This is a genomic window from Chryseobacterium sp. HNCC26DJ239 (assembly GCF_057180445.1).
Genome location: NZ_JBXUGJ010000004.1, coordinates 1 through 230686 on the forward strand (window position 1 = coordinate 1; position 230686 = coordinate 230686).

The window sequence follows — 230686 nt, forward strand, 5'->3', positions numbered from 1 at the left end:
AGATTTTAAGTTGAGGCCGCCTACTCCGCTGTCGTCTGCTTTTACTTTTGAGGATGAAACCAGGAAGTAATAACTTGTATTCTCGGTTTTTGTTTGGACTTTTATCGTGGAGCCTAAAAGTTTTTTGGTAGAAACCGTATATATTTCTCCAACTTCTGCTGGAATTTCAATAAACGACCTTGGCGCTAGAATATAATCGGTATTGTTCACTCTAATTTTTTGGTCTTTGTCTGAAGAAGCAAAAATATAAATTTTCCCTTTTGAGCTATCGAACACACTTTTTGGTGTATAATATAAACTCAAACGGTAATGCACAGGATCAAACTTAGCTAAAGAACCGTCTACTTTTTCAAATGGTTTAAAGCAAAAAGAATTTGCACCCACTTCTTTTGCTTTTTTATAAACTGCCGAAAAAATTTCTGGGTCATCTTTTGTGAAACCGCGAACTTCTACTTCACCAAGATATTCCGAGTTGTGATTTTTCTCAGAAAGGAAATAAAAAAATTTATCTTTATTGTCGTGCACTTTTTCTACCTTATTCAAAAGAACATTCTGTGCAAAAAACAGCTGCGCACAAATAAGGAAAAGCAAGGTTTGAAATTTATTCATCCTAAAATATTAGTTCTGAAGAATTGCGACTGCCTCTTGAAGGCTATTTTCCCAATGCTTTGGTTCAATTTTATAAAATTTTTCGATTTTTTCTAAATTCATCGTGCTGCGTTTTGGCCTTTTTGCAGGCGTTGGATATTGCTCGGTTGTTAAAGCATTGAGTTTAACTTTAGATCCAGAAAATTCGGCAATTTTTTGCGCAAATTCAAACCAAGTTGTTTCAGGATAGTTTGAAAAGTGAAAAATACCGTAGGTTTTTTGTTCAGAAGTGATGATTTTCATAATTGCTTCTGCCAAATCGTTGGAATTGGTTGGTTGCCCAAACTGGTCTGCAACAATTCCAAGTTCGTCTTTTTGAGCAAATAAATTTAGCATTGTTTTCACAAAGTTTTTATTAAACTCAGAATACAACCAAGAGGTACGAAGAATGATTGTTTTCGGGTTATTATCCAAAGCACTTTCCTCTCCTTCTCTTTTTGACGCTCCGTAGACACCGATTGGATTGGTGAAATCGTCTTCAGAATAATCTAAATTGGTTTCGCCATCAAAAACATAGTCTGTTGAAACGTGAATGAGCGTGGTTTTATATTCTTTACAAACTTCTGCCAAATTTGCGACACCTTCTGCGTTCACAGCAAAAGCCTTTTCTTCTTCTTTTTCTGCTAAATCTACTGCAGTATATGCAGAAGCGTTGATACAGAATTCAGGTTTATTATCGTAGAAAAAATCTTCAATTTGATCTTTATCTGTAATATCTAATGTTTTTGAATCGGTGAAAATAAACTCATATTGATTTTCAAAATCTTGAGAAATTTTTCTGATACAGTTTCCCAACTGACCGTTTCCTCCAATAACCGCTATTTTTTTCATATTATGAGTTTTTTGCATTTTGTACTCTTAAAAATTTAACTCTCGACTGAAAATCTTTTTGATCCAAGTCTACATAAAATTTACCAAAGGTTTCGATAATATCTTGAGGGTGCGTTTCTGAACGTCTTGTTTTCACGTTAAAATAAATAACTGTAACCCAAAGAACCGCATGAATTGTCTTTTCGTCAAGACTTTTCATTAAAATCTCCACTTTGGCAGTACGCTCACCAACATCGATGGTTTTACTGCTAATAACAACCTGCGTGTTGTAACGCACTTCCCTAAGATAAGCGATCTCGTTCTGAACGGCAATCCACGTGCATCCTGTTTTTTTTGTATATTCTTCGTAGGTAAAACCGTAAAAAGTCTCCACGTGATCTTCTCTTGCATTGAACATGTAATCTAAATATTTTACATTATTAAGATGTCCTAGAGGATCACAATCATTAAACCTAACTTTTACCGTAGTCGATACTTCTCTTTCCATGGCACAAAAATAAAAAAACCACCTTTAATATAACATAAAGGTGGCTATTATTATTGGGTTATTAAATAAATTACTTAATTCCTAATTCTTTTTTTACAGCATCAGTGATGTCTGGACCATTTTTGTAAACAAGAGACGTAGAGTTACCATCTAAGATATACTCATAACCAGCAGCTTTAGAAACTTTTTCGATTGCTGCATTCAGCTTAGTTTCAATTGGATTGAAAGCTGCATCTTGCTTAGCTTGAAGATCTTTTTGAGCTTTTTGCTGCATAGCAGTAATCTCGTCCTGAAGTTTTTTCATTTCTTCACCTCTAGCTTTGTTTTCTGCTTCAGTTTTACCTTGAGCTTCTTTCATATAAAGGTCATACTTAGTTTGAGCTGCTTCCATTTTCTTTTTAATCTCAGCTTCTTTAGTATCTGTAAATGTTTTAAGATCTGCATCTGCTTTCTTTTTCTCAGGCATTGCGTTAAGAACTCCGAAAACGTCTAAAGTAGCTACTTTTTGCGCTTTAGCCATTCCGAAAGAGGCCATCATCAATATCGCTGCAAATAATACACTTAATTTTTTCATAATAGGTAAGTAAATAATTTTTGTTTTTTCTTTGATTGCAAAAATAGTAAAAAGTTAATAACTGCAATCTTAATTTATTTTTTGCTCTTTTTGTCTTTATCTTGATCTTTTAAAAGAATGTCTAAAACCTTATCGGTATAGTCGAATCTTTTCTGAAGGAAGATCACATTATTTTCTGTTTTATCTAAAACCATCCCCAAACCATTCTTTTCAGACATTCTCTGGATTGCTGCCCAAATCTGGTCTTGGAAAGGTTGCATTAAGTTTGCTCTTAGTTTGCTAATTTCACCAGCCGAGCCAAATCTTAAGCTTGTAGTAGTTTTTATATTTTTCTCTAAATCTAAAACTTCCTTTTCACGAAGTCTGAGTTGATCTCCAATTAATAAAACTTTTTCGTTTTCAAAAGCTGATCTCTTTTTTTCGTAGTCAGACTGTAAGGTTTGCAATTCTTTTTCCCAAGTATCGATCTGTGAATTGAGCCTAGCTTCAGCCTCTTTATATTGTGGAAGCATTCCCAAAATATATTCTGTATCTACCACTCCCACTTTTTGTGCATTCACAAAAGAAAGTGCAGAAAAAACGAAAACAAAAATAAAAGCTTTTAAAATTTTCATAATTATAAAGATTGGTTCATTAAGAAGTGAGTCTTCCAACCAGCCGGTTCTGTTCCCAAAATAGTTTTATCGAAACCATAAGCGAAGTCAAAACCAATCAAACCAAAGGCTCCCATATAAACTCTTACCCCTACACCCATCGATCTTTTAAGTTGGAAAGGATTGTAGGTAGACCAAGTATTCCATACGTTACCACCTTCAGCAAAAGTAAGTGCATATATCTTTGCGGTTTGGCTCATTGAGATTGGATATCTTAATTCTAACGTAAATCTGTTATAAATAGTACCTCCTCCTCTTGGTGTAATATCATCAATGGTACCTCCGTAAGTAGAAGCATTTTCATAACCTCTTAAAGGGATAAGCTCTCTACCGTCGTATCTACCACCAAAAAGCCCGGTTCCCCCTACGTAGAACCTTTCGAAAGGTGGAGCTCCAAGAGCTTTATCATATCCATCCATGAATCCCATTTCGGCAGAAGATCTCAATACAAGTTTACCTAAAACTTCGTTATACAAATCTGCTTTAAACTTGATTTTGTAGAACTCCATCCATTTATACTTGTCGATATTCGACATTGTAGAATAGTCTTTATTCTTAAACAATGAGTATGGTGGCGTAAATTTACCAGATAATTCAACATTTGAACCCATCGTTGGGAAGATTGGATCTACCCCTGCAGAGTTTCTGCTTAAACCGATGTTTAAACTGAAGTTGTTTGCACTACCATAATATTCTGTAGACGATCCAAATTCAAATGGATAATTGCTAAAGTCATATTTCTGATACTGTAAACCAGTATAAAGGGAGAAATAATCATCTGGCCATTTTAGAAGTCTATTCAACCCAGTAGACGCTGAGAAAATATTAAGCTTTTGATCTGGGCCAACAACTTGATTATAGTTTACCCTAGAATTATTCACACTTACAGAAAGAGCTGTAGGTCTTGTACCGAACAACCATGGTTCTGTAAATGAGATACCATAATTCTGGAAGTACTGCCCTGCTTGCGCTTGAATAGAAAGTGTTTGCCCGTCTCCTTGAGGTACAGGTTTAAAGTCTTTAAACTTCAGGAAGTTTCTTAATGAAAAATTATTAAAAGTAAGTCCTAAAGTTCCGATAAAGCTGTTACCACCGTAACCTGCTTGAAGCTGAACCTGAGAAGAACCCTTTTCTACTAATTTCCAGTTAACATCTACTGTATTATCCTGAGGATTTGGGTTTATATCCTGTCCGATTTGCTGAGGATCAAAGAATGACATCCCTGCAAGATCGAAATAAGTTCTTTTTATCTCTGTTTTCTTGAAAAGCTCTCCCGGTTTTGTTCTCAGTGAACGAAGAATAACATGGTCGTGCGTTGTTGTATTTCCTTCCCAAGTAACACGGTTCCAAGTAGCTTGTTCGCCTTCAGTAATTCTGATTTCAAGATTTACCGCGTTTCCTGTAACCGATTTTTCTACCGGAGTAACATTTGAGAAAAGGTACCCATTATTCATATAGATAGATTTGATGTCAGAATCATCTTCTTTACCACCATCTTCACCTACTTTTTTGTTGAATCCTACTGCATCGTAAATATCTCCTTTTTTGTAACCAAGCATTCTTTGAAGATACTCGGTAGGATATATTGTATTTCCGGTAAATGTAATATCACCAATGTAATATTGCTTACCTTCGTTCAACTTTACATTGATCTCGTAGTTATTTTTTTTATTTCTCCACACAGAATCAGAAACAATCGCAGCATCTCTGTATCCTAAAGAATTGTAATAGCTTACAAGACTTTGTTTATCTTCTTTATATTTTTCTTCAATAAACTTAGAAGACTTCATAATACCTCCAATCCCGAATCTCTTCTGTTTGGTTTCTTTAAATGCTTTCTTTCTAAGTTTTGCATCAGTTACGTTATTATTGCCTTCAAACTCGATATGGCTAATTTTGACTCTCTTACCTTTGTCAACATTAATCGTCCAATCGACCATGTTTGGATCATTAGCATTCACTTTATCCTGAATACTAATACTTGCATCCGCAAATCCTTTTTTAACATAATCTTTAGGAATATTGGTTTTCAGACCTGAAATAAGGTTTTGGGTAATCTTGGTTCCTGGTTTCAGATTATTATCTTTTGCCAGTTTTTCATTTTTAGATTTACCAATTCCTTTCCCTGTAAATTTTACTTCTCCAAGCTCTTTAAGATCCTGAAGATAGAATTTTAAAACTACAGTTTCACCTTCAATACTTTCAATATATACTTCTACCTCAGAAAAAGACTGTGTATCCCAAAGTTTTTTGATCGCACTGCTGATCTTTTGTCCTGGAATATCCACAATTTCTCCTTTTGATAAACCTGTAAATCTAAAGATTTGAGCAGGTGTATATTTTTTTACCCCATCCACAACAATATCTTTGAGAGTATATGCTCCCTGTTGATTTTCTGCCAGAACTCCGGTGCTTACCGCGGTGCTGTCCTGTGGTGTTACTTGTCCATAAAAATGTGCAGAAGCCGCAAACATAATGATGGGTAATAATCTAAACTTCATTTTATCGTAGTCTTTCTTTTCTAAAAAATTTACTGGATTTGTATTTGTTCCCCTGTAAGGCCGTACCTTCTTTCTTTGTTTTGATAATCTACAATACATTGAAAGAAAATGTCTTTGGTAAAATCTGGCCAAAGAATATTCAAGAATTGTAGTTCTGCATATGCTATTTGCCAAAGAAGAAAATTGCTAATTCGCACTTCTCCACTAGTTCTAATAAGCAGATCTACAGGTGGGAAATCTTTTGTATATAAATAGTTTTCAAATAACTCTTCGTTAATCTCTTCTGTTTTTACTTTTCCTTCTTTCACATCAGCACTGATTTTTTTTACGGCAGAAAGAATTTCTTCCTGAGAACCATAGCTAATTGCGAGGATTAGATTGCCTTTGGTATTATCTTTGGTAAGATCTACCACATGCATGAGCTGGTCTTTTACCAAGGGAGAAAGTTTATCTACGTTACCGATAACATGCAGACGCAGTCCTTTAGTAAAAATTTCTTCAGCTTCAAGCAAAAGCGTTTCTGTAAGAAGGTTCATTAAAGTACTAACTTCTTCTTCAGGACGATTCCAGTTTTCAGATGAAAATGTATAAAGTGTAAGGTAAGGAATATGTATTTCGTTACATGCATTAATTGCATTTCTTACCGCATTAATGGCGTTTTTATGGCCAAAAGTTCTTTGTTCTCCTCTAGATTTTGCCCATCTACCGTTACCATCCATAATGATAGCGACGTGCTTAGGCAATTTTTCTGGGTCTATTTTTTCTTTAATCAACGACATAATTGAATTAATCACAATAACATGGTGGCCTACCAAAAGAGTAAGTAAGACCAAGGCTGAATGTATTCAACCAATCTCTATTTTCAGAATCTCCTAAACTTCTTTTGTTGATGAATTCTTTTTCTCTTTCTTTAGCAACAACATAATAGTTTCCAGTTTGCAACAATGAGCCTCCTGTAGCTGGGTTTAAGATATCTCCATTGAAGCTTGAGTTTACATCTGTCTTCAAAATTTTGCTATGATCTAGCTGATCTGTAATAGCAAGCCTGAAAGTAGCTTCTGCAAAAACTGCCCATCCGTGGTTAAATTTATACTTCAAACCAACACCAAATGGTACAATTGGCGCAATTTTATTTCCTAAAGAGTAGTCTACAGTAGTTACAAAGTCTAGCTCATCAATTGGTGCTTGTGCAACTCCGTTGGCATCTCTTCTATAATCGTGTTTTACCGTAGCTTTAGGAGCATCAAACATAATTCCTCCGAAACCGGCAAAGATGTATGGGCTTACCATGCTCATTTGCTCGTTGTTTACTGGGAAGAAGTTGTATTCGAACAATAAACTTGCTTCATAGATATTGTTTTTCCCGTAGGCATTACGGTTCCTTCTATATTCTTCTTTAGCGGCTTTATCACTAAACTGAACTTGGTTGTACCCAAGGTCTAATCTAACAGTTTGGTACGGATTGAAATTAAATCTATATAATAACCCACCATAAAAAGGAAATCCCCACTCGGAAGCTCTGTCTAAATCCAAAGGTTTCTGCAGAATATAATTTGTTTTGCCGATATCGCCAACAAGATTACTCATCCCAAGTCGAATTCCCACTTCGTTTCTTTGAGCTTTCACTGATACCATTACACTCATCATGGCAAGGAAGCTAAACAATAATTTTTTATTCATAAAAGAATACGGATTTATGGTTATTTTAAAATTTAATTTTTGCAAATATAAAACATTTTTATATTAATGATAATCTTAATGATTAGTTAAAAATAAACAAAAAAACATAATTAATTAGTATCTAAACGGCAAAATGTTAAAAATATTCTTTTTCTGCTATTCTAAAGCCGATTTCCAAATTTTAGACAGCTTTATATTTCTTTTGCATACTGCATAAAAAAAATTTAAAAACCTTTTATTTTAAAACTTCCTCAATTTTACAATTCTTATCAAAAACTAACCCCTCTTGAAGAAGGGCTAGTTATTTTTATTTTTTACCAAAATACTCATTAAACAAGTTTTTGAGACGGATTAGGAATGGTTCTTTATAGTTCCTATCTTCATCAAAGTATCCATATCCATAGCCGTAACCATAGCCGTAACCGTAGCCGTAACCTTGTTTTGTATTGTAATCGTTATAAACAAAACCGAGTTGTTTAACTTCTCCATCGTGATATTTTTCGGTAATCATCTTCATCATATATTTTTCTGTGTACTCATGCCTTACAACATAAATATTGGCATCCGAATGCTTCATAAGATCAAATGAGTCTGCTACCAAACCAACCGGAGGTGAATCTATCACAATAAAATCATACATTGTACGAAGTTGCTCGATGAACTGAATATTCTTTTCACTCATTAAAAGTTCCGAAGGATTTGGCGGAATTGGCCCTGATGTAACTACATCCAGATTTGGAATCTTGGTTTTGTTGATTACCTTATCGATAGACACCTCTCCTGTAAGATAGTTTGAAATACCAAATTTGTTATCGATTTTAAAATCGTTAAAAATTTTTGGTTTTCTAAGATCCATCCCCAACAAAATGGTTTTTTTATCACTTAATCCCAAAACAGAAGATAAGTTAATCGAGACATAAGTTTTACCTTCTCCTCCAACCGAAGAAGTTACCAATATTACTTTGCTTTTATTAGCATCCCCCCCTAGAAAACGTAAATTAGCACGAATTCCTCTAAATGATTCTGCAACCGAAGATTTGGATTGCTCTAAAACCGTCAACATACTGTCTCCATTTCCGTTATTTCCAACAACCCCAATTAATGGAATTCTTGTAACGCTTAGCAATTCTTTAATGCTTCTTACTTTGGTGTCTAACAGTACTCCAATCACCAAGATAAGTAAAGGTATAGCAAGTAATCCTCCAATAATCATCGTTTTTGTGCCTTTCACATTGGGACCGATCGGACCTTGACCTAAGTTTTTAGCAGGGTCTATCACAGAGATGTCAGATTTATTTGTTGCTAACCTTAGTTGGCTTTCGTTTTGTCTAGATAAGATACTGTTGTACGTAGCTTCAATCATATTATAGCCGCGCTCTGCATCCAGATATTTTCTTTGCTTTTCAGGATAGGTATCTAAATCCATATTCATCATAGCAATTTCTCGATCTATCTTTGCAACTTCGCTGTTATAAACATTGTAGTAGTTGCTAAGCGCTCCGTTAGAATTTACCCTTGCCTCACTAATCAGCCTATTGATTTCTCTCATAGGCTCAGAGTTTGGAGTATAAATGGTAGCCATTTCTCTTCTCTTTGCGTACAAAGCTTTCATTTCTGACACAGAAGCCTGAAACAGCCCGTCTTGGAAGCCTGCAGCAGATGTACTGATCATTTTCTCAAAATTTTGTCCGTCTACATTTCTACGGATCGTATTTAAAGAACTTAGTTTACTTACAATATCTGCTTTCTTAGCTTCTAATTCTTTTATTTTTTGGATAGCCTTTTCATCTCTATCTTTAATATCGTAAAGCTTTTCGGTAGTTTTGAGATAATTCATTACCTGCGCGCTAGAATCCAATTTTTTACGGATTTTTGCTAAATTTTCATCAAGGTAATCTTTAGTATTAAGGTCTACCGTGTTTTTATCAATCGTTCTTTTCTTCTGAAGCTCTTCAACAGATTTGTTTAGAAAACTTACCGTACTGTTTAGATTATAACCAGATTTTGTGATAATCATGATGGTATTGATTTCTTTATCAAACTCAATCCCCATGGTGTTTACAATACCATTTACGGCATCATTTACTGGAGAAAGCTCAACAATAATATTCTCCAGCTTAATGGCAAGTGTCTTTGGGTTTGGAACCAACCTAAATCTAAGATTGGGTGTGGTGTACCATTGATTTACTTTAATCGTTTTATTTTCTGGTCTAGAATACGGATCGATATTGCTATAGCCTTCGTATTGATAACTATAAAGAATGGTAGATTCTCCCTCTTCAGGCAGTTGTACTTCATAATTATCATTTCCTTTAGGTATAATCGTAATCGGATAATTTACCTGCTGAAGATGCTTTTTGTCTACTTCTACAAATACAGGAGAATCTTCCCTATCAAGATATGTCGCTTTTATTACACCTTTAGTTTTATAATTTACAAACAAACCTAATTCTTTTACTAAAAATTCGTTGTGTGTACGAGAGAGCAACATTTTTTTAAGAAAAATCCCGTCCTGATTTCCTCCTTGCCCCCAAATAAAGTTAATAGACTGGCTTGGAGTGAAATAACTTGCTGTATTATTAGAAACACTTAATGATAAACTTGAAGCATAAACATTCTGTGCGTAATACTTACCATAAATATGCGCAATACCATACCCTATTAAAAACGCAAAAACAAAAAGATACCAATTCCTGATTACTCTTTTAATGAAATGCTCGATATCGAAAAAGGCAAAAGAACTTCCTTTTTCTTTATGCTGTATTTTATCTGCTTTTTTTTCTTTTTCTGGAATCATATTAAAGATTTTTAATAAGTAGATATAGTGATAAAGCTGTCGTAAATGCCGTAACTCCGGTCATGATAGTCTGAACAGGATCTTTTCCGAAACCATTAAGACTTTTCCTTCTGGTGCTTAAATAGATCTCGTCTCCGTTTTGAACATAATAATAAGGAGAGTTCATCACATCTTCTCTTGTAAGGTCAATTTTAGCCACTTTAATTCCTTCAGGGTATTTTCTGTGAATCACAATATTGGTTCTATCAATGGTGCGGTTTAAACCTCCATTCATAGAAATTGCTTCAGATAAGTTTAATGTATTTTTCATCGCAACTTTTTCGCCCGTCATTCCAGTAGTTTCTACATCACCTAAAATATAATAAGTAATTCCTGCTGTTGTTAAACGAACCTCAGATTTCCCCTCCTGAAAGTTTTCGTTTACTTTCTCCTGAATGTCTTTAGAGATCTCCGCAATAGTTCTACCTTCAGCTTTAATAAATCCTATCCCGAAAATATTGATATCTCCAGTAGGCTCTACTTTAAGCCCTGTAAAATAAATCATTGCGCTTCCTCCATTTCCACCACCACCGGCAACGTTAATACTTGTTCCGGTATTGATGTTTCCATTGGTTCCGTAGAGTGACGAATAAAACTGAGCTGCATCTCCTTTTGGTGTGGTCACAATATCTAGCTTTAAGATATCGTTCTTCGTAACCCTGTACACTGGAATATTATATGGAACAAGCCCTTCTTCGTTAATCACCAAGCTTTCGCTAGGCTGCATATACTTCACGTCTTTTGGTGTAATACACGAAATGATAAAGAATGGGAGAATTAAAAATAGATAATTAATATTTTTCATTAATGAGTTTGATTGAATTACAAAATAGAATTTTACACTTTAGCCTCGCTTTTCTGTGTTTTTAAAAGGCATATCATATCTGGCAAATACGCTCCTATAAAACCAAGAAATAATACTACTACCAACAACAGATTTACTTCAATATGTCGTAAATAATAGGCAACAGCCACAATCATAAGATAATAACACATGATGTAAAAACTTGATCTTCTGTGTGTAAGGTTCATCCTAAGAAGTTTGTGGTGTATATGATTTTTATCTGCTGAAAGTACAGATTTTCCGGTAATAAGCCTTACAATAATTACATTAAGCGTATCTACAATTGGAAGAATAAGAATCGCAACAGCAATAGCCGGTGCCGCCTGTAAATAATAACGAGGCATCCCAGGAATTTTCTTATCGATAAAAATATCAATGAAGCAAACCGCCGTAAAAGCCAGAAGAAAACCGAGTAACATAGACCCTGTATCTCCCATAAATATTTTCGTATTCCGGTAATTAGACATATTGTAATACAAAAATGCCAATACAGAACCAATAATACAGACCGACAAAATTACCAATGGATAATTATAGCTTCCCAATCTAAAATAACTAATCCCAAATAATGCACTACATAAGAGCGAGTAACCTCCGGCTAAACCATCGATTCCATCAATTAAATTGAATGCATTAATAAGTATAATAAATGTAACAACTGTAAAAATAACGCTGAAATAATAATTCAGCTCATAAATCCCAAAGATTCCAAAAAAGCTGCGTATACGAACGTCGGAACCCATCACAATAAGTACCGAAACCAAAATCTGAGCAATCAGTTTTTTGTAAGCTCTCATCACCATGATGTCATCCATCACACCAATATAAAGCAAAATAATAAGCGAAGCGAAAAGAAATTTATACAAATCGAAAATTTCGTAGGCAAAAACCGACGCACAAATTCCGATAGAATAGAAAATAGCAATTCCTCCCAAATTAGGAATTTTTCTGAGATGAGAACTCCTTTGTCCAGGCTCATCCATAAGATTTTTTCTTCGAGAAATTCTAATAATTGTAGGAACAGAGTAAAATGTTATAACGAAACTAAAAAGCATCGCCAAACCCACTTTTAGATAAAAAAATGGCAATCCTGTATGCTGCAAGAACAATTCAAAATTCTTCATTCTAGTTTTTGTTGTACTGCCCAATTAGCAGCAACTTTTACAGAAACCTTCTCAAGCTACCATAAAAACCACCAAAATAAAGCAGATAATAAATTTTTTTCTTCGTCGGCAAAGATAAAAGATAATTCTTATCAAACCTCCTGTAAAATAAGATATCTTTAATTTTAACATTTCTTTCCCGTCTGAAACGATCCAATTCAGTGCTCATCTTTACAAAAACGTCATCATCTTTTACATAGGCGAGATAAGCTAAAAAAGTATAAACACCTTCCAAAATCTGAAAATTCTTAAGTTCAGATTTCCTCCCTGCATATCGAGATTTTTCAAAAGAAAACTCCACATCTTGCACCGCTTTTAGAATATCCAATCCCCGTTCTGTGTGGGTTTTGGTAATAGAATCGGTTCTTTCCAAATATTGATAATAATATTCTTGAGTTTGAGCAATCGTTTTGCAGCAAAGTAAAAGCTGCGGAACTAATTGAATATCTTCAAAATGCACTCTTCTTTTGAATCTTTTACCCTCAAAAAGCTCTTTTTTAAAAAGCTTATTGCACGCAAAATAACTCAGATCTGAAAATACGGAAAAATTACTTTCCAAATCAATTTTTTCAGGCATATTTGGTATTTGCGTCAATTTTTGTGTGATTTTTCCGTTCTGATCAACTTTCTGAATGTTACAAATCACCATTTCAGCATCGTGCTTTATAGCGAGATGATACATTTCTTCAAACATCCTTTCAAAAACATAATCATCACTATCAACAAAGCCAATAAAATCTCCGGAAGCGTGGTCGAGTCCAAAATTTCGGGCATCACTCAAACCTCCATTTTCTTTGGTAAAAGATTTTATTTTGTTCGGATATTTAGTCGAAAAATCGTCAATAATTTTCTGCGAACCGTCTTTACTTCCATCATTTACAATAATAATTTCGATTTCGTCTAAAGTTTGTTTCACCAAAGACAAAAGACATTTCTCCAGATACAATTCTACGTTGTAAACGGGAACAATTACCGAAACTTTATTTGCGTTTAGACTGGTCATTACCAATATTTCGCAGCTTCGCTGCTCTTAATTTCAAAGTTTATTTTTTTCTTTACCAACATTTCGCGGCTTCGCCGCTTCACAAAAAACTAATCTTTCGTAAATCTGGGACTTAGCCATCCTTTCTTCGCATCATCAAAATCTTTTCTGGAGCAAGGAATACAGTTTTCGATGTTTTCATCATCTCCAAAATACCAAAGATTGCTGAATGTATCGCGTTTGAAAGCATATTGTCTTTCATTAATTAAGACATAAAAGAGTTCGTATTGTCTTTCTTTCGGATGCGAACGCTGAATATTGATTCCTTCTATTAAATACCAAAGCATTTGTGCTAAAAGCTGATGATTCAGTTTATTATCTGAATAAATATTATAGTTGAAAATCCCTACAGATTTCAAATTTTCGCTCAACCCGATTTCTTTCATGTACGCGCAGATTTCTCTACGATTCAACCCATTTACTTGCGGATTCATCGAAAAAGCGTCGCTAAAACTTTCAATAGCATCGCAATTTACCGTTACCAAATCTGCTTTTCTAAAAAAAGGCTCGGTTTTTTCGGTAGAATTCATCATTTCGGCGAGACGAACGATATCGAATTCTACTTCTTTTATCAACTTTACCGAATCGTTTTCATTTAAATGTTTTTGATATCCTAAATGATGATAATTTTTTATAGAGAAATTTTTTGCCCCAAAAATCTTACCTAGAAAAGTATATTCATTAATTTCTTCGCCTTGTTTTAGCGAAATGATATTGCTGATTTGCGTATAATTGATATGATTTTGATGAAAATTCAGCCCAGAAAAAAGCGAAAACGCAAAATCATTAGAACCTCCCACAATAACCGGAATTGCTCTTTTGTAATGACAAGCCGATAAAACTTCCTGCAAAACATAATGTGAATCTTGAACAGATTTCCCAGAAACCAAATCTCCCAAATCCACAATCGGAATCTCGAAATCGAGCTGAGAAAGTTGGTAAAACTCTTTACGAATTGCCGTAAAATCTTGCACTTCAGCGTCGCCATTTGCCCCACGATAATCGGACACAAACAGAAGAACAATGCTGTCTTCTTTTATTTCTTTGGTAATTCTGTTTCCGATTTGCCAGTTTTCTGTCTTGAAATTTCTTGGCGAGATGATAAAATCTTCAAAATTCATGCTTCCGATTCCGTTTAATAGTTTCAAAAATATTAAAATAAATTTGATTAAGTCTTTCAAAATTTAAATTTTACTACATTCAGATATATGCTTTTTCTTTACATTTAGATAAAATTTCAAAAACACAACTCATGAAAAAAAGATTCCGCATTCTTCTAATTGTTTTTGCATTTATTCAAAGTCAACTTCATGCACAAACAGTTACAACAGACAATCCCAACAAAGTCTCTTTTGAGATTGACGGATTGATTATTTTTAAAGGAATAATTGATGGAAAAGAAGCAAATATAGTTTGGGACAATGGTTTTTCTAATACAACGGTTGACCAAAATTTCTACAAAAGAAATAATTTAAAAGAACTAAAAGAAACAGCGCAAGTTATTGATGCAAACGGAAAAAATTTCGATGTAAAGAAAACTGTTATTAAATCTTTTCAATTTGGTGACACATCATTCTCTAACTTCCCTATTGATATAGCCGACCTTTCTGTATTCCCAATGAAGATAGATGCAATTCTGGGAGCCGATATCATCAATCAATATGTTTGGAATTTCAATTTTGATAATAATGAATTTCATTTCTCAAAAAATCAGATAACACAAAAAACTATTTACGAAATTCCGTTCTCAATAGGAAAAAAATATGTTAATAATCATACAATGGACGCCTATATTAACAACAAACCTTTAGAAATACAAATTGATTTCGGCGACAGCTCTCAATATCTTACTGTAAAAACAGATTCTTTTGAAAAGCTTTTCAACAAAAAAAGAAAACTCACAATTGAAGGATGGGGAGATATTGGTGCTGCTGGAAGAGGTAATAATAATACATATCTATTTTCAGACAATAGCTATTCATTCAATTTGGGAAGCGCCAAATTACCCCGAAAACAAACTCCTTACGCAGAGAACAGAGACAATATAATTTATTCAGCGACTTTAGGTTTTCAATTTTTTAGAAAATTAGGAAATCTTATTATTGACCCATTTACCAAAAAATATATGATTTATCCTTTCTCGAAATCTCTTGAACCATATAATTTTTCAAGTTTCGGATTTTATTTATATGCAAACGAAGGCAAGATAATCGTTGCAAAAGTAATAAAGGAAAGCGATAATATTAGAAAAAATAAGATTGCAGTAGGTGATATTTTAAAGTCAATCGACGGTCACGAAGTATCCTATTTTAAAAGCTTTCAGTCAATTCGTGATTACTTAGATTCAAAAAAACAAATAAAAATTATTACAGATACAAACGAAGAAATTACTTTAAACAGAGAGTATTATTTTAAATAAAGGCACACAAACATTAATACCCATTGTGGTAAAAATAAAATTTAACACCAGGAGCGCAACGATTTTTTAAAAGTGCTCCGCATATTTTTTCGGTCGCAAGGGCGCTCTGCTCAGCAAATGAAAGCTGAAAAAATTATGTAACATAAAAAACTAAAAATACACAAACACATCTAATACAGAAACCCTTGTGAACTCTTGCTGAGCGAAGCCTCCTCTCAACTTTGCGTTAAAAAAACCATCAACAAAATTTGCTGATGGTTTACAGTAATAAATATTAAGAATTAAGTATATAAAAAATTAATGCTTTAAAATTTCAAAAACAAAGGTGGTTGATGTCTCGAATTTTCCTCCCTGTGTCGCTCCGAACAAAAATCTTGGTGTTTTTCCGTCTTTGTCTAAAAGTAACATTGGGCGTTCTAATCTTCCGAAGCGTTTCAAATGTTTAGGCGGCTCTGCTTCTTTGATGTATTGTTTCAAATCTAAATAAGCCACTTCAGGTTTCGTCCAATTTACGTCATCTTTTGTGGTGAGATGCAAACCATATTCATGGTTATAAAAACCCATATCTCTTGCAATCATGTGAAATTTTCCTTTCTGTTTCCACACAAAAGCATCTTCTAGTTGTGCATTATTGGGCATCGAAGAAAAATCAATAACAGGATTTTCAGAAATCTTCACGTAAGGACCTTCTGGACGGTCGGCTTTTGCCAAACCATATTTTCGGTTTCCTCGTACTGCGCCTTTTTGCGTTTCGTATTCGTGAGTGTTCCAAGATTTGTAGAACAACCAGTATTTTCCGTCATTACCTTTTACAAAAGCAGGATTGGTGGTGCAATGATCGTCCCAAGAACCTTCTTTTCCTGGCAAAAGCAAGGGTTCGTCTGGTCTTTTCCATGGTCCTTCAAGACTTTTTGAAGTCGCCAAACCGATTCTTTTGGTATTTGTTTTTCCGTTTGAAGTTCCCATGAAAAACAAATAATATGTATCATCAACCTTTTTAATTAAAGGATTATGACAAGTTGTGGCATCCCAAAAACCTTCACCTCTCGGATTTAAAACCACCTCTTGATGCACAAATTGCGCAAAAGGCGAATCGGCAACCGCTCTGCAGATTTCAGAACCATTGAGCCAACCTCCCATTCCTTTTTCTTTCTTCCATCGTGAGTAGAAAAGATGTACTTTCCCGTCTTCTCCCCAAATTGGCGAACTGCACCAAATGTAATATCCATCGAGCTCCAAAGAGCGACCAATAGGTTTTAGTTTGAAATAAGGCTTCTCGTTTTCCTCAAACAATTGCGTAAACGACGAACCAAACAAAACAGCAGCCATCCCCAAACCAGAGATTTGTAAAAATTCTTTTCGTGAAAAGTTTTGGGACTGCGTCATATCATCAAATTCACTTCAGCCAAGTTAACAGGATTGATTGTGGAGAGCATCCTGCACTTTCGGGGTTTAAAATCTTTTCTTTCATATTTTAGTTTAAATTTGTTTGGTAGTACAAACCGTAACAACAAATAAAAAAATTCACACAAATTACTCATGAAAAAAGGGTATTTCCGATACATTAACTATAGTTTATCTGTCTTATTCATCATAATAACAGGGCTAGTTGTTTATTGGTATTACAATCCTTCTGTTGATAATAGAGATTTTGATTTAGAATTTAGAGTCTCTAATGAAAATAAAAACTTTTATAAAGAAAGAAACAAAAAAATTGACCCTAAAAACTTCACCTACAATGATGAAAAATACATCAATGATGTGGATAAATATGAATTGACCATTCATTCTTTAGATATCATCAACGGAAATGAGAGAATTATCATTGTAAAGGACAGTTTAGACAAAAAGCACGATTTCAAAGTGGCTAATATTACTTACAAAGATAAGAACGGGAAATATTCTTCTCCTACAATTGAACATAGAAATGATTCTGTCTTTATTATTCAAAATATACTAAATGAAAACAATTTACTTTTTAAAGGGAAGAAAAATTAGATAATATTGAAAACAAAAAAGCACAGACCAAAAATCTGTGCTTTGCTTTTTTATTTCTTCGCTGCCGATTTTTTTGCGGCTGGCTTTTTTGCTGTTGTTGTTTTCTTTGCAGGTGCTTTTTTAGCGGCTGGTTTTTTCTTTTCTGCAAAGGCTTTTGGGTCTTGTGCAGTAATCCATTTTTTAACCTCATCGAGAGAGACGTCTTTCAAATCGTCTGCTTCGTATTTGGTATCGTCTTTTTTCTTCGGAATTTTATAAATATTCTTTCCGTGTTTTACGATAGGGCCCCATCTTGCATTTTCTATGGAGATTTTCTCTGCTTCCCAGTGTTGAATGTATCTGTTGGCTTCTTTTTCAAGTTTAGCATCAATCAATTCGTTGATGTCGCTTTGCGAAAGATTTTCAAAATCATAACGCTTAGGAACATTCACAAAAATATCTTTATACTTAATAAAAGGGCCGAATCTTCCCGCTCCTTTCGTTACAGGTTCGCCTTTGTAAGTTGCGATTGGCGCATCTGCTTTTTTCTTTTCAGCGATAATTTCTTCTGCACGACTTTGGTCTACAGAAAGCGGGTCTTCACCTTTTGGAATGCTAATGTAGGTTTCTCCCCACTTCACATAAGGACCGAATCTTCCAACACCGATAGAAACAGATTGCCCATCAACTTCATTTAAATCGAAAGGAAGTTTGAACAATTCTAAAGCTTCCTCTAAAGTAATGGTTGCAATGTTTTGTCCAGCCATCAAAGAAGCAAACGTTGGTTTTTCTTCATCTTCGGTTTCCCCAATCTGAATCATTGCACCAAATCTACCGATTCTTGCATGTACATTTTTACCTGTTTTAGGGTCTACACCTAAAAGCCTGTCGCCTGTTGCTCTGTCTGCATTTTCTTCTACGTGTTCAATTCTTGGGTGGAATTTTGAGTAGAAATCCGTCATCATTTCTTTCCATTTCTGACCTCCGTTTGCAATTTCGTCGAAGCTCTCTTCAACTCTTGCCGTGAAACCGTAATCTAGAATTTCTTTGAAGTTATCTGTCAAGAAATTACTTACCACTTCACCGGTGTCTGTAGGAACGAATTTATTTTTATCCCCTCCGAATTTCTCATCAAGGACTTCTTTTTTAATTTTATCTTTTGCTAAAGAAATTTTTACCACTTCTCTGGTTTGTGGTTCAATTTCTCTTTTATCAACATATTCACGGTTCTGAATAGTTTGAATTGTCGGCGCATAAGTTGAAGGACGACCAATTCCCAGTTCTTCCAGTTTTCTTACCAACCCAGCTTCCGTATATCTTGCGCTTGGTCTTGTGAATTTTTCTGTTGCTGTAATTTTTTTATAGTCTAAAACTTCTCCAACTGTTACTTTTGGAAGTAGTTTTTCGTTGTTTTCTTCATCATCTTCCTCAGTTTTTACGATTCCGTATGCTTTTAAGAAACCATCAAAAATGATCACTTCACCTTGCGCTTCAAAATGTTGCGGAAGTTTTGCATTGCCAATTTCGATAATAGTTTTCTCGATTTTAGCATTTGCCATTTGGGAAGCCAATGTTCTTCTGTAAATTAATTGATACAATCTGTTCAACTGTGCATCACCAATGCTTTTTACTGCAAAATCTGTCGGGCGAATCGCTTCGTGAGCTTCCTGTGCAGAAGCCGATTTTGTTGTATAATTTCTTGGCGCAGAATAATCTGCTCCGTATTCTGAGATGATTTGTTTTTTAGCCCCTTCAATCGCTTCCTGAGAAAGGTTTACCGAGTCGGTTCTCATATACGTAATGTACCCTTCTTCATACAATCTCTGTGCAAGACGCATGGTGTTGGTTACGTTATATCCTAATCTTGAAGAAGCTTCCTGCTGCAATGTAGAAGTGGTAAATGGCGCAGATGCAGAACGTGTTCCTGGTTTTGTTTCAACATTTAAAACTTTAAACTCGGTAGTTCTTGCTTGTTCTAAGAATTTTTCTGCGTCTTCTTCTTTATCAAAGTCTTTTTTAAGCTTTGCTGAAATTTCCTGAGATGTTTTATTTAAGAAAACTCCATCTACTTTAAAGCTTGCTTTTGGGGTAAACTCACGAATTTCTTTTTCTCTTTCTACAATTAATCTTACCGCAACCGATTGTACTCTACCTGCAGATAAACCTGGTTTTACTTTTTTCCAAAGAACAGGAGACATTTCGAAACCTACGATTCTGTCTAAAACTCTTCTCGCCTGTTGTGCGTTTACTAGGTTTTGGTCTATATCTCTAGGATTTTCGATAGATTTTAAAATCGCATTTTTGGTAATCTCATGAAAAACGATTCTTTTTCTGTTGTCTGGTTTCAATTTCAGTTCTTCCGCCAAGTGCCATGCAATAGCCTCTCCTTCGCGGTCTTCATCGGAAGCCAACCAAACCATTTCGGCTTTTTTTACAGCAGCTTTAAGCTCTGTAACCAACTTCTTCTTATCTGCCGAAACTTCGTAATCTGGGCTAAAGGTAGCAAGGTCTATCCCCATTCCTTTTTTAGGCAAATCTCGGATGTGCCCAAAACTGGACTTCACCTCGAAATCTTTACCTAAATATTTCTGAATAGTTTTTGCCTTTGCCGGAGACTCGACGATAACTAAATTTTTCGACATTCCTGAAATTTTTTGCAAAAGTAAGCCTTTTTTTAATATAGGGTGGCTCACATCATTTTATTTAACAATTCTACCGGCGAAATAAACGCTCGGTAAAGAAATCCTTCCCAAGTAAAACCTCTTCCCGACATCTCTACTCTATATAGCAAAGAAAATAATATAAAGAGAAATGCGATACTATTTTTACTTTTATTTACTGAAAACTCCAAAACCTCATCTTTACTGCGTTTTGGAAGCAACAGACTGAACAAAATAATTATAAAAATCATGTGAATATATAACCATCTTCCCCAATCGATTGCAAGATAAAATAAGGGTAATGAAAACAAAAAAGTCAACACTAAAGCAATAGACAAAAACTTTTGACATTTTTGATACTTTAAATAAACCGCTACATGTGCAACACTTATTAAAAAGCTGATGACATACAAACGATATTCCGAAAAATGGTCTACAAAATACTTTCTTTCATCAAAATTCCAGAAAAAAATACCTTTAGTGAGAACCACGCCTCTTTCTTTTAAAATTTGAAGTGAATGACCTTCATTAATTTCCTTTCCTAAAAAGAAAATCAAACAAGCCGGAATTACCGTTGCTAAAATATATTTCAGATATCTTTTAATTTCAAACTTTCCGTTTTTAATGTACAGCGCGATGAGAAAATAAGGAACAAAAAACACGGTAATTTCATGGAAAAACATGGCAACAAACAATGCCAAAACCACAATGTATTCTTTGAATTGATTTAAATTGTCTTCATCTAAAAGTTTCACAAAAACTGAAAAAATAAAAAAGATAATCATCTCTTTTTTACCTACATAATCTACACAATTGAAGATTCCTATAAAACCAATTGCCGAAAAAAGCAACGACAAATAAAGTAGATCCGGGCTTTTTCTTTGAATGATTTTATAATAAGTATAGAAAAACCCTGAAATAATAATGACTTGAAAAAAATAGACAATATAATGTAGCCTAAAACCCGTAATATCCTGAATCAGAAAAAAGAAACTTCCAGAAAGACCTCTTCTTTTAAAACCTCCGTCTTGGTAATTAATGAGCCAGTCTCCCAAAATATATCCATCCGAATTTCGGTTGTGAATAAAGGTAAAAAAAAGCGCAAAAATTGCCGTTGCCAAAATCAAAAGATTAAGGACAAGTCTTACGGTGAACAAGTTTTGGATTTTTTTCAAATGAGTGGTTTTTCAATAAAAAAGAACTGAAACTGCTGAAGAATCTGCCTTTTCTTATTTCTTGTTGTCAAAAATAGGAATTATAGCGAATTCTAAAAACAATTTCAGTTCTGATTTTAAATTTAAACTGAATGATGTTTAAAATTTAAACTTTTACAGTTACTTTTTCAAAATTTTCACCACCAATTCTGCATCATTTATTCTTACTAAATAAAATCCTTTGGTAAGGTCTGAAATATTAGTTCGGTTGTTTTCAAACTTTCCTTTTCTTACCAACTGACCCGATGCGTTATAAATTTGATAGTAATAATCTTTGTTTACATCTGCTTTGATGTATAGATAATCTTGCACAGGATTTGGGAATAAAGAAATCTGATTTTTGGTTTCCTTTTCCACAAGTTCTTTCTGCGTAAATACATTGGTCGCTTGGAATGAACCAGCCTGCGTTACTGGAATTGCCGGAATTGGCCCTGCTTCGTTTCCTGCTGCATTGGTTTTCACTTTTACGCAACGACAATTCATCCCAAAATAAGGGTCGTTATTATCGTGAAAAGCAATCATCCTATTGGCAGATGATGCGGCATCAAATATGATATTTACGGACCTTCCGATATAATTGGAATTCATAGCGCCCGTCCAAACTCCTGGATATTGGTAATTATTCATATTAAACGTTCCGGTTGGCGTTTGATTGGCGGTTACGCTTCTAAAACCGCGAGAGCCAGAATTAGGGAAATTTCCAACATTATACGCAGAATTATTGTACATATATCCTATCGTAGTGGTTGTACTGTTTCGTACTCTCGTTCCAAGATAATCATTAATTACGCTGTAGCTTGTCGCCACTTTTTTATCCACTTTATACCATGGTGAAATTCCAAAATCGCGGTTGCTTATAATTGCTGTGCTTGTAACATCTGGTATTCTCCATCCTTCCGGACAAGGATCGTAAACCGATTTTTCGCCACCTCTTCCCCATCTGTCTGCAGCTAAATTGGGTTCATCTAAAATCCAGTCGGTTCCATTGGTATAATTCGGAACTGAAGAATTATAAGGTGCAAACGTACTTGGAATCATATAAACTAAAGGATTTTTAACCGAATACGAAATCACTTTTGCTAATTTTTCCGGAACTGTATCTTGAGCAACCAAATTCGCATTAGATGCGTTAGAATATGTGTTATATGGAACAATGTAATTCCCTGAAAGATTATTATAGTTTGCGTAACTCAATGCGGTATATGTAATAGCACCTGTAGCACTTACATTTCCTAAATAAATACTATATGAAGCTCTGTTGTCTGTATGCTGAAACGGCGGAATCGGATCTTTTCTTCCCCACTGATATTGCATTCCTGTAGAAGCTCTAATCTGAGCCAATTCTGTTGCATCCGGTGTTAAAGGATTTGCCACCATTGGAAAAGCAGCTGTTGCCCCAAGATTTCTGTCCATAAATTCTGTCTTCAGAACATCTCCTTTCTGAACATAATTAACGTAATTAGGCGCAGCAGAGTTAGGCGTTTCTGTTGTGTAGGTGTACGAACCAATTGCAGTATCAGTCACCCAAATATGCCACGACCAATATACAGGATTGGTAATACTTCCGTTGTGGAGGGTAATTACCGCATTCCCACTCTGGTTTGGATTTACATTTACCTGAATTTTTGTAGCAGATAAATCTGCATACCCAGAAGGTGAAGGATTGGAAAGTGAAACAGAACCAATTAACGCTGTGTTTGTTGTCCACAAAACATTTGCTTTTAAACTGTTGTAATTAGAAGAGTTTAAAATTGCTTTATTATTCAACAACTGACTTTGAACTGAAAATGCTTTAGACACAGGAATTTCAATTAAAGAAGAAGTTGTACTTTTTACGATTTGATACGAGTTTGGATTTTTTAAACCTACTGTATAATCCAAAGGCTCATCATAATATTCTGTAGGATAATCATAATTCAGCACTACATATCCAGGATCCTGAATACATCTACATGCATTAGCATCAGAAGTTTTTGCAGTGGAAGTAGGCATATACCAATATCTACCTTTTATGGTAGGATCTGCAGGATTTGGCAGATCATTTTGATACTTATCCGGAACCATATATAACGCTCTTGCAGAAACGGCCGGTGTGGCATCAGAAAGCCTAGTCATAGTGGCTGTCCACAACCCCACTTGATGCTGATCTGTATATTGCCCTTGCTGAGAATTGATCGCCAACTGACCTGTTCCCGGGAAATTCCCCATATTGAATCCACCTACAGAAGTCATATCAAAACCTACATTTGGATACACTTTAAAACCTGTCATAAATGAAGGGACTCCTGTATCAGAAGGCTTTATAATATGATATCCTGAACCTTCAAAAGCAGCTCTTCCTAAATTTGTACGTACTCCGAAAGGTGAAAAATCAATCCTCACATCGTCTACATAAGAAGATGAGGCTAAATTAGCAACCAACATAGATGGAAGTCTCCATCCGTTCGGACAAGGATCAAAAGGAGATTTTTTTCTATAAGGTGATGCAGCAGAATCCACATTATAAATAGCTTCAATTTTTCCTTCGGAATTATCCGACCACAAATTAAGCTCACCAAGCTCACTATCCGGAATATCAGTAGAATCACCAAACCAGTTGTACATCAAATTAGCATTATTATTGTAAAAAGCAGGACCTGAAAGATCATCTTTATAAACATAAATAGGGCTTAATGGATTATTTATAGAAAGTGTGATATTGTTTTCTATAGAAGCGTTAGTAACAGGTGTGAAAATTCGTAGATTATCGAAATTGGTTGCATTGGTAAAGTTTTTTGCACCACGATGCCTAATTCTACCCACACTTCCAGAAACTTCATAAAAATCGTTTCCCCTTAAAACTAAAGGCGGGATTGGATCTTTTCTTCCCCACTGATAAAGTAAACCACCACTTCGATTCCATTCTCCGGCTGTATTTGAAGATGAAATTGCTCCGAGATTTCTATCCATCCACTTCCATTCTGTGGTTGGTATTACCTCTGTTCCACCGTCTGCAACTTCTCTTTTTACATTCTCAAAACTTCGATAAGTAGAGCCATTGGTAGGATCATCTGTTACCCAGATATGCCACGACCAAGCCACTTTACCATCCACCTTGAAAACCACCACAGCGTTTCCTTTCTTTGCTTTATTTATGGGAACGATAATTTTGGCATCTTCCATAGAGCCCGTTAGACGAAGTCTGTAGCCTCCACTTGTCTTGATAAGACCATGATTGTCTTCCCAGAGAAGCTCGGCGGTAGCTCTACCGTCGTAGTTGAATTCGTCTCTCTTTAAATACTTGTAGAAAGTCCAGACTGCGTAAGCCTTTTTTACGGGGATATAAATCCCGTCGTTGGAAGATGATGGATCGAAAATATAGCTATTAGGCGCATACAGCCACGGATAGGTATACATTCTAGACGCATTTGCGTTCTGATCTAGCGGAATCTTTGCCGCATTTACAATGTGATTTGATTCGTTCTGGTTAACAAAATCTTTTTGCTGAGCGTAAGCTCGGGAGCTGCAAAACAATAAACCAAACGAAGCTATCACAGGAAAAATAGTTTTCTGTTTCATAGCAATATTGTGGGATATTATTTTCCATTCATTTGGTGTTCGTTCTTAATTAGCTATACAAAAAAATGCCAAAACACTCACTATACTTAGACATTTTTAAATATAAACCAATTAACATTGAAGAATATTCAACGCAGACAAAAATATACATTTAAACGGATAATTTGTAAAAAACTGAAATAAATTTGTAAAATAAATTTAAATTTTTCTAGAAATCCCTATTATGGGAGAAGATAATTCTTGTAACGTTCTATCGTGAAGTTCCCATTAACAATGTTTTTGAAGCTAGAGAAAACCACAAAATTAAAAGCAAAAAGTGCAATGATAAATGCGTAAATAAGTCTTTTCATACTGTCGTTTACCACATACATAGTATTTATAATAATGATATATGAAAAACCAATAAATGAGCCTGCAAGACGAGAAGAAAAAATTGGGTTGTTTCTGAATATAAAATACGCACAAATCCCGATAACGGCATAGTTTCTATGATATTCGTAATAAGGAAATTTTTCTTTCATTTGGTTGTCAAAAACAAACAAAAAGAAGGTGAGAATTGCCATCATTCCTTCCGGAACACCAAAACCTCCATTTAGACGAGTTACCGTTTCATCTACATATCCGTTAAAACCTTCCACCAAGACATTATCTCCTGCAAAACCATCTAAAAACCCACCAAAACTACGGTAGATCTCAAACGGAGACAAAAATACTGATGCGATAATAGAACCCAACATCACAGCTTTATTCAAAGGAATTCTAGCTACCCAATACATGGGAAGAAAAACGTACACCACATTATGAATGCCCGCTCCTATAAAGATAAATAAAACATATAAAAAAAGTTGTTTCGATTTGATAAACCGAATCGCATAATATCCAATAAATGAACCCAAACACTGTCTAATCTGGCCACTTTCCCCAATAAAAAAACCAGGAATAAACATGAACAACATAAAGGTAAAAGGATAAAAAGTATTATCATCAATATACTCTATTTTGAAATACATGGTAATAGCAGCTATCACCAAAGTAAGCATATAAAAAGGCGCATTGAATATATTGAGCATAACTTTGTTAATCAAAACAAAAAGCCATTCTAGCTCAAAAGGCATAGGAGGATCGAGATAAATCGCTTTACAAAAAATACTTACATAATCAATCTGATCAGAGTAAATATAAATACCAACATAGCTTCCATAATCCGGCCCCACATATTTTCTTAAACCCGCGACAATAATTAAAAAAATAGCCAAATACCACTGATATTTTTTATCTATTCTGCGACCAAAAACTTCCTGTGCACTGAAAATTAACAGCACAAAAAAGATAATAAGGTAATACGGGTGAAATAAACTCATCTAAGCTTTCTGAAAATTATTAATGTTTTGACTAGAAATAACCAAAGCGCCCAACAAAAGAGGCAAAAAAAGACGCGTTTCCCAAAACAATCCTACAAATGTAATCATGGCAATATAGGGAAACGAGAACAATATAAAGTTTTGAAAAATTTGTTTTTCAGCAATTCCGCAGAGTGTATAAACAAAATACAGGGAAATGACACCAAAAACTAAACCCGCCAAATTAAACGGACTCGTAAAATTTTTCATCAAATAAAACCCTTCTGCAAGCGAAGCTTCCTGAGAAATTGCCAATCTTAAACCTACGTAAGGCAAAATAAAAGCAAAAACTACAAGTGCAATTTCTTTATAAAAACGAAACTCTTTCAAAGAAAAGTTTTTATAATCGAAAAGCAAAGAGGCAAAAAAGGCAATGTTCAAACAGGAAGTTTCTCTTACGAATGTGGAAATAAAAATGGTAAGACAAAGAAAAAACAAATCTTTATTTTGTCGAAATTTCGCAAACCTCAAACTAAAAAAAACACCCCATAAGAAAAAGAAAATCGCAATAGAATCGCAATTTGTAGGAACATATTGCACAATAACCATCAAAAAAATCCCTGCCAAATGCAAAAGCTTTCGCACTCTTCCGTCTGAAGCAAACAAATTCGGGCTGAATTTTAATATTTTATCTAAAACAAAAGAGCTTCCCAAAAAGAAAACGAGATTAATCAAAAAAATACTGTGATAAAAAATCGTTCCCTGTTTTAAAATAAATGGTTTTGCAGAAATTAAACTGCTATTAACAAAATTTTCAAGAAAATCTGGGACAATTACACTCAAAAAATTAGGAATCACACGATATGCATACACCGAAGAAAACATAAAATCTGGAGCTTTCTCCATCGTTTTAAGCTTTACATAAGACGATTCAAAACCGTAATACACCATGAAAAACAACAAAATCGGTAGAATTGCTGTAAAAAGAACTGCACTAAGTTTTTCATCACGATTTTGCGACATATAATTGAGGGGAATGTTGTGTTTTTTGCTTTCGTTATAAAGACCAAGCTTTGCAAAAGTAGAATAATTTAATGATTATCCGCAAAAGTTAAATCATAAACTTTTGACCTTAAGTCTAAAAAATTAAATTTGCAAACCTGAATCAATATAATGCATCGCTTTTTTATTTCTTTATACTACCTCATCAAAAGAAACAGAATTATTACTGTTTTTACGGCATTACTCATGTCTTTGGTGTGCTTTTTCTTTATTTCAAAAATTAAGTTTGAAGAAGATATTACGCAGATCATTCCCAAAAGCGAAAAGAGCGACATCACTGCAAAAGTCTTAAAACAGCTCAATTTTTCTGATAAAATCATCGTTATCATCGAAAACAAGTCGAAAAATACAGATTTTCAGTTATCAGAAACCGCTGATGCTTTTTTTAACAAAATTCAGCCATTAGAAAAATATATTGGTTCGGTTCAAGGAAAAGTAAATGACGAGGAAATTTCAAAAACTTTCGATTTTGTAAACGAAAACCTTCCTTTATTTTTAGATGAAAACGATTACAAGACAATATCACAAAAAATTAATAAAGACAGCATTGCAAAACAGGTAGAGAGCAATTACATTTCTTTGGTTTCACCCACGAGTTTAGTAACAAAACAATTCATAAAAAAAGATCCTCTTGGAATTACTTTTTTAGGATTAAAAAAACTAAACTCTCTAAATATCAGCAAAGATTTTAAACTAGAAGACAATTACATCGTATCGAAAGATGGCAAAAATCTTTTGCTTTTTATTGAACCTAAAAACAAAAGTAACGACACCAAAAACAACGAAGTTTTTATTGATCGTTTAAACGAAATAAAAACAGAGCTGAACAAAAAATTCGCAGGAAAAACAGAAATCAGCTATTTTGGATCGCCCGTCATAGCCGTTGCCAATGCGAAACAAATAAAAAAAGATATTCAGAACACGGTTATTATTTCGATGACTTTGCTTTTGATTATCCTTATTTACTATTTCAGAAATTTCTTCACGCCACTTATCGTTTTTCTTCCTACGGTTTTTGCCGTTTTGCTGTCATTAATGATGCTTTATTTTCTTAAAGACAGAATTTCTGCAATTTCTCTAAGTGTAGGTGCTATTTTAATAGGGATTACCATAGATTTCGCCCTTCATATTCTTACGCATTACAAACACAATAACAATATCGAAGAGCTTTACAAAGAAATTACCCAACCTCTTATTTTAAGTAGTACAACTACTGCAATTTCTTTTCTATGTCTTGTTTTGGTAAAATCGGAAGCCTTAAAAGATCTTGGTATTTTTGCTGCAATGAGCGTTATTTTTTCTGCAGTTTTTGCTTTAATTATTATTCCACAACTGTACAATCCAAAAGAAAAAGAAACCAAAAGCTCCAATTTTATCGATAAAATAAGCTCTTATCCTTACGAAAAAAATAAACCTCTCATTTTAGGCTGCTCCGCAATTATCATTGCTTGTCTTTTTGGATTTAATAAAGTGGGGTTTAATAACGATATCGGAGATTTAAATTTCGTTCCTGATGATTTAAAAACAAGCGAAGCGAAGCTTGAAAAACTTTCAGATATTGCTTCAAAATCTATTTACACGATTTCTTACGGAAATTCTGAAGACGAAGCTTTATCACAAAATGCAAAACTTTCAGAATTTTTAGAAAAAGAAAAGCAAGCTAGTAAAATTTTAAGCTACAACTCCATCGGAAACATTGTTTTATCGAAGCAAGACCAACAAAAAAAGATTGAAGATTGGAAAAACTTTTGGGACGAATCTAAAAAATCTAAAACCCTTTCTGAATTGGTGAAAAATGGAAACCAATTCGGGTTTAACGCTTCCGCATTCGATCAACTCAATACAAATCTGAATAAAACGTATTCTACCTTAAACTTAAAAGATTATTCAACGGTAAATGCAATACAAATTTCAGAATTCATAAGTGAAGACAATGGTTTTTACACGGTTTCGAATCTTGTAAAAGTAGACGAAAACAAGCGAGATGCCTTCATGAAAGACTTCGAAAAATCGAAAAACAGTATCGCCATCGACCGCCAACAAATGAATGAGAACTTTTTAGGGTTACTAAAAAATGATTTCAATACACTTATCAATTATTCTCTTCTTGCAATTCTTATCACAATTGTTCTTTTCTTTAGAAATTTCGAGCTCACTTTACTCACCATGTTCCCCATAGTTTTAACCGGAATTGTTACAGCAGGATTATTATGGCTTTTTGGTTTAGAACTTAATATTTTCAGTACCGTTGTTTGTACTTTGGTTGTAGGTGTGGGCGACGATTTTAGTATTTTTCTTACACAAGCAATGCAGAAAGAACATACGACAGGAAAAAACCAGCTTCCAACATACAGAACTTCAATTATGTTGGCGGTTTTCACTACAATTCTTTCGATTGGATCCCTTATTTTTGCGAAACATCCTGCTTTACACTCTTTAGCTTTGGTTGCGTTAATCGGAATGTTTTCTGTTATTGTAATTACCTCCACGTTGTATCCATTCTGGTTTAGACTATTAATTATCAACCGACAGAAAAAAGGGCTTTCGCCCATTACACTCAGATTGTTTTTACATTCAGTATTTTCTTTTCTTTATTATGGTTTAGGAGGTTTGTTTTTCTCTGTTTTTGCAAGTTTCTTTGTAAGAAAATCAAAAGGCAAAACTTTAGAATTCATCAAATTTTTCGTTGCGAAATTTATGGTTTCAGTTTTGTACACGAATCCGTTTGTAAGAAAACACCTTATTAAAAACCCTACTGAAAACTTCGAGAAACCCGTTATCATTATTGCCAATCATACATCATTTTTAGATACTTTGGCAATTGGAATGGTTACTCACAAAATTGTTTTTTTGGTAAATGACTGGGTTTACAACTCTCCTATTTTTGGTAAATTGGTAAGAGCTCTAGGCTTTTATCCCGTTTCGCAAGGCATTGAAGGAAGCCTCGATAAACTTAAAGAAAAAGTAAAGCAAGGATATTCTTTGGTTGTGTTCCCAGAAGCGGAACGTTCTTACACCAACGAGGTTAAAAGATTTCACAAAGGCGCTTTTTATTTAGCAGAAGAGCTTCAATTAGATATTCTTCCGGTTTATATTCATGGAAACTCTGAGGTGTTACCGAAAGGAGACTTCATTATTTACGATGGTAAAATTACGGTAAAAGTTGGCGAAAGAATTAAAACTGAAGACCACAGTTTTGGTATCAATTATTCTGAAAAAACGAAAAAAATCAACGCATATTTCCGTGAAAAATTTGCAGAACTGAGGCAAGAAATTGAAGATGAAAATTATTTCAGAAAAAAATTATTCTTAAGCTTTCTTTATAAAGACGAAGATGTTGTGAAAACTGTAAAAACCGATTTCGAACACAACAGAAGTGTTTATTTACAGCTTAATTCTCTTCTGAAAAAAGATGAAAATATTCTTCACATTTCCGATGATTTTGGTCAAAAAGATGTACTCATTACTTTACAAGAAGCGGGAAGAAGGGTTTTCAGCATGATTAAAAATCAGGAAAAAAGAGAAATTGCGGAGCAAAATTACCTGGTTCAAAAAAGAAAAATCTCTTACATTACCGAATATTCACAGATTAATAAGAAAATTGGCGTGATTTTGGTTTCCGATGCTTCCTTTAAAATCAATGAGAGAAAAATTGATTCCGAAAAAATAATTTTATTGAATCTCCCAGATTTTAGCGAAGATATTGAAGGTTTTGTATTGACAGGAGATTTAGGAAATATCAAAATTTTTGTGAAAGAAAAAGAAATTAACTAAAAAGTTTCGTTTTGTAATTTGTTCAAGAAAATTTTTTAAATTGTAAGCTGAAACATAACCATAAAAGACAAACCACTTTTTGTAATAAGATTTAGTTCATGCAGAAGAATATTTTAGTGATTTACTACACTCAAACCGGTCAGCTAGAAGATATTGTAAAAAATATCGCCCAACCGTTTGAAGATAAAAAAGAAGAATATAAAGTTACTTATTACAATATTCAGCTTAAAAAAGACTTCCCGTTTCCGTGGTCTAGTGATGTCTTTTTTGATACTTTTCCAGAGTCTTATCTACAAATCCCTAGTGAAATTCTTCCGCCTCCTGCAGAAATTTTAAACCAAAAATTTGATTTAATCCTTTTCGGATATCAGGTTTGGTATTTAACACCCTCTATCCCCATTATTTCTTTCCTAAAAAGTGGGTACGCAGAAAATCTGCTTAAAGATACACCTGTCGTTACTATTTCCGGTACAAGAAATATGTGGATGTTGTCTCAGGAAAAACTAAAAGTTTATCTAAAAAATTTCGGAGCAAAACTTATCGGAAATATCGCTTTGGTAGACCGCCACGACAATTACACCAGTGTTTTAACCATTTTGCGATGGTTAACAACGGGGCAAAAAGAAAAATCTGGACTACTTCCTGCAGCCGGAGTTTCGGATGAAGAAATAAACGGAGCCGGAAAATACGGAACTATTATAGAAAAACATTTCAGAACAGGAGATTACAGCCAATTACAACCGGATTTAGTAAAAAATGGCGCAGTAGAAATTCGCCCATTCTTGGTAAGAGTAGAAAAAGTGGGGAACAAAATCTTCACAGTTTGGTCTAACCTCATCATCAAGAAAAAGGAAAAACGCCCATTGCTGATAAAATTCTTTAAGGTATATTTGATGGCGGCAATCTGGATCATCTCACCCATCGTTCTGGTTCCACACCTACTTCTAACACCGATTTTGTGGTGGAAGAGAGAAAAACAAAGAAAATATTTACAAGGAATAAATTACAAATAATAATGAAAGAAGTATACATTACTAAGGCATCTACTTATTTGCCGAATGAGCCGGTTTCTAATGACGAAATGGAAAGCTATCTTGGCTTGGTAAACAACACTCCTTCTAAAGCCAGAGCGCTTATCCTCAGAAATAACAAAATTACGACGAGATATTATGCTTTAGACAAAAACTCGCAACCTACTCACACCAATGCTCAAATTACAGCAAGAGCCGTGGAAGGTTTGTTTGATGAAAAATTTTCTAAAAACGATATCGAACTTCTATCGTGCGGAACCACTTCTGCAGACCAAATTCAGCCTTCTCATGCTTCAATGGTGCATGGCGAATTGGGCTTAAACAAATCTATAGAAATCAACACCTCGATGGGACTTTGCAATTCTGGGATGAATGCCTTTAACTACGCATTTCTTTCGGTAAAAGCTGGAGTAAAAAACAACGCAGTTTGTGTAGGTTCTGAAAGATTTTCTTCTTGGATGACGGCAGATAAATTCAACCACGAAGCTGAAAATTTAAAACTACTGGAAGAAAGACCAATTATTGCCTTCAAAAGAGAGTTTTTAAGATGGATGCTTTCAGACGGAGCCGGAGCTTTCTTATTGCAAGATAAACCCAATGAAGATCAACTTTCTTTAAGAGTAGAATTCATCGATTTTTATTCTTACGCACACGAAATTGAAGCGTGCATGTATTCTGGATGCGAAAAGCAAGAAGACGGAAGTTTAAAATCTTGGGCAGATTATCCTTCAGACGAATGGTTGAAGCAATCTATTTTTGCCTTAAAGCAAGACACTAAAATTTTAGATGAATACATTCTGAAAAAAGGAGCACAAAGTTTAAGAGCCTCTTTCGATAAGCATAATTTAGACCCGAATGATATGGACCACGTTTTGGCACATATTTCTTCTGGCTATTTTAAAGAAGGTTTGAAAGACGAATTTGCAGCCGTAGGATTAGATTTCCCTTGGGAAAAATGGTTCTATAACCTTTCTGAAGTAGGTAACATTGGCGCAGGTTCAATCTTCATCGCAGTAGAACAATTAATGAACAATACAGACAAACTGAAAAAAGGCGAAAAAGTTTTATTGTGCGTTCCTGAAAGTGGAAGATTTGCTTATTCATGCGCTTTATTAACGGTTGTATAATGACAAACACACTTCCTACAACAGACCAGAATTTTGTTGAAAGTTTAATTCCGCAAAAGTTTCCTTTTGTAATGGTAAATGCAATTTCTGAATATTCGCCGGAGCATCTGGTTTCAGGATTTGAAATTAAAGACGACAATATTTTTGTGCACAACGGTACTTTTCAGGCTTCTGGATTAATTGAGCATCAAGCGCAAAGCGTTGCTTTACACACAGGATATCAATATCACCTTTTAGGAAAAGAAGCGCCAACTGGTTACATTGGTGCCATCAAAACTTTTGAAGCGTTGCAATTACCTAAAACAGGAGATTCATTAAGTTCCGAAGTAAAAATCATCAACGAAATGATGGGTGTTACTTTGGTTGAAATCATTACTAAAATCAACGGTGAAATCATTGCCAAATCGGAAATGAAAACCGTCGTAAAATAGAAAATAAAACCTAACGGATTTTTACCAATCCGTTAGGTTTAAAATTAATAAAATGGAGCTAAAACAGGGAGTACCAATCAACATTCAGAGTTTTTTGCCACATCGCGAACCGATGTTGATGGCAGATTATATCCTTGAACTGACTCCAGAACAGGTAACAACCTCGTTCGAGATTAAACCTGATAACGTTTTCGTTCACAATGGCGTTTTTACAGAAGTTGGGTTAATTGAGCACTCTGCACAAACCTGCTCTTCCATTTTAGGACAAAGTTTTTACAAAGGTCCGCACGAAGAAACCAAACTCATCGGTTTTATCACCAATATTAAAAAAATTGAAGTTTTTAAACTTCCCGAAGCAGGAAAAACTATCATTTCTAAAGCTTCTCTCCTTTCCAAATACGACAAAATCTGCAATATTTTCTGCGAAACTTTTTGCGAAGACGAACTGTTGATTCGTACAGAAATATCTCTTTTCATTCAGGAAATTGAGTAAATTTTAATCTGATGAAATAAATTCAGATAATTAAAATTCCCCTAAACACTATTAAAGAATTACTATCATCATTTTTCTTCCAAAAGAAATCTTCAAAAAATTCATTGTATTTTAATTTTAAAAAAGATTTTCCAAAAACTTTTTGAGGTACTAAAATTTTAAATGAGAACACCTTTCCTCATTTTTATTTTCGTTATTTTAGCACATTGATTAAGCCAAAATCGTTCGCAAAAAATGAAAAAACAAGACCTTCCACAAGACGAAAGCAATCTGAAATCGGCAAACATGACAGAAGTTTTGTACGTAACCGATGAAAACGATAACTACACCACCGCCAACAGTATTGGTTGGGAGGCGAAAAAAGCAGCTTTAGACGAGTCGATGGAGCTTATTAACGAGCGTATCGCCGAAGCCAAACAAAATGTGGCAAACAATTTGGTGAGCCCAATCATCTATTTTATGGAGCTTAATAAAATGGATTTCCAAGTCTTGGCTTCTTATGTCGGGATGTGGCAATGGAGCGTAAAAAGACACGCTAAACCAAAAACTTTTAAAAAACTAAGCGATTCTACCCTGAAAAAGTATGCCGATGCCTTCGGAATTTCAGTAGACGAACTAAAAAATTTCGACGGAAAATAAATATGCAAATCAACTTCGAACACCATCAGACAGCACATTGCGAAAACGGCGTTGCGTCTAATCTATTACTCAATAAAGGTTTAAAACTAAGCGAGCCGATGATTTTCGGTATCGGTTCAGGTTTATTTTTTGTGTATTTACCATTCCTAAAAGTGAATTTTGCTCCCGGATTTAGCTACAGACCAATGCCTGGAGCAATTTTTAGCAAAGCTGCAAAAAGATTAGGAATTAAAATTAAAAGATTAAAATTTTCTAATCCCAAAGAAGCGCAAATAGCTTTAGAGAAAAATTTAGAACAAAACATTCCGACAGGTTTACAAGTGGGCGTTTTCAACCTTACGTATTTTCCTGAAGAATATAAATTTCACTTCAACGCACACAATTTGGTGGTTTACGGTAAAGAAGACGGAAAATTTCTCATCAGCGACCCTGTCATGGATTTTGCCACTTCTCTTTCCGAAGAAGAACTGGAAAAAGTACGTTATGCAAAAGGAGCTTTAGCTCCGAAAGGACACATGTATTTCCCAACTTTCATCCCAGAAAATATTCATTTGGAAGAGGCCATTAAAAAAGGAATTAAAGACACCTGCAAAAATATGTTGGCTCCCGTTCCATTAATTGGGGTAAAAGCAATGAGATGGGTAGCGAAAAGCATCCCGAAATGGGCAGAAAAAAAGGGTACAAAAGTGACCAATCATTACCTTGGACAATTGATTAGAATGCAGGAAGAAATCGGAACTGGAGGTGGTGGTTTTAGGTTTATTTATGGAGCTTTTCTACAAGAAGCTGCAGATATTCTTAAAAATGAACAATTGAGAGAACTTTCAAAAGAAATTACTGCAATTGGCGATTTGTGGAGAGATTTTGCAGTAGATATTGCGAGAGTTTACAAAAATAGAAACTCTAAAAGCGACATTTACAACCAACTTTCAAAATCAATGCTTCACATTGCAGATTTGGAAGAAGCTTTTTATAAAAAACTGAGAAAAGCGATTTAAATGGCAGAAAACTTCATCGAAATAAAAAGCCTCTACAAAAAATATAAAAACGCAGAAGATTTTTCTGTGAATGATATTTCTTTGAACATCGCTAAAAACGAAATTTACGGTATTCTCGGTCCAAACGGAGCGGGAAAAACTACGCTAATTTCTATGCTTTCGGGTTTAATAAAACCTAATTCGGGAAGTTTTACCATAGATGGTTTATCTCCTCAAAAAAACAGCACAAAATTTAAGCAAAGTATTGGTGTTGTTCCACAAGAATATGCGTTGTACCCAACTTTAACAGCAAAAGAAAACCTACTCTATTTCGGAAGTTTGTATGGTTTATCTCCCAAAATTTTAAAGAAAACCATTGATGAATCTTTAGAAATTATGGGGCTTTCAAAATTTGCAGATAAAAAAGTAGAGCAATTTTCTGGAGGGATGAAGCGCCGCTGTAACCTTTTAGCGGGAACTCTTCACAATCCTAAAGTTTTATTTTTGGATGAACCTACAGTTGGTGTTGATGTTCAGTCTAAAAAAGTAATCATCGATTATCTGAAAGAGCTTAACAGTAAAGGAACTTGCATTATTTACACGTCTCATCACCTTTCGGAAGCTGAAGAATTTTGCACCAAAATCGCAATTATCGACGGAGGAAAAATACATGCCGTAGGAACACCGAAAGAACTCATTGAAAAAGTTTCGCACGCCGAAAATCTAGAAGACGTTTTCATATCATTAACAGGAAAAGAACTAAGAGATGTTGTATAAACTGTGGAGAAGTTTTTTTAAAGAAATCCTTTTGCTGAAGCGTGATATCGGAGGTATTGTCATTATTTTTTTAATGCCTTTGCTTTTGATTATTACCATTACTTTAATTCAGGATTCTACGTTTAAAAATTTGGAAGGCTCAAAAATTCCCATCATTTTTATTGATAACGACCATTCTGAAATTTCAAAAAGAATTCAGTCTGAGCTCAATTCTGGGAAGAGTTTCGAACTTTTAACCAATTATAATGAAGCTTCAGCGAAAGAAGCTGTCTTTTCAGGCGAATATCAAATGGCGATTGTTATTCCTGAAAATTTAACAAAAGACATCAATAGCAATGTAGATTCTAAAGTTCAGACCGTTGTAAGTTCCTTTGGTCTGGAAACCGATTCTGCCAATATTCAAAAAGAAATACCGAAAGCAAAAGACATTCATTTGTACTTTGACCCTGCAACAAATGCGAGTTTCAAAAGCTCTGTGATGAATGCTATCAACAAAATGATTTTCGAAATTGAAAATAAAAAAATCTACAAAGCTTTCCAAGACCAATTGGGAACTACGGAAGATTTAGACAACAAAAGTTTAATCAATTTCAAAGAAATCGTTCCGCAATCAGCTTTGGAAGCGAAACCTAACTCTGTACAACACAACGTTCCAGCTTGGGCGTTGTTTGCCATATTTTTCATTGTTGTCCCTTTATCTATTAATTTAGTTAAAGAAAAAAGTCAGGGAACGAGTGTGAGAGTTCGTGTAAGTCCGACACCTTATTATGTACATATTTTAGGGAAAACTTTTACGTATTTAATTATTTGCGTCATTCAATTTTTATTGATGGTTGCTGTTGGAGTTTACCTATTCCCGATTATGGATTTACCACAGTTCGATGTCACAGGAAAGCTTCTTCCGATGCTGGTTGTAACTGTTTTCGCAGGTTTAGCAGCCATTGGATTCGGTGTTTTATTGGGAACTGTGGCAAAAACTCAGGAACAGTCTGCGCCTTTTGGTGCTACTTCAGTAGTAGTTTTGGCCGCCATTGGAGGAATTTGGGTGCCGGTATTTTTGATGCCTGAATTTATGCAAACTGTGGCGAAATTTTCTCCTATGAACTGGGGATTAAACGCTTATTACGACATTATTTTAAGAAATAGCGGCATTGTAAATATTGCGAAAGAACTTTCGTTTTTGCTACTATTTTACATCGCAATGATTGGTATTTCATTAATTTATGAAAGGAAACAAAATGCAGTCTAAAAATTTAACTTGTACTGAAGAAGTACGTGTAAGATTCAACGAAACAGACCCACTCGGAATTGTGTGGCACGGTCATTACATCGTATATTTTGAAGACGGAAGAGAAGCTTTCGGAAGACAACACGGCTTAACTTATCTCGACATTCAGAAAGCAGGCTTTGTTACGCCCATTGTAAAAAGCACTTGCGAACATTTTTTGCCGTTAAAATATGGAGAGACCTTCAAAATTGTTACCACTTTTGTGAATTCAAATGCGGCAAAGTTGATTTATAAATATGAAATTTTCAACGAAGAAAATAAATTGGTTTGTTCGGGAGAAACCATTCAAGTTTTTTTGGATTCTGAAAACAATTTATGTTTATACAACCCTGAATTTTTTCAGGCTTGGAAAGATAAAATGGGGTTATAATGAACAAGGAAATTTACATTACGGATTACAACTGCGTCACACCTTTAGGTTTTGATGTTGCATCGAATTGGAATGCTCTTTTGGAAGGAAAATCCGGCGTTGCTTTACATCAAATTATAGAAAACAACGAGCCTTTTTACGCTTCAAAAATTGATTCTGAAAAATTAAATGAAGAATTTAAGCGATTCTTCGACACCGCTCAGAAATCGAATAATCAGCGGTTAGCCAATGACAATATTGAATTCACCAGGCTTGAAAAAATGTTTTTGCTGAGTTTAAAACCTTTGGTTGAAAAACATTCTGTTTCTGACGAAACGGCTCTTATTTTATCGACAACAAAAGGAAATATCAGTCAATTAAAAAATCAAAAAACATTACCTGAAAGTGTTTTTCTCTCAAAACTAGCACAAAAAATTGCTGATTTTTTTGGTTTTAAAACCAAGCCTATTGTAGTTTCTAACGCTTGTGTTTCTGGAGTAATGGCGATTGCTGTTGCTAAAAACATGATTAATTCTGGAAAATATAAAGATGCTTTTGTGATTGCCGGAGACGAAATTTCTGAATTTGTCATTTCAGGATTCAATTCTTTCCAGGCAATTGGAACCGAAATCTGCAAACCTTACGACAAAAACCGAGACGGAATCAATATCGGGGAAGCAACTGCTGCAGTTTATTTAACTTCAGAATTAAATAAAAACGAAAATTTTAGTTTTAAAATATTAGGAGATTCCGCCATTAATGATGCAAACCATATTTCTGGTCCTTCAAGAACGGGAGACGGCTTATTTTCTAGCGTTAAAAATGCAATCGAAGAATCGAAAATTTCGGCAAATGAAATCGATTTTATTTCGGCACACGGAACAGCAACCATTTACAACGACGAAATGGAATCTATCGCTTTTAACAGAATGAATTTGCACCACGTTCCTTTAAACAGCTTAAAAGCGTATTACGGACATTGTTTAGGTGCTTCCGGTTTGCTGGAAACGATTATTTTTATGGAATCTGCTTTGAAAAACACGCTAATTCCTTCTAAAAATTTCGAAGAAAACGGTACATCACAAACTTTGAATATCATTAAAGAAAACCAACCTGCGCAAATCAAATATATTTTGAAGACGGCTTCAGGTTTTGGTGGGTGTAATGCAGCAATTGTTTTAGAAAAATGTTAAAATGAAAAGGATGAAAAAAACAGACATTTGCACCATAGAAAACTCAAAAATCATTCTCAACAACGAAGTTATTTTTGAATCTCAATCTGAACATTTTTCAGAGTTTGCAAAAGAAGCCTATAAAAGTTTAGAACTTAGTTATCCTAAATTTCATAAAATGGATAATTTAAGCAAACTCGCCTTTTTAGCTTCAGAAATGATACTTAAAAGCGACAACCATAGCAAAACAGCTTTGGTTTTTGCCAACAAATCATCAAGTTTAGACACAGATTTTAAATATCAGGAAAGTATCAATTCTCAGGAAAATTATTTCCCAAGTCCAGCGGTTTTCGTTTATACTTTACCCAACATTTGTGTGGGAGAAATCAGCATCAAACATCAAATGCAGACAGAAAATGCCTTTTTTGTTTTGGATGAATTGGATGAAGATTTTCTAAACAACTACTCGGAACAGATTTTGCACTCAGGAAAAGCTGAAAAAGTACTTTGCGGATGGGTAGAATTATATCAAGATAATTACAACGCTTTTGTATATTTGCTAACTACGTAAAAATATAATAATATAAAAATGTACCAGTTTACCAATTTTTAAATAATGCTAATTGTTACATTGTTGAACTTATATATTGGTACATTATAAATGAAACTTATTTATGGAAAACTTAAAAGAAGAATTAAAACACAAAATTATCGAAGTTCTTAACCTTGAAGACGTTGCTGTAGAAGAAATTAAAGACACAGACCCTTTATTTGGAGGTGGTCTTGGTTTAGATTCTATCGACGCATTAGAGCTTATCGTTCTTTTAGATAAAGAATACGGTATCAAACTTTCTGATCCTAAAAAAGGGAAAGAAATCTTCTCGTCTATCGACACGATGGCGAAATTTATTGAAGAAAACAGAACGAAATAATATAATTTACCAATCTATCGATGTAGCAGTCTAGCAATTATTGTTAAACTGTTATATTGTTAGATTGTTACATTTCTATAGGATGGGTCAAAAAATTGCGATAACAGGAATGGGTATCATTTCCGCCATTGGAAACAATGTGGAAGAAAATTTAATCTCGCTAAAAACCGGACAACACGGGATTTCAGATATTAGTTTATTTGAAACTCGCCACGCTGGAACCATAAAAACTGGCGAAATAAAATTATCAAATAAAGAACTGATTGAAAAGCTTCAAATTTCTGAAGAAACAAAAGCAACCAGAACCTCTTTATTGGGAATGATCGCCGCAAAAGAAGCTGTAGAAAATGCTGGAATTACCGACATTAATGAGTACAAAACAGGTCTTATCTCCTCAACCAGTGTTGGCGGAATGGATATTACCGAAAACTACTTCTACACCTACGAAAACCATCCTGAAAAGCAAAAATACATCGACTCTCACGACGCAGGAGATTCTTCCTTGTTGATTGCAGATTATTTGGGGTTAAACGGTTTGGTTTCTACCATTAGTACCGCTTGTTCTTCAGCTGCAAATGCCATTATGATGGGTGCAAAGCTGATTAAAAGTGGTATTTTAGACCGTGTAATTGTTGGCGGAACAGATTCTCTTTCAAAATTTACTTTGAACGGTTTCAACACCTTGATGATTTTAACGGATTCTTACAATACTCCTTTCGACAACGATAGAAAAGGGCTGAATTTGGGTGAAGCGGCGGCTTTCATCGTTTTGGAATCTGATGAAGTTGTGAAAAAACAAAACAAAAAAGTTTTGGGCTACCTTTCTGGTTACGGAAATGCCAACGACGCGCATCATCAAACTGCGTCGTCTGAAAACGGACAAGGCGCTTATTTAGCCATGGAAAAAGCCTTGAAAATTTCGGGTTTACAAAAAGAAAACATCGATTACATCAACGTACACGGAACTGCAACGCCTAATAATGATTTGTCTGAAGGACGAGCCATGATTAGAATTTTTGGAGAAAACGAAGTTCCGGAATTCAGTTCTACCAAAGCTTTTACTGGACATACTTTAGCGGCAGCGGCGGCAATTGAAGCGGTTTATTCTTTATTGGCAATTCAATATAATATTATTTTCCCGAATCTGAATTTTAAAACTAAAATGCAAGAATTTGATTTGACTCCGGTAACCGAGCTTAAAGAGAAAAACATCAATCATGTACTTTCCAACTCGTTTGGTTTTGGCGGAAATTGTTCAACATTAATTTTTTCAAAATCATGAGTGCAGTGTACATCAACAGTGCAGCCTGCATTTCAGTTCAGGACACTTTAAATGAAAACTTTTTAGAAAATTTAATCCCACAAAATTCGGCACAAGTTTTAAAAGCAATTGAACCGAATTACAAAGAATTTATTCCACCTGCAGCAAGCAGAAGAATGTCTAAAACGGTAAAAATGAGTACCGTTGCTTCAAAATTTGCATTACAAGAAGCCGGAATCGAAAATCCCGACGCCATTATTGTAGGAACAGGAATGGGTTGCTCACAAGATTCTGAAAGATTTCTAAAAAATGTAATTGAAAACAACGAAGAATTTTTAACACCCACTTATTTTATTCAGTCTACGCACAATACCGTTGCTGGGCAAATTGCTCTAGGTTTGCAGTGTCACGCCTACAATTTCACTTACGTAAACACGTCTTCATCACTAGAATTTTCGTTTCTCGACGCAAAATTACAGATTAACGATGGTGAAGCAGCAAATATCTTGGTAGGTTCTACAGACGAGCAAACCGATAGAACGATGGAGTTGTACAAAATCAACAAAACCATTAAAAAAGAGGAAGATTTGCCTTTCAACCATCTTCAATCTACATCAAACGGTGTTATTTGGGGCGAAGCTGCAAGTTTTTTTGTCGTTGGAAAAGAAAAATCTGCAAGTTCTTACGCAAAATTAAAGGATATTAAAATTACAAATACTGTAGATTTAGAAACTACAAAAAGCTTCATCGAAGAGTTTTTAACTAAAAATGATGTAAAAGCTGACGATATTGATGCGGTCATTTTAGGCTTTAGTGGCGATGCAAAATCGGATGTGTATTATCAAAAAGCAGCGGATTTATTTTCAAATTCATCTTTATTATACTACAAACATTTGAGCGGTGAATTTAATACCGCAAGTGGATTTTCAACTTTTATGGCTTGTCATATTTTGAAAAATCAGCAAATCCCTGAAGTGATGAAAATTAACGATGTAAAAAAGGAAGAAATTAAAAACGTCCTGCTTTACAATCATTTGGGAGGTCATGACCATAATTTGGTTTTGTTGGAAAGAGTTTAATTTAAAACCATGCTGGTTTAAAACATGAAACATTACCCATTCATTCTCTTCTACTTATTCTGCAACGCTGTTATTTTTGCGCTTCAAGGAAGTTTTTGGGTGTATTTGTTGTGTTTTTTCATGTTTTCTATGGTCGTAATTTGGGGTTCTTTTGATATTAAATTAGGATATTTTGTCGACAGTTTCACACATAAAAGAACGAAAACAAGAGAAATTGCGCTTACTTTTGATGATGGGCCAACTGAGTTTACCCCAAAATTTTTAGATATTTTAAAAGAGAAAAATATCAAAGCAACATTTTTCTGTATTGGAAAACAAATTGAGAAACATCCTGAAATTTTTCAAAGAATTATAAACGAAGGACATACAATTGGAAATCATACTTTTTCACATTCCAACAACACAGGCTTTTTATCAACCTTAGAAATGGTTGAGGAAATTACAAAATGTGATGAAACGATTTTAAAATTCGGAAATATTACAACTAATTTATACCGACCTCCGTTTGGAGTTACCAATCCGAATATCGCGAAAGCCATCAAAAAAACTCAGAAACAGAGCATTGGTTGGAATGTTCGTTCTCTTGACACGGTAATTAATGATGAGAAGAAAATTTATCGAAAAGTTACTAAAAACCTAAAAAAAGGAAGCATAATTCTTCTCCACGACACCTCAGATAAAACTTACAACGTTTTGGTAGATTTATTGCTATTTTTGGAGCGTGAAAAATATTCAACTTTTGTTATTGAGAATAAGTTAAACACCAAAGATTTATTTCAAGATTAAAAGCTAAAATCATTCTGAATATCAGTTCACAAAAATAAAATCACAAACATTTTGTGGTTGATAAAAATTTAGAATAATGATTAAAAATATCGTTTTAAGTACCTTTTTATTAATTTCGAGCATATTTTTCGCTCAAAATACAGCGATGTCTCAAGCGGAAGCGAAAGCTTTTGTTGCCAAGATTTCGGCAGTAAACAAAAACATGAAAACTCTTCAAAGTGATTTTGTTCAAACTAAAAAAATGGATTTTTTGGATAAAAACATCGTTACACAAGGTAAAATGTCTTTAAAATCGCCCAATACACTAAGTTGGAAATACACAAAACCATATCAATACAGCATCGTTTTTAAGGACAATAAAATTTACATTAACGACCAAGGCAAAAAATCTTCTGCCGATGTAAAGAGTAAAACTTTTGAAAAAATCAATAAACTGATTGTCGGAAGTTCCAACGGACAGATGTTCAATGACCCAGAATTTTCTGTTGCTTATTTTAAAAATGCAAACTACAATGTCGCAAAATTCACCCCAAAATCTGCACAATTACTAAAATATATTAAACAAATTGAGCTTTCTTTTCCAAAAAACGAAGCCACAGTTTCGCAAGTTAATATGACGGAAGCTTCTGGAGATACTACCAATATTGTTTTTAAAAACACAAAAATAAATGCGCCGATTTCTGCATCAGAGTTTTCTTTATAGTTTGATTGTTTTAGGTTTTATTTCGTGCAAAACCTATCAATTAAGCAATGTTCAACCTGTTTCGAACATAGAAAAAAGCGTTGAAAACACCTATTTTACTTCTGGCGACGATTACGTTTACCGTTGCGAAATGGATATTTATAAACATGAAGTAAGTGGCGTTTTAATCATCAAAAAAATTAACGAAAGTACGCACAGAGTTGCGATGACAACCAATTTTGGAAATAAAATGATTGATTTTGAAATCTCAAAAAACGATTTTAAACTCAACTATATTGTTCCAGATTTAGATAAAAAAATGGTGATTAATTTTCTAAAAAATGATTTCCAAGAACTTTTAAGAAAAAATTATACTGTTGATGAATCTTTTGCGTCAGAAAACAAACAAATTTTCACTTCAAAAGACGATAAAAAAAAGTATTATCTTACCTTTAATAAAGATAAAAAGCAGCTTTCCAACATAGTTTTAACTCAAAATAATAAAGAGAAAATTGATTTTAAATTTGATGCTAAAAATCCTACTTTTGCAGAGACAATTGAAATTGAGCATAAAGACCTTAAAATCAACATCAAACTATTTGCAATCACAATGATAGATTAATATGCAAACAATACTTACCGATTTTTACACATTAAATTCTTTTGAAAAAGACGAAAACGGAGTTTTTTCCGCTAAAATTTCTTTGAACAAAGATCACGATATTTTCAAAGGTCATTTCCCAGGAAATCCTGTAACACCAGGCGTTTGCATGATGCAAATCGTGAAAGAACTTACGGAAGAAATTACAGGAAAAACATTATTCCTAAAATCTGCTTCGAATGTAAAATTTATGGCAATCATCAATCCTTTTGAAACGCCAGATTTAGATTTACAACTGAACATTACCGAAACCGAAGAAGAAATTAAAGTAAAAAACTCCACTTCTTTTGGCGAGACAATTGCATTGAAACTCTCGGCAACGTACAAAAAATAACTTTATGAAACTTTTTCTGTCGATTTTCACAGCATTATTTTTATTCTTCCAATCGGGTGATCTGGAAACTTTGCGAAACGCTTACTCTAAAGCAAATTCTTCAACGGAAGGCGCAAAAAACTTTATCGAAATTGCTGATAAAAAATCATCAAGCGACCCAGTAATTGCAGCCTACAAAGCTGCTGCAGCGATTTTGGAAGCAAAAGTAACGACCGAAAAAAATAAAAGAAAAACTTTCGTAAAAAGCGGAGCAACTAGTCTGGAAGCTTTAATAAAAAACAATCCCAACAATACAGAATTGAGGTTGATTAGAATGAGTGTTCAAGAAAACATTCCTAAAATCGTGGGTTACAACAAAAACCTAAAAGAAGATAAAACATTCATTATCAATAATTACGCAAAGCAAACTGCTGCTTTGAAGACCTATATTCGAAAATTTGCAATGCAGTCTAAAACCATGACTGCTGCAGAAAAAAATTCGCTTAAATAATGACCATTTCTGAAGTTCGCACTATTATTTCAGAACGAAAAATCTGTGTTTTAGTACCCACTTACAACAATCATAAAACGCTGAAACGTGTTATTGACGGAGTTTTAGACTACACACAAAATATTATTGTGGTAAACGACGGTTCTACCGATACGACTTTAGAAATTTTACAAAACTATCCTCAACTTAGCGTAGTCTCTCTTGCTGAAAATAAAGGAAAAGGAAATGCCCTAAAAATTGGTTTCAGAAAAGCCAAAAAATTAGGTTTTCATCATGCAATTACGATAGATTCAGACGGACAACATTATCCGAACGACATTCCCGTATTTGTGGAAGCTTTAGAACAGGAAAACCAAGATATTTTATTGATAGGGAACCGAAATATGTCGCAAGACGGAATCCCCAAAAAAAGCAGCTTTGGAAATCGTTTTTCCAACTTTTGGTTTTGGTTTGAAACCGGGATTAAACTGGAAGACACTCAATCTGGTTATCGTTTATATCCTTTGCATAAAATTCCGAAGAAATATTTTACTCCAAAATTTGAATTCGAGATTGAAATTATCGTAAGAACCGCTTGGCGACACGTTCCGGTAAAAAATGTGCCTGTAAAAGTACTTTACGACCCATCTGAAAGAGTTTCTCATTTCAGACCTTTTAAAGATTTTACAAGAATCAGTATTCTGAATACGATTTTGGTGACAATTACTTTGCTGTATATTATTCCACGTAATTTTGTGAATAATTTCAAAAAAAAAAGCTTTAAAAAATTCCTGAAAGAAGATGTTTTAGAAAGCGACGGAACCAACAGAAACAAGGCTTTTTCTATTGCTTTAGGCGTATTTATAGGTTTTTCGCCACTTTGGGGATTTCATACTTTGCTCGTTATTTCTCTTGCCGTTTTATTCAAACTCAATAAAGTTTTGGCTTTTATTGCTTCCAACGTGAGTTTACCGCCATTTATTCCGTTTATCATTGTGGCGTCGTTATTTCTCGGCTCACCTTTTGTGAATGGAGACAGTGACATTTTTAATCAAGACTGGAATTTCGATTTGGTGAAAAATAATATCCTTCAATACGCTATTGGAAGTTTTATTTTGGCGAGTTCCATGTCTGTAATTTCGTTTGTATCCACGATACTTTTTCTGAATAAAGTAAATCCGGAAAAATAATTTTTAGGAGCTGAAACCTGCTTTCGCTACTCGCTTTTTCAGTTGTTTCGGCGGCGGCTTCGCCGCCGCCGAAACAACTGAAAAGAGCTCAAACATTCAGCTCAATCAGAGCTAGATACAATTTCGTTTCAAAACAAAATTTGTTCAATAATAAATCTTTAAATATTATTGAAAGACAAAACAAAGGTATCGCTCCTACGGAGCTCCTCACAAAAAACCAAACATTTTCCTACAAAGCTCTTGCTTCTCTGAAGCAAAAAAACATTCATAAAACAAACCGGACAATTTCAATAACAAATATTCGATAAAATTTACATTTCAAAATTGGTGAACTTCATGAAAATCTACAAAAACATTACTTCAATTTTCGTTCACTTTTCTTCAAATATTTCTCAACATTTTCGCGATCAGGAACGGTTGTAATTTCTTTTGTTAAAGCTTTTTCAAATTCCATTTTGGCTTTAGAATAGTTTTTTTGTTCAAAATAATACTTTCCAGCTAGATAATAGACCCACCAAAATTCGGAGTTTAATAATTGATAATCAGCTAAATATTCATCACTCAACACAACATGATTGTCTATTGATTTTTGAATTTCGGCATTCAAAACTTTATATTTTTCGTAGTTTTTAAACGCTTCAGAATCCACAAAAGAATCTTTCGCGATATTGAATTCTGTTTTTGCAAAAACTCTATTTTTCAATCTATTTTCGGAGAAAATTTCGTTCAAATCATAACAAACAAATTCACCCAATTGATACGGATTTGCAGAAACCCAAACCAATCTCTTCTCAGGCGAAAAAATCACAGCATGATGCGCCAAAAGTTGATTTAAAGCTTTTTCATTTCCAAAACCAATTTCTTTACCTTTTAAACCAGATTTATCTCGTAAAATGGAAGCCATTTTATATGGATTCAACTTTTTCTTTTCCTTTAAAAGTTCCTGAAGCTTTTCGTAACGATATTCAGAATGACTTTCTTCTATGTGTTTTTGGTTTCTTTTATCCTTTTTATAAGCATCAGACTGAAAGTGATTTGTACATAAAATCTCACTCGAATTTTCAACTTTATATACCCCAAACTGAGTTGGTGAAACCTCAATAATTACAGCATTTTTATCGTTTGCACTACCTACCAAAATAGATTCAGAGACAAAAACTTTTCTTTTTTTTGCAATTTCAATGGCTTCATCAATTGTTTTTGCGTATTGCAAAATTTCTCTTGTCACAAAAGAAATTGGCGTTTTTGCCGCCATTGGAATTTTAGATTTTCCGGCATTAATTGTAACCGTAATTCCTTCTTTGTTCATCCCGGAAACTACGCCAATCATTCCTGGCCAACTTACTGATAGATAAGGAATCCCAATTTCCGGTTCTACCAACTCTATTAATTTATTTTTAGCAAAATCATCTCCAACGTAAAAATCAAAGTTTCTACCGATTAAAAGGCTTCCATCTTCAGAATTTTCATTCCAAACAGCCAAAGAAGTACAACCCACCATCATCAAATCTTGCATCGCATGACCAATATCGTGAGCGCCATGTAAATACATCGTTCGTCTGAATTTGGGTGCAATAAAATCATATTTATCAGACGAATACTGAGATAAACCATACAATTCCGCTTGAAAATCGTCTCTTACATTGCGATACATTTTCCGGTTGTACCAGGTTAAAAAACCTCGCAAAAGCTTTTGTTTGAACTTAGACGGAACAAAACCCTCGACTTTAGAAAAGAAAATTTCTTCCTGCTTTTGCATCAAATTCTGCGTTAAAGCTCCATTATTATAGCCCAACTGCAAAGGATTTCCTTTGATATACAACTCCCAAAGTTGTTGTTTATTTTTCGTTAAAAAATTCTGTTGAAATGCAAATGTAGAATCGTTAATTTTCTCCACTTTTGGAACTTCCAAAGCATATTGACCGATTTCCGGAAGGTGTTTTACCGACTTGCGAATTCCGCAAGAATTAACGAAAAAAATTGCCACAGCAAGAAATAAAAACTTCTGCGTTTTAAAAAAAATCGTAGAAATGTTCTTATTTTTCAACTTCATTTTTCTTTAGCATTTGAGATAATCTTTCATCGATAATTTCAGTTCCTAAAATTTCCGAACAGGTAATAAAAGCTCCGATGGTAACGCCCAAAATTCCGTGCATATTTACGGTTTGTCCAGTCAAAAAAAGGTTGGAAATCTTCGTTTTTGCAGAAAAAATAGTCTTTAAAGTATTATGAGAATCTTTCACATATCCGTAGATTCCGCCTTCGTAGCAACCGATATAATCGCGATAAGACAACGGACTGGAAGTGTAAACAGCTTCAATACATTCTAAAATTTTGGGATGCTTTTCAGCAATTTTTTGAATTAAAATCTTTGCTTTTCCCTTCTTAAATTGCTCATATTCTTCTCCTCTATTCTCAGTTTCAGCAACAGTATTTTTAGTACTTTCCCAATGACGAACTTCATCAAAATTCATGTAAGCCAAAACTGTTAAACTTTCAGCAAAATCGGGATTGATTTTGGATTGTGTCGCAGAAAGCATGTACCATTCGGGCCAATTTTCTTCTGAAGGCGAACTCGCGTTCCATACTTTTTCTGGCGAAGAATAATTGTAAAAATTATGATTAAAATATGGTAAAATATTCTTCTTCAATATAATATATACCGAAAAACACGAAACGGTAGGTTCCAAATCATAAATCCTATTGATATACGATTTTTTAAGTTTTTCTAAACCTATTAATTCAATTGTCTTTCGAATATCTACATTAGAAATAAAATTCTTGGCATAAAACTCTTTACCAGATTGCGTTTTTACACCTTCTAAAACATTTTCTGAATTGTAAAGAAACTCACAAACATCGGCGTGTTTGAAAACCTCTGCATTATATTTTCGCAATTGGCGAATTAAAAGTTTGGTAATCTGGCTTCCGCCATTGATGCACTTATAAGCACTTTCAATGTAAGAATTAACGGTTAAAGCATGTACGTAAAGCGGTGTTTTGTTTCCGATACCTGCATAAAGAAAATTGGAACCCGCTAAAACGGCTCTCAACTTTTCATTTTCCGTTACAGAATCGATGAAATCTTTAGCATTGGTGTACAAAATTTCGTCGCTGTATTTTTCTTTTTTAAACAAACTATAACGAGGAAATTGCGCGCAAACCTCCTGAATTTCTTTACAATACTTTTCAATATTGGCTTTTTCTTCAGGGAAAATTTCAGAAAGACTTTCTACAAAACCTTCATAACCTTGCGAATGCGGATAAAATTGAGAATCGTTATCAAAACTAATTCTGTCATAGCCAAAATCGTCAAGTTTTTTAAGTGGTAGTTCGTCTGCAATCTCGAGATAAGAAAAATATTGATGTAGATTTTGACCTTCGGATAAACCTCCTAAATAGTGAACTCCGGTATCGAAAATGAGTTTATCTCGGGAAAAAGTCTGCAAATTGCCTCCATATTGATTGTTTTTTTCAAGAACACAGACTTTTAAGCCTTCTTTCGCCAAAATTAATGCCGAAACAAGACCTCCTAATCCGCTGCCTATAACCAATATGTCGTATTGTTTTTCCAAAGTAGAAATTTAGAAATTTACGGTAACTTCTGCAATGATTTTTTGAAATTTATCCTAGAATTGGGAGAAAACAATAATTTATAATCTCTAAGAACGCAAAGAATAAGAAAAACATTGAAAATATATAATGCTCGCAATGGCGTTTCACTCAGCAAAGACTTCCGCATTCATTAGCTGAAAAAGAAACATCATGAACAGAAGTTTCCGCGCTATAAAATGATGAATCTTAAAAAATTTGCGTTAAAAGACTTCTATTTGCTCTTAATTTACTCTACATCATCCCAAAAATCGAAGTAATTGAACCATTGCAAAGGATATTTTGCAACCATCGATTCCAGATTTTGAGTATAGGAATGTAGTAAACCTTCTGCGTCGCGCTTTTTCACGTTTTCTGCTCTTCGTGCGTACAAATGATAATGAAGATTTTTTTCTTTCATCACATAGACATACACAACGGGAACATTTAAACGAGAAGCAATAAGAAATGGTCCTGCTGGAAATTTTGCAGACTTGCCTAATAAATCGGCTTCCAAGAATTTTGAACCTTCAAAATAGCGGTCGCCGGTAAAACAAATAAGTTCGTTATTCGATAAAGCTTCGTTGATTTCAAAAATGTGCGACATGTCGTCTTTCACATAAATAAATTTCATGTTACTTTTCTTTACCGAAATACTTTCAAGGTACTCTTTAATCACCGTAACTTCCTGGTCTGTCGTAACTAAGCTAATTTGACAATCGAAATCGATATCGGCAAAAAAGTGTTCTGCAACTTCAAAATTACCGATGTGTGCACTGATAAGAACGCCACCTTTTTTCTCTGCTAAAAGTTGACGAAGAATGTCGATTCCATCAAATTCGTAGGTATATTTTTCTCGCAAACCGGCAGAAATTGCAGTTTTGTCGATAAGAACTTGCCCGAAAGTAAAATAGCTTTTGTAAACCGAAACTTTAGCTTTCCAGCCTTTAAAATTCAGTCTTTTTTTGAGGTAATAAGAAATGTAAAGATTGCTTTTCTTTTCGAAAAGAAAATAATAGCTGGCTACGAAATACAACACAAAATATGAACTTCGGACTCCGATGTTTTTGATGCACCAAACGAAAATCTTATAGCCTAAAATGTTGCCTTTCGATTTCCCTTTCCATTTATTCATAGTTTTTAATTTACCAATGTAGCAGTGTATCAATGTAACAATTATTATTAAATTGCTAGACTGTTACATTGCTAGATTGTTATATTTTTTGAGCGATTTTATTTTCAATAGCTGAATAAAAATCGTTGAATGTAACCATTTGTTTAAAGTCTGCCTCGCCTAATTTCACACCGAAATTAGATTCGATAACCACTACAAGGTCTATATAATCTAAGCTGTCTAAACCTAAAGTAGTTTTAAGATTCGCCTCATTGCTGATTTCGTCTTCGTCTACTTCAAATTCATTTACCAAAAAACCGTTGACAATGTCAATAATTTCTTCTCTGCTCATATTTGTCTAATCAAATTTTTTAACTATTAATGCTGAATTGGTTCCTCCGAAACCAAAAGAATTCGACAAAAATACGTCAATTTTTTGATTTTTTGTTTCTGCAATTAAATTTATCCTTTTTGCCTCATCATCAGGATTTTCTAGGTTGATATTTGGTGCGACGAAATTATTCTGCATCATCAAAATTGAATAAATCACCTCACTTGCACCCGCCATCCAACATTCATGTCCCGTCATAGACTTGGTAGAACTCACTGGAACTTCGCCTCCAAAAATTTCAAAAATAGCTTTTGCTTCATTGCTATCGCCAATTGGAGTAGACGTTGCGTGAGCGTTGATGTAATCTATATCTGCAGCTTGAAGTGTAGATTGTTGCAAAGCTCTGTTCATCGCTAAAGCCGGTCCATCCACATTTGGAGTTGAAATATGACCACCGTTGGATGAAAAACCATAGCCAACAATTTCAGCAAGAATATTGGCGCCTCTTTTTTGAGCAGATTCAAGGCTTTCTACAATTAAAGTTGCCGCACCTCCACTCGGGATTAACCCATCTCTTCCACTATCGAAAGGTCTTGATGCTTTCTGTGGCTCGTCTTCTCTTGTCGAAAAAACGCCTAAACCATCAAAACTCGCCATAGAATAATGATTGGTTTCTTGTGCACCTCCACAAACAATCATTTCCTGAAACCCATTTTTAATCATCATATACGCCAATCCTAAAGAGTGAGAACCGCTTGCACAAGCAGCACTAATCGTTAAATTAATTCCTCGAAGTTTAAAAATAGTTGAAAGATTCATGGTAACGGTAGAATTCATCGATTTAAAAATCGCTCCGCTTCCCATTAAAGTATTATCTTTTTTCTCGCGCGCAATATCGATGGCTTCTACCACCGCTTGAGAAACGCTGTCGTTTCCGTATAAAATACCAACTTCATGAGCATCAAGAAAATCTTGGTCAATTTTTGCTTGCTTTAAAGCATCAACTGTGGCAAGATAAGCATATTCGCTTTCTTCGCCCATGCTTACGCGCTGTCTTCTACTGAGAAGACCTTTTAAATCAGGTTTTGGAACAGAGCCCGTTAAACCAGACCTGTACCCAAACTCTTTTCTATTTTTATCTAAAATTATCCCGGATTTCCCTTGGTAAAGAGATTCTTTTACTTCTTCCAAAGAAGTTCCAATGCAGGAATAAATTCCCATTCCGGTTATGACAACTCTATTTTCCATCTTTTCAAATTTAACAATGTATCAGTCTAGCAATGTAACAATTAAAAACATTGATAAACTGGTAAATTGCTACATTGTTACATTATTTTATGAATAAATTCCTCCGTTAATATTAATAATTTCACCTGTAATGTAAGACGCTTTTTTAGAGGCTAAAAATGCAACTAAATCTGCCACTTCTTCTGCTTCACCGAAACGATTTGCAGGAATCATCGCTTTTAATTCATCTTCGTTGAATTCTTGCGTCATATCGGTTTTAATAAAACCTGGAGCCACCGCATTTACGGTAATATTTCTTTTTGCCACTTCTTGCGCTAAAGCTTTTGTAGCACCTACCAAAGCTCCTTTTGCAGCGGAATAATTGGTTTGCCCTGCAGTTCCTTTCACTCCAGAAACGGAAACCATATTGATGATTCTTCCGTATTTATTTCTCAATAATTTTTGAATGAAAAAATTGGTTACGTTATAAAAACCGTTCAAACTGGTATTGATTACGGAGTTCCAATCTTCGCTTGGCATCCACATAAATAAGCCGTCTCTGGTGATTCCGGCGTTGTTTACAATTACTTCAACAATAGCTTTAGGATTATTTTCCTGCCATTCTGTTAAAATATTTTTTGTTTCTTCGGCATTTCCCACGTCGAATTTTAGGATTTCTCCTGTTGCTCCCAATTCTTCAACTTTAGCTAAAGTTTCCTTTGCTGCAGCTTCATTAGAAGTATAATTAATCAAAATATGATAATTTTTTTCTTCTGCTAATTTTAGGCAAATTGCTCTACCTATTCCTCTTGAACCACCGGTTACAATTGCACATTTCATGTGTGAACTTTTAATTTTTTCTTTATTTTTTTTAAATTATTGATCCATTTTAATGACGTTTATCAATAATCCAATTATTAATTCCAAGGAAATCTTCGGCTTGGTATGTTAAGCTATTTCTTTAAATAATCTTTCACTTTCTGCAAGTAAGGATACATCACCATATCTTCCGAAAAAGCAGGAATTATTTTTCTGATTTCATCATATAGCTCTTTTGTAGCAGATGAAACTTTATCTTGATATCCCAAATATTCAATCGCCTGAACAATCGTAATGGCTTCAATAGAAAGAACTTCAAAAGCATTTTCGATTACTTTCCTGCAGATTACCGCAGAGTTGGTTCCCATGCTTACAATATCCTGATTATCATTATTATTCGGAATACTGTGTACATACATCGGGTTTGAAAGTGTCTGGCTTTCCGCAGTAGTTGAAGTTGCTGTGAACTGAACTCCTTGCATTCCAAAATTGAAACCTAATTTCCCAAGATTTACAAACGGTGGGAAAATTTCATTAATTTTTGCATTCAAAAGATAGTTCAATTGCCTTTCTGCCAACATCGTTAATTTGGTAACCACTATTTTCAGCTTATCCATTTCCAAAGAAATATAATCTCCGTGGAAATTTCCACCGTGATACACATGTTGGTCTTCTACATTAATAATCGGGTTGTCGTTTGCAGAATTGATTTCGTCTTCCAAAATCTGCTCTGTAAACTCCAAAGTATCCAAAACCGGCCCTAAAATTTGTGGCACACAACGAATAGAATAATACTCCTGAACTTTATCTTTAAAGACCGTTTCCTGCTCTTCAAAACGAGTATACAAATGCTCCGCCCTTTTTCTAACCAACTGGCTGTCTGATAAATGATTTCTCATTTTCTCAGCTATTTTTTGTTGCCCAACGTGTCTTTTTGTATTATTTAAAGCCTCAGAAAGGTGGTCGTCATATGCAAGAACCAACTCATTGATTGCGCAGGAAAGCTGTAAAGAAATTTCAGTTAATTTTCTAGCTTTATGTGCATTAACGATACCAATTCCAGACATTACGGAAGTTCCGTTCATCAAGCCAAGACCTTCGCGAATTTCTACTTTAATCGGTTCCAGATTTTCAATCTCGAAAACTTCTTTCGTAGATTTTCTTTCCCCTTTGTAGAAAACTTCTCCTTCACCGATTAATACCAAAGCTAAATGAGCCAACTGTACCAAATCGCCACTCGCCCCCACTCCACCGTGTTCAAAAATAAGCGGCGTAACATCTCTGTTTATTAATTCTTTAAGTAAAAAAATTACCGAACTATGAACCCCAGAATTCCCACGAGAAAGCGTGTTTAATCTCGCCAACATCGCTGCTTTTACCTCATCTGCAGGAAGCGGATTTCCAATACCAGAAGAGTGGCTTCTAATTAAATTATACTGAAGCTGGTTTTTGTCTTCATCACTAATTTTAAACTGAGCCATCGGTCCGAAACCGGTATTAACTCCATAGATGATTTTATCTTTAGAAAACTCTTTCAAAAACTGAAAACTCGCGTCTACTCTTGCGATGAGTGATTCGTCAAGGTCAATCTTTTTTTGGTTAAATATAATTTCCTGAAAATCTTTCAGTTGTAAAAAGTTATTTATTTTCATCAATCAAAAACTAATTATGTCTAATTTTGTAATACATTAAAAATTTGTATTGCTTACTTTGGGCAAAGATAAAAGTAATTATCAAAATAAAAAATCGAAGATGAATAAAGAATTTGTAGACGTTCTCGTAATTGGAGCAGGTCCTTCCGGATGTGTATCTTCTTCATACTTAAAGAAAAACGGCATCAACGTAAAAGTTGTAGAGAAAACTTTATTTCCCAGACTGGTGGTTGGAGAAAGCTTAATTCCACGAGTAATGGATCATTTTGATGAAGCTGGGCTCTTTCCCGCTCTGGATAAAATGGGTTTTGAAAAAAAACTTGGCGCCAGATTTTTAAGAGGTGATGAAGTTTGCGTTTTCGATTTCAGTGATAAATTTGGTGAAGGTTGGGATTGGACTTGGCAAGTTCCAAGAGCTGATTTCGACCATACTTTAGCCCAGGAAGTCATCAACAAAGGCATCGACCTTGAATTTGAAACAGAAGTTATAGGCATCGAATTTAACGTAACAGATTCTGTAACTACGGTAAAAAATAAAAATGGTGAAACCAAAGAAATACACGCCAAATTCGTAATCGATTCTAGCGGATACGGAAGAGTTTTACCGAGACTTTTAGATTTAGAAAAACCATCGAAACTTTCGCCTCATTCTGCTATTTTCTCTCATGTAGAAGACATTAATCGTGAAGAAGGAACAGAAGGAACTTTAATTTCTTTTGATATTATTGAAACTGAAGTCTGGCTTTGGGTAATTCCTTTCTCTAATGGTAAAACGAGTTTAGGAATTGTTGGCCCAACCGATTACATCGAAAAACTTTCTGAAAACGGAGACACAACAGAAGCTTTAAGAAAAGCAATCTCTCTTTCTGATTACTACGTAAAACGTTTTGGTGATGTAGAATTTTTATTTGAACCGAAACTTTTAAAGGATTATTCTTGCTCGGTAAAAGCACTTTTCGGAGATGGATTTGCACTTACAGGAAACGCTTCTGAGTTTCTAGACCCCGTTTTCTCTTCAGGAATGGCTTTTGCAACAGAATCCGGAATGTTGGCTGCAAAACTTGCTTTAAGACAATTAAATGGTGAAACTATCGACTGGCAAAAAGAATATTCTGATTATATTTTATATGGCGTTGATGTTTTTTCGACCTACGTAAAAGAATGGTACACAGGAAACCTTCAGGAACTTTTCTTCCACCAACCGGAAAACATTGAAATTAAACGTAAAATCTGCGCCGTTCTTGCAGGATACGTTTGGAACAAAGAAAATACTTTCGTGAAAAAACACAATACAGCGGTAAAAAACCTTGCTGAATTGATACGAAACGAAAAAATGCAATCATAAAAAAACCGGTCTAAATTGACCGGTTTTCTATTTATTTTATCACTTTTCTAATTTCTTTTCCTATAGACTTCCCTGTTGCTTCATAAGCTCCTGCTATTCTTCCGTATTCCATCACAAAATATTTATTTTGCGGTTTACCTAAAATCATATCTCCTTTTAGCTTCATTACAATACGTTCAGGATTTTGTGTTTCTACGAAGGTGAGTTCTGAAGTAAGCTTCCCTTCTTGCCCCATGATTCCACCATGCCAACCTGCGTAAATCCATTTTGTATCAATAATCAATGTAAATTTCGCATTGCTAATATTGTTAGAAAATTTTACTTTACGAGATTTTTCATTAATCCCTTTCAAAAAATAAGAAATGTATTCAGTTTCTTTAAATCTTTGCCATTCTTCCATCCACTTTTTCCAAGCTTCTTCCCCTTTTTTAGCAATTGTTTCTTTTTCTCTTTTTTCTAAATATTGGTCTTCACTATAGTTTTCAACTTGAAAAAGCACATTATTAAATTTAAGCTGAACATTTACCTCAGTCTGGTCACTTAAAAACCCGAAATTACCTTGTTGAACTAGCAACTTGTTTTGTGAAAAAGCAAAAGCTGTAATCGCCAAAAATAAACTAAAAATAATTTTTTCATACTGTATATTTAAGTTCGCAAATATAATATTTCATCTTAAATTAGAACTTTAAATTCATTTTAATATTTCAAATTAAAATGAATAAACATCACCTCAAATCTACAAACGTAATAGGTTTTCTAGAATTGGGATGGAAAACGATTTTAGACAAAATATCAAAATCTATCAGTTCGATTTTAGGGCTTACTCTCAACTTTGCTCTGAAATGGTCGCGAACTTCAGCAACAAAACCATCACTTTCTTGTTCTGTACTTAGTTTAATAATAATTTCGTCTAAACCAATCTCACTCGATTGAATTACAATTTGATAACAAGAAATCCCTTCAAAATCGTTGAGAATATCCGTCATCGCAGGAGGATACAAAGTTGTACCTTTATATTTAATCATTTGCTGCTTTCTTCCAACAACAGGGCCCAATCTCATAGTATTTCTACCGCATTTACAAGGTTCGTAATGAGCTTTAACTAAATCTCCCGTTTTAAACCTCAACAAAGGAACTGCTTCAACACCCAAAGTTGTAATAACCAATTCGCCACTCTCGTTTTCGGCAACTGGATTTCCTTCATCGTCAAGAATTTCCGTAATTAAAAGTTCAGGATGATGATGCCCTCCAACATGAAACTCGCATTCTGTGAAAGCGGTACTCATTTCCGTGGAAGCATAGGTAGAAAACAACTCAATATTCCATTTTTCTTTAATTTTTTGGGCTAAAATATTATCAGAAAAGTCTTGATTTTTTATGCTTTCACCAATGCAAACCGCTGCTTTTATGCTAGAATTTTTATAATCTAAATTATTTTTCTCCGCAAAATCTATCATTTTTAACAAGAACGACGGAACAGTAATTAAATACTTCGGTTGGTAGCGAAACACCGAATCCCATTGCAGTTCCGGAATTCCAGGCCCCATTCTTACAACGCTTGCTCCTAATTTCCTCAATCCTAAAAAATAAGCAAGACCCGCCATAAATCTTTTATCGATGGTGGTAATCATTTGCACTACATCGCCTTTTTTAATTCCGGCACAACGTAAAGAAATTGCTTCATTGTAAGCAATTCTTTCTAAATCTTCATCCGAAAGTCCAAAAGTAACGGGGTCGCCTAAAGTTCCGGAAGTCGTGCTGTAATCCACAATTTTATCTTTAGAAACACAGAAAAAATCGTCATTGAATTGCTGTAAATCATTTTTGGTGGTCACAGGAATTTTCTGCAAATCCTCCAATGTTTGAATTTCAGAAATATTAATTTGATGTTCTGCAAATAATTTTTGGTAAAACGGCGAATGTTCTTGAAGGTAACACAACAATTCTTTCAGTTTTTCTTCCTGAAAGGTTTTTATTTCCGGCAAGTTTGCTCTTTCGATTGAGGGTTGAAATTCCAAAATGTAGATTTTAAGACAAATTTATTTAATTTAAATTTAAAAAGATTCAACAAATTAGAACGTTCATAATATCCGCTTGTAATTAAATTCAAAAATCAACAATTCGCAAATAAAACGGCAGTTTATTTATTTTTCTGAAATTGAATATTTTAATCGATGATATCAAAATAAAACATATATTATAAACCGACAAAAATCACTAAATTTGCAAACTTAATTAATCAACGATATTGAGATATTACAATGAGCCAGTTTAAAGAATACAAAAACCTCAACCTTATTGACGTAGCCGAGAATGTAGCGGAATTTTGGAAACAAAATAAAACTTTCAATAAAAGTGTTGAGATTCGTGAGGGGCAACCTGAGTTTGTTTTTTATGAAGGTCCGCCTTCAGCAAACGGTATGCCTGGAATTCACCACGTAATGGCCAGAGCGTTGAAGGATATTTTCTGTCGTTATCAAACCCAAAACGGGAAACAGGTTTTCCGTAAAGCGGGTTGGGATACACACGGACTTCCGGTAGAGCTTGGCGTGGAAAAAGAATTAGGAATTACGAAAGAAGATATTGGCAAAAAAATATCTATCGAAGATTACAACAAAGCTTGTCGTGAAGCCGTAATGCGTTATACAGACGTTTGGAATACCCTTACCGAGAAAATCGGATATTGGGTAGACCTAGACGACCCTTACATCACGTACAAATCTAAATACATGGAAACGGTTTGGTGGTTGCTAAAACAGCTGTACAGCAAAGAATTGTTGTATAAAGGCTACACTATTCAGCCATATTCGCCGAAAGCGGGAACTGGTCTTTCTTCTCACGAGTTGAACCAACCCGGAACTTATCGTGATGTTTCCGACACCACAGTTGTAGCTCAGTTTAAAGCTAAAAAAGAAACTACTGAATTATTTAACGATGTTGATGGTGATGTTCACATCTTGGCTTGGACGACAACTCCTTGGACCTTGCCTTCAAACACGGCTTTAACAGTAGGGAATAATATCGATTATGTTTTAGTAAAAACATTTAACCAATATACTTTTGAGCCTATCAATATTGTTTTGGCTAAAGCTTTAGTAGCAAAACAATTTGGTAAAAAATATGCAGAAGGAACGGCTGAAGATTTTGCTAATTATACTTCTGAAACAAAAGTAATTCCTTACCAAGTTTTAAAGGAATTTAAAGGTTCTGAATTGGTAGGAACGTACTATGAGCAATTAGTTCCTTGGTTTTTACCTGCAGAAAATCCTGAGCAAGCGTTCAGAGTAATCCCTGGAGATTTTGTAACTACAGAAGACGGAACAGGTATCGTACACACAGCTCCAACTTTTGGTGCAGATGATGCGAGAGTTGCCAAAGACGCAGGCGTTCCGCCAATGTTGGTGAAGGACGAAAACGACAACTTGGTTCCTTTGGTAGATTTACAAGGTAAATTCATTAAAGGAGAAAATGTTCCTGAATTATTCTCAGGAAAATACATCAAAAACGAATACTACGACGAAGGAACTGCACCAGACAAATCTTGGGATGTTGAATTGGCAATTTTGTTGAAAACTGAAAACAAAGCCTTCAAAGTTGAAAAATATGTTCACAGCTACCCACATTGTTGGAGAACAGACAAACCCGTTTTATACTATCCGTTAGATTCTTGGTTTGTAAAAATGTCACAAGTTAAAAATCGCTTGGTAGAACTCAACGAAACCATCAACTGGAAGCCAAAATCTACAGGAGAAGGACGTTTTGCCAACTGGCTTGAAAACGTAAACGATTGGAACCTTTCCCGTTCAAGATATTGGGGAATTCCTTTGCCAATTTGGAGAACAGATGATTTGAAGGAAGAAAAAATAATCGGTTCTGTAGAAGAATTATATAACGAGATCGAAAAATCTATTGAAGCTGGATTCATGAAAGAAAATCCGTTCAAAGGTTTTGTAATTGGTGATATGTCTGAACAAAACTATTCTTTGGTAGATTTACATAAAAATGTAGTAGACAAAGTTGTTTTGGTTTCAGATTCTGGAAAAGCAATGAAACGTGAAAGCGACTTAATCGACGTTTGGTTCGATTCAGGTTCGATGCCTTATGCACAATTGCACTACCCTTTTGAGAACAAAGAATTAATTGATTCTAATAAAGCTTTCCCTGCGGATTTCATCGCAGAAGGAGTAGACCAAACTCGTGGTTGGTTTTACACACTTCACGCAATCGGAACGGCAGTTTTTGATTCAGTTGCTTATAAAAATGTAATGAGTAACGGTCTTGTTTTAGACAAAAACGGACAGAAAATGTCTAAACGTCTTGGAAATGCTGTAGACCCGTTCGAAACTTTAGCAGTGTATGGACCAGATGCAACACGTTGGTACATGATTTCTAATGCAAATCCTTGGGAAAACCTGAAGTTTGACATCGAAGGAATTGATGAAGTAAGAAGAAAATTCTTCGGAACTCTTTACAATACATATTCATTCTTTGCGTTGTATGCGAACGTAGACGGATTTAATTATTCAGAAAAAGAAATTCAAAACAGACCAGAAATCGACAGATGGATTTTATCTGAATTGAATCTTTTAATAAAAGAAGTAAAAGCGTTCTACGAAGATTACGAGCCAACAAGAGTCGCAAGAGCCATCAATACTTTTGTGAATGACAACTTGTCTAACTGGTACGTAAGATTGTGTAGAAGACGTTTCTGGAAGGGAGATTACTCAGAAGATAAAATCTCTGCTTACCAAACTTTATACACTTGTCTAGAAACTGTAGCCAAATTATCGGCGCCAATTGCTCCGTTCTTTATGGACCAATTGTACCAAGATTTGAACAAAGTTACAGGAAAAGAAAACTGCGAATCTGTACACTTAACCGACTTCCCGGTTGCTGATGAAAGTTTAATTGATACCGATTTGGTTGAAAAAACACATTTAGCACAGAACATTACAAGTATGGTTTTCTCTTTAAGAAAGAAAGAAAACGTAAAAGTTCGTCAACCATTGCAGAAAGTGCTGATTCCTGTCTTAGACGCTAAAACTGAAGAGCAGATTTTGGCAGTGGCAGAATTAATTAAACAAGAAGTAAATGTTAAAGAATTGCAATTAATTAATGCTGAAGAAGCTTCACATTTAATTGTAAAACAGATAAAACCTAACTTCAAAACTTTAGGTTCTAGGCTTGGAAAAGACATGAAAGCTGTTGGTAACGAAATCAATAATCTTTCAGGAGAGCAAATTGCTTCTTTAGAAAAAGAAGGAAAAATGGATATACTTGGATATGAAATTACGTTGAACGACGTAGAAATTTCAACAAAAGATATTCCGGGCTGGACGGTGACTTCAGATGGAAAAACTACTGTGGCATTAGATTTGACGTTGACAGAAGAATTAAAATCGGAGGGAATTGCAAGAGAACTGATTAATAGAGTTCAAAACATCAGAAAAGATAAAGACTTTGAACTTACAGACAGAATCAGAATCTCTATAGAAGAAAACTCACCATTTATAAACGATATTCTTAAAAATGAAGCGTATATTTCTGCCGAAGTATTGTCGGATAAAATAGAAATTGTATCTTCACTTTCAAATTTTAACGATATCGAAATAGATGAGGTTAATTTTAAAATAAATGTTGAAAAAATTTAACTTATAGTTATTGTTTTTCAAATTCCAATTCATAATTTTATTAAATAAAGAAAAAGACCATGTCAGACGAAAGAGTACGTTACAGCGATGCTGATTTACAGGAATTTAAGGCAATCATTAAAGATAAAATAGAGAAAGCTGAGAATGATTTGAAACTAATCAGAGAGAGTTTCATCAACGACCAAAACAATGGAACGGATGATACATCACCTACCTTTAAAGCATTTGAAGAAGGTGCAGAAACTTTGAGTAAGGAGCAAAATTCGATTTTAGCAGGAAGACAGGAAAAATTTGTACGCGACCTTAAAAACGCTTTGATAAGAATTGAAAACAAAACTTACGGCGTTTGCAGAGTAACCGGAAAACTAATTCCTAAACCAAGACTATTGGCTGTTCCTCACGCTACACTAAGCATCGAAGCTAAAAATATGCAGAGATAATACATATTTTTATTTAATTATAATAAATTTGGGTTTATATTGTATCTCGCGGTACTTTATAAACCTAATTTTTAATATATACTTCCCATGGAATTAGTAATTTTGGCACTCATTATTGTGGCTGTTCTTGCATTTTTCAACAAAGACAAAATTAAAGACAAATTTTTTCCAGATGACCAGAAAAATTACACAATAGATGATAAATTTAATTCAGACAAAAGGGAAAGAGAAAAAGAAATCGACAGACTTCTGAGCAAAATGGGCAAAAACGGAATAGAAGACCTTTCTGCGAAAGACCGCAAAAGATTGGACGAACTTTCGAAAAAATAAACCTTAAACTACACTCAGACAGATAAAAAAACAAATTGTAAAATGGAAGCATTAATTGTACACCCCAAAAACCAAATGGAGCTGAATGCGATAAAAAGCGTTATGAAAGATATGGGAATCCGTTATGAAAAATTTCATACAAGAGGCGCAAAAACTCAAAACTTCGAGCCTCGCACTCCTAAAAAAGAAAAACCAGCAAGAAACTTTAAAGACAATCCAAAGAAAGATAAGTAATGAAGAAGATAGCATTAGTAACCTTTCTGATTCTTTTGATTGACCAAGCGTCAAAAATCTATGTAAAAACCAATTTCGAGCTTAACGAAAGTATCCCCGTAATCAACGGTTTTTTTAATAAAACATTTGTTGAAAACCCAGGAATGGCTTATGGATTTCAATTTGGCGGAATTATCGGAAAATACTTTCTCGTTTTAGTAAGAGTTTTCTTGATTGGAGGAATGGTTTACCTGTTCAAAAAATGGCTTCAAAGAGGAGAATCTAACTACCTTTTGATTCCGATGGCTATGATTTTTGCAGGAGCAATTGGAAACCTAATTGACGGTATGTTTTACGGATTAATTTTCGACTCAGGAACTGTTTTCGACGAAAATACAGGAAGATGGATTGGTTATGGAGGTGTTTCGAAATTTGTCCCTTTTGGAGAAGGCTATTCTCACTTCATGAAAGGCTGCGTTGTTGATATGCTGCATTTCCCGATTGTAGATTGGTACGTTCCGGAAAGCTGGCCAATAATTGGAGGAAAACACATTGAATTCTTCAAATATATTTTCAATATTGCCGATTCTGCCATTACAGTAGGAGCTGCATTGTTATTAATTTTTAGAAAAAAAGCATTCCCGAACGGATTAGAATTTTAAAATATTTCATACTTTTATGAAACCTTTAAGGTCGAAAATTGTATGAAAAAATTAATAAAAAACACTATTAAAATTTTCCTGCTACTTTTTGTGGCAGGAATTATTTTTATCGTTTGGTCAAACTTTACCATTAAAGACCAAGCCGAAGCGTACGTTTCCTCTGATATTTCAAAACTTCCTACGGAGAAAGTCGGGCTTTTATTAGGAACCAGCAAAACGCTTTCTAATGGAGCGCCAAACGCTTATTTCTTTAACCGAATTGATGCTGCAGCAGAATTGTATCATTCAGGGAAAATTCAAAATGTTATTGTAAGTGGCGACAACTCTAGAAAAGCCTACAACGAGCCTGAAGAAATGAAAAACGAGCTCATCAAAGCTGGAATTCCAGCCGACAAAATTTTTGAAGATTTTGCAGGTTTCAGAACTTTAGATTCTGTATTGAGGGCGAAAGAAATTTTCGGACAAAACTCTTACATCATTATTTCGCAGAAATTTCACAACGAAAGAGCGGTGTATTTAGCACGAAAAAACGGCATAAAAGCTTTCGGCTACAATGCAAAAGACGTGAATAAATACGCAGGTTTTAAAACCAATGCAAGAGAAAAACTCGCCCGAGCCAAAGTTTTCTGGGACTTTATGTTTGGCGTAGAACCGAAATTTGGTGGGGAGAAAATTTTGATTCCGTAAATTTAGCCTATTGCTGATTTAAGAGTCAGAAAAACCAATACGAAATATTTAAATTTAGGCTAAAGCCATTCCTTGTAAAACTTTTAAAGCGGACTAAAGTCCGCTCCTATTGATAGAAATTCACAATCATCTGTGTAATCTGTGGGATTATACCTAAATTTGCAATTCGAAAAATTTTATTTAAATAAATTTAAAACAATGTCAAGAATTCTTACCGGCATTCAAGCCACCGGAACACCGCATTTGGGAAACCTTTTAGGTGCAATTATTCCTGCAATTGAGCTTTCAAAGCAAGCAGGAAACGAATCGTTTTTATTCATCGCAAACCTTCATTCTCTTACGCAGATAAAAGACGCAAAAGAACTGAAACAGAATACCTACGAGATTGCTGCGGCTTGGCTTGCTTGTGGACTTGATACCGAAAAAACCTTCTTTTACAGACAAAGCGACATCCCTGAAACGTGTGAACTTTCTTGGCATTTGTCTTGCTTTTTTCCTTATCAAAGACTGACTTTGGCGCATTCTTTTAAAGATAAAGCAGACCGTTTGCAAGATGTAAACGCAGGTTTATTCACCTACCCTATTTTGATGGCTGCAGATATTTTGTTGTATGATGCAGAAATTGTTCCTGTCGGAAAAGACCAGCTTCAACATTTGGAAATTGCGCGCGACGTGGCTTCAAGGTTCAACAATCAAATGGGAGAAGTTTTTGTTTTGCCACAATCTGAGCTTCAGGAAGACACCAAATATGTTCCCGGAACCGATGGCAACAAAATGTCTAAATCTAGAGGAAACATCATCAATATTTTCTTACCAGAAAAGCAATTGAAAAAGCAAGTAATGAGCATTGAAAGTGATTCTAAATCTCTAGAAGAACCAAAAGACCCTTCTACAGATAAAACTTTTGCGATTTACGAACTTATTGCTACACCAGAACAAACAGAAGAATTAAGAGCAAAATATTTAGCTGGAAACTTCGGTTACGGTCACGCAAAAATGGAACTTCTAAATCTTATTTTAGAACGTTTTGCAAAAGAAAGAGAGGTTTTTGCCTATTACATGAACAACTTAGACGAATTGGAAGCAAAACTTCAAGAAGGCGCAACAAAAACCAGAGTTGTCGCTCTTGAAACCATGAAAAGAGTAAGAGAAAGTTTAGGAATTTAATGCTAAATTTTCTTTGCGATATAGTTTCGGCGGCGCCAAAGGCGCCGCCGAAACTTATAAAAAACCGGCTCTTCTACGAAGAGCCGGTTTTTTTTTATCATTCCTATTTATTTAACAGAAATATTCAGCGTATAATTTGCTTTTACATTTCTTCTGGCATCATTTCTCATTAAATATACCCTAATTTTATATGTCCCTGTTTGAGATAAAGTCCCCGCAAAAGAATTCCCTTCATTGCTTCCTGTAAAGATAGACTCGTCATTAGAACCTGGAGGAAGAACATTAAAGAAATTACTCTGTTTATTCGTTTTAAAATCAACTTTCAGTGTTTGATTTTCTTTTGCAGAAACCGTATAATCAATCGTCTGATATCCCGTAACGGAACCTGTAATAGCTGCTGAAGATTTGCCTGCCGCAAACTTTACTGCTTTTGTCGTTATTTGCCCAAATACGGTTATAAAACCGAAAGTCAATACGAGCAAAAATAATCTTGATAAGAAATTTAACTTTTTCATTTGGTGATATTTAGTGATTATAAAATTAAATAAAAAACAAATTCAAAAATCAAAACTCTTATTTAATTTTTACAAATATTCTTTTATTTGTAGCAAACTCTCAATTGCCTTCAAGCTATCATCATGTCTCTTTTCGCGCAAAACATTAAAGAAAATCACATCCATACCAAAGTTTTGAGCGCCAATAACATCTGCAATCCAATCGTCTCCAATTAAAATACTTTCTTTCTTTGATGCATTCGCTAAATGCAAAGAATGCTCGAAAATTGCAGGATTAGGTTTTCTTACACCAACAGAATCGGCACTGGTAATCGTTTGAAAGTAATGGTCTATTCCTGAAAGAATACACTTTCTCTCGGTGACTTCCTGAAATCCGTTTGAAATAATATGAAGAGTGTAATTTTTAGACTTTAAATATTCTAAAATAATTTCAGCACCTTCTACCAAATGATTAAAGTTGAGAATTTTATCTAAAAAATGCTCTTCGAAATACATCGACAACTCAAGATTATCTATCCCAAAATGGTTGAATGTATCATAAAAACGGTGCTTTCTCAGATAACTTTTATCAATTTCACCATCCCGAATTTGTTCCCAAAGCTTTTCGTTTATTTCATGATAAACTGAATGGAATTCTTCAAAATCTATGTTGTATTTTAAGGCAATTTCTTCTTTGGTAAAAAGTGCTTTTATCGTAAGATAAGCGTTTCTGCGATGATCCCAAAGTGTATTATCGAGATCAAAAAAAATGTGCTGAATTTTCATACAGCACAAATTTAGTAATTTTAATTTTTCGTAACGTGATAGTGAGAATCCTTCACTTTCATAACTTCTATATTTTTTGAGAATTTAAGCAAAAAATCAATAGTTTGCTTTTTTGGTTTCAAACTTTTCGCTTTTAAAGAATCGTTATTTTTCATAGGCTATGGTTATGTTTTCTTTAAAAACGAAAATTATTCCATTTTATTATCTTGTGAGAATAATATTCTTCTCTTCCATGATTTTTCTTAAATTTATTAAAGCATAGCGAACCCTTCCCAACGTCGTGTTAATGCTCATATCGGTATGTTCAGCGATTTCTTTAAAGCTTAATCCATCAAAAAACCTGAGTTTTATCACCTCTTGTTGGTTTTCAGGTAAAAAATGAAGCATTTTTAATAAATCTTCCTGAATTTGAAGGCTCACTAACTGATCTTCAATATTTTCTGAAGGCTCTCTAATTAAATCAAAAATTGAAAAATCTTCACTTTCGAAAGTAGTTTCAGATACTTTTACATTTTTTGCTTTAGCACGAAAATGGTCAATAATTAAATTTTGTGCAATTCTTTTTGCCCAAAGTATGAATTTACCTTCTTCATTATAACGCCCTTCTTTTAGCATTACAATAATTTTGATAAATGTATCTTGAAAGATATCATTGGCAAGATCTTCGTCATTAATCTTATAAACAATAAACGTAAAAAGCTCATTTTGATGGCGATAAATAAGGGTGGATAATGCCTCTTCATTTCCGCTCTGATAGAGCGCGATTAAATTGCTATCTGTTGGTTTCATAACTTTACTTCTTCTAAATTATTATTATCGCATACTTTCCTTTTTCCCGGTTTATACCTGGTTTATAAAGGGGAGTGTAAGCAATTTTCAGAGTAAAGTCTTTTCTATAGCATCGAATTATGCTGTAAATATAAATAAATTTTTAATAAATGTTAAACTTTTATCAATTAACATTCAAAAAAATTAATTTTTTCTATTTAAACATATCATAAATTGCCACTGTTGGAATATTTAATGTGAAATTGATATTTAACCCTTTCAACTCTTTCCCGTTTAGCCTTGAATCTGCAATAGGAAAAGCATAACCTCCTGTTAAATCCACAATTCCGAATAGACTAAGTCCTACTTTTGGAGCTACATATTTATTGGTTCCTTCTGCTCCTACGATAAAATAATACGAGTGGTAAAAGTCTACATCTTTTTGAAAATTAAGCAAAACATCGGCTTGTAATTTTGGCATAATCGCAAATTCTGAATGTGCAGAACCCATTAAAGCAGATGCTCCCAAACGATAAATTACATCGTCGTTCTTTAGAAACATCAATTTGCCACCAACCTCTCCAAAGCTTTGATTTTGATAAACATATCCTACATGTATCATTTTATGCACTGTATATTGCGCCTTCGCCAAAAAACCTGTGATAAAAAGAGAAAATATAATGAGTGCAAATCGCATATTCATGGTAAAAAATTTAAGTGTAAAAATAAAAAAAACTGCTTTAGCATTTTCATGTTAAAGCAGTTTCTATACCGAAAAGAAGATTTACAAACCGAAAGCCGATTTAATTTCTTCTACTTTGTCTAATTTTTCCCAAGTGAAGAATTCCAAACCTTCAAGAGTCAACTCATTTTTCTGCCCTTTGTTGAAAGTTTTATTAGCTACATAGCTTTCTCTTCCCATGTGACCGTAAGAAGCCGTTTCTTGGTAAATAGGGTTTCTCAACTTCAAATTCTGCTCGATTGCGTAAGGTCTTAAATCGAATACAGTTGATACTTTTTTAGCAATATCTCCATCATTTAAACCTACTTTAGAAGTTCCGTAAGTATTGATGTATAAACCACAAGGTTCTGCAACACCAATTGCGTAAGAAACCTGTACCAAAACTTCGTCTGCAACACCTGCAGCAACTAAATTTTTAGCAATGTGTCTTGTAGCATAAGCTGCACTTCTATCTACTTTTGAAGGATCTTTTCCAGAGAAAGCACCACCACCGTGAGCTCCTTTACCACCGTAAGTATCTACGATAATTTTTCTTCCTGTAAGACCTGTATCTCCGTGAGGACCACCGATTACAAACTTCCCAGTTGGGTTGATGTGATACTTAATTTGATCATTAAATAATGCTTTGATCTCTTCAGTTTGCAAAGCAACCACTCTTGGAATCAAAATATTTTTAATGTCTTCTCTAATTTTATTGAGCATTTCTTCTTCAGTTCCGAAATCATCGTGCTGAGTAGAAACTACGATAGAATCAATTCTTACAGGTTTGTGATCGTCTGAATATTCGATGGTAACTTGAGATTTTGCATCTGGACGAAGGTAAGTAATTGCAGAATTTTCTCTTCTCAAAGCAGAAAGCTCTTTTAGAATTGTATGTGCTAAATCTAAAGCTAAAGGCATGTAATTAGCCGTTTCGTTGGTTGCATAGCCAAACATCATCCCTTGATCTCCTGCTCCTTGAGCATTTGCTTTCGCTTCAAAAGATTCGTCGTTTACAGCTCTGTCTACACCTTGGTTAATGTCTGGCGATTGCTCGTGAATGGCAGAAATTACCCCACAAGAATCTCCATTAAACATATACTCTCCTTTTGTATAACCAATTCCGTTGATTACCTCTCTGGCAATAGTTTGTACATCAAGATAAGCATCAGATTTCACCTCTCCTGCCAAAACTACCTGTCCTGTAGTAACCAAAGTTTCACAAGCTACTTTAGACGACTGGTCGTAAGCTAAAAAGTTATCGATCAACGCATCGGAAATCTGATCGGCGATTTTATCCGGATGCCCTTCTGAAACTGATTCAGACGTAAATAAATAAGACATATTATTTTTTTGTTTTTTTTAATTAAAACTGATGAGGAAAAATAGTAAATAATTGCCGGAAATAGCTCAAAAAAAGAATACTGTTTTAGCATATTTTTATAGAGGTTGCAATCAGGTCAAATTTTTCCTCGTTATCAAACGTCTGCAAAGGTAAGTACTATTTTTCTAATACTCAAAACTTTTCACATTATATTAAAAATGAGAAAGATCAGACTTTCGCCTGACCTTTCTTCTATTGCGGTTTTATACTCACAAAATCTTTTGGATTTTGATTGTAGCTTAATTTATTTTCTAAAGATTTCTTTATTGAACCACCCAACTCGTCAATAATTTTTTGCTTGAACGTTGGCTTATAATAAATAATGCTGATCTCCCTGTACGGAAACGGCTTTTTAAATCTAAATACTTTTGATTTTTGCTCTTCAGAAAGTTGGTTTAACGCAAGTTCCGGCAAAATACTAATACCACCAACTTTATCTACCATCTGCACCAAGGTTTGAATATTAGACGCCAGGAAATCTAAATTTTTCGGTTTTAAAGTATTTTCTTTTAGATGACAAATATTTTCAAATTGATTTCTTAAACAATTTCCTTCTTCCAAAAGCCATACTTTTTCCACATTAAGCTCTTCTGGAACGATGAAAGAATTCTTTTTCTTAGATTCGTTATCAGAGCTATAAATCATCAACTCTTCATTAAAAAGGAAGTCTTGATAAAATTCGTTGGCATTATCATAAGGTGTAGAAATAATCCCGGCATCCAACTCACCACTTTTCAATGCTTTGATGATATTATCCGTCGTCATCTCTTTTACATTCATCTGAATTTTAGGATTTTCCTGAAGAAAACTAAAAATTTCGGTTGGAAGAATAAACGATGAAACCGTTGGGATAATTCCTAAATTAATTGTCCCACCCAAAATATTATTCAAAAGATTGGCTTTATTTTTGAGCTCGTTTACCGAATCGATGATTACTTTAGCTTGGTCAATAATTTGTGAACCCACATCAGTCGTACGAATAGGATGCGTAGTTCTGTCGAAAACCTTCACATCCAGCTCATCTTCAAACTTCTGAATCATGGCACTTAAAGTTGGCTGTGTAATAAAGCAAGCTTGCGCAGCTTTACCAAAATGTTTATACTTATCTACGGCGATAAGATATTCCAATTGCTGAATGTTCATCTGATTAATATTATCTATTACAAAGATATAACGTTTTTGCATTAGGCAATTAAAAATTCATCTAAATTTGAACTTATATATTGAATTAACCCCGACAAATCATAACGATATGGATACCAAAAAATTAACCACAAGCAGCGGAGCCCCTTATTATGAACATCAAGACTCACAAACGGTAGGAGCAAGAGGCCCGGTTCTTCTTCAAGATTTTATTCTACAGGAAAATTTAGCTCATTTTGTGAGAGAAAGAATACCAGAAAGAATTGTTCACGCGAAAGGTAGCGGTGCTTATGGAAAATTTACTGTAACCCACGACATTTCAAAATATACGAAAGCGAAATTATTTGCTAACGTTGGAAATTCTTGCCGAATGTTTGCAAGATTTTCCACAGTTGGAGGCGAAAAAGGAAGTGCAGATACCGCAAGAGATCCAAGAGGCTTTGCTCTTAAATTTTATACTGAAGACGGAAATTGGGACTTAGTTGGAAACAACACACCTGTATTTTTCATTAAAGACGCTAAAAAATTTCCAGACTTTATTCATACACAAAAAAGAGTTCCTAAAACCAATTTAAAAAGTGCTACGATGATGTGGGATTTTTGGAGTTTGAATCCAGAATCTTTGCATCAAGTAATGATTTTAATGTCAGACAGAGGTACACCTTATGGATATAGACATATGCATGGTTTCGGCTCTCACACTTTTTCTATGATTAATGATAAAAACGAGAGAACTTGGGTAAAGTTTCATTTTTTAACAAAACAGGGCATTAAAAACTTCACAAACGAAGAGGCTATAAAAATGGCAGGTGAAAATCCTGATTTTGCACAAGAAGACCTTTGCAATGCTATTGAAAACGGTGATTTCCCAAAATGGACGATGTTCATCCAAACTATGACAGAAGCACAAGCAAAAGAATTTCGTTGGAATCCTTTTGATGTAACAAAAGTATGGTCGCACGACGATTTTCCTTTGCAAGAAGTGGGCGAAATGGAACTGAACGAGGTTCCTGTAAATTATTTTGCACATGTAGAACAGGCTACTTTCTCTCCAAGCAATCTTATCAACGGAATTAGTTTCTCGCCAGACAAAATGCTTCAAGGAAGATTATTCTCCTATCCAGATGCGCATCGCTACAGAGTGGGTGTAAACTCGCATTTGTTGGAAGTAAATCGTTGCCCTTTTGCGGTAAATAATTACCAAAGAGACGGTTTCATGGCAGATTCAAGCCAATATCAAGATAAGCCCAACTACCACCCAAATAGTTTTGATGATATTAAACCAGATTCTTCGTATAAAAATTTCGAATATGAATTGGATAGCAATCATGTAGCCAACTACAATCGAAACGAAAATGACGACGACCATTACACGCAACCTGGCTTATTATACACCAAAGCAATGAAAGCGGAAGACCGAGAAAGACTTATTCACAACATTACGGAAAGCATGAAAGGAATCTCTGGTCCTAAAAGAGAAGAAATCATCAACAGACAGCTTTGTCACTTTTTCAGAGCCAATATAGAACTGGGAATTAAGGTAGCTTCAGCGCTTCAAATCAGCATCGATGCAAACATGATGAACCATTCAAAATAAGTATCCACACACATAAATTAAAAAAAGAGGAAAAAAAATACACTTTTTCCTCTTTTTTTAGTGAAAAATTTTTAATTTGCGTATTATTATTAGATTAAGCGAAAAATAATGTTCGAAAACATCCTTTTAACGAAAGAAAACAAAATTTCTGTAATTACAATTAACAGACCTTCAAACCTTAACGCATTAAATTCTAAGACAATTCAGGAGCTAAGCGAGGCATTCGGGAATCTGGAAAAAGACCCAGAAGTACGTGTAATTATCTTAACAGGAAGCGGTGAAAAGTCTTTCGTTGCAGGAGCAGACATTAAAGAATTTTCAGATTTCGGACAAAAAGAAGCGGAAGAATTGGCGAGAAATGGTCATAACTCCCTTTTTAATAAGATTGAAAACCTATCGAAACCTGTAATTGCTGCCGTAAATGGTTTTGCATTGGGTGGAGGTTTGGAATTGGCAATGGCATGTCATATAAGATATGCTTCAGAAAACGCCAAACTAGGTCTTCCGGAAGTAACTTTAGGCTTAATTCCGGGATATGGAGGTACGCAACGTCTTCCAAAATTAGTAGGAAAAGGTATTGCAAACGAGATGATCTTTTCTGCTAAAATGATTACCGCTCAAAGAGCAAAAGAAATTGGGCTGGTAAACGATGTATTTACCATCGAAGAATTATTAAATAAAACAAAAGAGAACGCAGCAACGATTGCACAAAACTCGCCAATGGCGATTGCAAAAGCGATAAGCGCTGTAAATCTTTCAGACACAGATAAAGGATTTGATACCGAAATTAAATATTTCGGAGAAGTTTTTGAACTTGAGGACAAAAAGGAAGGTGTTACAGCTTTCCTTGAGAAAAGAAAACCCAATTTTTAAAACTTAAAAAGAATTACCAAAATTATTTCAAAAAAACTGATGCAGAAGTATAGTAAGTTCGACAAAGCTTATTTGAAAATGGCTCAAGAGTGGGCAAAACTTTCTTACTGTAAAAGAAAACAGGTAGGAGCACTAATTGTGAAAGACAGAATGATTATTTCAGACGGTTACAACGGTACCCCTTCCGGTTTCGAAAACTGCTGTGAAGATGACAACGGACAAACCCATTGGTACGTATTGCATGCCGAAGCCAACGCAATTTTAAAACTTGCAGGCTCTACACAATCTGCCAAAGGCTCTACGCTTTATCTCACCCTTTCTCCCTGCAAAGAATGCAGTAAACTGATTTTACAAGCAGGAATTGAAAAGCTGGTCTACATCAATGCATATTCAGACGATGAAGGGATCACATTTCTAAAAAATCATAATATTGAAATAATACAGGTAAATGAAGATGATTTAAATTAGAAAACAAATAAAAAAAAAACACACAAATGACTTGGGACGAAAAAATTAAGGATTTTGAAATGTTTCTTCGTTTTGAAAGAAATTTTTCAGAAAACACTTTGGATGCATACATCAGAGACATCAGAAAATTGAAAGATTATTCTGAACAAAATCTCGAAAATATTGGCCCAGACAGCATCTCGTACGAAAACCTTCAAGAGTATATTTTTGCACTTAGCAAACAGAAATTTAGTGAAAGATCACAAGCAAGATGGATCTCTTCTATTAAAGCATTTTTTAGATATTTAATGGAAGATGAAATTCGTGAAGACAACCCTTCCGCTTTGCTTGAAGGCCCAAAATTAGGACTATACTTACCTGATACATTAAGCCTTACCGACATCAACAAAATTATCGGAGCCATTGAAGTTTCTTCAAAAACAGGAAAAAGAAACCAATGTATTATAGAAGTACTTTATGGATGTGGGCTTCGCGTTTCAGAATTGATTGATATTAAAATTTCAAATATTAACTTTAACGAAAATTACATCCAAGTAACTGGAAAAGGAAACAAAACCAGATTTGTACCCCTTGCAAGTTACACTGCTGAATTGATACAGGAATACATCAAAGAAATACGATCAGAATGCAAAGTAACCAAAAAGCATGAAGATACTCTTTTCCTAAACAGCAGAGGCACAAATATGTCGAGGGTAATTGTATTTTTAATCATTAAGGAGCTTACAGACAAAGCGGGTGTAAGCAAAAAAATATCACCACACACATTTAGACACTCTTTTGCTACGCATTTGCTTCAGAACGGCGCAGATTTAAGATTTATACAAGAAATGTTGGGGCATTCGAGTATTACAACAACAGAGGTTTATACTCATTTAAAAAATGAAGAATTGAGGGATGTTATCTTAAACTATCATCCTAGAAATGTAAATATTGCATAATGAAAAACTTAAGTTTCTGCCCTAGTTGCGGAAAACAAACTTTAAATTGGGATCAAGAAAAAAAATGGAGCTGCACGCAATGCAGCTTCGTTCTTTACAACAATGTAGCAGGAGCGGTTGCCGTGGTTATTAGAAGCGGAAACGAGCTTTTCCTTACCAGAAGAAACCAAGAACCTAAAAAGGGAAAACTTGATATGGCGGGAGGATTTATCGACCCCAAAGAATCTGCTGAAAACACTTGTAAAAGAGAACTTTTTGAAGAGCTAAAACTTACTATAGACACATCTCGTCTACAATACCTTGCAAGTTTGCCCAACGTCTACCAATACAAAGAAATAGATTACAATACAATCGACCTTTTCTTTGAATATAATGTGGAAGAAAAATTTGCAGTAGACCTAGAACTTTCAGAAATTTCTGATGCAGTTTGGATTCCTTTAAAAGAAATCAATTTAGACGACATCGCGTTTGATTCTCAGAAGAAATTCTTGGCAAATTACCTTAAAAATAATTAAAATTTATAGATTTCCAGAACTTAGCACCGCTTCAAAGTACTTTTTAAGAATCGTCCTTTGAGCCGGTGTTAAATCTGCTTCTTTATGATATACGATATAACCCGGAAGTGGCATTGTTTTGCTTTCGATGGTTTGCATAGATTTTTCTAGCATACTTTTCTTAAGGTCTGCATTGTAAGATTTCCAGACAGAAAAATTAAGATGCTCTCTCCCATCGTTTACGTGAGATTTTATCGACCATGAAATCGGTGCAATTTGCGCATATTTAGGGTAAACTGTCTCGTCTGAATGACAGTCGTAACAAGCATTTTTCAGCAAAGTTTGAATTTCTGAAGGCGTCTTCTTTATCGTAACAAAATTCAGTTTTTGGTCTACAGGTCTATTTACTTTATCTACAGGAATAAACTGAATAATGGCAAACCCAACCAAAACCCAAAAGATAATTTTTTTTACTTTTTTCATTAAAGGTCTAATTTATTGTTATCTTTTGGCAATTCTCCTACATCAAATTTTCCTGATTTTTTCTGTGTTTCGGTGTTCTTCACAGGATTTTTCATTTCAAGATTTATAGGTCTTGTATCTTTTAAATCCCAAGTTTCTACCGTATCCCAAAGTGGTCTTGCTAAAGCAATTTTATAATATACAAAACCTTCTTCAGCAAAAGTTTCTGTGGCAAAATCTGCAGCATCCCAAAACTTATTACCATTACTATCGACCAGAATTCTAACAATATATTCTCCCGGTTTTACAATATCAAATTTGGTTTCCGTACTGTTGGTATATTTTTGATACACCACTTTTTCTGAAGAATCCAAAAGCTGCAACCAAAAATATGAACTCGGCGCATTGGTTAATTTGAACGTTAAACTCCCGTAGTTTTCAATTTTATCAGCTTCAAAATCGAATCTTTTTGAATCTGCAATTTTATCATAATATGAAAGCACTGTAGATTTCGGAACAGTAAGCTGATACTTTTTTCCTTCCACAAAATCAGACTGAATAAGGATTTCGTAAGGATTTGTTTCAGAAATTTTTGCTGTGAAATTCTGACTGATGCTATCCGACTTTAGTATCCATTTATCAGGTTGAATTCTATCTACAATGTAGTCCGCTACAATTTTAAAATCGGTTTTTGGCGGAAGCAAATTCCCTCCAATCCCGTTGTCTACAGACATTTTATTCTTTGTATTGTATTTGTAAAATAACGATGCATTAAAGAGAGAATCTTTAATAATACCAGCATCGTAGGTAAATTTGAGGTTTTCGTTTGTTGTTTGCCCAATATTATTTTTTACTGCATCAAACCAGATTTTCACAGAGTCAGATTTTGGTTTATGAGTAATTTTATAATCGGTCATTTTTTCGTTTAACGGATTTACTTTTACCGATTCCGGATTGCCTTCAAAAGTCATCAAAATTCCGCCCGGCATTTCTTTCATCTCAAGATATTTTACTTTCTTTTTAGATGGAAAAACTTTCAGATTTAATCCAGAAATAGATTTTTCAACATTTACTTCTTCTTTCTGAAAACCAATTTTTTCTTTTCCAGGATCGTAAACTGAGTTGCTATTTTCATCTTCAAAAGCAATAATTTTATATTTTCCTTTTGATAGATAATTGAGTTCAAAATAACCATCATCATCTACTTTACTTATGTAGTAAGGCTTTTCACGATAATTCATGGTGTCTTTTACCTGATAAAGACCTACAACCATTTTATTCTCAGAAGATTGTGGTTTTTTAATCGCCATTCCGTCTTTTACCTCTCCGGAGATGTACAAATCGTCTAACTTTTCGCCAGTAGAAAATGCAAAATTGTAGTATCTTAAAATATTAGACTCGTTGTTGTCTGCAATAGAATTTCCAAAGTTGAAATTATATGTTGTATTTGCCTGCAAAGTATCTGCCCATTGAATCAGTAAAGATGTATTGGCAATTGTAGAAGGTAAAATTCTTTTGATACTTTTTATTGGCGGGGAAATAATAAGATTTTTGTTGATATCTTTCAACGTGATGTACTCATCAAAATCTATTCTCAGTTCTTTAATATTTCTCGGAACATTTACTCTTGAACTATCGATATTAGAACCGATAACTTTCGGAGCTAGCGTATCTTTGGTGCCTCCAATTGGCGAACCAACTCTTGCACAAGAGTTTAGGAGTAATAATACGGTTAAAAATAAAAAAATTCTTTTCATGAAGATATTTGGACAAAAATAATCATTATTCTCCAAAAACTTCACTACCAGATTTCAGAGAATCTTGGTTTTCATGAAGAATGTGTTCCAGTTTTTCTTTCTGAGCCGGAAAATCTTCAAAAAGCCCGGCTAAAGCTAATGCAGAATAAACTCTTCCTGAATATTTATTACCAATAGCAACAATCGTAACTTTAGATTTAAGAAGATGTGCAAAAACTGAGTTTGAGCCATGCCACCAACCGTTGTGATACGTTAGTTTTTCACCGTTATCAAAAATTTTCATTCTGAAACCAAGTCCATAATTATTTTGTCCGGCTTTTTCATTGCTGTAAGGTTCAAAAACTTTAGCCATCAATTCAGGTTTCAAAAAGTTTTTAGAAAATAATGCTTTAGAAAAATTATATAAATCTCTCGGCGTCGTATACACATTTTTGTCGCCATAAATTACATCCAACCGATCTAAAGGATACAATCTGTTTCCTCCAAAATAAAAAGATTGCGAAGCTGTAGGAATATCTTTTTGCTGAAAAATGTAGGTATGATTCATTTTAAGAGGCGCAAAAACCATTTCTTTCATTGCTTGCGGAAAAGCTGTTTTGGTGACTTTCTCTACGATAAGAGCCAAAAGCGCATAGTTGGTATTGCAATACATGAAACCGGTATCTGTATCTCTCGCCAATTCTGGTTTGTACTTAATGAGCATATTAAGAACATCCTGATTGGTAATAAATGCTTTTGAAAGTTCTGCAGGCACAGGTTTTATTTTATCAATAAAATACTCGTATTTTGGAAGCCCACTTCGTTGGTCTAATAAAGTTTGAACGGTAACATTCGGATAAGGAAAGCCCGGAAATAAAGAGGTTAAATGGTCTTCTAATTTTACTTTTCCAGCTTCTACCAGTTTTAAAACAGCCATCGCCGTCATTGTTTTAGAAACTGAAGCCACATGAAGTGGCGTATCTTTATTGATAGGATTTTTATTTCCCTCTCTAGCAAAACCTCGGTAACCTTCAAAAAGAATTTCGTCTCCTTTTGCCACCAAAACACTTCCACTTAGGTTACCTTTTTCCCAAACTTTATCGTAGTAATTTTTTACTGATGCCACAATAGACGCCTTCCCAGAAAGATAAGAGTCTTCTTCTGTAAAAACATCATCAAGGTTTACGTTTCCGTAATTCGGTAAATTGGAAGTATACTCCTGATCCTCACTTTGCTTTTCAGATTTATCTTTACAAGAATTAATAAATAAAAAAACAGTTGCGGCCAGTACAAATCTAAACTTCTTCATATCCAAAATAAAATTGAATGGCAATTTAATAAAACTGAAAAGAATGACTGAAATAGGAATGTAAATTATGAATTATTTAACATAATAAGTCACAATAAACAGATTCATAAAGTCTGGGTTGGCAAATGGCGCGAGCGAAGCGAGCGTCGAAAAGCTTAGTATTAGAGATTCTTTTTGAAATAGCAATCTTACAAAAACAAAACCCTCGCTTTCGCAAGGGTTTCCTATTTTAATAAACAGTTATAAATTTTAAAAGAACCATCAAGCAAACCCCGCCAAAATCTTATCCACAATCACTTGCGCCAGTTTTTCTTTACTTTGATGCGTCCAACCGGCAATATGAGGGGTTACAATGGCTTTTTCTGAGTGTAAAAGATAGCGCAGCGTTTCATTTTCAGATTCAATATTTTCAAAAGAAGATTTTTCGTACTCTAAAACATCAAGACAAGCACCTTTTACTTTCCCAGACTGAATTGCCTGAACTAAACTTTTCGTTTCAACATTTTTTCCTCTCGCAGTGTTGACAAAATAGAAATCATTTTTCATCTCCGAGATAAACTTTTCATCAATCATATAATGTGTAGACTCCGTTAAAGGAATATGCAAACTCAAAACCTCAGCTTTTTCTTTTAATTCTTCCAAAGAAACTTGCGCAGCAAATTCATCTGAAAGATTTGGCAAAATATCATAGAAAATAACATCGCAACCAAACCCAGAAAGTCTTTTCGCAGTGGCTTTTCCCATATTTCCATAACCAATTAAACCAACTGTTTTTCCAAGTAATTCGTCGCCACGATTTTCTTCACGAAGCCAAATTCCGTTTTTTACTTCTTGCGAGGCAATGAAAAGTCGGTTCATTAAAACCAGCAACATTCCTACCACGTGTTCCGCAACAGAATCTCTATTTCCTTCCGGAGAATTAATAAGCTGAATTCCCAAGCTTTCGGCAACAGGAATATCAATATTTTCCATTCCGGCTCCTACTCTTGCAATGAATTTTAGATTTTTAGCACTCTCTAAAAAGTTTTTATCCAAAGGAATTCTACTGCGAATAATAATGCCATCATAATTTTCAATTTTTGCACAAACCTCATCGTAAGTTGAAGAAAAGTCTTCTTCAAGAATAAAGTTTTTAGCTAAAAGTTGCTCGGTAATTAATGGATGGTTTTTGTCTAATAATAAAATTTTCATTCTCTTACATTAAAAACAAACGGAAGAAAAATTCTTCCGTTACTATTTATATTTCAATTTCTCCTGAGAAAAGTTTTTTCAATTCTACAGATTCGGTTGGTTTCATTCTGCCGGAAAGAATTAGCGACAATTCTTTTCTTCTTAAAGCTGCTGCAAATCTCTCTTTTTCAAGTTCTGTTTCTGGCTCCATTTGAGGAATCGGAATTGGACGGTTGAATTCGTCTACCGCAACAAAAGTATAAATCCCTTTGTTAGTCTGCGTTTTCTTTTGGTTAATCGGGTCGTCTAACCAAACATCCACATAAATTTCCATTGAAGTTCCGAATGCACGAGAAACTTTAGATTCCATCACAACAATTCCTCCTTCCGGAATTGGATAATCGAAAGAAACATGGTTCACAGATGCCGTTACAACTCTTCTTTCGCAATGTCTTGTTGCAGAAATCGAAGCACATCTATCCATTCTCGCCAACAATTCTCCTCCAAAAAGGTTTCTAAGTTGGTTGGTATCATTGGGAAGTACAATATTTGTCATCACCGTAAGAGATTCTGACGCCTTTTTTATTTTTGCCATTTTATTTACTTTTTTTTGTGGAAGGTTTCCAGTTTTTTGAATGAGCCTTTTTTATAGAATCTTTTCTGATAGAATCAATTTTCAAAGAATCTGCTTTATAAAAAACTCTTTTTATAGAATCTGAAATTTTCAACTGTGCCGAATCTACTTTTATAGGCTCTGGTTTTTCTATTCTTCTCGTCTTGGTTTGTACCGAAATACTGTCGAAAGATTTTTTCCCGAAAAGCAAATCTTGCTGAGTTATGGCTAAATATGCAATCGCCGCAACAGGAACTCCAACCAAGAAAATCCACAAAATAGATTTGCCAAATTTGTAATCTTTTTCTTTAGAAGTACTTTCAATAATACTTTCACCATTGCTGATGTCTGAAAATCGAATCTCTTCTAACCCGTAAAAATCAGGGTGGTCCGAACTTAATCTTTTACCGAAAAAAGACAACCCTTCATCGCCTTGGTTTATTCTTCCTAAATTCTGAATTTCCAAAGTATGGTCTGCCTGCAATTTTTTCTTCCAAAAATCGGTCTGAATCTGAAGTTCATTTTTAGCAACTTCAAAACTCGCTTCTTTTTTAGAAGCGATAAAACTGATTAAATCGTCGGATTCTGCAAGATAATCTACTTTGAAAGCAATCTGGCTTGAAGGAGGCAAAATACTCCCATTTTCTGGGTCTAGCTTTGCCTTCGAATTTTCAAGAGAAAACACTCCAAATCCTGGAACGGTTACTGTTCCGAATTTCTTCAGATATTCTAAAATGTATGCTGAAATATTCATTTGTCGACAAATTTATGACTTTTTCATGACTTTTCAGAGGTAAAAATCTACATGAAAAAAGACTGCCGAAGCAGTCTTCACAATTAATCTAAAATTACTTAGTTAAATATAAAAACATTGGTGTGTTCTTACTGTATTTTCCAGCTAATTCCGAACATAAAATGGGTTCCCGCTTGTGAAAAATAAATCGGCCCATTGTATACATATCCGTTGTTTACGTATTTCTGGTTAAAAATATTATTTACCAAAAGTTTTAACGCCACTTCATGTTTTTGAATTTTAAAATCATATTGCACATTAAAATCTGTAAGCAAATAATCTTTCAACTGAAGATCTTGTGTTTGGGTATTATCCAAATACTGTTTTCCAACATATTGGTTGGTTACACCCAATTGGAAATTTTTAACGGGGTTGTATTTTAATGTTAAATTGGCTATTAAATTAGGCGAGAAAGAAATTTCTGTATCTCCTAAATTTTGCACTCCGCTCTGGTTTTCCACTTTAAAATCTAAGTTTCTGTTTTCACTCGCATTGATGTTTGCAGAGATTTCAAACTTCTGAGAAAGTTTTGCCAAAGCACCAATTTCTACACCTCTCCTAAAACTTTTCCCAGAATTGGTTCTGATAAACTCTCCAATATTACTAATCTGACCATTCAAAACCAATTGGTTCAAATAATACATATAATAAAGATTGGCTGTGAACGCCACTTTCCCGAATTGTTTTTCGAAGCCGGCTTCAAAATCATGCAGTTTTTCTGCTTTTACATCGTTGTCTGCAATTAAATCGTCACGATTGGGTTCGCGTTGCGCATGTGCGTACGAGAAGAAAACTTTTCCGCTTCCAATTTTATAATTTACACCAGCTTTTGGGTTGAAGAATAGCCAATTTTTCTTCAAATTAGCTCCTTCATAATCTCCTTCCTGAATGATTTTCGTATCGTAATCAATATTTCTAAGCTGCAAATCTCCAAAAAACTCGAAATTATTTACTTTAATTAAAGCTTTTGCAAAACCAGCGACTTCATTCTTCACCGAACGATTTCGGTAATACTCTGCTTCCACAATTTGAGGATTGAAAACATCGCTCACATTTCCGTAATGTCTTCCATAATATTGGTTTCCTACGACTCCAAAATTAAGGTCAAGATTTTCAAAATTCCCGTACAAAGTAGAAACAACGCCGTAGAAATCGTTATTCAACCATTTTTTTCTGATAAAATCTGAATATTCTTCTCCATTAAAATCCGGCAAATTATATCTTGAGTAAGGATCGCCCTGTTTATAGTTTTCATAAAAACCTCTTCCTTTGGTATAATGCAAAGTGGTTTCGAGGTTCCATTTTTCATTTAAACCTTGCTCCCAAAGCAATTGGTAATGATTTTGGCGGTAATTATCGGTTTCATTATCATAATATCCTACAATATTTTCCCAATTGGCATCATAAATTGCTCCAGAATAATTGAATTTCGGATTGGTTTCCCAAGTCGCTTTATCTACCCCATTCCACGCTTGGTAGGTTTTTTCTTTTCCTCCGAAAGTCATGAAACGAAGTTTTGTTTTTCCTTCTTCAAAAAGTGCGGTAAAATTGTAAGAATTCAAATCAGAAAAAGTTCTGTCGATATATCCATCAGAATGAATGGTAGAATATCTTCCCATAACCGATAATCTGTTTTTCCAAAATTTTCCAGACCCGATTTCGGCAGCATATTTATAGGTATTGAAAGAACCGTAACTGTCGTCTGTTTTAAAGTAGAACGTATCGGAAGGCTCTCTTGAAATTACATTAATACTTGCTCCAAAAGCTGAAACTCCATTGTTGGAAGTTCCTACACCACGCTGAATCACCACTTGTGACGCTGAACTTGTAAGATCCGGAACATTCACAAAAAATGTACCCTGACTTTCAGAATCGTTGAACGGAACGCCATTCATCATCACATTAATGCCTCTTCCTGCAACTCCACGAATTCTAAAACCGGTGTAGCCTACTCCGTTTCCAGCATCAGAAGTTGAAATAATTGATGTTTGATTTTTGAGCAACATCGGAAGGTCTTGCCCTAAATTTTTGCTGTCTAAATCTTTTTGTACGTTGATGATTTCTTTAGCAACCGGAAGTCTTTTGGTAAAGTTTACAGCTTCAATCTCTTTTACAGAAACAGTATCTCTGCTTTGAGCATTTAAAAAATTGGCGGCTACAGTAAGCCCTAAAAAAATAAAACCTTTCATTCTTATAAATTTTAAAATTTAATGGAATAAAAGGGGCGACTATATATAAGTGATGATTGATAAATGATTACACAATGTTTTTAAATCAATTATCGTTTATCATTCATCAATTATAATGAATGTTTCCCTAAACAGCATTACCTGTTCCAGGTTCATTGGGTATAATCTCAGCTCCGATTGGGGCACCCCTTAAATTTCTGGCGCAAAAGTATAAAATATTCTTTAATCTATATAAATGATTTTTCTTAAATCTACTTTTTTACATAGTGCGTTCAGTTTTTATTTAATTTAAAGTGATCCTCAAAGCAAAAATTGTAAAAAATACAAACAGCAAATAGGTTAAAATTTGGAGCTTAAAGCCTCTTTTTGATCTGTCATTTTTCAGAAAGCATTCCAAAATTCTTGAAATTCGACAGTCTAAATTCCTTCTAACAAATACCTCGAAAAACCTCATTATCATTTGAAATACGAGTTTTTCATGCCTAAAAATATCTCTTTTAAGGTTTTATGCACTCTTCAAAACTACGTTTTTAAAGAACAAACATTTATACCTTTGACCCCTCGAAATAAGCCTTTCATCTAAACGTGAAAATTTAAAATCTAATGAAATACTTTTTTACCACTTTATTTGCTCTTCTAAGCTTTAGCTTACAAGCACAATGCGAATATTCAGAAAATTTTGACACGTATAGCAATACTAATCTTCCATCCGACTGGACTATTATTAATACAACAGGTAATACTTTTGTTACTGCTAATGTGCAAACGATTTCTAGTGCCCCTTCGCCAGATAAGTACTTTAATATGAACAACAGCCAAGCTCTTTCTGGTCTTTTTATGGCTGTTCTTCCCGTTACTCCCAATCTTTCTGATGGAAACCATAGAATTAGTTTCTACTTGAGCAGACCTTCCGGATCAGCAACTTTAGAAGTAGGAACCATCAGTACACCTTCAGCAAGTGGCACTTACAGCATGATTTCAAACATTAATCCTACAAGTACTTGGACTAAATACACGGTGAATATCCCAGCAGGAACTAATCAGTACATTGCATTTAGACATACTTTTGGAGCAACATTAAACTCTCTTAGAATTGATAACATCTGTATTGAACAAATCCCAACTTGTTTGGAAGTTTCAGGACTTACATCTACAGGAGCTACTACAAATTCTTTGTCTTTTAGCTGGACAGGAAGCGCTTCTTCAGAAACTAAGTGGGAATATCTTGCATTACCTCCAGGAAGTGCAACACCAACTTCTGCAACCGCCGGGACAGAAGTAAGTACAAACTCTGCAACAACACCAAATACTCTTGCATCGGATACAGATTACAACATCTATGTAAGAGCAAAATGCTCTGGAACTAACTTTGGAGCTTGGATTGGACCTTTGGTTGCAACAACTACATGCGGAATTTACACGGCTGGATTTACTTCTGGTTTTGAAGACAACGTAAATGCAACACAGGTAAAACCTTGTTGGACGGCATACGACACTGGAACAGGTGACCTTTTTACCTATGGCAGCACTTTCTCAGTAGTTCCTTTTGGAAATATTATGCTTCGTTTCTTTTTCCAAGCCAATACCGCAGCAAATAGCTTAGTTTTAGTTTCGCCAGAGTTTTCTGACATTTCGAACAATAAGCAAATCCGTTTTAAAATGAACAAGCGCGCTGGATTCGAAGCTAATATGCATTTTGAAATAGGTACTGTTGCTTCTCCTACAGATATGAACACTTTTACTCCGTTCAATACAACCGCTTTAACACAAACAACAGTTGTGGCAGGACAATGGACAGAATTTACAGTTCCATTAACGAGTTATAACAATACTCTTGGACATCATTATATTGCTTTCAAACCAGTATATGACAGCGGTACAGCAATTCAGTATATCTTTATGGATGATTTTGTATATGAAGACCTTGCAAATCTTTCAACGGTAGAAACCAACAAAAAATCTGAGTTTAGGATATATCCTAACCCAGTAAAATCTGAACTTAATATCGTTTCTGAAACACCTATTCTTAAAGTAAACATTTACAATATGGAAGGTAAAAAAATACTAACCGTAGAACAGAAAGACATTAAGAAAGTAAACTTAACAACAATTGAGACCGGCAACTATATTTTACAAGCCGTGGATAATAAAGGAACAACTAAAAACTCGAAGTTTATAAAACAATAAATTTCACAAAGAAAGGCTGTATCGCACCCGCGAATACAGCCTTTTTTTTATGATAACCTACTAACTAATATTTGGCAGAACGATAAGCCTTGTTGTGGACATCCACATAGAAATAATTGGCATCGTCATCAGTTACTTCAAACATATGACCAAGCTTCCAACTGTAATTTCGTTTGATATCTTTATACTGTAAAGGGATTACGACTTGGTTTTTAATATCAACAATTCCAAAATAATTATCTTTCGCAACGATAATCATAGGATTCAAGGGATCGTCACTTTCCATCACAAATAAATAATCATACGTTGGATAAATAGTGTACTGGTTTTTATCTGAAGGATTTACAAATCTTGCCTCATCTATCACTCCATATTTACCATTCAATTTATAAGCTCTGTATTTTGCTTTAATATAAGGAGATTTACATACTCCCAAATCTGCAGGTTTGTAGGTATACACAATTTTACCAGACATATTTATACGGTAAGAAATACCTCCTTTATCTACGGTAGCATAATGTTTGGCGCCAAATTTTTTAACTTTTTCATTAGGAGAATATATAAGATTACAATCTTCGCCAAAAAAAAGCGCAATATGATAATCGGGTTGAATTACAAACTTACCAGATTGATTTACATAGCCAAACTTCCCTCCTTGTTTTTGAGGAATTAGAACGGGAACTTCTTTATCTAAAACCACAACATCATTAGGAAAAACATCATCAGCAACAGATTTCTGAACCACATTTTTACTTACCGAAGGCTTACGAACAGATTGTTTTTTTTGAGACTTTACCAGTGTAAAAGGTACAACATTAAAGCAAACTATAGCCAGAAAGGCTATTCTAAAATTAATTCTTGATTTCATCGCGGTGTTTTTGATTCATCAAATTTACTAAAATAGAATTTATAAAACACATATTTATAAAGAATCTAAATAATGATAAACTGAAAAAATAGTAAAATTTCGTAATTTTGGAGACATTTTTAAAGGATTGATAGTTTAGTAAAGATTTTATCTAAAGAAGATTTCTTATATGTTGTAGAAAAATGAATGCCAAAATATTTTATATTTTTTTCAATTTCTACTCTAAAAAAAACAGAAAACACTGGCTATCAAGAAATTTATAATTTAATCGTCAAAAATATTTACAGTTAAAATAGCTGTATAATATCTAATATAAAGTTGAAAAGACGTCTATTATTATGAATATTTATCAGGATTACATCCAGGAAATTGAAGAAAGAAAAGCACAAGGGCTTCACCCAAAACCAATTGACAGTGCAGAATTGCTAAGCGCAATCATCGAACAAATTAAAGATACAGCCAACCCATACCGAGCTGATTCTCTTAAATTTTTCATTTATAACACTTTACCAGGAACAACAAGCGCTGCAGGTGCAAAGGCTAAATTCTTAAAAGAAATTATCCTTGGAGAATCTGTGGTTGAAGAAATTACACCCGCTTTCGCATTCGAGCTTTTGTCTCATATGAAAGGAGGTCCTTCAATAGAAGTTTTACTAGATTTAGCTTTAGGAAACAACGCCGAAATCGCTCAAGAAGCAGCAAAAGTTCTTAAAACTCAAGTTTATTTATATGATGCGGATACTGCACGTTTGAAAAACGCTTACGAAGCAGGTAATGCAATCGCAAAAGAAATCCTTGAAAGCTACGCACAAGCAGAATTTTTCACAAAATTACCAGAAGTTCCTACAGAAATTAAAGTCGTAACTTTCATCGCTGGTGAAGGTGATATCTCAACCGATTTATTATCTCCAGGAAACCAAGCGCACTCTCGTTCAGACAGAGAATTGCACGGTAAATGTATGATTACGCCGCAAGCTCAGGAAGAAATTAAAGCCTTACAAGCGCAACATCCAGATGCAAGCGTAATGTTAATCGCTGAAAAAGGAACAATGGGAGTAGGTTCTTCTCGTATGTCTGGTGTAAACAACGTTGCACTTTGGACAGGGAAACAGGCGAGTCCTTACGTACCTTTCGTAAATATCGCTCCAATCGTAGGAGGAACAAATGGTATTTCTCCAATTTTCTTAACGACAGTTGATGTAACTGGAGGTATCGGAATCGACCTTCAAAACTGGGTAAAGAAAACAGACGAAAACGGAAACCCTGTTCGTAACGAAAACGGAGACATCGTTCTAGAAGAAGCGTATTCTGTAGCAACAGGTACGGTTTTAACAATCAATACTAAAGAAAAGAAATTATACAACGGAGATAAAGAATTGAAAGATATTTCAAAATCATTTACTCCTCAAAAGTTAGAATTTATCAAAGCAGGAGGTTCTTACGCGATCGTTTTTGGTAAAAAAATCCAAACTTTTGCAGCTAAAACTTTAGGAATTACCGCTCCAACAGTTTTCGCTCCATCAAAAGAAATTTCTATCGAAGGACAAGGTCTTACTGCCGTTGAAAAGATCTTCAACAGAAATGCAGTAGGAACTACACCAGGAAAAGTTTTACACGCAGGTTCAGACGTAAGAGTAGAAGTAAACATCGTTGGTTCTCAAGATACAACAGGTTTGATGACGGCTCAGGAACTTGAATCTATGGCTGCAACGGTAATTTCTCCAATCGTAGACGGAGCTTACCAATCAGGATGTCACACAGCTTCAGTTTGGGACAAAAAAGCGCAGACCAACATTCCTAAATTAATGAAATTCATGAACGATTTCGGAGTAATCACAGCTCGTGACCCGAAAGGTGAATACCACTCTATGACAGACGTTATTCACAAAGTTCTTAATGATATTACGGTAGACGAATGGGCAATCATCATCGGTGGTGACTCTCACACAAGAATGTCTAAAGGGGTTGCTTTCGGAGCTGACTCTGGAACGGTAGCTTTAGCTTTGGCAACAGGCGAAGCTTCAATGCCAATTCCTGAATCTGTAAAAGTTACTTTCAAAGGAAACATGAAAGAGCACATGGATTTCCGTGATGTTGTACACGCAACGCAAGCTCAGATGTTGAAGCAATTTGATGGTGAAAACGTTTTCCAAGGTAGAATTATCGAAGTTCACATCGGAACTCTTCCAGCTGACCAAGCGTTTACATTCACAGACTGGACTGCAGAAATGAAAGCAAAAGCTTCTATCTGTATTTCTCAAGACGAAACGTTAATCGAATCTTTGGAAATTGCTAAGAGCAGAATCCAAATCATGATTGATAAAGGAATGGACAATAAAAACCAAGTTCTTCAAGGTTTAATTGACAAAGCAAACAAGAGAATCGAAGAAATTAGAACTGGTGAAAAACCTGCTCTTACTCCAGATGCTAATGCTAAATATTATGCAGAAGTAGTGGTAGATCTTGATCAAATTGTTGAACCAATGATCGCTGATCCAGATGTAAACAACGACGATGTTTCAAAAAGATATACGCACGATACCATTAGAGACCTTACTTATTATGGAGGTGACAAAAAAGTTGACCTTGGTTTCGTAGGTTCTTGTATGGTTCATAAAGGTGACCTTAAAATCGTTTCTCAGATGTTAAGAAACCTTGAAAAACAAAATGGTAAAGTAGAATTCCAGGCACCACTTGTTGTTGCTGCTCCTACTTATAATATCATTGACGAATTAAAAGCTGAAGGTGACTGGGAATTACTGGAAAAATATTCAGGTTTTGAATTCAACGATGCTGCTCCGAAAGGCGAAGCTCGTACTCAATATGAAAATATGATGTACCTAGAGCGTCCAGGTTGTAACCTTTGTATGGGTAATCAGGAAAAAGCGGAGAAAGGAGATACTGTTTTAGCGACTTCTACCCGTCTTTTCCAAGGAAGAGTGGTTGAAGATTCTGAACGTAAAAAAGGAGAATCTTTATTGGCTTCTACTCCAGTTGTTGTATTGTCTGCAATCATCGGTAGAATTCCAAGTATTGAAGAATACAAAACAGCAGTTGAAGGAATTGATTTGACGACCTTTGTACCTTCTATTAAAGAATTGGTAACGGTTGGTCATTAATTGATTTTAAACTAAAGTCAAAAGACTTTTTAAATATAAAATGGAAGATTTCTTTTTGAAGTCTTCCATTTTTTATTGATTTACTTACAGACTTTCCCGGCTTCATACCATTCATCTGGAACTCCTAAAACTTCTGTTGCATAATATTTATCATCCGCTTTACAGCATTGCGCACTCCAAGTTGTGTGATTACCAAACTTCTTTTCACCATCAGCCATTTCTTGGGAAGTAATTGTCATACTCGCTTTTTTCTTTTCATAATAACAAACTGTTTCTACTTCTCCTTGTCTAACAATCTTAGCACTTGATTCTTGTTTGCTACAACTAATAGCCACTAAGGAAAAAACTATAGATGCTAAATATCTATTTTTAATTATTTTACTAAATAAATTTATTGCATTTGTAATTTTCGTGTCATCATTTATTGCATATTGTTTTGAAACAGACTTTACTGCTTTATGCCAATACTCGTTTGAACAAATTTTGTTATTTGTAGGTTCATCTTTTTTTAAACCTAGCGCAAATCTTACTTTTGAAACAATACAGGGAGAAATTTGAGTTTTAGTATTTTCAAATAAAATCATAATTTTTCTTTCAAAAATAAAATCATATAACAAAATAAAAAAGTCCAAACATGTCCAATCCGAAAAAGAAAATCAAGCAGAATATTTAGAAAAATCAGAATCCAAATTTTGCAAAAGACGATATATTTGAGAATATTTTGTGTCTTCAACCAGCGGTTGTAATTCCTGAAAAAGAAACTTTTTCTTAGCGACCCCATTTCCACAAAGGATACACTTTGCGAGATACATTATTTTGATATAATCATTGTAAAGCAAACCCGTAATATCATTAAAATCAGAATCTGTCAATTCAAAATCATTTGTATTAGAATCTTTATTTGCAACCCAAGCTAAAGCAAAAGTTGTTTTTACAAAAGCCATATTAATTCCAAAAAAATGCATAGCTTTTTCTTTCTCTTTGATTTTTGGAAAAGACTTCAAAAAAGGTTTTGCTTTTTTTAAATATTGATACGCAACTGTATATTCTTCCAGCCACAAAAGGCTATTACAGAAGAAAATCAACATTTCCTGTTGATGAATTTCCTGTAATCCTGAGTTTTCAAGACCGTCGAAATATTGATTTATAATTTTTTCAAATTCTTCAACACCATGATTCTTCTTTGCAAAAATCAATTTAATTGTATGATATCGCATCTCATGATACGGCATATACTGAAAGTTTTCACGATACTTTTTGAAAATTTTATCAAGTGTCGTAATGTCAAGATTAGATTCACAATTGCCATTTGAAAGAAATGATCCTAAAAACAAAAAATTACTGAGAGCAAGTTTTACCAGAATACTCTCAGTATTGTTTATTCTATGTATTAAAATTTTTCGAAACCAATCTTGACCAAAAAAATTATAATTGGGCAACCATGCAAGAAAATAATCGCAGCACCAATTATTTTTCTGATAAATAGAATAAAAGAATTGCAGATTTTCCTTTTTATGATAAATAACTTTAGCATAATCGTTCAACGTATCTACAACTATCGTGTTTTGATGATAGTCGATGTTGTAGCGTTCTCCATTCTCAAAAAAAACAAGCATATTTTCTATGTAAATTTTGTCTTTATCTGAGATATTTTGTTGATTTTCAAAATTTAGAGAAAAATCTTGCCAGTCAGCAAAACCAACATATTTGCAAAGCAATGAAAGTGACGTTAATCCAATTTTTTTGTTTTTATCTATTTTTCCAAAAAACCGTCTTAAAGTCTGAACACTGAGATTTGTATTTTCAGATAATTCTTCAAAACTTTTTATGGAATTTAGTGGCTTTCCAAACCTTTTTTTAACAAAAATTTTTAGTTGCCCTATTATTTCACAATCTGAATTTGACATTTCGTTCTAATAAACTATACTTACGAAGATAAAGAAAATGTATTTGAAACAAATAGCAGCCTTTATTTAAAGTTTCTTTTTACAAATGAAATCACTTTGTTTAGAATGTTTCTATTTAAGAGTAATTATGATTATTTTATCCTATATCAATGAATCAAAATTTATTTTTTGCTTAACTTGATAGGTATTAAAAATAGTAACGATTCATCATATTTATCCCGTTTTGTAAAGCGTAGGAATAGAATTTGATGAATTATCTAAGTATTTTTTTGCTTTTTAAATTTAATTGAAGCTTTAAAAACTTATCAAAAAGAAAAATTAAAATAGATATGACTTTCGACATCGACATGATTAAAAAAGTGTACGAGCGTTATCCGGAGAGAATTGCTGCGGCAAGACAAATCGTGGGAAAACCTCTTACCCTTTCAGAAAAAATCCTTTACACCCACCTTTGGGAAGGAAATGCTACACAAGCGCATGAAAGAGGAAACTCTTATGTAGACTTCGCACCAGACAGAGTAGCAATGCAGGATGCAACTGCGCAAATGGCTTTGCTACAGTTTATGCAAGCCGGAAAATCTAAAGTTGCCGTTCCTTCAACCGCACACGCCGACCACTTAATTCAAGCAAGAGTAGGTGCAGAAGCAGATTTACAAGAGGGAATCAATAAAAATTCTGAAGTTTTCAATTTCTTGAGTTCTGTTTGTGATAAATACGGAATCGGATTTTGGAAACCAGGCGCAGGAATTATTCACCAAGTAGTTTTAGAAAACTACGCTTTCCCAGGTGGAATGATGATTGGAACCGACTCTCACACCGTAAATGCAGGTGGATTAGGAATGGTTGCGATTGGAGTTGGCGGAGCTGATGCTGTTGACGTAATGGCAGGAATGGCTTGGGAACTAAAAATGCCAAAATTAATCGGCGTTAAATTAACCGGAAGAATGAACGGTTGGACTTCTGCTAAAGACGTTATCTTAAAAGTTGCCGGAATCCTTACGGTAAAAGGCGGAACAGGCTGTATCGTTGAATATTTTGGTGAAGGAGCGCAATCGCTTTCTGCAACAGGAAAAGGAACTATCTGTAATATGGGTGCTGAAATTGGCGCTACAACTTCTACGTTTGGTTACGACGATTCCATGAGAAGATATCTTTCTGCAACAGGAAGACAAGAAGTTGTTGATGCAGCTGATAAAATTGCTGAACATTTAACAGGTGATGCTGAGGTTTACGCTAACCCTGAACAATATTTTGACCAAGTTATCGAAATTGACCTTTCTACATTGTCTCCACATTTGAATGGACCTTTCACTCCAGATTTGGCGACTCCAGTTGCGGAATTCAGAGCAAAAGCGGAAGCAAACGGATGGCCTCTAGAAGTTGAGTGGGCTTTAATCGGTTCTTGTACCAATTCATCGTACGAAGACCTTTCCAGAGCCGCTTCTATCGTAGAAGACGCCGTTGCAAAAGGTGTTAAACCAAAAGCTATTTTAGGAATCAACCCTGGTTCTGAGCAAGTGAAATTTACGGCGGAAAGAGATGGTTTCTTAGATTCTTTCAGAAAATTTGAAAATACGAGAATTTTCACCAACGCTTGCGGACCTTGTATTGGACAATGGGACAGAGAAGGAGCAGAAAAAGGTGAGAAAAACTCCATCATTCACTCATTCAACAGAAACTTTGCAAAAAGAGCCGATGGAAACCCAAATACACACGCTTTCGTAGCTTCTCCAGAAATGGTGGCTGCAGTCGCAATTTCAGGAAGATTAGATTTCAATCCAATTACAGATACTTTAACGAATGAAGCCAGAGAACAGGTAAAATTAGACGAGCCAAAAGGTTCAGAATTACCAGCAAAAGGTTTTGCGGTAGACGACAATGGCTATCAAGCGCCTGCAGAAGATGGTTCTTCTGTGGTGGTAAATGTGAGTCCGACTTCAGACAGACTTCAATTATTGGAAGAATTCCCAGCTTGGGACGGATTGAACATTAATGGAGCTTTCGTTTTAATTAAAGCTTTCGGAAAATGTACAACCGACCACATTTCTATGGCGGGTCCTTGGTTGAAATACAGAGGTCATTTGGATAACATTTCTAACAATATGTTGATTGGCGCTGTAAATGCGTACAACATGGAAACCAATAAAGTTAAAAACCTTTTAACTGGAGAATACGGCGAAGTTCCGGCGGTACAAAGAGCCTATAAAGCGGCGCAAGTTCCTTCAATAGTTGTTGGTGACGAAAATTACGGTGAAGGTTCTTCGAGAGAGCACGCCGCAATGGAACCAAGACATTTGGGTGTGAAAGCGGTTTTGGTAAAATCTTTCGCTCGTATCCACGAAACGAATTTGAAAAAGCAGGGAATGTTAGCTTTAACATTTGTAGATAAATCTGATTACGATAAAATTCGTGAAGATGATGTGGTGAATTTCCTAGACCTAGACCAATTTGCACCTGGAAAACAGTTGACTTTAGAATTTGTTCATAACGATAGCACAAAAGACATCGTAAAGACAAACCATACTTACAACGAACAACAAATTGATTGGTTTAAAGCAGGTTCTGCCTTAAACTTAATTAAAAGAATGGAAGCAAATTAATTGCTTTCAACAATAAAAAAGCCCCAACAGATTTTTTTGTTGGGGTTTTTTATATCAATTAATTAATTCATTAATCTTTTTTTCCTAAAATTTCAATTTTAGACCTTTTAGTAACACCAACCATCCCTTTGGTATCGTACTGAAATTCAACATATTTCACCTTATCGTTTTTATCTGGAACATCATACGCTGAAGAAGACATTCCGTTGGTAAGAATACCTCCAGCTTTTGCGTCGTATCTTTTAGATTTACCATTGTCCATTACAATATTTACGCTCTTCAATTGTAGAGTTCCTTGTGTACACTTAATTTTCACTTTATTGATGTCTCTTTCGTTTCCTACCAAAGTTATTTTATCGGTATCGCTTTTAAACCCAACCATTTTTTCTCCCACTTTAATCCAACCGCTTTGAGCGTTTACCACAATTGAACCGAGTAAGGCAACTAAGAATAATAAATGTTTCATAATGTATTTTTTAAAATTATCTACTCAAATTTAAGTAATAAACCTCAAACAATTATTCATTAGAGAATAAAAAATCATGACTTTATAACAGCTTGGAGAAAAATCATAAATAAATATTATTCAATATAATACAAAGCTATTAAAGCTAAAAAAAATTACAAAAAATCTTAAATACGTGAGATAAAAAAAACACTTTATGTAACAATCCTAAAACTTGATTGTCTAATTGGGATATGAGAAAACACACATTATTTCTTTCTGTTTTACTGTGCAGCCCAATAGTAATTTTTGCACAAGAACAGGACAAAAAAAACGAAACCAAAGAAAACAAAATTCAGGAAGTTACCATTAATAAAACCAAAAAAGCGATTGAGCAGAAGGCCGACCGTACCATTTTTGATTTTTCTGAACAACCACACCTAAACAACGGCTCTGTAATGGAGGGCGTAAAAAAACTTCCCGGACTTATCGCTTCTGAAATGGCGGGAATGATGTATCAAGGGAAACTTCTTGATGTTTATATGGATGGAAGACCACTCAATATTTCAAGCAATGAATTGAATGCTTTTCTGGAAGGAATGCCCGCAAGTTCGGTAGAAAGAATTGAAATTATTACACAACCCGGTGCAGAATTCCCTGCAACTTCTGGTGGTGCAATTTTAAATATTATTACAAGCAAAACGGCCAAAAATTATCTCACAGCGGTTTATAACGGCGGATATCGTTTTTCTAATTATGATAAATACAGAAGCAGATTCAATAATTCAATTGCTTTAAACTCTAGAAACAAATGGTTTTCTTGGCAGGTAAATTTAGGACAGTACTACAGAGAAAGCATGTCTGATTCTCAGTTTGATGTTTTAACGCAAAACCATTCCAATTCTGTAGGAAGAACATACTATGTAAACTCTGCTTTCACCGTAGAACTGGGCAAAGACAGATTATTGCTAAACTACGATGTAAGCCACAACAACAATGATTCTGATGTAATTACAGATGTTTTTCTAAACGGAACCACAAGAAGCAATTATATAAGTGATTCTAAAGGTTTACGACAGGAAGTTTCGGCAACTTATCAGAAAAAATTTGATGATAAAAACAAAAAATTAGACTTCAAATTTACGTACAACAATAGCGATTCTGAATTTAAACAAAGAAACGCAGACAATTTTCTGTTTTATGCGCTTGAAAACTCTTCAAACTTCAACCTTTATAATTTTAAAGTAGATTATTCGCAACCTTTAAAAATTTTAGATGAAGGAAAAATGAGTTTTGGAGGTTTGTACGACCAACAAAATTTTGAGACATTAAATCGTGGCATTACCAATTTAGATTACACGAGACAAACTTTTGCGGGATATTTAGAATTTCAAGCAAAACTAAAAAAGTTTGATTTCATTGCTGGTGCAAGAGCCGAAAACTACGATATTACAGGCATCACAAAAACCTTGAATGAGCAAGGGCAATTGGTACAAAATGATTTAATTCCGTTTAAAAAATTTAAGATATTCCCGAATGCAAGCATTCAGTACAATCTTATGAAGCAACTTTTTGTTAATTTAAACTATAACAAAAAAATTACGCTTCCGAGTGTTTCTGTTTTGAACCCAAACAACACGACTTTAATTACAAGTGTGGTAACATCCAACGGAAACCCAAATCTTCAACCAACTATTTATGACAACGCAGAATTCAAAATTAGCGCTTTCGATTATGCATTTATTGGCTACAACACAAGCTGGGTAAATAACCAGATTGTACAGCGAATGACAAGGGAAAATAATTTAATTAGAAACCAACAGGTTCAAATCAATAGTTTAAGAACACACAATTTCAATGTAGGATTACCGATTCCGTTTATGCTTTTCAATACGCCATTCAGCGAATTGATGAAATTTAATGTAAATCCAGACAAAATGAACCTACTTTACATTTATATGGGTTACCAAAAACAGGTAATGCCCGATGTGAAAACAAAAGGATTTTGGGTTTACAACATTATGGGGCAATTTATTTTACCAAAAGACATAAGATTACAAGCCAACTACAGTATTCTTACACCAAAAGGTAATTTTTACTATTTTCAAATTGAAAAACCTCTAAATAATGCTTTCGACCTTACTGTTTCTAAAAAATTTATGAGCGACAGACTCAACCTTTCTTTGTATGCGAGAGATATTTTCAACCAAAATAAGAGTGTTTTGATTTCTCAATCTGCAGATGGAGGTGTATTTACTTCAAGTAAATTCGACAGCAGAAGTTTTGGTGTTACCGTAAACTATAAAATTCCGACGAAAAACAAATTGGCAAAAGAAGACCCAAATATGATAAAAGGAACTTCTCAAAGCGAAAATTCCGGAGGTGTTTTAAACCAAGGACAATAATAAATTCCTAAAATAAATTAACAAAAAACGGTTCCGAAATTCAGAACCGTTTTTTGTTTTAATATGATAGTACTTCATCCTATCCTTTACTAAGTCGTCCCTTCGGAACCTTAAAATTCTTCACAAGCTCGCCAAACTGCATCGTTTTGAGGAACTGGCGCTATAATTACAACATTTTCTTTCGTTACAGGATGTATAAACTCCAACTTTCGTGCATGAAGATTGATTCCGCCATCTGGATTTGAACGAGGAGCACCGTACTTTAAATCTCCCTTAATCGGAACACCAGTTTTTGAAAGTTGTGCACGAATTTGATGATGTCTTCCGGTTTCCAAATCAATTTCTAAAAGAAGATAATTTTCTAAAGTTTTGATGAGATTATAGGTAAGAATTGCCTCTTTTGCACCTTCCGTAGCTTTAGGAAAAACAATTGCTTTATTATTTTTTTCGTTTTTCTTTAAATAATGAACCAATCGCTGACTTTGAGGAATCATTTCTTTGGCAACAACCGCCCAATACGTTTTTTTGATTTCTCGGCTCTTCACCATTTGGGTAAGTCTCGACAATGCTTTGGAGGTTTTAGCATAAATCACTAAGCCAGAAGTTGGCCTATCAATTCTATGCACCAAACCAAGGAAAACATTTCCGGGTTTATTATCTCTTTTTTTGATGAAATTTTTAATGGAATCTAGCAAAGATTCATCGCCGGTTTTATCACCCTGAACCAATTGCCCCACCTTTTTATTAATTACCAAAAGATGGTTGTCTTCATACACAATTTGCTCTTCCATGCCTATCTTTGCTGAGATTGTCTATTGAAAAAACTAATAATTACTCCTGCAAATAACCCAATTGTTTTAATCCCGGAAAAACGAGAATCTAAAGGTAAAAAAGCACCAACAATACACAATGCCGCTGCAATGTACATCGGGTACAGATAATTTCTGTTCGGAATAAAAGGCGCCTGTACAATAAATGAAGCTCCTACCAAAATGTAGAAAAGTCTTTTAGACAATAATATGGTAATCTCTTCTGGTAAAAAATGAAACCAACCTACAATTAAACACAAAAGTGCCGCGATTGATAAAATTCCCTGCGCCGATTTTAATTGATTATTCATTAATAACTTTCGTTTTGATTAGGAAATTCAGAAGATTTTACATCTTTCACGTATTGAGAAACCGCTCCTGTAATTTCAGTATATAAATCGAGGTATCTTCTTAAAAATTTAGGTGAAAAACCTTTGTTCATTCCCACCATATCGTGGTACACCAAAACTTGTCCGTCGCAATGAGGTCCAGCTCCAATACCAATTGTCGGAATTGAAATACTTTCTGTAACTCTTTTCGCCAAATCTGCAGGAATTTTCTCCAAAACAACTCCAAAACAGCCCAATTCTTCAAGTAATTTGGCATCGTTTATTAGTTTTTCAGCTTCCGCTTCTTCTTTTGCTCTTACTTTATACGTTCCGAATTGATAAATAGACTGTGGAGTTAAACCCAAATGTCCCATAATCGGAATTCCAGCATTGATGATTTTCTTAATTGATTTTGAAATTTCTTTTCCTCCCTCAATTTTAATCGCATGAGCACCACCTTCTTTCATCATTCTCACGGCAGATTCCAAAGCCAAATCTGGATTACTTTGATAAGTTCCGAAAGGCAAATCTGCAATAACCAAAGCTCTTTCTGTACCTCTTACCACACTTTGAGTATGATAAATCATTTGGTCTAAAGTAATAGGAAGAGTGGTTTCAAATCCCGCCATAACGTTTGCGGCAGAATCTCCAATCAATATCGTGTCTACGCCACCCGCATCTACCATTTTTGCTGTGGTAAAATCGTATGCAGTAAGCATGGTTATTTTCTCCTTGTCGAATTTCATTTTTCGCAAGGTTTCTGTTGTAACTTTTTTAATTTCAGAATGAACAGACATAATGGGTGTGATTGTTTAAAAGTTAAAAAGTCGGCTAAAGCCGACTTGTATTGAGTATTTCTATAAAACTACGTGACCGAGTTTCATTAATTTATCGTGATTGAGAATTTTAATATTTCTACCATCCACTTCTATGAGTTGGTCTCCTTTAAATTCAGAAATTAATCTAATAGCACTTTCGGTAGCTGTCCCAATAATGTTGGCAATTTCTTCTCTTGTTAAAGAAATTTTGATAAAACCTTCCGGATCTGTTCCTAATTTCTGCTCTAAAAGAATTAAAATTTCCGCCAATCTTTCTCTCACCGTTTTTTGGGCAAGAAAAGTAATGGTGTTAGACGATTCTCCTAATTCGTAAGAGATTTTTTGAAGCATTACGAAAGAAAGTTGTGAATCTACTTCCAAAAGATGCATAAAAACATCGGAAGGTAGAAAAACACATTCGATATCCGTCATTGCTTCAGCTTTTGCCTGAAAGTTTTCACCACAAAGTAGCGCGCGATATCCAATCATATCACCTTCTTTAATAAATCTTAAAATTTGGTCTTTGCCAAAAGCTCCGGATTTTGATAGTTTTGCTGCTCCCTTTTCTATCACGAATATCCCTTTCGGAATCTCTCCATCCTCGAAAATAATATCGTGTTTGTGAAAAGTAAATCTTTTTTTAGCGTTAAAATATCTTTCGTAATCTTCCACTGAGAGCCTTTCTTTAAAGGATTCATCGTTAAAAACTTTGGCAAATCTCTCTTCAATGGCAATTTGTTGTTCCTGCGACATTCTAATATGACATTTATCACAAAAATAGAACATTTTAGCTCGATAAACAAAAAAAAATGTTATAATTTTGTAAGCCAATATTTTACGAAAGTGAGCGAGAACTGTTTTCATTGTGGACAAGACATAGAAAAAGAAAGAATTGAATTTGATGAAAAGCTTTTTTGTTGTACAGGTTGTAAGTCGGTTTATGAGATTTTAAATCTGAACAATCTTGGTAATTTCTACGAGCTCAATAAAAAAGCAGGTATTCGTCCAGGCGACGATTCTTCTAACCAGTTTGATTATCTCGACACACAAGAAATTTTCGATAAAATCACAGACTTTTCCGAAGGAAATACAAGTTTAGTTACTTTCAAAATCCCTGTAATTCATTGCTCTTCTTGTATTTGGTTGCTTGAAAGTTTACATACTTTAAATCCAAACATTAAGTATTCTCAGGTAAATTTCACGAGAAAAACGCTACAGATTTCATTCAATCATAAAGAATTAAAATTAAGCGAACTTGCCAATTTCTTGACCAATCTTGGCTACAAACCAGTCATCAGTCTTGAAACGGCTGAGAAAAATGAGGAAACTTTAGACAAATCTCTTCTCATCAAATTTGTTGTTGCCGCTTTTGCTTTCGGAAACGGAATGTTTCTTTCTCTTCCTGAATACATGAACGAGCAAGATTTCTGGATGCAGCACTACAAAGGGCTTTTCAGAATTTTGATGATGATTTTGGCGATTCCGGTTGTCTTTTATTCCGCTTCAGATTATTACAAATCTGCATGGTATGGTTTAAAAAATAAAATCGTGAATATCGACGTTCCTATTGTCTTAGGAATTCTGGTACTTTTCGGAAGAAGTGTCTACGAGATTTTCACCAATTACGGACCTGGATATTTCGACACGCTATGCGGATTGCTTTTCTTCATGTTGATGGGGAAAATATTCCAAAAAAGAACCTACAGCGCACTTTCTTACGATAGAGATTACAAATCTTTTTACCCAATTGCGGTTACAAAAGTTGACTTTGAAGGTCAACAAAACAACATTCTTCTTTCCGAAATTAAAATCGGAGACAGAATTTTGGTAAGAAACCAAGAAATTATTCCTGTAGATGCTATTTTAATTAATGGTGAAGGAAATATCGACAACAGTTTTATTACCGGCGAAAGCGCAACCATTGCAAAGCAACCCGGAGATAAAATTTTCGCAGGAGGAAAACAAATCGGGTCTGTTTTAGAGCTTGAAGTAATAAAAAATGTAGACCAAAGTTACCTTACCCAACTTTGGAACAAAGAAGCTTTCAAAAAGCACGAAACAGGTTTAGACACACTTACGAATAACATTAGCAAATACTTTACTTTTATCATTTTAGGAATTGCCTTAATTTCCGGAATTTATTGGGCAACGGTAGATTTAGAAAAAATGTTCCAAGTAATTTCTGCGATTTTAATTATTGCTTGTCCGTGTGCTTTGGCACTTTCTGCTCCGTTTACTTTTGGGCATATTATGAGAATTTTAGGTCGAAATAAATTCTACGTAAAAGATACTTTAACGATTGAGAAAATCTCTAAACTCGACACGATTGTTTTTGATAAAACCGGAACGATTACCCAAAGAAAAAAATCAAACATCAAATACGATGGTGAAGAAATTTATGAATTTGATTTACTGAATATCAAATCATTACTAAAAAACTCAAACCATCCTTTATCTAAATCTTTGTATGAATTTTTAGAAGCCAAAGATGAGTATTATCCTGTAGAAAATTTCACAGAAATTTCTGGGAAGGGTTACGAAGCGAACGTTCGTGGAAATTCATATAAAATAGGCTCTGCAAAATACAACAACAAAGAACCTAAAAATCTTGAAACCGCTGTTTACGTTAGCAAAAATGGAGAGTTTCTTGGGAAATTTGTTTTCAAAAACGAATACCGAGAAAATCTTAAAAACTTATTTTCAAAGCTGAATCTTTACAAAATTTACATTTTAAGTGGAGACAATTCTTCTGAGGAAGAACATTTGAAAAATTTAATCCCGAAGAACAGCGGTTTAGCATTCAACCAAAGTCCGGAAGACAAACTGAATTTCATTAAAAACCTTCAAGACAATCATCATAAAGTCGCGATGCTTGGCGATGGCTTGAACGACGCCGGAGCTTTGAAACAAAGCAACGTTGGAATTGCTATTTCAGACGACTCCAATAGCTTCACTCCTTCTTCTGACGTGATTATGAATGGTGAAAAAGTGGTAGATTTAGACAAATACTTAAACGTCGCAAAAGGCTCGATTACGATTGTAAAAATCACCTTTATCATTAGTTTTCTTTACAATATTGTAGGTTTAAGCTACGCTGTAACCGGACACATGCATCCGCTTTTCGCAGCAATTTTGATGCCGATAAGCTCGATAACTGTTGTAACCTTCACCACCATTTCTACATGGATTCTGGGTAGGAAATACTTTAAAAAGCAGCGTTAAAAAGGCTTATTTAGATTAGTTTTAAATTAGCCAAAGCCCGGTTTTCGTGATTAATCTCATTATTTTTCCTTAAATTTGAACCCCGAAAAAGGGTTAATTTTGTTGGCAAATGGATATTCTATACTTAATGATCCTTTGCAGCGTTTCTTTAGCTGCTGTTTTCCTGGTAGTTTTTATAATTTTTGCCAGAAAAGGACAATTTGAGGACGATGAATCTCCTGCTGTACGTATTCTTTTTGATTCTGAGGAGATTAAAGAGAAAAAAAGCGAAACAGGAGAAAGAAAACCCGAAAATTTAAGAGAAAATAATAAAGAAAAAAGTGAATAGTTAAAATATGGAGACACAAAAGTTTAGTTATGACAACAGTATTGTTCGGGCATTCCTGTACGCAACCATAGTATTTGGTATCGTAGGGTTTTTGTTTGGGCTTACAGCGGCATTAATGCTTTTCTACCCTGAGCTTCCGGAATTTTTCTTCGGAACAGATGATCCTTCGATCAAAAGTTTAGCATCAAACCACATTACAGGTTTGATTAACACACAAGGAGCATTCGGTTTTGGGCGAATAAGAATGTTGCATACTAGTTCTGTAATCTTTGCATTCGTTTGTAACATCGTTTATGTAGGTGTTTATTACTCATTGCAAAGACTTTTAAAAACAAGAATGTACAGCGACACATTATCTTGGATTCATTTCTGGTCTTGGCAGATTATGATTGTAAGTGTGGTAATTACATTCTTAATGGGTATTAATACTTCAAAAGAGTATGCAGAACACGAATGGCCAATTGATATTTTAATTACTTTCTCTTGGGTTGTCTTCGGTATCAACATGTTTGCAACTATCGCTAAGAGAAGAGTAAGACACCTTTATGTAGCAATTTGGTTCTACATTGGAACTTGGGTAGCAGTAGCTATGCTTCACATTTTCAACAACCTTGAGGTTCCTTTATCTTTTGCGGGATGGAAATCTTATTCAGCTTACGCAGGTGCAAAAGACGCTATTGTACAATGGTGGTATGGTCACAATGCAGTAGCATTCGTATTAACAACTCCGGTTCTTGGTTTGATGTATTATTTCTTACCGAAAGCAGCAGACAGACCGGTATTCTCATATAAATTATCAATCATTCACTTCTGGTCATTGATTTTCGTATACATTTGGGCTGGTCCTCACCACCTTCAGTATACAGCTTTACCAGCGTGGGCACAAGCAGTGGGAACTGGTTTCTCTATCATGTTGATTGCACCATCTTGGGGAGGAATGTTGAATGGGCTTCTTACACTAAGAGGAGCTTGGGATAAAGTAAGAGAAAACCCAATCTTGAAATTCTTCGTAGTAGCCGTTACTTGTTATGGTATGGCAACTTTTGAAGGACCGCTTTTGGCTACTAAGAACATCAATAAAATTGGTCACTTTACAGACTGGGTTATTGGGCACGTTCACTTAGGAGCTTTAGGATGGAATGGTTTTATGGCATTTGGTGTTATTTACTATTTGATTCCTGTTCTTTGGAGAACAAAATTATATTCTACAAAATTAGCTAACTGGCATTTCTGGTTAGGAACTTTAGGGATTATTTTCTATGCAGTTCCTATGTATATTTCTGGTTTCACTCAAGGTTTGATGTGGAAGCAGTTTAACCCAGATGGTACTTTACTTTACAAAAACTGGTTAGATACTGTAACAGCAATTATTCCTTTCTTTAAATTAAGATTTGTAGGAGGTTTGTTTTATCTTTCTGGAGCATTACTAATGGTTTATAATGCTTACAAAACGATTAAGGCTGGTTCTTTCCAAAAAGATGTTCCTGCAGAAGCACCTGCATTGGCAAACATCAGCAAACAAAGAAAAGAAGGAGAAGGTACTCACCTTTGGTTAGAAAGAACTCCGGTTCTTATGGGAATTTTATCATTATTAACCATTTCAATTGGTTCTATGGTAGAAATTGTACCAACGTTATCTTTAAAGAAAAGTGTACCTACAATTTCAGCGGTGAAGCCTTATTCACCACTAGAATTAGAAGGTAGAGATTTATACATCAGAGAAGGTTGTAATGCTTGCCATTCTCAAATGGTAAGACCATTTAGAGACGAGATTGTAAGATTCAACGGTAAAAACGGACAGTACTCTAAAGCTGGAGAGTTTGTTTACGACAGACCTTTCCTTTGGGGATCTAAAAGAACAGGGCCAGATTTGCATAGAGAAGGTGGTAAAAACCCTAGTTCTTGGCATTACAAACACATGTACAACCCAAGACAAACTTCAGCAGGTTCTATCATGCCTCGTTACCCTTGGTTAATCGCTAACGATTTAGACAGATCTAAAATGGTTGATAAAATGAAGTTGATGAAGAATGCTTTTGATGTACCTTACACTAAAGCACAAATTGATTCAGCTGATAAATGGGCAGACAACCAAGCAGCAAAAATTGTAAAAGATATTTATAGTGAAGCTGCAGATGTTAAAGATCAGTACGCTAAAAAACCAAAAGGAGAATTAGAGAAAAAAGAAATCGTAGCTTTAATCTCTTATCTACAAAGATTAGGTACCGATATTAAAACGACAGAAGTAAAAACAGCAAGTAATAACTAAAACTTAAAATTTTAAATGATTCCTCAGAATTTTAAAGACATCTTATCCAATACGGAAAATGCAGGTTTTTATCAAACATTGGCTTTGATTCTTTTTATTCTGTTTTTCGTCTCACTTATAATTTACGTTTTTAGTAAGCCGAAAAAATATTACAACGAGGAAGAACATGCCCCGTTAGATGATGATCAGGATGATTTTAATTTAAAAAATTAAACAATTTATTATGAAACAAAGAACCCCGGTTTTCGTAAATATTCTTATAATTGTAGTACTACTTACTATTTTTTATTATCTGTTTGTACAGAGTTATTCTTTCTTTAGTTCACCATATTTTTGGGGTACTGTAGTAATTGGTGCTATTATGGCTTACATTCACAGTGCAATTGGTGATTTAATTGAGAATAACAAGTTTAAAAAACTTTCTGCTGAAGAAAAGGCAGCTTATCTTGCTGAAAAAAGAATTCCTTATTTCAAAAGATTATATGCAGCAGCTTTCAAAAAGCAATCAGATACAGAAGAAAAAGATATTCTTATTGACCACGGTTTCGATGGAATTATGGAGCTAGACAATGCTCTTCCAAAATGGTGGCTTGGTTTATTCTGGTTCGGAACTGCATTCTGTGTACTATACATTGCCGCATATGCTTTCACAGATTTTGCAAGTCCTATTAAAGAGTACGAAATCGAATATAAAGAACAAGAAGCTAGCGTAGCTAAATACTTGGCAGACCAACCTCCGGTAACGATCGAAAACGCCGAGTTTTCTGAAGACAACATTGCTGCAGGGGAAGAAGTTTTCAAAACAAACTGTGTATCTTGTCACTCAGATGGTGGTAGAGGAGGTATTGGTCCTAACCTTACTGATAACTTCTGGAACAACCAACCTGAAAAGAAACTATTCAAAAACGTATTCCATGTAGTTGAAAATGGAGTTACAGGTACAGCGATGCAAGCTTGGGGTAAGAATGGTGTTCTTACTGGAAACGATATTCAAAATGTTGCAGCTTACGTTTATTCTATAAACCAAATGAAAAAGCCAATTACAGTACAAGAAGGCGGAGCGCCTCCTTACGGTAAAGAAGCTAATTGGGAAAAACAGTAAAACGTAATTAACTAAAATATAAAATGAAACATAATTTGTTATTAATTTAAAACCTTAAATAAAATAACAGATTATGTTTTTTCTTTTTTAAAACATAGAGCAAATGGCAAACACAGAAGATGCAAGAGGCGGACAAGGACAGGTTTTAGATCCCGAAACTTACAGAGACTCCATAGGTACTATGGAGCAGTCTGGTAAAAGGAAATGGGTTTTTCCCAGAAAGCCTAAAGGAAAATATACCAACTATAGAAATATTGTAAGCTACTTATTACTTATTGTATATTTTGCGATTCCCTTTATAAAAATAAATGGAAACCCACTCCTATTATTCAATGTTATAGACAGAGAGTTCTTCATCTTCGGGCAACCATTTTATCCGCAAGACTTCTTTATTCTTACTTTAGGAGCCATTGCTTCACTTATATTCATTATTGTATTTACTATTGCTTTCGGAAGAATATTCTGTGGATGGATTTGTCCACAAACGATTTTTTTGGAAATGATTTTCAGAAAAATAGAATACGCTATCGATGGAGATCGTAATAAGCAAATGAAACTTGCAAAACAAGAATGGAACAGCGAAAAAATAATGAAAAGATCTCTTAAGTGGTCTATTTACATTCTAATTTCTTTAATAATTACTCACATCATGTTTATGTACATTGTGGGCTACGAAGAAGTTATAAATATTGTTTCACAAGGCCCTTTCGAGAATTTAACCAACTTTGTGGTGATGATACTCTTTACGGCTGCATTTTACTTTGTTTTTGCCTGGTTCAGAGAACAAGTTTGTACCTTGGTTTGTCCTTACGGAAGACTTCAAGGAGTTTTAATCGATAAAGACACCATCAACGTATTTTACGATTTCAAAAGAGGGGAAAACCGTTCCAAATGGAGAAAAGGGGAAGACAGAACCGTTGCTGGAAAAGGAGACTGTATCGATTGTAACCAGTGCGTTGTCGTTTGCCCAACAGGAATTGATATTCGCGACGGACAGCAATTAGAATGCGTAAACTGTACCGCTTGTATCGACGCCTGCGACGAGGTAATGGAAAAAGTAGGGCTTCCGAAAGGATTAATTCGCTACGCTTCTGAAAACGAAATCGAAAACCGTACAGAGTTCAAATTTACCGGAAGAATGAAAGGCTTTGCCTTAATTCTAGTTTTCTTAGTAGGATTTTTAGGCTTTCTATTGTACAACAGAGGCGATATGGAAGCTAAATTCATCAAACCTGCAGGAAGTACTTTCTTCGTAAGAGACGGAAAAATAAGCAATACCTACAATTACACGTTCCTTAATAAAACGAATGATAAAAAAACGGTTACAATTAAAGTAATTTCACCTGCTCATGCAGAAGTTACCTACAGCGGATCAAGCAAAATAGTGATAGAAAGAGACAAAATTTCAAAAGGAACCATCAACATCAGCTTTCCAGAAAAGGATATTAAACTTTCAAAACAAAACATCACGATTGGTGTTTATGACATGAAAGGAAAGCTAATAGACTCGTATCAAACCTATTTTGAAGGACCTTTTAAACTACAATTTTAAAATTTAAAAATGAAAAATCTAAGTTGGGGACATGGCGTAGTTATCGCATTATTCGCATTCATTGCATTTATACTTTCTATGCTTTTTCTTTTTCCGAACGGACAGAAAAATTCTGAAATGGTAACCGATAATTACTATGAAGAAGAGCTTCAGTATCAAGACGTAATCGATGCTAAAAAACGTGCCGACGAATTGGTAAACAAACCCATCTACAGCCAAAGTTCTAAAGGAATTACCATTAAATTTCCTGCAGATTACAACAACGGAAATGCTAAAGTAAAATTTGTTCTAAACCGAACAGATGATCAAAATTTAGACATCAAAAAAGATGTTGTTCTAGATGTTCAAAAATCTTTTACAATACCTGCAAGTGTCCTAAAAATGGGCAATTATACACTTAGACTTTCATGGGTTAAAAACAATACAGAGTACAGAATAGATTACGATGTAATATGGAAATAACCCTTATCATATCTGCATTGGGGCTCGGCTTTGCGTCGGGCTTTCATTGCATAGGTATGTGTGGTCCCATTGCGCTTTCAATGGGTTTAAGCAAAAAACAAGCAACCAATTATTACTTACAAAATCTCACCTATCAATTTGGGAGAATATTAACATACTCGCTTTTAGGAGCTTTATTAGGAATTATTGGCGAAGGTTTTGAGTTTGCGGGATTCCAAAGATATCTTACCATTGGTGTAGGAGTTTTGCTTATCATCATGGCGTTATTTTCCTTTGGTGGAAAAGATTTTGCGTCTCGACTTCCTTTTATTTCTAAATTTCTCTTTAAAGTAAAATCAAATCTTGGTAAACTTTTACAAAAAGCAGATTATCGCTCCAGATTCACGACAGGAATTCTTAACGGATTTCTTCCTTGCGGAATGGTTTACATGGCACTCACCGCAAGTTTAGCCAGTGGTGGCATTTGGCAAGGCGCAAGTTTTATGGCGATTTTCGGTTTGGGAACATTGCCTTTTATGTTTACCGTGGTCTTGGTTGGAAACTTAATGAATCAAGCATTTAGAATTAAAATCTTAAAATTCGTTCCCGTTGTAATGATTTTACTGGGTGGATTGTTTATTCTAAGAGGTCTAGAACTTGGGATTCCTTACATCTCTCCCCCAAAAGCAGCAATGAAAGTATCTCCCGAACACGACATTAATTGTCACAACACAGACCCCAATCACAAACATAACCCGGCGACTTGTCATTAAACCCAATCTTTGCGAGTAAGATTTCCTTACATTCGTAGGAATGACCAAGCAATCTTCGAACAGACTGCTTTTCTATTGTAAACCTTGTCAAGGTTAATCACAGTATTTATTGTAACCTTGACAAGGTTTGGTTTTAGGCTTTACCTTTTTATTAGAGTGTTTGTCATTCTATGATTTTTAAATGTTTGATTAGAATTTCTTCAACTTCTTCTGCGGATAAATTGTCAAAGTCATCTCCGGGTGTATAAGGAAAGTCATCTCTTGTCGGTGGGTTTTCAAGCGAAATAAAAAACATATTGTTGGAATTGCCATTATCAGTAATGTAAACAGTATATTTTTTTGTTTTGTCTGCAAGTCCAATTGCTGTGTTGTCGGCATCCCAATAGTCCGTTACTATGATATTCTCTGAGCCATATTTTTCTAAAAGAAGGTCTGTCAATTGCTTTATTTTTTGGGTTTTTTGTTCCAATAGTATAAATTTTTGTATTTAAATGTCGTCTTTATTGGTTGTAGACAACACCCAATTATATACAAGTACGATTTATCGAGCATATTCTTCTCCTCCTAAATATACAATTCATCCCTCAATGATTTTTATGGTTTGCCTTATTAGCAAAAAAAAATATTTCATTACAAACAAGGGTGTTTCTCCTCTCTGCATTTTTACATTGATTTAAAACACCCCTGTTTGCCCTTTCTGCAATTTAACTTTAATCACAAACAACGATGTTTGTAATAAAATACATTTTACATTGAATTAAAACACCCCTGTTTGTCCTTTCTGCAATTTTACATTAATCACAAACAACGTTGTTTGTAATAAAATACATTTTACATTGAATTAAAACAGAGGTATTTGTCCTTTCCCAAAAAGTCATTTTATTGCAAACAGGGGTGTTTGTCCTTTCACGGAAATTCATTTTATTACAAACAAGGGTGTTTGTCCTTTCCCAAAAAATCATTTTATTGCAAACAGGGGTGTTTGTCCTTTCACGGAAATTCATTTTATTACAAACAAGATTGTAGAAATTGTCATTGCGACAAGAAACGACGAAGCAATCTATTGAAAAGTTATTACCCAAGTTCAATAGATTGCTTCACTTCGTTCGCAATGACGTTACTTTCAACAGATTGTTTCGCTACGTTCGCAATGACGATTAAATCTTCTTAAACACCAAAGTTGCATTATGCCCTCCGAAACCGAAGGCGTTGCTTAGTGCCACATTAATATTTTTCTCTTTAGCTTCTCCAAAGATGATGTTTACATCCGTTGGAATATTTTCGTCTAAACGGTGTAGGTTTATCGTTGGTGGAATGATTCCTTTTTCAATTGCTTTTACTGAAAGAATAGCTTCTGCCGCTCCTGCTGCACCCAACAAATGCCCCGTCATCGATTTGGTTGCACTGATGTCTAGGTTTTTACTGCCTTTAAATAACTTGCTGATTCCTCTCAGCTCAATTAAATCTCCCAAAGGCGTAGATGTCGCATGCGGATTCAGATAATCTACATCTTCAATATTGGCTCCTGCTTCGTCCAAAGCCAATTGCATTGCCTTAATGGCTCCTACTCCATCGGGATGCGGCGCCGTCATGTGATACGCATCTGCCGTCATCGCTGCACCAGCCAATTCTGCGTAGATTTTTGCACCTCTAGCTTTGGCGTGTTCATATTCTTCTAAAACTAAAGCTCCGGCTCCTTCTCCCATCACAAAACCATCTCTATCGGCATCATAAGGACGACTTGCCGTAGCAAAATCATCATTTCTTGTAGACATGGCTTTCATAATCGAGAAACCGCCGACGGAAGCGGGTGTAATTGCGGCTTCAGAACCACCACTTACAATGGCTTTTGCTTTTCCTAAACGAATGTAATTAAAGGCATCCATCAACGCAGTGTTTCCTGTTGCACATGCAGAAATTGTGGTATAATTAATTCCCTGCAAACCAAACTTCATCGAAATCATTCCTGAAGCCATATTTGCAATAAATTTAGGCACGAAAAATGGGTTAAAACGAGGTGTTCCATCGCCGTGAGCAAATTCCATTACTTCAGATTCGAAGGTCCACATACCTCCTTGCCCGGTTCCCCATATTACGCCGGTATCAAAAGGATCCATATTTTCTAAATCTAAACCAGAATCTTGCAAAGCTTCTGCAGAAGCGTACATCGCATACTGGGTGAAGAGGTCACTTCTTTTAATTTCGTTGTGGTTTAAATATACTTTTGGGTCGAAGTTTTTTACTTCGTTGGCGAAATGTACTTTAAATTTTTCTGTGTCGAAATGGGTAATTAATCCTGCTCCGCTTTTTCCGTTGACGCTATTTTGCCAGAATTCTTCTACATTGTTTCCTAAAGGCGTCACCGCGCCCATTCCTGTAATAACAACTCTTTTCATTGTAATTTTAGCTATTAATTTTAAATAGATTTGAGGTTCCTCTTGCAATCAATCTGGATTTGTCTGCGTTCCAGATTTCGCATTCTGCGTTTACGAATTGCTTTCCTCTTTTTATAATTTTGGTTTCTGCTACAATCTGATCATGCTCTTTTGCAGCTGAAAAATAATCTATGCTGTTGTTGATCGTTACGATAAAACTGTCTTCGTTTAGCGAAAACATGGTGGCTCCAATAACGTCGTCGATAATTGCCGCCGTTACTCCGCCATGAAGATTCCCCATCGGATTAAGCCATTCTTCGCGAACGGTGTACTGAAATTGAATCTTCCCTTCTTCTGCCGATACAACAATCGGATTGAGCCATTTCATAAACGGTGAAGGCGAGGCGCTGAATTCTTTCCCGATAAAGGTTTGTAATACTTGTAATTTATTCATCTTCTAAGTATTATTTTTTTAGTTCATTATCTATTTTAATTTGAATTTGGTCTAAAGCCTGGTTCAAAAAGCATTCATTTCCTGTAGTTTTTGAAAGGAGAATTCCTCCTTCAATCAACATGATAAACAATGAGGCATATTCTTCTGCATTAACGCTAGAATTCAGCTCGCCATTTTTTTGTCCTTCCTGAATTAAACAAGAAATTGTTGAAATCCAATCTTCAAAAGACTGTTTCACCTGATTTTTAAGCATCGGAAAAGTATCATCCGCTTCTGTCGCCGCATTCATCAAAGGACAACCTCCGTTAAAAAACACAAACTCCCAATTTTTTCTGTAAAACGCCACAAAAGCATGAAGTTTATGTACAACTGTCGGAAATTCGTCTCCAAAAGACCGCCGAAGATTCCTTTTTAAAATCCCGGAATTGTATTTGTAAACTTCCAAAGCCACCTCATCTTTGTTGGCAAAGTTTCCGTAAATACTTCCTTTGGTTAAACCAGTTGCTTCAGTAATATCACTTAAAGACGTAGCCATATACCCTTTGCTATTGAACAAAGAAGCTGTTTTTTCTATAATAAACTGTCTCGTCTTTTCGGCTTTTGACATTATTTAGATTCAAATTCGAATGCAAAGATATAAAATTATACCGATTGGTATATTTAATTTATTAACAATACTGAATATGCTTTGGCTAAAGCCAATTTAGCTTTCTACAAAAGAAAAAAACGGGCTTTAGCCCGTTCTATTGATGTAAATTTAACTTTATCTTATCTCATTAATTAACCAAGGTTGCATTCAAAGTAATTTCAAAGCTAAAAGCCTGGCTTACAGGACAACCTTCTTCGGCGATTTTTGCAAACTTTTGAAAGTCTTCTTCTGAGATACCCGGAATTTTTGCCGTTAAAGTAAGTTCCGACTTTGTAATTTTTCCCAATTGTGGATCTAATGTAATGACGGATTTTGTTGTCAATTCTTCAGGCGTAAAACCTGCTTGAGATAATTCTGCGCTCAGTTTCATTGTAAAACATCCGGCGTGCGCTGCAGCTAAAAGCTCTTCCGGATTGGTTCCTACTCCATCTTCAAAACGGCTTCCAAAAGAATATTGCGTTTGATTCAAAGTTGTGCTTTGTGTTGTGATGTGTCCTTTTCCTTCTTTTACGGTGCCATTCCAAACGGCGGTTGCGTTGCGTTTCATATTAAAATATTTGATGTTAAAAATTAAATTAAAGATACAAAAATGAAACCATGAACTTTTAAAATTACAGTTTAAGAAAACAATAACAACAATTGCAAGTTCTGAATAAACAATATAGTTTGGCTAAAGCCCAAATATTGAATCAAAAAAAAACGGGCTAAAGCCCGTTCCTATTGATTAGAAACTTACATCTAAACCTACATAAAAATTAGCTTTCATAATCGGTGCATAAACCATTCCGCCATCAAAATAATTTCCGAAAGGATTTTTAAAATCTACGATTGCATGTTCTTGATAATACGATGTAAGGTTTTCTCCACCTACATACGCTCTGATTTTTTTATTGAAATTTCTAGCAATTTGCGCATTCAACACTGCATAAGAGTTTGAATACATTGGCAACTGAAATTCGGCAGGGTTTGAATTTGTATTCGGTAATCTTTGTTTTCCAACCATATTTAAAGTAGTGTCGAAACTCCAAAAACCTTCGTTTTTATTTTTGTTGGTTGCATACGCTAAATTCACAAAACCTCTTTGCTTTGCCATAAAGGGCACTTCTCTTCTGCCATCCACATAATCGGCTTGTACATCGTAGTATTTGTATGCCAAACGAACTTCGAAGTTTTTAAACGGACTAAAATCAAACTGAGTTTGGAAAGAACTCGCAAAAGATTTTCCATCTAGGTTATAAAACGTAAGCTGCTGTGGAGAACGGTCTAAATCTACCAAAACCTGGTCTTGGAAATCTGTTCTGAAAAAATCTGCAATAATCGTAGATTTCCTTCCGAAAAGTTTGAATTCTTGCTGTAAACTTGCGCCGTAATTCCAAGCAATCTCTGGCTTTAGACCATAAATATCACCTCCATTTTGCATCACTTGAATGGTTCTATTTGACGCAAAATACTGTTGATTTTCAGCAAAAACATTCGCGGTTCTAAAACCACGCCCTGCAGAAAGTCTTAAAATAGTTTTGGGTGTGAAATCATATTTAAAATTCATTCTTGGTGTAAACTGTGTTCCTGCCAAATTATGAAAATCTACACGCGCACCCGTAACTAAAGTATATTTTGCTCCCGTTAAAGTATATTCTGCAAAAGCACCGGGAACAATTTCATTTCTGCTAAAATTATCCGTTAAATATTTTTCTTGATACCCATCATACATAAAACTTGCTCCAGCTTTGTATTTATGATTGGTATTTCCGATGATGCTTTCAAAAATTAAGTTTGAATAATAGGTTTGCTGTTTCCCAGAGTAATTTCTTAAGCCAAAAAAACTGTCTTGCTGATGATACACATATTGGTTCATCCAACCTAAACTTTGGTAAGGTTTTCCCTTAAAAACGTAGCCTGTTTTGTTCCAAACCTGAAATCTAGAAATATCAATTCCAACTCCGTATAGCGATTGCTCGCTTTGAGGAAGTCTTTTATCGAAACCTATTTGTCCGGAAGTTCTTTCATCTTTAACAAAATTAATTCCGAAATGCGAACCTAAACCAGAACGCTCTAAATCATTATAATTCAACAAATAAGCTGCATTTAACTGCGTTCCTTTTGGTCTATCAAGAAAAGTATCTTCATTCATGTCGGTATCACCAAAAGTTCCGTTTCCGTGAAGGAGAAAAGTTTGTGACCAATGTTCGTTAATTGGAGCAACATGCGTAATATTTGCTTCTGCTCTACCATTAAAATCTGCGAAAAGATTTAAAGAAGTTTCCGGTTTTTCTGCGTTTTTAAGCAATTCTGTATTAATTTGTCCGGTGATGCTTTCGTAGCCATTCGTAACGGTACTTCCTCCTTTCGTTAATTGAATACTTTCTATCCAACGACCAGGAATAAAATTAAGACCATACGCCGAAGCTAGACCACGTATTTGCGGCAAAAGTTCTTGAGTAAGACTTGTATATTTTTGGTCTAAACCCAACATTTTAAGCTGTTTTGTTCCCGTAACCGCATTGCTGAAAGAAACATCTACCGTTGCATTCGTTTCGAAACTTTCTGATAAATTACAACAAGCAGCTTTCAAAAGCTCCTTTTTATCAATGTTAAAAGTAAGTCCCGCTTCTTTTTTGTTTAAAGAAGTTGCCGCCTTTGTCGCAGTAATGCTTACTCCTTGAATAGTATTTTCTTTGTGGTGCTTTTCCTCATCTTCCCCAGTTTCACCTTCAGAATGATGATCGTGTTTTTCTGTTTCGTCACTATGAACTTTTGGATTTGCTTCTCCAAAAGCTGCATCACGGTCGTACAAGCAACAACCGGGCAATTGGCTGTAGACCTTGTCTGTTGTTTTGTACTTTTCGTTGTCGTGGCCAACCTCAGCAATTTTAAGTAAAATTTTATCGGCTGAAGTTTTACTTTCATCAAATTGAAGTTGAACAGTTTGTTTTTCAGCATCCCATTCCGCGAAATCTGCACCCGCGTCTTTTGCTGCTTTCTCGATTCTTGCTTTACAAGAACCGCAATTTCCTTTTACAAAAAATTCGTTCTTTTCTTTAACTCCCCCTTCGTTTGAAACAGCTAAAACGGCAGCATCACGTTCATAATGACAGCATCCTGGAAGATTTTTATAGACATTGTCTTTTGCTCGGTATTTTTCGTTGTCGTGACCAACTTCTGCAAGCTTTTTTAAAATATCGTCTGAAGACAGATTACCTTCCGTTTCAACTGTTAACGTCTGCAAATCAATAGAATAAACTGCTGTTTTTGCTCCTGCTTTTTTGGCGGTAGATTCTATCCTGTTTTTACACATATCGCAGTTTCCTTTTACTTTAAACTGGCTTTTTGATAGATTTTGAGCTGATAAAAAAATTGAAGATAAGAGGAATAAACCCAGAAAAACTCTGGAAATATATAATTTCATTTTGTTTAAAAATTTAGATAATTAAATTAACGTAATTGCTTAAAATGATACAGCATAACATTTATTGGTAAACTGTTACACTGATACATTACTACATTTAAAAATTATCCAAGCTTTGGCGGTTGCCAAATTTCTTGTAAACTGTTTGGAATAAAAGGATCAGCATATTCAAATTGGAATTTTGAAATGCTTTCAAAAGTTGGGATTTCCCAGAAGTTGTTTTTTGCGAAAGAATTTTCTACAAAAGTATGACAAACACTGCATGTGGAGCAGCAATTGTCGTTGCAAGATTTGTGGTCTTTTTTGCTGTCTTTAGAATCGTGATTCTCATTTTGCTTTTTATCACAACATGATTTCATTTTTGATTCTGTTTGACAACAGTTGCTTTCAGAAACCTGAGCATAAAAATTATCTTTAGGAATCAAGAAAATTCCTAAACAAAAGATAATTAATAGAATCTGAATGGGTTTCACGGTGCAAAGTTAATAAAATTACTGCTAAAACATAGCCTAAAAGAATATAAACTATATTTTAGCCGTAAAATACATATTAACTTAAAAAAAAATCTACAACGGCGCTCCCACTGCTTTACCGCAATCATGCCAAGGTTCTCCGTGAGCTGGGTTTGTGGCAGGTTTTGGTCCGGTTGGAGCGGGTTGTGGCGCTTGCACCGGTTGAACATTCTGTACAGGTGGAGTATTTTGAGCCACAGCTTGAGGAGCTGCAGCAGGTTTACTATTTAAAGGCTGACCAACAGGAATATCGCATCGGTGACCAGGTTGCCCGTGTGGAGGATTCATTCCGGGAGCGGTTTTTACTTGCTTTCCGTTTTGGTCTACAACAATTTTACCGGGACTCACTGAATTTGGGTCTATCGTAACGGTTTGACCAGAATTAACATTGATATTTTGTGCACTTGCTTGTTGTGTTTGCGCAGGTTGCCCATTTAGCGGCTGTCCTACCGGAATATCACATCTGTGACCAGGTTGCCCGTGTGCAGGATTCATCATTCCTGGAGGAGCAGAAATTTGCTGCATTCCCGCCGGAACATTATTCGCTGTATTTGTAGAAACTCCAGCTTGATTCATCAAAGATGCTTTGGGAGCGTTATTGAACTGTGTAGTTTGTTGAACACCGTTTTCGTCGGTAATATACGTTGGTTTTTCGTCTTTTTTACAAGAAACAGCGATTAAGGATGCTGCAACAAATCCTAAAAATATATTTTTCATAGGTAGTATCTACTTTTTTATCTTGTATAATCGCTACAAATTGGGAGAAATTTGTGTTCCAAAGTAATTAATAGCAATTTCACATTAAAAACTTATTGTAAAAAACAAAATTAGCAAAACATTTTGAAATGTTTTGCCAATTTTAAACTAAAGTTCCATATTAGTTTTGTTAGTTTTTCACTAGAAGCCTGAAACCTTCACCGTGTACATTGATGATTTCCAAACCTTCATCATCCTTCAAAAGCTTACGAAGTTTTGCGATGTAAACATCCATACTTCTTGCTGTAAAGTAGTTTTCTTTTTTCCAGATTTTTCTAAGCGCCAAATCTCTCGGCATGAAATCGTTTCTGTGAAGGCAAAGCAACTTCAACAATTCATTTTCTTTTGGTGAAAGTTTGTATTCGTTATCTCCTACTCTAAGCTGTCTAAGCATAGAATCGAAGAAGATATTACTGATTTTGAACTGTTCCTGCTCTTCGTTTTCCAATGTAGAACTTCTCTGAAGAATAGCTTTAATTTTATACAAAAGCAATTCTGTATCGAAAGGTTTTGTAATATAATCGTCTGCTCCCAATTGGTATCCTTTCAAGATATCTTCACGCATGTTTCTTGCGGTAAGGAAAATAATTGGCGTGTTTTTATCAATCTTTTTTACGTCTTCTGCTAAAGAGAAACCATCTTTTTTAGGCATCATGACATCGAAAATACAAATATCGAATTCGTTTTCTGTAAATTCTTTCAAACCTTGCTCTCCGTCTGTAGCCAAAGTGACCTCAAAGTTATTGATGGTAAGGTAATCTTTTAGTACTGCGCCAAAACTTTGGTCGTCTTCTACTAATAATATTCTGTTGCTCATATCGTTCTTTTGTTTTTTTTATGTAATAATTATTTGTCTAAACCATTGGAAGTTTAATGATAAAGGTACTTCCGTTTCCTTTGTGCGAGTCTACAATAATTTGTCCTTTGTGCAGCTCTACGATTTTCTTCACGTAAGATAAACCAAGACCTTGTCCTTTTACATTGTGGATATTTCCTGTTTCTTCTCTAAAGAACTTTTCAAAAATCTTTGTTTTATTTTGGGTTTCCATTCCCATTCCTTTGTCTGCAACTTCAATCACATACCAATTGCCTTCGTTTCTTGTTTTTACTGAAATTTCTGGTGATTCCGGAGAGTATTTATTGGCATTATCTAAAAGGTTTACAAGCATATTAGAAATGTGGAATTCATCTATTTTAAAAATATATTTTGTAGCGTTAAATTCTTCAGTAATTACTCCATTTCTTTGGGCTACAATTAAGTTAAATGATTCTGTTGTAGCCTGAATAAGCTCTCGAACATTGGTTTCTTTAAGGAAAAGTTTCACTTCGTTTCGTTCCAGTTTCGACATATTAAGAACGTTTTCCACCTGTTTTTTCATCCTTAAATTCTCCTGTTTAATCAACGAAGAGTAATATCTTACTTTCTCTGGGTTTGTCGCAATTTTATCATTCGCCAAAGAATCTGTAGCCACAGAAATGGTTGCTAAAGGCGTTTTAAACTCATGCGACATGTTGTTAATAAAGTCAGTTTTTACCTCTGCTAATTTTTTCTGTCTCATCATATAGTTGATGGAGATTATATAAATTCCCAAAATGGTAAGCAAAGAAAGAAATGTTCCCAAAAGCATTGGCCAATTGTTCATTGCTAAAGAAACTTCCTTTTTCGGAAAAACAACGGCAAGAGTAAACAATGTACGATCGTCATTATCGGTAAACAAAGGATAGGTATAGGTATTATTGTCCTTTTTCTCTTTGTATTCTTTGGTTTCCAGCTTGGTTAGCTTTCCGTTTTTATCCATTACCGCAAAACCATATTCAGCGGTAACTCCTTTCATTTTAAGCTCTTTAGATATTACAGAATCTAAGGTTTTTTGCTCTACCCTTTTATTAATCGGAAGATTGTTTCCATTTACCTTCACAAATTCCTTCATGGTAAAATCTCCATTCTCAATATCTTGGTTCAGCTCCGTCGTTAAAATTTCTCGCTGAGTAGTATCTTTCTTTATTTTGTAAGACGCATCATCGCTATAAAGCTTGGTTAAGTTGAGCGTATCACCACTTTTTGATAATGGAAACTGAACTTTTTCTACTAAATTTTTTGAATAGGTAATCTGCCTTTGCGTTCCAGAATCTTCAACTTGCTGAATGGTCGTTAAAGTAGGTTGGTCTTTATTGGCTAAAATATTACTTCGGAAATTTTTATAATCTTGATCTAAATATTTTTTCACCTCCAAATCTGAAACCGTTTTTGCAGAACTCTCCATAGCGGAATACACTTTATTCGAAAAGTCTTGCTCCAAAGCTGTATAATAACGCTTCAGCCAATAAAACTGAAGGGTTACAAACACGATAAGTGAGATGGTCATAAAGACCGAAATTATTGGAATAAACTTATTATTCATCACATAACACCATTAAGAATGTTAAAAGTACACATTTTAAGACTTTATAAACAAAATAAAAAGAGATATATTATACATTTTATCTTAAAATTATGGATTTTAACATTTATTTATAAATTTTAGATTAAAATTAGATTAAAAACTGATAAGAAACAAAAAAAAATGGAAAGCAATCTGCTCTCCATTTTAATATTTTTTACTTTAGCCCGTATTTAAAACTTTTTTTTACAAAAGCTCTTCATCCTGAAAGTACTGAATTATTGCCTTTTTCATTAAAATTTGCTGTTCATTGGGCTTTAGTTCAGGAAGCTCTTCCAGTTGTGTAAAATGCGGATAGCCATCGTCGTCGTAATGCGAAAATTTATAATATCCGAATGGTTCCAAAAGCCTACAAACTGCAATATGAATAAGGTTTACTTTATCATCTTTTGTATATTTTTGTTGCCCACTTCCGAGCTCTTGAAGACCAATTAGAAATAAATACGTTTCTATTGGTGCATCTTTTTCAGTATCGAAATTTTCAGTAAAAAATTGCTGTATTTTTTGCCAGTATTCTGCTTCGTTAATCATTTTTTTTCTTTTCTAATTTCAAAAGAAACGCATACTCCAAAGCGTCTTCTTTTAAAGATTCAAATCTTCCGCTTGCGCCACCGTGACCGGCACTCATATCGGTTTTAAAAATCAAAATATTATCATCTGTTTTTACTTCCCTCAATTTTGCTGTCCATTTTGCAGGTTCCCAATATTGAACTTGCGAATCATGAAACCCTGTTGTAATCAACAAATTAGGATAGTTTTTAGCTTCAACATTATCGTACGGAGAATAGTCTTTCATGTAATGATAATATTCTTCGTCATTAGGATTTCCCCATTCGTCGTATTCCCCCGTTGTTAAAGGAATTGTTTCGTCTAACATCGTTGTAACCACATCCACAAAAGGAACTTGTGCCACAATCCCGTTGAACAAGGCTGGTTCATAATTCATCACTGCACCTACAAGCAAACCTCCTGCGCTTCCGCCCATTGCATACAAATGTTTTGGTGATGTATAATTTTGTTCAACTAAATATTTTCCGGCATCAATAAAATCGAAGAAAGTATTTTTCTTTTCAAGCATTTTCCCGTCTTCATACCATTCTCTTCCCAAGTATTCACCTCCACGAATATGAGCAATTGCATAAATGAAACCTCGATCTAAAATCGATAATCGCACATTTGAAAAGCTCGCATCTACGGTATGACCATAACTTCCGTATCCGTACAACAGCAAAGGCGTATCTGCAGATTTCGGAGTGTCTTTATGATAAACCAAAGAAATCGGAATTCTCTCTTCTCCATCTCTAGAATCTGCCCAAATTCTTTCAGAAATATAATTTTCCGGGAAAAACTTACCACCCAAAACTTCCTGTTGCTTAAGAAGCTTGGTCGTTTTTTCTTTCATATTATATCCGTAGGTAGAACTTGGCTGCGTAAGCGAAGTGTAGCCATAACGCAAAACATCGGTATCAAACTCAAGGTTTACGCCAATATAAGTAGTATAAGTTGGGTCTGAAAACGGCAAATAATAACTTTCGCCCGTTTTTTCGTCGATAATTTTTATCTGAAGCAAGCCTTCTTCTCTTTCTTCAAGAACGAGATAGTTTTTGAAAATCTCAAAACCTTCCAACAAAACTTCAGGACGATGAGGGATTACATCTACCCAATTTTCCATTGAGCAGTTATCGATTTTTGTTTTTACAATTTTAAAATTAAAAGCATCATCTGCGTTGGTAATGATGTAAAACTCGTCTTCGTAATGCTCAACAGAATATTCTAAATCATCAATTCTTGGCTGAATAATCTTCCAATCTGCAAAAACATTGTCTGAAGGAATAAATCGGTGCTCGTCTGAAATGGTGCTCGAACTTGCAATAAAAATATATTCTAAAGATTTTGTTTTAAACACATTTACATCAAAAGTTTCGTCTTCTTCATGAAAAATCAAAACATCTTCTGATGCATCTGTTCCCAATTTATGTCTGAAAACTTTAAACGCTCTTAAGCTATCGTCTTTTCTGATGTAAAAAACATGTTCGTTATCATTTGCCCAAACTGCTTTTCCTGTTGTGTTTTCAATAACATCAGGAAGAATTTCTCCCGTTAGAAGATTTTTAAAATTGATACTGTAAATTCTTCTGCTTACATTGTCTACAGAAAACGATACTAATTGATTGTTAGGAGAAACAGCTACATTTCCAACATCAAAATAATCAAAACCTACTGCTAAAATATTTACATCAAGTACTATTTCTTCGGGATTATCCAAACTGGTTTGTTTTCTGCAAAAAATAGGATACTCTTTTCCGTCTTCATAGCGCACGTAATACCAATATTGATTAAAGAAATAGGGCAAAGACTCATCATCTTTCTTGTAACGTGCTTTCATTTCTTCGAAAAGTTCTTCCTGCAAAGACTCAGTATCTTTCATCATAAAATCTGCGTACGCATTTTCTTCTTCAAGATACTGCAGCACTTCAGGATTTTCTCTTTCGTTCATCCAGAAATAATTATCGGTTCTTTTATCCCCGTGTATTTCTAGTATTTTTTCTATTTTTTTTGCCTGTGGAGCTTTCATTCTGTTGTTTTAAAAATCATTTAATTTGAAAAAAATTTCAATATTAAATTTCGTTCAAATGTAATTAAAAAAAAGCCATCTTTCTTCGTATGAAAGACGGCCAATTTATCTCTAAGACTTCGTTTTTTATTTATGAAGTGCTTTAATGTACTTTTCCAAAGCCATCGTCATTGATGGAGTTTCTTTTGTAGGCGCCATAAGATCGACCTTTAAGCCAGCTTCTTCTGCAGCAGCCGAAGTGGTGGGTCCAAAAACACCAATCTTTGTTTCTCCTTGCTGAAAGTCTGGGAAGTTTTGCTGAAGAGATTTAATTCCTTGCGGGCTAAAGAAGATTAACATATCATATTCTTTAATTGCAATATCTGTAAGATCGCTACATACTGTACGATACATAATCGCTCTAGTCCAATCAACATTTGCCGCATCTAAAGTTCTAGGAATATCCGGACTTAAAACATCTGAAGATGGCAGTAAATACTTTTCTGAAGGAAATTTCTTGAAAAGTGGCGCAAGATCTGCAAAGTTTTTTTCGCCGAAGCTAATTTTTCTTTTTCTGTACACAATATGCTTCTGAAGATAGTTGGCTATCGCTTCAGACTGACAAATATAACGCATCGTATCGGGTACATTAAATCTTAGCTCTTCTGCTAATCTAAAATAATGATCTATAGCATTTTTACTGGTAAAAATAATCCCCGTATATTGCGTAAGATCGATTTTTTGCGTACGCAATTCCTTATTATCAACACCAGCCACATGTATAAAAGGTCTAAAATCTATTTTAATTTTTTCCTTTTTAGCTATTTCCAAATATGGCGAAGACTCGCTAGGCGCGGGTTGAGAAACCAATATAGACTTTATTCTCATCTTGTAGTTTTATTAGAAAAATAAAAGTTTCCAAAGCATCAAAAGAGGTGCTATTTGGAGGGTGCAAATATACAAAAATTTATAATACCATTTTTGAGGCAGTATGTTATTTTTATGAAACATATAAAACAACACCTTGAAAATGAACACAAAACAGAAAAAAGCAATGTAATAATTAAAAGCCTTATTCTTATCTATGGGATAATAGTAATGTACAATACACAAAACCATCATCAATATACTTATCAAAAATTGCATCTTGGTAGATGTAAAGTAAAAAACGTTCCATTTTTTACCATCGCCGATACTTTGATAAAATAAAAAGCTTAAACTGGTTCTTAGAAAGTAAAAACAGGTAATCACAGCCAAAGTATATCCCAATTTATTAAAGTGATATCCAAACAATTGGTTTTCTACAATAAACTTAGGTACAAAAGGGATGTACTGCGACACCAAAACAGCCATAGAAAGCACAAAAACCACCGATGTAATAATCCAGTTCGGAAGATTGTTACTAGAGTCGAAGTACTTTTGCAGCAGGAAATCTTTTAGATTTGCCTCTCTCTCGATAACATTCATCATAAATATATAAAGAAAGATGCAGCCTATTAATATGAAAACCACCCAGTCGTTATTCTCTGGGATTCTTACAGGATCGATAAATGTCTTTGATAGCAACAAAAGAAATTTTTCGCAAAATTATAGATTATTTTGTATAAAATGGAAAATCTAAAAAAACTATCTTTGCAAACTGAAATGAAAAAACTCGTTATCATCCCAACCTACAACGAAAAGGAAAATATTGAAAAAATAATTTCCGCAGTTTTTGCATTGGAAGAAGAGTTTCATATCCTTGTAGTAGACGATTCTTCACCAGACGGAACTGCAGACATCGTGAAAGAACTACAGAAAACCTACAGCCACAACCTTCATATTTCGATAAGGAAAGTGAAAGACGGTTTGGGAAAAGCATACATTCACGGTTTTAAATGGGCACTTCAAAATCAATATGATTATATTTTTGAGATGGATGCCGATTTCTCTCACAACCCAGAAGATTTACCCAAACTTTTTGAAGCCTGTAAAAATGCAGACATGGCAATTGGATCTCGTTATTCTAAAGGAGTAAACGTTGTAAACTGGCCAATGGGAAGAGTACTGCTCTCCTATTTTGCTTCAAAATATGTGAGATTTGTACTTGGTTTGCCAATTCACGACACAACAGCTGGTTTTGTTTGCTTCTCAAGAAAAACTTTAGAGCAGATAGGATTAGACAATGTAAAATTAAAGGGATACGGTTTTCAAATTGAAATGAAATTCAGAACTTTTAAAAAAGGTTTTAAAATCGTAGAAGTTCCTATTATCTTCACCAACAGAATTTTAGGTGAAAGTAAAATGAATGGCGGCATCATACACGAAGCTGTTTTTGGAGTTTTAAATTTGAAATGGAAATCTATAATCGGCAGATTATGAAAAAAATAGCAGTTTTTTTTATTTTTCTAATGCTTTTTTCCTGCAAGGAATATATCGATAAGCCTAAAAATCTTATCGATAAAGACGTCATGGCAGAGCTCATGGCAGAACTCGCCATTAACGACCAAGTTTCGTTTATGTATCAAGGTAAAAATCTTGAAAGCGGAACCCGATTTATTCTAAAAAATTACAACATAAAACCCGATGATTTTGTTGAAAGCTACAAATATTACGTAGTAAACCAAAAAATGAAAGGCATTGTGGAAGAGGCTCAGAAAATCCTTCTGGAAAAAGATCCAAAAGCCGATAAATACGTAAAAGACAAGCTTAAATCTAATTTAGACGTACCTTCTTTCGCAAGATAATTGTCGTAAATCATCAATTTTAAAAAAGATCCATGAATTTTTTTACTATAGAAAAAACCACTCAAGGGAAAGCAAGAGCGGGAGAACTAAACACCGCACATGGAAAAATCCAAACCCCTATTTTTATGCCGGTAGGAACTGTTGCCAGTGTAAAAACGGTGCATCAGAGAGAAATTAAAGACGATATTAAAGCTCAAATTATTTTGGGAAACACGTATCACCTTTACCTTCGTCCAGGAATGGACGTGATGCAAGCTGCAGGTGGTTTACATAAATTCATGAACTGGGATTTGCCAATTCTTACGGATTCTGGAGGTTTTCAGGTATTTTCTCTTTCAGACAGCAGAAAAATGTCTGAAGAAGGAGCAAGATTCAAATCACACATCGATGGAAGTTACCACATGTTTTCGCCAGAAAAATCTATGGAAATCCAAAGACAAATTGGTGCAGATATCTTTATGGCTTTTGACGAATGTGTTGCCTATCCTTGCGAATACAACCAAGCGAAGCTTTCCATGGAACTTACACACAGATGGTTGAAAAGATGTATCGACTGGACAGAGCAAAACCCTGAACTTTACGGTTACAAACAAAGACTTTTCCCAATTGTACAAGGTTCTACATTTTCAGATTTAAGAAAAATTTCCGCAGAGGTAATTGCTGAAGCAGGAGCCGAAGGAAACGCAATCGGAGGTTTATCTGTAGGCGAACCCGAAGAAGAAATGTACAGAATTACAGATGAAGTTACAGACATTCTTCCAAAAGAAAAACCTAGATATTTGATGGGAGTAGGAACGCCTTGGAATATTTTGGAATCTATTGGGCTTGGAATCGACATGATGGATTGTGTGATGCCTACAAGAAACGCCAGAAATGCCATGATTTTCACTTGGAACGGCGTGATGAATCTTAAAAACGAAAAGTGGAAGAAAGATTTTTCTCCGCTAGACGAATTTGGGACAAGCTTTGTTGATCGAGAATACTCTAAAGCTTATGTAAGACATTTGTTTGTGTCTAAAGAATATTTAGGTAAGCAAATTGCTTCCATTCACAACCTTGCTTTTTACTTAGATTTGGTAAAAGTTGCGAGAGAACATATCTTAGCCGGAGATTTCTACGAATGGAAGAACTCTATTGTTCCCGTTTTGAGACAAAGACTGTAAAAAAATTTCATGTAAGAATATGCTGAAAATTATAGACAAATACATCGTAAAAAAGTATCTTGGAACCTTTAGTTTCATGCTTATTTTGCTGTCTATTGTCGTATTGGTAATCGATGTTCAGCAGAAAATCCCCAGAATTGAAAACGCAACCGCCTTAGATCCAAAACTGAATCTCACTTATTTTTTGATTCATTTTTATCCATTCTGGATCATCAATTTGGTGGTTACTTTCCTTTCTATTTTGGTTTTCATTTCGGTAATTTATTTCACTTCCAGAATGGCAAACAATACAGAAATTGTAGCCATCATCAGTAGTGGTGCAAGTTTTCACAGGTTTGCAAAACCTTATCTTTTAACTTCGTTATTCATTGCGCTTATTTCTCTTACGGTAAATCATTTGGTCTTACCTTGGGCAAACATGAAGAAAAATGAGTTGGAAGCATACACTTATAACGCGGCAAAAAAAGAAAAAATCCTCGGAACAGCACCTGTTTCTGCCCAACTTAGCAAAACAGAATACATTTTCGTAAATTCTTGGAACAAAAGAGACAACAGAGGTTATGGTTTCGTCTATCAAAATTTTGATAAAAACAGAAAACTGATTTACGAATTGAAAGCCAACGATGTAATGTGGGACGCCAAGAAAAAGCAATTTATTCTAAACACCTACATGGAAAAAACGGTGAATAAAAACAACACCGAAAAGCTAGGTCACGGTTCCGAAATTACCAAAAACTACGGGCAAGCTCCTGAAGAACTTTTCCCTAACGAACTTTTAGGACAAAATAAACCAACACCTGAGCTTATAAAATTCATCAACAGAGAAAGACAAAAAGGCAACAGCAACTTGAACTCTCACCTCAACGAACTTCATCAAAGAACTTCAATGCCGGTTGCGATTGTGTTACTTACATTTTTAGCACTATCATTGGCTTCACAGAAAAAAAGGGGTGGTTTGGGAATCAATTTAGCAATAGGAATTTCCTTAGCTTTCGTCTTTGTATTTTCTTTTGAAGCTTTAAAAGTAGTGTCAGAAAACAAAGCAATTTCCCCCGCTTTAGCAATGTGGTTGCCTAATATTACGTTTTTCCCACTTACTTTGTATCTTTATTTGAAAAGAGCGAATCAGTAAAGAAGTTTTATTTCTTTATGATAAAAAACCTCGTAACCTTCTTCAAACTCAATATGAATTTTGCCATTTTCGTCTGCAAAACGAATGATGCCATTTTGTCGTATGCCATCTTTTTCAAAAACTGAAATCACATCTTTACGGAAAAGATTTTCATTAAACTTTTGTAAAATAACATCATGAGAAGGTATTTCCTTCAGATTTGATACCATAAATTCATGATACTTTTGAGCAAAAATTTTTAAATCGAAAACAATAGAAGTCTGCGTTAAAATAGACCCTGCATTAGATATACCTTCAAAATTCTCTTGCAGAATATTAATCCCAGTTCCTATCACAAAATAAGATTGATTATTGTACTTCCTCTTCTCCAAAAGGATTCCGCAAACTTTTTTATTTTGAATGATGATATCATTTGGCCACTTAATCTTTACATTTTTATCAGTCAGATTGGCAAGAAAATCTCTTACACAAGCTGCGGTATAATAATTGAATAAAAAATCAGAGACTTTAACAGCCGCGCAATTTACAGCAAGACTGTATGCTAAATTTTTACCTGCATCAGAATCCCACGAATTACCGTATTGGCCACGACCTTTTGTTTGATTAAACGTGTAAGCCGAAATATAATTAGATTCCGGATAAAGTAAAAGTGAAGCGAGTTCGTCATTAGTAGAAGAGCAGTGCTCCAAATAAAAAAGGTCTTCCATTTAAGAAAAATTTATGACTAATTGGTTGGCTAAAGTAAGTCTAAAGTAAAAGAAAAACAATAAATTTGCAGATTATAGTATTTTTTAATGAGCAACACAACAGAAAAACAACAATTAATAGATAAAATCGTAGAAGCTATTCAGGACGTGAAAGGAGAAGATGTAATGATTTTCGACCTTTCTAAAATCGAAAACTCTGTAGCAGAAACTTTTATTATATGCAGCGGAAATTCCAACACTCAGGTTTCAGCACTTGCCGGAGCTATCGAGAAGAAAGTACGTAACGACCTTAAGGATAGACCTTGGCACGTAGAAGGTACAGAAAACGCCATGTGGGTTTTGGTAGACTACGTAACTGTGGTAGTACACATTTTCCAAAAGCAGGTTCGTGAATATTACGATATCGAAGAGCTTTGGGGCGACGCTGTGATCACCAAGATCGAAGATTAATTCTAAATTTTTAAAAGCAATAAATGAACAATAAAGGATTTAACTGGTTTTTTCCTATTGCCATTATCGCACTTTTACTGTTCTTTGCCTCCAATTTTTTCTCGGAAGGCGGCAGTAAAACAATCACTGAAGATGCTTTCTTCAGAGAAATGCAGGCAGGAAAAATTCAGAAAGTGTTAATTGACAAACAGACTGAAAAAGCTGATGTCTTTTTAACCAAAGAAGCAAAAACACAGACTGTACAAAAAAAAGACAACAACCCATTTGCTGGCTCGTTGGGAATGACTGTACAGCCAGACTATGTTCTCAAATATGGAGATCTTCAGATTTTTCTTGAAAAATTTGATGCAATAAAAAAACAGAATGTAGCAATTACAACCACTAAAGATTACGCAGAAGGCGAAAGCCCTTTAACTGGCATTCTAATTAATGTACTTATTTGGGTAGCTGTTTTAGGAGTATTCTACTTCATTCTTTTCAGAAAAATGGGAAGCGGCGGCGGTCCTGGTGGACAAATTTTCTCTATCGGAAAATCTAGAGCAAAACTTTTCGACGAAAAAGAGAGAATCCAGGTAACATTTAAAGATGTTGCAGGTCTTGAAGGTGCAAAAGAAGAAGTGCAGGAAGTGGTAGACTTCCTTAAAAACTCTGAAAAATATACAAAATTGGGAGGTAAAATCCCTAAAGGTGTTCTTTTAGTAGGACCTCCAGGAACAGGTAAAACCTTATTGGCAAAAGCTGTTGCCGGTGAAGCAAAAGTACCTTTCTTCTCGCTTTCTGGTTCAGATTTCGTAGAAATGTTTGTAGGAGTTGGAGCATCGAGAGTAAGAGATCTGTTTGCACAGGCTAAAGCAAAATCTCCAGCAATTATTTTCATTGATGAAATTGATGCAATTGGACGTGCAAGAGGAAAAAATAACTTCTCTGGTGGAAACGACGAAAGAGAAAATACACTAAACCAACTTCTTACAGAAATGGATGGTTTCGGTACAGACACTAATGTTATCGTAATGGCTGCAACCAATAGAGCAGACATTTTAGATAAAGCTTTAATGAGAGCCGGACGTTTCGACAGATCGATTTTTGTAGATCTTCCAGAATTACATGAAAGAAGACAAATCTTTGAAGTACATTTAAAGAAAATAAAACTAGACGATACGGTAGACCGAGAGTTTTTAGCAAAGCAAACTCCAGGTTTCAGTGGTGCAGATATTGCAAATGTTTGTAACGAAGCCGCACTAATTGCTGCAAGAAACAACCATGAAGCAGTTACAAAACAAGATTTCCTGGATGCTGTAGACCGTATCATTGGAGGTCTTGAGAAGAAAAACAAAGCAATTAAACCTTCAGAAAAAAGAAGAGTTGCTTATCATGAAGCAGGTCACGCTACAATTTCTTGGTTAGTAGAACACGCTTCACCGCTTTTAAAAGTAACGATTGTACCGAGAGGAAGATCTTTAGGAGCAGCATGGTATTTACCTGAAGAAAGACAATTGACAACTACGGAACAAATGCTAGACGAAATGTGTGCAACTTTGGGAGGTAGAGCTGCAGAACAAGTAATTTTCAATAACATTTCTACAGGTGCTTTATCTGACCTTGAAACGGTTACAAAAAGAGCGCAAGCAATGGTTACGATTTACGGACTAAGCCCAAACATCGGAAACATCTCTTATTACGACAGTTCTGGCCAGTCTGAATACAACTTTGGAAAGCCTTATTCTGAGGAAACAGCTACCAAAATTGATGCAGAAATAAAATCTATTATCGAAAATCAATACGAAAGAGCGATTCAGATTTTAACAGATAATAAAGATAAATTGGATGCTTTAGCCAATAAACTTCTCGAAAAAGAAGTAATCTTCAGAGAAGATCTTGAAGAAGTATTCGGAAAAAGAGCTTGGGACCCTGAATTAACAGAAAAACCTGTTACCAACACAATCCCTGAAGTAAAAGAGCCTTCAACTGAAATTATCATCGAAGAAAAAAAACAAGATGGTGAAATTCAAGCTCCAGAAAGCCCGACACAATTATAAAATCTCTTATATACAAAAAACGGAACCCTACTTACAAGGTTCCGTTTTTTATTATAGTAATGTTTAAAACCCACTTAAAACGGCGTTTTAGGAATTCTTTCACAAACCATTCCAATTAAAAAATAAGAGGTAAATTTCACCTGTTCTCGTTCCAAATTATAACTTACAGTGACCGGATTGGTATTGGGAATATTAACTTCTTTATGAATTCTTTCATAGCCATCGATAGTCGTTTCTAAAGTATAATTTCCCTGAGGAATATCTACAGTTGCCAAACCATTTTCGTTGGTTTCCACTTCTATCACCCAGTTTTTATCAATTCCTTTCAAAGAAATAGAACATTTGTAAATTGGTGTTTTAGAAATAGAATCCATTAGATTTATATAAATTTTTGCCAATTGAGGTTTGGGAACATCGATTGGTTTTATTAATCCTGGATTAACAAGAATAGCTCTGTTAAAGCTCGTCATTATTTGAGGCTTCACCGTCGTAGCTACAGGCGTTGCAACAGCAACAGCAGCGGGTTTAGGCGCCATCATGACGACTGGTTTTACAGTTGCGGCAACAATTTTCGGCTGAACAACTTCTGGCGCAGATTTTTTAATCATAAAATTCATTTGATCGCTTCGTAACGTTTCTTTATTGGTTACCGCTTTCAAAAATTTTTGATTGCTCGTTTTATTTACAAAAAGCTGTTGTTTTAAAATTAAAGGACCAAAATTAATTACTTGTGTCGGATTTGAAATTTGCCCATCAGAAATGGAAGCATCAAGATTGATTTTCAAGTTTTTAATCAGCATCATTGTTTTTGGATATGCAGGTAATTTAAAACTACTGCTAATAGTTTGCCCATCAGAAATTGGTTTTTGACCTTTGTTTACAAAATATTCAGAATTAAAAATACTTTTATTGAACCAGTTTCTTTTCAAGGTCACAAATTGATAATCAAGCTCAACTCCTGTAATATATTTTTCGTCATAATCTAAGGAAAGAATTTCTGAAGGAATATCGCTTGCAGATTTATCTATTTTGCCAAAAATATCGTCTAATTCTGCTTTAGAGAGCTTCATCCCTGTCCAACCATTTTCATTATCCATAAAATCATACGGAATAAAATTGATGTTGTGCAAAGAGTTTTCAGAAATCACATCGGTTTTTTCTGATGCTAAAAATTCTGCGCGAGCTTCTCTTATAAGGTTTAAATAATCTTCCGTCGCACTTTGTTTATTTACAGTTCTTTGTGCATCTTCAATTATTTTTCTTGAACCTTTTACTTCTAATTCTAAGTAAGCCAAATCTCTTTGTTTCTCTAAAAAACTGAGTTGATCGTTCCAGTTTTGTTTTTCAGGTTCGGTATCCAAATCATCAAAAAGTTGCAAATGAGTGCTTATTGCCTCAAGTTTTGCATTGTACAGAGCTAAATATTTCTGATAATCTTTTAATTGTTTGGTTTCTTTTCCTTTGTCGTCGTACAATTTCGAGAGATCAATTTTAACAGCGTTATTTAAACTTTCTTCAATTCCTTTTATTTCAGTAGTATCTAAAATTTCCCGATACACCGAAAAAAGAGAGTTATTAGGGTTAATATCCCACATATTTGGAGAAGTCGGAACCGTATTGAGTTGATAAGAGGCATCTTGTTTTTTAAGAAAAGAAGTTGCGATTTTACTTTGATCTTCAATCTCACTCGTTGGTTTTAGCAATTCTAAATCTTCTCTTTCGTAAACCCGCAGAGAAGGGCAAATTAAAGGAACCTCATTTTCTAAAGCGCATTGCGCCATGTAGGTTTGCTTCAATTTTTCGTAGAGTGCAATATAATATTTCATGACAGTTTGTTTTTATAAAGTAAAAAAATAGCAGGAAATCTTAGATTCCCTGCTTATGAGTGATTGAGATAACTATACAGATTTTCCGTCAGTCCATTTCGTAATATCAGGGTTTGGATTTGGAGATTTCGGAATAATATGACATTTATAGCCGATAATGTAAATTCCGTCTGATTTCAGTTTTTTACCGCTCCACGTCGCTTTACTTTGCGAGTTTTGGTTGTTGTAGCTATGACTTCCGCCAAAAACGAAGGGTCCAATTCCTACAGCTGCTCCAGTATTAACCGTTGTAGAAGCGGCTTTATACGCTGTTGCATTTTCGCTAAAATCAAGCATTACATCTTTACAAATAATCAATTCGGTAACGATGGAAGGCATTAAACCTTTACCTAAACCGTCACTTATGACATCTTTGTTTAAACTTTGCGGAGAGCTTTCATGCAGTTTCCAATACTTGGATTCTACAAATTCTTCACTGAACCAACCTCTTTCAACACGTACTTTTCCTACTTTAAAAGAAATTCTAAGGTTAGAAAAATCGGTGTTCATTTGAGTTCTCTCTGTTTTCCCAGAGTTTTTCGCTCCAATGCTGAAAAGTCCCATACTGAAACCTGCTCCTGCACTCCAATTATTAATTGTTTTTGAGTAATCTGAGTGAGATTCTCCTTCATAAACTGTAATAGTTGGCCAATTTTTAGACTCCTGAAGCGCGTTTGCAGCAATTGGAATAGATGGAGAATAGTTCGTATAATCTAAAATTCTCGTTCTCTGGCTGTTTCTAAACTCAGATTGAAGACGTTTTTTAATTACCAACATGTGTTTTTCTTCAATTTCACTTAGATAATTTTGAATTCTCTCTACGATTTCTTTATATCCTAAAGATTGCCACGCTTTCAGGGCTGCATCTTCTCTTTTCTTCATGTTTTTACCATCAATAGAAAGCTTTGCCATTGCATCCGGATCGCCGTTATCAGAATCTATCCTTACCTGGTTATTTTCTTCCACCACCGCATAATATTTCATCTGATATTCTAAATATTTCGCATAAGTTGGCGAAACAAAAGTGTGGAAAATCTCTGGTTTATTGCTGTCATCAACAGGTTGAGTATTATCGAAATCAGGATTTTTTACTTTTTTAATGGTAAAAAGTTTATCTCTTAATTTCCCAAGATTTTCTTCAACCTTTTTGTCTATCTGCGTATCTACCACAACAGACCATTGCATTAAATCTTCGTATACCTTAGAAACTCTTTTAGAAGAATCATTAAAAATAGTGATTTGTCTTCCGTTGGTTCCTGGCTGCATTGGCGGAATTCCAGAGTTTACGGCATCTACCATCGCTGCAAACTGCTCCATTTGAAGGTATTTTTTAAACTTACTGTCTTTCATCAAATTGGCGTATCCTTCCATATCAATTTTAGGATTTCCGTTGGCATCCAAAATAGGTTTTCCAGTAGCATCAAGCATCGGTTTAGGAGAAGGAGCAGATCCAAACAATCCTTTTAAGGCAAAATCGAAAGTATCTTCTGTAAGTGTAAGACCCACCGGATCGAAGGCAATAAAATCATTTGGACCGATAGAATCGGGATCTCCACCGTTTGTTACAGTGTCATAAACTTGTTTTAGCAGCATGCTCATCAAAGAGCTAGATCTTGCTTCTTGTGTTAAAGTTGGCATAATTAAAGTTTTTTAGTTTTTATAGCTTACTCTAATCGGTTTTCAGCTTCCCCGTTTTCATATTGAATATTTATTAATGAATGTTTTAAGTAAAAAAATCCCCAAAAATTTAAGGCAACAAGGGTTTTACCTGCATAGAGATATAAAGCAAAGCATGAAAAATGAATTGAGTAGAATAAGAGAAAGAGTAAAGAAAACTCCGCAAAGCTTATGATAAAAGGATTTACGTATCATCATTATTATTGGCATTTTCAATTAAACAAAAACTTTAATAATAATAAACTTCCTTCTCAAATTTACTAAAAAATTAATACTCAAATTCCATTTTTCATACAAGATTCATAAAACCACCGGTTAAAAACCAATACTTAAATCTTATAGTTCAAAGGTAGAGGCTCTGAAAAAGAAAAATCCTAGTAAAATCACGGAAAATACATCGGTATTTTTACCTAATAGATTGATATAAAAACAATTGCAAAAACATTAGAAAACCAACTCCTACAAGGGAAAGCAAAAGAAATGGGTAAAATTATTTTACGATTTGCGCAACATTTTTCTTTTTTAACATTTATCGGCACAATTCTTAATAAGTTTTATATTAATTTTTTACTTTTGTATAAAGTTGACTAAAAATAAATTACATTGAATTTATTCAAGAAAATTGTAAGCAAACTTACCAATCAGCCTGAAAATGAGGAAAAACAGAGCCTAGAGAAGCTTGGAGATTCGCTGAAAAATGCAGATCTCGATTACAAGTTTGCACAGCTCTTCACGCACTCTGGTGGTTTTTTTAATTATTGCGCAGACGAAGCTGAAGCTTTACAAACCCTTCATCAAATCTTAAAGATTGAGGGTGTCAACAATGTTTTCTGTTGGGACAAAGAACTACACAACTTTTTGAACGTTCTAAGAACCACTTACACTACAGAATTGCACCACAGTAATGATGCCGCATTTATTACCTGTGAATATCTGATTGCTTTCGATGGTAGAATAATGCTTTCTGCCAATAATATTCTTCATTATCATTCTTCAAAACTTCCGGAGAAAATTATTATTATCGCCAACGTTTCTCAGATTGTAAACAACTTGAACGATGCCATGAGCAAGATTAAACGAAATGGAAATATTAAAAATCTTACCTCCATAAGCGGCGGACAAAATAAATTAGACGCAACTGCGCCCAACAATAAACTTTTCTTGCTTCTGCTTGAAGATTAAGCGGAAAATGTAAATACAAAAATCTTGGACAAAAATCTTATTCAGAGAACCCTTTCGGGAATTATCTATACCGCAATTATTATTTTGTGTACAACAACCTATGGCGCACAACTCATCAACAATATTTCGCCGGGTTTAGTAAAACCACATTATCTTTACTACGGTCTTATTACTTTTCTTTTAGCCGTTGGAACTTGGGAGTGCATCCGAATTATGAAATTTGGAAATGGCTACGAAAAATGGTTGGTTTACCCCATCGTTGCCATTATTTTTTATGTTTTCTCTAAAAGATACTTCCAGCACGGTTTTTATTTCGATTTTAGACTGAATGACATTCTTGCTTTGGCTTTAATAGGCATTGCTGCATTTACTTTATTTAAATTTGCGACAGAACTGTACTTCGACAGCGGAAAACTGATTTTTACCGTCGCCTACGTCGCTTTACCGTTTTGTTTTGCTTTAGGTTTACCTAAATATTCTTCAATTAATGAAACCTTTTCTCTCGAAGTTGTTTTCCTTTTTATTTTAATTTGGAGTAGCGATACCTTTGCTTATCTCACCGGAAAATTCTTCGGAAAACATAAAATGGCGCCCAAAGTTTCGCCTAAAAAAACTTGGGAAGGCTATTTTGGAGGAGTTATTTTAACCTTAATTCTCTCTTATTTCGTGGAAAAATATCAGCCGCAACTTCGTGGAAACTGGATGGTTGTAGGTTTTCTTGTTGCCAGTTTTGCACCACTCGGAGATTTGGTAGAAAGCCAGTTGAAAAGAACTTTCGGCGTGAAAGACAGCGGAAACATCATCCCCGGTCATGGTGGAATTTTAGATAGACTCGATAGTTTCATAATCTGTGCGCCTGTCGTATATTTGTACTTTCTAATCGAAAAATTTATATAATATATCTCAACTTATGAAATTACACAAGGAATCAAAGGGCACGATTACAGTAGCGAGTATTCTCTTTATTGCCGTTGCCGCTGTTTCTATTTATTTTCTTGAAATGTGGTCTTTATTGATCATTGTGCCACTTTTGGTGGTGTATGGCTTAGTTTTCTGGTTTTTCAGAGTTCCTAATCGCGACATTTTAGACCATGTAGAAAACGTAATCGCACCTGTAGATGGAAAAGTGGTGATGATAAAAGAAGTAGAAGAAACAGAATTTCTTAAAGAAAAAGCTATTCAGATTTCGATTTTCATGTCGCCATTAAACGTTCATATTTGTCGTTATCCGGTTTCAGGAAACGTAATCTACAAAAAATATCATCCAGGGAAATACCTTGTTGCATGGCACGAAAAATCTTCTACTGAAAACGAAAGAACAACCGTTGCTGTAGAAAGTTTAACGAAACATAAAGTTGTGTTCAGACAAATTGCAGGCTACGTTGCACGAAGAATTGTCTTCTACTGCAACGAGGGCGATACCGCAAAAGCGGGTCATGAATTTGGATTCATCAAATTCGGTTCGAGAATGGATATTTTCCTTCCATTAGACACCGAAATTATCTGTAAAATTGGCGACAAAACCAAAGGCGGACTAGACGTTATCGCAAAAATGAGAGATTAACGAGCTAGAAGATGGAAGTTGGGAGACGGAAGTTTTTTAGCCGTTTAAAATATAAAATCAGAGTTTTTGGCTCTGATTTTTTTTGTTCTAAAATTGATTGAAATTATTACTTATTTTTGATTAATATTGTTTGACAGTTCAAACGAACGCTTTACACTATGCGGCAATCTGAGCATTTTGTACCATTATAGGACGACACCGCTACAAATATAACGACAGAAAATATGAAAGGGCTTTCAGACAAAATTAGATTGATTTACAAACCGTTTGTACTAATAGCAATCGGTTTTATTTTAACATATTCCTTTTTGCATTGGGTATTGTTCATAAAAGCAGGAATACCACTTAAAGAAGATATTATTAAATTTTGGTTCCCTTTTGGACTACCATTTATACCAATTTTAATTTGGTTACGACCAAGAATAAAGCTTTTGCATTTCAAAAATGATAATACTTCTTTTGGTTTTCAGTTTCTAGCTTGTTTGGCAATAGCAATTCCAACAATAATTGCACAAGAATATTTAATTACTGCAACAGGGAAACTTACACAAGTTGAAAATGTTTCGCAAATTGAAAAAAACGAAAAGACAAAATACTACTCACTTAAAAAATACTTTATAGACAAACAAAGAATTGCAGTTCGTAACACAGCATCAGTATCAGGAAAAAACAATACTGATTTCAATATGCTTATTTACGTTGCTATGCCTATTTTTGAAAGCATAAATGACACCTCAAAAACTGACTGCAAATTTTGGTTAGGCAAAAGATATAGTGAAAGAATTAGTAACAGCCTTTCTGACCAAGAAAAAGATGCCAAATACAAAGTTTTTGCCGAACAAAAACAAAAAGAATTTGAAGAAACTGATTTTAGCAACTTCAAATATTTAGAGGTAATTGGTAATACGGAAAACCATGATGAATTTAATAAAGCAATAGAAAAATCTGAAACCGTAAAAGGAAATCAACAAATAGTTTTTGAAGCGCAAACCGAACCTTTTGAAAATAGAAATGGTAAGAAACTTGAATGGACATTTGGCTCACTTGCTATTGGACTTTTAGCATATTTTATTTTTCTTTTATTTCCAAAATTTCAAGAAAGTCAATTAAAAAAATTTAAAAGTGGAAAAGTAGAGAATGATACAGAAATTAAAGAAATGTTTGAATTCTTCATTCCAAAAAAAGAGTTTTACATCACGCCAATTTTGATAAATATAAACTTACTTATTTTTATTGCAATGGTAATTGCAGGTTTTGGTTTTGTATCATTCAAAGGTGACGACTTGTTGAATTGGGGCGCAAACTATAAACCAGTAACAACAAATGGACAATGGTGGCGACTTTTGACAAATACATTTATGCATGGTGGATTAATGCACATTTTAGCAAATATGTACGGACTCTTATTTGTTGGGATTTTCCTTGAGCCTCTTTTAGGCAAAACAAAATATTTGCTCATTTATTTGACCATAGGAATTTTGGCGAGCATTGCTAGTATTTGGTGGTATGACGCTACTGTTAGCGTTGGAGCATCAGGTGCAATTTTTGGACTTTATGGTTTCTTTTTAGCAACACTACTTTTAAAGGTTTTTCCACCAGACTTTGGGAAAGCATTTTTAGCAAGTACACTTGTATTTGTTGGCTTCAATTTGCTTATGGGTTTTACTGGTGGTATTGACAACGCAGCACATATTGGCGGACTTTTTAGTGGTTTCATTCTTGGACTAATTATGTCGGCACAACTGAAACGACAAACACAAATAACAACTGAACACGAAACAGAAAATGAAAAATGATGGCACATAAATTCGTATTGGCAACAGACACGGCTGAACGGTTTCGTATCAACGAAAGTGTATAATAACTTGGTTTTCATTACGCCAGAAAACTCAACAATAAACCCCACACAACAAAAAATAGCACTACTTCAACCGAAATAGCGCTGTTTTTTTATATAATTGAAGTTAATTATTCGAAGTTTTGCAGCTCCACCAATTTGTTGTACATGCCTTTTTTGGCAATCAATTCGTGGTGTGTTCCTTGCTCGATAATTTTACCTTTTTCCATCACGACAATCCAATCTGCTTTTTGAATGGTTGAAAGTCTGTGCGCTATCACCAAAGAAGTACGATTTTGCATCATATTTTCTAGAGCATCTTGTACAAATCTTTCAGATTCTGTGTCGAGAGCTGAAGTTGCCTCATCCAAAATCATAATTGGAGGGTTTTTCAGAACTGCTCTTGCGATAGAAATTCTTTGTTTTTGGCCTCCGGAAAGTTTCCCTCCCGCTTCACCAATACTTGTATCGTATTGTTTCGGCAAATCCATAATAAAATCGTGTGCATTTGCCACTTTTGCAGCTGCTTGAATTTCTTCTAAACTTGCATTGGGATTGCCTAAAGAAATGTTGTTTCTAATCGAGTCGTTAAACAAAATATTATCTTGCGTAACCAATCCAAACAGCTTTCTGTAGCTAGAAAGTTTCACATTTTTAATGTTTTCACCATCTACTAAAACTTCGCCGTTGTCTACATCATAAAATCTCGTAATAAGGTTCGCTAAAGTACTTTTTCCACTTCCACTCTGCCCTACCAAAGCAACCGTTTTTCCTTTCGGAATTGAGAGTGAGAAATCTTTTAAAACCTCACGGTCTTCGTAACCGAAAGTAATGTTTTTGAATTCTACTTTGCTTTCAAAACCTTTAATTTCTTTAGCATCTGCAACTTCTTTAATTACATATTCAGCATCCAAAATATCAAAAATTCTCTTCGCAGAAACTTCTCCTTTCTGAATGTTTGAAATTGCTGAAGAAAGAGATTTTAACGGCTGTAGAATTGTATAAAAAAGCGCGATATAGGTAATAAATTCACTTCCCGAAAGACCTTCTCCTTTAATTGCCAATCTTCCTCCAAAATAGACAATCATTCCTATAGTAATTGCACCTAAAAGTTCACTTACAGGCGATGCTAAAGCTTTTTTCTTGAATAATCTTAAAGAAAGAAATCGAATTCTATTCAGAACATCATCAAATCTTTTTTTGATTTGTGGGGATGCATCAAAAATTTTAATAATCTTTAAACCTACCAAAGTTTCATCCACAAAAGAATACATTTTTCCTAATTCGTTTTGAGCTTCACCGGTATCTTTTTTCAGACTTTTTCCGATAATCGAAATTAATGTTCCCATGATAGGAAAAACAATTAAGGTAAAAATCGTTAACTGAAAATTGGAGTACAATAAATACCCCATTGTAATGATAATAACGATTGGAGAACGGATGATATCTATAAGACTATTGAGAATATTAGATTCTACCTCGCCAACGTCTGAAGTTATTCTTGCAAAAACATCTCCTTTCCTAGAATTTGTAAAGAAAGAAACTGGAAGATCTAGAATTTTATCATGCAGTTTTATTCTGAAATCTCTAGATACGCCTGTTCTTGAAAAGGTAAGATAAAATTCAGAAAAATAGCTGAAAATATTTCTCAAAAAAAACATGGAGATAAACATGATACATGTTATCAAAAGCACATATTCTGGACCTTTTTCTATCTGAAGCTGCTGAATGAAATAATTGAAACTATCTTTAAGATAGCTGCCAAGAGAACGTATTCCTTCATACACTGGCTGTGTTTTAATCTTTTCTGCTTCTTTATCAAATAGAATATTGAGCACCGGCATAAAGAAAAGCATGGCAACAATATTAAAAAGAGCGTAAAGAATGTTGAAGAAAATACCTGCTGCAATAGATTTTTTATACGGAAGTATATTATCTATCGCCCGTTTATAATAACTCATTTAAATTGTAAATTAATCCTGCAAAAATAAGGAATTAAAAAGAAAGACGTTTTTTAGTTTAGTTTTACTGTAGAATTATATTTTGGTGCGAATTTTTTTGGAGACATCTTCTCAACTGTTTTAGCAAAATTATTAATCATGCTCGTCATATTTTCAATATCTACAATCGAAAAATCATCATTTACTTGATGGTAATGTTTTATTTTAGACATGTCTGCAGTAGAAAAAGAATGTGCTACAATATTTTTTTTAGCAAAACTTACATTATCGCTTCTATAAAAAAGTTGCTGTTTTGCGTACGGATCTGGGAAAATCTTAAGGGTTCCTTCCGAATATTCATTAAAGAGATTAGCGAGATCAGAAAAACCGTCTCCGGTCATAAACATTGCATCTTTACCAAACTCAGATTCTGTAGCAATCATTTCGAAATTAAAAAGAGCCACTAAGTTTTTGTTTACTTTTTCCATGCCTTTATCTTCGGAAATTGCTTTAGAACCCAACAAACCAGCCTCTTCTCCATTAAAGGCCATAAAAACCATTGAAAATTCTGGCTTTTTATTTTTAAAGTAATCCGAAATACCTATCAAAGCAGTAATTCCGCTTGCATCATCATCTGCCCCGTTATAAATATTGTCTCCTTTCTCGCTGTTCGTTCCAATATGATCAAAATGACCAGAAAAGCCAAGCATTTTTTCAGAATTTCCTTTTTTTATTCCGCAAACATTGTAAACTGTTTTTCCTTTATACTGAAACGGTACCAAGTAAGAATCACCTACACAATATTCCAATTTATTTTCTTTAAAGATTTTTGAAATATAATGAGCAGCGCTTTCATTTTCCTGAGTTCCAATTAATCTCCCCTTCATTTCATCCGAAGAAAGCGTAGAAATTACGCCTTTAACTCTTTCTTGAGGTATTTCTTGAGCAAAAGTTGAGGCTGCAAATAAAGATAAAGTTAGATATATTACTTTTTTCATAAGAATAATTTTACATAATAGTCGCAAGTTATCAGATTTTGTTGCAAGAATGCAAAAAGATTTAAAAAAAATACATTACGGAAATAAAAAAACAGCTTCTTACTTAAAAGAAACTGTTCTCACTCAAAAAATTATTGTCTGGTTATCGCAGTCTGTCTACAGATTTTACGAGCCTCTCATCTTTCTTGATAAAAATATTAGCTAAAGCCAAACAAATTATCGCAATGAATGGGAAAACTGGCTCAATACCCTTCTCAGGAAAAGCAATTCCTCCGGATAAATTTAGTAGCCAATACAGCAATATGCCAATCAACAAAGCGTTTATGATAATGCTGATGTTATTCAGCATAACCTGTCTTTTTCTATCTTTAAAGCTAAAAATACTCAGCGCTCCAACGATTACAAGAAGCGAAGTTCCAACCTTCATGATGGGAAAGTCTCCGAAAACGGCAACATCTTGCGAGGTAATAAATAAAAAAACTGCCGCTATAAGTGCCAATAACATCCAGATTGTCTGTATTCTTTGTAACATAATTTTAAAAATCAAGGCAAAAATAACATAAATTTTGCACAATTCAAAAATAAGTGTAGATTTGCATCATACAATTACCCTTTGAAAATAAAAGTCGCCGGACTTACTTTTCTTACTTACAATAAATTACATTTTTTACTTAAATATGTTTAACATTGAAACGTTAAGGTCAAAATCCGTAACGGAGTTGACTAAAATCCTAAGAGATTTAGGCGTTAAAGTTGCAAGAAACAGCACTGATAATGATAAAATCTTTGCGATACTTGACTTTCAGGCCTCAAATCCTAAAGTGGCTAAAGATTATTTTAATACCACTGAAACTCCTGCCTCTACAGAAGAAGCACCTGCAGAAAAACCTGCAAAAGCGCCTGTAAAAAAAGCAGCTCCGAAGAAACCAGCAGCAAAACCAAAAGCTCCTGTTACGGAAAAAACTGAAACAGAAAATCCTACTCCGGAAAAACCTGAAGATGTAAAAACCGAAGCACCACAAGTGGCAGAATCAGTGAAAGTTGAAGCTTCTGAAGCACAAATTACTCCTGAAACAACAAGCGCACAAGCCAAGAAAAAAAGAAAAAGAGTTGCACCGGCAAACAATCCGCCGCAAAACTCAGAAAATACTACAGAGGAAAATACTCCAACAGCTGAAGTAAGAACTCCTCAAACCAATTCTTCTAACGAAGAAAAGCCCAACAAAAATCCTCAACACCAACATTCTAAAGGGCAAAACCAACAACGCAACCAAAATCCAAATCAAAACCAACATCAACACCAAAACAGAAATCAGGAAAAAACTGAAGAAGTTGCTGAGCCGAAAAAAGAATTCAGCTTTGATGGAATGGTAAGTATTGAAGGCGTTCTTGAAATTTTACCAGACAACTACGGATTTTTACGTTCGTCTGATTTCTCTTACATTTCTTCTCCGGATGACGTGTATGTTTCGACTGCACAAATTAGAAATTTTGGTCTGAAAACAGGTGATACCGTAAAAGGAATCGTAAGATTACCAAAAGAAGGAGAAAAATATTTTTCTCTATTAAGACCTACAGAAGTAAACGGCCGCGACTTGGCTTTCATTAAAGACCGTGTTGCGTTTGAATATTTAACACCGCTTTTCCCTGAAGAAAAATTCAATCTTGCAGGTAAGGGAGCTACAATTTCTACAAGAATTGTTGACCTTTTTGCACCTATCGGGAAAGGACAAAGAGCGATGATTGTTGCCCAGCCAAAAACGGGTAAAACGATGTTGTTAAAAGACATCGCCAATTCAATCGCAGCCAACCATCCAGAAGTTTACATGATGGTTCTTCTTATCGACGAACGTCCGGAAGAAGTTACCGATATGGAAAGAAGTGTAAATGCGGAAGTTATCGCTTCAACCTTCGACGAAGCTGCAGACAAGCACGTAAAAGTTGCCAACTTGGTTCTTGCAAAAGCACAAAGAATGGTAGAATGTGGTCATGATGTAGTAATTCTTTTAGACTCAATCACCAGATTAGCAAGAGCTTACAATACCGTAACTCCGGCTTCAGGAAAAGTTTTATCGGGTGGTGTTGATGCAAATGCACTTCACAAACCGAAAAGATTCTTCGGTGCAGCAAGAAAAATTGAAGGTGGAGGTTCTTTAACTATTATCGCAACTGCTTTAATCGATACAGGTTCTAAAATGGACGAAGTTATCTTTGAAGAATTTAAAGGAACCGGTAACATGGAACTTCAGTTGGATAGAAAAATTGCCAACAGAAGAATTTATCCAGCCATTGACCTTGTTGCTTCGAGCACACGTCGTGACGACCTTCTTTTAGATGAAAGTACTTCGCAAAGAATGTGGATTTTCAGAAAATTCCTTTCTGAAATGAATCCTGTAGAAGCAATGGAATTTGTAGACAAAAACATCAAAGGAACAATCAGCAACGAAGAGTTTTTGATGTCTATGAACAGATAAACTTTTTAGTTTTAAAATATATAAAGCACAAATCGTATGGTTTGTGCTTTTTTTATCGAAACAAGTCGATTTATCAATGTTAAAGATTTATTAAAGTAATGTCGTTTTTTTGATTGTGGCTTAAATATTGGCTAATTTTGGGTAATAACATTAAAAAGAATAATTATGTCATTTGAATTACCAAAATTAGGATATGCGTACGATGCATTAGAGCCAACTATTGATGCAAGAACTATGGAAATTCACCATACAAAGCACCACCAAGCGTATATCGATAATTTAAATAAAGCAATCGAAGGAACTGAATTAGCAGGAAAAACTATCGAAGAAATCTGCCAAACTGGAACTGACAAACCGGCAGTAAGAAATAACGGAGGTGGACATTTCAACCACTCTTTATTCTGGGAAATCCTTACTCCTGGAGGAAGCAAAGAACCAGTAGGAAACGTAAAAGTTGCTATCGAAAACTATGGTGGTTTAGAGAAATTTAAAAATGATTTTTCTGATGCTGCAAAAACAAGATTCGGTTCAGGATGGGCTTGGTTGGTAAAAAATGAAGACGGTTCTGTTTCTGTAAGCTCTACTCCAAACCAGGACAACCCTTTAATGCCTGTTGCAGACGTAAAAGGAACTCCAGTTTTAGGATTAGATGTTTGGGAACATGCATATTACCTAAACTACCAAAACAGAAGACCAGACTACGTTTCTGCTTTCTTTGATGTTGTAAACTGGGATAAAGTAGAAGAATTATTCAACAAATAATCTTCAACGATAATAAAAAAAGGTTCAGATAATTTTTCTGAACCTTTTTTGTTTTTAAACCTTTTCTTTTCTTAAGAAACTTTCAACCACTGAGATTTTGAAAGGTAGTTTTCATCTGGATAATAAATGAAAAGTACATTTCTTCCTTTAATGGTATTGATAATTGGCTGTATAAGCGACCTTGGAACAGCAGGACAACCCCAACTTCTACCAATTCTTTTGTGCGCTGCCGCAAATTCATCACTTACATAATCTGCGCCGTGCATTACAATCGCTCTTCTGTAAGCCGCATCATTAAAGCCTTTATCCATTCCTAAAAGCTTCAAAGAATAACCATTATCACCATTATAAGTTGCATCGGTAATATAAAATCCCATACTGCTCTGTAAAGAACTTTCTGTGTTTGAAAAATTGGTGGCAAATTCTTCGCCGGTATTTTTTCCGTGTGCTACTAAAGAATTAAACAACACTTTCTTATCGTTCAGATCGATCACCCAAAGTCTTTTGGCGTTGGATGACATAGAAAAATCGCAAACAGTAAGCAAATGTGAGTCTTCGTTCAGTAGACCAGATTTTTTTAAATTTTCAAAACCAGTAAATGCTTTAGAGAATACTTCGTAATTCAGCTCGTGTCCCACTTCAAAAGGAATTGATTGATACAATTCTTCAGAATAAGAAACCTTCTTTTTTTCGCTAGATTTTACATTAATGATCTTCTCTTTTCTCTTTTCTTCATACGTTTTAATTTTCTCTAATTTTTTTTCTCCCGGAGAAAGATAAAACGACGTGGTAATCACATATACCACACATAAAACACTATACAATAACTTCATTCAATATTATGTTAAATTAAATTGAGTCGTGCAAAAGTATAAAAACATCAGAATCAAGACATTAAGATTTCAAAAGTTTAACTCAATTTAAGAAAGTTTAACACGCTGAAAATCTGAATTATAACTCATTTTCAGAATCAGGAACAAACTCCAGACTAATCGAATTCATGCAATATCTAAGACCGGTAGGAGCGGGACCATCATCGAAAACGTGCCCCAAATGAGAGTCGCATCTTTGGCACAAAACCTCTACTCTATCCATTCCATGAGTAAGGTCTCGCTTGTAAAATACACCTTCTTTATCGGCTTCAAAAAAACTTGGCCAGCCGCAACTGCTCACAAATTTTTGGTTCGCTCTGAACAAATGATTCCCACAAACTGCACAATGATATTCTCCCAATTGGTCAAAATCATTATACTTCCCCGTAAACAGTCTTTCTGTAGCCGCTTCACGAGAAATTGCGTACAAATCTGAAGGTAAAATTTGCCTCCAATCGTCATTAGAAACATCTAATTTTTCTTTTGAAAATCGAGAATAGTATGGATTGTTTTTTGCTTCGTTTTGCATAAATTATTTTAAATTAACATTTTGTGTGTTACCGCAAAAGTCACAAAAGATTTAAACACATTAGTTTTATTAGCTAAATTTTAGTTGAATAAAAACATAATACTTTTTGAAAATCTTTGAATTTCTTTTTTTATAAACTCTTATTTTATGACTTTTGTGGTTAAAACAAACAACCAAATTTACTAAATTTGAGAATATGAATGACCACGAAAAACGAAAACAACTCAATAGATACAAGGCTTTTGCTACAGGATTATTTCTTCTGATGGCGGCACTTTTCATCATCACCACAATTTTACAAAAATCTAACAACTCGCATTGGATTGGTTATGTACGTGCATTTTCGGAAGCGGCAATGGTGGGTGCTTTAGCCGATTGGTTTGCGGTAACGGCACTTTTTAGGCATCCTCTTGGTTTGCCAATTCCGCATACGAACTTGATTGAAAGCAGCAAACAAAAACTGGGCGACAATCTTGGTAATTTTGTGGTGAACAATTTCCTTTCTCCAGAAAATATCAGACCTTACATTGAGAAAATTAAAATTTCAAATTTTGTAGGAGAATGGCTTTCAAAACAGAAAAACCAAGAGATTTTAATTGCAAATCTTTCGGAAATCGTTTTGGATATTCTGAACAAACTAGACGACTCTGAAGTAAGCGAATTTATCAGCAAAAAAGTTTCGGAAATGACTGATAATATTAAACTTAACGCTATTCTCGGTAACGGAGTTCAATATCTTTTAGACAAAAACGACCATCAAAAAATCATCAGCAATTTGGCTGCTCAAATAAAATATTATATCCTTGAAAATGAGGAAATTATTCAAGAAAGAGTAAAAAAAGGTAGTTATTCTTTCATCCCATCTTTTGTAGACAACAAAATCGCAGACAAAATTGCGAGCGGATTAGCCGATTTTTTCAAAGAAATCGAAGAAAACCCAAGACACGAAATCCGTGATTTGATTACCCGAAAAATTTATGAATTTTCTACTGATTTAAAGGAAAATCCAAAATGGAATGAAGAATTCAAAACCATTAAAAACGACCTTCTGAAAAACGATAAACTCTCTGAATATTCTACAGACATTTGGAATTCCATCAAAAAAACGTTAACGGACGAGCTTCAAAACGATAATTCTACGCTTAAAAATTATCTTTCAAAAAATCTAAATGAGTTTTCTCAAAACCTAAAATCAGACGAAAAACTTCAGGCAAAAATCGACAATTGGGTGAGAATGACGGCTTACAAATATATTCTGAAAAACACGCATCAATTTGGAAGCTTAATAAGCTCGACCGTAGGAAATTGGCAAGGCAAAGAATTGAGCGAAAAACTAGAACTGGAAGTTGGTAAAGACCTGCAATTCATCCGCGTAAACGGAACATTAGTCGGAGGTTTGGTGGGATTGATTATTTATACTATTGCGCATTTTTTTATTTGATTTCTCGCGCAGGTTAAGCAAATTATAAAGATAAAAATCAGTAAGAATCAAAAAAAAGCAAAACCTCATGAGTTTTGCTTTTCAAATATAATTTCTAAAATTTTATCTCGGTAAACGACTCGCTCTCGTTAAAATCGCGTTATTGATATCGTTAATCAATTCCGGACCTTCGTAGATAAAACCAGTATACAATTGCACCAAAGTTGCACCTGCATCCAGTTTTTCCAGCGCATCTTTTGCAGAATGAATTCCTCCCACTCCGATAATTGGGAACGCTCTGTTGCTTTTATCCGAAAGATATTTAATCATTTTTGTACTTCTCTCACGAATCGGCTTTCCGCTTAAGCCACCGTTTCCGATTTCTGCTAAAGTTTCAGCAGAAGTTTTCAAACCTTCTCTGTTTACAGAGGTGTTTGAAACTACAATTCCCTCGATTTTGGTTTCGCCAATTAGTTCAATAATTTCATCCAACTGATTATTGTTCAAATCTGGAGCGATTTTTAAAAGAATTGGCTTTTGAACCGTTTTTGATTCGTTAATTTTCTTTACTTCCGTAATCAACTCACGAAGATAATCTACATCTTCCAATTTTGCATGGCTTCCAACGTTTGGGCAACTTACATTCAGCACAAAATAATCTACATGTGGATGCAAACCTTCAAAACAATCAAGATAATCTTGTGTGTAATTTTCTGGCGTTGTATCAGTATTTTTTCCGATGTTTCCGCCGATGATGATTTTTCCTTTGTTGCCTTTCAATTTTTCAATCGCAGCTTCCAAACCATCGTTGTTGAAACCCATTCTGTTGATAATTCCGCCATCTTCAATCAAACGAAACAATCTCTTTCTAGGATTTCCAGCTTGCGCTCTTGGCGTAACCGTACCGATTTCTACAAAACCGAAACCAAGGTCTGCCAATTCGTTAAAAAGAACCGCATTCTTATCAAAACCGGCTGCTAAACCTACAGGATTTTTGAATTTCAACCCGAAAACTTCTCTTTCAAGTCGTTTGTCTTCAATAGGTTTTGGGAAAAATATTTTAGTAAGAAATCCGAAATTCTTTAGTACCGAAAAAGTAAAGTGATGTACATCTTCCGGATCAAATTTGAAAAGAATAGGACGAATGAGCGATTTATACATTGAAAAAAAGTTTTACAAAAATACTCATTTTAAAATTAATGGATTCTTGATGTGGGATAATTTTTTAAACACAAATTGCACGAATGATTTTCACGAATAAGCACTAATTTGTCATTCCGCAAGAATCTAAATCCTAATATTTGTATAAAATTTCAAATCTATGCAGATACTTTCAGGATGACAAAGCATCGGGTAATAAATGCAAAACTATAAATACGCATTCAAATCAAACCCCAAAACATCTCCAACTTGTTTAAAACCTTCATCAATGGTAGCATTTACGGTAATTTTTTCACCAGAAAAAGGATGATTAAAAATTAATTGATGCGAATGAAGCGTCATTTTATTGATTCCAAAAGCATTGAGCCACAATTTGTTTTGCTTATTGCAACCATGTTTTCGGCAACCTAAAATTGGATGCAGAATATGTTTAAAATGCTTTCTAAGCTGATGAAATCTTCCTGTTTCAGGAATGGCTTCAACCAAACAATATCTGGAAGTTTGATGTTTCAAAAAAGGCAAATCAATCTCGGAAATCTGCAAACGACGGTAAAAAGTGACTGCATTTTGCTTCACTTCATTTTCGTTTACCAAATCATAATCGATAGTTTCTTCTTCTTTTGCCCAACCTCGAAGAATCGCGATGTATTTTTTTTCAACTTGGCGATTGGCAAATTGCTCACTCATCACCTTCAACGTTTCTTTATCTAAGGTAAAAAGCAAAACTCCAGAAGTTTTTCTGTCTAAACGATGTACCGGATAAACTTTTTGCCCAATTTGCTTTCGCAATTCCTGAATCGCGTACGTATCTGCTTCCCCTGAATAAAAAGACTTGTGAACCAACAAACCGCTCGGTTTATTGATCGCAATAAGATGCTCGTCTCGATAAAGAATTTCTAACATTCTGCAAAACTAAATATAATTAGCTCTACAACTCTCTTTTAAATGTATAAATAACCCCGTAAAAAGTTCCGCCATAGTCTCTGCTTTCTGCGGTTACCAATTCCCAACCTTCACTTCCGTGTTGATTTAAGATTTTATCAATCTCAACGGGATCATATTTTGTACCCCAAAAACCTGTTGGTTCAATAATTACGGTTTTATATTCGAATCTTTTTTTCATAATAAAGTTTTGTATTTAATTCTAAATTGAAATTAGTATTTTGAGAGTTCAGAATGAATATGAAAATACTCTTAAACTACTTTTTCTTTTCGTATTTCCAATTTCTGCCTTTTCCTTCGGAAATCCATTCCAAAGCTTGGTCTATTCTTTTATTGCGTGTTGTTTCTGTTTTTGCATCTATAATCCACGTAATATATTCTTTCCTAAAAGAAGGCGAAGCTTTTGTAAAAACCTCTTTTGCTCCATTATTTTGGTCTAAAGCTGCTTGAAAATAATCAGGAACTTCAATTTCTACTTTAGAAGGAGGAGCTTTCTTGTACTTCACACCCAAATCTGTAAGTTCCATCGCTTCCAAAATCATCGCTTTTAAATATGGTTTTGGCGGAAGGTCTTCAATTTTAGTAATTTTTCCTAAGCTGAACATGTTGGTTTTTTCGACATCGGTTTCAAATTCTTTAATGGTTTTCATCTCATCATGCAGCCAAAAACCCATGCTGCAATATTGTTTAAACGAAACCATTGAACAAAGAATTTTACCTTTGTACATAAAAGTTGGAAATTTCCATTTAATTGCTTCTTCAATTTCTGCAGAAGCTTCATGAACAACTGTACGAATTTGGTTTAAAACAGGTTGCGCAAAATCCGGAGATTTCTCGATGTACTGATCCACCAAAGGATTGAATTTTTTCATGTGTTTTTTTATTGCAAAATTTAAAATCTTTTATGAAAAATTATGTTCCAGCTTAACCACAACGAACACAATGATTTTCTTTCACAAAGTACACAAATGTAATGATAAATTAGATTTAGAACAGGTTGTTTGTGCACATTATTATTGCTTTAAAGAGCAAAAGTTCTTATCGTTTCTTCAACCAAAAATTTCACTTGGTCTGGTCTTCCGCGGTCTGTTTTAGGGAGATTATTATAACTTCCTGTTCTTACAATCACCATTTTGTGCTCCGGAATCATGATAATGTACTGACCTTGTAAACCAAGGAAATAATAATGCTTAATCGGGTTGTCGTAATTAATCCAAAAACCCATTCCGTAAATTTCTTCAGAATTTCGAGTTGGATTTTTCATTTCGTTGATGAAATCTAGATTTAACAGTTGTTGCCCATTGTGCTTTCCATCATTTAAAAATAACTGTCCAAGTTTAGCAAAATCTCTAGATGTAGCATGAATACAGCAAAATGTTTTTTCCATTCCAGATTCGTCGGTGCTCCAAAATGCATTATGCTCCATTCCCAAAGGAATCCAAAATTTTTCTGATAAATAATTGGCTAAATTTTGTCCTACCGCTTTTCGAACCGCCAAACCTAAAAGTTGCGTAGAACCACTTTGATACTCAAACCTTTCGCCAGATTTTTCTTTGAAACCTCTCTTAAAAGTAGCATCAACAAGGCTTTTTCCGTAATATGCTTTTGCGTTTGGCAATAACGGATTTTTGTAATCTTCGTTCCAATCTAAACCAGATTCCATTTGAGCTAGATTTTTTAGCGTCACATGCTCTCCAAAGTTTTTAGATTTAAATTCATCAAAATAATCAGACAATTTTGCGTTGATGTCTTTTATTTTACCTTCTTCCAAAGCTTTTCCTAAAAGCATTACCGTAACCGCTTTCGCCATCGAAAAAGAATTGGTTACTGAGGTTTTATGGTAGTTTTTCCAATATTGTTCGTGTAAAAGTTTCCCTTCTTTTATCACTAAAAAAGAAGCAGTATTGGAATTCTTTAAATCTTCAACTATATTTTTAGGTAAATCTATTTTGTTGTATTCAACCGCTTTTTCCCATGGCTGCGGATTTTTAGTTTCAATAATATTTTTAGTGAAAAAATTACCATCATCAATATTGGCGCTGGTTTTTCCTTTTAAATAGGTTTTAGAAATTCCATTAAAAAGATAACTGTACCCAAAAGTGTACATCGCCAAAACAACAATGCCAAAAAATAAAGCGATTGAAATAAGAACTCCCATAAAAATTGAACTTAAAACAAATTTAAAATAATTTTAAGATCAGAAAACAAAAAAGCCTCGGTTTCTCAAGGCTTTTCATTTTATATTTTAGAAAGTAAATTTCTGAAATTCGTTTTCTCGTCGATAATTCTTCTCAACTCTGAAACAGGAACTCTTTCTTGCTTCATTGTATCTCTATCTCTAATCGTAACGGTATGATCGGTAAGTGAATCGTGATCTACAGTGATACAATAAGGCGTCCCAATTGCATCTTGTCTTCTGTAACGTTTCCCTATCGCATCTTTTTCTTCGTAGAACAAATTGAAATCGTACTTCAAATCGTTGAAGATTTTTTCTGCATATTCTGCCAAACCATCTTTCTTCATCAAAGGAAGAATTGCTGCTTTAATTGGCGCAATTGCAGGTGGTAAAGACAACACTGTTCTTTCTGAACCATCTTCTAAAACCTCATCTCTTAAAGCATTAGAGAAAATCGCCAAGAATAATCTGTCTAAACCTACAGAAGTTTCCACTACATAAGGAACATAGTTTTCGTTTCTTTCCGGATCGAAGAATTGTAATTTTCTTCCAGAATGTTTTTCGTGAGCACTTAAATCGAAATCTGTTCTTGAGTGAATACCTTCTAATTCTTTAAACCCGAAAGGGAAATTAAATTCAATATCTGCGGCTGCGTTTGCGTAATGTGCTAATTTTTCATGATCGTGGAATCTGTAATTTTCATCTCCTAAACCAAGAGCTTTATGCCAGTTCAGACGTTTTTCTTTCCATTGTTCGTAGAATTCTAATTCTGTTCCTGGAGCTACGAAAAACTGCATTTCCATTTGTTCGAACTCACGCATTCTGAAAATAAACTGTCTTGCAACAATCTCGTTTCTGAAAGCTTTACCAATTTGAGCAATCCCAAAAGGAAGTTTATGCCTTGATGTTTTCTGTACATTTAAGAAGTTCACAAAAATACCTTGAGCCGTTTCTGGTCTTAAATAAAGATCCATTGCATTGTCTGCAGAAGCCCCAAGTTTAGTTCCAAACATCAAGTTGAACTGTCTTACTTCTGTCCAGTTTTTAGAACCTGTATCGGGATCGGCAATTTCCAACTCCTCAATTAAGGCTTTTACATCAGCAAGGTCCTCTTTTTCTAAAGATTTTGCCAATCTCGAAAGAATTTGCTCTCTCTTTGCTCTGTATTCTAGAATTTTTGGATTCGTCGCAACAAATTGTTCTTTATCAAAAGCATCGCCAAATCTTTTCGCTGCTTTTTCGATTTCTTTATTTTCTTTGTCTTCGATTTTTGCGCAATAATCTTCCACCAAAACATCTGCTCTGAAACGTTTTTTAGAATCTTTATTATCAATCAAAGGATCATTAAAAGCATCAACGTGGCCCGAAGCTTTCCAAGTTGTAGGATGCATCAAAATTGCTGAATCTATCCCTACAATATTTTCGTTAAGCTGTACCATCGCTTTCCACCAATATTGTTTGATATTATTTTTCAGTTCTGCACCGTTTTGTCCGTAATCGTAAACTGCTGATAAACCATCATAAATCTCACTAGAAGGGAAAATAAACCCATATTCTTTCGCGTGAGAAATCACTTTCTTGAAAACATCTTCTTGCTTTGCCATAAATTTTTCGTCTTATGTGCAAAAATAGTGAAAATGCGGGAAGTTTGGAAGTTTTTAATATTGAGGTTTATAAGAAGCCGAAACCCGGCTTTCACGACTCGCCTATTCTGGGAGTTTCGCGGCGGCTCCGCCGCCGCGAAACTCCCAGAATAGGGTTCACGCTGCAATGCACTCAGACATGCCGTTCAATCCGCGCTAATTATAAAAAATTGATAAACAAAAGCCATTTTTCCTTAACAAAATAAAACTTTACATCCTCAAAAATATATTCCTTTAAAAACAAAAAAAGCTCCCAAATACATTGGAAGCTCTGCTTTATTTTAGAAAGAAAATATTAATAATTATCTTCTTCACCTTTCATTTTTTCTGCATTTTCTGCCATAATTACAGCATCAATCATTTCAGAAATATCACCATTCATATAGGCATCGAGATTGTACATCGATTTGTTGATACGGTGGTCTGTAACTCTTCCTTGAGGATAGTTGTACGTTTTAATCTTCGCAGAACGGTCTCCTGTAGAAACCATAGATTTTCTTTGCGCTGCAATATCTCCCTGCACTTTTTGCAATTCGATGTCGTACAATTTGGTTCTCAGCATTTCCATCGCCAATTCACGGTTTGCCAACTGTGAACGCGCTTGCTGACAAACAACCACCAAACCAGAAGGCTTGTGCGTAAGCTGTACTTTGGTTTCAACCTTGTTTACGTTCTGACCTCCTGCTCCACCTGAACGTGAAGTCTGCATTTCGATATCGGCAGGATTTAGTTCAAAATCAACCTCTTCAGCTTCTGGTAAAACTGCAATTGTAATTGCCGAAGTATGCACTCTTCCTTGAGATTCTGTCTCCGGAACACGCTGCACACGGTGAACTCCAGATTCAAATTTCATAATTCCGTACACACCTTCTCCTTCCACTTTCATGATGAGTTCTTTGTAACCTTTCGCCGCTTCGTTAGAATCTGTTACTTCATGTCTCCATCCTTTCGTTTTAAAATACATGGTGTACATTCTATAAACATCTTCCACGAAGATTGCCGCTTCATCACCGCCGGTTCCTGCACGAAGTTCTACAATAACGTTTTTGTCGTCTGCAGGATCTTTAGGAATCAATAATACTTTAAGCTCTTCTTCAAGCCCCGGAATTTTTTCCAAAGCCTCGTTTTTCTCGATTTTAGCAAGCTCTACAAAATCTTTATCAGAACCATCGGCGATAATCTCGTCAGATTCTTCAATCGTATCTAGCGCTCCTTTATATTGGTCGTAAACGTTTACAATTTTACCCAAATCACTATATTCTTTGTTTAAAGAAGAATATCTTTTCTGGTCTGAAATTACATCAGGCTGAATGATAAGGTCTGCAACCTCATTGTATCTTTGTTTAATAGCTTCCAGTTTCGGAATCAAACTTTTAGACATAGTGAAAATTTAGTTGGCAAAGATACGGAATTGAAAGGGAAGAAAAAAGTACAACATTGTCTTGAATTTTTATCCGTTTTTGAGCTTTTGAAAAGCATGTTGATGATTGGATGAAATGATGGCGCGAGCGAAGCGAGCGGCAAAACGGTTAGTATTAGAGATTTGCTGTCATGTGCAAATTGGAATCAAAAGAAAAACCCGATCAAGATTTTGAAACTTGATCGGGTTTGTTTATTAAAATTCAAAAAAATTTGAAAACATTTATTTCACAATCATCTTCTCAGTAGAAGTTCCCGTATCTGATTTTAAATGAATTAAATACGTTCCAGCCGGATAATTTGCGCTTACCTCAACATTTCCAGATTCATTTTTTAGTTTAAAAGAATCCATTTTTTTTCCTGTCATGTCGAAGATGGTAATTTCTCCGTTTTTCGTTTTGTTGTAAATGATTTTTGCTAAACCATTTTTCACAGGATTATCTGCAATTTGAAGTGAAAGTCGACTCTCTAAGTTTTGTTCCGCAGTTGCCAAAGTTCCGATAGCGCTTCCATAAATTCTAAATTCTCCAGGCGCCAAACTAATTGGTGCAGTGGTAGAACTTACTAAATAACTTGAATTATCCATTAAATTCTGCCATTGCCCTGTATACGGAAAATAAGGTACTACATTTCGAGTGGTGATGCCGTAGTTTGCCAAAACAACAACATTTTTCATCCCTGTCGTTATTGTATTATCCTGAAGATAAATTCGAGTAATTAAACCATCAATATCATTCGTAAGATTATTAGACTCTACTGTAAATGTTTTAGTTTTAAATACCGGATGAATGTTTCTTAAATTAATAATCTGCGCCCAAGTGCTATAAACAGACGCTCTATTCGCATTCGTATCATAGCCTAAAGTAAATGCAACTGGTTTTTCGTCTGTTCTACAAGCATTATTGATTGTACCATCTGTACATCTGTTGATACTAAATTCGTACCCCAACTCGCCAAATTGCCAAATCATTTTCGGACCAGGAATCGTGAAGAATGTTGCACCATACGTTTTCATTCTGTTTAAAGCTGTCGTTAACGTTTTCACATCATAAGAAGTATTAGATGCTCCATAAGCGAGATTTTTAAACATCAATCTTTCTTCGTCATGACTTTCGCCATATCCAACAGTGTGATTATTGGTAAAACCATGTAACTCATAATCCATCCTATCAAAATTACTATTGTCTTTGTAACCCATCGTATTTTGATTATACGATCCGTTTTGATTATTCCAAAGCATTACTCCTTTTCCTTCTGCCACTCTGTAATTTGCCCATTGTTGTTCTTCTGCATCGGTTCCTAAATGCTCAAAAATCATATAAGAATTAGGATCTAGAGCCCATTGTTTATCTGCATAATATTTTAAAACATCAACTCTATCTTGTTGATAAGCGTTGGTGCAAGTTTCATCATTAGCAGAACAGTTTTGGGTGAAACCTTTTGTAAGGTCCCAACGGAAACCATCAATTTTATATTCTGTAAGCCAATGTTGAAGACATCTTTCGACATAATATTTTGTAGCCGCCGAACTGTGATTGAAATCATTAAAAACATTATACGAATGTTTCGGAACTGTGTTAAAATATGGATTATTTGAAGCCACATCTCCATAACCATCGCCATCTGAATCTACATTCCAAAGCCTTACCAAAGGCGACCTTCCTGTTGCATGATTAAAAGCAACATCCAAAATCACCGCAATCCCTTGTTGATGACACAAATCTACAAACTCTTTAAATTTAGCCGGCGTTCCATACGCTTTATCTAAAGCATAATGGAAAGACGTGTTGTAGCCCCAAGATAAATTTCCTTCAAACTCCATAATCGGCATAAGCTCGATAGCATTTACGTTAAGGTTTTTTAAATAAGAAATTTTGTTGATGAGCGATTGCCAGTTTTTTTCTGCTGTAAAATCTCTCAACAACAATTCATAAATTACAAGATTTTCTTTACTAGGTCTTGTAAAATTGGTCACTTGCCAATTGTAAGGGGTTTCTCCTGTTTTAAACATCGACACTTCAAAACCTTGTCCCGCAGGAAAAGCCGGAAGATTAGGGTATGTTGTAGCCGAAATATAAGGATCATCATAAGACGATAAAATTTGAGGTGAATAAGGATCTGCTACTTTCTTTAAATCGTTCGTTCGATACTGAAAAGTGTACAATTGTTGCGCTGTAAGACCAGTAAGTTCAATCCAATACAAATCGGGATTGGTTGTATCTCGCTTCATTAAATAAGTATCATTTACCGCCCAATTATTAAAACTTCCAATAACGTGAACGAAACTTTTTAACGGTGCATATAAAGCTAGCCCAACTTTGGTTTGATCTGTTGGATGATAGTTAATTCCCTGTCTGATCCATGAAGGGATGGCTTCCGAAACTACATTTCGAGGAACTTGAAGAATAAATGTTTTATTTTTAACCGTATTACTCGCATCTGTGGCGATCAGTTCCATATCCGCATCGGCAGTTACGGTATAATTAAATGAATAAGAAGTCGCTGTTATTGAAGTAGAATTCACCACCGTTCCATTGGCTTTCAACTGAAAAGTTGCCGGAGTGGTCGTCGTAGCTGTAATGTTTATTGAATTTCCTACTGCAACACTCGTTAAACTATTTGCCGCAGGATTCGTCATCGTTAAAGTAAGTGTCCCAACATTTACTAAAAGATCAGATGTTTGATGGTTTCCCGTTTTTGTTTTTACTAAAAACCCGAAACGACCAATATTTGTTCTGCTAAAAAACGTAGTTGGCGTAAAAGTCATCGAATAAGAATCTGTACCCGAATTGTAAACAAATCGATTAGATTCATTAGAATTAGACCACGATCCGTTGGTAGGACAGTCTTGGCTATTGTTATAGTTTTGATCTAAAGACCAAGCCCACATATAAACTGCATTGCCGGTAACTCCCCACGCAGTTTCGTCTATTTGATTTCCCGGTATTGTAAGTGTAATCTGATCTGTCTCATTAAAAGGATTGGGAGAGATAGAATATGTAATTTGAGCAAAAACATTTACAACTACCAGGAGAAAAAATGATAAAAATATTTTCTTCATGCTTAACCTATTTCAAGCGAAGCTACAAAAAAAAACACTCCACAACGCAAAAGCTCAACAATTTATCATTTCGAGATATTATGCAAGACTAATCTTTTTCTTCCAAAGTAATTCTTTTCGAAATTTTATATTTTCTCTTTTTCTTGTTGGGTTTATGGTCTTCTCCTAGCAATTTCCCCCAAGGTTTTAAACCATGTACTTTTTCAAAAATAATTTTAATAATCGCAATCGCAGGAATGCAAAGCAACATTCCGGAAATTCCCCACAAACTCTCGCCTACAATAATTCCTACGAAAGAAAACAGCGCGTTGATTTTTACTTTAGACCCTACAACAAAAGGGAGAATAATATTTCCATCAATAGCATGTACAAAAAGATATCCAAGTGCAGCATATACGCAATCTGAAAGAGTTCCCGTTGCAAATGCCAGAAAACAAGAAATCAACATGGAAGTAAAAATTCCAATGTAAGGAATTACATTTAAAACCCCGGTTAAAAGGCCTAACAGAATAGGATATTTAACACCAAGAACACTTAAAACCACGGTAGTAAGTACCGAAACAATGATAATCTGCAGGAAAAGCCCTACAATATATTGCTTCGTCATTACACGCACTTCGGCAACAGCTTCTTCAACGCTTGCTTGATGTTGCTCCCCAAATACCCCGATAATAAAACCATTTAAAAGCCTTCTATAATTTAATATAAATGTAAAAAAGAGTATGAAAAAAACTAAAAATCCAAGTCCGCGAGAGAAAACCCCAATTGTAAAACCGAGTATTAAACCTGTTGAAGACAATAGTTTATTCAAACCTTTATCGATATAATCAAACTGCTCGTCTACTTTCACATCAAATGTTCGTGAAATCCAATGCTGAAAATTGGTAAAAACATGGGTAAATTGCTCTCCAAGCTTCGGAGCATCTTTGGCAAAAAGAGAAATCTCTGTAGCAAAGAAATAAAAAACGCCTCCAATCATCACAAGTAATGCCAAAGCCGAACACATCGTAGAAAGCGATCTTGGGAATCTTAAAACATTTTCTAAAAATGTTGCAAATGGTAAAAACAGCATTGCCATAAGAAATGCCAGAAAAAAAGGAGCGAGAATACTTTGCCCTAAATGAATAAGATAACCAACTCCTATAATAGAGATGACTGCGAGGGAAAGTTTTAGCAAAAAAGGTAATCGTACTAAATTCATAATTGTGATTGTGGTTTAAAATTAAGAAAAACAAACCGCAGTCGCAAACAAAAAAACACGCATTTGCTGCGTGTTTTTTTGTTAAATATAAATATGAAGAGTAAATTATTTCTCCAAAGCAATATCAATAACCTCTTCCATACGGCTTACGTAATGTACTTTTAGGTTTTTCAGATAATCTTTCTTTATCTCTTCTACATCTTTACGGTTGGCTTCACAAAGAATTACTTCTTTAATTCCGGCTCTGGTTGCAGCGAGAAGTTTTTCTTTAATTCCACCTACAGGAAGTACTTTTCCACGAAGTGTAATTTCACCAGTCATTGCAAGATGTGGTCTTAATTTTTTATTTTTAAATGAAGAAACCATAGAAGAAAGCATCGCAATACCTGCAGAAGGCCCATCTTTTGGCGTCGCACCTTCAGGAACGTGTACGTGGATATTTTTCTTTTCAATTAAATCTTCCTCAATACCCAGTTCTTCATGCTTTGCTTTAATATATTCTAAAGCGATGGTTGCAGATTCTTTCATCACGTTTCCAAGATTTCCGGTCATGGTAAGAGCTCCTTTTCCATTGCTTAAAATACTTTCGATAAAAAGAATATCTCCTCCAACACTCGTCCAAGCCAAACCAGTTACAACTCCAGGAACATCGGTAAGTTCAGACAAACTTTTAGGTCTTGGAACACCCAAAATTTCATCCACTTTATCTACAGAAATTTTAGCATCATACTCTTTTTCAAGAGCAGTTTGCAAAGCCACCCATCTTGCGATAGAAGCAATTCTCTTTTCTAAAGTACGAACACCACTTTCTGATGTATGCGCTTCAATAATATGTTTCAGTTCTGGATTTCCTAGTTTGAAAGATTTTGCATCCAAACCATTTTCGCTTTGCTGTTTTTTAATTAAATGTCTCTTCGCGATTTCAATTTTTTCCTCTAAAGTGTATCCTGCAATTTGAATAATTTCTGTTCTGTCTAAAAGCGGAGTCTGAATAGTAGACAACGAATTGGCTGTCGCAATAAACATAACTTTAGACAAATCGTAACCCAGTTCAAGGAAATTATCGTAGAAAGAATTGTTTTGTTCTGGATCTAAAACTTCCAATAATGCCGAACTCGGGTCGCCATGCAAACCTTGTGCAATTTTATCCATTTCATCTAAAACAATAACCGGATTAGAAGTCCCAGATTTTTTAATAGACTGAAGAATTCTTCCCGCCATTGCACCGATGTACGTTTTTCTGTGACCTCGAATCTCACTTTCGTCATGAAGACCACCCAAAGAAAGTCTCACATATTTTCTACCCAAAGCGTCTGCAATAGATTTTCCTAAAGAAGTTTTACCAACTCCGGGAGGACCTACCAAGAGAAGAATAGGCGCTTTCATATTATTTTTAAGCTTCAGAACAGCCATGTGCTCCAAAATTCTCTTCTTAATATCTTCTAAACCAAAATGCGCTTTGTCTAAAATCTTCTCGGCTTTTGCAATATCAAAAACGTCTTTAGAATAATTTTCCCAAGGTAAATCCGTGAAGAAATCTAGATAATTTCTTTGTACATTGTAATCGGGTGAATTGGGGTTTTGCCTTTGCAGTCTGCCAATTTCTTTTTGAAAATGATCTTCAACCTCTTGACTCCATTTTTTGGTTTTTGCTTTTTTAAGCAAATCTTCCACATCACTTTCTGGACCGCCTCCAAGCTCTTCCTGAATGGTTCTGATTTGTTGATTCAGAAAATACTCCCTCTGTTGCTTGTCTAGATCTTTAGAAGTTTTTTGATGAATTTGATTTCTTAACTCCAGCTTACGGAAGTCTTCATGCATCATTTCATAACATTTCGAAGCGCGCACAAGAAGACTTTTTTCTTCTAAAAGTTTTTGTTTTTCTCCAGGTTGAAAGCTTGCGTTGGTACAGATAAAATTCAGCAAATCATCATTATTGCTGATATTTTTAATCGCAAAATTAGCCGCATTCGGAATATTGGGATCTAGTTCGATTATTTTTAATGCTAAATCTTTAATATTTTCCAAAAGAGCTTCATATTCTTCCTTATTTTTTGGTTTAGAATCTTTAAGCTTTGTAATTTCTGCCTTGAAATAAGGTCTCGTTTCAACTACTTTTTTTATTTTAAAACGATGAAAACCTTTAGTAATAGCCGTAATATTTCCTTCAGGAAGTTTAATAATTTTTATAATCTTAGCTAAAGTTCCTGTGGTATAAAGATCCTTTTCTTCAGGATGTTCAATTTCTGAGTTTTTCTGACTTACAATCCCGATAAGATCTCCGTTTTTTTGCGCTTCTTCCAAAAGCTGTATCGAAGTTTTTCTTCCTGCAGTAATAGGAATTACCACCTGCGGAAACATCACCATATTTCTTACCGGCAGAATAGGAAAAAGCTCCTGTTCTTGGTCTCTTTTCGTTTCCGAAAGATCAGAAATATTGATTTCTTCGGTTACGATATCAAATCCTTCACTTAGGATTTCTTCAAGATTCATATCTTCAAATTCTGTCATAGCATGTTAAATGACAAATTGTCATTATAATTTATTTAATATTTTCAGAAACGCGTAAAACCCTTTTATTCAGGGACACCGAATTCTGGGAGATTTAAATTGACAAGAGCCATGCCATTCAGATTTAAGTAAAAAATGTGGTCAAAATTTCCTTTTTAGACAAATTCAGCTTAAAAAAACTAAAAAAGCATCTTATATTATGCTAATTTCTTAAAAATGTGTATTTTCGCAGACTATAAAAAACTATAAATAATAAAATGGCAATTTTAGGACAGATCAGGAGTAGGCCTTGGCTATTGATGGGCGTGATCGCATTGGCACTTTTAGCGTTTCTTGTAAACCCCGACAGCATCGACAAAGTTTTTGGTAAAAACCCTGATATTTTAGGAAAAGTAAACGGCGAAAAAATTACCCGCGAAGAGTTTAATGACCAGCTATTTGTATTGCAAGAACAGGCAAAGCAACAAAACCAGCCACAAACTGGGCTTGAAGAGCAGGCTTGGCAATTGCTTGTACAATCTAAACTTATCAAACAGCAATTCGAGAAAATGGGGTTTGAAATGACAGACGATCTTTTCTGGAGCCAGCTTCAGTATGATCAAATGTTTTCGCAAAACCAACAGCTTTTTGATGAAAAAGGAAACTTTAAACTTCAGGAGCTTAAAAAAGAAATCGAAACCATTCAAAATACTAATCCTGCAGCGTACAACCAATGGTTGAAAACCAGAAAATCAATCGAGTACAGAATTATGGCAAGACAGGTTTTTGCTAATATTTCTACGGGTATTACCACTGGTAAAAAAGAAGCTGAAGAATTAATGAAAGAAAGAGATCAGCTTGCTGATATCGATTTTGTGAAGGTAGATTACGCTGGTTATTTAGCTAAAAATAAGATTAAAGTAACAACTGAAGATCTTCAAAACTACATCAACCAACATCCTGTAATGTTCAAAGCTGATCCAAGCAGAAATTTAGGTGTTGTATTATTCCCTGCAACTCCGAGTGCAGCAGATGACGCAGCAACTTTAAAGGAAATCAACAAATTATATGTTGGAACTGATGGTGGAGAAAACTTCCAGAACACTAAAAACGATTCATTATTCATTTTAACAAACTCTGATGTTCCTTTCAACAATCAGTATGTTTCTGCAGGACAAGTTCCGCAAGGTCTTAAAGGCAAAATTGAAACAGCCGCAATTGGGCAATTCTTTGGTCCTTACAAAGAACAAGAACTTTATGTAGTTTCTAAATTACTGGATAAGAAAAAGGCATCCGACTCTGTAACTTCTAGCCACATTTTGATCTCATACAAAGGAGCAGAAAGATCTACAGCGACAAGAACAAAAGATGAAGCTAAAAAAATTGCTGATAATCTAATAAAAGAGATTAATGCAAATCCTGCAAAATTTGCAGAAGATTTAAAACTTTCTGACGAACCAAATGCAGTTGAAAGAAAAGGAAGCGTGGGTTGGACAACGTCTCAAAGCCCTTTTGCACCAGAATATCTAGAATTTTTACGCAAAAATGACATCGGAAAAATCGGCTTAGTTGAAACTTCTTTTGGATATCACATTATTAGAGTTGATGATAAAAAATTAGGATACAAAATTGCACACTTAGTGAAAACTGTAAAATCTTCTGAGGATACAGAAAACTTGGTAAACAAAAATGCAACAAGATTTGCACAGCAAGTAAAAGGAAAATCTTTCAATGATTTCGTAAACATTGCTAAGAAATCTAATTTCCAATACACCAATGCAGCTCAAGCAAAAAGATTTGATGGGCAAATTCAAGGTCTTGGTACAGATAAAGATTCTGAAATCCTTTCTTGGGCTTTCGATAAGAAAAGATCTAAAGGAGACACAGAAATGTTTACTGTAGACGGAACTGGTGACAAAATCGTAGTTTACCTAAACGGAAAACAAGAAAAAGGCTTAGCAGATCCTGAATCTGTAAGATCTCAGATTGAAACTATCGTTCAGAATAAATTGGCAGCGAAGAAAATTGCTGAAAAAATTGGAAACACTTCAAACCTAGATCAGATTGCAAAAATGTTTGCAACTACAAAACAATCTGCACAGGTAAACATGCTTCAGCCATCTGTAGCAGGTGCTATGGAACCAAAAGTAGCAGGTGCTGCATTTGGAATTCAAAAGGGAAAAACATCTAATCCAATTGAAGGAGGAACAGGAGTTTATGTAATTGTTAAAAAATCTGAAACAGTAAACAAGCAAGCTGGAGATGTAAAACAATTTACAGAATCTATGAACCAAAGAAATTCTGGTATGTTTGGACAAGCTTGGATGAAGAGCTTACAAGACAATGCAGATATCGATGATTATAGAATTGAAATCTGGGAAAAACTAGGTTCTCAACAACAATAAGAATCTAATTTGATGATAACATTTAAAGCGGCAAAGTTTTTGCCGCTTTTTTTGAGCTTAACCCAGAGCAATAGCTTAAAACATTTGTTTAAAATGTATTATATTTGCTCATTAGAAAAAATTTAACAAGTGAAATTCAGCAAAGAATTAAAGGCCGGTCTTATCGCACTTCTCGCGATTGTCGGTTTTGTCGTTTTATTCCAGTTTATGAAAGGCAGAAGCCTTTTTACCACAGATAATATTTTTTACGCTAAATATGACAATGTAGAAGGTCTCGCACAGTCTGCCCCTGTTTCTATTAACGGATTAAAGGTTGGGCAAGTAGACAGAATCATTCCTATTACTGCAAAAGATGGTAAAATAAGTTTTGTCGTAAAAATTACTGTTGATGATAATTTTGAATTTTCAAAAAACACAACAGTAGAGATTTTCGAGCCCGGCTTAATGTCTGGGAAAGAAATGAAGCTAAACTTAATGTACGGTGGCGAATCTGCAAAAGATGGAGACACGCTTAAAGGAGCTTACAAATTAGGAATGCTAAACAGCCTTTCTTCACAAGTTGGCCCGGTAAAAGACCAATTACAAACGGTTCTTCACCGAGTAGATTCTTTAATGATGAACGCGAATATGGTGATGAATGCACAAAACAGAGAAGAGATTAGAGCCCTGCTTCAAAATCTTAACAAAACTGTAAGTGCGCTTCAAACAACAGCAGGAAGTGTAAACCAATTGGTTGGTCACAACGATCCTAAACTTCAAAAAGTTTTAGATGATGCAAGTGTAACCATGCAAAGCGGTAAAACTACTTTAGACAAATACGGAAACCTTGCAGAAAGTATCGATACTCAAAAACTAAATGCAACCATCGCAAATCTTGATGCTACAGTTGGGCAGCTAAACAAAGTAATGTCAGGAATCGATCGTGGTGAAGGAAGTCTAGGTAAAATAATGAAAGACGAGCAGCTGTACAATAATTTGAACGCCGCCTCTACCAACCTAAACAAACTTCTTGAAGACTTCAAAGCAAATCCAAAGAGATATGTAAACTTCTCGGTATTTGGTAAAAACGCTAATAAAGAATAATTATCAACTTTTTCTCTTATGCAATATATCGACAATATCATCTTTGTGATTTTAATGATTGCCGGCTTTGGTCTTTTTGCTAAAAGCTTGCAAAAAATCTATCGAAACATAAGATTAGGAAGAGAAATAAACCGCAGCGACAGAAAGCGCGAGAGATGGGAAACCATGGCAAGAGTAGCTATGGGACAGAGCAGAATGACGGCAAGACCTGTAGCAGGTATTCTTCACCTATTCGTATATGTAGGTTTCGTAATCATTAACATCGAGTTGATTGAAATCATCGTGGACGGAATTTTCGGAACACACAGATTTCTTTCAGAAATTTTCGGGGAAACTTTATACGGTATCTTTACAGCAACTTTGGAGTATTTAGCACTTCTTGTTATTGTAGGAGTGGTACTGTTCTTTATCCGTAGAAATTTTTACGGGGTAAAAAGGCTCAACATGAAAGAACTTTTCGGTTGGCCAAAAGACGATGCCAATTGGATTTTGGTGATTGAATTTGCCTTAATGATGGCTTTCTTTAAAATGAATTCTGCCGAATTTATTCTACAATCTCGTGGTGTTGAAGGATTTCACGCCATTGGTTCTTTCCCAATCAGCCAAATGATTTTCGTTCCTATTTTTGAAATTTTCAGTTTCGATAATGGGTTCCTTATTTTCACGGAAAAAGCAGCTTGGTGGTTCCATTTTGTGGGGATTTTATTCTTCATGAATTACCTTTATTACTCAAAGCATTTGCATATTATTTTAGCATTTCCAAGTACTTGGTATTCTAATTTAAATCCTTACGGAAAGTTTAATAATTTAGATTCTGTAACCAAAGAAATTAAATTGATGATGGATCCCAATGCAGACCCTTACGCAGCTCCGGCTGAAGGCGAAGCCGAAGTTCCTTCTAAATTTGGGGCAGAAGACATTTTCGATTTGAACCAAGTTCAGCTTCTGAATGCCTATTCTTGTACAGAATGCGGAAGATGTACTTCCGTTTGCCCGGCAAATCTTACCGGTAAAAAACTTTCGCCAAGAGCTATCTTGATGAAAACAAGAGACCGTCTGGAAGAAGTGGGAAGAAACATCGACAAAAACGGCAAGTTTGAAGACGATGGCAAAAAATTACTGAACGACTACATCACCAAAGAAGAACTTTGGGCATGTACAACGTGTAACGCGTGTACAGAAGCTTGTCCGGTACTTTTAGACCCGCTATCAATTATTTTCGAAATGAGAAGATTCTTGGTGATGGAACAATCTGCAGCACCACAAGAGTTGAATCTTATGATGACCAACGTAGAAAACAATGCGGCGCCATGGCAATACAACCAAGCAGACCGTTTGAATTGGGCAAATGATTAATTAATGTAAAAATCTAGCAATGTAACAATGATATAGAAATTGTTTCACTGTTACATTGATAAATTAAAAAGTATATGGATTTCACAATAAAAACAATGGCGGAATACGCAATGGAAGGCAAATCTCCAGAAGTTCTTTTCTGGGTAGGTTGCGCTGGAAGTTTCGACGATAGAGCCAAAAAAATAACCAAAGCTTTCTGCAAAATTTTAAATAAAATTGGAGTAGAATTCGCTGTTTTAGGACAAGAAGAAAGCTGCACAGGAGACCCTGCAAAACGTGCTGGAAACGAGTTTATTTTCCAGATGATGGCTTTAACGAATATCGAAATTCTAAACGCTTACGAAGTAAAGAAAATCGTAACGGCTTGTCCGCATTGCTTCAATACACTTAAAAATGAATATCCTTCTTTAGGTGGAAACTACGAAGTTTTGCACCACACACAATTCCTTAAAAATTTAATGGAAGAAGGGCGTCTTAAGATTGAAGGTGGACAATTTAAAGGAAAAAAGATCACTTTCCACGACCCTTGTTATTTGGGAAGAGCCAATAATGAATATGAAGCTCCGAGAATGCTTTTAGAAAAACTAGATGCAGAATTGGTAGAAATGAAACGTTGCAAAACCAACGGACTTTGCTGTGGAGCTGGTGGTGCACAAATGTTTAAAGAACCTGAAAAAGGAAATAAAGACATCAACATCGAACGTACAGAAGAAGCTCTTTCTTTTGAGCCAAAAGTGATTGCAACAGGTTGCCCTTTCTGCAACACAATGATGACGGATGGTGTAAAACACTTCAACAAAAACACTGAAGTTGCCGTAAAAGACATTGTAGAGCTTATAGCGGAAGCTGAAGATTTGTAATATAATGGTGTGGAGGAAATAAAATCATTCGCAGGAACAAAATTTCAGTGGAGATTTTCTTTCCTCATCACCTTTTTTCTAATGCTTTCTTTAAGCATTTGGAACTACAACAACAGAATGTACGACTGGGATATGCCCGGTTACATGGCTTGCTTCTATACCATTCTAGAGCCTAATCAACCTGAAAAAATACATCACCAAATTTATCAGGAAATAAAAAAAGAAGCTTCTCAAAAAGAATATCAAGACATTATTGGTATCGATCGTTTCGATACGACTAGACAGTGGTTTACCAAAAACACTCAATCTTTCACAGAACAACTTCCCTATTTTCAGATTAAAATCGGCTACAATCTTACGCTTTTAGCTTTATATAAAATCGGTTTTTCTGGGCCAATGTCGGTTACAATTTTAAGTATTATTTCTTACTTTGTTTCAGGGTTAATGCTGTTTTGGGTGTTAAAAATTATCTTCCCGAGAAATCCTTGGCTAAGTTTGTTGCTCACGGTTTGTATATGTTTACTTCCACCCATGACGCACATGTCGAGAATTTCTACTCCAGACCTATTTATTTTTCAGTTTTTGATGCTTTTTATGGTCGCTTTTTTACAAAAGTGGAGCTCTTGGAAAATGTTTATCATTCATCTTCTTATTATTTTCGTAAGACCGGATTACATCCCGTTTTCCTTGTCTTATTATGCTTTTCAATGGATATTTGAATATCTTTCAGCGAAAAAAATAAATTACCACTACATCTCCTACTCTATCGTTCTTACAGCAATGTATGTTGCGATTTTAAAGTATTACAATTATCCTGGCTGGAAAGACCTTTTCTACGATACCTTTATCTACAGAAGACCGTTCATCAGTACACAAAAGGCAGATTTTACTTTAGCTTTTTACTTTAAATTTTTACTGAGTAAATTCCTCTACTTCAAAAAGGTTACAGTTACTTCAATAGCTTTATTAATCGGCACATTTTACTTTAGCAAAGATCGTTTTACAAGACTTTTTGCGGTGTGTTTTTTCATCAATATTTACATTAAATTTGTGTTTTTCCCACAATCTGCAGCACTTAGATTTTTCTTCCCAACTATGGCCTTACTTTTATTGATGTTTTTTTCCGCTTTCAGCAAAAAATATCCGAACGTAAGAATCGGGAAAATTGCGTAATTTTACAGTCTAATTTATTCACCATGACGTCATCCCAATGATTTCATGTATCAATAAAAAATCTGCTTATGAAAATTGAAGAATCAAACATCGTTGAAGCCAACGATTACAGAGTAATTATATATCCTGCCTCTCGACCTTTTGCAACTCTTGAAGCAAAAAAAATCACCGAAAAATTATACGATTTTTTGGCAACTTGGGCAGCTCACGGAAAACCGCTTTCTTCTTCTTTTAAAATCGAGAAAAACCAATTTATCATTATTTGTGTAGACGAAGAAAAAGAAATGGCTTCTGGCTGCAGCATTGATGCGCTTGGGAAAATTATGAGAGAAATTGATGAAGAATATCAATTGGGCCTTTTCGACAGAATGAAAGCGAGCTACATCGAAAACGGAGAAGTAAAAACGTTGAAACTTTTAGATTTCAAAAATAAAATTAGAAACGGAGAATTGTCTAAAGACATTCAGGTTTTTGATTTTTCTAAAAATACATACCTAGAATTTATTGGGAATTTCCTTTTGCCATTCGAGAGAAGTTGGGCTTCAGGAATTAAATAAGTTTTAACCTTAAAAACTAAAATTTCCTCCGCAGTTTCTTTTATTTTTGAGACTTCAGAGGAAATTTTGTTATTTTTAAACTTCAATGCAAAAAGTACTTTTTTTAACCACGTCGCACCATCCCAAAGATGATAGAATTTTCTTTCATCAGGCGCAATCGCTTGCAGAAGCGCAGTTTGAGGTTAAAATTACAAGTCTTTGCGCCCATCTTATTGAGAAAAACGATTCTATTGAAATTGAATCATACTCTATTCTCGAAAAATCGGCTTTTGAAAAAATAGAAACATTTTTAAAAGTTTGCCGAAACTTTCAGCCAGAAACCATTATCTGCTCTGAACCTTTAGCAATTTTTGCTGCAAAAAAATATAAAAAAGAAAAGAAAGTAACCATCATTTACGACGTTACAGAATGGTATCCTTCGATGTCGATGTTGAGAGAATTTTCTTTTCCTTCAAAAATTTTTCATGCGATAAAATTTTCGCTCATTAATTTATACGCTGGTTTTCTGAGCGACCGTTTTATTTTTGGTGAAGAAACAAAGAAATTTCCATTGGCTTATTTTTTTCCTTTCAAGAAAAAATTGATTTTGCCTTATTATCCAGATTCAAAATTTATTTCGAAGCAGCTCAATACCATTAAAAATAATAGCATTACACTTTGCTATACCGGACAAATTTCTGAAGAAAAAGGCATCGGGAACTTTTTTAAAGCCGCAGATTTTGCTCAGAAAAGCAATCCAGAATATCAAATTAAGCTTTTAATTATTGGCTCTGCAAGAACAAAGGAAGATGAAATTTCTTTTGAAAAACTACTAAAGAACTATTCATTCAAACATTTAGAAATAAAACAGCCGACCTCTTTTGAAAGCTTCACCGAAAGTTTTAAAGAAGCCGATATTTGTTTTGATTTAAGAGCATTAAATTTCGAAAATCAGCATTCGCTTCCCATCAAACTTTTCTATTACATCGGCGCGGGAAAACCTATTATCTATTCAAATTTAAAGGGAATTAGGCAACACATGAATGTTTCTGAATTTGGATATTTAGTAAATCCAAGCAACGAAAAACAAATTGCTGACCACATTTTAAATTATCTTCAAAATCCCGAAAAATATATTCAACATTCCCAAAATGCAGCAAAAGCTTTTGAAACAAAATACAACTGGAATTGTATTAAAAACTCTTTCGTTAATTTCATTAAACTGTAAATAAAATATTGACTTAGGACTTCGAAGCGTGTAAAAATTATAAAAATATTTCGTTAAAAAATTTCCTTTGTCTGAGTGGCGGCAAAACTTATCTTTAAGATTAAAAAACTTCTAATCCGCCCGAGTTTACTAAATTTTAGAAAGATTTTTATAATTTTAGCTGAGAAATCCAGTCTTGAACTTTTCGTTCTTTTGGTTCAAACCAAAAGAACAGATTAAAATAAAGCTGTTAATTTATATAAGAAATGTTAACCATTCTCAAAACCTTTTTTTCAAGATTTCTTATTCTAATCTTAAGTTTTGGATTGGTAATTTTTTCGACTCAATTTTGGGGAAGCGAAGGAAAAGGAACGATTTCCATCGTCATTGCCAATGCCGCGATTGTGAGTTTTTTCAGCAGTATTTTTGCGGGAAGCAGTACGTCTTATTTCGCTTCAAAATTCAAAACCGAGCAGATTTTACTGTACAGTTACGTTTGGTCTGTTGTAACGGGAATTTGTGTGCCGCTCGTTTTTTCTTTTACAGAAATTCAATCCGAATTTTTAATTCATTTAATAGGAATTTCCATTTTTTCTGCGCTTTTATCCGTAAACACCAACTTATTTATTGGGCAGAGAAACATTAAAATGTTCAATATTTATACGGTTTTACAACAGCTTTTGCATGTCATTTTTTTGTTCGGAATCATTTTTCTTTTTGAGCTAAAAGACGTTTCAGCATATTTTTTAGCGCAAATTATTTGTTTAGCGGTATTATTTCTCACCAGTTTATCGCAAATTTTAGAAAATTGTAAAATTTCTTCTTTTACTTTTTCAAAAGAAGTATTCAAAAACATGTTTGATTATGGTTGGAAAAACCAACTCAGCGCCTTAATACAATTTCTAAATTACCGCCTTTCTTTTTACTTTCTAGAACATTTTGAAGGCATTTCTGCAGTAGGAATTTTCTCTGTAGGAATCACTTTTTCGGAAGCAATTTGGACGATTACAAGAAGCATTGCCGTTGTTTTATACTCTGAAGTTGTGAACACCAAAGACCGATGGGAAGCCATTGCAAAAACAAAATCTTCACTAAAATTATCTTTCGCGTTGATGACTGTTTTCATTCTCGGAATTCTCATCATTCCGGCAGATTGGTACACGCTAATTTTTGGACAATCGTTCAGCAGAACCAAAGAAATCATGCTTTTGCTTTCCCCAGGAATTTTCGCCATCGCCGTAAGCGACATGATTGGCTATTATTTTTCAGGAATCAAAGAGTTGAAAATCCTCAACATCAAATCGATTGCAGGTTTAGTTGTTACCGTAATTCTCTCGTTAATTCTCATCCCACATTACGGTATTTTAGGCGCTTGTTTAGCAACTACGTTTTCTTATTGTGTGTCTTCAATTTTCCTTTTCGGCTATTTTTATCGTACCACCCGATTTACATTCTCGGATTTCTTCATCTCTAAAAAAGATTTTTTGATGATGAAAGAGAAGTTTTTGGGGAAATAGTTATTAAATTTAAATAGAAAAAAGTAGATAACTTTAAATACAATGAATGGCAACATTTAGCAAAAATCACAAGAAAATAATCTTTATAATTCTATTAATCACCACCTTATATTACTTTATAAGTCAAATAGTTTTTAGAGGAAGTTTTATTCTTGAACATTATTATTCTTACGATTCGAAAGAAAAATGTATAAAAAACAACATATTTATTTCTGATAACCTCAATCTAAAAATAGAAGGAGACTCTTTGAAAAATACTCCCAATTTATCGAAGAAATTCTACTCTACTAAATCTATGTATCAAAAATTCTATGGCTTTTTGATTTCAACTAAAATGGAAGATAAAAATTACAGAAGAATTGTTTGGAGTGAATCGATTAAATTATCAAAAAATCGTAATTGGATAATTACAAACAACGGAGAATATTGCGGAGAAGCTTTTTATGTAGGGCATTGTGATGCAAAAATTGGAGACACGCTTATTCTAACCGTTGAAAATGCTAAAACTGACATAATCATAGGAACTATAAAAATAATAGTAGAATAATCACTTACATACTCTATTCCCAAAAAAGTATAAATTTAATTTACATCCTAAGTAAATTCACTCAAAACTCACAGTTTTCCGTATTTTTACCTCCATCTTTTGTGTTAAAAGAATAAAATAGGTTTCATTATGTGTGGCATTTGCGGTTATTTTGCGTTTAAAGACAACATTTCGTCCCGAAATATTTTGGCGATGAACTTTGCCATACAACATCGCGGCCCCGATGATGAAGGTTTTTGGCTTTCTGATGGTTTAAAAACTCACAATTTTTCTGGAAAAGATTCAACTGAAAAAATAAAAAGTCTGCTCCCGATTCTTGAAGAAGAAATGTCAAAAATTGCGCTCGGTTTTCGAAGACTTTCAATTGTAGACCTTTCCGAGAACGGTCATCAACCGATGAATTCTGACGACGGAGAAATTACCATTACCTTCAACGGAGAAATTTACAACTTCAAAACACTCAGGAAACAACTTGAAAATGAGAACGTAAGCTTCAAAAGCAACTCAGATACGGAAGTTATTTTAAAAGGGTATCAAAAATGGGGAAACTCGGTTTTTGAAAAACTCGACGGGATGTTTTCGATTTGCATTGTAGATATCCCAAAGAAAAAAATAATTCTTAGCCGTGACCGAATTGGGTTAAAACCTCTTTTTTATACTCAAAATGAAAACGGTTTGGTTTGGGCATCAGAAATCAAAGCTTTGTTGAAAAACGAATGGGTAAAACCTGAAATCAACTGGAATGGCGTTTACACGAACTTCCTTTTCCAAACTACTTTAGCTCCGGAAACCTGTTTTAAAGGAATTTTTTCTCTCGAACCAGGTTCTTTAATGACGATTCATCTTGAAAACCATTCGATAATAAAAGAAACATTTTGGAAACTTCCTTCCATTAAAAACAACCAAGATTCTGAAGAAAAAGCCATCACTAAAATTGATGAATTGCTTGCTAAAAGTGTTTCTGAACAGTTGTACGCCGATGTTCCGGTTACAAGTATGATGAGCGGCGGAATTGATTCTACCCTTATCACTTCCAAAGCGAAGCCTTTTAAAAATGACATTAATGCGTTTACGATTTCGTATCAATTTTCTGAGGACGAAGTAAAAAACGCGTCTTTAGTGGCAAAAAATTTAGACATTAAGCATCATATTAAAAAAGTGAGCGATGATGATGTTTTGACAGATTTAAAGGAAAATATACAACATTTTGAAGAACCTTATTCCAGTCTTGAAGTGTTGATGAATGCAGCAGAATACGCTAAAAACTTAGGTTTTAAAGTCGTTTTAAGCGGAAATGGCGCCGATGAACTTTTCGCAGGGTACAGCCATTCATTAAAACTAAAAAAATGGTTATTGCTTAGAAATTTCAATTTTGTAAAACATTTTATTTTCACTAAAAATGCTTTTTCGGAGAAAGTAAAAAACTATTTTTCTCAAGATTTCATGTTTGATTTTTTCAGACAAAGTCAGGTCGGAATGAAGCCAAATGAAGCTAAATTGATAATAAATCCTTCCATTTTCAAAGAAATCGAGCAAAATTTAGGTAAATATCATCTTTCTGACAGTAAAAATTACAAAGGCTATTTTGAATATGACATGAAATATTCTTTGTCTTCTCACCACGTTTTCCGGGACGATTTGAGCGCGATGAAATATGGTGTAGAATTTCGTTATCCGTATTTAAGTAACGAATTGATTGATTATGTTGCTACTTTACCAGAAAATTTCAGATACAATGGCGTTCAAAACAAACCATTACTCAGGAAAGTTGCAAAAAAATACCTTCCAAAAGAAGTTTTAAACATGCCAAAACGAGGTTTTTCGTTTCCACTTTCTTATTTTATTAAAAATGAGGAAAAAGTGAGAGTTTTTATTGACGAAAATTTAGAAAGTCTGAAAAAAAGAAATTTCTTTAATCCAGAAATTATAGACCAATGGTGGAATAACCAAAACGACGTGTACGACTGCGTTAAAATCTGGCAACTCGTGACTTTTGAATTGTGGTATCAGAAATATTTTGTTTAAACGATGCTAAATGATGAATTGCGGATGTTTTTCAGCTTGAATAAATAGTTTACCTTTGTAGTATGAAGAAATCTTTTTGGGGAATAACGGTTTCGGTTTTAGCACTTCTTAGCTGTAACAGTGATGATGAAGTTTTACAGGAGATAGACCAAGTCATGACTTTTTACATAAAAGATGCGGCAGGAAACGACCTTTTGCACCCCACCAATGTTGGCGCGTATTCTAGCATTTCTATGAATGATGTTTTTGGGGAAAACGACAGTTCTCCCGTTACATTTTCTGGTCCTACAATGCAAACAGATTCTACTTACAACATAGAATATACAGCAAGTGCAACAAGAAGGCTACTTTCTTCAGACGCCCAAGACAACAGGATTTATCAGTCTAAAATTGCTTTAAACATGAGTCAGAAAATTAATGACACACTATACCAAGCGGTTTCAGATACAATGGAAATTCAATACAATTGGTCGCCTTCCCGTTTTGAAATTCGTAAGGTTTGGTACAACAACAACGAGGTTTTTACTAAAACTCCTACATCCGGAAACACATTTACTATTACAAAATAAATTAAATTTGCAGGAACAGTTTAAAGTTTAATGTCTAAAGTTTTATTACTTTTAACTTAAAACCATAAATTTTAAACCAAAAAACTATAAACATATATGTTACAGGTTAATTTTTTGCGCGACAATAAGGAACGCGTTTTAGAAGGTCTTCAGAAAAGACATTTCAAGAATCTTGGGTTGGTAGACGAAGCAATTGCTACCGACGAAGAAAGAAAAAAAATTCAGTTTGAGCTAGATTCTCAGCTTTCGGAAATCAATAAAATCTCCAAAGAGATTGGTCTTTTAATGAAAGAAGGGAAAAAAGAAGAAGCTGAAGCAGCAAAATCTAAAACCGCTCAGTACAAAGAATCGACTTCCGAATTAAAATCTCAGCTTGAACTTAAAGAAAAAGCTTTATTAGATATTTTATATCAAATTCCAAACATCCCTTACGAATTGGTAAAAAGTGGAGTTTCTGCAGACGATAACGAAACTATTTATCAATCTCACGACGTGGAAGGTTTAGGTGAAGGTGCAATTCCACATTGGGAATTAGCAAAAAAATACAACCTTATCGACTTTGAACTAGGTGTGAAAATCGCTGGTGCAGGTTTCCCTGTTTATTTAGGAAAAGGAGCAAGATTGCAGAGAGCTTTGGTTCAGTATTTCTTAGATAAAAATGTGGAGAAAGGATATATGGAAGTAAATCCGCCTCACGTTGTAAACGAAGCTTCAGGATACGGAACCGGGCAATTGCCAGACAAAGAAGGACAAATGTATTATATTCAGGCAGACGATTTATATTTAATCCCAACTGCGGAAGTTCCTGTGACGAATTTGTATCGTGATGTTTTGTTTGATGAGAAAGATTTGCCAATCAAAAACACAGCATTTTCACAGTGTTACAGAAGAGAAGCAGGAAGTTACGGCGCTCACGTAAGAGGTTTGAACCGTCTTCACCAATTCGAAAAAGTAGAAATTGTAAGAATTGAAAAACCAGAAAATTCTTACGCTGTTTTGGAAGAAATGGTAGAACACATCAAAGAAATCTTAACTGACCTTGAGCTTCCGTACAGAGTTTTAAGACTTTGTGGTGGCGATACAGGTTTTGCTTCGGCAATGACTTACGATTTTGAAGTTTGGAGTGCTGCACAAGAAAAATGGTTGGAAGTTTCTTCAGTTTCAAACTTTGAAACTTTCCAGGCAAACCGTTTGAAGTGCCGTTACAAAGCAGACGGAAAATCTCAATTGGTGCATACTTTGAATGGTTCTGCAATGGCTTTACCAAGAATTATGGCTGCATTGCTTGAAAATAATCAGACAGAAGAAGGAATTAAACTTCCAAAAAAAATTGCAGAATATGCAAGATTTGATTTGATTAACTAATCGAAATTTAGATATATAAAACCACCTCAAAAGGGTGGTTTTTTTATGTACTCTTATCAATCACAATTTTATGATGATGCAAAAGCCCAGATACGTTCGAAGCTGAAAATTTTGCGCCTTTCATTTTATTGTTATCTGGGTTAAACGCAAATCCAAAAGCGGTTCTAAAATCGGTTTGTTCCAAATTCGTTCTATCGAAAACAGCTCCGGAAAGGTCAGAATTTGAAAAAACAGCGTTTCGTAAATCAGCCTCAGAAAAATCGACTTCTCTCAAAATACAATCTTTAAACACCGTTTTTTTCAGAGAAGATTTATAAAAAACAGAATTGGTGAGTTGGCAATTTTCAAAACGTACCGCAAAACCAAAATCATTACAACTGCTAAAATCTACACCTAAAATTTTTGAGTCTTTAAAAAATACCTCACGAAAGGCGGTTACCATTACTTTAGCCATATTCAGATTACAATCGATAAACTCGCAATCATTAAAGTTAAAAGCAGAAAAATCGGCGTATTCAAAATTGCAGTTTCTAAAAACACAGTTTTCATATTCACCAATGTTTAAAGGTGATTCAGCAAAATTTAAATGATTGTATTCTTGGTCTGAAATGTAATTTGTGCTCATTATATTTTCCTGAAAATTAACTGGATTTTCAAAGACTTTAGATCTTTTTAGTAAAATTTATTTAAACCATTAAGAATTATTAAGGAGCTAAGTTTTCTTAGGATAAAATCTTCAGAATGTTTGAAAGCTTCCATCCTCCTGTTTCTCAATCCTACCTTTTCTACACCAAACTATTTTTATCTGCGTAATTGAGTTTAAAGAAAATAAAAGTCATTATTGAGAACGCGAGAAGTGAACTTCCTCCATAACTAAAATACGGCAAAGGAATACCCACCGTTGGAAACAAGCCCATAACCATCCCTAAATTGATTGAAAAGTGCATCAAAAGAATAGACGCAAAACTATAACCAAAAACCCTGTTAAATGTAGATTTTTGCTGTTCTGCGAGGTAATAAATCCGACCAATATACACCATGTAGCAAAGTACCAAAACCACACTTCCTACAAAGCCCCACTCTTCTCCAACTGTACAGAAAATATAGTCTGTTTCTTGCTCTGGAACGAATTTTCCCTGAGTAACGGAACCTTCTCTATATCCTTTCCCGAAAATCCCACCAGAACCGATGGCTGTTTTAGAATACAGCAAATTATATCCGGAAGTATCTCTAAATGCCTTTTCTCCTTTGTATAACACCTCAATTCTTTCTCTTTGGTGTTTGGGTAATTTTTCTAACACATACGGTGTTCCAAAAGCCAGACCACAAAGTAATAGTAAAGAACCAGCAATCCCTGCAATAGAAATAACGTCCCAAGACATTCTGTGGTAATTTAAAAATATAAATATCCCGTAAATAAGTACAATTACGATAACAACATATAAAGGATTTATGGCTAAAGAAATTAAAAATACGGCTGCAAAAAGGCCTACAACTCCAAAAAGCCATCCACTTAAACCCTCACGATATAAAGCGATAAAAAATGCAGTAAAAACGAGTAACGATCCTACATCTGGAATAGATAAAACCACAATTGCAGGAATTCCTACAATGGCTAAAGTCGTTAGTAACGATTTTCTATTTTTTAAATTGAAATCGGCTCCAGAAACATAACTTGCCAACATTAATGCTGTTCCAATTTTGGCAAATTCTACAGGCTGCATGGTAAAACCTCCAAATTTATACCAGTTTTTCTGTCCTAAAATTTCGGTTCCAAAAACGTGTAACCCTGCGAGCATCAAAACGCCTCCAATGTAGAAAACGGCAGAAAGATTTTCAAAAAATTTGCTTCTGCTGAAAAATATAATTAACCCTACAAATATTGATATTCCGAAGAAAATAAGCTGTTTTTCTCCCAACTTAGGATCAACACTGTAAATATTTGCAATCGCGAATACGCAAAGCAATACATAAAGACCAATCCCAAGTTTATCTATCCCTTCTGTCCACTTCATTGTTATAAATTTTTAGGGGTTTTAGCTTTTTCTTTAGCCTTCTCTTGAAGCTTTGCTTTTTGTTTTTTTACCATTTCCAGACTGTCTTTCATTCTTTTTAGTTTTAAAGAATCTGGTTTTGGTTCCTTATAAAGTCCTTTTCGTTTAAGGTCTGCAATCCACTGTCGTTTATATTCCGGCATGAAGCTGGAAGTAATCATTTTTTTGTATAAATGCTCCCGTTTTAGATCTCCTGTGATGTATTTTTCGGCAATTACGGTACAAGCGGGGCCTGCCCAAGTTGCTCCAAAACCGGCATGTTCCATTACGGCCACAACAACAATTTTTGGTTTTTCAGCAGGAGCAATCAATACAAAAATCGAGTTATCTTTTCCTTGTGGAACCTGTGCTGTACCTGTTTTTGCCAACTGAGTAAATTCGCTCGATTTTAAACCTGCAGCTGTACCACGCAATACTACGGCTTCCATCCCTTTCAGAACAGGCCCAAAATGTTTCTTATCTACAAGTGTGTAATGTTTTTTCTTAAATCTAGGATCAGGATTTGGTTTTCCATCAATTGCTTTTACAATATGTGGCGTGTAGTACCAACCTTGATTGGCAATTGCTGAAACATAATTTGCCAACTGAATTGGGGTTACCAAAACATCGCCCTGCCCCATCCCGTTATAAATTGCTCCGGTTGGCATCTCATCCCAGTTTTTGAAATCGACTTTCTGAGATCCGTTAGCTTTCATAATGGCTTTAAAGCGTTTTTCGTAGAAATCTCCCGAAGGAATTCTACCTTTTGCACCTACTGCAAAATCGTTATTTAAAAATTCCCCAACACCAAAACTGCTCATGATTTTTTTCCATTCATCAACTCCTTTTGAAGGATTCCCAGGATATTTTTTAATGATCGCAATAAATGCATACGTGAAGAAACAGTTGCTTGAAACCTGTATTGCCGGAATCAACGGATCTGCTCCGCCGTGACCTTTAATTCTTTTGCCTCGATAATAAAACCCTCCTCCACAAGGAAAAATAGTTTTCTCGTCCATCACTCCCATTTGCATTGCAGCCAAAGCGGTTAACAATTTAAAGGTAGAACCTGGAGGATATGCGGCTTGAAGAGCACGATCAAAGGTTGGTTTGTTTTCGTAAATGGTATCTTTAGAAAGTCTGTAAAGATTTTTAGACTTATTGGGTCCTGTAAAAAGATTCGGATCAATATCGGGACCGGTTGCAGAAACCAAAACTTCACCGTTATTAGGGTCGATGGCAACAACAGCGCCGTGTTTGTCGACCAACATTTCTTCGGCCATTCTTTGAAGGTCGTAATCGATGGTTAGAGTAATATCTTTCCCTGTAACCACTTCTTTGTCTAGAGAACCGTTTTTGTATGGACCTACATTTCTGAGTTTAATATCTTTCTGAATATAGTGTACTCCTTTTACTCCACGAAGCTCTTTTTCGTAGGCTTTTTCTATACCCGCTTTTCCAATAAAGTCTCCCGGAAGATAATAGGTAGAATCTTTTTTAATATCACTATCATTCACTTCATTAGTGTAGCCTAAAAGGTTTCCAGAAGTAGAGACCTCATACTGTCTTTGAGGGCGTGAAACAATATTAAAAGCAGGATATTTAAAAATAATTTCTTGTACTCTAGCAATCTCTTCTCTGCTTAAATCTTTCAGAAAAGTCATTGGCGTAAGTTTAGAATAATATTTTTCCTTTTTTATCGTCTCAATTTTTTTGATAAAATCTTGCTTAGAAATTTTCATTAAACCGCAGAAAGCCAAGGTATCAAAATCCGACTTCATTAAAGCTTGGGTGAAAGATATTTCGTAGGCAGGTTGGTTTCCGACCAAAATTTTACCATTACGGTCAAAAATTACCCCACGTTGCGGAATAATGTATTCTGTTTTAATAGACGTATTGGCTGCGTTGAGCGCATATCTATCTGTAAACAGCTGTAAATAGGAAAGTCTTGCCACAAAAATAAGGGCAATTATTACGAGTGCGGAAAAAATTTTTAAATAGCGTGTATTCAAACTTTTTGTTTGATTTTAAAGATTAATGCGTAAATAATGATAAATATAAACGAAATTACACTTGTTACCAACACATTAAGGAATATTTCAAAAATTCTGCTGAATTTGAAAAATTCTATATACTGCACCGCTAATTGATGCAAAAAGATACTTGTAAAAAGAAAGAGCAAAAACTGGCTCCACTGTAACGACTGAAATGAGAAAAAGTCTGTAGAAGTATCTGTAGAAGTTCTAAAAATTAAGGTTCTAAAATATGCTATCATTGTAGTCGCAAAAGCGTTATTACCACCAGAATGCAGTATAACATCTATCGTGAAACCAATGAGAAAACTTAATGCTAAAAACTGAAACTGATTTCTAAAAAAGGGATAAAACATAACAAACACAGGATAAATAACCGGAGTATAAATCCCGAAAAGTGTTATTTTGTTGAGCACAAAAACCTGAAGTGCCACCAAAAAGATCATGATCAAAAGGTCGGTAAATAAAGTTCTGCTAATCATTTTCTTTTTTAATTACAGCTTGTAGCGTATCCTGAATTTTTTGCACCTCTGCTTTTTTCAGATTTTTAACCACATAGATTTTACTTAAAGCTCCCATTTTTTCGCTAAGTTCTACGGAAATATCCCAAAACCCAGTTTGGTTATCTACGGAATATCCTGCCACTTTTCCAATCATTATTCCTTGCGGAAAAATCGCAGATTTTCCGTCAGTTACAATCGTGTCACCCACTCTTACCGAAACATATTTAGGAATATCGGCAAGGTGCATTACTCTAGAATTGTCTCCTTTCCAAGTAAGAGTTCCAAAGTAGCCAGATTTTTTAAGAGCAGCATTTACTCTAATATTCTTGATACTTAGAACCGATTGAACCAAAGCGTAAGAATCGGTAGAATTGATTACAATCCCAGCAATTCCTTTAGGCGCCATTACTCCCATTTGAGGATAAACACCGTCTCTTCTCCCTCTATTGATGGTAAAATAATTATTTCTACGGTTGATGCTGTTCGATACGATATCTCCGTCTACAAATGTATAAATCTGCCCTCCTCCTACAGTATCATGTACTTTTCTGAACATCGGGTTTTTCGCAAATTCTTTTCCGTAAAGCTGTGTCATCAAAACTTTGTTTTGAGCGACGAGGTCTTCGTTTATTTGCTTTAGTTTCAGATAAGAAACCCCTTCATCAATATATCCAGAAACCCAGGCATTAAAGGCAGCACTTTGCCCTGCAAGCCAAGATTTCTGCATTGCATTTTTAGAAAATATCAGAACAAGAGCAATAATCTGCAGAAAAACAAAGAAGATAAATAGAGCATTCTTCGAAAAAATTCTCAGCAAAAATCCCATTCAGATATAATGTCGTAAAAAAGTTAAAATTATTTAATTAAGAAATTGAATTTATCCATATTCTTAAGGGCAATCCCAGTACCACGTACAACGGCTCTCAGCGGATCTTCTGCAACAAATACTGGAAGACCTGTCTTTTTGTGAAGTCTGTCTGCCAAACCTCTTAAAAGAGCACCACCACCTGCAAGATAGATACCTGTTTTGTAAATATCTGCAGCCAATTCTGGCGGAGTAAGTGAAAGAGTTTCCATTACAGAATCCTCAATTCTGATGATTGATTTATCTAAAGCACGGGCAATTTCTTTATACCCCACCATAATTTCTTTTGGTTTCCCAGTAATCAAATCTCTACCTTGTACCGGAATATCGTCGATATCTACATCTAAATCTTCTACAGCAGAACCCACTTCAATTTTCACTCTTTCTGCAGTTCTTTCCCCGATGTATAAGTTGTGATGCGTTCTTAAATAATACGCAATATCGTTTGTAAATACGTCTCCTGCAATTTTAACAGATTTATCGCAAACGATACCTCCTAAAGCAACAACAGCGATTTCGGTAGTACCACCACCTATATCGATAATCATGTTTCCTTCAGGCTTCTGAACGTCTATACCAACCCCAATTGCAGCTGCCATTGGTTCGTAGATTAAACGTACTTCTTTTGCATTTACTTTTTGTGCAGAATCTCTTACTGCTCTTTTCTCAACCTCTGTAATTCCCGAAGGGATACAAATTACAATTCTTAAAGCTGGTTGTATGAATTTACCTTTAATCCCAGGTATTTTTTTGATAAATTCTTTAATCATATGTTCTGATGCGTGGAAATCTGCGATTACACCATCCTTCAAAGGTCGGATGGTTTTAATGTCTTCGTGAGTTTTTCCCTGCATGTGCTTCGCTTGCTCCCCTACTGCTATTGGCTTTCCTGTAGAACGCTCGATAGCCACTATAGAAGGTTGGTCAATAACAATTTTATTATTATGTATGATAAGAGTATTTGCGGTTCCTAAGTCTATCGCAATCTCTTGCGTAAACATATCGAATAATCCCATAATTTTCTGCTGATTTAAGTTTACAAAGATATAAATTTAAGACTAGCGATAAAATCTCATTCAAAATTATTTGGTTAAAATTTTATTAAATTTTCAAAGTTCCCTTAACAGAGGAGTTATAAAAATTCAACAAATTTTCTATTGTTTATCATCATTATAAATAGCTTTTTACGATATTTATCATTTATATTATCACAAAACGCTTTGATAAAAAATAATTAAATTTGCACCTGTTTATGATACAGTATTCTACAGTACATCAGACATCCAATTTTGCAGTGCTTTCTATTAGCTACGAAAAGGCAGATGTCGAGACAAGAGGGAAATTTGCGTTTTTTGATGACAACATCAAAGGTTTTGTTGCTAAAGTTCACGAGCAGGACTTGGGTGATGCATTCGTTGTATCTACCTGCAACCGTACAGAAATCTACACTACCACAAACAATTACCTCCTTATTGCGGAAGAATATTGCAAGACTATTGGCGTACAACTTACAGACTTTTTGCAGTTTGCCAATATCCTTACAAAAGAAGAAGCACTGAAGCATCTTTTCAGAGTTGCTGCAGGTCTTGAAAGCCAAATTATTGGTGATTTTGAAATCATCGGGCAAATTAAAAAAGCCTACGCAAGATTTAAAAAGGAAAGACAAAATTCGAATCCTTTCCTTGAAAGATCTATTAATTCTGCGATTCAAATTTCAAAAAGAATTAAAAACGAAACTGGAATTTCCAACGGAGCCGCTTCTGTTTCTTACGCTGCTGTACATTATATCTTAAACAATCAAAAAAGAATTAACGAAAAAAACATTCTTCTTTTGGGTGTTGGTGAAATCGGCCAAAACACGGTAGAAAACTTGGTAAAACACGTTTATCAGCCGAAAATTAAAATCGCCAACAGAACAAAGGAGAAAGCTGCAAAAATCTCTGAGAAATACAACATTCCCAACATCGATTACAACGATTTTGAGAAAGAGTTAGAAAACACAGACATTCTTATTGTAGCAACCGGTGCAAAAACGCCTATCATCAATACTTCTCATTTCTCGTCTGGAAAAGAAACTTTGGTTATCGATTTATCAATCCCAAATAATGTTGACACAGCTGTTTCAGCACTTGAAAACGTAACTTTGATTGATGTGGATGAACTTTCAAAGCAAATTCAGGAAACCATTCAGCAAAGAGAAAAAGAAATTCCGAAGGCTGAAAAAATCATCAAAGAAATGAGCAAAGATTTTCTTGAATGGGAAAAAAAGAGAAAATTAGCACCGAATATTCATCATTTCAAAGCGGTTCTTAAAAATATGGAACGCAATGAAATGCACAATTTTTACAAGAAAAATAAATATATCGACGTAACCGATATGGCGCTTTCTGATAAAATGATTCAGAAAATTACCAATCGATTTGCGAAATACATCATAGATAATCCTTTGAAAGCCGAAGAAATCAGCAAATTAATGCACGAAATCTTGGTAGAACAACCCAACAATGAATTCAATGAAAAACATTAGAATAGGAACGAGAAACTCCGCTCTTGCACTTTGGCAAGCAGAAGAAGTAGCTGAAAAATTGCATCAACTAAATTACACTACAGAGATTGTTCCCATTGTTTCGTCAGGCGATAAAAACCTGAACCAACCTCTTTATTCATTAGGAATTACAGGTGTTTTCACAAGAGATTTAGATGTTGCGTTGTTGAATGACGAGATCGACATTGCTGTACATTCATTAAAAGATGTTCCTACAAAACTTCCGGACAACATCGAATTGGTGGCGTATCTTGAAAGAGATTTTCCTCAAGATGTTTTAATCCGAAGAAAATCGGCAAAAAACAAAGAACTTCACGAGCTAAAATTAGCAACAAGCAGTTTAAGAAGAAGAGCTTTCTGGAAAAAACATTATCCAGAAACAGAGTTTTTCGATATTAGAGGAAACATCCAAACCAGACTTCAAAAATTAGAAGAGCAAGATTTCGACGCTACAATTTTATCTTTGGCAGGAATTAAAAGAATGAACATGAATATCGATTACGAGATGATTCCGTTCATGATTCCGGCTCCTTCGCAAGGTGTTGTAACGGTTGCGGGACATTCAGACAAAAAGGAAATCAACGAAATTTTAGCAAAAATTAATCATGAAGACACTCAAATCTGTGTAGAGATTGAAAGAAATTTCCTGAGCACTTTAGAAGGAGGTTGTACTGCGCCAATTGGGGCGTTTGCTGAAATTTCTGAAGACCAAATCCGTTTCAAAGCAGGTTTATGTTCTTTAGATGGTAAAAACTTTATCGCTACTGAAGAAAATTTTGAATACATCGTTGATGTAAACTTCGGTAAAAAATATGCTCAAATTGTGCTTGAAAACGGAGGTAAAGAATTGATGACGGAAATTAAAAGCCAGATTTAAACCTTTACTATTGCTTTTTCGAGTATTTACTAAGTTAATGTTCTCATAAAACAAGAGTGATTTTGCAGATAATTTTCATCAACCCACTCTGTAATGTCTGCGAGAACGTAAATTTTTTATCTTTGATACTATTAACTACGAACGTACGTTTTATCAAAAACCAATTCAATGAAAAAGCACTTAACCATTTTCTTTGTCGCTCTTTTTGTTTTTTTCGGGAAAGCACAAAATCAGTTTGCACAACAACTTTCTAATGCTGCAATTAGCCTAACAAAAACGAAGGTAACTTACGACCCAAGTTACGTTACGATTAAATATCCCAACGGAGACGTTCCTGCAGACAAAGGAGTTTGCACAGATGTTATCATTCGAGCATACCGAAAAGTTGGCATCGACCTTCAAAAAGAAGTGCATGAAGATATGGCGAAAAACTTTTCAAAATATCCAAAAAAATACGGTCTTAAAAAACCAGACACCAATATCGACCACAGAAGAGTGCCTAATTTACAGGTTTTCTTTGCAAAATTTGGAAAAACAAAATCCATTGAAACCAAGCCAGAACTTTATGTTCCAGGAGATATTGTGACGTGGGTTTTACCCGGAAATCTTACACACATCGGGCTGGTTGTCAACAGAAAATCTAAAGACGGAAAAAGATACATGATTGTTCACAACATTGGCGGCGGACAAGTTATGGAAGACTGTCTTTTCAATTTTACGATTACCGGACATTATTCTTATTCAAAATAAATGACGATGAAGAAACTGTTTTTCGCACTTTTTTTATTGATTTTACATCATATTTCTGCTCAAAATTCAGATTTAAAAATTGTTTCAAAGCCAATTAATTATTCTGCGGAGCGTGTTCAATTGAGTTTAGAATATTTAAAAGACCATCACGGAATTGTAAAAAAAACACCCACAATTGAGCCTAAAATTATCGTGCTGCATTACACAGCGGGAGGTTCTGTGGAAAGCAATTTTAAATACTTCAACAATACTCATTTAGAAAGTGCCAGAAATACTTTAAAAAAGCAAAGTACGCTGAATGTTTCTTCACAATACATTATCGATAGAGACGGAACGGTTTATCAATTAATGGAACCTACACAATTTGCGAGACATACGATTGGTTTAAATTACTGCGCCATCGGAATTGAAAATATCGGAAGCAAAACACAACCTCTTACCGACAAACAAGTGATTGCAAACGAAAAGCTAATTAGACTTTTAACTCAAAAATATAAAATAGAATACCTCATCGGTCATTCAGAATATGGAGTGTTTAGAAATTCGAAACTTTGGAAAGAATCAGACCCGAAATATTTTACAGGAAAAGAAGACCCCGGAAATGAATTCATGACGAAAGTAAGACAAAAAGTAGCTGATTTGAAGCTAAAAAGTAGACCATGATAAAGGTTTTATTTCTTAAAAATATCGACCACAAATACCTTTCAGAAAAGTTAGGCAATGATTTTTTGGTGGAAACTCTTGAAGTCATTAAAACCCAATCTCTTCCTGTAAAACCCTTTGATTTAAAAAACAACTCACTCATTTTTACCAGTGCAAATGGCGTGAAAGCATTCTTCGAAAATAAATTTCAAGCGGATGAAGATTTTACTTCACCTCAATACAACAAAATCTATTGCGTAGGCGAAAAAACGAAAAAGGAACTTCGCAAAAACGGTTTTGGAACATTCAAAGTTTTAAAAAATGCAGAAACATTATCTCAATTTATTGTTGAAAATTGTTCTCAGGAAAAATTCATTCATTTTTGTGGAAATCTAGCACTTGATGTTTTAGACAAAGACCTTCCGCTTCAGAATATTGAGTACAAAAAAGTGGTAGTTTATGAAACAAAATCGCTGAAACCCAAAATCACTGAAAAATATCATGCAATAGTTTTTTTTAGCCCGAGTGGAGTTCGTAGTTTTGCGGAAAATAATTCTTTAGAAAATACAATGCTTTTTTCGATAGGAGAAACCACTACTAAAGAATTGAAAAAACATACAAAAACAGAGGTTTTCACAAGCCAAGAAAACTCTCTTTTAAATTTATTGTCGGTGTTAAAAGAAACTTTAATAAAGATAAAACCTTAAAATTTCTGTTAAACACGGGCAGCTTTCAATAAAAATTATGATAAAAAACGACCTATATTTAAGAGCACTTCGTGGTGAGACTGTAGAAAGACCACCCGTTTGGATGATGAGACAGGCAGGAAGATACTTACCTGAATTTATCGCACTTCGTGACCAATACGACTTCTTCACAAGATGCCAAACTCCGGAACTTGCTTCAGAAATCACGGTACAGCCTATTAGAAGATTTCCTTTAGATGCAGCGATTTTATTCTCTGATATTTTGGTAGTTCCGCAAGCGATGGGAATCGATTTTAAAATGAAAGAATCTGTTGGACCTTGGTTGGAAAACCCAATCAGAACTGCAGAGCAGGTGGAAAACGTGGTTGTTCCCGATGTAAATGATACTTTAGGATACGTTTTCGACGCCATTGAATTAACATTACAAAAACTAGACAATAACATTCCTTTAATTGGTTTCGCGGGTTCACCTTGGACAATTTTCTGTTATTGTATTGAAGGAAGAGGTTCTAAAGATTTTAATATTGCAAAATCTTTCTGTTTCCTTCAGCCAGAAGCGGCGCACAAATTATTACAAAAAATTACCGATACAACGATTGCTTACCTAAAAAGAAAAGTTGAAAAAGGCGTTTCTGCGGTTCAAGTTTTCGATTCTTGGGGAGGAATGCTTTCTCCAGCCGATTATCAGGAGTTTTCTTGGCAGTACATCAACCAAATTGTTGAAGCTTTAGCACCATTAACACACGTTGTTGTTTTCGGAAAAGGATGTTGGTTTGCTCTAGAAGATATGACGAATTCTAAAGCTTCTGCTTTAGGTGTTGACTGGACAGTAAGCCCAGAAATGGCTAGAAAACTTACGAATAATTCAGTTACACTTCAAGGTAATTTTGATCCTTCCAGACTTCATTCAAGCCCAGAAACCATCAAAAAAATGGTAACTGAAATGATTAACCGTTTCGGAAAAGAGAAATACATCGCCAATTTAGGTCATGGTATTTTACCAAACATCCCTGTTGAAAATGCAGAAGCATTTATCAGAGCGGTGGTGGACTGGAAACCTACGGTGTAAAAGAAAATTCAAAATCAATATAAAATCCCTTTCAATTATAAAGAAAGGGATTTTTTATACTCTTTGTTGAGAGCCTAAATTAAACCTAGCCGGTTTTAAAAACCTGTTAGGTTTATACAAAATAAAAAACCAGCCTTTCAAGAAATTTTGAAAGGCTGGTTTATATTTTATCTAAAAAATTATTTCGTTTGTGCAGAAACGATATAATCGTACACCCATTGATGTTGCTCGTCGGTAAGTCTTGCTTTTGGAGCCATAGAATTCATAATTCCAACCCACTGTACAGAAGTAAATTTGTCTACTTCAGGAAGTTTATGACATTTTTTGCACGAGTTTTCGAAAATCGTTTTCCCTTGTGCTATTTGCTCAGCTGTACTCGTTGCAGCAGCGGGAGCAGCAGTTGTAGCCGTAGATTTTGGCGTACATGAGGTGATGAAAAGTGCGGCTAAAAACGCCGATGCAAGAATTTTTCTCATTTTTTACAAATTTTATAAACAAATTTAATGTTTCGCCTTTGATAAAGCTTGGTGAAAATTTAATTTAGAAACATTAAAATTAAGCACTTTTATAAAACGATTTTGCATTTTATTTTTTTATTTTTGAATTAATGAAAATCTCCACACAAGAACTTTATGAAGGCATCCGCAATGGCAACAAACGCTTAATTGCAAAAGCCATCACTTTAATTGAAAGTAAAAAAGCAGAACACAGACAACAAGCTGAAGAATTGTTGAAAATGATTATGCCTTTTACCGGAAATTCTGTTCGTGTAGGAATTACCGGAGTTCCAGGCGCAGGAAAATCTACATTTATTGAAAGCTTTGGTCTTTTGGCGATTTCTAAAGGTAAAAAAGTTGCGGTTTTGGCAATTGACCCTAGTTCGGCAATCAACAAAGGAAGTATTTTGGGAGATAAAACGAGGATGGAAGAACTTTCTAAACAAGACAACGCCTTCATTCGTCCTTCTCCAAGTTCTGGTTTTTTGGGTGGAGTTGCGAATGCTACATTTGAAACCATGCTCATTTGTGAAGCAGCCGGTTACGATTATATTTTGATTGAAACGGTAGGTGTTGGACAATCTGAAATTTTGGTTGCAGATATTACAGATGTTTTTCTGTTTCTAAAAATTATTGGTGGCGGAGATGAATTACAAGGCATCAAACGAGGAATTATGGAAATGACCGATGTAATTTTCATCAATAAAGTTGATGAAGACAATCTTCAAAAAGCAAAAAATACCCGACTTGAGCTGAAACGTGCCTTAGATTTTATTCCGCAAAAAGAAAAAGATTGGAAAGTTCAGGTTTTGCTTGGTTCCGCTTTAAATAATGTTGGCTTAACCGATGTTTACGAAAAAATTGATGATTTCATTAGTTTAAAGAAAAAAAACAATAGATTTGAAGAAGTTCGTAAGGAACAGGCGGAAAAACGTTTTGAATATTGGGTTCAAGAATATATTTTGGCTGCATTAAAGAAAGATACTTTATTCGAAGAAACGTATTTTAAGCATAAAAAAAATGCTTCAGAACAGGTTGCAAACCCAAGTTCTGAAGCAAAATTATTTGTAGATCAGTTTTTAAAAAATTAGGAAGTATTATTTCTCTTCTTTTTTATCGGCTTTTTTCTTATCGACTTCTATTTTTGAGATGTAGCCATCGTATGAAATAGGCTGTCTGTCGTTGCTGTTAATAGAAGTAAGTGCTTTTCCGTTTTTATAAATTTCTACGTAAATATCTGTTACATTAGAAACATCTTTTGGCTGAATTTTATATACCCACTTTCCTTTTTTCTTACGCTTTTTTTCAATGGTAAAATCTTTCGAAGTAAACTGATATCCTGCATTTGAAGTATTGCCGTAAGTTGGGTTGTAAGTACGCCCAAAATAAGGTAAATACACTTCAAGCAAGCCATTTTTAATATCAAAACCATAGCCTTCACCTTGAAGCTGAAACATCCTTACTGAAGGTGCATTCGGCATAGAATTAGCCACTTTAATTACATCATAATTAGTAGGATTAGCTCTTTCAGCATGAAAGGTAAATTCATCTGAATTCACTAGCGCATCTGTCTCTGTTTGAGTAATAGTTTGAGCCATTATGCTTTGAAAATTCAAAACAAAAACAGAGAAAAATATTAAAATAATATACTTTTTCATAGCTTTACAAAATATAAATGATGATAACAAATTTTATGCTAATATAAGATTTGTTTTCCATTTTGGAATAAATCTTGTAACACAGCAAACATTAACACTCGAAACAATGAAAACGAAATTCTTTTTAGGCATGGGCGCCGCAATTCTTACGGTAGCTGCATGTACAACCAATCCAATGACAGGTAGGTCTTCTATACAACTTGCCAATAATACAGAGATACTTACTATGGCTTCTCAGGAGTACAAAACAACTCTTACGAGCGCAAAAGTAATAAAAGGGACGGCAGATGCAACCCGTGTTGTAAATGTAGGAAACAGAATAAAAAATGCAGCTGAAAAATACTATGCAAGTATTGGAAGACAAGCTGATCTTGTAAGTTATAACTGGGAATTTAATTTACTTCAAGATGCGCAAATGAACGCATGGTGTATGCCTGGAGGAAAAGTTGCCGTTTATACAGGAATTTTGCCCGTAACTAAAGATGAAACCGGCTTAGCTGTTGTAATGGGACATGAAGTGTCACACGCTTTGGCAGGACACGGAAATGAAAGAATTTCTCAAGCTATGGTCGCTCAATATGGTGGTCAAATTTTAGGAGGAACAATTTCTAATGCACAATGGGCACAGGTTTTTGAAGCTGCTTATCCAATCGGCTCACAAGTTGCTTTATTAAAATACGGAAGAAGCCAAGAATCTGAAGCAGATCAAATGGGACTATATCTAATGTCGATGGCAGGATACGATCCAAGACAGGCAATTCCTTTTTGGCAAAGAATGGAAGCTTCTGCAACTGGCGCAAGACAACCTGAATTTCTTTCTACCCATCCAAGTCCGGGAACAAGAATTTCTGACATTAACAAAAATCTTCCGAAAGCTTTAGAATATTATAAAGCAGCAGGAGGTAAAATGTAAATAAAAAAAATATAGCCTGGTTTGATGCAAATCAGGCTTTTTATTTTTAATTTTATAAAAAAACTATGAAAAATCTAACCCTCACAGGAATTATCCTTCTTGCCATTTCAATATTACTGTTTTACCTCACATCGCCGAATTTTAACCTAAACGATCTGCAGATTAGCCACATTATGGGTATTATGGCGGGTGTAGGAATTGGTTTAATTATCGGTGGAATGATAGGCTACGTAAGCAAAGGTAGCGCTATAAAAGAGGAGCAACGCAAAAAAGAATACAAGCAACTTCAGAAAGAAAAAGCGGAACTAGAACTTAAAGCCCAACAAATTGCCCAAAGAGAACAAGAGCTAGATCAAGAAAAAAATAAAAATCCTCAAGTATAAGTTTGAGGATTTTTTATGTTCAAAAAATATTTTCTGTTGATTAAAATTTATATCCGATCCCAACCATAAATAAATTGGCTCTATTGTCGTATCTAATTGTTTCTGTACCTGTGCCTCCTACATTTCTTACAAATTCTCGTTGATCTTTGCTTAAAGCACCTTCATATTTTGCATTGATGAGCAGATTTTTAAGCTCAATCTGAGCTCCAAATTGATACCCAACTGTAAATTGATTCCCTGCATTTTCTACAAAATCGTTGAAGGTATCTTCTTTTGCCAAATTGTAACTTGCAACAGGACCTATATAAATACCCAATGTATTTCCTATCAACTTGTGCCCTACTAAAAGTGGTACATCTAATCTGTTATTTTTTACACTAAAAGTGGTGTTAGAAACGGGATCTGTAAATTCATTCTTAAAAGTTGTATAATACACTTCAGGCATTGCAAAAAAGCCTAAAGGTAAATCCACTTTCAAAGAAAGCCCTACATTAAAACCTACATTATTACTCCCTTGATTTTCATACGCCGCAACCGCAGAGTTTGAAATATTCTTCCAGGAAGGTGAGCCTGTAGGAAAAATTAAATTGGCTTTTCCAGCCAAAGAGATTTGTGCAGAAGCTGCAACAGAAAGCCCAATAAGAGCGAAACTAAGAATCTTTTTCATTATCATCAAATTTTGATATGGTATTTTCAATTGTTTTATGATTCTCGAGTAGATAGGTTCTTAGTTCTTTAAAAAGTTCTGAAGAATAAACGAAGTCTATAAGGTTTTTATTACCTGCAGTAATTAAAATATCTTTATTTCCTTCCCATTCTTTCAATCCTAATCTGAGGTATACAATTTTCTCGCCAATTGTCATTACCGAGTTCATATCATGGGTGTTGATGATGGTTGTTGTGTCGTATTCTTTGGTAATTTCAAGCAAAAGATCATCGATAATATTCGATGTATAAGGATCTAGACCCGAATTTGGCTCATCACAAAATAAATATTTAGGATTATTTACAATTGCTCTTGCAATTGCCACCCTTTTTTGCATTCCTCCAGAAATTTCAGAAGGAAATTTTTTATTGGCTTTATCCAAATGTACTCTTCCGATTACCTCAAAAACTCTTCGTTTTTTCTCTCTGAAAGTCATATTGGTAAACATATCTAGAGGAAACATGATGTTTTCTTCCACCGTCATCGAGTCGAAAAGTGCGCTTCCTTGGAAAACGGTTCCGATTTCTGCTCTTAAAGTTTGTTTCTCTTCACGGCTCATGGTGTTAATATCTCTTCCATCAAAAAGGATTTCACCAGAAGAAGGTTCATATACATTGAGTAAGCTTTTCACAAAAACGGTTTTACCAGAACCACTTTGCCCAATAACCAAATTTACTTTTCCTTTTTCGAAAGTGGTTGAAATACCTTTAAGCACTTCTACATCGCCAAAACTTTTCTTAAGATCTTTTACCTCAATCATTAGCTTAAAATTAATTGTGTTAATATTAATTCAGAAATAATGATAAACACCATTGTCCAAACTACAGCCTGCGTACTTGCTCTACCAACTTCTAGGGAACCTCCTTTTACAAAATATCCAAAATAACTTGGCACAGAAGCAATTAAAAATGCAAAAACTGTTGTTTTAATAAAAGCATAGTATACAAACAGATTAGGCATATACATTTGGATTCCCACAATATAATCGTTGGTAGTCCAACTTCCTGTAATAAGACCTGCAATGTAACCTCCTCCAATACCAAAAACGATACTGATGGCAATTAAAAGTGGGTTGAAGATAACACAGGCAATAATTTTCGGAAGAATTAAAAAGTTAGGCGAATTGACTCCCATAATATCTAATGCATCAATTTGCTCCGAAACCCTCATCGTTCCGATACTCGATGCAATATAAGAGCCAACTTTACCGGCCAAAATAAGACTGATAATCGTTGGTGAAAATTCTAAAACCAAAACCGCTTTGGTTGCATACCCCACAAAAGAGGTTGGAATAGGAAAATCTGAAGCATCAAAATTGTTGAACATTTGTATCGCAACAACTGCTCCCACGAATATAGACGTGAAGATTACCAAACCAAAAGAATTCACTCCCAAATCATTAATCTCTCTCATGAAAATCTTCCAGAACACCTTCATTTTCTGTGGCTTCTGCATCGATTTACCCAGAAGAATGAAATACTCTCCTATTGCAGTAAAAAATTTTTTTAACATTCTGCTAAATTATGCTATTTTTATTTAATTAAAATAAAGCTCAGATTAAAATCACTCTGCTTTTTTATCTCCTAAAATCACCAAAAAAATGGTTTTAAGAATAATAACGAGGTCCATGGCAAAACTCCAGTTTCTTACGTAAAAAGCATCCGCAAGAACTCTTTTATTCATTTCAACCTCTACATCTCCTGCATCGCCACGCAAACCGCTTACTTGCGCAAGTCCCGTTACACCAGGATTTACCAGACTTCTTAAACTGTAACGTCCGATTTTCAGTTTATAATGGTCGTCTACCGCCAACATGTGCGGTCTTGGTCCTACTACAGACATTTCACCTTTTATTACGTTGATGAATTGTGGCAATTCATCCAAACTGGTTTTTCTAAGAAACTTCCCTATTTTGGTGATTCTTTTATCGTTTTTTTCTGTTGTTTTTGTTGCTGAATGCTCATTCAACACCATAGTTCGGAACTTTAAACAATAAAAAACTTCTTCATGGAAACCATATCTTTTTTGAACAAAAAATACAGGTCCTTTGGATGAAATTTTAATTAAAATAGCGATAATCGGAAACAACCACGAACAAATGAAAAGCAAAACAAAGACCGAAAAAAACAAATCGAAACTTCGTTTTAAAATATAATTTGAAAAAAAGTCTAACGGATATCTCGCCTGAACTAAAACCGGCTGCGTTGAAATATATTCTAAATCGTACAAGAAAAATTCGTTCTGAGAAATCTCCGGAAGAACACTTACGTTCACTTTTTTCTCTTCAGCCAAGCGGAAAATCATTTCTTCTGTTGTGGCATCCAAAAAACTATTTGCGGGTAAAAAAACGGTATGAATTCCTTTTTCTTTCCAAAATTGGGTAAGTGATTTTGAATCTAAAGACTCTTTAAAATCAAAAACCTTGTACCCGTAATCTTTTCTTTCTTCAAAAGTGGCTTTTAGGATATCAGTCGCGGCATTTTCCTGCAAAAACATTACATTTCTGTAATTTACACCTTTAGATCTTAAATATTTAATCACAAAATAAATCGCTGATTTTGAGAGAAATATAAAAGTAAAAAGATACAGTGAAAGCCAAGACAATTCGCTCGTAAAAAACTGATTATTACTCACCTTCCTGATAAGAACCAACCCCAGAATGAACAAAACAAACTGCAGAATAATTCTTTCTGTGAAAAGTGTATAAGTAAGATTTCTCGGAATATTGTAAATCTTTGTGCGACCACTCAGCAAAACCCAAAAAGAAATGAGAAGCAAAAGCGGGAAAAAGTTTTCGTTCCAGAAAATCTCTGCATCCTGAATAGATTTTACATTTTTACCAATATAAAAAAATGTAAAAACCGATGCGAGTACCAAAAGGTCTAGCAGAACAATGATGAACTTAATATATCTTGAGTATCGTATTCTCTGCATCGCTCACTGAAAAACTTATTGGCGAATATAATCAATTTTTAAGGGATATTCAAGTATTTATGGGTTTGCACAGAAGCTTGCCATCTTGGGTTTTCAAGGATAAAATCTGTCATTTTAGGATACATTTCATCACGCTTGCTCCATTCACTTTGAAGATATAATTTACAGTTTTCAGAAACTTTTGCAGCCTGTTCTTCAGCAAATTTAAAATCGTTGTTGTTGAATACAATAACTTTCAATTCGTGAGCTTTAGCATAGATTTCTTCTTTTGGAAGCCCTGTTTTTTTCGGTGAAAGTGTAATCCAGTCCAATTGACCACTCATAGGATATGCTCCAGAAGTTTCGATGTGAATGGTACAACCCAATTCTTTTAATCTTCCTGTTAAAACATCAAGATTCCACATCAAAGGTTCACCTCCCGTTAAAACGATGGTTTTGCAATGTTTTGCAGCAATTTCGGCAATTTCCACAGCATTTAAAGCAGGATGAAGATTCGGATCCCAACTTTCCTTCACATCACACCAATGACAGCCAACATCGCAGCCGCCTAATCTAATGAAATATGCCGCTTTTCCGGTATGCGCTCCCTCACCTTGAATAGTGTAAAAATGCTCCATCACCGGGAGCATTTTACCTTCTTTTAATAATATATCTTCTTCTTTATTCATTTTAATTAGTCGTTATAGACTGATGTTTTGTAAGCAATGATGGTATTTTTCATCAACATCGCTCTTGTCATAGGACCTACTCCTCCAGGAACTGGCGTTATCCAACTTGCTTTTGCTTCACAACTGTCGAAATCTACATCTCCTGCCAAATAATATCCTTTTGGAGAATCATTGTCTACTCTTGTAATACCAACGTCTACAATTACGGCTCCATCTTTAATCATCTCTCCTTTCAAGAAATGAGGATCTCCTAAAGCTGTAATTACAATGTCTGCTTTTTTAGTATATTCTTCAATATCTTTTGTGTAAGAGTGCGTTAATGTAACGGTAGAGTTTCCAGGGAAATCTTTTCTTCCCATTAAGATACTCATTGGTCTACCCACAATTTTACTTCTTCCGATAATTACACAATCTTTACCTTTCGTTTCGATATTGTATCTTTCTAATAAAGTTAAAATCCCGAACGGAGTTGCAGGTAAGAAAGTATCCATTTCTAAAGCCATTTTCCCGAAATTTTCAGGGTGGAAACCATCTACATCTTTTCTAGGATCGATTGCGTTGATGATTTTTTCCTGATCGATTTGATCTGGCAAAGGAAGCTGAACGATAAAACCATCCACAGCTTTTGACTTGTTCAATTCATCAATTTTCTCTAATAATTCAGATTCAGAAACCGTACTCGGAAATTTCACCAAGCTAGATTGAAACCCAACTTCTTCACAATCTTTCACTTTTGCGTTTACGTAGGCTTTACTTGCACCGTTGTTTCCAACCAAAATTGCTACCAAATGTGGAGCTCTTCTTTTGCTTGCAACGATTTTTTCAACCTCTGCTTTAATTTCTTGTTTTATTTCTTTGGATACTTTTAATCCGTCAAGAATTTGTGCCATTTTTACTTTTATTACTTTATATTATTAGATTCTACGGATACTTTTCTGGATTCTGATGAGTGCAGAAAACAGAGAGAATGTTTACAATTTGTGCTTCTTCATCAATATCAAATAAAACTAAATAAGGAAGCTTCTTTAAAGGAATTGCCCTTACTTTTCTATACTTGATGGCAAAAAAAGGATTTGTTTGTAGCGATTTATAAGCATCAAGCAATCGCTTCTTAAAACTTTTCGCAGCAGATTGAGAATACATTTTATAATATTTAATCGCATTATCAATTTCATTGACTGCATTAGGAGATACTAAAATCTTAAATGCCATATTTTTCCGAAATTTTCTTCAGCGATTCAAATGCGTCTACAGATTTCGTTCTATCCTGCATTAAAGCTTCATCAATCACCTTTTTCATTTCGTCTGTCAGCTCAAAATCATCCTCATTTTTTTCAAAACTGATTTTCATTTTTTTTAAAAAAGTTTCCACAAAGGTTTCTTCTTCCTTATTATTTAGGTTAATGATTATCTGTGTCATATCTTTTATTTTAAATCAAAATTAATGAAAATCAATTAAGATTTTATTTAAACTTTTTATAATAATTAATCAACCCGTTTGTAGAGCTGTCATGAGAGTTAACCTCTTCATTTCCACCCAACTCAGGTAAGATTTTATTAGCTAAAACTTTCCCAAGTTCTACTCCAAATTGGTCAAAACTGAAAATATTCCAAATAACTCCCTGAACGAAAATTTTATGCTCATACAAAGCAATCAACTGTCCTAAAGAAAAAGGAGTTAATTCTTTAAACAACAAAGAGTTAGTTGGTGTATTTCCGTGGAAAACTTTATAATTTAACAAGAAGTCGATTTCTTCTTCCGACTTTCCTGCTGCTTGTAATTCTGCATACACTTCTTCTTCTGTTTTTCCGAAAGCTAAAGCTTCAGTTTGAGCAAAGAAGTTTGCTAATAATTTATCCTGATGGTCAGAAACTTTGTTCGGGCTTTTTGTATACGCAATAAAATCTGCCGGAATCAATTCTGTTCCCTGGTGAATCAATTGATAGAAAGCGTGTTGCCCGTTTGTTCCAGGTTCACCCCAAATAATTGGTCCTGTTTCGTATTCTACAAATTCGCCGTTTCTATCTACACATTTCCCGTTACTTTCCATATCTCCTTGCTGAAGATACGCTGCAAACCTGTCTAAATACTGAGAATAGGGCAAAATTGCATAGCTTGTTGCTGCATAAAAATTACGATACCAAATTCCCAAAAGCCCCATTAAAACGGGAACGTTTTCAGAGAAATCAGCTGTTTGGAAATGTACATCGGTTTCGTTTGCACCTTTTAAAAGTTGTTCGAAATTATCAAATCCAACCGCAAGAACGATGCTTAAACCAATTGCGCTCCACAACGAATATCTTCCGCCAACCCAATCCCAAAACTCGAAGATGTTTTCTTCTGCAATTCCGAAATCTTTTACAGCCTGAACATTTGTAGACAAAGCCACAAAATGTTTCGCTACATCTTCCTGTTTCCCAGCTTGCAAGAACCAATCTTTAGCCGAATTGGCATTCGTCATAGTTTCTTGCGTCGTAAACGTTTTTGAAGCAATGATGAATAAAGTTGTTTCTGGGTTGAGTGTTTTTACCACTTCAGCCAAATGATTTCCGTCTACATTCGAAACGAAATGCACATTCAGTCTTGTTTTAAAGTGCTTCAAAGCAGAAACCACCATTACCGGTCCCAAATCTGAACCGCCAATTCCGATGTTTACCACATCTGTAATTTCTTTTCCGCTAAAACCTTTGTGAGCTCCCGAAATTACGCTTTCAGAAAAAGATTTCATGTGGTCTAAAACTCTTTTAATCTGTGGCTTAATATTTTCGCCATCTACCAAAATTTCCTTTTCTGAAAAATCTCTCAAAGCAGTATGCAAAACCGCTCTATCTTCAGTTTCGTTGATTTTATCTCCCGAAAACATTTTAGAAATAGCATCTTTCAACTGGCATTCTTCCGCAAGATTAAGTAATAATTCTTTCGTTCTTGCATCGATTAAGTTTTTAGAATAATCAAAAAGATAGTTTTCTTTTGCGATAGAAAATTCCTGAAAACGGTTAGAATTGTATTGAAAAAGGCTTCTCAGTTCGAAGTCGTTATTCCCGAAATGCTCGTCTAGAGCAACCCAGCTGTTTGTCTGGATAGGATTTATTTTTGATAGCATAAATTAAATTTAGGGTTTAAAAAGCTGATTACTAGAAAAATTACAGTTAAAATCACGAGAATTTAGACTGCATGGTTTTCAAACCGCAAATTTACGTAATTTTCAGCCAATGATGTTAATTGAGGATTAAAAATCAATCGGTAAGCTCAAGTTGAAGAGAAAGTTTTAAATCTTCATTATTGGGTTTATTATTTTGAAACAATGTTCTCCACTTATCCCAACTCAATGAAAATAAATTAGTAACATTTGATTTTTGCGTAATAATAGTTGGCGCAACATGTTCAACTAATACGTGCTTTTCTTTAGCTCCATCAGAATGAACAATTGTGGTATGGTAAGAATATTTATTTTGTTCGTTTATTATCCATTCAAAACCAATAAAATATCCCTCTTCAGGAAAGGGAATTGGGTTTTTAGAAAAATCTACCTCCGTAATATTTTCTCCTTTTTTACACACGACAACATAATTTTTCACTTTTTTATTTGAAGGCCTTCCATTTTCATTTCGATAGAAAACAAGGTTTATTGTTGCTTCGTCTACTGTTCGATAAACATCAGAGGCAAATTTTAATTTCTTTATGTATAATTTTTCGACAGGAAAATCGTTTTTTACAAAATCTACAACAGTCCAAGTGGTTTTTGATGCAAAAAAGCTCATATTTCGTCTACCAAATTTTCCTATTGTTAATTCTTTGGCAAACTTCGGCTTCACCAAAGTCACCTCATCAATTTCAATAACCCTTGGTTTTAAAAAATACTTCGTTTTATTTTCTTGAACAAGTAGATTTTCATATCCAAAAGACTGAATTTCTGAAACTTCTTCATCTTTTTCTAAAGTAATTTCTCCGTTTTCTTCGGTGTTTCTGTAGTAATCTTTTCCTTTTAAAATAAGTTTGGCGTAAGGAATTGGTTTTTGAGTTTCAGCATCGGTAACGATGATTTTCTGCTGAGAAAAGTAATAAGAAGTAATACTTGCAAATACAAGCACTAAGATTTTTTTCATGATTTATTGTTTAAAAGCCTTAACGCATTTTTTCAACTTTTATTGAATTTCCACATCATATTTTCTCAAAAGATTACCATAATTGATTAAAAGCAAAAAAACCTCCAGTTTTAAAGCTGGAGATTCTTTTTAAACAATAAATTTTAGTAATATTTATAGAGATAACACAAGGTTAAGATTGCTCTTCTGTAGAAATTTCACGAGTTTTTATCAATTTTCTCTTTCTGAAAAAATACAAACCTGCTGCCGCAATAATCAGAAGTGGCCAAACCGAAATTAACAACACCAAAATTCTCTGAATTAAATAATATCCTTCCACAAAAGCATTTTTTGCGGTGTACAAAAAGTTGAATTTATACTTATTATCAACGTTTGTAGAATTGGTAACTGCAATTTCTGCAACGCGAAGTTTTGGCTCTTTTAAATAAACATCTACGGTGCTGTACTTCAAATTATCTGTTACATTCATATTGGCGAGTTGCTGTAGATTTCCGTCTTGCATATTATCGTTGTCGAGCGTCACTTTATCTTTATTGGCTTTAAGCTGAGAAATATTTTGTTCATTCTTTTTAATTCTTTCGCCTTCCAATTTAGCGTATTGTATATTCGCTGTTACATCTTCCGCATTAATCAACCTTGAATTGAGAAACAGTTTTTTATCATTAATAAAAGTAAGTAACGCACCCAATTTCTCCGTAGGAACTCTTAGTTGCATTGTATTTTCAGTTTGATATTTTTTTACAAGAACCGCATCTTCATTGGACGTGTTGTATGTTTCTTCTGAAAGAACATTGCTATGCATATTGCTTCTCGTTACAAAACCTCCCAGTTCCTGCACCGATTTTTCAATAGCGATGGTTGCTTCGTAAACATCTTTTACCTCCATATTTACATCGGCGGTTTTTATAAATTGTTTGTCTTTCACTTTCATCGTTGCAACAGACGAAATACTATCTGAAGTTACGTAAGCAGAATCTGCCTCTGCATAAATTTCTGATTCTGAATTTACAGCTTCTCCTTTTTTACAAGAATAAATTCCTACTAATAATACGACTACGGCTGATAATTTTAAATACGTTGTTTTCATAACTTTTGATTTTTAATGTTTTGCTTAATCCAAAGTTCAGCCTGAATCTTTTGTAATGTTTGAAAAAGCCACGTAAAAATCTTGTAAAGCGAAAAATCAATTTTAAACATTTAAAAATCAGCATTTTGTAAAACAAAACATGAAAAACAACGCCTTTTTCGGATTAATTTTTGCTTTGCTTATAACATCAAAACTCACAATAAACTATTATGTCGAATACAATTTCTAAAATCAGAAACGCGATCGAACTCTTCCGATCCATAGATTTTGATCAGCTTAGCGCCATTTCGAAGAAAGTTGATTTACCTAAACTCATGCACAGCTTTTCTAAGCTGAACGATAAACAAATGGGCGGTTTAATGAAAATGCTTAGCCAAGATCAAACTAAAAAAGAACTTCCGCCGATTGATGGCGATTTCTATGATATTTACCACACTTTAAGCCCTGAACAACGCGAAATTCAGTTAAAAGTAAGAGCTTTTATGGAAAAAGAAGTGAAACCATTGGTGAATCATTATTGGTTGAGAGACGAATTTCCGCATGAATTGATACCAAAATTTCAAAAACTGAATATTTGTGGCGTAACTTATGAAGGTTACGGCTGCCCTGGAATGCCGTTTTTAATGGAAGGCGTCATTGCCATGGAAATGGCGAGAATTGATGCTTCCATCGCTACCTTTTTCGGTGTACAATCTGGCTTAGCAATGGGCTCTATTTATATTTGTGGCTCGGAAGAACAAAAACAAAAATGGCTTCCGCAAATGCAAAAGTTTGAAAAAATAGGAGCTTTTGGTTTAACAGAACCAGAAGTAGGTTCCGGAGCTGCAGGAGGATTAACAGTAACCTGTAAAAAAACACCAGAAGGATGGATTCTGAACGGACAAAAAAAATGGATCGGAAATGCCACTTTTGCAGATTTAGTTATTATTTGGGCAAGAGATTTAGACGACGGTGAAGTAAAAGGTTTTATCGTTGAAAAAGATAATCCAGGATTTTCAGTTGAAAAAATTAAAGGAAAAATGGCTTTAAGAATCGTTCAAAATGGTTTAATTACGCTAAAAGATTGTTTAATAACAGAAGAAAACCGTTTACAGAAAGCCAATTCATTTAAAGACACCGCAAAAGTACTGCAAATGACAAGAGCTGGAGTTGCGTGGATGGCGACTGGTTGCGCAAGAGGAGCTTACGAAAGCGCTCTCGATTACACACGAACAAGAAAACAGTTCGGAAAACCAATCGCTTCTTTTCAGATGATTCAAGGGCATTTGGTAGAAATGCTATCAAATTTAACGGCGATGCAAACGATGGTTTTCAGACTTTCAGAAATGCAGGATGAGGGAATTTTAAAAGATGAACACGCTTCTTTAGCCAAAGTTTTCTGCACGTTAAGAACAAGAGATATTGTTTCCAGAGCACGAGAAGTGATGGGCGGAAACGGAATTTTATTGGAATATGATGTTGCAAGATTCGTTGCCGATGCAGAAGCAATTTACTCCTATGAAGGGACCAAAGAAATCAACTCGTTGATTGTAGGACGATCGATTACCGGTTTCAGCGCCTTTGTATAAAACGGAAAAACCACTGAAAAATCAGTGGTTTTAATATATGTTGTTTTGCTTTGATAGTCCTTTTTCAGAATTCAGGTGAAAAAGAACTGACAATCAATTAATGATGTCCGTGATCTCCATGACTATCGTGAACGAAAGGACCGTGACCTTTAGGTGAGTTGTACACTACTTCTACTCCTTCCTGTTCAAAAAGCATTTTGCTTCTGATTTGTTCTGGATCGAATGGTTTTACTTTTCCGAAATACTCCTTCAAACCTTCAGTTAACCAAAGTGGAATGATGAATCCGAAAAACATAAAAATACACCAGAACCCAACTAGGAACATACAGATAAAATAAACTGTCCAAAGGAACTGATAAAACGGCCAAAATGCTGATAAAATCATTTTTCTTTTACTTAAAGATTAGCGCAAAAATAAAACTTTTTTCCTTTTAATACAAAAGATAAAAGCTGATTTTTGCTATTTATTTTAAATTTAAACTAATTAATGCGCAAGATCTGCAAAGAAATCGTTCCCTTTATCGTCGGTAATGATAAATGCTGGGAAATCTTTCACTTCAATTTTTCTTACTGCTTCCATTCCTAATTCTGGGAAATCTACCACATCTACAGAAACGATATTGTCTTTTGCCAAAATTGCTGCAGGACCACCGATAGAACCTAGATAGAAACCTCCGTATTTTCCACAAGCGTTGGTTACATCTTTACTTCTGTTCCCTTTTGCCAACATAATCATGCTTCCTCCATGACTTTGGAATTCGTCTACGTAAACATCCATTCTTCCCGCTGTTGTAGGCCCGAAACTTCCTGAAGCCATTCCTTCCGGTGTTTTTGCAGGCCCTGCGTAATAAATCGGGTGGTTTTTGAAATACTCAGGCATTGGTTTTCCGCTATCCAACAATTCTTTAATTTTTGCGTGAGCAATGTCTCTTGCAACGATTAAAGTTCCGTTCAGCTTCAACCTTGTTTTGATTGGATATTTTGAAAGTTCTGCTAAAATTTCAGGCATTGGCTTATTCAAATCAATTTCTACCGCTTCTTCCAAATGTGGTGGTGTATCTGGTAAAAATCTCTTCGGGTTTTGCTCTAACTGCTCCAAGAAAATACCGTCTTTCGTGATTTTCCCTTTAATATTTCTATCTGCCGAACAAGAAACTCCCATTCCAACTGGGCAAGAAGCCGCATGACGAGGAAGTCTGATTACACGAACGTCGTGCGTAAGATATTTCCCTCCAAACTGTGCTCCGATCGAACTTTCCTGGCAAATTTTCTGAACTTTTGCTTCCCATTCTAAATCTCTGAAAGCTTGTCCAGCTTCATTTCCTTCTGTTGGAAGATTGTCATAATATTTTGCTGATGCTTTTTTCACCGCGGCTAAATTGGCTTCTGCAGAAGTTCCACCAATAACCAAAGCTAAGTGATATGGCGGACAAGCCGCTGTTCCTAAATCGGAAATTTTCTCCTTGATAAATTCTTCAAGAGATTTTTCGTTCAGTAAAGATTTTGTTTTTTGATAAAGGAAAGTTTTATTTGCCGAACCTCCTCCTTTTGTTAAGAATAAAAACTCGTAATAATCTCCTTTTTTAGCATAAATATCAATCTGCGCAGGAAGATTTGATCCCGAATTTTTTTCATCAAACATCGTTAAAGGAACAATTTGAGAATATCTTAAATTCCTTTTTTGATAGGTATTGAAAATTCCTTTGCTTAAATATTCGCCGTCATCAACGCCAGTATAAACGTTTTCACCTTTTTTCCCCATCACAATTGCAGTTCCGGTATCTTGGCAAGACGGTAAAGCACCTTCTACAGCAACTGCTGCATTTTGTAATAAATTATAGGCAACAAATCTGTCGTTATCAGTCGCTTCAGGATCGTCGATAATTCTTCTTAAACTTTCTAAGTGCGAAGAACGCAACATAAAAGAAACATCCGCCATCGCCTCTTCCGCAAGAAGTTCCAGACCTTTCGGATCTACGGTTAAAATTTCTCTATCTCCAAGTTTTTCAACTTTCACATACTCTGAAGTCAGTTTCTTATATACCGTATCGTCTTTTAGAATAGGATACGGATCCTGATATTTAAAATCCATTTAACTTTTTATTTATATACAAAAATACGGCTTACTAAAAAATTCATTACTAAAATCAAAAAAAGAGATTGGTATTTATAACGATTATAAATTGCAAGAGATTTTCACATTGGTTACCTTTAAAGAAACTTTTTAAATCGCAAAAGTCACAAAAGTCTTTTAAGTTATTAAAGTTAAACTCTAAGTGTTTAAGTAGAACATAAAGACCTAAAAATTTTTGATTTTATTATTTATGAACCTTATTACTCTTTTTTTTGCTTTAATTTTTAAACTAAATATTTTGTGCCTTTTGTGGTTAAACTAAATTATCCATCACAATGAATTATAGAACAGAAAAAGACACCATGGGTGAAGTGCAGGTTCCTGCAGATAAATTTTGGGGCGCCCAAACCGAACGCTCAAGAAACAATTTCAAAATCGGACCAGAAGGTTCTATGCCACACGAAATTATCGAAGCTTTTGCCTATTTAAAAAAAGCTGCTGCTTTTACCAATTCTGATTTAGGCGTTCTTTCAACTGAAAAAAGAGACCTCATTGCACAAGTTTGTGACGAAATTTTAGACGGAAAATTAAACGACCAATTTCCTCTAGTTATTTGGCAAACCGGTTCGGGAACTCAATCGAACATGAATGTGAACGAAGTGATTTCCAACAAAGCACACGTAAACAATGGTGGAGTTTTAGGTGAAAAATCAGAAATTCATCCAAATGACGATGTAAACAAATCGCAATCTTCAAACGATACTTTTCCCACCGCAATGCACATTGCTGCCTATAAAAAAGTGGTTGAAACAACCATTCCAGCTGTTGAAAAGTTGAGAAACACTTTAGCACAAAAATCAGAAGCCTTTAAAAATGTCGTGAAAATCGGAAGAACGCATTTGATGGACGCAACACCACTAACTTTAGGACAGGAATTTTCTGGTTACGTTGCTCAATTAAACTTCGGAATTAAGGCTTTAAAAAACACGTTGCCCCATCTTTCAGAACTTGCTTTAGGCGGAACTGCGGTTGGAACGGGTTTAAACACACCTCAAGGTTACGATGTAAAAGTGGCAGAATACATTTCAAAATTCACCAATATGCCTTTTGTAACAGCGGAAAATAAGTTTGAAGCTTTAGCAGCGCATGATGCGATTGTAGAATCTCACGGTGCTTTAAAACAATTGGCGGTTTCTTTATATAAAATTGCGCAAGACATCAGACTTTTAGCTTCTGGCCCTCGTTCTGGAATCGGAGAAATTCATATTCCGGAAAACGAACCCGGTTCTTCTATTATGCCTGGAAAAGTAAATCCTACACAAAATGAAGCGATGACGATGGTTTGCGCCCAAGTTTTAGGAAACGACACCACGATTTCTTTCGCGGGAACACAGGGAAATTATGAGTTAAATGTCTTTAAACCTGTAATGGCGTACAACTTTTTGCAATCTGCACAATTAATTGCCGATGCCTGTATTTCGTTTAATGACCATTGCGCCGTTGGAATTGAACCCAATCATGAAAGAATCAAAGAATTGGTCGATAAATCTTTGATGTTGGTCACCGCTCTAAACACTCATATCGGTTATGAAAATGCCGCAAAAATTGCAAAAACCGCTCATAAAAACGGAACAACTTTAAAGGAAGAAGCCATCAATCTCGGTCTTGTAACTGCCGAACAATTTGATGAATGGGTAAAACCAGAAGATATGGTTGGAAGTTTAAAATAATTTTAAACTTCTTACCGATTAAAAAGATGTAAACTTTTAGAAAAAAAACTCCGTAGAAATCAATTCTACGGAGTTTTGTTAATATGAAGAAACTAAAATTTTACCATCCGAAAGCAATTCCGAAAACCAAAGCTTTATCGTTTTCAAAATGTGAATTTTTGAAATAATTGCTGAAATCTTTTTTCACAAACAAACTTACATTATCATAAGCAACACTAAATTGCGCCCCATAAATAAAAGGATTTACCTGATAATTTGCTCTATTTCTATAGCTATAATCATCGCCTTTCACAATATTGTTGGTCGACATCTGCACACCTCCGTAAAGATTCGCACTCATTCTAAATCCATCAGAATACGGTCTGTATTGCACATCCATCCCTGCATTTTTTAGTTTTGAAAAATTATATTGAACTCCCAATGGAACCATCACATACCCCGTTCTAATTTTTGATTTATCTAAACTTCCCGCATATTGCTCCAAATCTACCCCTCCATTTTTAGTGAAAACCATATTGTTGTCTGCACGAAGTGTTCTCCACGAAAAGCCTAAACCCGAAATTAATCCCCATGCGCTGGTTCTGCTAAACTGATAATTAAACTTCAAACCAAATTCCAAATTATTTGAATATTTTACATTTTGGTCGAGCTCGTTATCGGGTCTGCTGTTCGTTAAATTCATAATTCCGTAAGAGAAATAGCCGCTAAAATCTTTTACAGGTCTATATTTTTTCAATAATTTTTCTCTCAATTCTTCATTCGAAGTTACATCTGAATTCAACAAAGAATATCTTACTTGTTTTTGAATTACCTGGTCCAAATCAAATCCCAAAGCTTCAATTCTTTCATCGATTTTTTGCGAATATTTGTCTGCAATTTGAGCTTTTTGTGTATCAAATTCAGTTTTTTCTAAATTTTTAGCTTGAAGAACTTTCAACTCGCTTTCCATCAACGTTTTTTCTTCCTGAATAATATTGTTGATTTTCTCTGCATATTCTTCAACCTTCTCTTTTACGATTGGGCTCACTTTCGTTTCCTCGTTCGATTGCAGGTTTAGTTTTAACGCTTTTTGAGCATTCATAGACGTTGCAACAAGGCACAACATTCCTGCGATGATAAATTTCTTAATCATATTCTTATATTTTTTAGTTTAAATTGAAAGTTATTTTTTGTTGAGATCGATGGTCGCTACATTGCTTCCTCCCTTAGTTTTTTCGATAGCATCTTTGTTTTCTACCGAGAAAAGAAGCGTTGCAGGGTCTACGTATTTCCTTTTTTTATTCGGAACTTTAGCTGAATCAGTTTTTGCCACCATTTTGTTCTCTAAATTTTCCTTAGAAATCTCCTGAATAATTTTTGGCGCAGTTTGCGAATTCAGCACTTCAGTTTTTGAATCTTCCTTTACAACTGGAGAAGAAATAACCGTTTTTTTAGGTTGAATTTTTGTTTCTACCGCCAGATTTTCAGTGGTTTTTATTTCCGTAGGAATATTTTGAGTTTCTTGAGTTGTAACTTGAGGTTCTTCTTTATCTAAATCTTTAGTTTTAACACCTGCAATTGCACTGTTTTCTAATTTTTTAGTTTCACTATTGAAGAATAAAACGTAGCCTAAACTCATCGTAAGAACCAAACAAGCGGCTGCTAAAACCCAACTCAGGTTTGATTTTTTCTCAGGCAAAACCGTAGTTTGCTCCTGAATATCTGTCCACAAATCTCGGGAAGGAGCGATTTCTCTTTCGTCGATTTGCTTTTTGAATTGCTTTTCGAAATTATTATTTAAGGTGTTCATTTTTCAGTTGTTTTTGTTGTTGAAAGTAAATCTTTCTTAGTTTTTCCTTCGCTCTGAAGAGTTGAGTTTTGCTTACTGCCAAAGAAATATTGAGTGTATCTGCAATTTCCTGATGCGAATATTCTTCGATTACATAAAGGTTAAAAACCATTCTGTACGCATCCGGAAGCTGGTCTAATAATTCTTGTGCATTAAAATCAAAATCTACAGGTTCTTCATGCAAATCTTCCAAAACAGAAGCGTGAACGTCGTCTAAATAAAATACCGTTTTTCGGCTTTTAATAAAGTTTAGGCATTCGTTTACCACGATTTTTCTTGCCCAACCTTCAAGATTTCCTTCGCCACGAAAGCTTTCAATATGTTTAAAAATTTTGCAAAAAGATTTTATCACACAATCTTCCGCTTGATAAATATCGGTTACATAAGATTTTGCAACGCTCAAATATTTTTTCACGGTTTGCTCGTAGAAGATTTTCTGCGCAGCCGGGTCTTGCCTTTTGAGGCGACTAAGCAAATCTTCTTTTTTATTTCCAAACAAAAGCTTCATGGTTTATTCTGTTTCTATACTAAAGACAGCAAAAGTTTAAAATGGTTACACTTTTTTTTATTTTTTTATTTAAATTAAAATAACAATCTGAAATTCAACATTATAAATTTATTAATTTTCTAAAAAAATCAAACGAAATTAAACCAAACAAGAACATCGGGCTTTACCCGATGCTGTTGATTTCGCCACTTCGTGGCTCAATTTTCTTTATTTTATTAAATTGAAGATTCTTCGGAAATAATTTCCTTCTTTTCTGAATTCACCTGGTCTTCAAAATATTTTTCAAGGTCTTTTAAAGTTTCTGGATTCGTTTGAATATCTCGTACCACTTTTCCTTTATTTAAAAGAACAATACGGTTACAAACTTCGGTTGTATGCGCAAGATCATGACTAGAAATAAGGAAAGTAACGCCATTTTCTTTCGCAAAATCACGAATCATATTTTTCAATTTAATTTGTGTAGAAGGGTCAAGATTGGCAAAAGGCTCATCTAAAATAATTGCGTCTGGCTTTCCGATTAAAGCGCCTACAATTCCTACTTTCTTTTGATTTCCTTTTGAAAGGTCGCGCACATATTTCCCAGAATTGATGATTTCACCATTAAAAAGGTCGTAAAACTGTTTCAGAAATTCATCAACAGAAGCTTTATTTTGACCTCTCAACTCACCGATAAAATAGAAATATTCTTCAGGTGTTAAATATCCAATTAAAAATGTTTCATCGATAAAAGCAGAAACTTGGTTTTTCCAGTCTTCAGATTCATTTACTTTGATATTTCCGATGCTTACGAACCCTGAACTTGCCTGAATTAAGTCTAAAACTAAGCTGAAAAGTGTTGTTTTTCCTGCTCCGTTATTCCCAACAAGACCAAATGTTTCGCCTTTTGGAATTTCCAGGTTTTCTATATCTAAAACGGTAGCTGTACCGTATGTTTTCTTTAAATTTTGTATTGTAATCATGTTGTAAAATGATGGATGTTAAGATGATGAATATTTTAATCTAATCTTTTCTGAAAGCTTCCAGAGTGCTGTATTTTTCGGTTTTATATTTTTTGATAACAATATCGAGAATTTTTTCATGGAAAATAAACCCGATTAATCCTAAAACGCCAATAGAAGTTACCGCCACAGAAATTCCAAAAACCTTTTCTACAATCCCATAAACAGCCATTGGAACAATCATTTTCGGAATCATAAAAAGAAAAACTTTAATGTTAAATGTATTTTTTTGTCCTATCCTTTTTTCTTTAGAATTCAAATCGATTGCGTTTTTATTGTAAGCTCCAGACCAAAGCGTAAACTGAGAATTTACCCCAATATTATACAAACCAGCCGCAAAAAAAGCAAAGTAAACTTCCCAACCGAAATAGGCATAAAACAGAGCAAGAACAGTACAGAACGCCGTAACAATGTTCATAAGCCACCATTTTGCTTTCAGATATTGTTTATAAGGCACATTCAGCGTCATCATCAAAGGATAATAAGCACTGTCGAAAGCGGGAACTCTTTGTCCGAAAGTCGTTTGAAAACCTCCTGTAACAAATAAACCAGCGAACATAAGCATCATCGGAGTTCGATAATATTCGTTTGAGAACATGATGAGTCCGTAGAAAACAAAAATAATACTCCCAAGAATTACCCCTTTTGTAACCTTGTTTCTTTTGAGCATTTTTATATCGTTATTAATAAACGTTCCGATGGCTCCATATTTATTAAGGAATGCAATGTTTTCGGTCTTTCCGAGTTGTTTTTTATCTTCAAGACTTTCATCTAGATAAAATGATTTTTTGATGTATCTAAAAGTAACATACCACAACGCAGCAAACAATAAAATCGCAATTGCAGCAAAATAAGGAGCTTGATAAAAACTATAAAAAATCTTTTCTGAATAGTCTAAAACAGGGAAAATATTATAATACGCCAAAGCCGAAACTCCAGCAATTACAATCCCAACGCCAATCGCTACCTTTTCTTTATCGTTAAATAAAATATTCAGAAAATTATTAAGATAAAAAAGCGAAGAAATCCCAAAAAACCATGCAAAAACATTCAAAACATGATAGCCGTTATACAATAAAATTCCAGAAAAAACCAAGAAAAACATGGAGTTTAACCAACTTAGCGGGCTCAAAAAGGTTTTAATTAAAGTATAATTTACCACCACATTTTTGGGGATATTCATACTTAAAAAAGGTTTAATATTCTGTGTCGGAATTTGCTGTATCAAATATTTTGCAGACAAATCTAACGCCCATAAAATAATCAAGAAACGAGAAATAATTTTGAGCGGGTCTTGATGCATTTCTTCTGAAACATAATAATATGCAACAAAAGACATCATTGCAAGCCACAAAACAAAGAAACAAATACCGACAATACTCAAAATCTTCATGGCAAGATTAATCCCTACCGAAGATCCCCTGAAAAAACTTTTAAACTCAAGTATTAGAAACCTTTTAAACATAGTTTGCTTTTCTCAATTGGTCAAGAAAAACACAAAAATGTTACAGAATTAATCACTAAACTTAGGTTTAATGATTATTAAAATTAATTTAATCAGTTAAAGAATTCAGCCAATCAACTCTTTCGCTTGAGCTAAAGCTGCATCGGTAATTTTACTTCCGGAAAGAAGTTGTGCAATTTCGTTGAGTTTTTCTTCGTCTGAAAGTGCAACAATGTTTGATTGCGTTTTTCCGTTAATGTCTTGCTTCACCACTTTATAATTGTCGTTTCCTTTTGCAGCAACCTGCGCTAAGTGAGAAATAACGATTAACTGCATGTCTTGAGACATTTCTCGCATCAGATTTCCAATTTCTTCCGCAACTTTTCCAGAAACTCCAGTGTCGATTTCGTCTAAAATTAATGTCGGAAGTTCATCGCTTTCTGCGATAATTTTCTTCACAGCCAACATCACTCTAGACCTTTCACCCCCAGAAACCGCGTTTTGAATAGGCTTCAAAGGAAAGCCAGAATTCGCCTGAAATAAAAGCTGAATATTTTCTTTTCCAAAAGAATTGAAGTCTTCAGAATCCTTCAAATCGATTTCTACTTTTGCTTTTTCTAAACCTAATTTTTTAAGAAGATTTTCGGTTTTAGAAATAAAAGATGGCGTATTTTTCTTTCTTTTTTCTGAAAGTTTTTTAGAAATTTCAGAAAGTAGTTTTTCTTTTAGAATGATATTTTTTTCAAGTTCGGCGATATATTCTTCCAATTCAGAAGCGCCTTTTTGCTCGCCAGAAAGTTGATTTCTAATTTCGATTAAACTTTCCACATCAGAAACATTATGTTTAATGAAAAGTGTGTTCAGTTTATTATTCAGCACAGTAAGAAGAGCCAAATTTTCTGGGTTGATGTCTACTTTTTCGGCTTCATTTTCTAGTTCCGAAACGATGTCTTTAAGTTCCACAAAAGAAGTTTCTAGCCTTTCATCCAATTCAGAAAAACTGTTGGAAACTTCAGCAATTTTGGAGATTTTATTCTTCGCTTCATTAAAAAAAGAAAAAATCCCCACTTCTTCCTGATGAAAACGTGATAAAACTTGTGCTAAATTTTCAGAAATCATCTCCGCATTTTCTTGTACCGAAAGTTGGTTTTGAAGTTCCTCGAAATCTATAGTATCGAGCTCTATTTCTTCCAATTCATTCAAAAGAAAACTTTTATAGTCACTTTCTTTATTGTTTTCGGAAAGCTGAGTTTTATACTTTTTAAGCTGAAGTTTCATGCTTTGAAAATCAGAAAACTCTTTTTGATATTCTTCTAAAAGCTTCTTATTTCCGGAAATTCCATCAATAATTTTAAACTGATATTCAGAAGAAAAAAGATTAGACGTTTCAAACTGAGAATGAATGTCGATTAACTGCGAAGAAAGCTCTTTCAAAACATCCAAAGTCACAGGAACATCATTAATAAACGCTCTAGATTTTCCCGAAGGCAAAATTTCTCTTCGGATAATGGTTTGATGCTCATAATCGAGGTCGTTTTCGATAAAGAATTTTTTGAAACGGTTGTTCAGCGAAAATTCAGTCTCTACAATGCTTTTTGCTTCAGAATTGGCAATCGATTTCAGGTCTGCTCTTTCGCCCAAAATAAGACGCAACGCTCCGAGAATAATAGATTTTCCAGCACCGGTTTCTCCGGTAATTACCTGTAAACCTTTATTTAAATTTACTTCAAGCACATCGATAAGTGCAAAGTTTTTAATATAAATTCTCGAAAGCATATTTTATGATGTCTGCATTTAGTAATGCAAATATAATTTTTTAGGAATGAAAATTCTACAAAAAAACAATAAGAACAGCGCGATTTTAAGCGGATTTAAGTTTGAAATTTACTTCCACTTATTCCACTTTGTTTCGGTGTATTTTGGAGCAAAAACAATCATAAATTGCTTCAAATCGTTGATATTTACGCTTCCGTTGTTGGTAGAATTAAAGATATTATAAATTTCGTCGCTCTTATTATCCATAAAAAGATTGAAGAAATAATTCTGCTGGAAATTGTTTTCGTACATTTTTAACTGCATTAAAGCGTCAAAAATCACTTTTTTGCCCATACTTTGGTCTTGATTGTACAAATTATCTAGACCCGCTCTGTGATAACTGTAAATGGTTGCACGAAGTTGATTCATGTTTGGATTCAAAATAAGACCAATCAAAATAGAGCGACTTCTAGGCTCGTTTACCAAATTCCACCCGTCATAGCCTTTGTTTTGGGAATTCTGAGCAATTTGTTGCGCTTTCGAAAACCATGGAGTTCCCCCATTAGACTGAAAACTATCTGCATCATACCCCAAAATTACATAGACGTAAAAGCTGATAACATCAATTAAATTTTTACCAGAAAACTGTCTTTCATTGAATACAAGATTCTCGTTTTCAACATATTCAAAATTAAATCTAGTATCTTGAAGATTCAACAAAGGAGATTCGTAAGAAGAATTAAAAACTGGGCGAACAGCCTGTACAACGATACTTCCTTTATATCTGTTTCCATCTCTTTCAGCAAGGATAATAGAAAAATTAGATTTAATTTTCTCGAAATTCTGCAATTTTTTGCCAGTCCAGCTTGTATTGTTGATGAAGTCTCGTAAACTTTTTTCTAAAGCCTTAAAAGCCTGCGTATTACTCCCCTGAATTTGTTGCGAATTTACCTGCACAGTAGCCAAAAGCTCCTGAGCATAAGAAAACTGAGCTAGTAAAAACAGAAAAATTATGATGATATTTCTTTTCATTTCTAAGGTAAAAATTGAGAACGGAAATTTATAAAATTTATTTTAAAATCTGATTTTCAAGGAAATCGAGAATATCTTTTGCGACAGAATCTTTAGATTTTAATTCAAATTCTTTCTTTTCTGTAGGGGTGAATATTTTAATTTTATTGGTGTCGTTTTTGAAACCTGCTCCTTCGTCTCGAAGCGAGTTCAAAACAATCATATCAAGGTTCTTTTTATGAAGTTTTCCCAGCGCATTTTCTTCTTCATTTTGAGTTTCAAGCGCAAAACCTACCAAAAACTGGTGCTTTTTCTGCTCTCCCATTGTTTTCAAAATGTCTGGATTTTTAATCAATTCAATGGTAAAACTATCTTCATTTTTTTTAATCTTCTCAGAAGCAACAACTTTCGGTGTGTAATCTGCAACAGCCGCACTTGCAATTCCGATGTCTACTTTATCATAAAATTCAAAAACTTTATCAAACATTTCCTTTGCAGAAACCACTTTGTGAATTTCGATATTGTCACGGGAAATTTTTTCTGCACTTGGCCCTGAAATTAAAATTACTTTCGCGCCGCGTTTTGAGGCTTCATCTGCCAAAGCGAAACCCATTTTTCCAGAAGAATGATTCCCTATAAAACGAACGGGGTCTATCGCTTCATATGTTGGGCCTGCTGTAATCAAAACAGTTTTTCCAGCTAAATTTTGATTTGAATTTTCATTAAAAAACAGTTCGATTGCTTGAGAAATCGTATCTGGTTCTGCCATTCTTCCCTGCCCGAACAAACCACTCGCCAATTCGCCACTTTCTGCAGGAATGATGGTGTGACCAAAACTTTCCGCCAAATCAAGATTTTTCTTTGTAGAAGGATGTTGATACATGTCTAAATCCATCGCCGGAGCAATAAAAACAGGGCATTTTGCCGACATATACGTTGCAATAACAAGATTATCACAAATTCCGTTCACCATCTTTGCCAAAGTGTTGGCTGTACAAGGTGCAACAATCATTAAATCTGCCCAAAGTGCCAATTCTACATGACTATTCCATGTTCCGTTATCGACATAAAAATCACTGTAAACAGGTTTTTTAGACAAAGTAGCTATACTCAACTTGGTTACAAAATGTTCTGCATCGGGCGTCATAATTACCTGAACATCTGCTCCTTTCTTGATTAAATCACGAATAAGGAAATGGATTTTGTAAGCAGCAATACCTCCTGAAATAGCGATGAGAATTTTTTTCCCGGCAATAGTCATGAATTTTGTTTTAAAGCACTAAAATACTTAATTTTTAACGAAAAGCATATAAAAGCAAAGGTCATAAAAGAAAAATCTCTTATGACCTTTGTTTATGAAATAAACTTACGCTTATTTTGTTCTGTCTTCAGTTTTTCTGAAGTAAACGTCGTCGTTCAACCATTCTTCAATCGCAATAGAAGTTGGCTTTGGTAGTTTTTCGTAATGTTTAGAGATTTCGATCTGCTCTCTGTTTTCAAAAACTTCTTCTAGAGTAGAATTGTGCACAGCAAATTCGTCTAGTTTATTGTGAAGCTCTGTACGGATTTCTGCATTGATCTGTTCTGCTCTCTTCCCCATGATAACAATCGCCTCATAGATTGATCCTACTTTGTCTTCAATCTTATCTTTATCGTAAGTAATTGTATTTACTTCTGCTTTTGTATCTTTTACGCTCATTTTGAGAAAATTAATTAATTTTTAAGATGGCAAATATACAACTTATCTTTGAATTTTGAAAGTCGCTGCAGGTGGAGGCGTCTGAAGTGCCGCACTGTCTCTCTGCATTTGCATTGCCTGCTTTTCGTTATCGATTTGATTTTTTATTTGCTCGTTTGTTTTAGCTTTCTTAGCATCTTGCTCTGCAAGTTTTTTCTGTCTTTCAGTAAGCTGAGCAATTTTAGCTTCAGTATCTTTCTTTACCACAACAAACTGTTGTCTCTCCTTTTCTAGCTTTACTCTTAGATCTGCTGCTGTTTTAGCATATTCTGTATTAGGAAGCTCTTTTTCTACCTGTTTTGTAAAGGCTAAAGCACTTTCAATACGCTCTTCTTTAAGATCATACACTGAGTTTTGCGCTAAAAGATAACGTGCATTCATCATATAATCATAAATTTTCGGGCGAAGTTTTGTACTTGGAAAATCTTCCAAAACATTTTCAAATGCAACCCCTACAGATTTATAGTCTCCCATTTTGTAGTAATGCTTTGCATTTTCATACGCTTTAAACTCTAGTTTGTAAGAAAGCTCATCAATCATACTGTTGATGTTTTTCCCTCTCTCAGAATTTGGATAGTTTGTAAGAAAATCTTGAAGCTCATTAATCGCTAATTCTGTACTTGACTGGTCTAAGTTATAATCCATAGAGCCATTATAATAACAAAGCGCAGACATATATGCGGCTTCTTCTCTTCTGCTGTCTTGAGGAAAGCTCACAGAAAAGTTTTTAAATTGGTGACCGGCCAATTTATAGTTTTTGTCGTAATAATTGGCATAAGCCGAATTGAAAACCACATTTGGAGCATCATCTGTACCTGCAACAAGATTTGGCAATCTATCGTACAAAGCCAAAGCGTTTTTCCACTTCTTTTTAGCAAAATTTTCGTTGGCGGTTTTAAGGATAAAGTTTTTATCCGCACTGGTTAATGCTTTTTGCTGAGTGCTTTTACAAGCAGCAAGTACCACTACAGCGAAAATACCTAAAATATACTTTTTCATAAGGATTTCAACAGATTCGGTATGAGTCCGAACTTTTAATTTGCAAAAATAAAACTTTTTTGGTAAAAGACTTTTTTTTATGATTATTTAACGTAAAATTAGTCTGCTGCGTATCCCAAAATAGCAAAAACAGACATCAAAGTATTTACTCTTACCTTTTTTTCTGCTTCTTTATCATAAGATTCTGAATCTTTGTAAGGAACATACAACTCATAAAAATTTTTATTCCTAATAACAAAAAGAGTGGATCCTATAATTAAAGTAAGTAAATCTTCTGGTTTGGGAGCATAAGTAAAAACTCCCGACGCGACCCCTTTTTTGGTTACTTCATCTATTTTTTTCACAAAAAGCTGGTAACAATCAAGCAATTCTGTCTTTACTTGTTCAGAATGCCTGAGTTCTTGCGTTACAAACCCATGAAAATAATTATATCTAAAAAGCTGCGCGATAATAAATTTCACCATTTCTTTCATCTGCATTTCTGGTTTTCCATCTTTAATGGTATCTGCAAACTCTGAAAAATTTTCTCTCGTTTTCAAAACCCTGTATTGGTAGAGATAAGACATCATCTTTTCTTTAGAACCAAAATAATAAGAAATCATGGCAACATTAATATTCGCCTTAGAGCAAATATCTCGTACAGACGTGCCATCGTAGCCTTTTTGCGCAATAAGCTCTTCTGCAATATCTAAAATATGAATCTGTTTATCGGTAAACTTTTTCTTCATCTTTTCACACTTTGCCTTAAAATTAAGAAAAATTGTGAAAAGGATAAACAACTGTTTGAAAAATAACTCCAATTTTTTAACTATTTTTGAATATGTCTTACTTTGATTTCCATCATCATAAAATAAATGCTTCTTCCGGAATCTATAATGTAGATCTTTATAATAAGACTCCCGGAACATTGTACTCTATAGGAATTCATCCAAAAGATATTGATGAGAAAAATCTTTCTTGCCAGTTTGATTGGCTAAAGAACAACATTGATTCTCATTGTTTTGCTATTGGAGAATGTGGTCTAGATTCTATGGTTACAGCAAATTCAGAACTTCAAGGAAGAGTTTTTCTGGAGCAAATTAACATTGCAAATGATTTTAAAAACCCGATTATCGTTCATTGTGTAAGAAAGTTTTCTGAACTTATATCCTTTAGGAAAAAATCCAAAAATGCTATGGTAGTTCATGGTTTTAATAAAAAACAGAGCATTGCAGAGCAACTTCTTGAAAATAATTTTCACCTGAGTTTTGGAAAACCTCTTTTGTATCATCTATCTTTGCAAAATACTTTTAAAAATACGCCTTTAGATAAATTATTTCTGGAGACAGACGATGCAGATTTTAACTTGACTGAACTCTATGAAAAAGCTGCCGAGCTCAAAAAAATATCACCAGAAAATCTTCAGGATCAAATATTTGAAAATTTAGAATTTATAAAAAATGGATAAATACTGGCTGGAAAGAACGGAACTTCTCATTAAAGAAAAAGGATTAGAAAAACTTCAAAATGCCCACGTTCTTGTCGTAGGATTGGGAGGAGTAGGTTCTTTTGCCGCAGAATTTCTTGCAAGAGCCGGCGTGGGAAGTATGACAATTGTAGATGGTGACACGGTAGATATCACTAATATAAACAGACAGTTACCCGCTTTACACTCTACTGTTGGGCAAAACAAAGTAGACGTTGTGGGTGACAGACTTTTAGACATCAACCCACAACTTAACCTCATCAGAATAAACGAATTTCTAAATCCGGAAAGAATGGATGAAGTACTCGATTCTCAAAAGTTTGATTATGCTTTAGACTGCATAGACAGTGTAACACCAAAACTTTGCCTGATAAAAGCTGCAAAAAAAAGAAAAATAAAAATCATTAGTTCAATGGGAGCCGGCGGAAAATCTGACCCTAGTAAAGTAATGGTGAAAGATATTAGCAAAACTCAAAACTGCTACCTTGCAAAACAGGTGAGAAAAAGATTGAGAAAAGAAAAAATAAACAAGGGCTTTAAATGCGTTTTTTCTGATGAACTTCAAAAAGATGACAGCCTAAAGATGACAGACGGAACCAACTACAAAAGATCTTTCTACGGAACCATCAGTTTTATCCCTGCAATTTTCGGTCTTTATGCTGCCGCAGAAGTAATTAATTATTTGGTTAAAAAGACCACAACAACCCATGCAGAACTTTAAATATCCTACAGCCGAAAAGCTGAAATCTAAAAATGACATTGCCCTGCTTTTCGAAAAAGGAAAATGGAGAACACAAGGAAATCTGCGCATTATTATCCTTAAAAATAAAGAAACAACTCCGATTACAGATTTAAAATTCGGGGTTTCTGTTTCTAAAAGATATTTCAAAAAAGCAGTAGACAGAAATCGCCTTAAAAGACTTCTGCGCGAATGCTTTCGTTTAAACAAAGCTCTTTACACTGCAACTTTTGGCGAAAAAAACCACGCAATGCTTTTTTGGGTTTCTCCTGAAAAACCACAGAGTTTTTCTCAAGTAGAAGAGCTTTTTATAAAACTTTGTAAAAGCCAAATCAAAAAATAAAGCATCTTTATTTATTTTCAAAAATAAGATTGAAAAATTTGACTAAATTTAATCTTAACAAATTTGAAAATAAAATGCTCGACAACATTCCTTATTTCCCTTATCTCGCAAGTGCTTTCTTTGGTATCGGATTGGCCGCCGCCACTGGGTTCAGGGTTTTCCTCCCATTATTTGCCGTAAGCCTTTCGTCTTACCTCGGCTGGATTCCGATGAATGAAAATTTTGAATGGCTTTCTGGCTTGCCCACCTTAATTACCACAGGAATTGCTACAATTGCAGAAATTCTTGCTTATTACATTCCTTATGTAGATCATCTCTTAGATACTGCAGCAATTCCTCTTTCTACTGTCGCTGGTTCGGTTTTATTCGCCAGTCAGTTTGCAGATTTAGGCACCTTTCCGCAGTGGGTTTTAGCCATAATTGCGGGTGGAGGAACTGCAGCAACCATAAGTTCTGGATTTGCAGGAATTCGAGCCGCATCTACCGCCACAACAGGTGGTGCAGGAAACTTTATCGTTGGAAGTACTGAAACTGCAGGAGCAGGTTTTATGACGATGATTTCGATGTTGGCCCCTTTTTTTGCAGCCCTTTTGAGTATAATTCTCGTTGTTTTAATGATTGTAGGCGGCAGAAAACTAATGCGGAAAATTTCGTCTAGGAAAACAGTAAAAAATGAAACATAAAAAAAGCAGATCTTTCTTCGATCTGCTTTTCTTTTTTTTTATCTTCCTCTAAGGTCTTTTACCTCTTGAATTTTTTCTTCGAAATAAGCCTTTTTCTCAGGATGCTTTCCAATTAAAGTTTTGTACGCCTGAATGGCTTTAGTATACAATTTTTGCTCTGTATAAAGCCTTGCAAGTGTCTCTGTCATTAGGTGAGAAATATCGTCGTTTTTCTCCTTCACAACGAAAGTAACTTCGTCTTTCAGTTGGCTAATTCTTGGATTTGTTTCAATAAATGTATCAATAGCTTTTACCTTTATTTCGATTTTATTTTTATCAACTTCTACAGGTCTGTCTATTTTTAGCCAACTTTGCCAAGTATTGATAAACCCAGGAACATTACTGTCTAAAGACACCTCTTTTGAGACTTCTGATTGTACAGAATTTTCTGACTGAACATCAACTTTCGGCTCTTCTTTTTCTTCTTCCTTAATAAAAGTAGAAATATTATTTCCAAAAAATGAAACATTGAAAGCAGGTGTTTTCTCTTCCGTTTTTTCAACTTCAGTAATTACGTTTTCCGCCTCCGTTTCTTGTTCTTTAACTGTATTTTCTTCAATAATTTCTACATCCGAATTTGCAGTAATTTCTTCTGTTTTTTCTTCCACCGGCAATTCTTCAACAATCATTTCTTCTTTTACTTCTACAGCCAATGGTTCAGATTTTATTTCGGGTTGTGCTGTAGTTTTTACTTCAACCGTATTTATTTTACCAATGGTAGAATCAAGCGCATTGGTTTCAAAAGACATAGGTTTCCAAGCAGATTTTGGCTCTTCAACTTCTTCTTGAATCGATTCTTGTGATACTATTTCCTGGGTTGAATTTTCTACTGCTTCCATTTCATTTTTAGAAATTTCTTCAACAGGTGTCTCTACCTCGAAAGATTGAGTTTCCGCAAAGCTAATTTCAAAATTATCTGGCTTTTCTTCTTCAATTTTTTGAACAGACTCAATTTCTACCTCATCCTTTTTACTTTCTTTCATTTTTTGCTCTACCTGCTCAATAAGGCGTCGCATCTCGTCTTCATATTTATTAACCGAAGTTGAATTTGTAATTGGATAAGAGGTTTCAGGACTGTTTGATGATTCAATTTTAATATCGGGAAGGAAAGAATCTGTCCCGTGAAAGCTCAGTTGAGATTCGTCTTCTACAAGATCTATTTCAGCTACCGAATCGATTTTATCTTCTTCAATAATTGTTTCTGGAGTAAAATCGGCCGCTTCTTCTCTTTCCTCCGCAATCGTTATTTCCTCAATTGCCTCTCCATTCGAAACAACTTCAAGTGGCTCAATTTCCTGAAAACTGATAGCCTTATCTTCTGCAATAAATTCAACTGCTTCTTCTAAATTCTCTTGTGGAGACACTTTAATTTCTGACTGATTGAAACTTACATCCTCAATATTTTCAGAAACAGGTTCAGAAGTTGGCTCTTGAACAGGAGAATTTTCGATATTCTGAGGTTCAATAAGATTTTCTACCGACGTTTCTACAGATTTTTCTTCCGAAATTAAACTTGGCGAATTTAAAACCGGTTCTTCATTTATTAAAGGATTTTTTTCAAGAATCTCATCAAAAACAGTCGCCGTTTCTGTCACAAGATTTCCAGATTCCAGACTAGATTCGATATCGATTTTCACCTTATGATCTTCATTTAGGAAGTTTTCTTCGCCTTCAAAAAGAATACGATTTCTTTCACCCTCAACAAAAACTGGCTCATTTCCAATTTCCTGTTGAGGCTTTACCTCTGTATATTTCTGAGGATCTTCAGAAGCTAGCTGTTCTGGAACAACTCTTCTCAGTGGAAAACCACCACTTTTCTGAGTATAGACCGGAAACTGCGGTTTTGATTCCTCAACAACTTTTGTTTCGGGCACAGAAACCTTCTCGGCTATTTTCTCACTTTTACCATTTATTAAATGATACAAATTTTTCTTATCTGTAGTGTAAGCTGCAGTTTTAGAAAGTTCTTTCTGATAATTTTCAGCATCGTAAAGATGAACGCCGTACAAATGAAGCGCACGAACATTTTGAAGATACGGAAATGTCTGTATCTCATCTTTCAGAACCTGAAGGTCTTCTTTCTGAATATTTTTTGGCTGTTTTAAAAGCTCTAAAACTCTTGCATTCATCTTACCAGTTTGCAACAATATCGTTAAAAATTTTATTGATAATTCTGTCTGTTACCAATTTCACCTGAGAGGTTTCAATATCACTCTGCGAAAGATCGCTATTAAATGAAGCTTCATCTACATAAGTTCTATCAAAACTAAGTTCTGGGTGCAATTTGTTCTCGTAATGTACTTTTACCGTGATGGTAAGTTTGTTTTGAGATTGCTGTACTGTACCACCAGAAGATGTTGTCTCTGTAGTAGAACTTATATTGGTAGGCGTAATTGAATAATCTGTAATCTCACCTTCAATTAAAATATCTGGGTTCGATTTTGTTCCTTTTAAAGTAGTTCTCTGTAAAAATCTATTCTGAATATCTGTGGAAAACTGTTGCGAAAGCGTGGGATTTACCAACGGAGCATTGTTTGGAAACTCATTAATCTGAACGGTTTTTTCGTCTTTAAGTGATGATCCGGTAAAGCTATAGCAAGAGTTGAGCACACTTACTGCCAAAAATAATATGAAAAGATTTTTAAGAGAATTCATTTAATTTATTTTAAAATTGTTTTGCAGAGCCAATTTCTGTTATTTCGTCGTATTCTATCTGTTGAAGCCCATCTTCATAAGCAAAATAATTGGCGGCATACATAAATGGCATTGTGATTAAAACACCAATACCACAAGCTAAAATCCCGATTTGAGAAAGAATACTTGTAACGATAGCAAAAAGTAAAATTGTTAACATGTTTCCTTTTGTCATCTTACTAGAAATTTGCCACGCTGTTTTGATGTCTGTAACGCCTTTTAAACTAATTAAAGGAACCATATAGAATGCTCTAAGAGCAAAATAATAAAACGTTATAATTACCAAAAACATATACGGAAACATAAAAAACACCGTATTAGGATTTGGCTCTGCCCCATGTTGATCTACAAAAAAGCCCGTAATGCCCATGATAAGAACCATTGGTATGTAAATTAACATCACAGCTCCAATAATAATAAGTTGAAGAACCAAATAAGACATGAAATCTTTAAAATCAAAAATTTCTCCTGCGCTTGTTGGTTGATTTTTACTTAATTTTTTAATGTATTTATAGTAATTTCCCATTGCCATCATCCCACAAAGCGGAATAATAGACATAAGAACTGTTACTAATAACCCGACAAATATATCCCCGAATTTGGCTTTCATAAGCTCAAAGCCTTTGTTGATGTACTCGCCAAATTTAAAATTGACTGGTTTTGGATTTAAATTTACATTCATATTAATTGTTTTAGTCTTCTAGGTTATATTGTTTTATTTTTCGGTATAAAGTTCTTTGTGAAATTCCCAATTCATCTGCCGCTCTGTTTCTTCTTCCATTGTGTTTTTCCAAAGCTTTCACAATCAAATCTTTTTCGTTGTTTTGCAAAGACAAAGATTCTGGTTTATTTTCTTCAATCTCAATATCTTCAAAATCTTCGTAATGATCCTCCGGATTAGAGATAATTGTAGGATTTTGAACTTGCGGATTGTTGTTATTTTGAGATTCAAAATACAGTAAGGAATTCGGACTTGCCGTTGGTGGCACAGCTTCAGGAGTATAAATTCTGTTGATTAAATTTTTCTCTTGATTGCTAAGGTCAGAAGTTCCTCTGTTTTTAATGAGTTCCGAAGTTAAGGATTTTAAATCATTAATGTCGTTTCTCATATCGAAGAGAATTTTGTACATTATTTCTCTTTCGCTGCCAAAATCGTTCTGTTTTTGCGAATTAGGCTGGTTTACAACCATTGGCAAATGCGCATCCATCGGAATATATTCTGCTAATTTCTCAACAGAAACATGGCGGTTCCTTTCTACTACCGTCATTTGCTCGACCAAATTTCTTAATTGACGAACGTTTCCCGGGAAAGTATAATTTTCGATATAATGCACTGCGCTTGGCTCAAGTTCCAACTCAGGCATTCTGTATTTTTCTGCAAAATCGATAGCAAATTTTCTGAACAGTAAATGAATATCACCTTTTCTTTCTCTCAAAGCCGGCATATCGATTTGCACTGTATTCAGACGATAATATAAATCTTCTCTGAATCTTCCATCCTGAATTGCCTTCATCATATTCACATTCGTAGCGGCAACAATTCTCACATTCGTTTTCTGAACTTGTGAAGACCCCACTTTCATAAACTCGCCACTTTCCAAAACACGAAGCAAACGCACTTGCGTTTGAAGCGGTAATTCTCCAACTTCATCAAGGAAAATAGTTCCGCCATCGGCAACTTCGAAGTATCCTTTTCTGGTTGCAGTTGCGCCCGTAAAAGCCCCTTTTTCGTGACCAAAAAGTTCGGAATCGATAGTTCCTTCTGGGATTGCTCCACAGTTTACAACGATGTATGGTTGATGTTTTCTTTTAGATTCTGAATGAATAATTTTAGGGATAAACTCTTTTCCCACACCACTTTCTCCAATAACCAACACGGAAATATCTGTAGGTGCTACTTGAATTGATTTTTCTAATGCTCGGTTTAAAGCCGGAAAATTTCCGATAATCCCGAAACGATTTTTTATATTTTGAAGCTCGTTGCTCATAAGTAATTTTTAGATTATTTTCCTGCAATCTTCCTCAAAGACTGCTTTTAATTTGATGTAATTTTTATGTTCTAATTTAAATCAAATCTTCTAAATAATCTTTATTCCTAACCTTTGAACCTCTCGTTTTTAAATATACGTTCTGCGCAATTGCAGCATTTTTTTGATTTGTTTCGAAGTTTTTTAAGACACAAAAATATTTTTCACCGTGTCTTAAATCCCCTGAAAACTTGTTTTTATATGGATGATTTTGATGTTTTGAAAGAAAAATTCTTCCAATTAAATCAATGGCATTTTGTTTTTGCCCAATCGTAGAATTTTGCCTTACCTGTTGATTAAGACACAATTCTTCCGAAGCAACCCCGTCTTGATGTAAAAGCTGATTATAAATCTCATGAAGCGCTCTGCAATCTTCACCTTCAAGAGTTCCGTTGCTAATTTGAGCAGAGATATTGCTGCAGATTATTACCAACAATACACTTAGGCAATACTTATGAAGTTTTTCCATTGTCTGAGTTTATTTACTATTGATAATAATTTTTATAATCTTTCCTTTAATTCCTAAGTATAGCCGAACAAACGCCTACATTTACTTCACCGTTTCCCCTAAAAGTGTACCTTGTGTGTTATCGAACACAAAAACGTTTACTAGGTCACCAATTTTTTGTCCTTCCAACATATCAAAAACACAAACCGCATTCTGAGAGTTTCTTCCCTTCCATTGGTTTTTGTTCTTTTTAGAAATTCCTTCAATTAAAATCTGATGCGTTTTTCCTACGTAAGATTTCATACGTTGTTTAGAAAGTTCACCTTGCAAAGCAATAACTTCGGCTAAACGTCTTTGTTTTACGTCTGCAGGAATATTGTCTTCCATTTTTTTGTGAGCCGGCGTTCCTGGTCTTTCTGAATACGCAAACATATATCCGTAGTCGTATTCAACTTCTCTCATTAAGCTTAATGTATCTTGGTGGTCTTGCTCCGTTTCGTTGCAGAAACCAACAATCATATCTTGAGAAAATGCTACTTCAGGAACAATTTCTTTCGCTTTTTTAATTAAATCTAAATATTCTTCACGCGTATGCTGTCTGTTCATCGCCTCCAACATATTGTTGCTTCCACTTTGAACTGGTAAATGAACGTATTTACAGATATTATCGTGCTTCGCCATCATTTTAAATACATCCAAACTCATGTCTTGAGGATTTGATGTAGAGAATCTAATTCTCATCTCTGGAACAGCTTTAGCAACCAAATCAAGCAGTTGTGCAAAGTTTACGGCAGTTGCTTTTTGCATTTCTGATGCTTTTGCGAAGTCTTTTTTAGGACCACCTCCATACCAAAGGTAAGAATCTACGTTTTGACCCAACAAAGTAATTTCTTTGTAGCCATTTTCATAAAGACCTTTACATTCTTCTAAAATTGAATGCGGGTCGCGGCTTCTCTCTCTTCCTCTCGTAAACGGAACTACGCAAAACGTACACATATTATCGCAACCTCTCGTGATGGTAACAAATGCAGTTACACCATTTCCGCCTAAACGAACAGGATTGATGTCTGCATACGTTTCTTCTTTCGAAAGAATTACGTTGATGGCATCTCTTCCGTCTTCAGTTTCCTTTAAAAGATTGGGTAAATCTCTGTATGCATCGGGACCAACAACTAAATCTACCAATTGTTCTTCTTCTAAAAATTTAGTTTTTAATCTTTCAGCCATGCAACCTAAAACACCAACCGTCATGTTTGGTTTTTCTTTTTTCAGGTTTTTGAATTGTGAAAGACGCATTCTCACCGTTTGCTCGGCTTTTTCACGAATAGAACATGTATTTAGAAGAATAAGGTCTGCTTCTTCTGCTTTTAAAGTTGTGTTATAGCCTTGTTCGTTAAGAATTGAGGCAACAATTTCAGAATCAGAGAAATTCATTTGACAGCCGTAGCTTTCTAAGAATAATTTCTTTGAGTTTTCTGCTTTTTCAGCAATCGCAAAAGCTTCTCCTTGTTTTGTTTCGTCTATATATTTTTCTTGCACGATAATTCTGTTTTATGTTTAAAGTTTAAGATTTAAGGTACGAAGCATAAAACTCGGAACTCAAAACACTAAACTTTGAACTTATTGAATTTGCAAAGATACAAAATATTGTGACAGAATGGCAGGAGAGATTTTTTGTTTAAAAATTTTAAATATCCGTAGCAATAGAGTTGAACTTCATTTTAATTTTCACTTCGCTGGTCATTGGTTTTCCGTTGCAACTTGCGGGAGTCCACGTGTTTTTAATGCGACGCAAAATGTATTTCATATCGTCAAAAAACACTTCACTATGTTCTACTTTTGGGAATCCTTCTATTTTTGAAATTTTTCCAGCTTCGTTTAATGTTAATGTAAAAGTAAAATCACCATTCAAAACATAAAATTCTGAATTAAGGTAATTAAACATGTATCTTCTTAACGTTTCGGTATATGCAGAAACTCCTCCTTCTACATTTGCTGCTTTAAAATCTGAACAGCTTTTTACGGCAACTTGCATCGGTTCTTTAAGGTCGATTTTTAAAATACTTTTATTATTTTCGGTAATAATAATGCTGTTTTCTTGATCTTCAAGGTCATATTGCTGCGCAAACGACATAGTAGAAAATGCAAGGGATAATAGTAAAAATATTGATTTCATAGATTTTAGATTTAAAAAAATGAAGCAAATATTTTTCCAAAAAAAAAGAAAGCTTCACCCAAAGATAAAGCTTTCCGAAATAAATTTTCTTTATTTTTAAAGTACTTCAATCTGATTTCTCAGCAAATCTTCAAACTCATCTCTTTTTCTAATTAGATGAGCTTTGCCTTCTACTACCAAAACTTCAGCAGGTTTTAATCTTGAGTTGAAGTTCGAACTCATTTCAAAACCGTAAGCTCCTGCATTGTGGAAAGCCAAAATATCACCTTCTCTTACTTCATTTAGTTTTCTATCCCACGCGAAAGTATCTGTTTCACAAATATTTCCAACTACTGTATAAATTCTTTCCGCTCCTTTTGGATTAGAAAGATTTTCTATTTGATGGTAAGAATCATAGAACATCGGACGAATCAAATGATTAAACCCAGAGTTTACTCCAACAAAAACGGTTGCTGTTGTTTGCTTAATTACGTTTGCTTTCACCAACAAATAACCGCTTTTCCCAACAAGAAATTTGCCCGGTTCAAACCAAAGTTCAAACTTTTTACCTGTAGATTTAGAGAATTCTGAGATTACTTTTTCTACTTTTTTCCCTAAAGTTTTTACGTCTGTTTCTTCTTCGCTGTCTTGGTAAGGAATTTTGAAACCACTTCCCATATCAAGATATTTCAGATTTGGGAAATGCTCAGACAATTCAAGCATAATTTCTAACGCTTGTAAAAACACATCCGGGTCTTTAATTTCGCTTCCTGTATGCATGTGAAGTCCTTCTACATTTAGGTTTGTAGACTTCATCACTCTTTCGATATGACGCACTTGGTGAATTGAAATTCCGAATTTTGAATCGATGTGTCCTGTAGAAATTTTATAATTTCCTCCGGCAAAAATATGTGGGTTAATTCTTACTAAAATCGGGTATGTATTTCCGTATTTGTTTCCAAATTGCTCAAGAATAGAGATGTTGTCGATATTAATGTGCACTCCGAAAGTCATAGCTTCTTCAATTTCAGCCAAATCCACACAGTTCGGGGTAAATAATATTTTTTCTTTTGGAAAACCTGCTTTTAAACCAAGCTTCACTTCATTTATTGAAACACAATCCAGAGAAGCACCAAGGTTCTTTATGTATTTCAAAATATTTATATTCGTTAAAGCTTTAGCTGCATAGAAAAACTTGGTGTGTTTAGAAAACGACGTCGATAGTTTTTCGTATTGCGCTTTAATAGAATCGGCGTCGTAAACATATACCGGAGTGCCAAATTCGTTGGCGATCTGTAATAAATCTTTTGAATTCATAATTTTATTTTAGCATAAAAAAGGCAGATTCTTCCTGAAAAGAGTCTGCCAAAATAGATTATTTCTTATGCAAGGCAACTCATTAAATATTCCAAACCTTAGAGAACTTTACAGCTCCCTTTTTTCCAGTTTTAGTTTGTTTAAAATTTTGCATTGCTTTTTGTTTAAATTTTTGCAAAAATACTATTTATTTTGAGAATATTGATTTTTAATGCATTTTATCGGCTATAAAAAAATATTTCTTACAAAATTGCTACTTATTTTGGCAAAGGAAGCGTTTCAAAATCACCTCTTAATAAAGCCAATTGCAAGTCGTTGATTAAATCTGAAGATTGATAACACGTATCAATTTTCAACTTTGATAATTTACTTAAAGTCTGAATTTGCGTGAACAATTCATAAAAACCATAAGAAGTGACTTTTCCGTTTTCGATAATGATGAAAAGCTTTTCGCCTAATTTTCTTCCGGTTCCGAGCCAAAGTTCGTTACGTTTTTTGAACTCAATTTTACTGATAAGAACTTCTGGGAATTCAAACTCTTGATGTTCCGAAATAAATTTCATCGCTTTTGCACTTTGCGTAAAAGATCTGAATTTCAGAATTGGCTTTTCGGCTTTATTCAGTTTGTTTTTTTCAACAACATATTTATTGTTTCGCACGTACAAGCCAAAAGAAAGTATATCTCTTTTTCTAATATTTTTAGAATTCTGAATCAGTTTTGCAATAATATCAGTTCCCGTCAATTCAAAATGAATCTGCTCAACATCATTCTGAATACTCTCCCATTTCTTAGATTTAGAATTGAAAATCTTCTTCGAAAACTTATTAATATCCTGAACGTGGTCTGTAAAAATTATTTTCCCATCTTCATTCTGAAAATACACAAAACCCTTTTCATTAGGCAAGTCTTGCGTTAGCTGCTTTATTTTATTGATGTAGGTTTTGGCATTCGTTTCTTCGTGCTGCTTTTGGATAATTTCGTTCTCTGTATCTTTTGACACCAGAAGTTTAAACAGTTCCAAAGTCGCTCTTGCATCTCCATCTGCGCGATGTGCATTCGATAAAGGAATCCCTAAAGATTTCACCAATTTCTGTAGAGAATAACTTACCTCATCGGGAATCAGTTTTTTAGCCAAAGGAATTGTATCTAAAGTATTGATTTTGAAATCATAACCAAGCCTACTAAAAGACTGACGAAGCATTCTGTAATCGAAATCGATATTATGACCAACCAAAGTTGTATTTTCGGTAATTTCCACCACTCTTTTAGCCAATTCATGGAATTTTGGAGCGGTTTTCACCATTTTTGGGGTAATTCCTGTCAGTTTTTGCACAAAAGGAGTAATATCTCCTTCAGGGTTTACCAAAGAAATAAACTGGTCTACAATTTTTTGCCCATCGTATTTGTAAATAGCAATATCAATAATGCATTCTTTTCTGAATCCCGCACCATTACTTTCTATGTCTATAATCGAATACATTTTGTCTTACTTTAATCTTGTATAATCAAAAACTAAACCCTTTACAATTGTTTTCTTGCTAAAAGGCTAATCTGCTAAATTACGGAAAATACGTTTAACAATCCAAAAACTACTATCTTCTTCGACCTCCCAAACCAAGCATTCCTAAAAGAGCTTTCGCACCTTC

General features: G+C 34.6%; 211 protein-coding genes (1 of these 211 cut by a window edge). 88 read left to right on the plus strand and 123 right to left on the minus strand.

The features are described 5' to 3' along the window. The 13 genes from AC2A1D_RS09145 to AC2A1D_RS09205 all read right to left on the minus strand — a co-directional run. The coding region (locus tag AC2A1D_RS09145; protein ID WP_484043334.1) for a hypothetical protein at window positions 1-609 on the minus strand (609 nt) is incomplete at its 3' end. A gap of 9 nt (window positions 610-618) precedes the next feature. Then, a complete protein-coding gene (gene rfbD, locus AC2A1D_RS09150) occupies window positions 619-1479 on the minus strand; it encodes a dTDP-4-dehydrorhamnose reductase (protein ID WP_484043335.1) in 861 nt (286 codons plus the stop codon). Between the two features lies 1 nt (window position 1480). Further along, window positions 1481-1966 carry an acyl-CoA thioesterase gene (locus AC2A1D_RS09155; RefSeq protein ID WP_484043336.1) on the minus strand — a complete coding sequence of 162 codons (486 nt, stop codon included), beginning with the start codon at window positions 1964-1966 and terminating at the stop codon, window positions 1481-1483. Window positions 1967-2036: 70 nt separating this feature from the next. Continuing rightward, window positions 2037-2540: an OmpH/Skp family outer membrane protein gene (locus tag AC2A1D_RS09160; RefSeq protein WP_484043337.1), complete on the minus strand. Its 504-nt coding sequence runs from the start codon at window positions 2538-2540 to the stop codon at window positions 2037-2039. Between the two features lie 74 nt (window positions 2541-2614). After that, window positions 2615-3154 (minus strand): OmpH/Skp family outer membrane protein, encoded by a 540-nt coding sequence (locus AC2A1D_RS09165; RefSeq protein ID WP_484043338.1) that lies wholly within the window; start codon window positions 3152-3154, stop codon window positions 2615-2617. A gap of 2 nt (window positions 3155-3156) precedes the next feature. Next, on the minus strand, window positions 3157-5694 hold the full coding sequence (gene bamA / locus AC2A1D_RS09170) for an outer membrane protein assembly factor BamA (protein WP_484043339.1): 2538 nt from the start codon (window positions 5692-5694) through the stop codon (window positions 3157-3159). A gap of 29 nt (window positions 5695-5723) precedes the next feature. Further along, the gene (gene uppS / locus AC2A1D_RS09175) at window positions 5724-6473 is read right to left on the minus strand and encodes a polyprenyl diphosphate synthase (RefSeq protein ID WP_484043340.1); all 750 of its coding nucleotides are present in this window, start codon (window positions 6471-6473) and stop codon (window positions 5724-5726) included. 7 nt (window positions 6474-6480) lie between these two features. After that, complete coding sequence (gene porG / locus AC2A1D_RS09180; protein WP_484043341.1) at window positions 6481-7374, minus strand: type IX secretion system protein PorG; 894 nt, start codon at window positions 7372-7374, stop codon at window positions 6481-6483. A gap of 307 nt (window positions 7375-7681) precedes the next feature. Next, window positions 7682-10171: an exopolysaccharide transport family protein gene (locus AC2A1D_RS09185; protein WP_484043342.1), complete on the minus strand. Its 2490-nt coding sequence runs from the start codon at window positions 10169-10171 to the stop codon at window positions 7682-7684. A 1-nt stretch (window position 10172) separates the two neighbouring features. Beyond that, the gene (locus tag AC2A1D_RS09190) at window positions 10173-11015 is read right to left on the minus strand and encodes a polysaccharide biosynthesis/export family protein (RefSeq protein ID WP_484043343.1); all 843 of its coding nucleotides are present in this window, start codon (window positions 11013-11015) and stop codon (window positions 10173-10175) included. Window positions 11016-11047: 32 nt separating this feature from the next. Beyond that, window positions 11048-12178, minus strand: a complete 1131-nt coding sequence (locus AC2A1D_RS09195) for a glycosyltransferase family 4 protein (protein WP_484043344.1) — start codon at window positions 12176-12178, stop codon at window positions 11048-11050. Window positions 12179-12215: 37 nt separating this feature from the next. Further along, window positions 12216-13220 carry a glycosyltransferase family 2 protein gene (locus tag AC2A1D_RS09200; RefSeq protein WP_484043345.1) on the minus strand — a complete coding sequence of 335 codons (1005 nt, stop codon included), beginning with the start codon at window positions 13218-13220 and terminating at the stop codon, window positions 12216-12218. Between the two features lie 89 nt (window positions 13221-13309). Beyond that, the gene (locus tag AC2A1D_RS09205; protein WP_484043808.1) at window positions 13310-14380 is read right to left on the minus strand and encodes a formimidoylglutamase; all 1071 of its coding nucleotides are present in this window, start codon (window positions 14378-14380) and stop codon (window positions 13310-13312) included. A gap of 131 nt (window positions 14381-14511) precedes the next feature. On the opposite strand from AC2A1D_RS09205, the gene AC2A1D_RS09210 reads away from it, so the two are divergent. Then, window positions 14512-15678, plus strand: a complete 1167-nt coding sequence (locus AC2A1D_RS09210) for a retropepsin-like aspartic protease (RefSeq protein WP_484043346.1) — start codon at window positions 14512-14514, stop codon at window positions 15676-15678. A 297-nt stretch (window positions 15679-15975) separates the two neighbouring features. Here the strand turns inward: AC2A1D_RS09210 and AC2A1D_RS09215 are convergent, their stop codons facing one another. Further along, the gene (locus AC2A1D_RS09215) at window positions 15976-17064 is read right to left on the minus strand and encodes a glycoside hydrolase family protein (protein WP_484043347.1); all 1089 of its coding nucleotides are present in this window, start codon (window positions 17062-17064) and stop codon (window positions 15976-15978) included. A 153-nt stretch (window positions 17065-17217) separates the two neighbouring features. Here AC2A1D_RS09215 and AC2A1D_RS09220 point away from each other — a divergent pair, with 153 nt between their 5' ends. Beyond that, the gene (locus tag AC2A1D_RS09220) at window positions 17218-17676 is read left to right on the plus strand and encodes a hypothetical protein (RefSeq protein WP_484043348.1); all 459 of its coding nucleotides are present in this window, start codon (window positions 17218-17220) and stop codon (window positions 17674-17676) included. Window positions 17677-17726: 50 nt separating this feature from the next. On the opposite strand, the gene topA is transcribed toward AC2A1D_RS09220, so the two are convergent. The 5 genes from topA to AC2A1D_RS09245 form a co-directional block, all read right to left on the minus strand. Further along, the gene (gene topA, locus AC2A1D_RS09225; RefSeq protein WP_484043349.1) at window positions 17727-20297 is read right to left on the minus strand and encodes a type I DNA topoisomerase; all 2571 of its coding nucleotides are present in this window, start codon (window positions 20295-20297) and stop codon (window positions 17727-17729) included. Window positions 20298-20344: 47 nt separating this feature from the next. Beyond that, complete coding sequence (locus AC2A1D_RS09230; RefSeq protein ID WP_484043350.1) at window positions 20345-21490, minus strand: hypothetical protein; 1146 nt, start codon at window positions 21488-21490, stop codon at window positions 20345-20347. A gap of 159 nt (window positions 21491-21649) precedes the next feature. Next, complete coding sequence (locus AC2A1D_RS09235) at window positions 21650-25087, minus strand: T9SS type A sorting domain-containing protein (RefSeq protein WP_484043351.1); 3438 nt, start codon at window positions 25085-25087, stop codon at window positions 21650-21652. Between the two features lie 221 nt (window positions 25088-25308). Further along, on the minus strand, window positions 25309-26448 hold the full coding sequence (locus AC2A1D_RS09240) for an EpsG family protein (RefSeq protein WP_484043352.1): 1140 nt from the start codon (window positions 26446-26448) through the stop codon (window positions 25309-25311). Next, on the minus strand, window positions 26449-27450 hold the full coding sequence (locus AC2A1D_RS09245) for a hypothetical protein (protein ID WP_484043353.1): 1002 nt from the start codon (window positions 27448-27450) through the stop codon (window positions 26449-26451). It abuts the gene before it with no gap. 150 nt (window positions 27451-27600) lie between these two features. Between AC2A1D_RS09245 and AC2A1D_RS09250 the strand changes: the two genes are divergently transcribed. The 21 genes from AC2A1D_RS09250 to AC2A1D_RS09350 all read left to right on the plus strand — a co-directional run bounded on the left by AC2A1D_RS09250 (window position 27601) and on the right by AC2A1D_RS09350 (window position 46941). Continuing rightward, entirely contained in the window at window positions 27601-31263 is a 3663-nt protein-coding gene (locus tag AC2A1D_RS09250) for an MMPL family transporter (protein WP_484043354.1), read from the plus strand. A 98-nt stretch (window positions 31264-31361) separates the two neighbouring features. Further along, window positions 31362-32276, plus strand: coding sequence for a dialkylresorcinol condensing enzyme DarA (locus tag AC2A1D_RS09255; protein WP_484043355.1), 915 nt, complete (start codon window positions 31362-31364; stop codon window positions 32274-32276). Window positions 32277-32278: 2 nt separating this feature from the next. Further along, window positions 32279-33421 (plus strand): dialkylresorcinol biosynthesis protein DarB, encoded by a 1143-nt coding sequence (gene darB / locus AC2A1D_RS09260; RefSeq protein ID WP_484043356.1) that lies wholly within the window; start codon window positions 32279-32281, stop codon window positions 33419-33421. Beyond that, window positions 33421-33852 carry a hotdog family protein gene (locus AC2A1D_RS09265; protein ID WP_484043357.1) on the plus strand — a complete coding sequence of 144 codons (432 nt, stop codon included), beginning with the start codon at window positions 33421-33423 and terminating at the stop codon, window positions 33850-33852. Before darB ends, AC2A1D_RS09265 begins: the two co-directional genes overlap by 1 nt. Before the next feature lie 52 nt (window positions 33853-33904). Further along, window positions 33905-34345 carry a hotdog family protein gene (locus tag AC2A1D_RS09270; protein ID WP_484043358.1) on the plus strand — a complete coding sequence of 147 codons (441 nt, stop codon included), beginning with the start codon at window positions 33905-33907 and terminating at the stop codon, window positions 34343-34345. A 234-nt stretch (window positions 34346-34579) separates the two neighbouring features. After that, window positions 34580-34984: a flexirubin biosynthesis protein DarG gene (DarG, locus tag AC2A1D_RS09275; RefSeq protein ID WP_484043359.1), complete on the plus strand. Its 405-nt coding sequence runs from the start codon at window positions 34580-34582 to the stop codon at window positions 34982-34984. A gap of 2 nt (window positions 34985-34986) precedes the next feature. Then, entirely contained in the window at window positions 34987-35982 is a 996-nt protein-coding gene (gene darH, locus AC2A1D_RS09280) for a BtrH-related acyltransferase DarH (RefSeq protein WP_484043360.1), read from the plus strand. Continuing rightward, window positions 35983-36738, plus strand: coding sequence for an ABC transporter ATP-binding protein (locus tag AC2A1D_RS09285; RefSeq protein WP_484043361.1), 756 nt, complete (start codon window positions 35983-35985; stop codon window positions 36736-36738). Continuing rightward, entirely contained in the window at window positions 36728-37987 is a 1260-nt protein-coding gene (locus tag AC2A1D_RS09290; protein ID WP_484043362.1) for an ABC transporter permease, read from the plus strand. The genes AC2A1D_RS09285 and AC2A1D_RS09290 overlap by 11 nt, the downstream gene beginning before the upstream one ends. Beyond that, the gene (locus AC2A1D_RS09295; RefSeq protein ID WP_484043363.1) at window positions 37962-38396 is read left to right on the plus strand and encodes an acyl-CoA thioesterase; all 435 of its coding nucleotides are present in this window, start codon (window positions 37962-37964) and stop codon (window positions 38394-38396) included. Before AC2A1D_RS09290 ends, AC2A1D_RS09295 begins: the two co-directional genes overlap by 26 nt. Continuing rightward, entirely contained in the window at window positions 38396-39568 is a 1173-nt protein-coding gene (locus AC2A1D_RS09300; RefSeq protein ID WP_484043364.1) for a beta-ketoacyl synthase N-terminal-like domain-containing protein, read from the plus strand. The genes AC2A1D_RS09295 and AC2A1D_RS09300 overlap by 1 nt, the downstream gene beginning before the upstream one ends. A 10-nt stretch (window positions 39569-39578) precedes the next feature. Beyond that, the gene (locus AC2A1D_RS09305) at window positions 39579-40118 is read left to right on the plus strand and encodes a 3-oxoacyl-ACP synthase (RefSeq protein WP_484043365.1); all 540 of its coding nucleotides are present in this window, start codon (window positions 39579-39581) and stop codon (window positions 40116-40118) included. 103 nt (window positions 40119-40221) lie between these two features. Then, the gene (locus AC2A1D_RS09310; protein ID WP_484043366.1) at window positions 40222-40479 is read left to right on the plus strand and encodes a phosphopantetheine-binding protein; all 258 of its coding nucleotides are present in this window, start codon (window positions 40222-40224) and stop codon (window positions 40477-40479) included. 82 nt (window positions 40480-40561) lie between these two features. After that, window positions 40562-41761 carry a beta-ketoacyl-[acyl-carrier-protein] synthase family protein gene (locus AC2A1D_RS09315; RefSeq protein WP_484043367.1) on the plus strand — a complete coding sequence of 400 codons (1200 nt, stop codon included), beginning with the start codon at window positions 40562-40564 and terminating at the stop codon, window positions 41759-41761. After that, window positions 41758-42819, plus strand: a complete 1062-nt coding sequence (locus AC2A1D_RS09320; protein ID WP_484043368.1) for a beta-ketoacyl synthase N-terminal-like domain-containing protein — start codon at window positions 41758-41760, stop codon at window positions 42817-42819. Before AC2A1D_RS09315 ends, AC2A1D_RS09320 begins: the two co-directional genes overlap by 4 nt. A gap of 24 nt (window positions 42820-42843) precedes the next feature. Beyond that, complete coding sequence (locus tag AC2A1D_RS09325) at window positions 42844-43605, plus strand: polysaccharide deacetylase family protein (protein WP_484043369.1); 762 nt, start codon at window positions 42844-42846, stop codon at window positions 43603-43605. Between the two features lie 76 nt (window positions 43606-43681). Further along, complete coding sequence (lolA2, locus tag AC2A1D_RS09330; protein ID WP_484043370.1) at window positions 43682-44308, plus strand: flexirubin biosynthesis/transport protein LolA2; 627 nt, start codon at window positions 43682-43684, stop codon at window positions 44306-44308. After that, window positions 44274-44909: a flexirubin biosynthesis protein LolB2 gene (gene lolB2 / locus AC2A1D_RS09335; RefSeq protein WP_484043371.1), complete on the plus strand. Its 636-nt coding sequence runs from the start codon at window positions 44274-44276 to the stop codon at window positions 44907-44909. The genes lolA2 and lolB2 overlap by 35 nt, the downstream gene beginning before the upstream one ends. 1 nt (window position 44910) lies before the next feature. Further along, window positions 44911-45282: an ApeI family dehydratase gene (locus AC2A1D_RS09340; protein ID WP_484043372.1), complete on the plus strand. Its 372-nt coding sequence runs from the start codon at window positions 44911-44913 to the stop codon at window positions 45280-45282. Between the two features lie 4 nt (window positions 45283-45286). Further along, the gene (locus AC2A1D_RS09345; RefSeq protein ID WP_484043373.1) at window positions 45287-45772 is read left to right on the plus strand and encodes a hypothetical protein; all 486 of its coding nucleotides are present in this window, start codon (window positions 45287-45289) and stop codon (window positions 45770-45772) included. Beyond that, window positions 45772-46941 carry a DUF2062 domain-containing protein gene (locus tag AC2A1D_RS09350; protein WP_484043374.1) on the plus strand — a complete coding sequence of 390 codons (1170 nt, stop codon included), beginning with the start codon at window positions 45772-45774 and terminating at the stop codon, window positions 46939-46941. Before AC2A1D_RS09345 ends, AC2A1D_RS09350 begins: the two co-directional genes overlap by 1 nt. 355 nt (window positions 46942-47296) lie before the next feature. Here the strand turns inward: AC2A1D_RS09350 and AC2A1D_RS09355 are convergent, their stop codons facing one another. The 7 genes from AC2A1D_RS09355 to flxA form a co-directional block, all read right to left on the minus strand. Further along, entirely contained in the window at window positions 47297-48994 is a 1698-nt protein-coding gene (locus tag AC2A1D_RS09355; RefSeq protein WP_484043375.1) for a C45 family autoproteolytic acyltransferase/hydrolase, read from the minus strand. Then, the gene (locus tag AC2A1D_RS09360) at window positions 48978-50516 is read right to left on the minus strand and encodes a phytoene desaturase family protein (RefSeq protein WP_484043376.1); all 1539 of its coding nucleotides are present in this window, start codon (window positions 50514-50516) and stop codon (window positions 48978-48980) included. The genes AC2A1D_RS09355 and AC2A1D_RS09360 overlap by 17 nt, the downstream gene beginning before the upstream one ends. Window positions 50517-50782: 266 nt before the next feature. Continuing rightward, the gene (locus AC2A1D_RS09365) at window positions 50783-51667 is read right to left on the minus strand and encodes an LpxL/LpxP family acyltransferase (RefSeq protein WP_484043377.1); all 885 of its coding nucleotides are present in this window, start codon (window positions 51665-51667) and stop codon (window positions 50783-50785) included. A gap of 79 nt (window positions 51668-51746) precedes the next feature. Beyond that, a complete protein-coding gene (locus tag AC2A1D_RS09370) occupies window positions 51747-51998 on the minus strand; it encodes a phosphopantetheine-binding protein (protein WP_484043378.1) in 252 nt (83 codons plus the stop codon). Window positions 51999-52004: 6 nt separating this feature from the next. Next, window positions 52005-53225, minus strand: a complete 1221-nt coding sequence (locus tag AC2A1D_RS09375; RefSeq protein ID WP_484043379.1) for a beta-ketoacyl-[acyl-carrier-protein] synthase family protein — start codon at window positions 53223-53225, stop codon at window positions 52005-52007. Between the two features lie 87 nt (window positions 53226-53312). Continuing rightward, on the minus strand, window positions 53313-54044 hold the full coding sequence (gene flxB, locus AC2A1D_RS09380; protein ID WP_484043380.1) for a flexirubin biosynthesis SDR family reductase FlxB: 732 nt from the start codon (window positions 54042-54044) through the stop codon (window positions 53313-53315). 113 nt (window positions 54045-54157) lie between these two features. Further along, window positions 54158-55675, minus strand: a complete 1518-nt coding sequence (flxA, locus tag AC2A1D_RS09385; protein ID WP_484043381.1) for a flexirubin biosynthesis tyrosine ammonia-lyase FlxA — start codon at window positions 55673-55675, stop codon at window positions 54158-54160. Between the two features lie 100 nt (window positions 55676-55775). On the opposite strand from flxA, the gene AC2A1D_RS09390 reads away from it, so the two are divergent. Next, window positions 55776-57020: an NAD(P)/FAD-dependent oxidoreductase gene (locus tag AC2A1D_RS09390; protein WP_484043382.1), complete on the plus strand. Its 1245-nt coding sequence runs from the start codon at window positions 55776-55778 to the stop codon at window positions 57018-57020. A 31-nt stretch (window positions 57021-57051) separates the two neighbouring features. Here AC2A1D_RS09390 and AC2A1D_RS09395 read toward each other — a convergent pair whose 3' ends face one another. Both AC2A1D_RS09395 and flxY read right to left on the minus strand, forming a co-directional pair. Then, on the minus strand, window positions 57052-57594 hold the full coding sequence (locus tag AC2A1D_RS09395; protein ID WP_484043383.1) for a hypothetical protein: 543 nt from the start codon (window positions 57592-57594) through the stop codon (window positions 57052-57054). 151 nt (window positions 57595-57745) lie between these two features. Beyond that, entirely contained in the window at window positions 57746-59038 is a 1293-nt protein-coding gene (gene flxY / locus AC2A1D_RS09400; protein ID WP_484043384.1) for a flexirubin biosynthesis putative acyl-CoA ligase FlxY, read from the minus strand. 243 nt (window positions 59039-59281) lie between these two features. On the opposite strand from flxY, the gene ileS reads away from it, so the two are divergent. The 7 genes from ileS to trpS all read left to right on the plus strand — a co-directional run bounded on the left by ileS (window position 59282) and on the right by trpS (window position 66170). Further along, complete coding sequence (gene ileS, locus AC2A1D_RS09405; RefSeq protein ID WP_484043385.1) at window positions 59282-62671, plus strand: isoleucine--tRNA ligase; 3390 nt, start codon at window positions 59282-59284, stop codon at window positions 62669-62671. A 59-nt stretch (window positions 62672-62730) separates the two neighbouring features. Next, window positions 62731-63111 (plus strand): TraR/DksA family transcriptional regulator, encoded by a 381-nt coding sequence (locus AC2A1D_RS09410; RefSeq protein ID WP_484043386.1) that lies wholly within the window; start codon window positions 62731-62733, stop codon window positions 63109-63111. Between the two features lie 87 nt (window positions 63112-63198). Then, window positions 63199-63441, plus strand: a complete 243-nt coding sequence (locus tag AC2A1D_RS09415) for a DUF6576 domain-containing protein (RefSeq protein WP_484043387.1) — start codon at window positions 63199-63201, stop codon at window positions 63439-63441. Between the two features lie 42 nt (window positions 63442-63483). Next, window positions 63484-63675 carry a DUF2683 family protein gene (locus AC2A1D_RS09420; RefSeq protein ID WP_484043388.1) on the plus strand — a complete coding sequence of 64 codons (192 nt, stop codon included), beginning with the start codon at window positions 63484-63486 and terminating at the stop codon, window positions 63673-63675. After that, on the plus strand, window positions 63675-64316 hold the full coding sequence (locus AC2A1D_RS09425) for a lipoprotein signal peptidase (RefSeq protein WP_484043389.1): 642 nt from the start codon (window positions 63675-63677) through the stop codon (window positions 64314-64316). The genes AC2A1D_RS09420 and AC2A1D_RS09425 overlap by 1 nt, the downstream gene beginning before the upstream one ends. Before the next feature lie 42 nt (window positions 64317-64358). Next, window positions 64359-65003, plus strand: coding sequence for a SanA/YdcF family protein (locus tag AC2A1D_RS09430; protein WP_484043390.1), 645 nt, complete (start codon window positions 64359-64361; stop codon window positions 65001-65003). 198 nt (window positions 65004-65201) lie between these two features. Further along, window positions 65202-66170: a tryptophan--tRNA ligase gene (gene trpS / locus AC2A1D_RS09435; protein ID WP_484043391.1), complete on the plus strand. Its 969-nt coding sequence runs from the start codon at window positions 65202-65204 to the stop codon at window positions 66168-66170. Between the two features lie 107 nt (window positions 66171-66277). Here trpS and AC2A1D_RS09440 read toward each other — a convergent pair whose 3' ends face one another. The 6 genes from AC2A1D_RS09440 to AC2A1D_RS09465 all read right to left on the minus strand — a co-directional run bounded on the left by AC2A1D_RS09440 (window position 66278) and on the right by AC2A1D_RS09465 (window position 71466). Then, window positions 66278-66685 (minus strand): hypothetical protein, encoded by a 408-nt coding sequence (locus AC2A1D_RS09440; RefSeq protein WP_484043392.1) that lies wholly within the window; start codon window positions 66683-66685, stop codon window positions 66278-66280. Between the two features lie 69 nt (window positions 66686-66754). Then, complete coding sequence (locus AC2A1D_RS09445) at window positions 66755-67450, minus strand: YjjG family noncanonical pyrimidine nucleotidase (protein ID WP_484043393.1); 696 nt, start codon at window positions 67448-67450, stop codon at window positions 66755-66757. 201 nt (window positions 67451-67651) lie between these two features. After that, window positions 67652-68239, minus strand: a complete 588-nt coding sequence (locus tag AC2A1D_RS09450) for an RNA polymerase sigma factor (RefSeq protein ID WP_484043394.1) — start codon at window positions 68237-68239, stop codon at window positions 67652-67654. A 193-nt stretch (window positions 68240-68432) separates the two neighbouring features. Continuing rightward, window positions 68433-68921 (minus strand): hypothetical protein, encoded by a 489-nt coding sequence (locus tag AC2A1D_RS09455; RefSeq protein ID WP_484043395.1) that lies wholly within the window; start codon window positions 68919-68921, stop codon window positions 68433-68435. A gap of 81 nt (window positions 68922-69002) precedes the next feature. Next, on the minus strand, window positions 69003-70283 hold the full coding sequence (gene metK / locus AC2A1D_RS09460) for a methionine adenosyltransferase (RefSeq protein ID WP_484043396.1): 1281 nt from the start codon (window positions 70281-70283) through the stop codon (window positions 69003-69005). 232 nt (window positions 70284-70515) lie between these two features. Beyond that, on the minus strand, window positions 70516-71466 hold the full coding sequence (locus AC2A1D_RS09465) for a hydrogen peroxide-inducible genes activator (protein ID WP_484043397.1): 951 nt from the start codon (window positions 71464-71466) through the stop codon (window positions 70516-70518). A gap of 109 nt (window positions 71467-71575) precedes the next feature. Between AC2A1D_RS09465 and AC2A1D_RS09470 the strand changes: the two genes are divergently transcribed. The 5 genes from AC2A1D_RS09470 to AC2A1D_RS09490 all read left to right on the plus strand — a co-directional run bounded on the left by AC2A1D_RS09470 (window position 71576) and on the right by AC2A1D_RS09490 (window position 75857). Then, window positions 71576-73063 (plus strand): catalase, encoded by a 1488-nt coding sequence (locus AC2A1D_RS09470; RefSeq protein ID WP_484043398.1) that lies wholly within the window; start codon window positions 71576-71578, stop codon window positions 73061-73063. Between the two features lie 108 nt (window positions 73064-73171). Then, a complete protein-coding gene (locus AC2A1D_RS09475; protein WP_484043399.1) occupies window positions 73172-73936 on the plus strand; it encodes an enoyl-CoA hydratase-related protein in 765 nt (254 codons plus the stop codon). A gap of 39 nt (window positions 73937-73975) precedes the next feature. After that, window positions 73976-74404, plus strand: a complete 429-nt coding sequence (locus AC2A1D_RS09480) for a deoxycytidylate deaminase (protein WP_484043400.1) — start codon at window positions 73976-73978, stop codon at window positions 74402-74404. Window positions 74405-74430: 26 nt separating this feature from the next. Further along, window positions 74431-75342 carry a site-specific tyrosine recombinase XerD gene (gene xerD, locus AC2A1D_RS09485; RefSeq protein ID WP_484043401.1) on the plus strand — a complete coding sequence of 304 codons (912 nt, stop codon included), beginning with the start codon at window positions 74431-74433 and terminating at the stop codon, window positions 75340-75342. Then, window positions 75342-75857 (plus strand): NUDIX hydrolase, encoded by a 516-nt coding sequence (locus AC2A1D_RS09490; RefSeq protein ID WP_484043402.1) that lies wholly within the window; start codon window positions 75342-75344, stop codon window positions 75855-75857. The genes xerD and AC2A1D_RS09490 overlap by 1 nt, the downstream gene beginning before the upstream one ends. A gap of 3 nt (window positions 75858-75860) precedes the next feature. On the opposite strand, the gene AC2A1D_RS09495 is transcribed toward AC2A1D_RS09490, so the two are convergent. The 7 genes from AC2A1D_RS09495 to AC2A1D_RS09525 form a co-directional block, all read right to left on the minus strand. After that, the gene (locus AC2A1D_RS09495) at window positions 75861-76319 is read right to left on the minus strand and encodes a heme-binding domain-containing protein (protein WP_484043403.1); all 459 of its coding nucleotides are present in this window, start codon (window positions 76317-76319) and stop codon (window positions 75861-75863) included. After that, window positions 76319-78055 carry an Ig-like domain-containing domain gene (locus tag AC2A1D_RS09500; protein ID WP_484043404.1) on the minus strand — a complete coding sequence of 579 codons (1737 nt, stop codon included), beginning with the start codon at window positions 78053-78055 and terminating at the stop codon, window positions 76319-76321. The genes AC2A1D_RS09495 and AC2A1D_RS09500 overlap by 1 nt, the downstream gene beginning before the upstream one ends. 25 nt (window positions 78056-78080) lie before the next feature. Further along, window positions 78081-79343: a serine hydrolase domain-containing protein gene (locus AC2A1D_RS09505; protein ID WP_484043405.1), complete on the minus strand. Its 1263-nt coding sequence runs from the start codon at window positions 79341-79343 to the stop codon at window positions 78081-78083. A 261-nt stretch (window positions 79344-79604) separates the two neighbouring features. Next, window positions 79605-80534, minus strand: a complete 930-nt coding sequence (locus AC2A1D_RS09510) for a 2-hydroxyacid dehydrogenase (protein WP_484043406.1) — start codon at window positions 80532-80534, stop codon at window positions 79605-79607. A gap of 46 nt (window positions 80535-80580) precedes the next feature. Then, window positions 80581-81108: an acyl-CoA thioesterase gene (locus tag AC2A1D_RS09515; RefSeq protein WP_484043407.1), complete on the minus strand. Its 528-nt coding sequence runs from the start codon at window positions 81106-81108 to the stop codon at window positions 80581-80583. A gap of 1 nt (window position 81109) precedes the next feature. Next, window positions 81110-81880 carry an HU domain-containing protein gene (locus AC2A1D_RS09520; protein ID WP_484043408.1) on the minus strand — a complete coding sequence of 257 codons (771 nt, stop codon included), beginning with the start codon at window positions 81878-81880 and terminating at the stop codon, window positions 81110-81112. Between the two features lie 128 nt (window positions 81881-82008). Further along, window positions 82009-84108, minus strand: coding sequence for a TonB-dependent receptor (locus AC2A1D_RS09525; RefSeq protein WP_484043409.1), 2100 nt, complete (start codon window positions 84106-84108; stop codon window positions 82009-82011). Between the two features lie 603 nt (window positions 84109-84711). Here AC2A1D_RS09525 and AC2A1D_RS09530 point away from each other — a divergent pair. Next, window positions 84712-86295, plus strand: coding sequence for a choice-of-anchor J domain-containing protein (locus tag AC2A1D_RS09530; protein WP_484043410.1), 1584 nt, complete (start codon window positions 84712-84714; stop codon window positions 86293-86295). Window positions 86296-86359: 64 nt separating this feature from the next. Here AC2A1D_RS09530 and AC2A1D_RS09535 read toward each other — a convergent pair whose 3' ends face one another. Continuing rightward, complete coding sequence (locus AC2A1D_RS09535; RefSeq protein ID WP_484043411.1) at window positions 86360-87163, minus strand: WG repeat-containing protein; 804 nt, start codon at window positions 87161-87163, stop codon at window positions 86360-86362. Window positions 87164-87501: 338 nt separating this feature from the next. Here AC2A1D_RS09535 and AC2A1D_RS09540 point away from each other — a divergent pair, with 338 nt between their 5' ends. Further along, window positions 87502-90282 (plus strand): bifunctional aconitate hydratase 2/2-methylisocitrate dehydratase, encoded by a 2781-nt coding sequence (locus tag AC2A1D_RS09540; RefSeq protein WP_484043412.1) that lies wholly within the window; start codon window positions 87502-87504, stop codon window positions 90280-90282. Between the two features lie 80 nt (window positions 90283-90362). On the opposite strand, the gene AC2A1D_RS09545 is transcribed toward AC2A1D_RS09540, so the two are convergent. Together AC2A1D_RS09545 and AC2A1D_RS09550 are read right to left on the minus strand one after the other, a co-directional pair. Then, complete coding sequence (locus tag AC2A1D_RS09545; protein WP_484043413.1) at window positions 90363-90866, minus strand: hypothetical protein; 504 nt, start codon at window positions 90864-90866, stop codon at window positions 90363-90365. A gap of 72 nt (window positions 90867-90938) precedes the next feature. Continuing rightward, window positions 90939-92189 carry a hypothetical protein gene (locus AC2A1D_RS09550; protein ID WP_484043414.1) on the minus strand — a complete coding sequence of 417 codons (1251 nt, stop codon included), beginning with the start codon at window positions 92187-92189 and terminating at the stop codon, window positions 90939-90941. A gap of 329 nt (window positions 92190-92518) precedes the next feature. Between AC2A1D_RS09550 and AC2A1D_RS09555 the strand changes: the two genes are divergently transcribed. Then, on the plus strand, window positions 92519-94789 hold the full coding sequence (locus AC2A1D_RS09555) for an aconitate hydratase (protein ID WP_484043415.1): 2271 nt from the start codon (window positions 92519-92521) through the stop codon (window positions 94787-94789). 70 nt (window positions 94790-94859) lie between these two features. On the opposite strand, the gene AC2A1D_RS09560 is transcribed toward AC2A1D_RS09555, so the two are convergent. Further along, the gene (locus AC2A1D_RS09560) at window positions 94860-95255 is read right to left on the minus strand and encodes a hypothetical protein (RefSeq protein ID WP_484043416.1); all 396 of its coding nucleotides are present in this window, start codon (window positions 95253-95255) and stop codon (window positions 94860-94862) included. 233 nt (window positions 95256-95488) lie between these two features. On the opposite strand from AC2A1D_RS09560, the gene AC2A1D_RS09565 reads away from it, so the two are divergent. Further along, a complete protein-coding gene (locus AC2A1D_RS09565) occupies window positions 95489-97639 on the plus strand; it encodes an outer membrane beta-barrel protein (protein WP_484043417.1) in 2151 nt (716 codons plus the stop codon). 110 nt (window positions 97640-97749) lie between these two features. Here the strand turns inward: AC2A1D_RS09565 and AC2A1D_RS09570 are convergent, their stop codons facing one another. Genes AC2A1D_RS09570 through AC2A1D_RS09585 form a run of 4 tightly spaced genes read right to left on the minus strand, consistent with a single transcriptional unit; the run spans window position 97750 to window position 100348 of the window. After that, window positions 97750-98430, minus strand: coding sequence for an RluA family pseudouridine synthase (locus tag AC2A1D_RS09570; RefSeq protein ID WP_484043418.1), 681 nt, complete (start codon window positions 98428-98430; stop codon window positions 97750-97752). A 2-nt stretch (window positions 98431-98432) separates the two neighbouring features. Continuing rightward, window positions 98433-98759 carry a hypothetical protein gene (locus AC2A1D_RS09575; RefSeq protein WP_484043419.1) on the minus strand — a complete coding sequence of 109 codons (327 nt, stop codon included), beginning with the start codon at window positions 98757-98759 and terminating at the stop codon, window positions 98433-98435. Next, on the minus strand, window positions 98759-99574 hold the full coding sequence (gene panB, locus AC2A1D_RS09580) for a 3-methyl-2-oxobutanoate hydroxymethyltransferase (protein ID WP_484043420.1): 816 nt from the start codon (window positions 99572-99574) through the stop codon (window positions 98759-98761). The genes AC2A1D_RS09575 and panB overlap by 1 nt, the downstream gene beginning before the upstream one ends. Window positions 99575-99634: 60 nt before the next feature. Continuing rightward, the gene (locus tag AC2A1D_RS09585) at window positions 99635-100348 is read right to left on the minus strand and encodes a Crp/Fnr family transcriptional regulator (protein ID WP_484043421.1); all 714 of its coding nucleotides are present in this window, start codon (window positions 100346-100348) and stop codon (window positions 99635-99637) included. A gap of 90 nt (window positions 100349-100438) precedes the next feature. Here AC2A1D_RS09585 and AC2A1D_RS09590 point away from each other — a divergent pair, with 90 nt between their 5' ends. The 8 genes from AC2A1D_RS09590 (at window position 100439) to AC2A1D_RS09625 (ending at window position 109282) form a co-directional block, all read left to right on the plus strand. Then, entirely contained in the window at window positions 100439-102817 is a 2379-nt protein-coding gene (locus AC2A1D_RS09590) for a heavy metal translocating P-type ATPase (protein ID WP_484043422.1), read from the plus strand. 109 nt (window positions 102818-102926) lie between these two features. Further along, a complete protein-coding gene (ccoS, locus tag AC2A1D_RS09595; protein WP_484043423.1) occupies window positions 102927-103145 on the plus strand; it encodes a cbb3-type cytochrome oxidase assembly protein CcoS in 219 nt (72 codons plus the stop codon). A 7-nt stretch (window positions 103146-103152) separates the two neighbouring features. Continuing rightward, window positions 103153-105414, plus strand: coding sequence for a cytochrome-c oxidase, cbb3-type subunit I (gene ccoN / locus AC2A1D_RS09600; protein WP_484043424.1), 2262 nt, complete (start codon window positions 103153-103155; stop codon window positions 105412-105414). A gap of 15 nt (window positions 105415-105429) precedes the next feature. Next, the gene (locus AC2A1D_RS09605) at window positions 105430-105627 is read left to right on the plus strand and encodes a cbb3-type cytochrome oxidase subunit 3 (protein WP_484043425.1); all 198 of its coding nucleotides are present in this window, start codon (window positions 105430-105432) and stop codon (window positions 105625-105627) included. 10 nt (window positions 105628-105637) lie between these two features. After that, a complete protein-coding gene (locus AC2A1D_RS09610) occupies window positions 105638-106516 on the plus strand; it encodes a c-type cytochrome (RefSeq protein WP_484043426.1) in 879 nt (292 codons plus the stop codon). Window positions 106517-106619: 103 nt separating this feature from the next. Continuing rightward, a complete protein-coding gene (gene ccoG / locus AC2A1D_RS09615; RefSeq protein WP_484043427.1) occupies window positions 106620-108068 on the plus strand; it encodes a cytochrome c oxidase accessory protein CcoG in 1449 nt (482 codons plus the stop codon). A 9-nt stretch (window positions 108069-108077) separates the two neighbouring features. Next, complete coding sequence (locus tag AC2A1D_RS09620) at window positions 108078-108530, plus strand: FixH family protein (RefSeq protein WP_484043428.1); 453 nt, start codon at window positions 108078-108080, stop codon at window positions 108528-108530. Beyond that, window positions 108521-109282, plus strand: a complete 762-nt coding sequence (locus AC2A1D_RS09625; RefSeq protein WP_484043429.1) for a sulfite exporter TauE/SafE family protein — start codon at window positions 108521-108523, stop codon at window positions 109280-109282. The genes AC2A1D_RS09620 and AC2A1D_RS09625 overlap by 10 nt, the downstream gene beginning before the upstream one ends. Before the next feature lie 163 nt (window positions 109283-109445). Here the strand turns inward: AC2A1D_RS09625 and AC2A1D_RS09630 are convergent, their stop codons facing one another. The 14 genes from AC2A1D_RS09630 to AC2A1D_RS09695 all read right to left on the minus strand — a co-directional run bounded on the left by AC2A1D_RS09630 (window position 109446) and on the right by AC2A1D_RS09695 (window position 123995). Next, the gene (locus tag AC2A1D_RS09630) at window positions 109446-109751 is read right to left on the minus strand and encodes a hypothetical protein (protein ID WP_484043430.1); all 306 of its coding nucleotides are present in this window, start codon (window positions 109749-109751) and stop codon (window positions 109446-109448) included. 688 nt (window positions 109752-110439) lie between these two features. Further along, window positions 110440-111678 carry a beta-ketoacyl-ACP synthase II gene (gene fabF / locus AC2A1D_RS09635; RefSeq protein WP_484043431.1) on the minus strand — a complete coding sequence of 413 codons (1239 nt, stop codon included), beginning with the start codon at window positions 111676-111678 and terminating at the stop codon, window positions 110440-110442. A gap of 7 nt (window positions 111679-111685) precedes the next feature. After that, window positions 111686-112111, minus strand: a complete 426-nt coding sequence (locus tag AC2A1D_RS09640; protein ID WP_484043432.1) for a PaaI family thioesterase — start codon at window positions 112109-112111, stop codon at window positions 111686-111688. A gap of 10 nt (window positions 112112-112121) precedes the next feature. After that, complete coding sequence (locus AC2A1D_RS09645; RefSeq protein WP_484043433.1) at window positions 112122-112718, minus strand: TetR/AcrR family transcriptional regulator; 597 nt, start codon at window positions 112716-112718, stop codon at window positions 112122-112124. Window positions 112719-112887: 169 nt separating this feature from the next. Then, on the minus strand, window positions 112888-113307 hold the full coding sequence (locus AC2A1D_RS09650) for an OsmC family protein (protein WP_484043434.1): 420 nt from the start codon (window positions 113305-113307) through the stop codon (window positions 112888-112890). A gap of 177 nt (window positions 113308-113484) precedes the next feature. After that, window positions 113485-116166, minus strand: a complete 2682-nt coding sequence (locus AC2A1D_RS09655; protein WP_484043435.1) for a TonB-dependent receptor domain-containing protein — start codon at window positions 116164-116166, stop codon at window positions 113485-113487. Window positions 116167-116270: 104 nt separating this feature from the next. After that, window positions 116271-116639 (minus strand): hypothetical protein, encoded by a 369-nt coding sequence (locus AC2A1D_RS09660; protein ID WP_484043436.1) that lies wholly within the window; start codon window positions 116637-116639, stop codon window positions 116271-116273. Window positions 116640-116732: 93 nt separating this feature from the next. After that, window positions 116733-117395 (minus strand): hypothetical protein, encoded by a 663-nt coding sequence (locus tag AC2A1D_RS09665; protein ID WP_484043437.1) that lies wholly within the window; start codon window positions 117393-117395, stop codon window positions 116733-116735. A 169-nt stretch (window positions 117396-117564) separates the two neighbouring features. Next, window positions 117565-118251, minus strand: coding sequence for a response regulator transcription factor (locus AC2A1D_RS09670; protein ID WP_039363658.1), 687 nt, complete (start codon window positions 118249-118251; stop codon window positions 117565-117567). 37 nt (window positions 118252-118288) lie between these two features. After that, a complete protein-coding gene (locus AC2A1D_RS09675) occupies window positions 118289-119836 on the minus strand; it encodes a sensor histidine kinase (RefSeq protein WP_484043438.1) in 1548 nt (515 codons plus the stop codon). Window positions 119837-120061: 225 nt separating this feature from the next. Continuing rightward, window positions 120062-120406, minus strand: a complete 345-nt coding sequence (locus AC2A1D_RS09680) for a hypothetical protein (protein WP_484043439.1) — start codon at window positions 120404-120406, stop codon at window positions 120062-120064. Beyond that, window positions 120399-122450 carry a S9 family peptidase gene (locus tag AC2A1D_RS09685; RefSeq protein WP_484043440.1) on the minus strand — a complete coding sequence of 684 codons (2052 nt, stop codon included), beginning with the start codon at window positions 122448-122450 and terminating at the stop codon, window positions 120399-120401. The genes AC2A1D_RS09680 and AC2A1D_RS09685 overlap by 8 nt, the downstream gene beginning before the upstream one ends. Before the next feature lie 126 nt (window positions 122451-122576). After that, window positions 122577-123317, minus strand: coding sequence for a uroporphyrinogen-III synthase (locus AC2A1D_RS09690; RefSeq protein WP_484043441.1), 741 nt, complete (start codon window positions 123315-123317; stop codon window positions 122577-122579). A gap of 12 nt (window positions 123318-123329) precedes the next feature. Then, window positions 123330-123995 (minus strand): DUF4271 domain-containing protein, encoded by a 666-nt coding sequence (locus AC2A1D_RS09695; protein ID WP_484043442.1) that lies wholly within the window; start codon window positions 123993-123995, stop codon window positions 123330-123332. 78 nt (window positions 123996-124073) lie between these two features. On the opposite strand from AC2A1D_RS09695, the gene AC2A1D_RS09700 reads away from it, so the two are divergent. Genes AC2A1D_RS09700 through AC2A1D_RS09715 form a run of 4 tightly spaced genes read left to right on the plus strand, consistent with a single transcriptional unit; the run spans window position 124074 to window position 127450 of the window. Continuing rightward, window positions 124074-124790: a polyprenol monophosphomannose synthase gene (locus AC2A1D_RS09700; RefSeq protein WP_484043809.1), complete on the plus strand. Its 717-nt coding sequence runs from the start codon at window positions 124074-124076 to the stop codon at window positions 124788-124790. After that, window positions 124787-125155: a DUF4296 domain-containing protein gene (locus tag AC2A1D_RS09705; protein ID WP_484043443.1), complete on the plus strand. Its 369-nt coding sequence runs from the start codon at window positions 124787-124789 to the stop codon at window positions 125153-125155. The genes AC2A1D_RS09700 and AC2A1D_RS09705 overlap by 4 nt, the downstream gene beginning before the upstream one ends. A 32-nt stretch (window positions 125156-125187) precedes the next feature. Beyond that, the gene (tgt, locus tag AC2A1D_RS09710; protein ID WP_484043444.1) at window positions 125188-126318 is read left to right on the plus strand and encodes a tRNA guanosine(34) transglycosylase Tgt; all 1131 of its coding nucleotides are present in this window, start codon (window positions 125188-125190) and stop codon (window positions 126316-126318) included. A gap of 22 nt (window positions 126319-126340) precedes the next feature. Beyond that, window positions 126341-127450: an LptF/LptG family permease gene (locus AC2A1D_RS09715; RefSeq protein WP_484043810.1), complete on the plus strand. Its 1110-nt coding sequence runs from the start codon at window positions 126341-126343 to the stop codon at window positions 127448-127450. Here the strand turns inward: AC2A1D_RS09715 and AC2A1D_RS09720 are convergent. After that, entirely contained in the window at window positions 127444-128157 is a 714-nt protein-coding gene (locus tag AC2A1D_RS09720; RefSeq protein ID WP_484043445.1) for a biotin--[acetyl-CoA-carboxylase] ligase, read from the minus strand. The two genes, AC2A1D_RS09715 and AC2A1D_RS09720, sit on opposite strands and share 7 nt — an antisense overlap. 87 nt (window positions 128158-128244) lie before the next feature. On the opposite strand from AC2A1D_RS09720, the gene rsfS reads away from it, so the two are divergent. Continuing rightward, window positions 128245-128607, plus strand: coding sequence for a ribosome silencing factor (gene rsfS / locus AC2A1D_RS09725; RefSeq protein ID WP_484043446.1), 363 nt, complete (start codon window positions 128245-128247; stop codon window positions 128605-128607). Window positions 128608-128630: 23 nt separating this feature from the next. Next, window positions 128631-130643, plus strand: a complete 2013-nt coding sequence (ftsH, locus tag AC2A1D_RS09730; protein ID WP_484043447.1) for an ATP-dependent zinc metalloprotease FtsH — start codon at window positions 128631-128633, stop codon at window positions 130641-130643. 74 nt (window positions 130644-130717) lie between these two features. Here the strand turns inward: ftsH and AC2A1D_RS09735 are convergent, their stop codons facing one another. Further along, on the minus strand, window positions 130718-132469 hold the full coding sequence (locus tag AC2A1D_RS09735) for a peptidase associated/transthyretin-like domain-containing protein (RefSeq protein WP_484043448.1): 1752 nt from the start codon (window positions 132467-132469) through the stop codon (window positions 130718-130720). A 72-nt stretch (window positions 132470-132541) separates the two neighbouring features. Next, a complete protein-coding gene (locus AC2A1D_RS09740; protein WP_484043449.1) occupies window positions 132542-134146 on the minus strand; it encodes a hypothetical protein in 1605 nt (534 codons plus the stop codon). A 642-nt stretch (window positions 134147-134788) separates the two neighbouring features. On the opposite strand from AC2A1D_RS09740, the gene AC2A1D_RS09745 reads away from it, so the two are divergent. From AC2A1D_RS09745 to AC2A1D_RS09760, 4 genes are all read left to right on the plus strand, one after another. Further along, complete coding sequence (locus tag AC2A1D_RS09745; RefSeq protein WP_484043450.1) at window positions 134789-135367, plus strand: LUD domain-containing protein; 579 nt, start codon at window positions 134789-134791, stop codon at window positions 135365-135367. 24 nt (window positions 135368-135391) lie between these two features. Then, window positions 135392-136264: a phosphatidate cytidylyltransferase gene (locus AC2A1D_RS09750; RefSeq protein ID WP_484043451.1), complete on the plus strand. Its 873-nt coding sequence runs from the start codon at window positions 135392-135394 to the stop codon at window positions 136262-136264. A gap of 13 nt (window positions 136265-136277) precedes the next feature. Further along, window positions 136278-136931: a phosphatidylserine decarboxylase family protein gene (locus AC2A1D_RS09755; RefSeq protein WP_484043452.1), complete on the plus strand. Its 654-nt coding sequence runs from the start codon at window positions 136278-136280 to the stop codon at window positions 136929-136931. A 224-nt stretch (window positions 136932-137155) separates the two neighbouring features. Continuing rightward, complete coding sequence (locus tag AC2A1D_RS09760; RefSeq protein WP_484043453.1) at window positions 137156-138727, plus strand: rhomboid family intramembrane serine protease; 1572 nt, start codon at window positions 137156-137158, stop codon at window positions 138725-138727. Between the two features lie 172 nt (window positions 138728-138899). On the opposite strand, the gene AC2A1D_RS09765 is transcribed toward AC2A1D_RS09760, so the two are convergent. From AC2A1D_RS09765 to AC2A1D_RS09775, 3 genes are all read right to left on the minus strand, one after another. After that, a complete protein-coding gene (locus AC2A1D_RS09765) occupies window positions 138900-140729 on the minus strand; it encodes an ABC transporter ATP-binding protein (protein ID WP_484043454.1) in 1830 nt (609 codons plus the stop codon). Window positions 140730-140782: 53 nt separating this feature from the next. Continuing rightward, complete coding sequence (locus AC2A1D_RS09770; RefSeq protein WP_484043455.1) at window positions 140783-141706, minus strand: M28 family metallopeptidase; 924 nt, start codon at window positions 141704-141706, stop codon at window positions 140783-140785. Window positions 141707-141848: 142 nt separating this feature from the next. Then, the gene (locus tag AC2A1D_RS09775) at window positions 141849-142238 is read right to left on the minus strand and encodes a DUF4293 family protein (RefSeq protein WP_484043456.1); all 390 of its coding nucleotides are present in this window, start codon (window positions 142236-142238) and stop codon (window positions 141849-141851) included. 145 nt (window positions 142239-142383) lie between these two features. On the opposite strand from AC2A1D_RS09775, the gene rho reads away from it, so the two are divergent. Both rho and AC2A1D_RS09785 read left to right on the plus strand, forming a co-directional pair. Continuing rightward, complete coding sequence (gene rho, locus AC2A1D_RS09780; protein WP_484043457.1) at window positions 142384-144180, plus strand: transcription termination factor Rho; 1797 nt, start codon at window positions 142384-142386, stop codon at window positions 144178-144180. 165 nt (window positions 144181-144345) lie between these two features. Next, on the plus strand, window positions 144346-144942 hold the full coding sequence (locus tag AC2A1D_RS09785; protein ID WP_484043458.1) for a superoxide dismutase: 597 nt from the start codon (window positions 144346-144348) through the stop codon (window positions 144940-144942). 71 nt (window positions 144943-145013) lie between these two features. Here the strand turns inward: AC2A1D_RS09785 and AC2A1D_RS09790 are convergent, their stop codons facing one another. Both AC2A1D_RS09790 and msrB read right to left on the minus strand, forming a co-directional pair. Next, complete coding sequence (locus tag AC2A1D_RS09790; RefSeq protein WP_484043459.1) at window positions 145014-145775, minus strand: murein L,D-transpeptidase catalytic domain family protein; 762 nt, start codon at window positions 145773-145775, stop codon at window positions 145014-145016. Window positions 145776-145893: 118 nt separating this feature from the next. After that, a complete protein-coding gene (gene msrB, locus AC2A1D_RS09795; protein WP_484043460.1) occupies window positions 145894-146343 on the minus strand; it encodes a peptide-methionine (R)-S-oxide reductase MsrB in 450 nt (149 codons plus the stop codon). Window positions 146344-146539: 196 nt separating this feature from the next. Between msrB and AC2A1D_RS09800 the strand changes: the two genes are divergently transcribed. Next, window positions 146540-147784, plus strand: coding sequence for a DUF445 domain-containing protein (locus AC2A1D_RS09800; RefSeq protein ID WP_484043461.1), 1245 nt, complete (start codon window positions 146540-146542; stop codon window positions 147782-147784). A gap of 102 nt (window positions 147785-147886) precedes the next feature. Here AC2A1D_RS09800 and AC2A1D_RS09805 read toward each other — a convergent pair whose 3' ends face one another. From AC2A1D_RS09805 to lon, 10 genes are all read right to left on the minus strand, one after another. Continuing rightward, window positions 147887-148924 (minus strand): quinone-dependent dihydroorotate dehydrogenase, encoded by a 1038-nt coding sequence (locus tag AC2A1D_RS09805; protein ID WP_484043462.1) that lies wholly within the window; start codon window positions 148922-148924, stop codon window positions 147887-147889. A 207-nt stretch (window positions 148925-149131) separates the two neighbouring features. Then, a complete protein-coding gene (locus AC2A1D_RS09810; protein WP_484043463.1) occupies window positions 149132-149827 on the minus strand; it encodes a pseudouridine synthase in 696 nt (231 codons plus the stop codon). 25 nt (window positions 149828-149852) lie between these two features. Further along, window positions 149853-150047 (minus strand): DUF4177 domain-containing protein, encoded by a 195-nt coding sequence (locus tag AC2A1D_RS09815; protein ID WP_484043464.1) that lies wholly within the window; start codon window positions 150045-150047, stop codon window positions 149853-149855. Window positions 150048-150123: 76 nt separating this feature from the next. Then, window positions 150124-150738 (minus strand): YdeI/OmpD-associated family protein, encoded by a 615-nt coding sequence (locus AC2A1D_RS09820; RefSeq protein ID WP_484043465.1) that lies wholly within the window; start codon window positions 150736-150738, stop codon window positions 150124-150126. A gap of 149 nt (window positions 150739-150887) precedes the next feature. Further along, window positions 150888-152024, minus strand: a complete 1137-nt coding sequence (locus AC2A1D_RS09825) for a serine hydrolase domain-containing protein (protein WP_484043466.1) — start codon at window positions 152022-152024, stop codon at window positions 150888-150890. An 80-nt stretch (window positions 152025-152104) separates the two neighbouring features. Continuing rightward, the gene (locus tag AC2A1D_RS09830) at window positions 152105-153646 is read right to left on the minus strand and encodes a glycine--tRNA ligase (protein WP_484043467.1); all 1542 of its coding nucleotides are present in this window, start codon (window positions 153644-153646) and stop codon (window positions 152105-152107) included. Between the two features lie 334 nt (window positions 153647-153980). Continuing rightward, complete coding sequence (gene prfA / locus AC2A1D_RS09835) at window positions 153981-155066, minus strand: peptide chain release factor 1 (protein ID WP_484043468.1); 1086 nt, start codon at window positions 155064-155066, stop codon at window positions 153981-153983. 261 nt (window positions 155067-155327) lie between these two features. Continuing rightward, entirely contained in the window at window positions 155328-158165 is a 2838-nt protein-coding gene (locus AC2A1D_RS09840) for an alpha-amylase family glycosyl hydrolase (RefSeq protein ID WP_484043469.1), read from the minus strand. A gap of 88 nt (window positions 158166-158253) precedes the next feature. Continuing rightward, window positions 158254-159366, minus strand: coding sequence for an AI-2E family transporter (locus AC2A1D_RS09845; protein ID WP_484043470.1), 1113 nt, complete (start codon window positions 159364-159366; stop codon window positions 158254-158256). A gap of 105 nt (window positions 159367-159471) precedes the next feature. Continuing rightward, on the minus strand, window positions 159472-161877 hold the full coding sequence (gene lon / locus AC2A1D_RS09850; protein ID WP_484043471.1) for an endopeptidase La: 2406 nt from the start codon (window positions 161875-161877) through the stop codon (window positions 159472-159474). A 257-nt stretch (window positions 161878-162134) separates the two neighbouring features. Here lon and AC2A1D_RS09855 point away from each other — a divergent pair, with 257 nt between their 5' ends. The 12 genes from AC2A1D_RS09855 (at window position 162135) to serS (ending at window position 176499) form a co-directional block, all read left to right on the plus strand. Continuing rightward, window positions 162135-164261 (plus strand): peptidylprolyl isomerase, encoded by a 2127-nt coding sequence (locus AC2A1D_RS09855; RefSeq protein ID WP_484043472.1) that lies wholly within the window; start codon window positions 162135-162137, stop codon window positions 164259-164261. 129 nt (window positions 164262-164390) lie between these two features. Further along, window positions 164391-165344 carry an MlaD family protein gene (locus AC2A1D_RS09860; RefSeq protein WP_484043473.1) on the plus strand — a complete coding sequence of 318 codons (954 nt, stop codon included), beginning with the start codon at window positions 164391-164393 and terminating at the stop codon, window positions 165342-165344. A gap of 18 nt (window positions 165345-165362) precedes the next feature. Then, entirely contained in the window at window positions 165363-166700 is a 1338-nt protein-coding gene (locus AC2A1D_RS09865) for a 4Fe-4S dicluster domain-containing protein (RefSeq protein WP_484043474.1), read from the plus strand. A 74-nt stretch (window positions 166701-166774) separates the two neighbouring features. Beyond that, window positions 166775-167560 carry a (Fe-S)-binding protein gene (locus AC2A1D_RS09870; protein ID WP_484043475.1) on the plus strand — a complete coding sequence of 262 codons (786 nt, stop codon included), beginning with the start codon at window positions 166775-166777 and terminating at the stop codon, window positions 167558-167560. Between the two features lie 9 nt (window positions 167561-167569). Beyond that, window positions 167570-168733 carry a hypothetical protein gene (locus AC2A1D_RS09875; RefSeq protein ID WP_484043476.1) on the plus strand — a complete coding sequence of 388 codons (1164 nt, stop codon included), beginning with the start codon at window positions 167570-167572 and terminating at the stop codon, window positions 168731-168733. A gap of 68 nt (window positions 168734-168801) precedes the next feature. Continuing rightward, the gene (locus AC2A1D_RS09880) at window positions 168802-169290 is read left to right on the plus strand and encodes a hypothetical protein (protein WP_484043477.1); all 489 of its coding nucleotides are present in this window, start codon (window positions 168802-168804) and stop codon (window positions 169288-169290) included. 85 nt (window positions 169291-169375) lie between these two features. Then, window positions 169376-170497, plus strand: coding sequence for a glycosyltransferase (locus tag AC2A1D_RS09885; protein ID WP_484043478.1), 1122 nt, complete (start codon window positions 169376-169378; stop codon window positions 170495-170497). A gap of 245 nt (window positions 170498-170742) precedes the next feature. Then, the gene (locus tag AC2A1D_RS09890; protein WP_484043479.1) at window positions 170743-171993 is read left to right on the plus strand and encodes an MATE family efflux transporter; all 1251 of its coding nucleotides are present in this window, start codon (window positions 170743-170745) and stop codon (window positions 171991-171993) included. Between the two features lie 46 nt (window positions 171994-172039). After that, window positions 172040-172540 (plus strand): hypothetical protein, encoded by a 501-nt coding sequence (locus AC2A1D_RS09895; protein ID WP_484043480.1) that lies wholly within the window; start codon window positions 172040-172042, stop codon window positions 172538-172540. A 129-nt stretch (window positions 172541-172669) separates the two neighbouring features. Beyond that, window positions 172670-174565: an asparagine synthase (glutamine-hydrolyzing) gene (gene asnB, locus AC2A1D_RS09900; protein WP_484043481.1), complete on the plus strand. Its 1896-nt coding sequence runs from the start codon at window positions 172670-172672 to the stop codon at window positions 174563-174565. A 62-nt stretch (window positions 174566-174627) separates the two neighbouring features. Next, window positions 174628-175134 (plus strand): hypothetical protein, encoded by a 507-nt coding sequence (locus AC2A1D_RS09905; RefSeq protein WP_484043482.1) that lies wholly within the window; start codon window positions 174628-174630, stop codon window positions 175132-175134. A gap of 96 nt (window positions 175135-175230) precedes the next feature. Beyond that, a complete protein-coding gene (gene serS / locus AC2A1D_RS09910; protein ID WP_484043483.1) occupies window positions 175231-176499 on the plus strand; it encodes a serine--tRNA ligase in 1269 nt (422 codons plus the stop codon). 43 nt (window positions 176500-176542) lie between these two features. Here the strand turns inward: serS and AC2A1D_RS09915 are convergent, their stop codons facing one another. From AC2A1D_RS09915 to AC2A1D_RS09940, 6 genes are all read right to left on the minus strand, one after another. After that, window positions 176543-177124, minus strand: a complete 582-nt coding sequence (locus AC2A1D_RS09915) for a pentapeptide repeat-containing protein (RefSeq protein ID WP_484043484.1) — start codon at window positions 177122-177124, stop codon at window positions 176543-176545. A 160-nt stretch (window positions 177125-177284) separates the two neighbouring features. Continuing rightward, the gene (gene rodA / locus AC2A1D_RS09920) at window positions 177285-178514 is read right to left on the minus strand and encodes a rod shape-determining protein RodA (protein ID WP_484043485.1); all 1230 of its coding nucleotides are present in this window, start codon (window positions 178512-178514) and stop codon (window positions 177285-177287) included. A gap of 2 nt (window positions 178515-178516) precedes the next feature. Then, window positions 178517-180544, minus strand: coding sequence for a peptidoglycan D,D-transpeptidase FtsI family protein (locus AC2A1D_RS09925; protein WP_484043486.1), 2028 nt, complete (start codon window positions 180542-180544; stop codon window positions 178517-178519). Continuing rightward, window positions 180541-181047 (minus strand): rod shape-determining protein MreD, encoded by a 507-nt coding sequence (locus tag AC2A1D_RS09930; RefSeq protein WP_484043487.1) that lies wholly within the window; start codon window positions 181045-181047, stop codon window positions 180541-180543. The genes AC2A1D_RS09925 and AC2A1D_RS09930 overlap by 4 nt, the downstream gene beginning before the upstream one ends. Next, window positions 181040-181894 (minus strand): rod shape-determining protein MreC, encoded by an 855-nt coding sequence (gene mreC / locus AC2A1D_RS09935; RefSeq protein ID WP_484043488.1) that lies wholly within the window; start codon window positions 181892-181894, stop codon window positions 181040-181042. Before mreC ends, AC2A1D_RS09930 begins: the two co-directional genes overlap by 8 nt. Before the next feature lie 29 nt (window positions 181895-181923). Continuing rightward, on the minus strand, window positions 181924-182949 hold the full coding sequence (locus tag AC2A1D_RS09940) for a rod shape-determining protein (RefSeq protein ID WP_484043489.1): 1026 nt from the start codon (window positions 182947-182949) through the stop codon (window positions 181924-181926). 236 nt (window positions 182950-183185) lie between these two features. On the opposite strand from AC2A1D_RS09940, the gene hemA reads away from it, so the two are divergent. The 6 genes from hemA (at window position 183186) to hemE (ending at window position 188523) form a co-directional block, all read left to right on the plus strand. Beyond that, entirely contained in the window at window positions 183186-184460 is a 1275-nt protein-coding gene (gene hemA, locus AC2A1D_RS09945; protein WP_484043490.1) for a glutamyl-tRNA reductase, read from the plus strand. Next, window positions 184447-185355, plus strand: a complete 909-nt coding sequence (hemC, locus tag AC2A1D_RS09950; protein WP_484043491.1) for a hydroxymethylbilane synthase — start codon at window positions 184447-184449, stop codon at window positions 185353-185355. The genes hemA and hemC overlap by 14 nt, the downstream gene beginning before the upstream one ends. 168 nt (window positions 185356-185523) lie before the next feature. Further along, window positions 185524-186105 carry a DUF1287 domain-containing protein gene (locus tag AC2A1D_RS09955; protein WP_484043492.1) on the plus strand — a complete coding sequence of 194 codons (582 nt, stop codon included), beginning with the start codon at window positions 185524-185526 and terminating at the stop codon, window positions 186103-186105. A gap of 6 nt (window positions 186106-186111) precedes the next feature. Beyond that, window positions 186112-186768 carry a peptidoglycan recognition protein family protein gene (locus AC2A1D_RS09960; protein WP_484043493.1) on the plus strand — a complete coding sequence of 219 codons (657 nt, stop codon included), beginning with the start codon at window positions 186112-186114 and terminating at the stop codon, window positions 186766-186768. Beyond that, on the plus strand, window positions 186765-187454 hold the full coding sequence (locus AC2A1D_RS09965; protein WP_484043494.1) for a uroporphyrinogen-III synthase: 690 nt from the start codon (window positions 186765-186767) through the stop codon (window positions 187452-187454). Before AC2A1D_RS09960 ends, AC2A1D_RS09965 begins: the two co-directional genes overlap by 4 nt. A gap of 37 nt (window positions 187455-187491) precedes the next feature. Next, a complete protein-coding gene (gene hemE, locus AC2A1D_RS09970; RefSeq protein ID WP_484043495.1) occupies window positions 187492-188523 on the plus strand; it encodes a uroporphyrinogen decarboxylase in 1032 nt (343 codons plus the stop codon). Window positions 188524-188702: 179 nt separating this feature from the next. Here hemE and AC2A1D_RS09975 read toward each other — a convergent pair whose 3' ends face one another. Next, a complete protein-coding gene (locus AC2A1D_RS09975; protein WP_484043496.1) occupies window positions 188703-188999 on the minus strand; it encodes a cytochrome C in 297 nt (98 codons plus the stop codon). Between the two features lie 131 nt (window positions 189000-189130). Between AC2A1D_RS09975 and meaB the strand changes: the two genes are divergently transcribed. After that, window positions 189131-190111, plus strand: a complete 981-nt coding sequence (gene meaB, locus AC2A1D_RS09980) for a methylmalonyl Co-A mutase-associated GTPase MeaB (RefSeq protein ID WP_484043497.1) — start codon at window positions 189131-189133, stop codon at window positions 190109-190111. A 6-nt stretch (window positions 190112-190117) separates the two neighbouring features. Here the strand turns inward: meaB and AC2A1D_RS09985 are convergent, their stop codons facing one another. Beyond that, window positions 190118-190618, minus strand: coding sequence for a DUF4251 domain-containing protein (locus tag AC2A1D_RS09985; RefSeq protein ID WP_484043498.1), 501 nt, complete (start codon window positions 190616-190618; stop codon window positions 190118-190120). A gap of 166 nt (window positions 190619-190784) precedes the next feature. Here AC2A1D_RS09985 and AC2A1D_RS09990 point away from each other — a divergent pair, with 166 nt between their 5' ends. Both AC2A1D_RS09990 and AC2A1D_RS09995 read left to right on the plus strand, forming a co-directional pair. Further along, on the plus strand, window positions 190785-191591 hold the full coding sequence (locus AC2A1D_RS09990) for a M48 family metallopeptidase (protein ID WP_484043499.1): 807 nt from the start codon (window positions 190785-190787) through the stop codon (window positions 191589-191591). Between the two features lie 65 nt (window positions 191592-191656). Continuing rightward, the gene (locus AC2A1D_RS09995; RefSeq protein ID WP_484043500.1) at window positions 191657-191974 is read left to right on the plus strand and encodes a hypothetical protein; all 318 of its coding nucleotides are present in this window, start codon (window positions 191657-191659) and stop codon (window positions 191972-191974) included. Window positions 191975-192014: 40 nt separating this feature from the next. Here the strand turns inward: AC2A1D_RS09995 and AC2A1D_RS10000 are convergent, their stop codons facing one another. From AC2A1D_RS10000 to AC2A1D_RS10050, 11 genes are all read right to left on the minus strand, one after another. Next, a complete protein-coding gene (locus AC2A1D_RS10000) occupies window positions 192015-192641 on the minus strand; it encodes an outer membrane beta-barrel protein (RefSeq protein ID WP_484043501.1) in 627 nt (208 codons plus the stop codon). Next, the gene (locus AC2A1D_RS10005; protein ID WP_484043502.1) at window positions 192625-193440 is read right to left on the minus strand and encodes an ABC transporter ATP-binding protein; all 816 of its coding nucleotides are present in this window, start codon (window positions 193438-193440) and stop codon (window positions 192625-192627) included. The genes AC2A1D_RS10000 and AC2A1D_RS10005 overlap by 17 nt, the downstream gene beginning before the upstream one ends. Further along, on the minus strand, window positions 193440-194192 hold the full coding sequence (locus AC2A1D_RS10010; RefSeq protein WP_484043503.1) for an MlaE family ABC transporter permease: 753 nt from the start codon (window positions 194190-194192) through the stop codon (window positions 193440-193442). Before AC2A1D_RS10010 ends, AC2A1D_RS10005 begins: the two co-directional genes overlap by 1 nt. A gap of 51 nt (window positions 194193-194243) precedes the next feature. Next, window positions 194244-195614, minus strand: coding sequence for an exopolysaccharide biosynthesis polyprenyl glycosylphosphotransferase (locus AC2A1D_RS10015; RefSeq protein WP_484043504.1), 1371 nt, complete (start codon window positions 195612-195614; stop codon window positions 194244-194246). A 38-nt stretch (window positions 195615-195652) separates the two neighbouring features. Further along, window positions 195653-196282 (minus strand): 7-carboxy-7-deazaguanine synthase QueE, encoded by a 630-nt coding sequence (locus tag AC2A1D_RS10020; protein WP_484043505.1) that lies wholly within the window; start codon window positions 196280-196282, stop codon window positions 195653-195655. Window positions 196283-196287: 5 nt separating this feature from the next. Further along, window positions 196288-197172 (minus strand): bifunctional 5,10-methylenetetrahydrofolate dehydrogenase/5,10-methenyltetrahydrofolate cyclohydrolase, encoded by an 885-nt coding sequence (locus AC2A1D_RS10025; protein ID WP_484043506.1) that lies wholly within the window; start codon window positions 197170-197172, stop codon window positions 196288-196290. A gap of 31 nt (window positions 197173-197203) precedes the next feature. Continuing rightward, the gene (locus AC2A1D_RS10030) at window positions 197204-197494 is read right to left on the minus strand and encodes a type II toxin-antitoxin system RelE/ParE family toxin (protein ID WP_484043507.1); all 291 of its coding nucleotides are present in this window, start codon (window positions 197492-197494) and stop codon (window positions 197204-197206) included. After that, window positions 197484-197702 carry a hypothetical protein gene (locus AC2A1D_RS10035; protein WP_484043508.1) on the minus strand — a complete coding sequence of 73 codons (219 nt, stop codon included), beginning with the start codon at window positions 197700-197702 and terminating at the stop codon, window positions 197484-197486. Before AC2A1D_RS10035 ends, AC2A1D_RS10030 begins: the two co-directional genes overlap by 11 nt. Window positions 197703-197745: 43 nt before the next feature. Then, window positions 197746-199386, minus strand: coding sequence for a glucose-6-phosphate isomerase (pgi, locus tag AC2A1D_RS10040; protein WP_484043509.1), 1641 nt, complete (start codon window positions 199384-199386; stop codon window positions 197746-197748). Window positions 199387-199519: 133 nt separating this feature from the next. Next, window positions 199520-200389: a hypothetical protein gene (locus AC2A1D_RS10045; protein WP_484043510.1), complete on the minus strand. Its 870-nt coding sequence runs from the start codon at window positions 200387-200389 to the stop codon at window positions 199520-199522. 172 nt (window positions 200390-200561) lie between these two features. After that, the gene (locus tag AC2A1D_RS10050) at window positions 200562-201476 is read right to left on the minus strand and encodes a DUF4349 domain-containing protein (RefSeq protein ID WP_484043511.1); all 915 of its coding nucleotides are present in this window, start codon (window positions 201474-201476) and stop codon (window positions 200562-200564) included. 209 nt (window positions 201477-201685) lie between these two features. On the opposite strand from AC2A1D_RS10050, the gene AC2A1D_RS10055 reads away from it, so the two are divergent. Then, complete coding sequence (locus AC2A1D_RS10055) at window positions 201686-203044, plus strand: acyl-CoA dehydrogenase family protein (protein ID WP_484043512.1); 1359 nt, start codon at window positions 201686-201688, stop codon at window positions 203042-203044. A gap of 97 nt (window positions 203045-203141) precedes the next feature. Here AC2A1D_RS10055 and AC2A1D_RS10060 read toward each other — a convergent pair whose 3' ends face one another. Together AC2A1D_RS10060 and AC2A1D_RS10065 are read right to left on the minus strand one after the other, a co-directional pair. Beyond that, complete coding sequence (locus tag AC2A1D_RS10060; RefSeq protein ID WP_484043513.1) at window positions 203142-203429, minus strand: hypothetical protein; 288 nt, start codon at window positions 203427-203429, stop codon at window positions 203142-203144. Window positions 203430-203528: 99 nt separating this feature from the next. Further along, a complete protein-coding gene (locus tag AC2A1D_RS10065; protein ID WP_484043514.1) occupies window positions 203529-205136 on the minus strand; it encodes a fumarate hydratase in 1608 nt (535 codons plus the stop codon). A 317-nt stretch (window positions 205137-205453) separates the two neighbouring features. Here AC2A1D_RS10065 and fumC point away from each other — a divergent pair, with 317 nt between their 5' ends. Next, window positions 205454-206848, plus strand: a complete 1395-nt coding sequence (gene fumC, locus AC2A1D_RS10070; protein ID WP_484043515.1) for a class II fumarate hydratase — start codon at window positions 205454-205456, stop codon at window positions 206846-206848. A 100-nt stretch (window positions 206849-206948) separates the two neighbouring features. Here the strand turns inward: fumC and AC2A1D_RS10075 are convergent, their stop codons facing one another. The 11 genes from AC2A1D_RS10075 to AC2A1D_RS10125 form a co-directional block, all read right to left on the minus strand. Continuing rightward, the gene (locus AC2A1D_RS10075; protein WP_484043517.1) at window positions 206949-207980 is read right to left on the minus strand and encodes a porin family protein; all 1032 of its coding nucleotides are present in this window, start codon (window positions 207978-207980) and stop codon (window positions 206949-206951) included. A gap of 30 nt (window positions 207981-208010) precedes the next feature. Beyond that, window positions 208011-208637, minus strand: a complete 627-nt coding sequence (locus AC2A1D_RS10080; RefSeq protein ID WP_484043518.1) for a hypothetical protein — start codon at window positions 208635-208637, stop codon at window positions 208011-208013. Continuing rightward, entirely contained in the window at window positions 208621-209184 is a 564-nt protein-coding gene (locus tag AC2A1D_RS10085) for an RNA polymerase sigma factor (protein ID WP_484043519.1), read from the minus strand. The genes AC2A1D_RS10080 and AC2A1D_RS10085 overlap by 17 nt, the downstream gene beginning before the upstream one ends. Before the next feature lie 215 nt (window positions 209185-209399). Continuing rightward, window positions 209400-210143, minus strand: a complete 744-nt coding sequence (locus AC2A1D_RS10090) for an ABC transporter ATP-binding protein (RefSeq protein WP_484043520.1) — start codon at window positions 210141-210143, stop codon at window positions 209400-209402. A 40-nt stretch (window positions 210144-210183) separates the two neighbouring features. Next, the gene (locus tag AC2A1D_RS10095) at window positions 210184-211647 is read right to left on the minus strand and encodes a DUF5687 family protein (RefSeq protein WP_484043521.1); all 1464 of its coding nucleotides are present in this window, start codon (window positions 211645-211647) and stop codon (window positions 210184-210186) included. 105 nt (window positions 211648-211752) lie between these two features. After that, a complete protein-coding gene (locus tag AC2A1D_RS10100; RefSeq protein WP_484043522.1) occupies window positions 211753-213402 on the minus strand; it encodes a DNA repair protein RecN in 1650 nt (549 codons plus the stop codon). A 108-nt stretch (window positions 213403-213510) separates the two neighbouring features. After that, window positions 213511-214413, minus strand: coding sequence for a type IX secretion system protein PorD (porD, locus tag AC2A1D_RS10105; RefSeq protein ID WP_484043523.1), 903 nt, complete (start codon window positions 214411-214413; stop codon window positions 213511-213513). A gap of 37 nt (window positions 214414-214450) precedes the next feature. Next, window positions 214451-215653: a bifunctional phosphopantothenoylcysteine decarboxylase/phosphopantothenate--cysteine ligase CoaBC gene (gene coaBC, locus AC2A1D_RS10110; protein ID WP_484043524.1), complete on the minus strand. Its 1203-nt coding sequence runs from the start codon at window positions 215651-215653 to the stop codon at window positions 214451-214453. A gap of 111 nt (window positions 215654-215764) precedes the next feature. Continuing rightward, on the minus strand, window positions 215765-216091 hold the full coding sequence (locus AC2A1D_RS10115; RefSeq protein ID WP_484043525.1) for a DNA-directed RNA polymerase subunit omega: 327 nt from the start codon (window positions 216089-216091) through the stop codon (window positions 215765-215767). Window positions 216092-216133: 42 nt separating this feature from the next. Then, window positions 216134-217129: an outer membrane protein assembly factor BamD gene (locus AC2A1D_RS10120; RefSeq protein WP_484043526.1), complete on the minus strand. Its 996-nt coding sequence runs from the start codon at window positions 217127-217129 to the stop codon at window positions 216134-216136. A gap of 98 nt (window positions 217130-217227) precedes the next feature. Next, complete coding sequence (locus tag AC2A1D_RS10125) at window positions 217228-217857, minus strand: TetR/AcrR family transcriptional regulator (protein ID WP_484043527.1); 630 nt, start codon at window positions 217855-217857, stop codon at window positions 217228-217230. 92 nt (window positions 217858-217949) lie between these two features. On the opposite strand from AC2A1D_RS10125, the gene AC2A1D_RS10130 reads away from it, so the two are divergent. From AC2A1D_RS10130 to AC2A1D_RS10145, 4 genes are all read left to right on the plus strand, one after another. Next, window positions 217950-218576, plus strand: coding sequence for a TatD family hydrolase (locus AC2A1D_RS10130; RefSeq protein ID WP_484043528.1), 627 nt, complete (start codon window positions 217950-217952; stop codon window positions 218574-218576). Beyond that, complete coding sequence (locus tag AC2A1D_RS10135) at window positions 218569-219315, plus strand: tRNA threonylcarbamoyladenosine dehydratase (RefSeq protein WP_484043529.1); 747 nt, start codon at window positions 218569-218571, stop codon at window positions 219313-219315. Before AC2A1D_RS10130 ends, AC2A1D_RS10135 begins: the two co-directional genes overlap by 8 nt. Beyond that, window positions 219302-219676, plus strand: coding sequence for a ribonuclease P protein component (gene rnpA, locus AC2A1D_RS10140; protein WP_484043530.1), 375 nt, complete (start codon window positions 219302-219304; stop codon window positions 219674-219676). Before AC2A1D_RS10135 ends, rnpA begins: the two co-directional genes overlap by 14 nt. 74 nt (window positions 219677-219750) lie before the next feature. After that, window positions 219751-220359 carry a DUF4126 domain-containing protein gene (locus tag AC2A1D_RS10145; RefSeq protein ID WP_484043531.1) on the plus strand — a complete coding sequence of 203 codons (609 nt, stop codon included), beginning with the start codon at window positions 219751-219753 and terminating at the stop codon, window positions 220357-220359. Window positions 220360-220397: 38 nt separating this feature from the next. On the opposite strand, the gene AC2A1D_RS10150 is transcribed toward AC2A1D_RS10145, so the two are convergent. From AC2A1D_RS10150 to AC2A1D_RS10195, 10 genes are all read right to left on the minus strand, one after another. Next, window positions 220398-222527, minus strand: coding sequence for a hypothetical protein (locus tag AC2A1D_RS10150; RefSeq protein WP_484043532.1), 2130 nt, complete (start codon window positions 222525-222527; stop codon window positions 220398-220400). Between the two features lies 1 nt (window position 222528). Beyond that, window positions 222529-223053 carry an LptE family protein gene (locus AC2A1D_RS10155; RefSeq protein WP_484043533.1) on the minus strand — a complete coding sequence of 175 codons (525 nt, stop codon included), beginning with the start codon at window positions 223051-223053 and terminating at the stop codon, window positions 222529-222531. A gap of 10 nt (window positions 223054-223063) precedes the next feature. Then, on the minus strand, window positions 223064-223774 hold the full coding sequence (locus AC2A1D_RS10160) for a hypothetical protein (RefSeq protein WP_484043534.1): 711 nt from the start codon (window positions 223772-223774) through the stop codon (window positions 223064-223066). 10 nt (window positions 223775-223784) lie between these two features. Continuing rightward, entirely contained in the window at window positions 223785-225080 is a 1296-nt protein-coding gene (locus tag AC2A1D_RS10165; protein WP_484043535.1) for a sigma-54 interaction domain-containing protein, read from the minus strand. Between the two features lie 76 nt (window positions 225081-225156). Then, window positions 225157-225588, minus strand: coding sequence for a hypothetical protein (locus AC2A1D_RS10170; RefSeq protein ID WP_484043536.1), 432 nt, complete (start codon window positions 225586-225588; stop codon window positions 225157-225159). A gap of 81 nt (window positions 225589-225669) precedes the next feature. After that, window positions 225670-227106, minus strand: coding sequence for a tRNA (N6-isopentenyl adenosine(37)-C2)-methylthiotransferase MiaB (miaB, locus tag AC2A1D_RS10175; RefSeq protein ID WP_484043537.1), 1437 nt, complete (start codon window positions 227104-227106; stop codon window positions 225670-225672). Window positions 227107-227254: 148 nt separating this feature from the next. After that, the gene (locus AC2A1D_RS10180; RefSeq protein WP_484043538.1) at window positions 227255-227743 is read right to left on the minus strand and encodes a hypothetical protein; all 489 of its coding nucleotides are present in this window, start codon (window positions 227741-227743) and stop codon (window positions 227255-227257) included. A gap of 96 nt (window positions 227744-227839) precedes the next feature. After that, window positions 227840-229039, minus strand: a complete 1200-nt coding sequence (gene lysA, locus AC2A1D_RS10185) for a diaminopimelate decarboxylase (protein WP_484043539.1) — start codon at window positions 229037-229039, stop codon at window positions 227840-227842. 257 nt (window positions 229040-229296) lie between these two features. Further along, window positions 229297-230520: a 3'-5' exonuclease gene (locus tag AC2A1D_RS10190; RefSeq protein WP_484043540.1), complete on the minus strand. Its 1224-nt coding sequence runs from the start codon at window positions 230518-230520 to the stop codon at window positions 229297-229299. Window positions 230521-230632: 112 nt separating this feature from the next. Further along, a protein-coding gene (locus tag AC2A1D_RS10195) for a helicase HerA-like domain-containing protein (RefSeq protein ID WP_484043541.1) crosses the window boundary here: on the minus strand, window positions 230633-230686 show its end. 1473 nt of this gene lie beyond the right edge of the window; the window shows 54 of its 1527 coding nt (coding positions 1474-1527); its start codon lies beyond the right edge, outside the window; it ends in the stop codon at window positions 230633-230635.

Bases quoted from the DNA above. Each gene is read 5' to 3' on its own strand.
- rfbD (WP_484043335.1), bottom strand. From the start codon at position 1,479: ATGAAAAAAATAGCGGTTATTGGAGGAAACGGTCAGTTGGGAAACTGT.
- AC2A1D_RS09155 (WP_484043336.1), bottom strand. From the start codon at position 1,966: ATGGAAAGAGAAGTATCGACTACGGTAAAAGTTAGGTTTAATGATTGT.
- AC2A1D_RS09160 (WP_484043337.1), bottom strand. From the start codon at position 2,540: ATGAAAAAATTAAGTGTATTATTTGCAGCGATATTGATGATGGCCTCT.
- AC2A1D_RS09165 (WP_484043338.1), bottom strand. From the start codon at position 3,154: ATGAAAATTTTAAAAGCTTTTATTTTTGTTTTCGTTTTTTCTGCACTT.
- bamA (WP_484043339.1), bottom strand. From the start codon at position 5,694: ATGAAGTTTAGATTATTACCCATCATTATGTTTGCGGCTTCTGCACAT.
- uppS (WP_484043340.1), bottom strand. From the start codon at position 6,473: ATGTCGTTGATTAAAGAAAAAATAGACCCAGAAAAATTGCCTAAGCAC.
- porG (WP_484043341.1), bottom strand. From the start codon at position 7,374: ATGAATAAAAAATTATTGTTTAGCTTCCTTGCCATGATGAGTGTAATG.
- AC2A1D_RS09185 (WP_484043342.1), bottom strand. From the start codon at position 10,171: ATGATTCCAGAAAAAGAAAAAAAAGCAGATAAAATACAGCATAAAGAA.
- AC2A1D_RS09190 (WP_484043343.1), bottom strand. From the start codon at position 11,015: ATGAAAAATATTAATTATCTATTTTTAATTCTCCCATTCTTTATCATT.
- AC2A1D_RS09195 (WP_484043344.1), bottom strand. From the start codon at position 12,178: ATGAAGAATTTTGAATTGTTCTTGCAGCATACAGGATTGCCATTTTTT.
- AC2A1D_RS09200 (WP_484043345.1), bottom strand. From the start codon at position 13,220: ATGACCAGTCTAAACGCAAATAAAGTTTCGGTAATTGTTCCCGTTTAC.
- AC2A1D_RS09205 (WP_484043808.1), bottom strand. From the start codon at position 14,380: ATGAATTTTGAAGATTTTATCATCTCGCCAAGAAATTTCAAGACAGAA.
- AC2A1D_RS09210 (WP_484043346.1), top strand. From the start codon at position 14,512: ATGAAAAAAAGATTCCGCATTCTTCTAATTGTTTTTGCATTTATTCAA.
- AC2A1D_RS09215 (WP_484043347.1), bottom strand. From the start codon at position 17,064: ATGACGCAGTCCCAAAACTTTTCACGAAAAGAATTTTTACAAATCTCT.
- AC2A1D_RS09220 (WP_484043348.1), top strand. From the start codon at position 17,218: ATGAAAAAAGGGTATTTCCGATACATTAACTATAGTTTATCTGTCTTA.
- topA (WP_484043349.1), bottom strand. From the start codon at position 20,297: ATGTCGAAAAATTTAGTTATCGTCGAGTCTCCGGCAAAGGCAAAAACT.
- AC2A1D_RS09235 (WP_484043351.1), bottom strand. From the start codon at position 25,087: ATGAAACAGAAAACTATTTTTCCTGTGATAGCTTCGTTTGGTTTATTG.
- AC2A1D_RS09240 (WP_484043352.1), bottom strand. From the start codon at position 26,448: ATGAGTTTATTTCACCCGTATTACCTTATTATCTTTTTTGTGCTGTTA.
- AC2A1D_RS09245 (WP_484043353.1), bottom strand. From the start codon at position 27,450: ATGTCGCAAAATCGTGATGAAAAACTTAGTGCAGTTCTTTTTACAGCA.
- AC2A1D_RS09250 (WP_484043354.1), top strand. From the start codon at position 27,601: ATGCATCGCTTTTTTATTTCTTTATACTACCTCATCAAAAGAAACAGA.
- AC2A1D_RS09255 (WP_484043355.1), top strand. From the start codon at position 31,362: ATGCAGAAGAATATTTTAGTGATTTACTACACTCAAACCGGTCAGCTA.
- darB (WP_484043356.1), top strand. From the start codon at position 32,279: ATGAAAGAAGTATACATTACTAAGGCATCTACTTATTTGCCGAATGAG.
- AC2A1D_RS09265 (WP_484043357.1), top strand. From the start codon at position 33,421: ATGACAAACACACTTCCTACAACAGACCAGAATTTTGTTGAAAGTTTA.
- AC2A1D_RS09270 (WP_484043358.1), top strand. From the start codon at position 33,905: ATGGAGCTAAAACAGGGAGTACCAATCAACATTCAGAGTTTTTTGCCA.
- DarG (WP_484043359.1), top strand. From the start codon at position 34,580: ATGAAAAAACAAGACCTTCCACAAGACGAAAGCAATCTGAAATCGGCA.
- darH (WP_484043360.1), top strand. From the start codon at position 34,987: ATGCAAATCAACTTCGAACACCATCAGACAGCACATTGCGAAAACGGC.
- AC2A1D_RS09285 (WP_484043361.1), top strand. From the start codon at position 35,983: ATGGCAGAAAACTTCATCGAAATAAAAAGCCTCTACAAAAAATATAAA.
- AC2A1D_RS09290 (WP_484043362.1), top strand. From the start codon at position 36,728: ATGTTGTATAAACTGTGGAGAAGTTTTTTTAAAGAAATCCTTTTGCTG.
- AC2A1D_RS09295 (WP_484043363.1), top strand. From the start codon at position 37,962: ATGAAAGGAAACAAAATGCAGTCTAAAAATTTAACTTGTACTGAAGAA.
- AC2A1D_RS09300 (WP_484043364.1), top strand. From the start codon at position 38,396: ATGAACAAGGAAATTTACATTACGGATTACAACTGCGTCACACCTTTA.
- AC2A1D_RS09305 (WP_484043365.1), top strand. From the start codon at position 39,579: ATGAAAAAAACAGACATTTGCACCATAGAAAACTCAAAAATCATTCTC.
- AC2A1D_RS09310 (WP_484043366.1), top strand. From the start codon at position 40,222: ATGGAAAACTTAAAAGAAGAATTAAAACACAAAATTATCGAAGTTCTT.
- AC2A1D_RS09315 (WP_484043367.1), top strand. From the start codon at position 40,562: ATGGGTCAAAAAATTGCGATAACAGGAATGGGTATCATTTCCGCCATT.
- AC2A1D_RS09320 (WP_484043368.1), top strand. From the start codon at position 41,758: ATGAGTGCAGTGTACATCAACAGTGCAGCCTGCATTTCAGTTCAGGAC.
- AC2A1D_RS09325 (WP_484043369.1), top strand. From the start codon at position 42,844: ATGAAACATTACCCATTCATTCTCTTCTACTTATTCTGCAACGCTGTT.
- lolA2 (WP_484043370.1), top strand. From the start codon at position 43,682: ATGATTAAAAATATCGTTTTAAGTACCTTTTTATTAATTTCGAGCATA.
- lolB2 (WP_484043371.1), top strand. From the start codon at position 44,274: ATGCGCCGATTTCTGCATCAGAGTTTTCTTTATAGTTTGATTGTTTTA.
- AC2A1D_RS09340 (WP_484043372.1), top strand. From the start codon at position 44,911: ATGCAAACAATACTTACCGATTTTTACACATTAAATTCTTTTGAAAAA.
- AC2A1D_RS09345 (WP_484043373.1), top strand. From the start codon at position 45,287: ATGAAACTTTTTCTGTCGATTTTCACAGCATTATTTTTATTCTTCCAA.
- AC2A1D_RS09350 (WP_484043374.1), top strand. From the start codon at position 45,772: ATGACCATTTCTGAAGTTCGCACTATTATTTCAGAACGAAAAATCTGT.
- AC2A1D_RS09355 (WP_484043375.1), bottom strand. From the start codon at position 48,994: ATGAAGTTGAAAAATAAGAACATTTCTACGATTTTTTTTAAAACGCAG.
- AC2A1D_RS09365 (WP_484043377.1), bottom strand. From the start codon at position 51,667: ATGAATAAATGGAAAGGGAAATCGAAAGGCAACATTTTAGGCTATAAG.
- AC2A1D_RS09370 (WP_484043378.1), bottom strand. From the start codon at position 51,998: ATGAGCAGAGAAGAAATTATTGACATTGTCAACGGTTTTTTGGTAAAT.
- AC2A1D_RS09375 (WP_484043379.1), bottom strand. From the start codon at position 53,225: ATGGAAAATAGAGTTGTCATAACCGGAATGGGAATTTATTCCTGCATT.
- flxB (WP_484043380.1), bottom strand. From the start codon at position 54,044: ATGAAATGTGCAATTGTAACCGGTGGTTCAAGAGGAATAGGTAGAGCA.
- flxA (WP_484043381.1), bottom strand. From the start codon at position 55,675: ATGAAAATAAATAACTTTTTACAACTGAAAGATTTTCAGGAAATTATA.
- AC2A1D_RS09390 (WP_484043382.1), top strand. From the start codon at position 55,776: ATGAATAAAGAATTTGTAGACGTTCTCGTAATTGGAGCAGGTCCTTCC.
- ileS (WP_484043385.1), top strand. From the start codon at position 59,282: ATGAGCCAGTTTAAAGAATACAAAAACCTCAACCTTATTGACGTAGCC.
- AC2A1D_RS09410 (WP_484043386.1), top strand. From the start codon at position 62,731: ATGTCAGACGAAAGAGTACGTTACAGCGATGCTGATTTACAGGAATTT.
- AC2A1D_RS09415 (WP_484043387.1), top strand. From the start codon at position 63,199: ATGGAATTAGTAATTTTGGCACTCATTATTGTGGCTGTTCTTGCATTT.
- AC2A1D_RS09420 (WP_484043388.1), top strand. From the start codon at position 63,484: ATGGAAGCATTAATTGTACACCCCAAAAACCAAATGGAGCTGAATGCG.
- AC2A1D_RS09425 (WP_484043389.1), top strand. From the start codon at position 63,675: ATGAAGAAGATAGCATTAGTAACCTTTCTGATTCTTTTGATTGACCAA.
- AC2A1D_RS09430 (WP_484043390.1), top strand. From the start codon at position 64,359: ATGAAAAAATTAATAAAAAACACTATTAAAATTTTCCTGCTACTTTTT.
- trpS (WP_484043391.1), top strand. From the start codon at position 65,202: ATGTCAAGAATTCTTACCGGCATTCAAGCCACCGGAACACCGCATTTG.
- AC2A1D_RS09440 (WP_484043392.1), bottom strand. From the start codon at position 66,685: ATGAAAAAGTTAAATTTCTTATCAAGATTATTTTTGCTCGTATTGACT.
- AC2A1D_RS09445 (WP_484043393.1), bottom strand. From the start codon at position 67,450: ATGAAAATTCAGCACATTTTTTTTGATCTCGATAATACACTTTGGGAT.
- AC2A1D_RS09450 (WP_484043394.1), bottom strand. From the start codon at position 68,239: ATGAAACCAACAGATAGCAATTTAATCGCGCTCTATCAGAGCGGAAAT.
- AC2A1D_RS09455 (WP_484043395.1), bottom strand. From the start codon at position 68,921: ATGAATATGCGATTTGCACTCATTATATTTTCTCTTTTTATCACAGGT.
- metK (WP_484043396.1), bottom strand. From the start codon at position 70,283: ATGTCTTATTTATTTACGTCTGAATCAGTTTCAGAAGGGCATCCGGAT.
- AC2A1D_RS09465 (WP_484043397.1), bottom strand. From the start codon at position 71,466: ATGAACATTCAGCAATTGGAATATCTTATCGCCGTAGATAAGTATAAA.
- AC2A1D_RS09470 (WP_484043398.1), top strand. From the start codon at position 71,576: ATGGATACCAAAAAATTAACCACAAGCAGCGGAGCCCCTTATTATGAA.
- AC2A1D_RS09475 (WP_484043399.1), top strand. From the start codon at position 73,172: ATGTTCGAAAACATCCTTTTAACGAAAGAAAACAAAATTTCTGTAATT.
- AC2A1D_RS09480 (WP_484043400.1), top strand. From the start codon at position 73,976: ATGCAGAAGTATAGTAAGTTCGACAAAGCTTATTTGAAAATGGCTCAA.
- xerD (WP_484043401.1), top strand. From the start codon at position 74,431: ATGACTTGGGACGAAAAAATTAAGGATTTTGAAATGTTTCTTCGTTTT.
- AC2A1D_RS09490 (WP_484043402.1), top strand. From the start codon at position 75,342: ATGAAAAACTTAAGTTTCTGCCCTAGTTGCGGAAAACAAACTTTAAAT.
- AC2A1D_RS09495 (WP_484043403.1), bottom strand. From the start codon at position 76,319: ATGAAAAAAGTAAAAAAAATTATCTTTTGGGTTTTGGTTGGGTTTGCC.
- AC2A1D_RS09500 (WP_484043404.1), bottom strand. From the start codon at position 78,055: ATGAAAAGAATTTTTTTATTTTTAACCGTATTATTACTCCTAAACTCT.
- AC2A1D_RS09505 (WP_484043405.1), bottom strand. From the start codon at position 79,343: ATGAAGAAGTTTAGATTTGTACTGGCCGCAACTGTTTTTTTATTTATT.
- AC2A1D_RS09510 (WP_484043406.1), bottom strand. From the start codon at position 80,534: ATGAAAATTTTATTATTAGACAAAAACCATCCATTAATTACCGAGCAA.
- AC2A1D_RS09515 (WP_484043407.1), bottom strand. From the start codon at position 81,108: ATGGCAAAAATAAAAAAGGCGTCAGAATCTCTTACGGTGATGACAAAT.
- AC2A1D_RS09520 (WP_484043408.1), bottom strand. From the start codon at position 81,880: ATGAATATTTCAGCATACATTTTAGAATATCTGAAGAAATTCGGAACA.
- AC2A1D_RS09525 (WP_484043409.1), bottom strand. From the start codon at position 84,108: ATGAAAGGTTTTATTTTTTTAGGGCTTACTGTAGCCGCCAATTTTTTA.
- AC2A1D_RS09530 (WP_484043410.1), top strand. From the start codon at position 84,712: ATGAAATACTTTTTTACCACTTTATTTGCTCTTCTAAGCTTTAGCTTA.
- AC2A1D_RS09535 (WP_484043411.1), bottom strand. From the start codon at position 87,163: ATGAAATCAAGAATTAATTTTAGAATAGCCTTTCTGGCTATAGTTTGC.
- AC2A1D_RS09540 (WP_484043412.1), top strand. From the start codon at position 87,502: ATGAATATTTATCAGGATTACATCCAGGAAATTGAAGAAAGAAAAGCA.
- AC2A1D_RS09545 (WP_484043413.1), bottom strand. From the start codon at position 90,866: ATGATTTTATTTGAAAATACTAAAACTCAAATTTCTCCCTGTATTGTT.
- AC2A1D_RS09550 (WP_484043414.1), bottom strand. From the start codon at position 92,189: ATGTCAAATTCAGATTGTGAAATAATAGGGCAACTAAAAATTTTTGTT.
- AC2A1D_RS09555 (WP_484043415.1), top strand. From the start codon at position 92,519: ATGACTTTCGACATCGACATGATTAAAAAAGTGTACGAGCGTTATCCG.
- AC2A1D_RS09560 (WP_484043416.1), bottom strand. From the start codon at position 95,255: ATGAAACATTTATTATTCTTAGTTGCCTTACTCGGTTCAATTGTGGTA.
- AC2A1D_RS09565 (WP_484043417.1), top strand. From the start codon at position 95,489: ATGAGAAAACACACATTATTTCTTTCTGTTTTACTGTGCAGCCCAATA.
- AC2A1D_RS09570 (WP_484043418.1), bottom strand. From the start codon at position 98,430: ATGGAAGAGCAAATTGTGTATGAAGACAACCATCTTTTGGTAATTAAT.
- AC2A1D_RS09575 (WP_484043419.1), bottom strand. From the start codon at position 98,759: ATGAATAATCAATTAAAATCGGCGCAGGGAATTTTATCAATCGCGGCA.
- panB (WP_484043420.1), bottom strand. From the start codon at position 99,574: ATGTCTGTTCATTCTGAAATTAAAAAAGTTACAACAGAAACCTTGCGA.
- AC2A1D_RS09585 (WP_484043421.1), bottom strand. From the start codon at position 100,348: ATGTCGCAGGAACAACAAATTGCCATTGAAGAGAGATTTGCCAAAGTT.
- ccoS (WP_484043423.1), top strand. From the start codon at position 102,927: ATGGATATTCTATACTTAATGATCCTTTGCAGCGTTTCTTTAGCTGCT.
- ccoN (WP_484043424.1), top strand. From the start codon at position 103,153: ATGGAGACACAAAAGTTTAGTTATGACAACAGTATTGTTCGGGCATTC.
- AC2A1D_RS09605 (WP_484043425.1), top strand. From the start codon at position 105,430: ATGATTCCTCAGAATTTTAAAGACATCTTATCCAATACGGAAAATGCA.
- AC2A1D_RS09610 (WP_484043426.1), top strand. From the start codon at position 105,638: ATGAAACAAAGAACCCCGGTTTTCGTAAATATTCTTATAATTGTAGTA.
- ccoG (WP_484043427.1), top strand. From the start codon at position 106,620: ATGGCAAACACAGAAGATGCAAGAGGCGGACAAGGACAGGTTTTAGAT.
- AC2A1D_RS09620 (WP_484043428.1), top strand. From the start codon at position 108,078: ATGAAAAATCTAAGTTGGGGACATGGCGTAGTTATCGCATTATTCGCA.
- AC2A1D_RS09625 (WP_484043429.1), top strand. From the start codon at position 108,521: ATGGAAATAACCCTTATCATATCTGCATTGGGGCTCGGCTTTGCGTCG.
- fabF (WP_484043431.1), bottom strand. From the start codon at position 111,678: ATGAAAAGAGTTGTTATTACAGGAATGGGCGCGGTGACGCCTTTAGGA.
- AC2A1D_RS09640 (WP_484043432.1), bottom strand. From the start codon at position 112,111: ATGAATAAATTACAAGTATTACAAACCTTTATCGGGAAAGAATTCAGC.
- AC2A1D_RS09645 (WP_484043433.1), bottom strand. From the start codon at position 112,718: ATGTCAAAAGCCGAAAAGACGAGACAGTTTATTATAGAAAAAACAGCT.
- AC2A1D_RS09650 (WP_484043434.1), bottom strand. From the start codon at position 113,307: ATGAAACGCAACGCAACCGCCGTTTGGAATGGCACCGTAAAAGAAGGA.
- AC2A1D_RS09655 (WP_484043435.1), bottom strand. From the start codon at position 116,166: ATGAAATTATATATTTCCAGAGTTTTTCTGGGTTTATTCCTCTTATCT.
- AC2A1D_RS09665 (WP_484043437.1), bottom strand. From the start codon at position 117,395: ATGAAAAATATATTTTTAGGATTTGTTGCAGCATCCTTAATCGCTGTT.
- AC2A1D_RS09670 (WP_039363658.1), bottom strand. From the start codon at position 118,251: ATGAGCAACAGAATATTATTAGTAGAAGACGACCAAAGTTTTGGCGCA.
- AC2A1D_RS09675 (WP_484043438.1), bottom strand. From the start codon at position 119,836: ATGAATAATAAGTTTATTCCAATAATTTCGGTCTTTATGACCATCTCA.
- AC2A1D_RS09680 (WP_484043439.1), bottom strand. From the start codon at position 120,406: ATGATTAACGAAGCAGAATACTGGCAAAAAATACAGCAATTTTTTACT.
- AC2A1D_RS09685 (WP_484043440.1), bottom strand. From the start codon at position 122,450: ATGAAAGCTCCACAGGCAAAAAAAATAGAAAAAATACTAGAAATACAC.
- AC2A1D_RS09690 (WP_484043441.1), bottom strand. From the start codon at position 123,317: ATGAGAATAAAGTCTATATTGGTTTCTCAACCCGCGCCTAGCGAGTCT.
- AC2A1D_RS09700 (WP_484043809.1), top strand. From the start codon at position 124,074: ATGAAAAAACTCGTTATCATCCCAACCTACAACGAAAAGGAAAATATT.
- AC2A1D_RS09705 (WP_484043443.1), top strand. From the start codon at position 124,787: ATGAAAAAAATAGCAGTTTTTTTTATTTTTCTAATGCTTTTTTCCTGC.
- tgt (WP_484043444.1), top strand. From the start codon at position 125,188: ATGAATTTTTTTACTATAGAAAAAACCACTCAAGGGAAAGCAAGAGCG.
- AC2A1D_RS09720 (WP_484043445.1), bottom strand. From the start codon at position 128,157: ATGGAAGACCTTTTTTATTTGGAGCACTGCTCTTCTACTAATGACGAA.
- rsfS (WP_484043446.1), top strand. From the start codon at position 128,245: ATGAGCAACACAACAGAAAAACAACAATTAATAGATAAAATCGTAGAA.
- ftsH (WP_484043447.1), top strand. From the start codon at position 128,631: ATGAACAATAAAGGATTTAACTGGTTTTTTCCTATTGCCATTATCGCA.
- AC2A1D_RS09735 (WP_484043448.1), bottom strand. From the start codon at position 132,469: ATGAAATATTATATTGCACTCTACGAAAAATTGAAGCAAACCTACATG.
- AC2A1D_RS09740 (WP_484043449.1), bottom strand. From the start codon at position 134,146: ATGCCAACTTTAACACAAGAAGCAAGATCTAGCTCTTTGATGAGCATG.
- AC2A1D_RS09755 (WP_484043452.1), top strand. From the start codon at position 136,278: ATGAAATTACACAAGGAATCAAAGGGCACGATTACAGTAGCGAGTATT.
- AC2A1D_RS09760 (WP_484043453.1), top strand. From the start codon at position 137,156: ATGAAAGGGCTTTCAGACAAAATTAGATTGATTTACAAACCGTTTGTA.
- AC2A1D_RS09765 (WP_484043454.1), bottom strand. From the start codon at position 140,729: ATGAGTTATTATAAACGGGCGATAGATAATATACTTCCGTATAAAAAA.
- AC2A1D_RS09770 (WP_484043455.1), bottom strand. From the start codon at position 141,706: ATGAAAAAAGTAATATATCTAACTTTATCTTTATTTGCAGCCTCAACT.
- AC2A1D_RS09775 (WP_484043456.1), bottom strand. From the start codon at position 142,238: ATGTTACAAAGAATACAGACAATCTGGATGTTATTGGCACTTATAGCG.
- rho (WP_484043457.1), top strand. From the start codon at position 142,384: ATGTTTAACATTGAAACGTTAAGGTCAAAATCCGTAACGGAGTTGACT.
- AC2A1D_RS09785 (WP_484043458.1), top strand. From the start codon at position 144,346: ATGTCATTTGAATTACCAAAATTAGGATATGCGTACGATGCATTAGAG.
- AC2A1D_RS09790 (WP_484043459.1), bottom strand. From the start codon at position 145,775: ATGAAGTTATTGTATAGTGTTTTATGTGTGGTATATGTGATTACCACG.
- msrB (WP_484043460.1), bottom strand. From the start codon at position 146,343: ATGCAAAACGAAGCAAAAAACAATCCATACTATTCTCGATTTTCAAAA.
- AC2A1D_RS09800 (WP_484043461.1), top strand. From the start codon at position 146,540: ATGAATGACCACGAAAAACGAAAACAACTCAATAGATACAAGGCTTTT.
- AC2A1D_RS09805 (WP_484043462.1), bottom strand. From the start codon at position 148,924: ATGTATAAATCGCTCATTCGTCCTATTCTTTTCAAATTTGATCCGGAA.
- AC2A1D_RS09810 (WP_484043463.1), bottom strand. From the start codon at position 149,827: ATGTTAGAAATTCTTTATCGAGACGAGCATCTTATTGCGATCAATAAA.
- AC2A1D_RS09815 (WP_484043464.1), bottom strand. From the start codon at position 150,047: ATGAAAAAAAGATTCGAATATAAAACCGTAATTATTGAACCAACAGGT.
- AC2A1D_RS09820 (WP_484043465.1), bottom strand. From the start codon at position 150,738: ATGAAAAAATTCAATCCTTTGGTGGATCAGTACATCGAGAAATCTCCG.
- AC2A1D_RS09825 (WP_484043466.1), bottom strand. From the start codon at position 152,024: ATGGGAGTTCTTATTTCAATCGCTTTATTTTTTGGCATTGTTGTTTTG.
- AC2A1D_RS09830 (WP_484043467.1), bottom strand. From the start codon at position 153,646: ATGGCAAAGCAAGAAGATGTTTTCAAGAAAGTGATTTCTCACGCGAAA.
- prfA (WP_484043468.1), bottom strand. From the start codon at position 155,066: ATGTCTAAAAGTTTGATTCCGAAACTGGAAGCTATTAAACAAAGATAC.
- AC2A1D_RS09840 (WP_484043469.1), bottom strand. From the start codon at position 158,165: ATGAAGAAAATATTTTTATCATTTTTTCTCCTGGTAGTTGTAAATGTT.
- AC2A1D_RS09845 (WP_484043470.1), bottom strand. From the start codon at position 159,366: ATGAATTTAGTACGATTACCTTTTTTGCTAAAACTTTCCCTCGCAGTC.
- lon (WP_484043471.1), bottom strand. From the start codon at position 161,877: ATGACAGAATTTGAAGATATGAATCTTGAAGAAATCCTAAGTGAAGGA.
- AC2A1D_RS09855 (WP_484043472.1), top strand. From the start codon at position 162,135: ATGGCAATTTTAGGACAGATCAGGAGTAGGCCTTGGCTATTGATGGGC.
- AC2A1D_RS09865 (WP_484043474.1), top strand. From the start codon at position 165,363: ATGCAATATATCGACAATATCATCTTTGTGATTTTAATGATTGCCGGC.
- AC2A1D_RS09870 (WP_484043475.1), top strand. From the start codon at position 166,775: ATGGATTTCACAATAAAAACAATGGCGGAATACGCAATGGAAGGCAAA.
- AC2A1D_RS09880 (WP_484043477.1), top strand. From the start codon at position 168,802: ATGAAAATTGAAGAATCAAACATCGTTGAAGCCAACGATTACAGAGTA.
- AC2A1D_RS09885 (WP_484043478.1), top strand. From the start codon at position 169,376: ATGCAAAAAGTACTTTTTTTAACCACGTCGCACCATCCCAAAGATGAT.
- AC2A1D_RS09890 (WP_484043479.1), top strand. From the start codon at position 170,743: ATGTTAACCATTCTCAAAACCTTTTTTTCAAGATTTCTTATTCTAATC.
- AC2A1D_RS09895 (WP_484043480.1), top strand. From the start codon at position 172,040: ATGGCAACATTTAGCAAAAATCACAAGAAAATAATCTTTATAATTCTA.
- asnB (WP_484043481.1), top strand. From the start codon at position 172,670: ATGTGTGGCATTTGCGGTTATTTTGCGTTTAAAGACAACATTTCGTCC.
- AC2A1D_RS09905 (WP_484043482.1), top strand. From the start codon at position 174,628: ATGAAGAAATCTTTTTGGGGAATAACGGTTTCGGTTTTAGCACTTCTT.
- serS (WP_484043483.1), top strand. From the start codon at position 175,231: ATGTTACAGGTTAATTTTTTGCGCGACAATAAGGAACGCGTTTTAGAA.
- AC2A1D_RS09915 (WP_484043484.1), bottom strand. From the start codon at position 177,124: ATGAGCACAAATTACATTTCAGACCAAGAATACAATCATTTAAATTTT.
- rodA (WP_484043485.1), bottom strand. From the start codon at position 178,514: ATGAAGTGGACAGAAGGGATAGATAAACTTGGGATTGGTCTTTATGTA.
- AC2A1D_RS09930 (WP_484043487.1), bottom strand. From the start codon at position 181,047: ATGATTAGCAGAACTTTATTTACCGACCTTTTGATCATGATCTTTTTG.
- mreC (WP_484043488.1), bottom strand. From the start codon at position 181,894: ATGGGATTTTTGCTGAGAATTTTTTCGAAGAATGCTCTATTTATCTTC.
- AC2A1D_RS09940 (WP_484043489.1), bottom strand. From the start codon at position 182,949: ATGGGATTATTCGATATGTTTACGCAAGAGATTGCGATAGACTTAGGA.
- hemA (WP_484043490.1), top strand. From the start codon at position 183,186: ATGATACAGTATTCTACAGTACATCAGACATCCAATTTTGCAGTGCTT.
- hemC (WP_484043491.1), top strand. From the start codon at position 184,447: ATGAAAAACATTAGAATAGGAACGAGAAACTCCGCTCTTGCACTTTGG.
- AC2A1D_RS09955 (WP_484043492.1), top strand. From the start codon at position 185,524: ATGAAAAAGCACTTAACCATTTTCTTTGTCGCTCTTTTTGTTTTTTTC.
- AC2A1D_RS09960 (WP_484043493.1), top strand. From the start codon at position 186,112: ATGAAGAAACTGTTTTTCGCACTTTTTTTATTGATTTTACATCATATT.
- AC2A1D_RS09965 (WP_484043494.1), top strand. From the start codon at position 186,765: ATGATAAAGGTTTTATTTCTTAAAAATATCGACCACAAATACCTTTCA.
- hemE (WP_484043495.1), top strand. From the start codon at position 187,492: ATGATAAAAAACGACCTATATTTAAGAGCACTTCGTGGTGAGACTGTA.
- AC2A1D_RS09975 (WP_484043496.1), bottom strand. From the start codon at position 188,999: ATGAGAAAAATTCTTGCATCGGCGTTTTTAGCCGCACTTTTCATCACC.
- meaB (WP_484043497.1), top strand. From the start codon at position 189,131: ATGAAAATCTCCACACAAGAACTTTATGAAGGCATCCGCAATGGCAAC.
- AC2A1D_RS09985 (WP_484043498.1), bottom strand. From the start codon at position 190,618: ATGGCTCAAACTATTACTCAAACAGAGACAGATGCGCTAGTGAATTCA.
- AC2A1D_RS09990 (WP_484043499.1), top strand. From the start codon at position 190,785: ATGAAAACGAAATTCTTTTTAGGCATGGGCGCCGCAATTCTTACGGTA.
- AC2A1D_RS09995 (WP_484043500.1), top strand. From the start codon at position 191,657: ATGAAAAATCTAACCCTCACAGGAATTATCCTTCTTGCCATTTCAATA.
- AC2A1D_RS10000 (WP_484043501.1), bottom strand. From the start codon at position 192,641: ATGAAAAAGATTCTTAGTTTCGCTCTTATTGGGCTTTCTGTTGCAGCT.
- AC2A1D_RS10005 (WP_484043502.1), bottom strand. From the start codon at position 193,440: ATGATTGAGGTAAAAGATCTTAAGAAAAGTTTTGGCGATGTAGAAGTG.
- AC2A1D_RS10010 (WP_484043503.1), bottom strand. From the start codon at position 194,192: ATGTTAAAAAAATTTTTTACTGCAATAGGAGAGTATTTCATTCTTCTG.
- AC2A1D_RS10015 (WP_484043504.1), bottom strand. From the start codon at position 195,614: ATGCAGAGAATACGATACTCAAGATATATTAAGTTCATCATTGTTCTG.
- AC2A1D_RS10020 (WP_484043505.1), bottom strand. From the start codon at position 196,282: ATGAATAAAGAAGAAGATATATTATTAAAAGAAGGTAAAATGCTCCCG.
- AC2A1D_RS10025 (WP_484043506.1), bottom strand. From the start codon at position 197,172: ATGGCACAAATTCTTGACGGATTAAAAGTATCCAAAGAAATAAAACAA.
- AC2A1D_RS10030 (WP_484043507.1), bottom strand. From the start codon at position 197,494: ATGGCATTTAAGATTTTAGTATCTCCTAATGCAGTCAATGAAATTGAT.
- AC2A1D_RS10035 (WP_484043508.1), bottom strand. From the start codon at position 197,702: ATGACACAGATAATCATTAACCTAAATAATAAGGAAGAAGAAACCTTT.
- pgi (WP_484043509.1), bottom strand. From the start codon at position 199,386: ATGCTATCAAAAATAAATCCTATCCAGACAAACAGCTGGGTTGCTCTA.
- AC2A1D_RS10045 (WP_484043510.1), bottom strand. From the start codon at position 200,389: ATGAAAAAAATCTTAGTGCTTGTATTTGCAAGTATTACTTCTTATTAC.
- AC2A1D_RS10050 (WP_484043511.1), bottom strand. From the start codon at position 201,476: ATGAAAACAACGTATTTAAAATTATCAGCCGTAGTCGTATTATTAGTA.
- AC2A1D_RS10055 (WP_484043512.1), top strand. From the start codon at position 201,686: ATGTCGAATACAATTTCTAAAATCAGAAACGCGATCGAACTCTTCCGA.
- AC2A1D_RS10060 (WP_484043513.1), bottom strand. From the start codon at position 203,429: ATGATTTTATCAGCATTTTGGCCGTTTTATCAGTTCCTTTGGACAGTT.
- AC2A1D_RS10065 (WP_484043514.1), bottom strand. From the start codon at position 205,136: ATGGATTTTAAATATCAGGATCCGTATCCTATTCTAAAAGACGATACG.
- fumC (WP_484043515.1), top strand. From the start codon at position 205,454: ATGAATTATAGAACAGAAAAAGACACCATGGGTGAAGTGCAGGTTCCT.
- AC2A1D_RS10075 (WP_484043517.1), bottom strand. From the start codon at position 207,980: ATGATTAAGAAATTTATCATCGCAGGAATGTTGTGCCTTGTTGCAACG.
- AC2A1D_RS10080 (WP_484043518.1), bottom strand. From the start codon at position 208,637: ATGAACACCTTAAATAATAATTTCGAAAAGCAATTCAAAAAGCAAATC.
- AC2A1D_RS10085 (WP_484043519.1), bottom strand. From the start codon at position 209,184: ATGAAGCTTTTGTTTGGAAATAAAAAAGAAGATTTGCTTAGTCGCCTC.
- AC2A1D_RS10090 (WP_484043520.1), bottom strand. From the start codon at position 210,143: ATGATTACAATACAAAATTTAAAGAAAACATACGGTACAGCTACCGTT.
- AC2A1D_RS10095 (WP_484043521.1), bottom strand. From the start codon at position 211,647: ATGTTTAAAAGGTTTCTAATACTTGAGTTTAAAAGTTTTTTCAGGGGA.
- AC2A1D_RS10100 (WP_484043522.1), bottom strand. From the start codon at position 213,402: ATGCTTTCGAGAATTTATATTAAAAACTTTGCACTTATCGATGTGCTT.
- porD (WP_484043523.1), bottom strand. From the start codon at position 214,413: ATGAAAAGAAATATCATCATAATTTTTCTGTTTTTACTAGCTCAGTTT.
- coaBC (WP_484043524.1), bottom strand. From the start codon at position 215,653: ATGACTATTGCCGGGAAAAAAATTCTCATCGCTATTTCAGGAGGTATT.
- AC2A1D_RS10115 (WP_484043525.1), bottom strand. From the start codon at position 216,091: ATGAGCGTAAAAGATACAAAAGCAGAAGTAAATACAATTACTTACGAT.
- AC2A1D_RS10120 (WP_484043526.1), bottom strand. From the start codon at position 217,129: ATGAAAAAGTATATTTTAGGTATTTTCGCTGTAGTGGTACTTGCTGCT.
- AC2A1D_RS10125 (WP_484043527.1), bottom strand. From the start codon at position 217,857: ATGAAGAAAAAGTTTACCGATAAACAGATTCATATTTTAGATATTGCA.
- AC2A1D_RS10130 (WP_484043528.1), top strand. From the start codon at position 217,950: ATGTCTTACTTTGATTTCCATCATCATAAAATAAATGCTTCTTCCGGA.
- AC2A1D_RS10135 (WP_484043529.1), top strand. From the start codon at position 218,569: ATGGATAAATACTGGCTGGAAAGAACGGAACTTCTCATTAAAGAAAAA.
- rnpA (WP_484043530.1), top strand. From the start codon at position 219,302: ATGCAGAACTTTAAATATCCTACAGCCGAAAAGCTGAAATCTAAAAAT.
- AC2A1D_RS10145 (WP_484043531.1), top strand. From the start codon at position 219,751: ATGCTCGACAACATTCCTTATTTCCCTTATCTCGCAAGTGCTTTCTTT.
- AC2A1D_RS10150 (WP_484043532.1), bottom strand. From the start codon at position 222,527: ATGAATGCAAGAGTTTTAGAGCTTTTAAAACAGCCAAAAAATATTCAG.
- AC2A1D_RS10155 (WP_484043533.1), bottom strand. From the start codon at position 223,053: ATGAATTCTCTTAAAAATCTTTTCATATTATTTTTGGCAGTAAGTGTG.
- AC2A1D_RS10160 (WP_484043534.1), bottom strand. From the start codon at position 223,774: ATGAATGTAAATTTAAATCCAAAACCAGTCAATTTTAAATTTGGCGAG.
- AC2A1D_RS10165 (WP_484043535.1), bottom strand. From the start codon at position 225,080: ATGAGCAACGAGCTTCAAAATATAAAAAATCGTTTCGGGATTATCGGA.
- AC2A1D_RS10170 (WP_484043536.1), bottom strand. From the start codon at position 225,588: ATGGAAAAACTTCATAAGTATTGCCTAAGTGTATTGTTGGTAATAATC.
- AC2A1D_RS10180 (WP_484043538.1), bottom strand. From the start codon at position 227,743: ATGAAATCAATATTTTTACTATTATCCCTTGCATTTTCTACTATGTCG.
- lysA (WP_484043539.1), bottom strand. From the start codon at position 229,039: ATGAATTCAAAAGATTTATTACAGATCGCCAACGAATTTGGCACTCCG.
- AC2A1D_RS10190 (WP_484043540.1), bottom strand. From the start codon at position 230,520: ATGTATTCGATTATAGACATAGAAAGTAATGGTGCGGGATTCAGAAAA.